The organism is Granulicella rosea (assembly GCF_900188085.1).
In the GTDB taxonomy this organism is placed as follows: domain Bacteria; phylum Acidobacteriota; class Terriglobia; order Terriglobales; family Acidobacteriaceae; genus Edaphobacter; species Edaphobacter rosea.
In genome coordinates this window covers 1,255,433-1,463,594 of sequence record NZ_FZOU01000001.1, presented here as the reverse complement: position 1 = coordinate 1,463,594, position 208,162 = coordinate 1,255,433, and the positions used below count along the sequence as shown (strand labels likewise).

150 protein-coding genes and 3 tRNA genes (1 of these 153 only partly in view) are annotated in these 208,162 nt (G+C 62.9%); 70 read left to right on the top strand and 83 right to left on the bottom strand.

Annotated features, from left to right (window positions below; genetic code table 11):
- Positions 1-806: 806 nt before the first annotated feature.
- The 3 genes from CHB87_RS06055 to CHB87_RS06045 all read left to right on the top strand — a co-directional run bounded on the left by CHB87_RS06055 (position 807) and on the right by CHB87_RS06045 (position 4,145).
- The gene (locus tag CHB87_RS06055; protein ID WP_089407435.1) at positions 807-1,181 is read left to right on the top strand and encodes a single stranded DNA-binding domain-containing protein; all 375 of its coding nucleotides are present in this window, start codon (positions 807-809) and stop codon (positions 1,179-1,181) included.
- A gap of 42 nt (positions 1,182-1,223) precedes the next feature.
- The gene (locus tag CHB87_RS06050; protein WP_089407434.1) at positions 1,224-2,333 is read left to right on the top strand and encodes a Fic family protein; all 1,110 of its coding nucleotides are present in this window, start codon (positions 1,224-1,226) and stop codon (positions 2,331-2,333) included.
- An 858-nt stretch (positions 2,334-3,191) separates the two neighbouring features.
- Entirely contained in the window at positions 3,192-4,145 is a 954-nt protein-coding gene (locus CHB87_RS06045) for a hypothetical protein (RefSeq protein ID WP_089407433.1), read from the top strand.
- Positions 4,146-4,204: 59 nt separating this feature from the next.
- Here the strand turns inward: CHB87_RS06045 and CHB87_RS06040 are convergent, their stop codons facing one another.
- The 5 genes from CHB87_RS06040 to CHB87_RS06020 form a co-directional block, all read right to left on the bottom strand.
- Entirely contained in the window at positions 4,205-5,122 is a 918-nt protein-coding gene (locus CHB87_RS06040) for a YaaW family protein (RefSeq protein WP_142988235.1), read from the bottom strand.
- Positions 5,123-5,247: 125 nt separating this feature from the next.
- Positions 5,248-6,429: a tyrosine-type recombinase/integrase gene (locus tag CHB87_RS06035; RefSeq protein ID WP_089407431.1), complete on the bottom strand. Its 1,182-nt coding sequence runs from the start codon at positions 6,427-6,429 to the stop codon at positions 5,248-5,250.
- A gap of 327 nt (positions 6,430-6,756) precedes the next feature.
- A complete protein-coding gene (locus tag CHB87_RS06030) occupies positions 6,757-8,781 on the bottom strand; it encodes a hypothetical protein (protein ID WP_142988234.1) in 2,025 nt (674 codons plus the stop codon).
- A 71-nt stretch (positions 8,782-8,852) separates the two neighbouring features.
- Entirely contained in the window at positions 8,853-10,472 is a 1,620-nt protein-coding gene (locus tag CHB87_RS06025; RefSeq protein WP_089407429.1) for a hydantoinase B/oxoprolinase family protein, read from the bottom strand.
- A complete protein-coding gene (locus tag CHB87_RS06020; RefSeq protein ID WP_089407428.1) occupies positions 10,469-12,475 on the bottom strand; it encodes a hydantoinase/oxoprolinase family protein in 2,007 nt (668 codons plus the stop codon). Before CHB87_RS06020 ends, CHB87_RS06025 begins: the two co-directional genes overlap by 4 nt.
- Before the next feature lie 66 nt (positions 12,476-12,541).
- On the opposite strand from CHB87_RS06020, the gene CHB87_RS06015 reads away from it, so the two are divergent.
- The gene (locus CHB87_RS06015) at positions 12,542-13,783 is read left to right on the top strand and encodes an MFS transporter (RefSeq protein WP_217897013.1); all 1,242 of its coding nucleotides are present in this window, start codon (positions 12,542-12,544) and stop codon (positions 13,781-13,783) included.
- 92 nt (positions 13,784-13,875) lie between these two features.
- Here the strand turns inward: CHB87_RS06015 and CHB87_RS06010 are convergent, their stop codons facing one another.
- From CHB87_RS06010 to CHB87_RS05995, 4 genes are all read right to left on the bottom strand, one after another.
- The gene (locus CHB87_RS06010; protein ID WP_089407427.1) at positions 13,876-15,087 is read right to left on the bottom strand and encodes a M48 family metallopeptidase; all 1,212 of its coding nucleotides are present in this window, start codon (positions 15,085-15,087) and stop codon (positions 13,876-13,878) included.
- Between the two features lie 137 nt (positions 15,088-15,224).
- A complete protein-coding gene (locus CHB87_RS06005) occupies positions 15,225-15,641 on the bottom strand; it encodes a type II secretion system protein (RefSeq protein WP_089407426.1) in 417 nt (138 codons plus the stop codon).
- A complete protein-coding gene (locus tag CHB87_RS06000) occupies positions 15,635-16,117 on the bottom strand; it encodes a type II secretion system protein (protein WP_089407425.1) in 483 nt (160 codons plus the stop codon). Before CHB87_RS06000 ends, CHB87_RS06005 begins: the two co-directional genes overlap by 7 nt.
- 2 nt (positions 16,118-16,119) lie before the next feature.
- Complete coding sequence (locus CHB87_RS05995) at positions 16,120-18,528, bottom strand: cohesin domain-containing protein (RefSeq protein WP_089407542.1); 2,409 nt, start codon at positions 18,526-18,528, stop codon at positions 16,120-16,122.
- 302 nt (positions 18,529-18,830) lie between these two features.
- Between CHB87_RS05995 and smpB the strand changes: the two genes are divergently transcribed.
- From smpB to CHB87_RS05975, 4 genes are all read left to right on the top strand, one after another.
- Entirely contained in the window at positions 18,831-19,370 is a 540-nt protein-coding gene (smpB, locus tag CHB87_RS05990; protein ID WP_089407424.1) for an SsrA-binding protein SmpB, read from the top strand.
- A 192-nt stretch (positions 19,371-19,562) separates the two neighbouring features.
- Entirely contained in the window at positions 19,563-21,104 is a 1,542-nt protein-coding gene (locus CHB87_RS05985) for a leucyl aminopeptidase (RefSeq protein ID WP_089407423.1), read from the top strand.
- A gap of 39 nt (positions 21,105-21,143) precedes the next feature.
- Positions 21,144-22,586, top strand: a complete 1,443-nt coding sequence (locus tag CHB87_RS05980; RefSeq protein ID WP_089407422.1) for an ATP-binding protein — start codon at positions 21,144-21,146, stop codon at positions 22,584-22,586.
- Positions 22,583-23,296 carry a response regulator gene (locus CHB87_RS05975; RefSeq protein WP_089407421.1) on the top strand — a complete coding sequence of 238 codons (714 nt, stop codon included), beginning with the start codon at positions 22,583-22,585 and terminating at the stop codon, positions 23,294-23,296. Before CHB87_RS05980 ends, CHB87_RS05975 begins: the two co-directional genes overlap by 4 nt.
- Before the next feature lie 114 nt (positions 23,297-23,410).
- On the opposite strand, the gene CHB87_RS05970 is transcribed toward CHB87_RS05975, so the two are convergent.
- Positions 23,411-25,432 (bottom strand): arginine--tRNA ligase, encoded by a 2,022-nt coding sequence (locus CHB87_RS05970; RefSeq protein ID WP_089407420.1) that lies wholly within the window; start codon positions 25,430-25,432, stop codon positions 23,411-23,413.
- A 144-nt stretch (positions 25,433-25,576) separates the two neighbouring features.
- Here CHB87_RS05970 and CHB87_RS05965 point away from each other — a divergent pair, with 144 nt between their 5' ends.
- Positions 25,577-27,124: a hypothetical protein gene (locus CHB87_RS05965; protein WP_089407419.1), complete on the top strand. Its 1,548-nt coding sequence runs from the start codon at positions 25,577-25,579 to the stop codon at positions 27,122-27,124.
- A gap of 1 nt (position 27,125) precedes the next feature.
- On the opposite strand, the gene CHB87_RS05960 is transcribed toward CHB87_RS05965, so the two are convergent.
- From CHB87_RS05960 to CHB87_RS05930, 7 genes are all read right to left on the bottom strand, one after another.
- Positions 27,126-28,994, bottom strand: a complete 1,869-nt coding sequence (locus tag CHB87_RS05960; RefSeq protein WP_245817838.1) for a DUF3857 domain-containing protein — start codon at positions 28,992-28,994, stop codon at positions 27,126-27,128.
- Between the two features lie 171 nt (positions 28,995-29,165).
- On the bottom strand, positions 29,166-31,187 hold the full coding sequence (locus CHB87_RS05955; RefSeq protein ID WP_245817837.1) for a DUF3857 domain-containing protein: 2,022 nt from the start codon (positions 31,185-31,187) through the stop codon (positions 29,166-29,168).
- Positions 31,188-31,224: 37 nt separating this feature from the next.
- Complete coding sequence (locus CHB87_RS05950; RefSeq protein ID WP_245817836.1) at positions 31,225-33,084, bottom strand: DUF3857 domain-containing transglutaminase family protein; 1,860 nt, start codon at positions 33,082-33,084, stop codon at positions 31,225-31,227.
- 283 nt (positions 33,085-33,367) lie between these two features.
- Positions 33,368-38,584 carry a cellulose biosynthesis protein BcsC gene (locus CHB87_RS05945; protein ID WP_176441617.1) on the bottom strand — a complete coding sequence of 1,739 codons (5,217 nt, stop codon included), beginning with the start codon at positions 38,582-38,584 and terminating at the stop codon, positions 33,368-33,370.
- A 316-nt stretch (positions 38,585-38,900) separates the two neighbouring features.
- Entirely contained in the window at positions 38,901-40,070 is a 1,170-nt protein-coding gene (gene bcsZ, locus CHB87_RS05940) for a cellulose synthase complex periplasmic endoglucanase BcsZ (protein ID WP_281252311.1), read from the bottom strand.
- 1 nt (position 40,071) lies between these two features.
- Positions 40,072-44,619, bottom strand: coding sequence for a UDP-forming cellulose synthase catalytic subunit (gene bcsA / locus CHB87_RS05935; RefSeq protein WP_089407415.1), 4,548 nt, complete (start codon positions 44,617-44,619; stop codon positions 40,072-40,074).
- Positions 44,616-46,550: a cellulose synthase operon protein YhjQ/BcsQ gene (locus CHB87_RS05930; RefSeq protein ID WP_089407414.1), complete on the bottom strand. Its 1,935-nt coding sequence runs from the start codon at positions 46,548-46,550 to the stop codon at positions 44,616-44,618. Before CHB87_RS05930 ends, bcsA begins: the two co-directional genes overlap by 4 nt.
- 486 nt (positions 46,551-47,036) lie before the next feature.
- Here CHB87_RS05930 and CHB87_RS05925 point away from each other — a divergent pair.
- Positions 47,037-47,112, top strand: a tRNA-Lys gene (locus CHB87_RS05925).
- Positions 47,113-47,219: 107 nt separating this feature from the next.
- On the opposite strand, the gene CHB87_RS05920 is transcribed toward CHB87_RS05925, so the two are convergent.
- Positions 47,220-48,431, bottom strand: a complete 1,212-nt coding sequence (locus CHB87_RS05920) for an ATP-grasp domain-containing protein (RefSeq protein WP_089407413.1) — start codon at positions 48,429-48,431, stop codon at positions 47,220-47,222.
- 96 nt (positions 48,432-48,527) lie between these two features.
- On the opposite strand from CHB87_RS05920, the gene CHB87_RS05915 reads away from it, so the two are divergent.
- Positions 48,528-49,112 carry a DUF4254 domain-containing protein gene (locus CHB87_RS05915; protein ID WP_089407412.1) on the top strand — a complete coding sequence of 195 codons (585 nt, stop codon included), beginning with the start codon at positions 48,528-48,530 and terminating at the stop codon, positions 49,110-49,112.
- Positions 49,113-49,203: 91 nt separating this feature from the next.
- On the opposite strand, the gene CHB87_RS05910 is transcribed toward CHB87_RS05915, so the two are convergent.
- Positions 49,204-50,346 carry a glycosyltransferase family 9 protein gene (locus CHB87_RS05910; protein ID WP_089407411.1) on the bottom strand — a complete coding sequence of 381 codons (1,143 nt, stop codon included), beginning with the start codon at positions 50,344-50,346 and terminating at the stop codon, positions 49,204-49,206.
- A gap of 271 nt (positions 50,347-50,617) precedes the next feature.
- Between CHB87_RS05910 and CHB87_RS05905 the strand changes: the two genes are divergently transcribed.
- Positions 50,618-51,181, top strand: a complete 564-nt coding sequence (locus CHB87_RS05905) for a tetratricopeptide repeat protein (protein ID WP_089407410.1) — start codon at positions 50,618-50,620, stop codon at positions 51,179-51,181.
- Between the two features lie 127 nt (positions 51,182-51,308).
- A complete protein-coding gene (locus CHB87_RS05900; RefSeq protein WP_089407409.1) occupies positions 51,309-52,382 on the top strand; it encodes a gluconeogenesis factor YvcK family protein in 1,074 nt (357 codons plus the stop codon).
- A gap of 229 nt (positions 52,383-52,611) precedes the next feature.
- Here the strand turns inward: CHB87_RS05900 and rlmN are convergent, their stop codons facing one another.
- Positions 52,612-53,811 carry a dual-specificity RNA methyltransferase RlmN gene (gene rlmN, locus CHB87_RS05895; RefSeq protein ID WP_281252310.1) on the bottom strand — a complete coding sequence of 400 codons (1,200 nt, stop codon included), beginning with the start codon at positions 53,809-53,811 and terminating at the stop codon, positions 52,612-52,614.
- Between the two features lie 71 nt (positions 53,812-53,882).
- On the opposite strand from rlmN, the gene CHB87_RS05890 reads away from it, so the two are divergent.
- From CHB87_RS05890 to CHB87_RS05865, 6 genes are all read left to right on the top strand, one after another.
- Complete coding sequence (locus CHB87_RS05890) at positions 53,883-55,184, top strand: M16 family metallopeptidase (RefSeq protein WP_089407407.1); 1,302 nt, start codon at positions 53,883-53,885, stop codon at positions 55,182-55,184.
- A gap of 88 nt (positions 55,185-55,272) precedes the next feature.
- Positions 55,273-55,809, top strand: a complete 537-nt coding sequence (locus tag CHB87_RS05885) for a type IV pilin protein (RefSeq protein ID WP_342743543.1) — start codon at positions 55,273-55,275, stop codon at positions 55,807-55,809.
- Positions 55,809-56,462 (top strand): LolA family protein, encoded by a 654-nt coding sequence (locus CHB87_RS05880; protein WP_089407406.1) that lies wholly within the window; start codon positions 55,809-55,811, stop codon positions 56,460-56,462. The genes CHB87_RS05885 and CHB87_RS05880 overlap by 1 nt, the downstream gene beginning before the upstream one ends.
- Positions 56,463-56,542: 80 nt before the next feature.
- Positions 56,543-57,265 carry an HAD family hydrolase gene (locus CHB87_RS05875; RefSeq protein ID WP_245817835.1) on the top strand — a complete coding sequence of 241 codons (723 nt, stop codon included), beginning with the start codon at positions 56,543-56,545 and terminating at the stop codon, positions 57,263-57,265.
- A 37-nt stretch (positions 57,266-57,302) separates the two neighbouring features.
- Positions 57,303-57,764, top strand: a complete 462-nt coding sequence (locus CHB87_RS05870; RefSeq protein WP_089407405.1) for a (deoxy)nucleoside triphosphate pyrophosphohydrolase — start codon at positions 57,303-57,305, stop codon at positions 57,762-57,764.
- On the top strand, positions 57,764-58,195 hold the full coding sequence (locus CHB87_RS05865) for a hypothetical protein (protein WP_089407404.1): 432 nt from the start codon (positions 57,764-57,766) through the stop codon (positions 58,193-58,195). The genes CHB87_RS05870 and CHB87_RS05865 overlap by 1 nt, the downstream gene beginning before the upstream one ends.
- Before the next feature lie 134 nt (positions 58,196-58,329).
- On the opposite strand, the gene CHB87_RS05860 is transcribed toward CHB87_RS05865, so the two are convergent.
- The 3 genes from CHB87_RS05860 to CHB87_RS05850 are packed head-to-tail and all read right to left on the bottom strand — an operon-like array spanning position 58,330 to position 61,970.
- The gene (locus CHB87_RS05860) at positions 58,330-59,592 is read right to left on the bottom strand and encodes an Nramp family divalent metal transporter (RefSeq protein WP_089407403.1); all 1,263 of its coding nucleotides are present in this window, start codon (positions 59,590-59,592) and stop codon (positions 58,330-58,332) included.
- Positions 59,589-60,671, bottom strand: a complete 1,083-nt coding sequence (locus CHB87_RS05855) for a CgeB family protein (RefSeq protein ID WP_089407402.1) — start codon at positions 60,669-60,671, stop codon at positions 59,589-59,591. The genes CHB87_RS05860 and CHB87_RS05855 overlap by 4 nt, the downstream gene beginning before the upstream one ends.
- Positions 60,672-60,689: 18 nt before the next feature.
- Entirely contained in the window at positions 60,690-61,970 is a 1,281-nt protein-coding gene (locus CHB87_RS05850; RefSeq protein ID WP_089407401.1) for a magnesium transporter MgtE N-terminal domain-containing protein, read from the bottom strand.
- A 261-nt stretch (positions 61,971-62,231) separates the two neighbouring features.
- Between CHB87_RS05850 and CHB87_RS05845 the strand changes: the two genes are divergently transcribed.
- Positions 62,232-62,660: an ATP-binding protein gene (locus CHB87_RS05845; protein WP_089407400.1), complete on the top strand. Its 429-nt coding sequence runs from the start codon at positions 62,232-62,234 to the stop codon at positions 62,658-62,660.
- A gap of 60 nt (positions 62,661-62,720) precedes the next feature.
- Positions 62,721-63,062, top strand: a complete 342-nt coding sequence (locus tag CHB87_RS05840; protein WP_089407399.1) for an STAS domain-containing protein — start codon at positions 62,721-62,723, stop codon at positions 63,060-63,062.
- Positions 63,063-63,339: 277 nt separating this feature from the next.
- Here the strand turns inward: CHB87_RS05840 and CHB87_RS05835 are convergent, their stop codons facing one another.
- A complete protein-coding gene (locus tag CHB87_RS05835; RefSeq protein ID WP_089407537.1) occupies positions 63,340-63,924 on the bottom strand; it encodes a LemA family protein in 585 nt (194 codons plus the stop codon).
- A gap of 77 nt (positions 63,925-64,001) precedes the next feature.
- Positions 64,002-64,772: a TPM domain-containing protein gene (locus CHB87_RS05830; protein WP_089407398.1), complete on the bottom strand. Its 771-nt coding sequence runs from the start codon at positions 64,770-64,772 to the stop codon at positions 64,002-64,004.
- Between the two features lie 86 nt (positions 64,773-64,858).
- Here CHB87_RS05830 and CHB87_RS05825 point away from each other — a divergent pair, with 86 nt between their 5' ends.
- A complete protein-coding gene (locus CHB87_RS05825; RefSeq protein WP_089407397.1) occupies positions 64,859-66,919 on the top strand; it encodes a S9 family peptidase in 2,061 nt (686 codons plus the stop codon).
- Positions 66,920-66,925: 6 nt separating this feature from the next.
- Here the strand turns inward: CHB87_RS05825 and CHB87_RS05820 are convergent, their stop codons facing one another.
- The 7 genes from CHB87_RS05820 to CHB87_RS05790 all read right to left on the bottom strand — a co-directional run bounded on the left by CHB87_RS05820 (position 66,926) and on the right by CHB87_RS05790 (position 72,791).
- Positions 66,926-67,210 (bottom strand): virulence factor, encoded by a 285-nt coding sequence (locus CHB87_RS05820; RefSeq protein WP_089407396.1) that lies wholly within the window; start codon positions 67,208-67,210, stop codon positions 66,926-66,928.
- Positions 67,210-67,410: a DUF5397 family protein gene (locus CHB87_RS05815; RefSeq protein ID WP_089407395.1), complete on the bottom strand. Its 201-nt coding sequence runs from the start codon at positions 67,408-67,410 to the stop codon at positions 67,210-67,212. The genes CHB87_RS05820 and CHB87_RS05815 overlap by 1 nt, the downstream gene beginning before the upstream one ends.
- 56 nt (positions 67,411-67,466) lie before the next feature.
- A complete protein-coding gene (locus tag CHB87_RS05810) occupies positions 67,467-69,368 on the bottom strand; it encodes an ABC transporter ATP-binding protein (protein ID WP_089407394.1) in 1,902 nt (633 codons plus the stop codon).
- Positions 69,369-69,449: 81 nt separating this feature from the next.
- Positions 69,450-69,830 carry a hypothetical protein gene (locus tag CHB87_RS05805; protein WP_089407393.1) on the bottom strand — a complete coding sequence of 127 codons (381 nt, stop codon included), beginning with the start codon at positions 69,828-69,830 and terminating at the stop codon, positions 69,450-69,452.
- A gap of 23 nt (positions 69,831-69,853) precedes the next feature.
- Positions 69,854-70,393, bottom strand: a complete 540-nt coding sequence (locus CHB87_RS05800) for a GNAT family N-acetyltransferase (protein WP_089407392.1) — start codon at positions 70,391-70,393, stop codon at positions 69,854-69,856.
- A gap of 82 nt (positions 70,394-70,475) precedes the next feature.
- Positions 70,476-71,729, bottom strand: coding sequence for a DUF2252 domain-containing protein (locus CHB87_RS05795; RefSeq protein ID WP_245817834.1), 1,254 nt, complete (start codon positions 71,727-71,729; stop codon positions 70,476-70,478).
- Between the two features lie 165 nt (positions 71,730-71,894).
- A complete protein-coding gene (locus CHB87_RS05790; RefSeq protein WP_089407390.1) occupies positions 71,895-72,791 on the bottom strand; it encodes an SCO family protein in 897 nt (298 codons plus the stop codon).
- Positions 72,792-72,821: 30 nt separating this feature from the next.
- Between CHB87_RS05790 and CHB87_RS05785 the strand changes: the two genes are divergently transcribed.
- From CHB87_RS05785 to CHB87_RS05775, 3 genes are read left to right on the top strand one after another with little or no spacing between them, the layout of a single operon-like run.
- Positions 72,822-74,027 carry an MFS transporter gene (locus tag CHB87_RS05785; RefSeq protein WP_245817833.1) on the top strand — a complete coding sequence of 402 codons (1,206 nt, stop codon included), beginning with the start codon at positions 72,822-72,824 and terminating at the stop codon, positions 74,025-74,027.
- 7 nt (positions 74,028-74,034) lie between these two features.
- Complete coding sequence (locus CHB87_RS05780; RefSeq protein WP_089407388.1) at positions 74,035-76,713, top strand: PD-(D/E)XK nuclease family protein; 2,679 nt, start codon at positions 74,035-74,037, stop codon at positions 76,711-76,713.
- Positions 76,706-80,221 (top strand): UvrD-helicase domain-containing protein, encoded by a 3,516-nt coding sequence (locus CHB87_RS05775; RefSeq protein ID WP_089407387.1) that lies wholly within the window; start codon positions 76,706-76,708, stop codon positions 80,219-80,221. Before CHB87_RS05780 ends, CHB87_RS05775 begins: the two co-directional genes overlap by 8 nt.
- Positions 80,222-80,301: 80 nt before the next feature.
- On the opposite strand, the gene CHB87_RS05770 is transcribed toward CHB87_RS05775, so the two are convergent.
- On the bottom strand, positions 80,302-82,986 hold the full coding sequence (locus CHB87_RS05770) for a TonB-dependent receptor (protein ID WP_089407386.1): 2,685 nt from the start codon (positions 82,984-82,986) through the stop codon (positions 80,302-80,304).
- 602 nt (positions 82,987-83,588) lie between these two features.
- Between CHB87_RS05770 and CHB87_RS05765 the strand changes: the two genes are divergently transcribed.
- The 11 genes from CHB87_RS05765 to CHB87_RS05715 all read left to right on the top strand — a co-directional run bounded on the left by CHB87_RS05765 (position 83,589) and on the right by CHB87_RS05715 (position 105,807).
- The gene (locus tag CHB87_RS05765) at positions 83,589-84,422 is read left to right on the top strand and encodes a ZIP family metal transporter (protein WP_089407385.1); all 834 of its coding nucleotides are present in this window, start codon (positions 83,589-83,591) and stop codon (positions 84,420-84,422) included.
- A 50-nt stretch (positions 84,423-84,472) separates the two neighbouring features.
- Positions 84,473-84,850 carry a Fur family transcriptional regulator gene (locus tag CHB87_RS05760; RefSeq protein ID WP_089407384.1) on the top strand — a complete coding sequence of 126 codons (378 nt, stop codon included), beginning with the start codon at positions 84,473-84,475 and terminating at the stop codon, positions 84,848-84,850.
- A 199-nt stretch (positions 84,851-85,049) separates the two neighbouring features.
- A complete protein-coding gene (locus tag CHB87_RS05755; protein ID WP_176441615.1) occupies positions 85,050-86,438 on the top strand; it encodes an oligosaccharide flippase family protein in 1,389 nt (462 codons plus the stop codon).
- A 15-nt stretch (positions 86,439-86,453) separates the two neighbouring features.
- Entirely contained in the window at positions 86,454-88,391 is a 1,938-nt protein-coding gene (locus CHB87_RS05750) for an amino acid adenylation domain-containing protein (protein WP_089407382.1), read from the top strand.
- Positions 88,388-96,328: a hybrid non-ribosomal peptide synthetase/type I polyketide synthase gene (locus CHB87_RS05745; protein WP_089407381.1), complete on the top strand. Its 7,941-nt coding sequence runs from the start codon at positions 88,388-88,390 to the stop codon at positions 96,326-96,328. The genes CHB87_RS05750 and CHB87_RS05745 overlap by 4 nt, the downstream gene beginning before the upstream one ends.
- A complete protein-coding gene (locus CHB87_RS05740; RefSeq protein WP_089407380.1) occupies positions 96,325-100,482 on the top strand; it encodes a non-ribosomal peptide synthetase in 4,158 nt (1,385 codons plus the stop codon). Before CHB87_RS05745 ends, CHB87_RS05740 begins: the two co-directional genes overlap by 4 nt.
- Positions 100,479-101,462: a hypothetical protein gene (locus tag CHB87_RS05735; RefSeq protein ID WP_089407379.1), complete on the top strand. Its 984-nt coding sequence runs from the start codon at positions 100,479-100,481 to the stop codon at positions 101,460-101,462. The genes CHB87_RS05740 and CHB87_RS05735 overlap by 4 nt, the downstream gene beginning before the upstream one ends.
- A gap of 2 nt (positions 101,463-101,464) precedes the next feature.
- On the top strand, positions 101,465-102,724 hold the full coding sequence (locus tag CHB87_RS05730; RefSeq protein ID WP_089407378.1) for a glycosyltransferase family 4 protein: 1,260 nt from the start codon (positions 101,465-101,467) through the stop codon (positions 102,722-102,724).
- 132 nt (positions 102,725-102,856) lie between these two features.
- Positions 102,857-104,161 (top strand): glycosyltransferase family 4 protein, encoded by a 1,305-nt coding sequence (locus CHB87_RS05725; RefSeq protein ID WP_089407377.1) that lies wholly within the window; start codon positions 102,857-102,859, stop codon positions 104,159-104,161.
- A complete protein-coding gene (locus CHB87_RS05720) occupies positions 104,158-105,222 on the top strand; it encodes a glycosyltransferase family 2 protein (RefSeq protein ID WP_089407376.1) in 1,065 nt (354 codons plus the stop codon). The genes CHB87_RS05725 and CHB87_RS05720 overlap by 4 nt, the downstream gene beginning before the upstream one ends.
- A gap of 6 nt (positions 105,223-105,228) precedes the next feature.
- Complete coding sequence (locus CHB87_RS05715) at positions 105,229-105,807, top strand: acyltransferase (RefSeq protein WP_089407375.1); 579 nt, start codon at positions 105,229-105,231, stop codon at positions 105,805-105,807.
- Between the two features lie 102 nt (positions 105,808-105,909).
- Here the strand turns inward: CHB87_RS05715 and CHB87_RS05710 are convergent, their stop codons facing one another.
- From CHB87_RS05710 to CHB87_RS05685, 6 genes are all read right to left on the bottom strand, one after another.
- On the bottom strand, positions 105,910-106,926 hold the full coding sequence (locus CHB87_RS05710; protein WP_089407374.1) for a glycosyltransferase family 2 protein: 1,017 nt from the start codon (positions 106,924-106,926) through the stop codon (positions 105,910-105,912).
- The gene (locus CHB87_RS05705; protein WP_089407373.1) at positions 106,923-107,450 is read right to left on the bottom strand and encodes a serine O-acetyltransferase; all 528 of its coding nucleotides are present in this window, start codon (positions 107,448-107,450) and stop codon (positions 106,923-106,925) included. The genes CHB87_RS05710 and CHB87_RS05705 overlap by 4 nt, the downstream gene beginning before the upstream one ends.
- Positions 107,451-107,456: 6 nt before the next feature.
- Positions 107,457-111,431, bottom strand: coding sequence for a GumC family protein (locus CHB87_RS05700; protein ID WP_089407372.1), 3,975 nt, complete (start codon positions 111,429-111,431; stop codon positions 107,457-107,459).
- Between the two features lie 18 nt (positions 111,432-111,449).
- Entirely contained in the window at positions 111,450-112,529 is a 1,080-nt protein-coding gene (locus CHB87_RS05695; RefSeq protein ID WP_176441614.1) for a polysaccharide biosynthesis/export family protein, read from the bottom strand.
- A 76-nt stretch (positions 112,530-112,605) separates the two neighbouring features.
- Positions 112,606-113,868 carry a WecB/TagA/CpsF family glycosyltransferase gene (locus CHB87_RS05690; RefSeq protein WP_142988233.1) on the bottom strand — a complete coding sequence of 421 codons (1,263 nt, stop codon included), beginning with the start codon at positions 113,866-113,868 and terminating at the stop codon, positions 112,606-112,608.
- A 297-nt stretch (positions 113,869-114,165) separates the two neighbouring features.
- Positions 114,166-114,951, bottom strand: a complete 786-nt coding sequence (locus CHB87_RS05685; protein WP_089407369.1) for a 4'-phosphopantetheinyl transferase family protein — start codon at positions 114,949-114,951, stop codon at positions 114,166-114,168.
- A gap of 125 nt (positions 114,952-115,076) precedes the next feature.
- On the opposite strand from CHB87_RS05685, the gene CHB87_RS05680 reads away from it, so the two are divergent.
- From CHB87_RS05680 to CHB87_RS05670, 3 genes are all read left to right on the top strand, one after another.
- The gene (locus CHB87_RS05680; RefSeq protein ID WP_089407368.1) at positions 115,077-116,405 is read left to right on the top strand and encodes an O-antigen ligase family protein; all 1,329 of its coding nucleotides are present in this window, start codon (positions 115,077-115,079) and stop codon (positions 116,403-116,405) included.
- A 114-nt stretch (positions 116,406-116,519) separates the two neighbouring features.
- Positions 116,520-118,877, top strand: a complete 2,358-nt coding sequence (locus tag CHB87_RS05675; protein ID WP_089407367.1) for a hypothetical protein — start codon at positions 116,520-116,522, stop codon at positions 118,875-118,877.
- Between the two features lie 260 nt (positions 118,878-119,137).
- Positions 119,138-120,682: an EAL domain-containing protein gene (locus CHB87_RS05670; protein ID WP_176441613.1), complete on the top strand. Its 1,545-nt coding sequence runs from the start codon at positions 119,138-119,140 to the stop codon at positions 120,680-120,682.
- Here the strand turns inward: CHB87_RS05670 and CHB87_RS05665 are convergent.
- Entirely contained in the window at positions 120,677-121,414 is a 738-nt protein-coding gene (locus CHB87_RS05665; RefSeq protein WP_089407365.1) for a thioesterase II family protein, read from the bottom strand. The two genes, CHB87_RS05670 and CHB87_RS05665, sit on opposite strands and share 6 nt — an antisense overlap.
- 131 nt (positions 121,415-121,545) lie before the next feature.
- On the opposite strand from CHB87_RS05665, the gene CHB87_RS05660 reads away from it, so the two are divergent.
- Positions 121,546-122,685, top strand: a complete 1,140-nt coding sequence (locus tag CHB87_RS05660; protein ID WP_089407364.1) for a glycosyltransferase family 2 protein — start codon at positions 121,546-121,548, stop codon at positions 122,683-122,685.
- A 41-nt stretch (positions 122,686-122,726) separates the two neighbouring features.
- On the opposite strand, the gene CHB87_RS05655 is transcribed toward CHB87_RS05660, so the two are convergent.
- The 4 genes from CHB87_RS05655 to CHB87_RS05640 all read right to left on the bottom strand — a co-directional run bounded on the left by CHB87_RS05655 (position 122,727) and on the right by CHB87_RS05640 (position 124,727).
- On the bottom strand, positions 122,727-123,146 hold the full coding sequence (locus CHB87_RS05655; RefSeq protein ID WP_176441612.1) for a hypothetical protein: 420 nt from the start codon (positions 123,144-123,146) through the stop codon (positions 122,727-122,729).
- A gap of 170 nt (positions 123,147-123,316) precedes the next feature.
- Entirely contained in the window at positions 123,317-123,886 is a 570-nt protein-coding gene (locus tag CHB87_RS05650) for a hypothetical protein (protein WP_142988231.1), read from the bottom strand.
- Positions 123,883-124,440 carry an RNA polymerase sigma factor gene (locus CHB87_RS05645; protein WP_245817832.1) on the bottom strand — a complete coding sequence of 186 codons (558 nt, stop codon included), beginning with the start codon at positions 124,438-124,440 and terminating at the stop codon, positions 123,883-123,885. The genes CHB87_RS05650 and CHB87_RS05645 overlap by 4 nt, the downstream gene beginning before the upstream one ends.
- A 200-nt stretch (positions 124,441-124,640) precedes the next feature.
- Positions 124,641-124,727, bottom strand: a tRNA-Leu gene (locus CHB87_RS05640).
- 146 nt (positions 124,728-124,873) lie between these two features.
- Between CHB87_RS05640 and CHB87_RS05635 the strand changes: the two genes are divergently transcribed.
- From CHB87_RS05635 to CHB87_RS22175, 3 genes are read left to right on the top strand one after another with little or no spacing between them, the layout of a single operon-like run.
- On the top strand, positions 124,874-125,455 hold the full coding sequence (locus CHB87_RS05635; protein ID WP_089407360.1) for an RNA polymerase sigma factor: 582 nt from the start codon (positions 124,874-124,876) through the stop codon (positions 125,453-125,455).
- Entirely contained in the window at positions 125,452-125,808 is a 357-nt protein-coding gene (locus CHB87_RS05630) for a hypothetical protein (protein WP_217897012.1), read from the top strand. Before CHB87_RS05635 ends, CHB87_RS05630 begins: the two co-directional genes overlap by 4 nt.
- A gap of 41 nt (positions 125,809-125,849) precedes the next feature.
- Positions 125,850-126,017 (top strand): hypothetical protein, encoded by a 168-nt coding sequence (locus tag CHB87_RS22175; protein WP_176441611.1) that lies wholly within the window; start codon positions 125,850-125,852, stop codon positions 126,015-126,017.
- A gap of 94 nt (positions 126,018-126,111) precedes the next feature.
- Here the strand turns inward: CHB87_RS22175 and CHB87_RS05620 are convergent, their stop codons facing one another.
- Complete coding sequence (locus CHB87_RS05620) at positions 126,112-128,406, bottom strand: lytic transglycosylase domain-containing protein (protein ID WP_245817831.1); 2,295 nt, start codon at positions 128,404-128,406, stop codon at positions 126,112-126,114.
- Positions 128,407-128,659: 253 nt separating this feature from the next.
- On the opposite strand from CHB87_RS05620, the gene CHB87_RS05615 reads away from it, so the two are divergent.
- From CHB87_RS05615 to CHB87_RS05600, 4 genes are all read left to right on the top strand, one after another.
- Complete coding sequence (locus CHB87_RS05615) at positions 128,660-129,298, top strand: sigma-70 family RNA polymerase sigma factor (protein WP_425432466.1); 639 nt, start codon at positions 128,660-128,662, stop codon at positions 129,296-129,298.
- Positions 129,295-129,531, top strand: a complete 237-nt coding sequence (locus tag CHB87_RS05610; protein WP_089407357.1) for an anti-sigma factor family protein — start codon at positions 129,295-129,297, stop codon at positions 129,529-129,531. Before CHB87_RS05615 ends, CHB87_RS05610 begins: the two co-directional genes overlap by 4 nt.
- A gap of 130 nt (positions 129,532-129,661) precedes the next feature.
- Positions 129,662-130,939, top strand: a complete 1,278-nt coding sequence (locus CHB87_RS05605; protein WP_089407356.1) for an ArnT family glycosyltransferase — start codon at positions 129,662-129,664, stop codon at positions 130,937-130,939.
- Complete coding sequence (locus CHB87_RS05600) at positions 130,932-132,203, top strand: glycosyltransferase family 39 protein (protein ID WP_217897011.1); 1,272 nt, start codon at positions 130,932-130,934, stop codon at positions 132,201-132,203. The genes CHB87_RS05605 and CHB87_RS05600 overlap by 8 nt, the downstream gene beginning before the upstream one ends.
- Here the strand turns inward: CHB87_RS05600 and CHB87_RS05595 are convergent.
- The 10 genes from CHB87_RS05595 to CHB87_RS05550 form a co-directional block, all read right to left on the bottom strand.
- Complete coding sequence (locus tag CHB87_RS05595; RefSeq protein ID WP_142988230.1) at positions 132,184-133,659, bottom strand: hypothetical protein; 1,476 nt, start codon at positions 133,657-133,659, stop codon at positions 132,184-132,186. The two genes, CHB87_RS05600 and CHB87_RS05595, sit on opposite strands and share 20 nt — an antisense overlap.
- A 14-nt stretch (positions 133,660-133,673) precedes the next feature.
- Positions 133,674-134,024: a DUF192 domain-containing protein gene (locus CHB87_RS05590; protein ID WP_089407353.1), complete on the bottom strand. Its 351-nt coding sequence runs from the start codon at positions 134,022-134,024 to the stop codon at positions 133,674-133,676.
- A 301-nt stretch (positions 134,025-134,325) separates the two neighbouring features.
- A complete protein-coding gene (locus tag CHB87_RS05585) occupies positions 134,326-135,222 on the bottom strand; it encodes a type II secretion system F family protein (protein WP_089407352.1) in 897 nt (298 codons plus the stop codon).
- 4 nt (positions 135,223-135,226) lie between these two features.
- A complete protein-coding gene (locus CHB87_RS05580) occupies positions 135,227-136,201 on the bottom strand; it encodes a type II secretion system F family protein (protein WP_089407351.1) in 975 nt (324 codons plus the stop codon).
- A gap of 12 nt (positions 136,202-136,213) precedes the next feature.
- Positions 136,214-137,560, bottom strand: coding sequence for a TadA family conjugal transfer-associated ATPase (locus tag CHB87_RS05575; RefSeq protein ID WP_089407350.1), 1,347 nt, complete (start codon positions 137,558-137,560; stop codon positions 136,214-136,216).
- Between the two features lie 44 nt (positions 137,561-137,604).
- Positions 137,605-138,801, bottom strand: a complete 1,197-nt coding sequence (locus CHB87_RS05570) for a CpaE/TadZ family protein (protein WP_176441609.1) — start codon at positions 138,799-138,801, stop codon at positions 137,605-137,607.
- A 75-nt stretch (positions 138,802-138,876) separates the two neighbouring features.
- Positions 138,877-140,295: a type II and III secretion system protein family protein gene (locus tag CHB87_RS05565; RefSeq protein WP_142988229.1), complete on the bottom strand. Its 1,419-nt coding sequence runs from the start codon at positions 140,293-140,295 to the stop codon at positions 138,877-138,879.
- A complete protein-coding gene (gene cpaB, locus CHB87_RS05560; protein WP_176441608.1) occupies positions 140,292-141,152 on the bottom strand; it encodes a Flp pilus assembly protein CpaB in 861 nt (286 codons plus the stop codon). The genes CHB87_RS05565 and cpaB overlap by 4 nt, the downstream gene beginning before the upstream one ends.
- Before the next feature lie 4 nt (positions 141,153-141,156).
- Positions 141,157-141,696: an A24 family peptidase gene (locus tag CHB87_RS05555; RefSeq protein WP_089407346.1), complete on the bottom strand. Its 540-nt coding sequence runs from the start codon at positions 141,694-141,696 to the stop codon at positions 141,157-141,159.
- 248 nt (positions 141,697-141,944) lie between these two features.
- Positions 141,945-142,127 carry a Flp family type IVb pilin gene (locus CHB87_RS05550; protein WP_089407345.1) on the bottom strand — a complete coding sequence of 61 codons (183 nt, stop codon included), beginning with the start codon at positions 142,125-142,127 and terminating at the stop codon, positions 141,945-141,947.
- A 622-nt stretch (positions 142,128-142,749) separates the two neighbouring features.
- Here CHB87_RS05550 and CHB87_RS05545 point away from each other — a divergent pair.
- Entirely contained in the window at positions 142,750-144,684 is a 1,935-nt protein-coding gene (locus CHB87_RS05545) for a beta-L-arabinofuranosidase domain-containing protein (RefSeq protein WP_089407344.1), read from the top strand.
- On the opposite strand, the gene CHB87_RS05540 is transcribed toward CHB87_RS05545, so the two are convergent.
- From CHB87_RS05540 to CHB87_RS05525, 4 genes are all read right to left on the bottom strand, one after another.
- Complete coding sequence (locus CHB87_RS05540; protein ID WP_089407343.1) at positions 144,662-145,075, bottom strand: DUF302 domain-containing protein; 414 nt, start codon at positions 145,073-145,075, stop codon at positions 144,662-144,664. The genes CHB87_RS05545 and CHB87_RS05540 overlap by 23 nt on opposite strands.
- A gap of 36 nt (positions 145,076-145,111) precedes the next feature.
- Positions 145,112-145,993, bottom strand: coding sequence for an alpha/beta fold hydrolase (locus CHB87_RS05535; protein WP_089407342.1), 882 nt, complete (start codon positions 145,991-145,993; stop codon positions 145,112-145,114).
- 29 nt (positions 145,994-146,022) lie between these two features.
- Positions 146,023-146,997: a zinc-dependent alcohol dehydrogenase family protein gene (locus tag CHB87_RS05530; RefSeq protein WP_089407341.1), complete on the bottom strand. Its 975-nt coding sequence runs from the start codon at positions 146,995-146,997 to the stop codon at positions 146,023-146,025.
- A 167-nt stretch (positions 146,998-147,164) separates the two neighbouring features.
- Positions 147,165-148,055 (bottom strand): SDR family oxidoreductase, encoded by an 891-nt coding sequence (locus tag CHB87_RS05525; RefSeq protein WP_089407340.1) that lies wholly within the window; start codon positions 148,053-148,055, stop codon positions 147,165-147,167.
- A gap of 97 nt (positions 148,056-148,152) precedes the next feature.
- Between CHB87_RS05525 and CHB87_RS05520 the strand changes: the two genes are divergently transcribed.
- Complete coding sequence (locus tag CHB87_RS05520; protein ID WP_245817830.1) at positions 148,153-149,166, top strand: AraC family transcriptional regulator; 1,014 nt, start codon at positions 148,153-148,155, stop codon at positions 149,164-149,166.
- A 162-nt stretch (positions 149,167-149,328) separates the two neighbouring features.
- The gene (locus tag CHB87_RS05515) at positions 149,329-150,138 is read left to right on the top strand and encodes an IclR family transcriptional regulator (RefSeq protein WP_089407339.1); all 810 of its coding nucleotides are present in this window, start codon (positions 149,329-149,331) and stop codon (positions 150,136-150,138) included.
- Positions 150,139-150,141: 3 nt separating this feature from the next.
- On the opposite strand, the gene fucP is transcribed toward CHB87_RS05515, so the two are convergent.
- From fucP to CHB87_RS05495, 4 genes are read right to left on the bottom strand one after another with little or no spacing between them, the layout of a single operon-like run.
- Positions 150,142-151,488, bottom strand: a complete 1,347-nt coding sequence (gene fucP / locus CHB87_RS05510) for an L-fucose:H+ symporter permease (protein WP_089407338.1) — start codon at positions 151,486-151,488, stop codon at positions 150,142-150,144.
- Complete coding sequence (locus CHB87_RS05505; RefSeq protein ID WP_089407337.1) at positions 151,485-152,327, bottom strand: amidohydrolase family protein; 843 nt, start codon at positions 152,325-152,327, stop codon at positions 151,485-151,487. The genes fucP and CHB87_RS05505 overlap by 4 nt, the downstream gene beginning before the upstream one ends.
- Before the next feature lie 15 nt (positions 152,328-152,342).
- Positions 152,343-153,170 carry a fumarylacetoacetate hydrolase family protein gene (locus CHB87_RS05500; RefSeq protein ID WP_089407336.1) on the bottom strand — a complete coding sequence of 276 codons (828 nt, stop codon included), beginning with the start codon at positions 153,168-153,170 and terminating at the stop codon, positions 152,343-152,345.
- Positions 153,167-154,501, bottom strand: a complete 1,335-nt coding sequence (locus tag CHB87_RS05495; RefSeq protein WP_089407335.1) for an enolase C-terminal domain-like protein — start codon at positions 154,499-154,501, stop codon at positions 153,167-153,169. The genes CHB87_RS05500 and CHB87_RS05495 overlap by 4 nt, the downstream gene beginning before the upstream one ends.
- Before the next feature lie 176 nt (positions 154,502-154,677).
- On the opposite strand from CHB87_RS05495, the gene CHB87_RS05490 reads away from it, so the two are divergent.
- The 4 genes from CHB87_RS05490 to CHB87_RS05475 all read left to right on the top strand — a co-directional run bounded on the left by CHB87_RS05490 (position 154,678) and on the right by CHB87_RS05475 (position 158,031).
- Entirely contained in the window at positions 154,678-155,499 is an 822-nt protein-coding gene (locus CHB87_RS05490) for an SDR family NAD(P)-dependent oxidoreductase (RefSeq protein ID WP_342743542.1), read from the top strand.
- Between the two features lie 16 nt (positions 155,500-155,515).
- A complete protein-coding gene (locus CHB87_RS05485; protein WP_089407334.1) occupies positions 155,516-156,301 on the top strand; it encodes an L-fucose dehydrogenase in 786 nt (261 codons plus the stop codon).
- Positions 156,302-156,409: 108 nt separating this feature from the next.
- Positions 156,410-157,546 carry a DNA polymerase IV gene (gene dinB, locus CHB87_RS05480; protein WP_089407333.1) on the top strand — a complete coding sequence of 379 codons (1,137 nt, stop codon included), beginning with the start codon at positions 156,410-156,412 and terminating at the stop codon, positions 157,544-157,546.
- Between the two features lie 89 nt (positions 157,547-157,635).
- Entirely contained in the window at positions 157,636-158,031 is a 396-nt protein-coding gene (locus CHB87_RS05475) for a nuclear transport factor 2 family protein (RefSeq protein WP_089407332.1), read from the top strand.
- A gap of 43 nt (positions 158,032-158,074) precedes the next feature.
- Here CHB87_RS05475 and CHB87_RS05470 read toward each other — a convergent pair whose 3' ends face one another.
- A complete protein-coding gene (locus CHB87_RS05470) occupies positions 158,075-160,324 on the bottom strand; it encodes a polysaccharide lyase family protein (RefSeq protein WP_089407331.1) in 2,250 nt (749 codons plus the stop codon).
- Between the two features lie 194 nt (positions 160,325-160,518).
- On the opposite strand from CHB87_RS05470, the gene CHB87_RS05465 reads away from it, so the two are divergent.
- The 6 genes from CHB87_RS05465 (at position 160,519) to CHB87_RS05440 (ending at position 169,920) form a co-directional block, all read left to right on the top strand.
- Positions 160,519-163,494: a sugar-binding domain-containing protein gene (locus CHB87_RS05465; protein ID WP_176441607.1), complete on the top strand. Its 2,976-nt coding sequence runs from the start codon at positions 160,519-160,521 to the stop codon at positions 163,492-163,494.
- Between the two features lie 246 nt (positions 163,495-163,740).
- Positions 163,741-166,461 (top strand): PKD domain-containing protein, encoded by a 2,721-nt coding sequence (locus tag CHB87_RS22725; protein ID WP_089407329.1) that lies wholly within the window; start codon positions 163,741-163,743, stop codon positions 166,459-166,461.
- A 202-nt stretch (positions 166,462-166,663) separates the two neighbouring features.
- Positions 166,664-167,104, top strand: coding sequence for a GntR family transcriptional regulator (locus tag CHB87_RS05455; protein ID WP_089407328.1), 441 nt, complete (start codon positions 166,664-166,666; stop codon positions 167,102-167,104).
- Positions 167,104-168,027 carry an ABC transporter ATP-binding protein gene (locus tag CHB87_RS05450; protein ID WP_089407327.1) on the top strand — a complete coding sequence of 308 codons (924 nt, stop codon included), beginning with the start codon at positions 167,104-167,106 and terminating at the stop codon, positions 168,025-168,027. The genes CHB87_RS05455 and CHB87_RS05450 overlap by 1 nt, the downstream gene beginning before the upstream one ends.
- Complete coding sequence (locus CHB87_RS05445) at positions 168,024-169,007, top strand: hypothetical protein (RefSeq protein ID WP_089407326.1); 984 nt, start codon at positions 168,024-168,026, stop codon at positions 169,005-169,007. The genes CHB87_RS05450 and CHB87_RS05445 overlap by 4 nt, the downstream gene beginning before the upstream one ends.
- Before the next feature lie 43 nt (positions 169,008-169,050).
- Complete coding sequence (locus CHB87_RS05440; RefSeq protein ID WP_089407325.1) at positions 169,051-169,920, top strand: hypothetical protein; 870 nt, start codon at positions 169,051-169,053, stop codon at positions 169,918-169,920.
- 128 nt (positions 169,921-170,048) lie between these two features.
- Here CHB87_RS05440 and CHB87_RS05435 read toward each other — a convergent pair whose 3' ends face one another.
- Positions 170,049-170,918, bottom strand: coding sequence for an NmrA family NAD(P)-binding protein (locus CHB87_RS05435; RefSeq protein WP_089407324.1), 870 nt, complete (start codon positions 170,916-170,918; stop codon positions 170,049-170,051).
- 90 nt (positions 170,919-171,008) lie between these two features.
- On the opposite strand from CHB87_RS05435, the gene CHB87_RS05430 reads away from it, so the two are divergent.
- A complete protein-coding gene (locus CHB87_RS05430; RefSeq protein WP_217897010.1) occupies positions 171,009-171,632 on the top strand; it encodes a TetR/AcrR family transcriptional regulator in 624 nt (207 codons plus the stop codon).
- Between the two features lie 25 nt (positions 171,633-171,657).
- Here CHB87_RS05430 and CHB87_RS05425 read toward each other — a convergent pair whose 3' ends face one another.
- The 4 genes from CHB87_RS05425 to CHB87_RS05410 form a co-directional block, all read right to left on the bottom strand.
- Positions 171,658-172,572 (bottom strand): polysaccharide deacetylase family protein, encoded by a 915-nt coding sequence (locus CHB87_RS05425; RefSeq protein ID WP_089407322.1) that lies wholly within the window; start codon positions 172,570-172,572, stop codon positions 171,658-171,660.
- A 13-nt stretch (positions 172,573-172,585) separates the two neighbouring features.
- Complete coding sequence (locus tag CHB87_RS05420) at positions 172,586-173,857, bottom strand: MFS transporter (protein ID WP_176441606.1); 1,272 nt, start codon at positions 173,855-173,857, stop codon at positions 172,586-172,588.
- 44 nt (positions 173,858-173,901) lie between these two features.
- Positions 173,902-174,675, bottom strand: a complete 774-nt coding sequence (locus CHB87_RS05415) for an SDR family NAD(P)-dependent oxidoreductase (RefSeq protein WP_089407320.1) — start codon at positions 174,673-174,675, stop codon at positions 173,902-173,904.
- A gap of 127 nt (positions 174,676-174,802) precedes the next feature.
- The gene (locus CHB87_RS05410; protein ID WP_089407319.1) at positions 174,803-175,555 is read right to left on the bottom strand and encodes an SDR family NAD(P)-dependent oxidoreductase; all 753 of its coding nucleotides are present in this window, start codon (positions 175,553-175,555) and stop codon (positions 174,803-174,805) included.
- A gap of 128 nt (positions 175,556-175,683) precedes the next feature.
- On the opposite strand from CHB87_RS05410, the gene CHB87_RS05405 reads away from it, so the two are divergent.
- Positions 175,684-176,640 carry an RluA family pseudouridine synthase gene (locus tag CHB87_RS05405; RefSeq protein WP_245817829.1) on the top strand — a complete coding sequence of 319 codons (957 nt, stop codon included), beginning with the start codon at positions 175,684-175,686 and terminating at the stop codon, positions 176,638-176,640.
- 247 nt (positions 176,641-176,887) lie between these two features.
- Here CHB87_RS05405 and greB read toward each other — a convergent pair whose 3' ends face one another.
- Complete coding sequence (gene greB / locus CHB87_RS05400) at positions 176,888-177,583, bottom strand: transcription elongation factor GreB (RefSeq protein WP_245817828.1); 696 nt, start codon at positions 177,581-177,583, stop codon at positions 176,888-176,890.
- Positions 177,584-177,648: 65 nt separating this feature from the next.
- Between greB and CHB87_RS05395 the strand changes: the two genes are divergently transcribed.
- Together CHB87_RS05395 and arsB are read left to right on the top strand one after the other, a co-directional pair.
- On the top strand, positions 177,649-178,266 hold the full coding sequence (locus CHB87_RS05395) for an ArsR/SmtB family transcription factor (protein ID WP_245817827.1): 618 nt from the start codon (positions 177,649-177,651) through the stop codon (positions 178,264-178,266).
- The gene (gene arsB, locus CHB87_RS05390; protein WP_089407317.1) at positions 178,266-179,381 is read left to right on the top strand and encodes an ACR3 family arsenite efflux transporter; all 1,116 of its coding nucleotides are present in this window, start codon (positions 178,266-178,268) and stop codon (positions 179,379-179,381) included. Before CHB87_RS05395 ends, arsB begins: the two co-directional genes overlap by 1 nt.
- Positions 179,382-179,622: 241 nt before the next feature.
- Here the strand turns inward: arsB and CHB87_RS05385 are convergent, their stop codons facing one another.
- The 5 genes from CHB87_RS05385 to CHB87_RS05365 all read right to left on the bottom strand — a co-directional run bounded on the left by CHB87_RS05385 (position 179,623) and on the right by CHB87_RS05365 (position 193,624).
- Positions 179,623-183,018: a hypothetical protein gene (locus CHB87_RS05385; RefSeq protein ID WP_089407316.1), complete on the bottom strand. Its 3,396-nt coding sequence runs from the start codon at positions 183,016-183,018 to the stop codon at positions 179,623-179,625.
- Between the two features lie 150 nt (positions 183,019-183,168).
- Positions 183,169-185,193 (bottom strand): NHL repeat-containing protein, encoded by a 2,025-nt coding sequence (locus CHB87_RS05380; RefSeq protein ID WP_142988228.1) that lies wholly within the window; start codon positions 185,191-185,193, stop codon positions 183,169-183,171.
- Between the two features lie 104 nt (positions 185,194-185,297).
- On the bottom strand, positions 185,298-187,451 hold the full coding sequence (locus tag CHB87_RS05375) for a glycoside hydrolase family 55 protein (protein WP_176441605.1): 2,154 nt from the start codon (positions 187,449-187,451) through the stop codon (positions 185,298-185,300).
- A gap of 234 nt (positions 187,452-187,685) precedes the next feature.
- The gene (locus tag CHB87_RS05370) at positions 187,686-190,043 is read right to left on the bottom strand and encodes a beta-glucosidase (protein ID WP_089407313.1); all 2,358 of its coding nucleotides are present in this window, start codon (positions 190,041-190,043) and stop codon (positions 187,686-187,688) included.
- 158 nt (positions 190,044-190,201) lie between these two features.
- Complete coding sequence (locus CHB87_RS05365; RefSeq protein ID WP_176441604.1) at positions 190,202-193,624, bottom strand: TonB-dependent receptor; 3,423 nt, start codon at positions 193,622-193,624, stop codon at positions 190,202-190,204.
- Positions 193,625-193,945: 321 nt separating this feature from the next.
- Between CHB87_RS05365 and CHB87_RS05360 the strand changes: the two genes are divergently transcribed.
- From CHB87_RS05360 to CHB87_RS05350, 3 genes are all read left to right on the top strand, one after another.
- Positions 193,946-195,205 (top strand): SGNH/GDSL hydrolase family protein, encoded by a 1,260-nt coding sequence (locus tag CHB87_RS05360; RefSeq protein WP_176441603.1) that lies wholly within the window; start codon positions 193,946-193,948, stop codon positions 195,203-195,205.
- Positions 195,202-196,002, top strand: coding sequence for a GDSL-type esterase/lipase family protein (locus CHB87_RS05355; RefSeq protein WP_089407310.1), 801 nt, complete (start codon positions 195,202-195,204; stop codon positions 196,000-196,002). The genes CHB87_RS05360 and CHB87_RS05355 overlap by 4 nt, the downstream gene beginning before the upstream one ends.
- A 121-nt stretch (positions 196,003-196,123) precedes the next feature.
- Entirely contained in the window at positions 196,124-197,143 is a 1,020-nt protein-coding gene (locus CHB87_RS05350) for a LacI family DNA-binding transcriptional regulator (RefSeq protein WP_089407309.1), read from the top strand.
- Here CHB87_RS05350 and CHB87_RS05345 read toward each other — a convergent pair.
- Both CHB87_RS05345 and CHB87_RS05340 read right to left on the bottom strand, forming a co-directional pair.
- Positions 197,140-198,396 carry an MFS transporter gene (locus CHB87_RS05345; RefSeq protein WP_089407308.1) on the bottom strand — a complete coding sequence of 419 codons (1,257 nt, stop codon included), beginning with the start codon at positions 198,394-198,396 and terminating at the stop codon, positions 197,140-197,142. The genes CHB87_RS05350 and CHB87_RS05345 overlap by 4 nt on opposite strands.
- Positions 198,397-198,407: 11 nt before the next feature.
- Positions 198,408-200,678, bottom strand: coding sequence for an FAD-dependent oxidoreductase (locus tag CHB87_RS05340; RefSeq protein WP_089407530.1), 2,271 nt, complete (start codon positions 200,676-200,678; stop codon positions 198,408-198,410).
- 165 nt (positions 200,679-200,843) lie between these two features.
- Between CHB87_RS05340 and CHB87_RS05335 the strand changes: the two genes are divergently transcribed.
- Entirely contained in the window at positions 200,844-203,072 is a 2,229-nt protein-coding gene (locus tag CHB87_RS05335; protein WP_089407307.1) for a TIM-barrel domain-containing protein, read from the top strand.
- Between the two features lie 266 nt (positions 203,073-203,338).
- On the opposite strand, the gene CHB87_RS05330 is transcribed toward CHB87_RS05335, so the two are convergent.
- The 6 genes from CHB87_RS05330 to tsaB all read right to left on the bottom strand — a co-directional run bounded on the left by CHB87_RS05330 (position 203,339) and on the right by tsaB (position 207,273).
- Positions 203,339-203,425: transfer RNA gene (locus tag CHB87_RS05330), tRNA-Leu, on the bottom strand.
- An 87-nt stretch (positions 203,426-203,512) separates the two neighbouring features.
- Positions 203,513-204,556, bottom strand: coding sequence for an Asd/ArgC dimerization domain-containing protein (locus CHB87_RS05325; RefSeq protein ID WP_089407306.1), 1,044 nt, complete (start codon positions 204,554-204,556; stop codon positions 203,513-203,515).
- 18 nt (positions 204,557-204,574) lie between these two features.
- The gene (gene pssA, locus CHB87_RS05320) at positions 204,575-205,402 is read right to left on the bottom strand and encodes a CDP-diacylglycerol--serine O-phosphatidyltransferase (RefSeq protein ID WP_089407305.1); all 828 of its coding nucleotides are present in this window, start codon (positions 205,400-205,402) and stop codon (positions 204,575-204,577) included.
- On the bottom strand, positions 205,403-206,080 hold the full coding sequence (locus CHB87_RS05315; RefSeq protein ID WP_245817826.1) for a phosphatidylserine decarboxylase family protein: 678 nt from the start codon (positions 206,078-206,080) through the stop codon (positions 205,403-205,405).
- Between the two features lie 30 nt (positions 206,081-206,110).
- Positions 206,111-206,593, bottom strand: coding sequence for a GNAT family N-acetyltransferase (locus CHB87_RS05310; protein WP_176441602.1), 483 nt, complete (start codon positions 206,591-206,593; stop codon positions 206,111-206,113).
- Complete coding sequence (gene tsaB / locus CHB87_RS05305; RefSeq protein ID WP_176441601.1) at positions 206,590-207,273, bottom strand: tRNA (adenosine(37)-N6)-threonylcarbamoyltransferase complex dimerization subunit type 1 TsaB; 684 nt, start codon at positions 207,271-207,273, stop codon at positions 206,590-206,592. Before tsaB ends, CHB87_RS05310 begins: the two co-directional genes overlap by 4 nt.
- A 35-nt stretch (positions 207,274-207,308) precedes the next feature.
- Between tsaB and CHB87_RS05300 the strand changes: the two genes are divergently transcribed.
- On the top strand, positions 207,309-207,956 hold the full coding sequence (locus CHB87_RS05300; protein ID WP_089407302.1) for an alpha/beta hydrolase family protein: 648 nt from the start codon (positions 207,309-207,311) through the stop codon (positions 207,954-207,956).
- A 78-nt stretch (positions 207,957-208,034) separates the two neighbouring features.
- Positions 208,035-208,162 carry the 5' end (the start) of a BlaI/MecI/CopY family transcriptional regulator gene (locus tag CHB87_RS05295; RefSeq protein WP_089407301.1) on the top strand. The gene runs 274 nt beyond the window's last position, so the window shows 128 of its 402 coding nt (coding positions 1-128); its start codon is at positions 208,035-208,037; the stop codon falls past the right edge of the window.

The window sequence follows — 208,162 nt, the reverse complement described above, 5'->3', positions numbered from 1 at the left end:
CCTGCACCGGGCGCCCGGTCGTCAGTTTCTCCGCAAAGTCCTCTTGAACATTGAGCGTGACAATCCGTTCGTCATTCGTTGCCATGCCTGTCTCCTGTAGCGACAATTATTGCCTAAACCAGCCTCGCAAAGGCGGAGCGACTGGATAGCCTCCGTTCGGCTCCCAAGTGCGGCGGGTATAGTTCGCCGCCAAGCCCCCGATTCGTTTTCGCCTTTTATTCCCCATGATACATCGTTGGACGCCGACGGCTCGAACGTGCTCTGGATCGTTGAGGTTTGGGCAGCGACGCGCCAGCCGAACGTCGTCCTTTCGTCCTCGGGAAGTGGCGTATCAGATTATCCCCAGCAACGATCAGAAACGAGACATGATGTGCAATGGCCTGGTCAACAAGCGCCGTGAAGGCTTCGCGGCTTGCAGTCGCCAACCGAGCGGCCAGTTCTGGATCTCGTGCAGCGATTCCGACCAAGGGGCTGCCTAGATGGAGATCGGCGGCGTGAATGAAGCTGAATGTCATTGCTCCATGATACGAGCGCACCCGCGAGAGGAAGACCTGTTCTGAGGTCATAGTTCTTCTTTTTCCGTTCACTCGGCCACCGCTCCGGTGTAAAAGCTGCGCCCTTCGGCTCTGCGTTCAGAACTCGCGTACCGCGCCCTTTGGGTATTGGACTCCTCCCCCCTCGCAGGCTCCGGGTCCCTTTCCAAAAACTTCTTCTCTTGGCAACGCGGCCATGCCACGACTTGGGAGCAGCCACCTTCGCGCCCTTTGGGATGTGTCCCGATTGACCGGGCAAAAAGGAGAAACACCATGCAGACCCAACAGACCATCACCCTCTTCGGCACCGTCAGCAACTCAGCCACCAGCCGCATCTCTAAGAACGGCCGCAAGTACACCGCCTTCGGAGTTGCCATCCTCTCAGACCGCAACCACCAAGCCTTTCACTACAACGTCGTTGCCTTCGGCAAGCAGGGCTACTTCGCCAAGCCTCTCCAGACCGGCACCCGCATCAAGCTAGTCGTCCAGGCACAGTCCCAGCCAGACAACATCGCCACTCTCCCACTCCTCACCGCAACCTTCGTGCGACCGGTTCGTCCGGTTGCGCGGGGATGGTGCTTTTCAAATTGTCTCGGCACTGGCGAGACAATTACCTTCGGCGTTATCGGCAGGTTATCGGTAGAATAAAGACGGGATAAAGACGCTTTATTCGCATCTTGAGGCTTTGACATGGCAGCGAAAGACCCCGGATTTCAGCCCGTCTTCAGCATCACACCGGCCATCGCTCGCGGGTTGATGCGAATCGAGGCGGTGAAACACGCTATCGAGGCGTTGCCCATCACGCCGCGTGTACTGGCGAATCTGCGGGAGACGGCTCGGCTGTATTCGACGCACTACTCCACGATGATCGAGGGCAATCTCCTCACTCAAGAGCAAGTCGCACAGATCATCGCCGAAGATCAGCACTTCCCGGGCCCGGAGCGCGACCAGCAAGAGGTACGCGGATACTATGCCGCGCTTGACGAGGTGGAACGTCTTGCCGGGAGCAAAGCTGGCCTTACGGAGAAGAACGTCCAGAGTCTGCACGCCCTCGTCATGGGTAATGGCAAGTCCCGCGCCAAGCCGACGCCCTACCGTGACGAACAGAACGTCATCCGAGACAGCCGGACAAGCCGAATCGTCTATATGCCGCCGGAGGCAAAGGCAGTCCCGGAGTTGATGGCGCAGATGGTCGAATGGATCAACGCGAAGGACGAGCTGCCTGTGCCGTTGAAAGCCGCCATAGCCCATTATCAATACGCCACCATTCACCCGTACTACGACGGCAACGGGCGGACAGCACGACTGCTCACCACACTCATACTCCATCTCGGCGGCTACGGTCTCAAGGGGCTGTACGCCCTGGAGGAGCATTACGCGCGAGACCTCAAAGCCTATTACGAAGCCCTGACTGTCGGGCCGTCCCACAACTACCACCTGGGCCGCGCCGAGGCCGATCTCACCGGCTGGATTGCCTACTTCATCGAGGGCATGGCGACCTCGTTTGAGAAAGTTCACGCACAAGCGAAGAAAGAATCTCAGACTGGAGCAGCAGACCGCTCTCAACTTCTCAGGACTTTGGACGCCAAGCAGCGGAAGGCGCTCACGCTCTTCGGGCAGTCGCGCGAAGTCACAGCAAAGGAGATCGCCGAACTGTTCGGCTTCCAGCAGCGACCGGCAGCAGCCCTATGCCAGCGCTGGGTCACCGAAGGATTTCTGATTATCGCCGACCCGTCGAAGAAGGCTCGCCGCTATCGCTTGAATGATGAACTTGAGGAGCGCGTCGCCGGCAGGCGCTAATTGGCTAATGGCCTATTTAGCACAGCCGGTGCAGACCGGCAGCTCGTCTGATCCGAGAAGCCGACTCATCAGGAAAACCCACTTGTTGGCAGAGATTACTTTCCCCGCTAGGATGGCCTTATGCGAGTAGATGCACTGTCCTCTTCGTTGGCTCTTTGCCCGTATCCGCACGGAATGGTTAACATCGACCGCGGCATCGAGGGAAATGGCTACTATCCCGGGGCGCGTGGCTTCGCTGCCGGCACCGATCCTACCAATGGGATCATGCTGCTGGGCAGAGATTTTGGCTTGTATTCTTACTACGTCAAACGATCTCGAATCTCGAATGCAGACGAGACTATGTATACGTGGCAGCGTACCGTTGACTGCATTCTTGAACCGCTATCAGGGGTCGGCGTCTGGGCCGTGAATTACTTATTGGGCGCGCGTAGAGAGCCGCCAGCAACGGGTAACCTCCGGGATCTAATACCGGACGAGCAGTGGCAACCATATGAGCAATTCTGTTGGGAATTTCTCGGAAGAGCTGCAATTCTGCAAAAGCCGAGGCACATCGTTGTTCTGGGCGGTAGCAACCATGAGGATCTGACTGCTGCAAATCGGTTGCAGACTCCGAGCCATACGTTTCGGGATGGTTCACAGGAACATTCTGCTCGGATACATCTGGCACCACATCCTTCGTCGTTACGACCACATATAGCAAGGGAGAAGGCCAGGGCGTGGTACAAAAGCTTGGCCCAAAGTTGACCTATCGTTATCACTACGTTGATTGGTATTGACGAACGCGCTCTTCGTCAGGAACCCCGTTCCTGCTAGCCGACTTCCCAGTACTTCTCTAGAGGGAGTCTGAAAGAATGCGTGATGATGAAACCGATTAAGCGATTACCAAGTGCCGATTGGCAGACGGACGACCTTCACGAACTCTGGGCCGAAGCATCGGCGGAATCGTTGGGCACTGAGTTTGTTGCGATCCATGCGTTCCTCGACTACTGTCGGCTGCTACAGGATGTGCGGGATAGCTTTCTCGTGCAGGATCGCCAGTCGCCGTTCGACCGCGTGTTCTTTTTCCTTCGCGGTGGATACTTCGCTTTCGCCTACCTTAACATGACTTTCGAACTTCTCGACCGCGCAGTCATTTTTGGGGGGCTCAATCATGGTGGTCAACCCGTGGATCGTCTTAAAGACTACCTTCGAAAGCTTGCTTCCGCAGCGCGTGACCAGGGCAAACGACGCTTGCGCCTACTGCTAATTGACGAGGTCAAATCCGGTACCGGTATGGGGCGGGCCTTGAACATTATTGAAGGTGTTTTGCGCGAGGATGAGTGGAGAGATGCCATTGATTGCGATTTGACGTTCTACGCGATCCGCCCGGGCCAGAAGATGACCTCAGAACTCGAAGGAGCCGCGAAACGATGGAGCGGAGCGCGGCGGAACAGGGCTCCCGGGCTATCAATAGCGATCGCGCATTTCGCAGGGCATCTACCCGGCTACGACGACGACCGGAGGTGTGGGATAAAGCGAACGTCGGATAATCGCGATCCCCAAAAAAATTATGATCTGGTCAAGCACGCGACAGGTAAAGTGCGATTTGTCTGTAACCGAGCCAAACCACGAATAGCTTTCGCGCAGCTTGAACGCCAATGTCTCGTCGAGTTTCTCTCTAATCTTGCGGTTTGGCTAACAAACAAGCCTACAGGATCAATCATTTCGTCGATTCAATTCGGAGTCGAGTCGCGCGGTTGCGAGCACTGTAGACAGTGCTTTACTGAGGTCCGGAAGCGTTCAAGCGCAACTAGTGGCTTCCAATTTGGCTAGGACGTATCGATTTTGAAGGAGCAGACTTCGTGATCCTGGCGAAGGCATTTGCTTGAACTTCAACGAGCGAAGGTCAGGATCGCCCCGATGATCAGTGCAACGATACTACCTGCGACGATCCACCACCTCAGAGGCATCTGGAAACGTTTTGCGCCGTGCTTGGACTCTCGCTCGTGCCTCGCTTCGATAGCGCTTCGGATCATCGCTACTTGAACGACAGCAGGGATCGTGACCCGGTAAGCTTCACTAGCGATAGATTGCGCGGTCAGGAAGCCAACCAAACACCATCCCGGAGGGCCGGCAAAAACCGACACACCTTTGGTCAGGCCAGCATTAACAACTAAGGAAAGCCCGTGTCCTAACAGAACGTGTGCTACCGCATTCGCGATGATGACGGTTAGTTGGTAGGCCGCAAAGCCCGAAAGGTGAATGGCGGTGATGACGGCTGCTGGTAACGCGGGCCGGGCGACGAGCGTCAAGTCGCGAACTCCCACCTGTCTCAAAAGTGCAGTTCGTTGCTCTGGTGTTGCCCCTTCCCAATACTTCTCGGCAAGCTTCTGAAGGATCCGCTTCTCCACCTCTGCCGTATCACCTTCCCGCAGAACACCAAGACGTTTGGCCACATCTCGGACTATCTCCTCGTAGAGAACACCTCTACCAGAGCGGAACCTAGACGCTAGAGTGTTGGCACCGAATTTCTGCAATTCAGCAGCGATGTCATCAACGTACAGTCGATGATGGGGATGATTGGACTTGTAAGCCGGAAGGCGCTTTAACTGACAGGTGATACCCCCGCGCTCAACGAGGCATGCGACCAAACCGTCGAGTTCTGACTCGGCTGCTTGTCGCAGGAGGGAGACCAACTCGTCTTCCGCTATAAGGGGAAGTTCCACTGCGTGGCCGACCGCAGGGATAAATTGTTCCGGCGCTAAGGCGAGAGGAAAAGACATCGAATCACCAAACAATTGAATTCCCAAAATGCTAACCCATCAGGATCGGAGCGTCTGATGCAGTAGGTGGTGAGAAGCGCGCTTCTCACCAGTTTGCACCGATCTGTCTCAAGTCGTTAGCATCCGATTTGAAACGTTTGATTAAGTGATCCCTACCTCACCGGACGATTCAGCACTGACAGCGCAGATCGCAAGCTCGTCTGGTCCATGTGAGCGTACCGCGCCGACATCGAGATCGTCTTGTGACCGGCAGCTTCTTGGATGACCTTCAAGCCCACACCCTTTTGCGCCAGCCGAGAGCAAAACGTATGCCGAAGGTCATGCCATCTGAAGTTCTCAATCTTGGCGTCCTTCAACGCCTGCGCCCACCACTTCTTGTTGTCGCCGATGGCGAACACAGCACCAACCGGAGCAGGATCATTCCGCCCCGCCCGCCGACCAAGATTCAACTCCCGCAAAAGTTCAAAGGCTGCGACTACATCATCAATCATGTAGACCAGACGGTTCTCGCCATTCTTGGTGTCCCGCAGGGTGATGACGCGCTGCTCGAAGTCCACATCGGTCCACTTGAGGCCGTACTGCTCACCCTTCCGCATACCTGTTCCCAGAGCTACATCGAGTTCGCAGAGACGATGCCGCACAAGCGGCTCCTGATACTGGGCAAGGTGAGCCTTCGTCTCAATGTGACTGAGCAGCGCAGCGCGGAGCCGCTCCTCCTCCTCCGGCTTCAGCCAGCGAATCACTCCGTTGTTCATTCGCCGCTGCTTCACATCCCGCGCCGGATTGACCTGAACTTTGTCCCGGAGCTTGCCGTGTTGGTAGATCGCGGAGAGATGTGCCTTGAGCCGGTTCAGTGTGCCAGGCTTCAACGGTGCCTTCTTCGTGAGTCGCCCGTCACCCCGCGTACTCCGCCGTTGGACGCCGGTCAGCCAGTCCTCAATCTCCCAGGGCCGAACACTCGCAGCCGGTCTGTGACCGAAGGCCGCACGGATTAGGTCGAGACGTTGAGGAGGGTTGCGCTGATCCTTGAACAGATCGGGCCGACCCTGAACGTGCTTGAGATAGTCATCGCACAGGTCGTTGATAGTGACGCTTCCGCCAAGCACTTCGAGTTCAGGAATTGTCAGCACAGGTCGCTTGGCGGTCTCGGGAACGATGCCCTCGCCAGAGCGCCGCAGCGTCCGAGCCTTCTCAACATAATTGACTGCCGCAGCACGATTTCTCCCGAAGGACTTTCGTACCAACTTGCCATTGATTTTGAATCTTGCGTACCAAAGACCGGAACCCTCTTCGCGCTCGTAAATCCCCTCAACGGGGATAACTTTTCTTGGCATCGAATACTCCTGTTCTTGACCTGCGACCCTCGAACAAATAGTGCGAACTTTGTGCGGTAATAGAACGTGGGATACCGATTGGGATACCTGGCGTCTTTTATGCTTGCGAGCGTGTGCGTCGCTCTGCTGATATAAGTGTACTCCAAACCCCTATGGATATTGGCGATTGATCAACGTATGCGATTTTGTGCTACGCTGTGCAAACACCCGGAGTAACAACTCCTAACGCGAAGGTCGCAGGTTGGACTCCTGCCCGGGTCACCACTTCAAAGTCTTCGGACCACGCTCTGCATCGGGACTCCTGCCCGGGTCGCCATGTTACTCCCCTCAAAAATTCTTCATATATTCGATCAGCGCACGCTTGTCGGCGTCGCTTAGAGCCGTTCCAAAGGGATGCCCGCGGTCCTCGACGAAGTCCGGCACGTTGTCCTTGAACAGAATAAGCGTATTCAAGGCGCCGGAGCCCATGATCCCGCACAGCAGCCTGTCCATCGGACCCGATCGTCCAGAGTGTTGCCCCGGCTTCACGTGGACGTTCGCGATCAGGTCGATCGGGGTGTTCCGCGCGACGCACAGGCTACCGCCCTCTTCAAAGATCAGCCGGCTCCGCTCCGTGGTGCGCGGAATCGACCTGCGTCCGGGCCTCCGCTTCGGCCATAGCAACTGCTCCATCCCGCTCTCATACGCCGCCAGTCTTCCGGCCACGGACGGATCGCCGTTAAAGAGACCCACCGCGTTGTTGTGAAGAAATGGCGCCGTGGCCCAGATATTCACGAGCGACGGCGTACGGTAGTAACCGCATCCGCCGGTCGCCCGCACCGGCGGCAGATGCAGCAACGGATGCAGAGGATCCGCGAGTCCCGCAATGCGTAGGGGCGGCGAGTTTTTGTAGCTCTCCGACGAGAACTCCTCCCAGATCTGTCCGCGCTCCGCATTCGTCGCCAGGGCGCGCTGCGCGTTTGTGCCGATCTCCGTCGCCGGATACCGCTCATCGTCCGAGAGGTAGTTGCCGTCGAGAAAATCATCCCGCAGCACCGCCTCTCTGAACCACTGAGTCTCGTCGCCTGCCGCGCCTGTGGGAGGCCGCTTGCTGGAGTGGCAACGCGCGCAGCTCTCCGCGTACACCGTCTTCCCTCGCTTCAGCAGCGCCTCGTCCTTCGACAGATACTGCTCTCCGCCATCGGCATCCTTCAATCGCAGCGGCGCCAGTGTCCGGAGAAACGCCTCCAGCCCTTCCAGCCGGGCCACGGTCTCGGTCCAACTCTCGTCGCATGGCTTGCTCTGCCGCCGCGCGTTTTGGATGTGGAACGGCGTCTGCCCACGCGACATTCCGTAGACGGGGTCCAGCAGCGTCGTCCAGACGCCCGCGCAGACGCCGATGTTCAAATATCCCCGCATCGCGGCGCACGCCGTATCGTTTACGCCGCGCCTCTCCGCCGGATCGTCGAGACACGCCGAACCCACCGAGTCCGCGCCATCTTTCAACACGTGGAAGACCTGCCGCGAGACGCCATCGGCGGTGACGACCGTGTGCATCGGCCGATGATTCAGGTCCGCGATGGAGTTGATCGTGCTGGCGTTATCGATGTGATCCGTGGCGACCTGCGACGTATCCGATGTTCCCGGCGGCTCCGCGTTCGCCACCTGCCAGCGGAAGTCGCCAGGCTTCAGCTCCCGCGTCTCCGGATACTTCGCCGTGTTGAACCTCTGCTCGCGGAAGTACTGGTTTCCGATCCCCGGATGGAGATTTCGCCACTCCGGGCGCTCCGGGTCCGCGGGCGGATGCAGCGGGTTGAAGCCCACATGGCAGAAGCCGCAGGCCACGCCGATGAGATACGGCGGCTCGACCTTCGCCGGATCGGCCTGATAACGGGCCAGATCCCATGAATTCGCATCGAACTTCGGATTCCTGAACCTTCGCAGACCGACGATGCCGGCCGGTTCGCCCGTCTGTCCCACGCCCTCGTCTCTTGCACAGACATCGAGCCACAGTCCGTATGCGTCCGGCGTATCCGCCCGGGTGCAGTCGGGATCGTCGATCACGCCGAAGCGCCGAAAACGTTCGCCCCGGTAACGCGAGTCGATCGCCTGCAGCAGGTCGACCGTTCCATGCGTCCGCACCGCGAGAGACCGCCACAAAATCTGATCCCCCACGACATTGCCCTGCTCATCCGTATCCCCGCCGGTCCAGACGTACCACGTGTCGCGCCCCTGCCGCTGCAGCGGGGTCAACCCGGCATATCCATCGGCGTAGGCGCTTCGAGCATCCCCGCGAGCGCTGACGCGGCGCGCGGGCAGACACACCGCGAGAATCGGAAGACTCAGCAACAACCAGCAGAGACGACGAGCCATAGATAGGTCACTCCCATGCACTCAGCCTCTCGCATCGCGGCCGTCTTCCGTGCGCCGCGTGTGACACTTTCTCAACTGTCCTGCCTCTCAACTCCCTCGCCCCATCCTCCACCACCCGGCGTTTCGAGACGCAGGCGGCTTCCTCGCGGAACGCGCAGGCTGCATTTTCCGGGAAGCTCCTCTGCCTGCGGCTCCCCGGCTCGGGCAAGCCACGCGTGCCCGGCTGCGCCTTCGGTCCCGCCCTCGAGTCCGTAGGGACGGAAGACCCGGCGATCGGCCAGCAGCGTCACCTCGGCGTCGGCCAGCAGCTCCAGCTCTCTCACCAGCCCGTCGCCTCCCCGGAACTGCCCCGCGCCGCCCGAGCCTGTGCGGTAGGCGTACCGCCGCACGTGGAACGGATAGGCATACTCCAGCGCCTCGACCGGCGTGTTCAGCGAGTTGGTCATGTGGGTCTGGACGCCGGAGATGCCGTCCAGACCCGGACGCGCGCCCATGCCTCCTGCGGCCGTCTCGTAGTAGGTGAACGGTTCGCCCGTGCGTGGGTCGACACCGCCGATCGTGAGGTTGCTCATCGTGCCCGCGCTCGCCGCCGGAACACGCTGCGGAATCGCCTGCGCCAGCGCTCGCAGCAGCACATCGACCATCCGCTGCGACGTCTCGACGTTGGCCCCGGCCACCGCCGCCGGCGGCTGCGCGTCGACGATGCTTCCCGGCTCCGTCACCAGCGTCAACGGACGCAGGATGCTAGCCGTCGCCGGCGCGTCGTCGCCCATCAGGCAGCGCAGCACGTAGAAACAGGCCGAAAGCGTGATCGCGCGCACCGCATTCACCGCTCCCGCCACCTGCCGGGACGAACCCTTGAAGTCGATCGTCACCGCGGCATCCGCCGGATCGAAGCGCAGTTCGACGCAGATCCGGATCGGCTCGCCGGTCACGCCGTCGCTGTCGAGCCAGTCCTCCGCCCGGAAGGCTCCTGCCGGGATCGTCCGTAACTCCGCGCGCACACGTTCTTCGGAGTAATCCAGCAACTGCTCGACCAGCGCGCTCAGCCTCGGGGCATCGTAGCGCTCGATCAGCTCCAGCACACGCTGCTCGCCCACGCGGCAGGCGCCGATCTGCGCATCCAGATCGCCTCTTCGCTCCTTCGGCGTGCGCACATTCAGCAGGATCAGGTCGAGCAGCTCCCGGTTCAGCTCGCCGCCGCGCACGATCCGCACCGGCGGAATCCGTACGCCCTCCTGGAAGATCTCCCGCGCAGGGCCCATCGAACCGGCGTACATGCCGCCGACATCCGCATGATGCGCGCGGGCGGCGATGTAAAACTCCGGCTTGTCGCTAACTGGCCGCTCACTGCCAGGCCGAAAGACCGGCAGCACCATCGTGATGTCCGGCAGGTGCGTGCCGCCCGCGTATGGGTCGTTCAGGATGGCGATGTCGCCGGGTTCAAAGGCGATTGCCGCAACCGCTGCCTCGACCGACATGGGCATCGAGCCCAGGTGGACGGGCATGTGGTCGCCCATCGCAATCACGCGCGCCCGGCCGTCGAACACCGCGCAGGAGTAATCGCGCCGCTCCTTGATATTCGGCGAAAGCGCCGTCCTCCGCAGCGCCGCGCCCATCTCCTCCGCGATGGAGTGGACCATGCTCTGAAAGATCGCCAGCTCAACCGGATCATTTTTTGTGAGCTTCATACCGCCTCCTCTGCGATGTGGAGGATGAGGTTCCCGTAGCCGTCGACCTCCGCCGCGCAGCCCGGCGGAAGCAGCGTCGCGGAGGTGTACTCCGTAATCATCGCCGGACCTTCGAGCCGGTCGCCCGCGACGAGGTGGTCGCGGCGGTAGAGTCTCGCCGGCACGAATCGGTCGTGGAAGAAGATCTCGCGCGTCGCGAAACAGGCGGCTGCGCCGTCGCCAGGACGAGGCGCGGTCCAGACCGGCTCGTAGGGCTCCGCCGCGGCGACCATGCGCAGGCGCAGGTTCACAATCTCGAGCGGTCGCTGGGGATCGGCGAAGCCGTAGCGTTGCCGGTGCAGGTCGTGGAAGGCGGCAGCCGCATTCTCCGGCTGCGCGACGTCGTACGGCACGTTCAGCTCATACCCCTGTCCGCGATAGCGCAGGTCGATGCTGCACTCCGCGACGCCCTGGAGCCGCTCGCTGGCAAACTCCTCCACGCCGCGCCGTTCAAGATCGGCAAAATACCCGTCCAGATGCGGCAGCCGGTCGCCGGCCAGCATCACCGTCTGCGAATAGTCCCGCACCGAGTCCGCCAGCAGAATGCCGACCGCCGAGAGCGCGCCCGGCATCTTCGGCACCAGCACCTTCGGGATGCGCAACGCGCGAGCCAGAGCGCACGCATGCAGAGGTCCGCCTCCGCCGAAGGGCACGAGCGCGAACTCGCGCGGATCGTAGCCGCGCTCGATCGAAATCAGCCGGATCGCCTTCTCCATCTGCGCTTCGACCACGCGCACGATACCCGCCGCAAAATCCTCCACGGTCGCGAGCGCGCCTTTGTGCCCGGCCATGACGCGCTCCGTGCGCGGCCGGTCGAGCGCCACGCCGCCGCCCAGAAAGCTCGACACATCCAGTCGTCCGAGGACCAGGTTGGCGTCGGTCACGGTCGGCCGCTCGCCACGCCCAAAGCAGATAGGTCCGGGGTCCGCGCCGGCCGACACCGGTCCCACGCGCAGCATGCCGCCGGTGTCGAAGCGCGCGATCGACCCGCCGCCCGCGCCCACGGTATGGATGTCGAGCATCGGCACGCCGACCGGAACGCCGGCAATGTTCGACTCTCGCGTGCGCGCGACGCCGCCAGCAGCCGCGTCCGCCAGAAAGACGTCGGTCGAAGTCCCGCCCATGTCGCACCCGATGATGCGCGGAAAGCCTGCTTGGCTCGCCATCCGGCATGCGCCGATCACACCGCCGGCGGGTCCGGAGAGCACCGTCCGCACCGGTTCCTGCGCGGCCAGCCGCACCGGAATGATGCCGCCCGAAGACTGCATCACATCGACTCTTGCGCCCGGATGTTCGTCGTGAACGCGTTGCTGCAGGTTCAGCAGATAGCGCTCGATGCGCGGCGCGAGGTAGGCGTTGACCACCGTGGTCGCGCCGCGCTCGTACTCGCGGAACTCCGGCAGAATACGATGCGAAACCGAGACGGGCAGCCCAAGACCGCTCAGCGCAGCCTCCAGCCGGCGCTCCGTCTCCGGGTTGGCGAAGCCGAAGATCAGCGAGATCGCGACCGCCTCCGCACCGCTCTGCCCGATGCGCTCCGCCAGCGCCGCAAGTTCCTCCTCGCTTGGCCGCCGCAGGATCTCGCCCTCGGCGCTCACCCGCTCGGGCACGCCGAAGCGCAGCTCCGGCGGCGCCAGGCAGACCGGCACAGGCGCGAACCAGTCGTAGAGCTTCGCGCGCGTCTGCCGGCCGATGGCGATGATGTCCTCAAACCCTTCGGTCGTCACGAACGCCACGCGCGCGCCCTTGCGTTCGAGCATGGTGTTGGTTCCGACCGTCGTTCCGTGGCGCAGGTCTAAATGCTGCCCAACCCCGATGCGCGCAACAGCTTCGAGCACCGCCACGGACGCGTCCTTCGGGGTCGACGCGATCTTCAGCACCTCGATCGCGCCATCGCGCAGATACACGCAATCGGTAAACGTCCCCCCGGTATCGATCGCCACCCGCAAATCGGACTCCCTCATGTCGTAGTATCGAGTCAACCAACGTACTCTTTGCACTCTAAAACAAATGCGCGCACAGGAGCGGCCTTGACTCAGTCAGCCGGCAACGGCATCTTCAGTTGGTTGACCCAGGCGTCGAGCCTTGAGCGACGCACCCTGCTCGCCGCCGCGCTGGGATGGATGCTCGACAGCATGGACGTCATGCTCTACACGCTCGTGCTCGGCCAGGTGCAGCGCGAGCTGCATCTCTCGTCCGCACTGGCCGGCGCGATGATGTCCGCCACGCTGCTCTCGGCGGCCTTCGGCGGCATCGCCTTCGGCTGGTTCGCCGACCGCTTCGGACGAACGCGCGCCCTGACGCTGAGCGTGCTGATCTACTCCGTCTTCACCGCTGCCTGCGGCTTCACCCACACGGCGGCGACCCTCATGATCTGCCGCATCCTGCTCGGCCTGGGCATGGGCGGCGAATGGGCCTCGGGAGCCGCGCTGGTCGCCGAAACCTGGCCCGCCGAGCATCGCGGCAAGGCGCTCGCGCTGGTGCAGAGCTCCTGGGCCATCGGCTACATGCTGGGTGCGGCCATCGTCGCGCTGATCCTGCCGCGCTACGGCTGGCGGCCCGTCTTCTTCGTCGGCATTCTGCCTGCCCTGCTCACGCTCTGGTTCCGGCGCGGGCTCCATGAGTCCGCCGCCTGGACCGCCGAACGCGCCAACGCCACGCAACCCGCCGCCAGCCGCTACGGCGAGCTCTTTCGCGGCAGCCTGGGCCGCAACATGCTCATCTGCACCAGCATGAACGCCGCGACGCTCTTCGCCTACTGGGGACTCTTCACCTGGGTGCCGCGCTTCCTGTCCATGTCCGCGGCCGAGGGTGGACGCGGCATGAGCATCGTCAAAACCTCCGGTTGGACGATCGCCATGCAGGCCGGAACCTTCCTCGGCTATGTCACCTTCGGCTATCTGGCCGACCGTTTCAGCCGCAAGTACACCTACATCGGCTACCTTGCGATGGCCGCCGTGATGGTGCCGCTCTTCGTCTTCGTGCCGAACCCAAGCGTGCTGCTGCTCCTCGGCCCGCTGGTCGGATTCTTCGGGACGGGCTACTTCAGCGGCTTCGCCATCATCACGAGCGAACTCTTTCCGACCGCGCTGCGCGGCTCCGCCATGGGCTTTGCGTACAACACAGGACGCATCCTGAGCGCGGCGGCGCCGTACATCATCGGCCGCATCTCGCAGTCCCAGGGGCTCAGCTCCGCCCTGACCATCACCTCGGGCGCGTTCCTGCTCGCCGCACTGATCGCCAGCACCCTGCGGCTATCCGCAAAAAGCTAAACGCCCGCCACTCCAGATTTCGGAGGACGGGCGCTTTCGCTGTTGTCTTCTTGTTTGTCATTCCCGCAGGGAATCTGCTTTTTGCTTCTGCTCTAGTTCCGCTTCCCCAGCGTAGGCCGGTCGTCCGTCGTATTGGCCGGGTTGTTCGGATCGTTGTTCGACGTACCCGCGCGGCGCAGCGTGGGCTTGTTACCGCCGTTCTTGTCGTTGATCTTGCGCTTGTTTTCGAGACGCGCCAGCCGCGCCTTGATGTCGTCGAACTCGCTCGTCGTGACGACATAGTCGGGCTTCGCGGGCAGGATCGTAGCAATCTCGTCTTCCGAATGAGCGATCCGGTCCGGCGTCTGCGGGTGGTCGGAGAAGGCCTTCGACAGCGTGCCGGGCTTGTGCTTCTCGAGCGCGTCAATCTTTTCAAACAGCGTGATGAACGCCTGCGGATCGTACCCGGCGCGGTACATGTACTGGACGCCCAGATAGTCGGCCTCGGTCTCGGCCATGCGGTCGAACTTCAGGAAGGTCATCGGAATCGCGAGCTGCGCGGCCTCGTAGATGCCGTACCCGGTCCAGCTTCCGGCGGTGTAGATATAGAGTGGAATCTCCGCGATCTGCGCGTACATCATCTTCGTCTGCTGGCGCGCGGCGTGGTGCGCGATGACGTGCGAGATCTCATGCGCCATCACGCCGGCAAGCTCCGCCTCCTCGTCGCAGGCCAGGATCAGGCCGGAGTTGACGTAGAAGTAGCCACCCGGCAGCGCCATGGCGTTGATCTCGTCCGAGTCGATCACCTTGATCGTGAACGGCACTTTGGCGTCCGAGTTCCGCACCAGATTCTGCCCCACCCGGTTCACGTACTCGACGATCACCGGATCGGTCACCAGGTGCGCCGACCGCTCGATCTCCATCGAATACTGCTTGCCGACGCGAATCTCCCAGTTGGTGGAGAACCAGTTGCCCAGCCCGCGACCGCTGATATTCCGCGTGCCGATGGCGTTCACATCGTCCTCGCTCCCCTTCTTGATGTTCGGGTCAAGCGCCTCGCCAGGCGACGGCAGCGAGTCGGTCTGCTTCTTTGCCTTGTCCGCCGCAGCCTTGTCCTGAGCCTTGGTTGGCTCGGGCGTGCCGGGCTTATCGGTCGGGACGGGCGCGGGCGTACCCGCGGGATTCGGCGTCTGAGCCGGAACCGTGGGAGTCTGAGCCGGGGCTTGCGTGTCCGGTGCGGGAGTTCCGGCGGGCGTCGTCTGGCAGAGGGCTGCCGCTGGAAGCGAAAGGAGTGCCGCGAGGCCGAGGTGAGGAAGATGACGCATGGGTGGCTCCTGTCTGAATCCGGAAAGCCGCACCTCCACTTTCGGACGCAGCTCTACACCTAGCTTAGACGCGGATTCGCCAGGAAGGTAGTACACAGACAAGAATCTTCACCGAAGGTCACGTCTGGCTGAATTTTCTACCACGTATTGTAGGTCGTTCCCTCGGTCGAGACCTCCTGCGATCCCGAATGCACGTCGTCGATTCCCGGCTCCGTCTGGTCGACCGTCGTCAACGACCCGCTCTCCACCGCCTGCCAGGTGTCCGCGCGCTGGGTGAACGGATCCTTGGGCATCGCCTTCAGGTACCCGCCCTGCACCAGGTCGTCGAGCGACTGCGGCGCCTTCTGCTTGTCGTAGGTGTAGGAGTCGATGCCGTTGCGCATGACGTGCAGGTCCTCGCGCAGCACCGCCTCCTTCGCCCGCTTCACGTTGGCGACGTACGACGGGATGGCGATCGAGGCCAGCACGCCGATGATGACCATCACGATCATCAACTCGATCAGGGTGAAGCCCTGTTCGCCGTCACGCTTCCGGGTTGGGTTGGTCGCTACCATGTGGAGTATTTGGTCCCATCCATTGCCGTACCCTGGCTTTTGCTGTGAACGTCGAAGACGTTCTGCCCGCCCCAGGAATCGGAGTCGGCGTCGTCCTGCATCGCGCGCAATCCCCACTCATTGTTGCCCGTCATGGGATCGATCGGGATGCTGCGAAGAAACTTTACCTTCTTGGTCTGAACGTCCACGCCGTCGACCAGCGTCTGCAGATCCGGCGGATAGTTGAAGGAGTCGGCCTTGGTCATGAAGCCTCCCTTGTCGGCCGCATCCTTGTAGTGGTCGATCGCGTCGCGCATCTCCCACAGCTCGCGGCGCAGCGTCTTCTCTTTCTCGCGTTTGACCTGGAACTTCGCCATCGGGATGGCCGCCGTCGCCAGGATCGCGACGATCGCCACCGTGATGATCAGCTCCACGAGCGTGAGTCCGGACTCGGAGTCCGGCTCCCGCTCACGCCCGCGTTGGATGGAAACCGCCATGTTCATTTGACGTGAACGGAGGCCTGAGAGCCTACCGTCGGCATGCTCTCCTGCGCACTATTCTTTGCCGCTACCTTGACCAGCGCGATGTTCGAGTCGCCCGGCGCGATCGCCTTGAAGGTGACCGTGCACAGATTGCCCTGGCCGCTGACGCCCTTGGTATTCGGCGGACGCGCGGTATTGATGCTGACCAGACCGTTGCCCTCCTCGGTCTTGTCCATCCGCGCGGCCTGGCCGTCCCGGCCCATGAACTCGCCGGCGTCGACCGAGACCAGTTGCAGCACCCTGGCGTCGTACTGAATCTGCATCGGCACGGAGGATACATCCTGCCCGTTGTTCAACAGCACCGCCACCTGGAAGGTGCTGCCGACGGACTGGTTCGACGTCGCGGGCAGAACGTTCAGGCTGATGGGCGCGGTCGCGGTGGGCTGCGCAGCCTGCACCCTGGCGGCGGGCGCCGTGGGGTTGGTCAGTTGCCGCTGGGCCTGCTGGCTCATCTGCTGAATCATCGCCGAGGCGGCGTTGGCGGCGGTCGTCTCCGGACCCGATGCGCGCATCGGCGTCGTGTCGGGCTGGCTGACAGCCATCGCACGCGGCGTGAGATCGCGTCGCAGTTCGATAGACTGACCCGTGCCGGTATCGATCGGCGAAGAGTTCAGACGCGTCACGACATGCTCGCGGACGATGTGCGGGACGAGCAGGAAGACGATCTCGTCCTTCTGCACCTCCTTGCTCTGCGTGCTGAAGAAGTACTTGAAGAACGGAATCTCGCCGAGGCCGGGGGTTCCGCTCACGCCTTTCGAATCGGAGGTCTGGATGAGGCCGGCGAGGATGCTCGGCTCGTCCTCCTTCAACTGGATCACCTGCTCGACGACGCGCTGCGAGATGATCGGCTCCGTCACGCCCGAGATGGTCACCGATCCATTCTGCGCCGAGACCTCGATCTTCATCTTCAGCGTGACCTCGCGGTCCTGGTGGACGGTCGGGGTCATATCGATATTCACACCGACGTCGAGGTAGGTGAACTGCGTCTGCACGCCGACCGTGGTGGTGGTCGAGACGCCGGCCGAGTACGAACCGGTGGCGACCGGAATCTTCGAACCAATCTTCAGCGTCGCGCGCTGGCCGTCGGTCGCGCGGATGCGGGGATTCTGCAGGATGCGCGTGTCGGTGTCGGTCAACAGCGCGTTCAGCGTACCGCCGGAGAGGGTCACGGCGAAGTTCGTCGCGTTCAGGTGCGCCAGCGTGTTCAGCGTAAAGGCCGAGGTCGTTGAGGTCGACGTCGTGGTGGTGGTCGTCGTCGAGGTCGAACTGGTGGTCGCAACCTGCGGGGTCAGACCGATGGAGGTGGGCAGCGTGATGCCGAGGTTACGCACCTTGTCGCGATTCACTTCCATCACCGCCACGTCGACGACGACCTCCGGGCGAGCCTGGTCGAGGTCGTTCAGCAGCTTCTGCGCCAGCAGCAACTGGTCCGAGGTGGCGCGCATCACGATGGCGTTCTGGCTGGGCACCAGGTAGAGCTTCACGCTCGGGTCGAGCAGGTTGCGCATGGCGGTCAGGATCTCGTTGCCGTCCTGCGCCTGCGCGGCGTTCGAAAGATAAAAGGTCTGGACCGCGAGTTCGTCCAGGTCGGTGCGCTTGGTGCGCGTATTCTGCGCGACGAAGATGGTGTTCGGCGTCAGCGGCTTGTAAAACGTTCCAGCGATAGCGCCCACGATGCGCAGAGCGTCCGGCAGGCTCACGGCGGTCAGGTCGACGGGGATGCGCTTCGAGGTGTAGTCGGGGTCGAAGATGACGTTCAGGCCGGCCGTCTTACAGATGGCTTGGTAGATTACCTTGACGTCCTCGACCATGTGCAGCGTCTGCACGTCGTTTGAGACAGGCTGCAGCTCGATCGGCCCGGCGATGGAGCCGATGCTCTTCAGGATCGCGTCCTGCTGCGACATCTGCTCCATGCTGGCGGTCGCCGCTGCGCCGGCGAGCTGCGCCGGCGGCTGCGCTGCCTGCGTGATCTGAATCTCCTGCGTCGCGGTCTGGTTCGAAGGATCGATCTCCGCCGCGCGCATGAACTCGCTGATCGCGCCGGACCAGTCGCTCTGCTGGCGCAGCGTGCGGCCGCGGTCGATGTGCTGCGAGGCGGCGGGGATCTTCACCCGTTCGAAGCCCGTGCGGTAACGCAGGTCCTTCGGCTTCTTGTCGTGGGCATGCTTGTAGGCGACCCATGCGGCGTCGTAGTCCTCGCGCGCCTCCGCCGCCTGTCCCCGCTTGTTCCACGACGCGGCGGACTGCGCCTCGGCGGGCGTAGCGGCCAGCGTCAGGAGCATCAGCAGGGCGGGCAGGAAAAAGAGGCTGGCTGAGAGTTTGTTTCGGGTTCCGAGGCCGATTCCGGTGTTGTTTCCGCGACTCATGCTGAGGTTGTTCGCTTTCTGTGCTCTGGTCGGTGACGTGCGGAGGCCAGCGACGGCGGCCGAAGTCGTACGATCGGCAGCAGACGTTGCGGCTGGGATGGCGTGGTTGGCCAAGCCGTCTGGCTCGGGCAAGTATAGCATTCGTGTCACGTAAGGCCTCTCAAATGGACGTACTTGGGACGGGCGTTTCCAGTTCAGTCCGCGGGTGTTGCGAAACCGCCTCGCGGCTTGCTGCGTGTGGAGTTTGGACGCGCCGCCCAACACAAGGTGAGTGACGAACCATGTTAAGATGAAAGATCGTCATGGCGCGCAATCTTTCCAATCCGACCGTAGCCCACGCGCCCAAGCCCGTCGTCAAAGAAAAGGACCGCGACCCGGTCGCGGCCGGCAAACGCGACGCGGCCTACAATCGCTCGGCCAGCTTCAATTACTTCCTCACCGACAAGTACGAGGCCGGAGTCGCCCTGCGCGGCACCGAGGTCAAGTCCATCCGCGAGGGCAAGGCCAACCTCAAGGATGCCTACGGCCTGTTAAAGGACGGTGAGTGCTTTCTGCTGAACGCGCACATCGGCCCGTTCTCGCACGGCAACTCCATGAATCATGAGGCTTTGCGCACGCGCAAGCTGCTCCTGCATAAGCTCGAGGTTCGCAAGCTCGAGGCCGCCACGCGCCAGAAGGGCTTCACCCTCATCCCTGTCCGGCTCTACTTCAAGAACGGCCGCGTGAAGTGCGAGATCGCGCTCGCCAAGGGCAAGATGGAGTACGACAAGCGCGCCACCGAGCGCAAACGCGAGGGCGACGCCGAGGCGAAGGCGGCCATGGCACGGGCACAGCGGCGATAGTTGCCCGCCACTTTCCAGAGGCCTGGCATCGTGAGCGAAGCCAAGGATCTGCTTCTGCCTTTCTTCGTTCTCCTCGCAGCGGGTCTGCTTCTCATTCCATCGGCTACCCTCTCCCGTTCCCAATTTGGTGCTGTACAAAAGTAGCCGTTTCCGGCGCGACTAAGCCAGATAATCCCGGTACCATAGGACTCTATGGATACACGCGTTTTGTTTGAGGATGCAGCCGGATTCGCGACGCCGATGCTGGCGGTCTTTGCAGTGGACGTGGCGACCGGCAAGGGAGCCGATCCCCTGCCCGCCCTGCTCACCACGTCGGACGCCGTGACCGGCGCCGCGCAGCGCGCGCTCTCCTCGGGCGAGTTCAAGGCCGGGCTGGGCGAGACGCTGCTGCTGCACGCGCCAGCCGGGGTGAAGGCCGACCGCCTGCTCGTCGTCGGACTGGGCAAGGTCAAGAACCTTTCGGTCAACGATATCCGCAAGGCCGCCGGCGCAGCCGTACGCGCCGCCAAGCCGCGTGGCATCCGCGAGGTCGCCATCGCCTTTCCCGAGGACCGCGCTCTTTCGGACGAGCACCTCGACGCCCTGCCCTGCCACCTGACCGCGCGCGCCCTGACCGAAGGCGCAGAGATCGCCGAGCCGGACTGGGACACCTACCGCAGCGAACGCAAGGATCTATCCGTCCACACGCTCACCATCCTCGCCCCGAACGGCGAGAAGGCGACCGACGCCGAGATCGAGGCCGGGGTCGCCGAGGGCCTGATCGTCGCCCACGCGCAGAACTTCGCGCGCCAGTTGGTGAACGAGCCCGGCAACGTCCTGACGCCAACCGTCCTCGGCCAACGGGCAAAGGCCATGTGCGACGAGGTGGGCCTGAAGTGCGAGGTCTTCTCGACCGATAAGCTGCATGAGCTGAAGATGGGCGCCTTCTGGGCCGTCTCGCAGGGCTCGGCCGAGCCGCCGGCGCTGATCGTCATGACCTACGAGCCGGAGGGCGGAGTCGCGGAGGATGCGCCGGTGATGGGGCTCGTCGGCAAGGGCATCACCTTCGATACGGGAGGCATCTCCATCAAGCCGGCGGAGAACATGGAGAAGATGAAGTACGACATGGCCGGCTCGGCCGCGATGATCGGCGCCATGCGCGCCATCGCCGAACTGAAGCCGAGGGTGAAGGTGATCGGCGTCGTCTGTTCGGCCGAGAACATGCCCGACGGCAAGGCCTTCAAACCGGGCGATGTGGTCACGGCGATGTCCGGCAAGACGATCGAGATCATCAACACCGACGCGGAGGGCCGGCTGGTCCTGGCCGACGGCCTGCACTATGCGAAGACGCTCGGCTGCACCCACCTGATCGACGCCGCGACGCTTACCGGCGCATGCGTCGTCGCGCTGGGCTACCTGAACGTCGGCCTGTTCTCGAATGACGAGGAGACCTGGGGCAAGTTCCAGGCATCCGTACCGGTCAGCGGCGAGCAGTTCTGGCGACTGCCCTGCACCGACGACTATCGCAAACAGATCGAAAGCCAGATCGGCGATATCATGAACACGGGCGGACGCGCCGGCGGAGCCATCACCGCGGCCATGTTCCTCAAGGAGTTCGCGGGCGAGACGCCGTGGATTCACCTCGACATCGCGGGTTGCGCATGGAACGAGGAGGCGAAGCCCTGGTTACCGAAAGGGCCGACCGGAATCGCCGTGCGAACTATCGTAGAGTGGGTGCGGAGCTACAGCGTCTAAAAAATACTGCAGCTCTTTCTGTCCAGGGGTACGACAAGGATGTTCACTTCGATCGGCATACCGCACGGCTTCTGCTATCTGTGGAACCCAGCGCTGCTTTGGCTGCACGTAAGCTCCGATGCGCTGATCGCGCTCGCCTATTTTCTGATCCCGTTCGCGCTGCTGCGCATCGTCGCCAGGCGCCGGGATATCCCGTATAACGGCATCCTGCTCTGCTTCGGGCTCTTTATCGTCGCCTGCGGACTGACGCATGTGATGGAGATCGTCACCCTGTGGCATCCGCTCTACTGGATCAGCGGCGGTTTGAAAGCCTTCACCGCGCTCATCTCGCTGGCGACGTTCATCGTACTGCTGCGACTGACGCCGGCGATCCTTGCCATCCCCAACGCCGACAGCCTGCAGGAGGCCAACCGCAAGCTCAACTCGGTCATGGAGAGCACGACGGTCGGCATGTACGCGGTCGATCAGAACTGGAAGTTTTCCTTCATGAACGGCACCGCGCGCGCGCTCCTTTCGCCCGACGCGGCCATCATCGGACAAGGGTTGTGGGAGTGCTTTCCCAACCAGGCGAAGGAGACGCAGGAGAAGCTGCTGCAGGTGATGGAGACCCGCAAGCCGCTCAGCTTCGAGTCTTACTATGAGCCGCTCGATCTCTGGAGCCAGGTGAACGTGAATCCCTGGAGCGACGGCGGCGTGACGGTCTTCTTCAACGACGTCAGCGCCGAAAAGCGGCTACAGCGCGAACTCGAACGCGAAAAGCTCATCCGCGAGCAGCGCATCGCCTCCCTCGCCCAGATGGCGGCTGGTTTGGCGCACGAGATCAGCAATCCTCTGGGCATCATCCACGCCCGCGCCAGCGACCTGCTGGAGCAGGTGGAAGACGGCCTCGACCCTACACCTGCCGAAGTCGCGGCCGCCTGCAACAGCATCGTCAAGACCTCGAATCGCGCCATTCAGATCCTGCGTGGACTGCGGATGTTCGCGCGCGAAGGCGGCAAGGACCCCATGGCGCTGACATCCGTCGCGCCGCTGGTCGAACAGGCCGTGGCCCTGGTGCACGAGCGCTTCCACACCCACGGTATCGCGCTGACCTGCGAGATGGAGCCGGAGCTCGCGCCGATCGTCTGCCGCGAGGTGCAGGTCGGCCAGATCATCTTCAATCTGCTGAACAACGCCTTCGATGCGATCGATGGCTCGCCGGACAGCGAACGCTGGGTCCGGCTGGACGTGCGGCAGCGGCTGGGCGAGATTCTCATCGAGGTCGTCGACGGCGGCCCCGGCGTGCCCGAGCAGCATAAGCCCTACCTGATGCAACCGTTCTTCACCACCAAGGCGGTGGGCGCGGGCATGGGCGTGGGGCTCAGCCTTTCGCGCGCCATCGCACGCGACCACAAGGGCGACCTGGTGCTCGCGTCGGTCGAAGGACACACCTGTTTCCGGCTGATGATTCCAGCGGCGACCAAGGAAGAGGCACACGCATGAAGCTGGCAGACGCAACGATTCTGGTGGTCGACGATGAACCCGAGTTGCTTGAAATCTTCTCCGTATGGCTGGGCCGCAGCGGCTGCAAGGTGCTGAAGGCGGAGAACGGCGCGGTCGCGATGAAGGTGCTGAACGAACAGCGCATCGACGCCCTCATCTCGGATATTCGCATGCCGGTGATGGACGGCATCACGCTGGTTCGCACGATCGCCGAAAAAGGAATGCTGGTGCCCAGCATCATCTTCGTTTCGGGCTTCGGCGACGTCGATACGCGCGAGGCGCATGCGCTGGGCGTGGAGGCGATGCTGCCCAAGCCGCTGAGCCGCAAGACCCTGCTGCAGGCGCTCGAAGACAGCCTGAAGGCCCGCGAAGAGCTTTGGCACACACCGCTCGAAACGCCGCCCGCCAAGTCGCTGCACCTGACCCTGCCGGCATTCGAAACCTGCAACGGAAACTGCAGCTTCCAGATTGGGCGCGGCGGATGCTGCTTCGCCACGGACGAGAGCTTCGACGAAGACACGCTGCTACAGCTCACGGTCGAGTTCACCGGCGAGCCCAACATACTCGATGCGCAAGCCCGCGTCCGCTGGTGCGATACGAAGGACTCGCGCATGGGCGTCGAATTCCTCTACCTCGCGCCAGAGTGCCGCGACTGGGTGATCTCCCACATGACCGGCAGGGCGATGCACACCTTCATTCCCCGCTGCTAGGAAACGCCACGAACGTTCGTCATCCTGAACGGAGTGAAGGTCCACCGTATTTGCTTTTGTCCTTGCTTTTCTAGCGGTTGCCTGTCCTGCCTCAGGAAGAACAGGCAACACCGCTTACATCACCGCCGGCGCCTCGATCCCCAGATACCCCAGCGCCCGCACCATCTCCCGCCGAGCCACCGCGGCCGTCGCCAGCAAGAGCGCCTTGCGCGCCGGGTCCGCCTCGTTCAGCACATGGTACCGGTGGTAGAAGTTGTTGAACTGCTGCGCGAGCTGGAAGGCATACTTCGCCAGATGCGCAGGCTCGGCGGTCGCAATCGCCGTCTCAAGCACCGCCGTCAGCCGCGAGCACGCGATCCACGTCTCCCAAAGCCCGGCGCCCTCATCTCCCGAGAGCATCTCCGCCAGCGCATCGCCTGAAGGCAGTGCGGCAAGCGCCGCCTCCTGCGTCGTGCCGGCCTTGCGGAAGATGTTCCCCGCGCGTACGGTCGAGTACTGGACGTACGGCCCGGTCTCGCCCTCGAAGCTCAGCGCGTCCTTGAAGTCGAAGGCGATGATCGTATTCCGGTTGAAACGCAGCATGAAGTAGCGCAGCGCGCCGACCGCGATCTGCGTCGCGATCTGCTCCCGCTCGGCCTCGGGAACCTCCGGGTTGCGCGCGTCCACCTGCACCTGCGCCGCGGCGATCAGCTTGTCCAGCAGGTCGTCCGCCTTCACGCCCAGCCCCTTGCGACCCGAGACCTCGATGAACGGCTTTGCCTTGTCCTCGTCCGAGATCGTATAGCCCAACTCGATCGCGCAACGCGGCGTCAGCGCCACCTTCTCGTACGAGAAGTGGGTATACCGGTCCGCGGCATCGGTGTAGCCCATCCCGCGCAAAGCCGCGATGACGTTATTCTGCGGGTCGGACTGGCTCGAATCGATCACGTTGTAGATCGCGTCCGCCTTGGCGAAGACGGGGTGCGTAGGGTCGTTCAACGCCGCGTCGCCGGTCGAGATCCAGCACGTGTGGCTCGGATACTCGTGGAACTTCATGTAGCCGAAGTCCTTCTGCAACAGTCCGAACTTCCACAGGTGGTATGCGATGTCCTTGCCCACGTAGGTCACCGTGCCGTTCGAGCGCACGATCACCTTGGCCTCCTCGTCCGGCCCGTCGCCCGTCACACCCTCGGTGTTGGCGCGGCGCATCACGAGGCAGCCCTTGTTCTTGCCCTCGGTCTCCTCGTACAGGACGCCCTTCTCGATCATCAGCGCCTTCGCCGCATCCCAGAAGTGCAGCGTCAGAATCTCGCTCTCGCGGGGCAGAAAGTCGTACTCGATGCCAAGCCGCTCCATCGTCTGCAGATGACGGCGCAGAACGGCGGTCGCGATGAGGTCGGCGATGGTCGCAATATCGTTGCCGCCATGCTCGAGCGAGTGTAGCGTGTCCAGCCGAAGCTGCTTGCGCCGCTGCAGCTCCTCGGCCGACGCACCCGCCTCCGTGTACCACTGGCTGACGCGCGCATACAGATCCCAGCAGTAGAAGTCGATGCGCTGATTGGTCTCCAGCAGCTCCGTCAGCAGCTCGCGCACGCCGTCGAGCGAGAGGCCCAGCAGCGTCGTGAATCCGACCACCACGTCCGCCACCTGCACGCCCGTGTTGTCGATGTAGTTCTGCACGCCGACCTCGTAGCCGGGCTTGTAGCTGTCCGGCCGGATGAGCCGGTAGAAGGTATCGCCCAGAATGGCGTTGCGCAGGTGCCCGATGTGCGCGGCCTTGTTCGGGTTGATGCTGGTGTGCTCGATCAGCCGAAAGCCCGGCCCGCCGACCGACGCGTGATCGTCCGCGGCGATGCGCGCGACCGTCGCCGCGCGGTCCAGCCGGATGTTCAGATAGCCGGCGCCAGCGACCTCGATCGAGGCCACACCGGGCAGGTTGGGCAGGTCGTCGGTCAGGGCCGCGGCCAGCTCCTGCGCGATCGCGCGCGGCGCCTTGCGCAGCCGCTTCGCCAGCTCGAACGCCACCGGCAGCGCCAGCTCGCCGAGGGCGATCGAAGGCGGCTGCTCGACCGCAAGCTGGCCGAGCGTGATCTCGTAACGCGAAAGAAGAATGGCCTGGATGCGGCCGAGGAGGGTCTGCTGAATTGTGCGATACATGCTTCGGATTCACCGCTGACTGCTGAAATTGATACCGCTTTCAGTGTACTTGAGCGGCGATTGCCCATCGTCCTCCTCGAAGACGATCTGCCGTTGCTCCCAGACAGCCAAACATCCGCTCCCCGTTTACACTAAAGTGACCGCATGGCTGGCTCAAACAACCCACGAAAGATCCCTCCGGCAGCCATCGTCACCGCGCTTACCGCCTACGTCCTGCTGGTCGTCGGATACCACCCCGACGTCGAGGACGGCGGCCTCTACATCGCAGGCATCAAGCGCCTGCTGCACCCCGCGCTCTACCCGCACGGTACGGAGTTCGTCACCGAGCACCTGCGCTTCTCGCTCTTCGCGCCTCTGGTCGCCGGGCTGATCCACGCCACGCGTCTCAGCCTGGACTGGGTGCTTCTGCTCCTCTACCTCGCCAGCATCTGGGCGACGCTCTACGCTGGCTGGATGATCGCCGTCCGCACTGTCGACACCCTCGAAGGCCGCTGGGGCGCGGTCACACTGCTGGCCTGCTGGCTTTCTCTGCCCATCGCCGGCACCTCGCTCATGCTGATGGACCCATACGTCACGGCGCGCAGCATCACGCTGCCCTGCAGCCTCATCGCACTCGCCGGCATCCTCGATCTGCTTCGCGCGCCCCATGCGGGGCCGGTCGCCGCCCGGCGCACCAAGGCCTGGGCCCTCACCACCATACCCCTGATTCTCGCAGCCGTCCTGCACCCCCTGATGGCCGGCTACGCGCTCGCCGGAGTGCTCCTGCTAGCCTGCTTTCGCGCAAACTCGCCAGACCTGCGCCGCCAGGGTCCGATCGTACTCTTCGCCGCCGCCCTGCTCGCCGCGACTGTCCTCCAGTCAGCCGCTCCGCCTGAGAGCGCGGACTACCTCCGCGTCGCCCTCACACGCTACTACTGGTTCCCCGGCCAGTGGGAGTTGTACGAGCGCATCGGACTCGCCGCGCCACTCGCGCTCATTGGCTGGCTGTCGACCCGCCGGGAGGACTCAGCCTGGAAAGCCCTCGGCCGCATGGCGCTGGCCCTCGCTGGCATCGCCCTGCTCATCGCGAGCATCTTTGCCCGGCCCAGCCTCGCCACCCACCTTGCCGCGCGGATGCAGCCGTTGCGCAGCTACCAGACCATCTACCTCGTCATGATCCTGATGCTCGGCGCCTGGGCGGGCGAGACCTTGCTGAAGCGCAGCGCATGGCGCTGGCTCGCGCTGCTCGCCGGCTTCGGCGGCCTGCTCTTCTTCGTCCAGCGCAATGTCTTTCCCGCCTCCGCGCATCTTGAGTTGCCGTGGAGGCAGCCGCGCAACCCCTGGGTCCGGGCCTTCGTCTGGACGCGCGAGAACACCCCGCAGGACGCGCTCTTCGCCATGGACGCGCACTACATCACGCGCGACGGCGAAGACGCCCAGAGCTTCCGCGCCATCGCCGAACGCAGCGCGCTGCCGGACTACTCGAAGGATGGCGGCGAGGCATCCATCACGCCCGGTCTGACGCCGCAATGGGTCGTCGGACAAGCCGCCCAGACCGACCTCGACCGGCTGAGCGACGAAGCCCGTATCGCCAGGCTGCGCCCTCTGCACGTCGACTGGCTGATCCTGCGCGCCGGCTCGCAGACGGCCTTCCCCTGTCCGTACACCAACGACACGGTCAAGGTCTGCCGCCTGCCAACCTCGAACCCGTAGGCTACCGCCCCGGCTTCGCGCCGGCGCCGGCATCCGCGTGCACCAGCACAACCGGCTCCTGATCCTTCGTCTCCAGCTTGTTGTAGAAGCTCAGCAGTTCGGGATAATCCGCCGGTTGAAAGAGTATGTCGCCGAGCGCCATATTGCGACGAACCGTGTAAGTCGTCGGCGTCTGATCCGCGGACACGTTATAGGTGGCGATTTTCTTGTAAAGAATATCCTCCTTCGCCGGCAACGACTCAATCTTCATCGTCGACGGAAAGGTGATCCGGATCGCATCCTGCGTAATGGACGTGTAGTGGAAGTATACGGGCAGCGTGCGCTGCTTCGCGCTGAAGGTCGGCCTGGCCTGCGCGCGGAAAAGGTCCGCTGGCATCAACAGACGCCTGCCGGTGGAGCTGCCCGCCATACCGCTCACCTCGTAATGCACCGCCAGCGGATTATCATACTCGGCGATCCCATCCACGCCGGTGACCCGAACCTCAAGTCCCTGCGGAATCATGGCTTCTAGCGACTCTCGCAGGGCCTTGTTCAGGCTGGTGTCGTCGCCACGCAGAGCCACCTGCCGCCAGTGGAGTGCAGGGTCGCCGGTGAAGCTCAGGTCGAGCTTGCCAGTGACCTCACCATGCTCATCCATCTGCAAATCCCCGATCCGCTTTACGTTCGAGGACTTATAGGACTCGCCCGGCGTCTGGGCCAACTGCGTATCCTTTTCGGTCTGGCGAATGCCTCCGGCACGTGTGTGTTTCCAGGCGAGATGACCGAAGTCGCAGAGTCGTTGTCCCGGATCGAAGTAGCGCTCTTTGCCGTCGATGTCCACGATGGCGATATCGTCGTCGAGCTGGCGAAAGTCGACATAACTGGCGGAAAAAAGATTGTGATCCCGGTTGACCACCCGCATGACGTACGCCTTTAGACCCGCCGCGCGAGCCATCGCAACGAAGAGCCTGGCCAACTCATTTCTATCGCCGCTCTTGCGAGCCAATACGTCATCCGTCGTTTTTATCTTCTTCAATCCGGCGGCGCGATCCTCGGCCGTGGTGTGCTCGCGGGTAAAGTCTGTGTTCTCCATTCCCATCACCGAGGCGTAAATCTTACGCAGCTTCGCTTCCTCGGTGTCGGATGGCGAGACCAGTTGCCTGGTCGCTGCTTTCACGCCGTCATGAGGTCCGATATATTGATCGAGATCTTTCGACCAGACCCTACCTTGCGTCCTCCAGAACTCCTCCTTCGAGGTGGCGGAATGGTAGTAAAAGAGAACCCTGTAAGTAAAACTATCCAACGGCGGCATATACTCCTCATTCGGAGCCGGCGGGATGTCCGCCACCGTGAGATCGAAAAATTTCCGCGACGCGGTAAGACCCGCACCAGGGACCTCGCCGTGATTCAACTCCGCGCCGTTCGGCAATCTCGATACCCACTCGATCGCGTTGGTACTGCCGGAGTGCGGCCTCCAGTTATAGTGCGCTTTCAAGATGTAGAGCTGCGACTGGATTCTCCATGCGGGAGTGTATCCAAAATGTACCTTGAAACGATATTCGAGAATGCTGCCAACCTCGACGGAAGGCATGCTGAAGATCTTCTCCATGACCTTGCCGTCGACGTTCTTCTCCACCATCTTCGCGTACGCCTTCTCTTTCAGCGGAACGATGGTTCCGTCGGCGTGAATCGTACGGCCGGAGATACTATCGACGGACATGTAGCTGTCCGCCCAGTAGTAAGGAAGCTCGACGTTGCCGTAATCCTTTCCCTTTTCCGTCAGGACCTTCAATCGCACATAGACACTCGTCATGAAGTTGTCGCCATCGCTCATCTGCTCATAGAACAGATACACCGCCGGCGCGCCCGGCGCCTGCGGGAGGGATGTCATACTCAACTCAGCCGGAGTGGGGTCGGTGAACTGGGCCCGCGCACAAAGTGGCGCGAGCAGAAGAAACAAAGCCAATCGATAAAGCTGGCGGTAAGAGATCTGGAGCATTGAAACCTTTCCTCGGGAAGCGCCGCCATGCGGCAGGTGAAGGATGGAGATGCTTGCGAGTATCTACCGCCCCGGCTTCGCGCCGGCGCCCGCATCCGCATGCACTAGCACGACCGGCTCCTGATCCTTCGTCTCCAGCTTGTTGTAGAAGCTCAGCAGCTCCGGGAAGTCCGCCGCGTCGAAGAGAATCTCTCCGATCGTAAGATTGCGGCGCACCGTAATATTCGTCGCCGTCTGCTCCGTCGAAACGTCGTAGGCCGCGAGCTTCTTGTACATGAACGTATCTTTTGCCGGCGCCGACTCGACCCTGATCGCCGGCGGGAAGCTGATCCGAACCGCGTCCCTCGTCACCGACGCATAGTGAAAATAGACCGGGGTGGTGCGCTGCTTCACGCTGAAGGTTGGCTTCGCGGAGGCGACAAAGATATCGGACGGAGCAAGCAGCCGTTTGCCGGTCGCATTGCCCGCCACGCCACTGACCGTGTAGTGAACCACCAGCGGCTTGTCGTAGTCCGCGATGGCCTCCACGCCGGTCACCCGAATCTCGAGCCCGCTCGGCATCATCGCTTCCAGCGACTCGCGCAGATCCTTGTTCAGGCTGGTGTCGTCGCCGCGCAACGCCTCCTGCCGCCATGACAGCGCGGGGTCGCCGGTGTAGCTCAGGTCGACCTTGCCCGTGACCTCGCCGTGCTCGTCCATCTTCAGATCGGCAATCCGCTTCACCGAAGCAGCTTTGTACGACTCGCCCGGAGTCTGGAACATCTGCGCCTCTTTGTCCGTCTGCCGGAGGCCGCCCGCCATGGTATGTTTCCATGCCAGGTGGCCGAAGTCGCAAAAGCGCTGACCGGGGTCGAAGTACCGTTCCTTGCCATCGACATTCACGATGGCGATATCGTCGTCGAGCTGGCTGGCGTCCATCAGAGCCGGCGCAAAGAGACTGCGGCTTCGATTGACCACGCTCATCGCGTACGCCTTCATACCCGCCGCGCGCGCCATGGCGATGAAGAGGTTCGCAAGCTGGTCGCTGCTGCCGCGCTTGCGCGCCAGAATGTCGTCGGTCGTCTTGACCTGCTTCAGCCCCGCCGCACGCTCCTCCGCCGTCGTGTGCTCGCGGGTAAAGTCCGTGTTCTCGAGCGCCATCACCGCGGCATAGATCTTCTGGAGCTTCTGCTCCTGCGTGTCCGCCGGCAGCACCAACTGCTGCACTGCCTCCTTCACACCCTTGTTCGGCCCGATGAACTGGTCGTGGACCTTCGACCAGTACTTCCCCTCGTCCTTCCAGAACTCCTGCGTCGACGTAGCGCCGGCGTAGTAGAAGATCACCCGGTAGGTAAAGCTCTCCATCGGAGGCATGAACTCCTCCTTCGGCGCAGGCGGAATGTCCGCCAGGCTCAGATCGAAGATCCGCTGAGGCGCGTTGCCTCCAATCCCAGGCGACTCCGTCGGCTTCAACACCGCGCCTTTCGGCAGGATAGGCATCCACGCGATCGCGCTGCCAACCCGCTCGTGGCCTCCCTGCCGCGATACGATCTCCTCCGAGGTCGGCCTCCAGTTGTAGTGCGCCTTCAGCGTGTAGAGGTCCGACTGGATATACCACTTGGGCGACGTCACGTAGCCATCGTCCGAGTGCAGCTTATAGCGATACTCGATGATGCTGCCCACCTCGACCGATGGCAGGCTGAACACCTTCTCCACCAGCTTCGCCCCGCCGATCTTGTCGACCAGCTTCTCGTAGGCCTTATCCTTCATCGGAATGACTGTTCCGTCGGCGTGAATCGTGCGGCCGGAGATGCTGTCCACGGTCATCGACCCCTCCGACCGCTCGAACGGGATCGAGACGTTGCCGAACTCCTTGCCCTTCTCCGTCAACACCTTCAGCCGCACGTAGACGGTGAAGACGTGGTGCGCATCGTCGGTCGTCTCTTCACGGAAGAGGTAGACAGCGGCGGCGCCCGGCTCCTGCGGGATCGAGGTCATGCTCAACTCCGCGGGGGTTGGTTCGATGAACTGCGCATGCGCGAACATCGGCGCAAAGAGCGGAAACAAGGCAAAGAGACAAAGCCGATTGCGGGAGATCTGGATCACTGAATTCTTCCTCGGAAAGGGTTGCAATGCTGGTTGTCTACTGCTTCTTGAAGACCGCGCTGTTCTTTTCATCCGCGTCGATCGTGGCGGCCAGCTTCTGCACATCGGCATAACGATCCGCCGGCAGCGTGACCTCGCGTACGGTGTAGGTGCGGGTGTAGTGCAGCTTGTTGCCGCTGAGCGTGGTCGAGCTCTCATACGCGGCGAAGCCCAAGTCGAGCTTGACCGGATCGGGCAGTTCATCGACTGCATAGCCCGGCGGCAGCTCGATCGAAAACTCGTCCTTCTCGAGCTTTGCCTCCTTCAGGTCGATCGGCATGCTGCGCGGCTTGCGATCCACATAGATCCCATCCGTACCCAGCACGCGCGGCCGCACCATCAACAGCGCACCCATCGAGCGAGCGAAGTGCTCCGCGTCGAGCGTGTAGCTCGTGGTCAGCTCCTTGTTCAGCGCCTCCACGTTCTCGACCTTCACATCCGACACCGTGAAGGTGCTCAAGTCGTGGCCCAATGTGCGGTTGCGGTTATCCGTTTGCTCCTTCAGCGTCTGCCTGCTGTACATATCGCGCGAGGACTCCGACAGGTCGCCGAAGCTCTTCACCACAACGCTGCCCTTCAATTCGCCATCGGGCTGCAACTGAAAGCTCGCCGTGCGGTAGAGCGTGTTACTCTCCGGCTTCAGCACGGGCAGCGCGATCACCTCGCTGGCGCCCGCCTCGACCAGGATTCCGTAGCCGCCCTGCAGGTTCCATTCCAACTGGCCGAAGGCGGTCTTCTCCCACGTAGGATCGAAGATCAGATACCGCTTGCCGCTCTTGGCCGTCACCACGCTGCGCAGCTTTGGCGAGTTGTAACCCGCTGGGATCTCGATCGCCGCAATCGCATGATTGCCATACGTGGACGGCGCCGACGGGTCGACAGCCCCCCGTCGCGTATCGACCAGAACCCACGTCGCGTGAATGCCGACCGTCGAAAGCATGCTCGCCAGCAGGGTCGCCTTGTCCTTGCAGTCGCCGTAACGATTGCGGAAGATGTCGGCCGCCGGGTGCGGCTGGTCGCCGCCGATGCCGCGCTCGATCACAAAGTAGCGGATGCCCTTCTGGGCGAACTCGCCGATCGCCTCCGCCTTGTCGAAGAAGTCGGTCTTGCCCTGGGTCAACTCAGCCGCCTTGGCGGCGATCTCCGGCGATGCCGCGAGCCGCGCGCGCGACAGATCGTTGTACCACTGGCCGACGCCCTGCCACGTGCCAAGCTGATCGGTCCCCGAAGGCCCGTAGTGCACCGTCATGCGCCCGGCGATGGCAACGGTCGAAGGATGAAGAGGCACATCCTCCAGATCGATCGCGGGCATGTCGTTCATCTCCCACCGCCAGCGCTGACGCTCCAGGTCGACCGCCTCGGTCTTGTCGTGGTGCGCCCAGACGGCGCGATAGGTGTAGCCGGCAGGCAGTTGCAGCGTGAAGCTCTGCTTCACCCCCGGCAGTTCGCTCTGGAAGAACCATGTCTCTTCGTTGACATACGGCCGCGAGCGCACCTCATACTCATATGCCACGATACCGCCGGGATCGCGCCCAGGCGGATTCGCCACCTTGTAACGCTCGTCCACGTACAACTGACCGCCCTCGCCGGGAAGGCCGAATTCGGCGATCTCGCTGTCCTTCATCGCATACTCGTGCCCGTCCGGCCCCACACTCCAGATATGAAGCGACAGCAGCTTGCGATCGTTGTCGAAAGGGACCGCCACGACGCCCTCGTCCCTTCCCGCTGGACGAAGAATCTTCACCACGTGGCGATGATGCTCGGTCGCACGTCCGTCGCTGCCGACGGTGAGGACCGTCTCGTCCAGCAGCACCGCCGCCGGATCTTCGGCGCGAAACTTCGGTTGTGGCTGGGTCATCGCCGCGCGAACCCAGTCCGGAACGGAATCCTTGGCAAAAGCGGGAACAGCAGACAAGCAGGCCGTGGAAGCAATAAGGCAGAAGGTGCGCAGGGACGGAAACATGATCGCCTTTCAGCAAACTCCGGATAGAAAGACCGTGATGTACAACCGGTCGAAAATGATAGCGATACCGTCTTATATGTCGTGCCGTAACGAAAAGCAAATAAAAAGTGAATGGCAAAAACAAAGCCCTCCCGGAGTGGGAGGGCTTTGTTTTGCGTGATTCATCCAGGCTTCGTGGCTACGGAACACGCAGCGGACGGAAGCCTTCGACCGGGAACAGACCCGTCGGATACGCCTCGGTCGGATACTGCGGACGGAAGGTGTACCGCACGAAGAACCCACCCGAAACCGTATTGTTGCCCGAGAGGAAGCCGCCGACGAACCAGTGGTTCGTCACCGCATACGCCGCCTCGGCGTTGATGTTGTAATTGAAGCCCGTATTGCTGTTCACCGGCGACTCGCCACAGACATGCGTCGCAATCTGCGCGATCGTGCAGGCGCTTGAGTTGTCGATCGGGTTCGCCGCGTTGGCCGAGGTCCGGTACGACGTCTCGATCGCCGGATCCAGCGGGAAGAAGATCTGGCTGTCTTCCTGGAAGGTCTGCACGCCCACTGCGCCGGCAATCGAGTAATGGAAGTTCGTCTTGTAGTAGCCCGTGTACGTGATCGGAATCGATGCGAGGAAGTACGCATCCGGGCTGAAGTAGCCGCCCAGGCCATAGCTCTCGCCACGCTCGTTATGCGCGTAGTGCATGCCGAAGAGCGATGCGCCGATGTTCAACTTGCCGTATCCGGGAAAGGTGTGCGCCAGGAAGTACGCGCCCATCGAACCTTCGAACTTGTAGTTGCCCAGCACGTGATAGCCGCTCAGGTCCGCACCGTCGGCCGTGATGTAGAAGCCGGCCTTCTCGTCGCCGTTGTCGAAGCGCAGACCGCCGCCGGTCGCCACCACGCCGCCCCAGATCGGGCCGCCGTTGACCGCGCTCGCCTGCCCCGGATCGCGGAGACCTGCGTATGAAAGCTGCGAGTCCTTCACCATGTCGCGGTCGAAGGAGAAGGTGAAGTGATCGCTCGGCTTCCACAAACCATGACCGGTCACAGTCTGGATCAGGAAGTTGTACGGCGTGTAGCCGACCGACGCCGCGAAGTTGCGGGTCGTCATCTGCAACTCGCCGCCTACGCCGCTCGCAAATTGCTCCGCGGGAGCGTTCGCGGCGTTGGCCGAAAGCGTACCGATGATCGGGACGCTGATCGAACTCAGACCGGAGTAGTTCGCGACGTTCAGCACACCCGAGTTCAGGAAGACCGCACGTGGCACAACAGTCAGGCGAACGCTGTTATTCACCATCGCCGAGGCTTCGATCGTCGCCTCGGTGTCGCTCAGCCGGTCGATGCCGGGCGTGCCGCTGCGATAGCGTCCGCTCGCCGTGCCGCCGAACCAGCCGCTGTACGAGGCCTCAAGCGTTGCGAGGTCGCGCTCCGTCTGCTGCCGCGGCGTCAGCGCAAGCTGCGGCGTCAGAAGCTCGTCCTGGCTATATCCGCGCAGCGCGGGAATATGCTTTGCGACGAGGTCAGAGTCCGTTGGCGCGGCGCCCAGCGGGTAGGTCGAACCCAGAATCGGATAGGGCTGATAGCCAAGCGGAGTGCCCACGCCGGGATAGCTCAACACCGGTCCCGACGGCTGTTGCGGCTGATTATCGGGCTGTCCCGTGGCGGCCTGCGCGGCACGGCGAGTCCGTACGCGGCTACGCGTTCCAGTCGTTGTCGTGCCCGTCGCCGGAGCGCGGTAGCTCGTGTTCGGCTGCGGATACTGCTGGCCGTTGCTGTCGCCGGTCTGGCTCGGGGGCGCCTGGTTGGTCTGCGACGAGCTTGACTGGCCGGAGTAAGTCTGGGTCGTATTCTGACCGCCCGTGGCGGGCTGCCCGGTCTGACCGGCCGGAGCGTACTGCGTATTCTCCGTCGGGGTGGTGCTGTAGTCGTCCGGCGGAGGCGCGCTCCGTCCGGTCAGCGCATCCGGATTCGACTGGCGACGGCGGATCGCCGCCGCGTTCGCCGCGTTGATATCGGGGTGCGACGAGCCGAGGTTCTTCGCCTTGGCGTTCGGAACGTACTTCGCCTTCGGCAGAACGTCGGTCACCTCAGGCTGCGCGACCGTCTTCTGCGTGGGAGTCGAACCAAGCTGAAGCGGCACTGCCGTCTGCATGGCGGACGGATCGGTCGGCGCCTTGTACGGAACATACGGACCATAGCCATCCTGCGTGGCCGGTGCTGCGGTCGCGGCGCCCTGCGGCGTCGCCGTCAATGGTACGCTCGCGCGATACGGCTTATAGGCCTCGCCCTGCTTCTGCTGCGGCAGAGGCTCGGGCTGCTGCGCCATCGCCATCTGCATGGGGGCCTGCGCGATTGGTGCCTGCGCGACCTGATCCGTCAGGCGATTGATCTGCTGCTGGTGATAGACGGCGGGTGTGAGAATCAAAGTATCGGCCCCACCTTCATAAGCAACCGTCTGGACGACCGGAATCTCGGTCCCATCCATCGGCACCGGGATCTCGGCGGAGGCCTGCGGCACATAGTCCTTCAGGCGCGTCCGGGGGGTGGCGTTGTTCGTCGGCGTGCGCGGGGTCGGGCTCGCCATGTACGAAGGCACGGTCGGGCTGGGCGTGACCATCACCGGCGGCTGACCGAAGGAGTTGGTGTAGCTCGGCAGATAAGGCTGTGTCTCAACCGGCGGCGGAGGAGGCGTCGGCTGCTCGTCGGCCTTGCTCGGCTGCAGCAGCGTCGAAAGATCCTGCGCCGAGGCGCCGTTGGGCAGACGCATGCCCGCGTTCGGCACCGGGCGGCTAAGCTCCGTCGCCAGCTCTGCGCCGGGATCGGCCGGAGGCATCGCATCGAGCGACGCACGGTAGTAGATGGCCGCGCGATTCGTATCGCCGCGGGCCTGTTCGAACTTCGCGCCGAGGTTCAGCATCTCGGCATCCTTCGGATACTGATCGAGACCGAAGCGCAGCCAGGTCTCGGCATCCTTCAGATCGTTTGCAGCCAGCGCAGCGCCGACGGCCGCCTTATAGTCCGAAGCTGTCGCGGTCTGCATGTTCTGCGACTTCCAGATCATGACCGACTGCTTATACTGTCCATCGCGCGAATACCCACCGGCCAGCGCCTTGATGACGCCCGGATTGTCCGGAAAGGCGCGTGCCGTCGCGTTAAGGATCGCCAGCGAGCGGCGCGTGTTGCCTGCCGCCGCCGCCTGGTTGGCGCGGCGCACCGCCCAGTTCGTCCAGATCGTCTGCACCGTGCGGCGCTGCTCGTCCGAAAGATCCGGGCGGCTGCCGATCGTCATCAACTGCTTGTACAGTCCAGCGTCGTTGCCGCCGTTGTAGAGCAGCCACGCGTTCTGGATGTCGATGTCCGCCGGCGGCAGCGCATTCTGCACGATGTAGTGCTGCTTCACGCGGTTCAGGAACAGAGCGGCCTGCTGCGGCTGGCCGAGCGAGTTGTAGACCGAACCCACCACCTGCAGGAAATCGACGTCGTTTTCAAGCTGCGCACGCACAGGAACCGGAATCTGCTGAATCTGCGCCAGCGCCTCCTGGTCCTTGCCGGTGCTGTGCAGGGACGAGAGCAGCCCCTTCCAAGCATCGACGCGGTCCGGGTTCTCGGACAGAATCTGCTGGTAGATCGGGTAAGCCTGAGCCGCGTTGTCGCGCTGCATGTAGATGCCGGCGAGCTGAATCTGAATCGGCACCGAGGGCTTCTGACCGGCGGTCGTCTGCTGCGCGATCGCCTTCTCCAGCAGATCCTGCGCGACATCGAACTTGCCCTGCACCTGATAGATCGAGGCGACCGTCGTTTCGAAGCCCGGATCGCGCATTGCCTGCTCGTAGGTCGCGGGCGGCATGCTCTCCAGCGTCTGCAGCGCCTGCTGATCCTGGTTCATCGCGTGTTCGACGCGGACCAGACCCTGCCATGCGCCGGTGTTCTTCTGATCCTTGGCGAGCACCTGGCGGTAGAGACCAGCCGCCTGATCAAGATGGTTCGCGGCCTGCAGCAGGCTCGCATACTGCATCTGCGTCTCGGCTTCGACGCCGCGCGCATCGGCTGGGAACGGCAGCTCCAGAGCCGTACGCAGCACGCGCTGCGCATCGCCGTCGCGACCGGCGGAGGCGTAAGCCGAGGCCAGCGTCCGCAGGTAAAGCGGATCCTTCATCAACTGCGCACGGACCGGCGCCGGGATGTGGCGTTCGGTCTCAAGCGCGCGCCCCGTATCGCCCGCGTTGTACTGCGCACTGAAGAGTCCACGCCATGCATTCGGCGCAGCGGGCTTTACCTTGACGAACTGCACGAAGACCGGAGCCGCGGCTTCGGGTTGCTGCGCCTTCAACAACGTTCCGCCCAGACCTTCAAGCGCCTCGGGGCTGTTCGGACGCATCGCCAGCGCGGCGCGATACTCCTTCTCCGCCGTCGGCAGATCGTTCTCGTTCAGCGCCGACGCGCCGTCCGCCATGGTCGACCAGAACCGCGAGGTTGCGATCGCCGGATCGAGTCCGGGGTCCTTCGAGCCATCCTGCTTCGCCTGCACCAGGAAGCTCATCGCGCCGCCGAAGTTGGCCTGCTGCATGCGGATGTAGCCCATACCCGCGAGGGCGGAGGCGTTCTCCGGATTCTTCGCAAGGATCGCCTTGAAGCGAGCCTCGGCGTCTTCCATGTGCTTCGCGTTCAGAGCCGCATAAGCTGCGCGCTCTTCCGCCGTGCGCGAACGGGCCTCGTTCTCCGCCGCAAGCTGTTCGGGCGTCAGCTTCACCGGTGGGCCGCCGCGTCCGCCGCCGCCCTTCGGCTGATTTCTCAGCACGGTCGCAAGCTGCTCGTCGGGGTGCTTCTGCAGATAGGCGCGAATCTCACCGCTGGAGGCCGGGTTCTGCGCATCCCACAACAGCGACTGTCGCAGCGCCTCGGTGGCCTGGGGATCGTCCGGGTGACGCTCCAGGTACTTGCGGCCCTCGGAGCGGGTCTTCGGGTTATAGGTCAGAATGCGACCGAGTGCGATCTGGTAGCGCGGGTCCGACGGGAACTGCTGATCCAGCTTGCGCAGACCGGCGATGGCATGAGGTCGTCCATCCTCGGTTGCGGCTTCGGTCTCGTAGTAAGCCAGCGCGCCCTCGCCCGGAGGCGGAATCTCGCCATAGACCTGCCGGTAGACCTGCATGGCCTGCGCGTACTGCCCTGCCTGGGCGAGCTTGCCTGCCTGTTGCAACTGGGTATTGTGATCCTGCTGCACCTGGGCCGACTCCGCGCGGGCGATGCCGGGGTCGTTGGGGTTGATCGCACGCAGACGCGCCAGATACATCGCCGACAGTTCGGACTTGCCTTCGAGCTTGGCCGCGCGGGCGAGACCACCCAGGGCCTCGGTGTTGTTCGGATCGGCGAGCAGCACCTGCTGCCAGGTCTGCGAGGCCATGTCCATACGTCCACGCTGTTCAAGGGCGTGTGCCTTGTCGAGAAGCGACTGTACGGGAGGCTGCCCCACCTGGGCATGCACGTGAGGAGAAAGTGGAGCAATCGAGACCGCACCGAGCAGTACGGCTGGCGCCCAGAACCGGATTGACGGATAAGTCTTCATAGAATTATTCAATGCGCTGCCCGACCCCTGACGTACCAAGTTGGATAATGCAGCTCTTGTCATGAGACTAACGTCTTTCGAGCAGCTTGTAATCACTTTTGTCGGGGGGCTTTCAGAGCACTGAAAACGATGCAAAACACCAATAAATACGCGGCTATTTCCACTTCAGCTTAAGTCTTCCATCGCGTTCGAACCGGTACCGTTGCTCAAGGAAACCGGTGGAAAACAGGGCCAAATTTTGATCGTAGTAAGCCGCCGCACGCCCGTAGAGCCCCGATGAGGCATCCTTCGTCGCGCTCAGCCGCTGCCACTGCTCCGTAGCCTGTGTCTTCATCCCCGCCGCCGCCAGAAACGGAGCCACCGCTGCGGAGAATCCCGGCGGCGAATCTACGCCCGTGGTCTTGCCCGAACCGTCCACTTCAACCGGTGGAACCGCCGCCGTCTTCATGTAATCGGACATGCCCGAAAGCTGTCCCATCAGCCCATGCACGCCGGGTGTCGCGGGGTCCGCGATGCCGGCCCACAGGTACACCCGGATGGCGTCGTAGCTGCCCACCGCACGCGGATCCTTCGTGCCGGCCGTCGGCTGTGCGGGCGCGATGGCGGGCTTCACGCCATCGGACGATACCGAGACCCAGTCCATCGCAAATCCATCGCCCCTGCCCGGCCCAAAGAGCCCAGGCAGCGATTGGATAACGCCCGTCCACGGTCCCGGCTGTTGATACCGCGCCATATAGGCCAGCAGCGGCGGCGGCAGATAACTCGGGTTCAGCAGCCAGGTGTTCTCATCGGGATGAAAGCCCACCGGGCCGGGGATCAGCGTAGGCCCTACGCCGTTCGCCAGGCCTACCTCCTGCCGCCCGATCCGCTTCGCCATGGTAAGGCCCAGGTTGGCATAGCGGTCGTCCCGCCACAGACGCCCCGCCTCCATCAGCGTGTAAGCCATCCACAGGTCCGCGTCCGAAGCCGGATTCTCATCGAGCGTCTTCCACTCGCCCTGCGCGTTCTTGCCCCACTCCCAGGCCGGAAGACGCAGGCTCAGGTCGCCGCCCGCGAGGTTCGACTCCGTCCAGGTCAGCAGCTTTTCGAATCGCACGCGGTCGTTGGCCACCAGCGCGAAGAACATCGCATAGGCCTGCCCTTCGCTCGTGGTGCGGTCGCCTGCGCTGCGGTCGATCACGCGTCCCTGCGGATCGATGAAGCGCTGGCTGTATGCCTCCCACAACGGCCACGGCTGTTCTGCCCGACAACCCGCTTGAAAGGAAAAAGCCAGCGCGATGAGAAGACTCATCGCGCTGGCCGTGTATGTCCTGCGGTTGATCAAGCTAGTCGTTACCCTGCAGACGAGCGCGAGCCCGGCGGCGAAGCATGGCGCGAATCAAGGCCGCCATCAGGATCGCGATGACGATGGTCGAGATGACCACAATCCACGGGAACTCCGAGAACAGCAGGTTGATGCGCACCCACCACGAGAGCGAACCCACCTTGTAGACGTCGTTGCCGATGCGGTACGAGCTGAACTTCTTATCGTGCAGCACCGCGACCGACTGCGAGATCTCCGACGACTGCGAGGTCTTCAGGAAGGCGTTGATGAAGGTCGGGATGACCGTGTGATCGCGCAGCGCGATCAACACCACGGAACGGTTCGAACCGCTCGGCCACTCGATACCCTCGATCAGCGCATCGGGCAGACCGCCCGCCGTCTCCAACTGACCGGACTGGATATGATCGGAGCTGCGGACCTTCCACCATGCGTGCTGCAGCGAGTTGAAGAAGCCCTGCGTATCCTGCACATGCAGACCGCCGCCATCGATGCGAACCGGCAGTGAAGGATCGATCCTGGCGAGCGCCGGCTGGTCGACCGTACCCATCACGATGTAGTCCTTCTGGCTGTCCGTCTTCATGTCCTCGTTCTTGCCGACCGTCACGTTCAGTACCGGGTAGCCGGTCTGCGCGCCGAAGTGGCCCATGAAGGTCAGGAAGAGTTCGATCTCGTCCGGCTGCGGGGTATCCGGCAGAACAACCGTCGTCTCCGCCAGGTCGGCCTTGCGGGTGAAGGGATAACCTGCGTTGGCAAAGAGTTCAAGGTCCGGCAGGATCGCCCAGTGCGGGATGTCGCGAATATCGAGATACGAATCCTTCAGAATCGTGCCCTGCAGATTCAGCGGCGCCGTGTCCTGGCACTTGCCCTTCTTCGCGATCTGGAAGATGAACTTCATCATCAGCGAGTTCGAGAAAGGACGCATATCGACGACCGGCACGGGAATGACCGTGTCCAGCTTGGCCGAAGCCTTCTCGGTGTGCGGCATCGGCGTCGAGCTGACATAACCGCCGTTCATGTACACCTGCAGCGAGCTCTCGTTCGCCAGCGGGATCCCGTTATAGCGGTAACCCATATGGAAGCCGAGATTCTGAATCGCGGGATTGTGAGCCAGATAAAGATCCGGCGGAATACGCATGTACACCGGGATCGGCACCGAGCCGTCACCCTGCAGATCGCCCGTCTGAGCGATATCGCCGAGCGGCGTATCGTGCTCCGTGCTCAACCAGCGGGGAGCATCGTCGGGCTGACGCGCGCCCGGAGCTTTGAAGCCCGAAACGGGAATGTGAGTCAGGTCGCTCTGCAGAAGATCGCGCTGCAGCGTGAGCGCCATCGCCGACGTCACCAGATCGTTGGCATTGTCGCCCGTGAGGATCAACAGCTTGGAGTAGGGATCGACCGGGTTCGTCCGCATCGCAATCGTCGGACCGCCGCTGCCCGCGACATTCAAGGCTGCAGGAAGATCCGCCGCGCTCTCGCCGATCACGATGGCGTTCCCGCTCGGAAGCGCCGCGCCGACCGAGACCTGGAAATGTACAGGCCGGTAGTCCGTGAGGATGCCGAACCATGAAGCCACGATACCGGCTGCACGCAGCGCCTGCGGAGAGGGCTGGCTGAGGAAGACGATCGGAACCACGGGATGCAGGTTCACGGCCGAGTCATAGAACGGCAGCGGAAGCAACTTCAGGTCGTTCTGCAAAGGAAGCAGCGAGCCGGCGAGTTCGATGGTCGAGCTTGCATCGACGTGGCTCCACAGCGTCGAGTGCGAGGGGTCTTCGCACTGCAGCGTGTAGTGGCCGATAAACTCGAAGGTCAGCTCGTTGGTGTGAACCAGCATCTCGGCCGGCATGGTCAGCGTCGCTTCGAGCAAAGCACTGTTCTCGTCGCGGGTCACATTCAGCACCTGCGTCGCAGCGGTCTTCTGGTCGGGCGTAAGGTCGTTCTCCATCGTGCCGTGAAAGGTCGGCTGATTGTGAACCGCCAGCGTGGCGAAGAGCGTTCCGTTCAGGCTCACCTTCAGGTGGCTGAGGTCGGGAATCAGGCCCGGCGAGAAGTGATATTTCAGGTGCATCGTCGCGGTCTTGACGACCTGCGTCTGCGGCACCGAAAAATAGACCGAATGATACGCATCGACGCCACGCAGCACGATGGTGTCGGCCGGCCCTACATCCGACAGAGCGAAGATATTGTCGAAGTTGCCCGGAGCGACCGGGCGAGCCGCGACGCCGCCATCCGGCGTCGCATCCGAAACTGCTCCCGGAGCGCCGGAGACAGCCGTCGGAACCTGAACCTGGGCGGAGGCGAACCGCGACGTGAAGCCGGCAAGGAGTGCAAAGAGAAGCAGGGGTGCGATGGTCGTGGCCAAACGTCCCTTGGGTGGTGTTTTTTTCGTGTTCATCAAACCTCGGAACGTTCTGGCGAAGCCGTGGATGGACAGTTGCAGGATGCGGCCGAGACTCTTCAGCGGACGGTCGATCTCGCGCGCCTCGCCCCAGCCCAGCCAGGTGTCGGCGCGCGAATACAGCACCATCGTCAAAGATTCTTCTTCCTGAAGCGTCAGCGGATCGAACTGCGCACGCAGATCGCCGCTGCCCGCATGGATGATCGTGGCAGGCAGCATTGCGTCGCCATCGAGCACCGGGAAGACCAGCTTGATCGACTCACCCGCCGCAGCCGTGTAGGGGCGATCCATCGTCATCGAAACACCGCCGCTCGAAAGGTCGATCGTCGTTCCTTGTACGACCGTGCCATCGGCAAGGATGACGTCGGCCGGAACGCTCATATTCACGCGCACCGTCTGGCGGCGCTGCTGGCTCTCCCACGCAACCGCCGTGGCGACGCCGAGGATGATCATGTTGAAGATCGTCCAGACAACGTTCATCACGATCGTTCCAGGATGGGTCCCGTCGTAGAAATAGTAGCCAAGGAACGGCACATAAATATGGAAGAAGCGTGGAATCGCGATGATGAGGCCGATGATGTTGAAGATCATCATCACCAGGAACGGCTGCGCAATGCGCGCGTCGAAGAAGCTGCGATTGACCACGCCGCCCTTCGCCGTCACGTTGAAGCTGCCCAGCTTCGGATTGATGAGCGCGAGCATCGTCGGCAGGAAGATGTACGGGGCGAGAACCGTCTCGTAGATCTCGTTCCAGAACGAGTGCCGGTGCTGACCCTGGATGCGCGAGTTGGTCATCGACGACAAAACGAGGTGCGGGAAGGCGTACGCCAGAATCGCAGCCCAGTAGCCGGGTACGTTGGTGTGCCCGAGAACCAGGTAGATCAGCGGCGCGGTCAGGAAGATCAGACGCGGCAGCGCATACAGGAAGTGCGACATTGCGTTGAAATAGCAAAGTCGCTGCCAGCCTGAGAGACCCGGTGCGAAGAGCGGGTTGTCCGTACGCAGGATCTGAATCATGCCGCGCGCCCAGCGAATACGCTGCTTCACGTGACCGCTCAGACGCTCGGTCGCGAGACCCGCTGCCTGCGGAATATTGATGTAGGCCGTGTTCCAGCCATTCTTCTGCATGCGCAGCGAGGTGTGCGCATCTTCCGTCACCGTCTCGACCGCGATGCCGCCGATCTCATCGAGTGCGGTGCGGCGCAGCACGGCGCAGGATCCGCAGAAGAAGGTCGCGTTCCAGAAGTCGTTGCCGTCCTGCACGATGCCGTAGAACAGCTCGCCTTCGTTCGGAATGACGCGGAACTGGCCGAGATTGCGCTCGAACGGATCCGGCGAATAAAAGTGGTGCGGCGTCTGCAGCATCGCCAGCTTGCGATCGCGCAGGAACCAGCCCATCGTCACCTGCAGGAAGCTGCGCGTGGGCACGTGGTCGCAGTCGAAGATGGCGACGAACGGCGCGTCCAGGCGCTCGATGGCGCGGTTGATGTTGCCGGCCTTCGCGTGCTTGTTGTCGTCGCGCGTCATGTAGCCGATGCCTGCGTCTTCCGCAAACTTGCGGAACTCCTCGCGCTTGCCGTCGTCCAGAATGTAGACGTTCAGCTTGTCGGCCGGCCAGTCGATGTTCATCGATGCGAGCGCGGTGAAGCGCACGACCGAGAGCGGCTCGTTGTAGGTCGGAATCAGCAGGTCGACCGAAGGCCAGTCTTCCGGATCGTCCGGCAGCGGCACCGGCGTACGGCGCAGCGGCCACAGCGTCTGCATATAACCGAGGAACAGGATGGCGAAGGCGTACGCCTCGGCGCCGACCAGCAGCCAGATGAAGAAGCCATCGAGCGGCGTCCAGTTCGTACCCGGATCGAGGAAGAATTTGATCGTGGTCGAAATACGCCAGAAGCCGTACCGGAAGGTCGAGAACATCGACACCATCATCAGCGTCAACGTGACCAGGTACGAGCTCGAACTCTTGTCCATCCAGATGGCCAGCAGGACAGTCAGCAGCCCCAGCACAGCCTGCTGGGGCCAAGTGAGCTCAAGGATGCCCGTGAAGCAGAGAAAGAAGACTCCGCCAACAAGGATGAAAAGCCGAAGCGCTTTGAGCAGGAAACTGTCTCCCGACTCAAACTCTCTCCATAAAGGCGACCGGGTCATCGTTCACTCCATCGGACGTTGCGAAAGCCGGCCGTGGCGGGCGCGGATACGGTCCGCAGCCAGGCAGCAATGTTGAGATAATCCTCGGCAACAGGCGCCTCGGGGGCATAGTCGACTACCGTCATTCCTTCAGCCAGCGCCTCGCTGACCGCGGGTGAACGGCGGATTACAAAAGGCAAAAGACGATCGCCCAACTGACGGCGAAGCACCTCGCGAACATCGAGGTGCAGAGGCAGCGAAGCGTCGAACTGATTCAGCACATAGAAGGGTTGCAAAGGTCGGCCTTCATGGTCGCTGGTCCCATTGAAAAATCGTTCAACCGCCTGAAGGCTGATCACCGAATTCATATCCGGCGCCACCGGCACCAGCACGATCGGATTCATCCGCGCAATGCGTCGCGCCACCCAGCCGGTGCTCGGATTCAGATCGAGCAGCAGCCGATGATTGCCGCGGCTGTTGCGGGAGAGCTCTTCGGCGAGAACATCCTCAACCTCTTCGCTTCTTCCCTTCTGGTCCACGTCGTAGCTCACCAGAGAGATCGGCGCATCGGCGCTTCCGCTCGGCGGCGAAAACGTCCGCACGACGCCGGGACGAAGCTCGCTCGCGCCAAAGTAAAACGGCAGCAGACCGTGCGAGGTCGTATCGGCCAGCAACACCTTTTCGCCCATCGACGAGAGCGAGCGGCCCAGCGTCGCGACCAGACTGGTCTTGCCCACGCCGCCAGCCAGCGAGAATACCGCGAGAACCGGCGTGCGGGTCTCTTTCTGGCGCACCGGCTGAGGCTCCACCGGCGGCTCCTGGCCCGGCTCGAAGACGCCCTTCAGCGCAAACCAACGCGCCGCCACCCGCTCGCGCGAGTACTGCAGCGTATCGGCAACGGAAGACGCCGGGGCTGGCTGAACCGGCTTCGGCGCGGCAGGCTGCGTCGCATACAGCCACGCCGGACCGTCGGGATCCTGCTCGACGCGTGGGGCCGGCTGCGTGGCGCGCGCCACGCGATCCTGCTCCTGACGGCGAAGCTCGGCGACCCGCTGCTCCACGGCGCGAAGCTCGGCCATCCGATACTCGGAGGACATGTCGCGGCTGTACGGAACCGACGCCGCGCGCTGCGGCTCCTGCCGATAGGCCGGGCGGCTGCCCGAAGAGCCGGAACGGTAAGCGGGACGTATGCCCGACGCCTCATCCGGGCGGAAGCCCTGAGGACGGCGGCGGTCGCGGATCGCCGGATCGTCGCCCGGCATCCGGAACGCGGGACGCTCCCCCGAGCGAGCCAGTGCCTCGCGTATGCCGGAGTCGCCGAACAGCGACGAACGCCGGCTCGCCTGCGTATAGTCCAGCGCATTGTTCGGGCTATAAAGATGGTCCACCGTCGAGCCCTGCTGAACGACGTAGGGGTCGCTGATCTGTCCTGGAACGATCGAGTACGGCTGCGGCCCCGCAAGTTCGCGGCGGCGGGACTCCGATTCCTCATAGCGCGTCGCCTGACGCTGAGCAGAGGCATGCGCCTCGGCGATCTCCCGCTCTTCGCGACGCGCGATCGCCTCGGCCATGGCGGCGGCCTCGGCCCGGCGCGCAGCCTCCACGCGCTCGGCGGCGGCGATGCGCGCGGCATCCTCGGCCAGCTTCAGCGACTGCTCCCGCGACTCGTGAATGCCGGAGGCATCCGCAACCTGGGCAGCCTGCTCTGCCTCGCGCGCGGCCTTTTCGGCGGCGGCGGCGGCTTCTTCCGCCTCGGCCTGCGCCTTCAACTCGGCCTGGCGAAGCTCTTCCGCGGCGCGATGTCTTACCTGCGCGCGATATTCGCGCCGCGAGGCAGAGAAATCGCGATATTTCGCGCCGTGAAGATTGGCCCAGGAGTAGAGAATCGCCACATCTTCCGGCGTCTCCGAAACTGGCTGCTCTTCAAGTTCGTCCGACATCTGCGTATCCATAGGTGGCTTTCCAGTAAGTTCCACGGTTGTCGTCCCGAATGCGTTCGACTTACGGTTTCGCTGCAACGCGAAAGGCGATTGCAGCGCGAGAAGCGAGAGTTGCACCCATTTTCATGCAATGTCTCTTGAGGCTAACCGGCTCCGAACCGCAAGTCAATCGATCGGTAATTACACTTTGGTGTGACCGAACCTGTTTCCGGCGGCAACTGATCCGTTTGATTTTGCCGATATCTCTGTATAGGTCATTTCGTGTCAAAATGCTCCACAAACTGTGCAAGGGAGCATCTGTAAAGCCACTTGGGTATCTCTTGTGGTTCCCTTTCGGGATGCGATCGCGCCGCATTTGCCTCATAACGGGTTGGTTACCCCCGGTACCGTGCAGGTCACCCATCCCAACATCCACTCTACTTTGTGGCCGCGGCCCGCGCCATCCCGCTTTGGTCACCTCTCGGTAACGCCCCAGGTATGCTATTTTCATAGAGGTGGGAGCGTGTAGCTCAGTTGGTAGAGCATCGCCCTTTTAAGGCGTTGGTCCTGGGTTCGAGCCCCAGCGCGCTCACCAAAATCTTTCCCGCTCAGCAGACGCCCTCCCGGGCGTCTTTGCTTTTTTCTCTTGGTTGTCATTCCCGCAGGGAATCTGCTTCTGTATTTGTCTTCCTACAGCCAGAATTACGCCGTAGGCCTGTCCGGCACCGCCATCACCGCGCAGAAATCCTCCAGAAAACGCACCGCATAACCATCCACCAGCTCCTGCACCCGCTCCGCCGACGGCGACTGCAGCAGGATGCCCGCGTGGTGATGTTTATGCAGGCGCAGCGCGATCTCCGGGTCCGCATAGGCGCTCAGGTCCGGCTCAGACTGCTTCGCCAGGCAGATGACACTGCCGGCGTAATCCCGCCGCAGAGGCGGCAGCGCATACTCCCGCCCCTGCGCCAGCGCCGCTTCGATCCGCGCCCACTCCACCCAAGGATTCAGCCCCGTGGCGAACTCAACCACCTCCGCGATGAACGCGCCGCCCACCCGCGCCGCTGTTTCGAGGAAATAAAACTGACCGTCGACGGCCGATCGAATGAACTCCGTATGCGTGACTCCGTTGCGTAAACCCAGCGCCTGCAACACGCGGCGATGAATCTCGCACAGCGCCTGCTCTTCGGCGGAGTCCTTCGAGAGCGTCCGCGTGGTGAAGACGCCCCCCTGATGCATCGTCTGCATGGGCGGCTTGCCGTACTTGCAGGGCTGGCTGAAGAGCAGCTTGCCGCCCCAGGTCACGCCCTCGACGTGGTAGACCTCGCCCGTGACGAAGCGTTCAAGCACGTAGTGGCTCTGCTCGTCGCCAAGTTGGTCGAGAATCGGAAACAGCTCCTCCGGCTCCTGGATCGTCTTGATTCCAATGGCCGAGGCGTTCGAGCGCGGCTTCAGCAGCCAGGGTCCGGGGACATGCGCCATGAACGCCCGCAGATCGTCGTAGTTGAAGACCCGGATGAAGTCCGGCACGGCGACGCCGCCCGCCCGCGCCCCGGTGCGCATGGCCAGCTTGTCGCGGAAGAAGCGCGTCTCGCTCTGGCCCATGCCGGGCAGACGCATGTGCTCGCGCAACAGGGCCGCGGCTTCAAGGTCGAACTCGTCCAGCGCGACGATGCGGTCGATCGGGTGCGTTCGCGCGAAGTAGCTGACGGTATTGAGGATCTGCTCCGGCGTCAAGCCCTCGGGCATGGTGAAGAGATGGGTGATCGCCTCGCGCGGCCAGTTCGCGTCGCGCAGTTTGTCGACCGTAAGCAGGTTTACCTCGCAGCCCTGCTGGGCCGCCTCGCGCAGGAACGCCTGTCCTTTTTCGTAGGTGCTGATGCAGAAGATCGCAGGCTTGCGGACCGCTTCGCTCATTCTCTTCCCTCGAAGTTGCGTATGCTGCGGATTCTACCCTGCCGCCGCCAATGCCGCGTAAACCCACCCGCCGCTTTGGTAAGGTAAAAGACGTCCATGCCGAATCTCGCCGTATACCTTCCGCTGCACGACGAAGCCAACGCGTACTGGCACGCAGACCGCGTGTACCAGCCCTCCTACGGTCCGCTCACCCATCTCGCGCTCGACCATCACCGCGCCAACTACGACCTCTGGCACCAGGAGGACGAGGCCCGCAACCCCGCCGCCTCCGACTCCGTCATCGCCCAGGTCAAGCACCGCATCGACGCCCTGAACCAGCGGCGCAACGACCTCGTGGAGCAGATCGACTCCTGGCTGCTCGCAAACGTCGGCGACCAGAACGCACAGGCGCCGCTGCACTCCGAGACGCCCGGCATGATCCTCGACCGGCTCTCCATCCTGTCGCTGAAGATCTACCACACGGCCGAAGAGACCGTCCGCGAGTCCGCCACCGACCAGCACCGCGCGTGGAACCGCGACCGCTTCACCCTGCTGCTCACCCAGCGAGCCGATCTCGGCGCCTGCCTCGAAGATCTGATGGGACAGATCGAATCCGGCACGCGCCGGTTCAAACTCTATCGCCAGATGAAGATGTACAACGACCCCGGTCTGAACCCGGTCCTCTACCGCCAGCAATCCTAAGCCCCGCGAAGATGCCGTCATCCGGACCGAAGCGGAGCGCACTGGAGAGTTCCCCCGCACTCCGCCTTCGCTCTCCTGCCCTTCTTTTTTGTCATCCTCGAAGAGGATCCGCTTCTGTCGCTGCTGTTGCTCCCGTAGCCCCCATCCCATCCACCGCAACCAGCCCACCCATCCCAAGCGCCCCCAGCACGGCCCCAACGACCTCGTCCACCGCGATCGAGTAAATACAGCGCTTCCCCTCCGCCACGCACACCGTCAGGCCGCAGTTCCAGCAATCCGTCTGGTGATAGATCACCCGGTGCTGCGCGCCATGCGGAAACCACACACCCGGCTTCTGGCGAGCCGAAAAGATCGCCACGCACGGCGTCTGCACCGCCGCCGCCAGGTGCATCGGGCCGGAGTCGTGGCCGACGAAGACCCTCGCCTGCGCGAATGCCGCCGCGCTCTCCCTTGGCGTCAACTGGCCGCAGAGGTTCAGCACCGGGCCGGAGTTCGCCCCGCGCCAGCCCTCCGCGATCGCATCGCTCGCCTCGCGCTCGTCCGCGGCGCCGTTCAGCACGAGCGCATACCCCGGTAGCAGCGCGCCCAGACGGCCCAGCAGAGCCCGCCAACGCTCCGCGCCCCAGTCGTTGGTCTGCTGCTTGGTCCCGATGCTCACCGCGATCACCGGACGCCCGCCAGCCGGCTCCAAAGCCTGCCCGGCCCGCTCCCGCTCGCCATCCCCAAGCCACAGATCCCAGCTCCTGGGCGATTCCAGCCTCGCGTCGCCCAGCGATTCCAGCGTCCGCGCCAACCGGGCCGCCTCGGACTCGTACCGCCCGCCGCCGTCCAGCAGCCGGTTCTGCTGCAGATCTTCGGTGTCGGGAACGCCGATCAACCGCCGCACGCCGCACAGCCGGAAGAACCACGCATCGCGCTTTGCGACCTTCACCCCGCGAGCGCCGGCCAGATACACCACCACATCCGGCCGCAGACGCCGGATCGCCGCCCACAGACGCACCAGCTCCAGCGGATTCCGCAGCCCGACCACGTACCGGACATACCCCTGGATCAGCTCCGGATCGAGGATCGCCGCCGCCGCCGGCGCCTTGCCGCTCACCGGAAAGTTGGTCAGCATGCACAGCCCGGCCTGCGGAAAGCTGCGCCTCACCAGGTGCAGCGAAGGCAGCGCCACCACCTGGTCTCCCAGACTGCCCAGCCGATAGATCAGCACACGCCGCACCGTTTTGCTCACGGCCCCAGTGTCGACGAGCGCGGCGCTTCTTCGCAAGTCGAGACCGAATCGAGTCAACAGCTTGGCCGTCCGGGCAGCGTGTACGGAGGAGCGCAGTCCATGTGAAAACATCCTTCGCCGAAACGCGCTAAACTGCACGCATGCAGAGACTTAGGCCGGGGGGAGTTGACCTGTCGACGGCTTCTGCGTATAAAACCGAGACAGACTCACTCTGAGGTCGACAGGCTCGCCGGAATCCATCCACGGCGGCTGGCACGCGACGAGGGCAGCAATGGCACACGTAAAGACAGCATCCTCCACTCCGGCGAAGCGCACCCCCCGCACCCTTGCGGGCGTAGCCGCCACGCCTCAAGACGAGGCGCGCGTGCAGGCGATCGCGCTGTACGAGGCCGCCATCCGGCTGATGCAGGAAGGCAAGTACGAGAAGGCGCACGCCGCCTTCGACAAGATGCTTGCCGGCGCGCCGGGCGACCTGGCCGACCGCGTTCGCATGTATATCAACGCCTGCCTGCTGCAGGTCGCGAAGGGCAAGACCACCTTCACCAGCCACGAGGAGCAGTACGACTACGCCATCTCGCTGCTGAACAACGGTCACTACGACGACGCGCGCGAGCAGTTCCGCACCATCCTGAGCCAGAAGCCCAGCGCCGACTACGCCTTCTACGGCCTGGCCGTGCTCTCCAGCATGACCGGCGACTCGCACACCTGCCTCGAACACCTGACCGAGGCCATCCGGCAGAACCCGCGCAACCGCATCCAGGCCCGCTCCGACTCCGACTTTCAGGATATGGCCGACGACCCCCGCTTCACCGAGCTGCTCTATCCCGAGGCCTAGCTCATCCGGCGTCGCCGCACCCACTCCGTCATCCTGAGCGAAGCCACTCGCGGCCTCATCGCGAGTGGCGCAGTCGAAGGACCTGCGTCTCGCCCGAGCCGCCACAAAGTCAAAAGGATCATCAGGGATGCCCGAAGCAGCCCCATCGCAGCCAAAGCCCGACCCTAAATCCATCCGCGTCGTAGCCATCGGCGGCGGCACGGGCTTGTCGACGCTGCTGCGCGGCCTCAAGCGCTTCACCTCCACCCCACTCGGTTCGCTGCCCCTCACCAACTCCCGCTGCGCCGACGCGCCCTGCCTCATCCGCGACCTCGCCGCCGTCGTCACCGTCACCGACGACGGCGGCAGCTCCGGCCGCCTGCGCGAGGACTTCAAGATGCTCCCGCCAGGCGACGTCCGCAACTGCATGGTCGCGCTCTCGGAAGACGAGCACCTGCTCTCCCGCCTCTTCCAGTACCGCTTCGACCACGGCGAGCTCGACGGACACAGCTTCGGCAACCTCTTCGTCGCCGCGCTCACCGAGATTACCGGCGACTTCGCCCAGGCAGTGCAGATGTCCTCGCAGATTCTCGCGACCCGAGGCCGCATCTATCCCGCGACGAACGTCAACGTCACCCTCGCCTCGCGCATGGACGACGGCTCCTTGGTTCGAGGAGAGACAAACATTACCGCAAGTAAACAGCGCATCGTCGAACTCATGCTCGAACCCGCCAGTGCCCATCCCCTGCCCGAGACCATCGAGGCCATCGCCAACGCCGACCTCGTCACGCTCGGCCCCGGCTCGCTCTATACCTCGCTCATCACCAACCTGCTCGTGCAGGGCATCCCGGAGGCGCTGGCCGGCTCCCAGGCCACCCGCGTCTACGTCTGCAACCTCATGACGCAGGCCAACGAGTCCCTCGACCTGACCGCCGCTCAGCACATCGAAAAGATCCTCCAGCACTCCGGCGCGACCAAAGTCCCGATCTTCGACTACGCGCTCATCAATACCGCGCCCATCTCGCCCACGCTGCTCGAAAAGTACGCCCGCGAAGGCCAGCAGCCGATCGAGCCCGACCTCGCCCGCATCCGGTCACTGGGCGTCGAACCCATCATCGGCAACTTCGTCCACGAGGGCGACCTGCTGCGCCACGACTACGACCGCGTCGCCGAGATCCTGCTCGAACTGGGCCTCGCGGGCATGCGCGTCCGCAACTCATAAAGCCAATCACGTCTCGATTGGCGAGCACCCACCCAAGCTGCTCGTCATCTCGACCGAAGCGCAGCGCAGCGGAGAGACCCCCGCATTGGCTTTTGCTTGTTCTTGCCGGGCGCACCATCCATCGCGCCTGTGCGATGGATGGAACGTAAACCGCCCGCGCCACGAGCCGTTGCCTGTTTTTTTGTTTGTCATTCCCGAAGGGAATCTGCTGTGGCCTGTGCGATGCTGGTCAGGCCATGCTCGCAATCGTCACCAACTGTGGAGCCGGCTCCGCTTCGACAGTCCGCTTCAACTGCCCGCAAGCCGCATAGATATCCCGGCCTCTGGGACGCCGCGTAAACGCCGGCACGCCACCCGCGATCAGCAGCTTGTGAAACCTGTCCGCCGACTCCGGCGTAGGCTGCTCGTACGGCACGCCCGGCCCTGGATTCCACACGATCAGGTTCACCTTCGCCTGCATGCCTTTGAGCAGCGCAAGCACCTCGGCCGCATGCTGCGGCTGGTCGTTCACCCCGCCCAGCAGGACATATTCGAACGTCACATACTCGCGCTTGCTGAGCGGGATCGCCTTCACCGCGTCCAGCAGCGCGCCGATGTTCCACTTCCGCGTAATCGGCATGATCTCGCCGCGAACCGTGTCGTTCGAGGCGTTCAGGCTCAGCGCCAGCTTCGGCCGGATGGGTTCCGTAGCGTAGCGTTCGATCCCCGGCAGAATCCCCGAGGTCGAAACCGTCATCCGCGACGACGGGATCCCCATCTCGTTTACCAGAATCTTCACCGCCGCCATGAAGGAGTCGTAGTTCAGGAACGGCTCGCCCATCCCCATGAAAACAAGGTTGATACGGTCGGGATTGCCCTGCCCCTTGCCCGTGCCGATGTTCACCCTGTGCCGGTTCAGCACCGCCGCCACCTGCCCCGCGATCTCCCCCGGCGTCAGGTTGCGACGAATTCCCAGCTTCGCCGTCAGGCAGAACTGGCAGTTCACCGCGCATCCCACCTGGCTCGAAACGCAGATCGTAGCCCGCTTATAGAGCGTCGCGGGATCTTCCGTCTCTTCCTCGTGCGCAGCCTCGGTGCCGTCGCCGCGTTCGCCGCCGTCGCCGCCCGGCATCCACACCGTCTCGACCGTCTCGCCATCGGCCAGCCGGACGAGGTAGCGCTCCGTCCCGTCGACCGACTTCGCCGTCTGCGCCAGCTCCGGCAAACCGACGACATAGCCAGCCTCCGCCATCTGCCCCCGCAGCTCCGCCGAAAGCGTCGTGATCTCATCGAGAGAGTTGGCGCGCTGGCGATAGAGCGCGTCCGCCAGTTGACGCGCACGAAACTTCGGCTGGCCAAACGTAGCCATGACCTGGCGCAGATCGTCGAGCGTCGCGCCAAACAGAGCGAGAGATGTTACCGGAACGGAGTTGGTATTCGAGTCAGCCACACTCTTCAGTTTACTCGCACCTGACCGGCTTCACCCGCCCATGTGAAACAATAGAGAGTCCAAGGAGCCGCATGTCCGAAACGTCGCATAAGTCTCACCCCACGCGCAACATCCGCAAGACCTTTCTGCCCAACGGCCTGATGGTGCTCACTGAAAGCATCCCGCACGTGCGCAGCGTCAGCATGGGCGCGTGGATCAACTCCGGCTCGCGCGACGAGACCCCGGTCGAGAACGGCATCGCGCACTTCGTCGAGCACATGGTCTTCAAGGGAACCACCACGCGTTCGGCCAAGGACATCGCCCGCGAGGTCGACACCATCGGCGGCAATCTCGACGCCTTCACCGGCAAGGAGACCGTCTGCTTCAACATCAAGGTGCTGGACGAGAATCTGCCGCCCGCGCTCGATGTCCTCTCCGACCTCGTCCTGCATCCGCGCTTCACCGCCGAAGACCTCGAAAAGGAGCAGGGCGTCATCCTCGAAGAGATCAAGATGGACGAAGACAACCCCGACTATCTCGTCCACGAGACCTTTACCCAGAACTTCTGGAAGAACCATGCGCTCGGCCGCCCGATCCTCGGCACGGCGGAGACCGTCTCCAGCTTCACCCAGCAGACCGTCTTCGACCACCATAACCGCCGCTTCACCCCGCGCCACATGGTCTTTTCGGCCGCCGGAAATCTCGACCACGACGCGTTTCTCGCGCGGGTGGAGACGAAGTTCGGCTCCTTGTCCGCAACGACAGCCCCGCTGGAAGCCGTTGAAACGGCGCCACTTGCCACGCCGCACATCACGCTCAAGCGCAAGAAATCGCTCGAGCAGGTGCAGATGTGCCTTGGAGTCGTCGCGCCTCCGGTCAACCACGCCGACCGTTACGGACTCTACCTCCTCAACTCGATGCTCGGCGGCGGCATGAGTTCGCGGCTCTTCCAGTCCGTCCGCGAGGACTCGGGTCTCGCCTACTCGATCTACTCCGAGATGAACCCCTTCCGCGACACGGGTTCGCTCTCGGTCTACGCGGGCATGTCGCTCGAAAATACGGAGCGAGTTCTTCAGCTTACGCTTGCCGAGCTGCGGCGTCTGAAAGAAGAGCCGGTGCACGACGGCGAGCTGGACCGAGCCAAGAATCAGTTGAAGAGCAACATCGTGCTGGGGCTGGAGAGTTCGTCCAGCCGCATGTCGAACCTGGCGCGGCAGCAGATGTACTTCGGCCGGTTCTTCACGGTCGACGACATCACCGCCGCGATCGACGCAGTCCGGATCGAAGACGTGCAGCGGCTGGCGAACGAGCTGCTCCGGCCCGAGTGCCTCGCGCTGACGCTGCTGGGCAATCTGGGCGCGATGAAGATCGGACGCGCTGACCTGGCTTGCTGAGGTTTCGCGGCTTGTCGATCTGGTCGGCAGGCGAATCTGCTGATAGAGTTTGGATGTTTGAGAAATTTGGCGCCATGGTGACCGAGAGATGATGACCCCGAAGAATAAAACCGCAGCCCACGAACTGGCCGGCAACGCCCAGGAAGCTGGCTTTACCCTCATCGAGCTTCTGATCGTCATGTCGATCATGCTCATCCTCATGTCGCTCGCCGTACCGCAGATTCTGAAGCTGACCAAGACGGCGAACGAGACCTCCGCGCTGCAATCGGTCCGCACGATTGGCCAGGCCGAGCTGCAGTATCACTCCGCCTATCCGCAGAATGGCTTCGCCTGCTCGATATCTCAACTCGGCGGCGCGCCCGGTTCCGGCGCACCCACCGCGCAGGCGTCGCAGCTTCTCGACCCGGGTCTGGCCAGCGGGAACAAGTCCGGTTACACCTTCGCCATCACTAACTGCAGCAAGGTGACGATCAACAACCAGGACATGATCACCTCCTACCAGATCACCGCCGTTCCCCAGTCCGTCGGCAAAACCGGCGACGCGGGTTACTGCTCGGATGAGAACAACATCATCAAGAAGGATCCCGCCGGCGGCACGAACTGCACGGTGAGCCTGGGCCAGTAATGCGGGCTCTGCTTCTTGTGACACTGGCGGCTGCGGTGAGTCTTCCCGCAGCCGCCCAATCGTCCCCGTCCGCAAACCAGAACGACGCCCTGCTGCACAAGGTGGACGACCACTACAACCACCTCGCCTCCCTGCGCACACGCTACGTGGAGCGCTACACCGGCATGGGATTGAACAAATCCGAATCCGGCACTCTGCTGCTGAAAAAGCCCGGCCGCATGCGCTGGTCGTACGACACGCCCACCGGAAAGGTCTTCGTGCTCGACGGCAAGTTTGCCTGGTTCTACACGCCGGGCGATCCTCAGGCGCAGAAGATTCCAGCCAAGCAGCTCGACGACCTGCGCTCTCCCCTGCGCTTCCTGCTGGGACACACGGAGCTGAAGAAAGAACTTGAAAACATTACGGTTACGCCCGATGGCGAAGGCTTCCGCATCGCCGGCGTTCCGAAAGGGATGCAGCAGCGGCTGAAGGTGCTAAGCCTCAGGGTGACGGCGTCGGGCGAGATCTCGGCCATGCGGCTCGAAGAGGTGGATGGCGCGGTGACCGAGTTCAGCTTCACCGGCATGGTGGAGAATGTGCCGGCGAAGGATGCCGACTTCGTCTTCACGCCGCCGGCTGGCGTCGAGATCGTCACCGGCCTGCCGCCGATTTAGCCAGAGCGCGCAGTTGGGCGGAGACCCGTCAGGTAGAATCGGTTCATCGAATTTAGCCGCCCGAAGTGAGAAGACGTAACGTGAGCCATACCATCAGCGCAGCAGCCTTAAGCACCCTTGAATTTCATGAAGCCGTCCACGCACTGAACCCGCGCATCGCGGTCTTCGATTGTGACGGAACGCTCTGGTCCGGCGATGCCGGCTCGTCGTTCATGCACTGGACGACCAAGACCGGCCTGCTGGGACGCGAGGCCACCGACTGGCTCGACGGACGCTACCGCGGCTACAAGCGCGGCGAGGTCTCCGAACTCGCCATCTGCGGAGAGATGGTGCAGGTCTACGCCGGACTCCGTGAGGACGAGCTGCGCGCCGCCGCGCGGGAGTTCTTCGCAACCCACATCGAACGCAACATCTTCCCCGAGATGTTGAAGCTGCTCAACGATTTGCAGGCCAAGGGCTGCGACATCTGGGCGGTCAGCTCAACCAACGACTGGGTCATCGAAGAGGGCGTGACGCGATTCGGCATTCCGGCGAACCGGGTGCTTTCGGCGCGCGTGGCGGTTGAGGCGGGCGTGGTGACCAACCGGCTGCTCGACGTCCCGACCGACGAAGGCAAGGTCGCCTCGCTCAAGAACGCGGGCATCACGGCGCCGGACGCGGTCTTCGGCAACTCGGTCCACGACGCGGCGATGCTGGCGATTGCGCGCCGCGCCTTCCCGGTCAACCCGACTCTTGCGCTGATCGAACGCAGCGCCCGCGAGGACTGGGCCGTGTACTATCCTGCGTCCGTCCGGCCGACCTAATCCAAACCGGGCTTGCAAGCGTCTAAACTGGCAGACAGTGAAAGACTCGATCCGCAAGCTCGACGAACGGAGTGACGCACCGCCTCTCAAGCCGCTTCGGCTGGTGGTGGCGGCGCTGATCCTGCGCCCTGCGGAGCCGGTGGCCGAGGTGCTGATCTGCCAGCGCAAGCCCGACCAGCCGATGAGCCTGAAGTGGGAGTTTCCCGGCGGCAAGATCGAGGCCGGCGAGACCAGCGAAGAGGCTCTGGCGCGCGAGTTGCAGGAAGAACTCGGCATCACAGCCACCATCGGCCGCAAGGTCGCGCGCGTGCGCCACAAGTACCGCAACGGCGGCGCGATCGACCTGCAGTTCTTCGTGGTGGACGAGTTCAGCGGCCAGCTCGAGAACCGCATCTTCAACGACATGCGCTGGTCTCCCCTGACCGCGCTGATGGAGTACGACTTCCTGGCTGCGGACCTGGGACTGATCAAGGATTTGAGCGAAGGCAAGCTGCTGTGATGGAACTGGAATTCGAACCGGAGAACGAGCGGCTCTTCGGACCTTGTGCGTGTTGCGGCAAGATGACACGGCGTGTCTGGGGTTACATGAAGCAGGATGATGGAACATCGCCATCCGCTGCTTATTTCGTTGAGTGGACTCCAGGGCATCCGAATCATGAGGCCAACTTCGACTTTATTTACGGCTTATGGGGCGATGCAACCGCAGCGACTGATCGCATGGCCTTGTCTGCGGCCTTTCGTCATCACGAATCAAAACCATCATTTATGGCGATTGACTCAGCGCTACGTCCTATCGCCAGCAACTCCCTTGTCGGCTCAACCGTAACGCGCGAGCAAGCGCTTGGCACGGATTTGCGCGGCGTCCTCTTCGAGCTGTGCGACGCGGTCTATCTTGGCGACCCTCGCATAGCCGAGCTTCGGACGGTGTAGTTGGTCCGGCAAGATTGAAGCAGATCCTCTTTGAGGAGGACAAACAAGAACAGCAAAGACAAGAGCGAAATGCGGTGGTCTCTCCACTACGCTTCGCTCCGGTCGAGATGACGGGTATCGGAGCGAACTCCGATTCACCCGTGCAGGGCATTGAACACCAGCACCGAGCTCAACCCGATCACAATGACCGCCGTAGCCCATGCCACGATATTGAACCAGAGCGAGTTCACGTACTTCCCCATCAGCTCGTGCTTGTTGATCAGCCGCAACATGAAGATCAGGATGACAGGCAGCAGCACGCCATTCAACACCTGCGACAGAATCGCCACCTTCACCATCGGGAAGTTCGGGATCAGCACCACGCCTGCTCCCAGCGCGATCAGCAGCGTATAGAACCAGTAGAAGAACGGCGCCTCGCCCCACTGCTTGTCGAGCCCGCTCTCGAAGCCCAGGCCTTCGCAAACGGTGTAGGCGGTGGTCAGCGGCAGAATCGACGCGGCGAATAAGGACGCGTTGAACAACCCCGCCGCGAAGAGGATGAAGGCGTACTGGCCGGCGAGCGGCTTCATCGCCTCGGCCGCGGTGCTGGCGTCGGCGATGTCGCGCATGCCGTGGGTGTAGAGCGTCGCCGCGCACGCCACCACGATGAACCACGCGACGATGTCGGTGAAGATCGAACCGACGATCACGTCCAGCCGCGAGGCCTTATACTGCCGGACCGTCACGCCCTTCTCGACGATCGACGACTGCAGGTAGAACTGCATCCACGGCGTGATGGTCGTGCCGATGACGCCGACGGTCATGTAGACGTAGGTCTTGTCGCTCCACACGCTGCGCTTGGGCAGCTTGATCGTCTCGACCAGCGCCAGATGCCAGTCCGGCCCGCTGATGACGCCGGTGACGATATAGGCGATGTAAAAGACGCTCGCGATCAGGAAGACCTTCTCGACCTTCTTGTAGTCGCCCTTGACCACCAGCGCCCACACCAGCAGCGCCGATAGCGGCACGCAGATGAACTTCGAGATGTGGAAGAGTCCCATCGAGCTCGCGATGCCCGAGAACTCCGTGATGACGTTCGTGAAGTTCACGATCACCAGCAGGATGAGGATGATGAAGGTCATCCTGAGGCCGAACTCCTCGCGGATGAGGTCGCTCAGCCCCTTGCCCGTCACCGCGCCCATGCGCGCGCACATCTCCTGCACCACGATCAGCGCGAGCGTGATGGGGATCATCGTCCAGAGCAGCGTGTAGCCGTAGGCCGCGCCGGCCTGCGAATAGGTGAAGATGCCGCCCGAGTCGTTGTCGACGTTGGCGGTGATAAAGCCCGGGCCCAGGACGGCGAGGAAGAGGATGATGCGGGTCTTCCAAGACCGCAAATTGATGGAACGGCTGCTCATGAGGGTTGGCCCTTCCCTTTACTGTATCCGGCGGCGGCCTGCACCGGCGGCAGAATCGTCGACAGACGCTCGACGACGAGCGCCATCTGCCGGTCGTTGTGGTAACCGTCGCGCTCGGCGCGTGCATGGCCCGCGGCGGCGATGCGCGCGCGCGCGGCCTCGTCCGGCAGGTAACGGCGAATGTGTACGACGCACTCTTCAAGGTCCGAGAAGAAGACGGCCTCTTCGCCCTCGCGGAAGCGATCAATATGTCCCTGTGTGCGTTCGGCCAGCAGGAAGCCGCCCGCGCCGGCGATCTCGAAGCTCTTATGCGTGAACTCGTCACGGTTGGAGTGCGTCAGGAAGCTCAGGTTGATCTTCGACCGCCAGATGGCTTCGCGGTACTTCGCATCGTAGAGAGGCTCGCCCGCGTACAGCCGCGTGTACGCCTTTGGCGAAAGGGCGCGCCGCCACGCGCGGGATTCGCCCGAGATCGTCACCGGCAGCCCGGCTTCGCCCAGCCGCGTCAGAAAGGCGGCGCGCTCATCGTAAGGCGTGCCGACGAAGCTGACCTCGCGCGTGCGGTCCGCGTCCGACCAGCCGGGCGGCGGCGGAAAGTGGAGCGTCGGCTCGTACGCGGTCTGAATCTTGATGACGTCGCGCGCGCCGGCGGCGAGATACTCGGGTATGTTCACATCACGCTGCGTCACGTGCAGGTCGAAGTGGGGTATGTCCTGCGCGTACAGCCGCCAGCCCGGATCGCGCCGGGGGCCGAAGAAGTTATCGATCATGTAGCTGAGCGACGCGATGCCGAGCGCGCGCATCCGGTCCAGCGTGCCGGGCTTCAGTTCGAGCACCTTGTCGGCCCAGAAGACATCCGGCCGGTGCTCCGCGGCCAACGCCAGCAGATCGCGGTTCAGCCGTTCGACGTGCGGCCCGGCCATCAACCGGAAGGCAATCTTCCGCAGCAGCGCAGGCCCGGTCAGCAGGTAGTCGTCGGTGTTGACGCGGATCAGCTCATGGCCCAGACGCTCCAGCGCCAACGCCCGCAACACGGCGGAGCTTCCGGCTTCAAGAGGGGCTGCATAAAGAATCTTCATCGCCGCGATTCGCCTTCCCTACCGGGTCCGCAGCCAGGCGATTACCTGGTCCGCATGCACCACGCCGGCCAGTCGACCGTCGTCGGCCAGCACCGGCAGGCAGCGCAGGTTGTACTTGTCGAAGAGCTCGGCGACCTTGCGGCCGTTCGCGTCCAGTCCGATGCTATGCATGTGTTCGTCGGCGATCTCGCCCAGCCCCTTCTCCGGCGCGGCGAGCACCAGTTTGACCAGCGGAACCTGTCCGCGGAGATGGCGCGCCTCGTCAACCAGAAAAAGATCGGTCAGGCTGTCCAGATCGCCTTCGAACGCCTGCAGCACCGTGTGCGCGTCGGCAACCGTGGCCTCGGGCGGCAGCGAGACGTACTCGTTCGTCATCAGGCCGGCGGCGGAGTCGGGCGAGTAGTCCAGCAGATCCTCGACCTCCTGCCGCTCCTTCGGGTCCATCTCTTCAAGAATGGCGTCGGAGCGCTCGTCCGAGAGCTCGGACAGCAGGTCGGCGGCGGCGCCCGGGTCCATCTCCTCGAGAATGCCTGCGATACGCTCCGAGTCCAGCCCCTCGATGAGCGTCTTCTGCATCTTCGGCTGCACCTCTTCGAGCGCCTCGGCAGCCACTTCTTCGTCGAGACTCGAAAAAAGCGCCTCGCGCTCGGCCGGTGCCAGCTCTTCGAGAATGTCGGCCAGGTCGGACGGGTGCATCTTCGAAAGTTTGTCCTGCTCGATCTTCAACCGCACGCGGCGCGCCGGGTCGCGGTCGATCAGGTCGACGAAGTCCCACGGAATAACGCTTGGCCGGATACGACAGGCCAGCCTGTCGACGGCGCTCACGGGCAGCCCCTTCAGCAGACGCCGCGCTGCGCCGCGCAGGCCGACCTCCACCTCCGCGATGCGCAGTTGCAGGCTCTCGTCCGGCTGGCGCTCCCAGACCAGGTCCACGTCGTTTACCCGGACGACCTTGTGCCCATGTACGTCGATGATCTGCTGGTCGAGCAGATCGCGTTCGAGCATCAGGTAGTTCTCGTCCGCGGGCAGCGGAATCGGCGCCTGATCCGCCTGCGTCTGCAGTCCGCCGGCGTCGTTCCAGCGCAGCGCGCAGACGCGGATGATCGTCCGCTTGACCTTCTCCCCACCCGCGACGACCGCGGTTGCGGGCTTTAGAACGAGCGCCTCCACCTGCGATCCTGCGGCCTCGGGCAACACGGCAAACTCGCAGACGTGTCCCGCCAGCCTGCCCGCCGAGTCGGCGACGGCAACGCCCATCAGGGCGGAGACGCTCGTTCTTTGATTGCCCAGCTTGCTCATAGGACGGCTGCTTTCAGGAAAGATGGGGGCTGAACGGCAAAATACGGAGATTCTTCACTGCGTTCAGGATGACGACGCTTTTTTGGCAATGCGGGCGGAAGAAATCCGCCGCTAACCGCATCCTATCGCACAAGTTAGGATGCAGGTTTCGAACCCGTTCGGGGCTATCCGATTTGACAATCCCGCGAGGTGCAAGCAAACTGCCTTCAACCCCCTCAGTTTCTGTCTGAGAGCCGGTTTGTCCTTACGAGGAGGAAATGCTTGGCCGATTCGACGACAAGCCGCGTCAGCTTCACGCTGAGTTCCAGCCTCGACACCGTGCGTACGCTTGAGCAGACCGCCGAATCCTGGGCTCGTCAGGCGGGTTTCGACGACGACACGGTCGGTAACATCGCCATGTCGGTACGCGAGGCGACCGTCAACGCCGTAATGCATGGCAACCGGTACGAGGCGGGCCTGTCCGTGACGGCATCGTTCGAACTCACGCCGCAGGCGCTGATCGTCAAACTCGCCGACCAGGGTCCGGGCCTCGATGTCGACTCCGTTCCCGACCCGCTTGCGCCGGAGAATATCCTGCGCGGCTCCGGTCGCGGCATCTTTCTGATCCGCGCGTTTATGGATGAGGTAAACTTTCGGCAGTTGCACCCCGGAACAGAAGTAACCCTGGTGAAGCATCGCAACCCTGCATAGCCGAGACAACGCAAGTCAGAAACTTCCTTCGCATTCACAATTTCCAAGGAGACTCACTTCATGAGCATGAAATTTCAGACGCGCCAGGTGGATGGCGTCACGATTCTCGACCTCAGCGGCCGCATCACCCTCGGTGAAGGCAGCGTGACGCTGCGCGATGCCGTCCGCGACGTGCTGACCAAGGGATCGAACAAGATTCTGCTGAACCTGGGCGACGTGAACTACATCGACAGCTCCGGCATCGGCGAACTGGTAAGCGCATACACCAGTGTGAAGGGCGCGGGCGGCGAGATGAAGCTGCTGAACCTGACCAAAAAAGTCCACGACCTGCTGCAGATCACCAAGCTCTATACCGTCTTCGACGTGAAGGACGATGAGGCCGCGGCCATCGCCGCGTTCTAAGTCCGGCAAGGCTTAACACCGATCTGCACCGATGACACCGATGAAATATGGGCTTCACCTTTGCCCTTATCTCGCCGGTGTCATTCGTTTTGTTAGGGGCACGGCTTCAGTAAGACCACATCATCCGTATTTGCACTTCGACCTCAGCCGCTGAGGTACGCTTTCAGATCGGGCCAGTATCTCCTAAACCGATTCTCAAACCCAAAAAGCACCGATCGAAATACGTCTTTGATCGGTGCTCTCGGTGAAGATCGGTGTTATGCCTTCTTATCCCGGCCTATTTGCCGAAGTCGACCTTGGGTGCGGTTGCATTCGAGGGATCGCCCTTGAAGTACTCGTCGCGGTAGTGGAAGCCGGCGATGTTTGCCCAGAAGCTGTTCGGGAACTGGCGCACGAAGACGTTGTAGTCCTCGAGCGTCTTGTTGTACCGGCCGCGCTCGACAGCGATGCGATTTTCGGTTCCGGCCAGCTCGTCCGTCAGTCGGATGAACTGCGCGTCCGACTTCAGGTTGGGGTAGTTCTCCTGCAGCCGGAGCAGCGGGCTGATCGCCACGTCCAGGTTGCTGTTCGCCTTGATGCTCGCCGAGCGATCCGAACCGGCCGCCACGACGCCCGCGCGGGCGTTCGCAATGTTCGTCAGCACGGTCGTCTCTTCGTTCACATAACCCTTCACCGAAGCCACCAGGTTCGGGATCAGGTCCAGGCGCCGCTGCTGCTGAATGTTGACCTGCGAGTACGCGCGGTCCACATCTTCATTCTTCTGGACCATCGCGTTCTTCGCGCTGATGTAGCTGCCGCCGGTGAACAGCAGCACCAGCACAATGACTCCGACGACTCCCAGACCTACCCACAGACCCTTCATGCCCATCCTCCGTACCGCGTATCCAACGTTTTGAATCTACAGGCTATCCGGGTTGAATGTATCACCCGGCGTGAAATTTAGTAGTCGCCCGAGGCTCCGCCGCCGCCCGAGCTGCCTCCGCCAAAGCCGCCGAAGCCTCCCCCGCCGCCGTCCCGGTCGTTTCGACCGCCGCCTCCTCCGCCGCCACCCATGAACATGTTGAGGATGACGAAGAGCCAGCCGATGTTGCCCGTGCTCGCAAGGATGACGACGATCAGGATGAAGACGATCACGACGACGATCTGACCGGCGCCCGAACGCTGCGGCGCCGCGTCCACCCGGCGATAGTGGTGCTGGATCGGGCTGAGCGTGACGCCAGCGTCCGCCGCAATGATGGTCGCAAGCTGCTGCGCTCCCACCGTGATGCCCCGGTCGTAGTCGTTCTGGCCGAGCGCGGGCTTCATCGCATCGCGGATGCCGCCAACCTTGGCGTCGTTCAGGATTCCCTCAAGCCCGTATCCAACCTCGATGCGATCCTTGCGCGGGTTCAGCACGACGACCAGCAGGACGCCCTGGTCCGACTTGTTGCCCACCTTCCACTTGTCTTCCAGCTCCGTGCTGAACTCCTCGATCGTCTGATCGTCGTCCAACGTCTTGATCGTGACGACCGCGATCTGCGCATGCGCCTGTTGGTCGACGGCGGTGCAGAGGTCTTCGAGCTGCTGCTTCGTGGACGGACTCAGCACCCCGGCGAAATCGCTAACGTAGCTGGTCGGTTTGGGAAGGTCGGCTACCTTCTCCGCGGACAGAACGCCCGCGGGCAACAACACAAGCAGCAGTACGAGCAGCGGTCGAAGAAGCCGGTTCATTGCTAACAGTCTACGCTTGCGCGCGTCGCTTTGTTCCCGTCCTTACCGCGAGCGGAGTTCGGGGCAACTCACGTATTCTGTCCAAGATGATTACGCCGAACCAGCAGCCGCCCGTCGCCCGCCGTCAGCCCAACCCCACCCGCATCCACGGCACGACGCTTGAGGACGACTACGGCTGGCTGCGCGAGAAGGAGTCGCCCGAGACGCTCGCCTACCTCGCCGCCGAGAACGCGTACACCGAGGCCGCCATGGCGCCGACGACCGAGCTGCAGGCCACGCTCTACCGCGAGATGCTCTCGCATATCAAGGAGACAGACGAGTCCGTTCCCTACCCGGACTCGGGCTACCTTTACTGGAGCCGCACCGTCGAGGGTAGCCAGTACCCGATCCACTGCCGCCGCCGGGCCGAAGCCGGCGCGCCGGATGAGATTCTGCTCGACGTGAACGCGCTCGCCGTCGGACAGGCCTTCATGTCCGTCGGGAGCATGAGCGTCAGCCCCGACAACCGGCTGCTCGCCTACACGACCGACAACACCGGCTTCCGCCAGTACACGCTGCACATCCGCGACCTCGCGACCGGCGCCGACCTGTCCGACACCGCCTTCCGCGTCGGCTCGCTCGCCTGGGCAGCCGACTCCGCCACGCTCTTTTACACAACCGAAGACGAGCAGACCAAGCGCCAGAACCAGCTCCACCGGCATGCGCTCGGCAGCTCCGAACCGGATGTTCTGGTGTTTGAGGAGGCCGACGAGCGGTTCAACCTTGGCGTAGGCCGCACCCGCGACCGCCAGTACATCTTCGTCGAATCCGGCAGTCACACGACGAACGAGTACCGTTTCATGCCCTCGAATACGCCGCTGGCTCAACTCACCCTCATCGCGCCACGCGTGGACGATCAGGAGTACCACCCCGAGCACCGCGACGGCGTCTTCTATATCCGCACCAACGACACCACCGACAACTTCCGTCTCGTCGCCGCGCCCGTGGCCACACCTGGTCGCGAACACTGGACCGAGATCTATAAGGGCGATGTGCCGCTTGAGGACTTCGACCTCTTCGCCAGCTTCTGCGTCCTGTCCGAGCGCCGGCTTGGCCTGCCGACCCTCAGCGTCTTCGATCTGAACGAAAAAGGCGAACTGGCAAACCGTCGCGAGATCGCCTTCCCCGAACCTACCTACAGCGCCGGCGCGCACGCTAACCGCGAGTTCGACACCCGGGTCTTCCGCTACAGCTATACCTCGCTGGTCGCGCCCGCTTCGGTCTACGAGTACGACGTCGCCACCGGCGTCTCGAAGCTGCTGAAGCAGCAGGAGGTTCCGGGCGGCTTCGACCGGTCGCAATACGCCTCCGAACGCCTGTGGATCGCGGCGGCGGACGGCGTGCAGGTGCCGGTCTCGCTCGTCTACCGCACTGACCGCTTCAGCAAGGACGCCACGAATGCGCTCTACGTCTACGGCTACGGATCGTACGGCTACGCGCTGCCGGTCGGCTTCAGTCCCACGCGGCTCAGCCTGCTCGACCGCGGCGTGGTGCTGGCCTACGCGCACATCCGCGGCGGCGGCGAGTTGGGCGACGCGTGGCACGACGCGGGTAAGATGCAGGTGAAGATGAACACCTTCACCGACTTCGTCGCGGTCACCGAGGCGCTCGTCGCACAGGGATACGGCTCGCCGGACCGCGTCGCCATCGAGGGCGGCAGCGCCGGCGGTCTGCTGATGGGCGCGGTCGTCAACCTGCGGCCGGAGCTCTTCCAGGTCGTGCTGTCGCATGTGCCGTTCGTCGACGTGATGAACACAATGCTCGACGCGACCCTGCCCCTCACCGTCGCCGAGTACGAGGAGTGGGGCAATCCGAACGAACCCGAGGCCTTCGCGACCATGCGCGCCTACTCGCCCTACGACAACCTGAAGGCAGCGGACTACCCGGCCATGCTGGTCAAGACCAGCCTGAACGACTCGCAGGTGATGTATTGGGAGCCCGCCAAGTACGTCGCCAAACTGCGCACGCTGAAGCAGAACGACACACCGCTGCTCCTTCACATCAACATGGAGGCAGGCCACGGCGGCGCCAGCGGGCGCTACGACTACCTGAAGGAGATTGCCTTCGACTACGCATTCCTGCTGACGGAGCTTGGGGCGGCGAGCTGAGCGGTACTACCGGCCGGACTTTACCACCGGAGTAAAGTCCGACCACTGCTCAATCCGGAAGGCGCGAATATCACGGACCGACTTCGGGAACCAGGCTCTCGAACGAAGCTCCTGAATTGCAATGAAGAGATTCGCCATATTCTCGTCGTCGGTCACATAGAGGCTACCCTGCACTCGGCGAAAGCCATACTCTCCGAGGATTGCTCCGATATCGGTATATGCCTGCGAGACACCTTTGGGATGGTGCACTTCGGTATCGGCTACAACCAGGTCGAAGGCGACTGCATACATTAGCGAGCCTCCGGGTCATCGGTCAAGCGCGATAGCCGATACTCCGCCAACTCCCCGGTCTCAACTATCTTGACCTCGACAAGCCAGTCTCCATCCTCGAGCCGCCGAACCGCCGAACCAACCTCATATTTCGGACCGAACGCGCCAAAGCTCTTGATCGTCCCAACGGGAACCTGCGGCGTCGACTCAAGTGTCTGCATAACCTCACCCCCAACCGCTGGCCCCTATATTAGCTCATGAGAGCAACTTCGCAGGATTACTTCGCAATAGCCTCGACCTTGTCCCCCTCACCCGGCGCCAGAAACAGGTTCGTCTCCAGCCCATGCTGTCGAGTGTAGAGGTCGTAGTACCGGCCGTGCAGCGCGTATAGGCTCTCGTGCGTGCCGCGTTCGACTATCCTTCCCTGCTCGATCACCAGGATCTGGTCGGCCTTGCGGATGGTCGACAGCCGGTGAGCGATAACGAAGGTCGTACGGCCCTGCATCAGGAAGTTGAGGCCGCTCTGGATCAACGCCTCGGACTCGGAGTCGAGCGAGCTGGTCGCCTCGTCGAGGATCAGGATGCGCGGGTCGGCCAGGATAGCCCGCGCGATCGAGATGCGCTGCCGCTGGCCGCCCGAGAGCTTCACGCCGCGCTCGCCCACGATGGTCTCGTACTTCTCCGGGAAGCGCTCGGCGAACTCGTCGACGCGCGCGATCCGGCAGGCTTCGAACAACTGTGCCTCGGTCGCGTTCGGCCGGGAGAACAGGATGTTTTCGCGGATGTTGCCGTCGAAGAGGAAGGTCTCCTGCAGGACGACGCCGAGCTGCTCGCGGTAGCTCGAAAGCCGGATCGTGGCGAGATCCTCGCCGTCGATCAGAATCCGGCCGTCGGTCGCCGTGTGGAAGCCGCAGATGAGCGAGATGATCGTCGACTTGCCAGAGCCGGACGAGCCGACCAGCGCCGTCACCGTACCGGGTTTCGACTCGAACGAGATGCCGTGCAGGACGGGCTTGCCCTTCTCATACTCGAAGGTCACCTCATCGAAGATCACATCGCCCTCGATGCTTGGGAGCGCGCGGACGCGGGTCGGCTCGGAGTCCTCCTCGCGCTCGTTTAGAATCTCGGTCGTGCGGTCGAGCCCGGCAACGGCCTCGGTCAGTTGCGTGCCGATCGAGACGAGCTGCACGATCGGCGCGATCATGAACGCAAGAAACATCACATACGTGACGTATCCGCCGGGGGTGAGCTTGTTGGCGATCACCTGATGCGCGCCGAGATACATCACCAGCGCGCCGACGATGCCCAGCACCGCAGTGGACGCGAGGCTCATCAGCGATTGCGCCGTCAGCGACGAGATGACGTTCTGCAGCAGGCGGTTGGCGCCGGCGGCGAAGACGTTCGCCTCGCTCTGCTCCGCGTGGTAGCCCTTCACGACGCGAACGCCGCCGAGCGACTCCGTCAGACGGCCAGTGACCTCGGCGTTAATCTTCGAGCGCTCACGAAAGATCGGTCGAATGGTCTTGAACGCACGCTGCAGGATGAGCGCGAAGACAACCAGAATTGCAAAGGTCACAAGCGTCATCTGGTAACTGAGCTTGATCAGGTAAATAAAAGCAAATATGGCAGTTAGAATGCCGCCGAAGAAATCGAGCAAGCCTGTGCCGATCAGGTTGCGCACGCCTTCGACGTCGGTCATGATGCGAGCGACGAGCGTCCCGGTGCGGTTTTCGTCATAGAAGGCGACCGGCAGACGACCGATATGCGCCTGCACCTTCATGCGCAGCTCGGCGATCAGGCGCTGGCCCTCCTTCGAGAGCAGTTGCGTCAAGGTGAACGACGTAGCGCCCTGGATGAGGGTCGCGAGCACGACCACACCCACGACGACGGGCAACAGCTTGAGGTCGTGCGCGTACATGACCTTATCGATGAGCGTCTTGGTCGAGGCCGGCAGCACCAGCCCGCTGGCCCGGTTGACGACCATCAGCACGAAGCTGCCCGCCAGCAGCGCACGGCGTGGCTTCATCAGCTTCCAGATCTCGGGCATTACATCTTTGAACTTTGCCTTGGGGCGTTTGGCGGTCAGGTCGGCGGCGATCGCCTTGCCCGTCCCGCGGACAGGCTTGTCTCCGGCGGGCATTCCGCCTCCGAAGCTCGATGGTTTATAGGAAGAGGACATGGGCTCCAGTGTACGACGGCCCCCATTGGATGCTACGCGGCGCGGCGAGGGTGCGGATTCCGTGCACCCTCGCCGCCGGGATCAGGCCAGACGCGCCTTGCGGGCGGCGATGAACGAGCGCACGCACAGCACGACGTAGACGAAGCAGATCACGCCCATCGCGGTCTGGACCAGCGCCGCGCCAGGGACAGGGCTGGCGACGATCTGGCCGAGCGCACGGCGGATGGTCGCGACAATGCCGGGAATCGTCCCGAGGAAGCCCAGCAGGCCCACCGTGACCGCAATGTGCATGAAAAGCATGCGCTTCTTCGCATCGGGCGTGTCGGCCAGAAAGCCGAAGATCGCGAGCAGCAAACCGAATCCGGCGGGAATGAGCGTGTGCGGGTGGTGGTTCTCCATCACGAAGGCAGCGGCGCCAACGCCGATCAGCAGAACTCCAAAGACGATAGTGAGCTTGGACATGAGCCTATTCTAGAGGCTTTTCGTCACCCCGCCGGAAGCGCTTTCGTCATACGCAAAATCGGCAGATGTTCGCCATTCGGCAATGGCACCTGCACAAGCTCGCCGTCGGCATAGCCCTTCAGCCGGTAGAGCGCGATGCCGGTCATGGTCGAGCCCATCTCGAAGCGGCGAAAGCCCGCCGCGACCGCCGCCGCCTCGCAGTGCGCCAGCATGCGCGAACCGAGCCCTTGCCGGGCGAACTCCGGGTGCACGAAGATGGCGCGAATCTTCGCCGCGTCGACCGCTGGGTCAAGGAAGTCGTCCTCGCGGCATGGGCCGTGGTCGCTGCCGAAGAGCGTGCGCCGGTTGCTCCAGCCGCCGCAGGCCGCCAGGCGTCCGTCCTCGCTCTCGGCGACGAAGTAGTGCCGGTCGGCGATGAGCTGCGTATCGAGTCCGAGCGCGTGGCCCAGCGCGCCCTCGATCTGCGCGGGAGTGTAGTCGTTCGTCTGCAGCCCACGGATCGACTGCTCGATCAATGCGTTGAGCGCGGAGATGTCGGCGGGTTCAGCGAGGCGAATATGCATGGGCGTTTTCAAGACGAGAGTGTAGCGAGTTCATACGAAAAGCAGATTCCCCTTGGGAACGACATAATGTAGACGCGAGACTTCACGCCTTCGCCTTTTTCAACAACTTCCAATCCGCCTCGGTCTGATCCGCATAAGCCTCGGCGTACTTCAGCACGGCCTGGTCGAAGCGGTCGGACTGGCCCAGATAGCCGGCCAGCACGGTTGCGTCGCCCGAGCGAGCGTGGCCGCGCGCCAGCAGTTCGCCGCAGACCTCGGCGTACGCCAGCAGGCTTGCGGACTTCAACGTCGCGAGATTGATCGACGCCTTGTGGTCGTTCAACTGGCGGACCATGTAGTCGCGGCCGTCGATCTGGGTCCAGCCGAGGAAGGGGTCGGACTGAAACTGCATCGCGCGCTCCCCTTCGACCGTCCGGCGCCCCTGGTGGACGGGGTGCGGAGCCGCGTCGCCGAGGTACGGCGTATAAGCCGATGCGGCCTCCTCCTTGATCTGCAGGAAGAGCGGGTCGCGCTCGCCGTTGCCCTGGAGGTAGAGGCAGTAGTCGCGCAGGCCGACCGAGCCCGTGCCCACAACCTTGAAGCAGACGTCGAGGAAGGTGTACCGCTCGAAGAGGTGGCGGCGCTCCGGCTGCAGGCTTTCGAGGTAGGCCGGCAGGGCGGCGAGGACGGCGTTGCGGTCGGCGTCCGAGACGGGCGTGAGCACTGGCGGCTCGGCCTTGAAGACGCGCGCCGGGGCGGGCGGCTTCGCGCCTGCGTTCGGCACGGTGAGCGCAGTGAGGTTGTGCATCGGCGTGGCGCGCTCGGCGGCGCGGAGAATCTCGGCGATGGGCGTGACGTCGCCGAGCCGATGCACCTGGAAGCGCGCCGCCTCGAGCAACGGCATGTGCGCGAAGAGGTGGATGCTCTCGCGATAGCGTTCGAGCATGGCGGCGGCAGCGGCGAACGACTGCCCGTCGCGGATGCCGGCGTCGCGCCCGGCCAGGATCAGGCTGGTCGCCATGCGCTTGACGTCCCATTCAAACGGAGCTCGAACTGTTTCGTCGAAGTCGTTGATATCGAAGTTGATACGGCCATCCAGCGCGGCGAAGGCTCCGAGGTTTCGAACGTGCGCGTCGCCGCAGATCTGATTCAGGATCTCGGTGTTGGCGCCGAGCGATAGGTCGTACGCCATGACCGGCACGGCGCCGCGAAAGAAGGCGAAGGGCGAGACGGCCATGCGCTCATGCTTGAGTTGGATGAGCTTCGGCACCCGGCCTTTTTCGGCACGATGAAGCAGGTCGAGCGGCTTTTCTTGACGCAGCTTCGGGTCCCAGCCGGCATGTTCGGCACGACGCATGTGCTTGCGCTGATGTTGGCCGAGAAGGAGACGGGAGTGGACGGATTTGGGCTGGGTCATGGGGTTTTGCGGCCTCGGGCTTACAGACAAAGACAAAAGCAGATCCTTCGCTTCGCTCAGGATGACAACAAGAAAGCTCAGGATGACAACAAAAAGAAAATTGGACTACTTTGCGGCTTGCTTCACCTCGGCCAGCACATCCTCCGGCTTCCAGTCGTTGCTCGGATGCCAGGCGACAATCTTACCGTCTTTCCCGATCAGCACGGTGGAGAGCGAATGGCTCAACTTTGCCGGATCGCCACCCGGCGTGACGCCGACGTTGAAAAACTGCTCCACCTTCAGCAGGTCGGCTGCGGCAGGTGCGGCGAACTCCCAGTGCTGGAAGGTCTCCTTCGTGAACTTGCCGGTGTGCGCGCCGCCATAGCTCTTCAACACAGCCGGCGTGTCGTACGCGGGATCGAAGCTGATACTGAGCAGGTGCGTGTTCTTATAAAGCTCCGGATCGGACGCGAGCGACTGATCGATCTGGGCGAAGTTGTTGCTCATGCGCGGACAGAAATCGGCCAGCGGGCAGCGCGTGTAGACGAAGGTGAGGAGCAGCGCCTTGCCCTTGTACTGTGCGAGGTCGATCGTCTTGCCGCTCTGGTTGAGCAGGTGGAAGTCCGGCACGTCCTGCCCTGCCTGTGGAACGTTGTACTGAACGGCAGGCAGCGTGTCCGGCCGCGCCTGCCCGACGACGACGATGTGGGCCAGGGTCGGCGCGCGGAAGCCGGCGGCGTCCTTGCGGACGAGCAGGTCGGCGGTGATCATGTCGCCCTTGTGCATCTCGGAGATGGTCTCGGGTTGGGCGAGCTTGTAGGGCATGGTCATGGCGTCCATGAAGCCCGGAATGGCCTGGTGGTCGACCGTGATCTCGCCGCGCGAGGGGTCGGTGTCGACGATCTTGCCGCGCATGTGGAAGGTCTGCTGGGGCATGGCGGCGACCTTGTCGGCGGGCGTCTGCTGGTGGCAGCCGGCCAGCGCGAGGGTAGAACCAAGGAACAGGACGTACTTGAGGCGCATGAAAACTCCTTTGCCGATGATAATGGTTTCATGGCCGAAGATTCTGGTATGGCCGCCGGTACCGCGTTGGACCGGACGGCTCCTTCGTTGAGTTTGATGTACTCCGGGTCCGTTTTGACCGGGTTGGGGACGATGCTGCTGGGGCCGATTCTGCCCCTGCTGGCGCATCGCTGGGGTCTCACCGATGCGCAGGGCGGCACGCTGCTGCTGGCGCAGTTCTGCGGCGCGTTCGTCGGCGGGGTGACGGTGACGCCGAAGTTGCGTCGGGATCTGCTGCTGGGATTCGCGGCGGCGGGCTTCGGCCTGCTGGGATTTGCGCTTGCGCCAGGGCTGTGGCCGGCGTGCGCGGCGATCGCGATCGGCGGCGCGGGCATCGGGCGGACGATCACCGTCACCAATGTAATCGCCGGACGCCGGTTCGCGGCCAGCCGGGGTAACGCGCTGATGCGGCTCAATTTCGTCTGGAGCTTCGGCGCAATGCTGTCGCCGATCCTCGCGGCGCTGCTGACGCCACGGTTTGCGCTGGAGTTTCTGCTTGAGGTCTTCGCCTTCCTGTTTCTGTTCTGCGCGCTGGCGCAGGCGTTGCAGACGCGTGGGCTGGCCTCCGAGAGTGTTGTCTCTTCCACGTCTGAACGGGTAAAAACCGAAGGCATGGCGACGTCGGCGTTTCTCTTTTTCTGCGGCGTGATGGTGCTGTATGGAGGACTCGAAACCTGCCTGAGCGGCTGGCTGACAACCTTTGCGTTGCGCTATGGCCAGACCGGCGGCGGCAACTCGCTGGCGTTGAGTCAGTACACCTTCGTCCTGCTGCTGATGGGGCTGACAGGCGGGCGCGCCGTCGCGTCGTTCATCCTGACGAAGATGCATGACGCGACGCTGCAGCGGGTCGGCCTGGGGCTGGCTGCCGTCTTCACGGCCGCGCTGGCGACGGCGCACAGCGCGGGCGCGATTGCGGTCTTCGCGGTGCTGCTGGGGTTGAGCCTCTCGCCGGTCTTCCCGGCGACGTTTTCCATCTTCATCGGACGCGGCCCTTCGGAGCGGCAGGCCGGGCTGATGATCGCGGCTTCGGCGATCGGGGCGGCGGCCCTGCCGTGGCTGATGGGTGTGGTCTCGACGCGCGCGAATTCGCTGCAGGTGGCGCTGGCTCTACCGTTCGCAGCGGCGATCGGCATCCTGGTCATGAGCCTGTCGGAGCGGCGCCCGGCCTCGATTTCCAGCGAGGCGAGTGGCGTATAACCGGATCATGGATGTGAGGAATCTGCTGCCGCCGGAGGTGCTGGAGGCGCTCGAACGCGGCCAGACCGTTTTGACAGCGAACCAGCGCGCGGCGCGCATGCTGCAGCGCGGATACGCCCGGCACATGGAGGCGGAGGGCCATGCGAACTGGCAGCCGGCGGCGATCCTGGCGGTCGACGCCTGGGCCACCGATCTGTGGCAGCGCATGCTGATGGCGGGCGCGGTCGACCGTGTGGTGCTGAATCGCAGCCAGGAGCACGCGCTATGGCGGGCGGTCGTCGCGGGCGACCGCGAGAGCTCGGTCGGGCTGCGCTCGGTCGACGCGCTGGCCGAGATGGCGGCGCGCGCGTGGTCGCTGCTGGCGAACTACCGCGGTCTGGGCCGGCTGCGCGAGATCGGCGTCAGCACGGATACGAGGGCGTTCCAGCGGTGGGCTCTGGCGTTCGAGCGTCGCTGCCGCCGGGACGGGCTCTTCTCGCCGACCCAGCTCTGGGTCGAACTGGAGGCTGCCGCCGCGTCGCTGCCGGTCGCCGACGCCGGTCTGCTGCTGGTGGGCTTCGACAAGTTCGTCCCCGCGCTCGATGCGCTGTTCGAGACGCTGCGCCGCGCGGGGTACGCCGTCGAGATCGCCCCGGTCCCGACGCCGGAACAGCCTCCCCGTCTGATCGCCGCAAAGACCGAATCGCAGGAGGCCGAGGCTGCCGCGCTGTGGGCGCGCGCGATCCTCGAAGCGAGTCCCGAGGCGCAGCTTGCCGTGATCGTGCCGGACCTCGAGCCGCGGCGGCCGGAGATCGACCGTGTCTTTCGCGAGATTCTGGCGCCGGAGCTGCAGGACATCGCGCTCGAACGCGAGGCTGGGCCGTACGAGTTTTCCCTGGGACGGCCACTGTCCGAGATGGCGATGGGTGCGGTCGGGCTGGACCTGCTGCGCTGGCCCCTGGTGGATGCACTGCCGGTCGAGCGCGTGACCGAGCTTCTGCTCTCGCCCTTCTTCGGCGGCGGCACGCGGCTGGCGGAGTTCGATGTCTTCGAGCTGCGGCGCGCGCGCAGGATGCGGCCGGAGCTCTCGCTCGACCAGATGATCGAGGCGGCGCAACGGTCGATTGGGCTGGGCGATCTGCCGGGGCGGCTCGCACGGCTACGCCAGATCGCCGCCGAGGAGCAGGTGACGGCCGACTCCACCGCCCTGCGGCCGCACGCCGAGTGGGGCGAGGCCTTCGCGCGGATGATCGCCGCGACCGGCTGGCCGGGGCGCGAGTACGACTCGATCACCTTCCAGACACATCGCCGGTGGCAGGCGGCGTTGGATGAGCTGGCCACGCTCGACTTCGACGGCGCGCGCGCAACCGCGTCCGACGCCTTCGCGGCCTTCGAGCGCATCGCGCGGCAGACGATCTTTGCGGCGGAGTCGCGCGAAGCGCCGGTGCAACTGATGGGTCCGCTCGAGGCCGGCGGACAGCACTTCGACGGCGTATGGTTTCTGGGCGCGAGCGACCTGGCGTGGCCGCAGGCGGCGACCACCTCGCCGCTGCTGCCCTGGCATCTGCAGCGGGAGCTGGGGATGCCGGGCGCGGACCGCGCCGTCGATGTCTCCTCCGCGAAGGCAATCACGGCAAGGTTGCAGGCATCGGCGACGCAGTTCGTCTTCAGCTATGCGAGCGAGGTGACGGAAGGGCAACAGAAGCCGTCGCCTATCCTGCCTGAAATGAACGAGGAGCTGGCAGAATCTCGTGCTTCACGCGAGGTTTTTCCGCTCCTGACCGTGGCCGACGATCTTTCGCTTCCAGAGCTGCCGGATCGTCCGCATCCCGGCGGCGCCGGAGTGCTGGCGGCGCAGGCGGCGTGTGGATTCAGGGCGTTCGCGGAGCATCGGCTGTGGTCGACGGAGCCCGAAGACACGCAGCCCGGAATGGATGCGCGGGAGCGAGGCAGCGTCGTCCATCACGTGATGGAGGCTTTCTGGCTGCATGTCGAGGATCAACCGGCGCTGCGCAGGATGACGACCGAGGCCCAGCACGCGTTGCTGGACGAGTGCATCGAGTCGGCGCTGGGCCGTGCGACGGCGCGGATGGGCGTTGCGTCGGCATGGGAGGTGGCGTACGTCGAGACCCAGCGGCAACGGCTGCGCGCGCTGCTGCGGCCCTGGCTCGAGCTGGAGGCGAACCGGCCGGAGTTTGCCGTCCGTGCGCAGGAGCTCGAGCTGCCCGATGTGCGGGTGGGTCCGCTGCGGCTTTCGGTGCGGGTGGACCGGGTAGACGATACGGCGGCGGGCGCGCTGATCGTCGACTACAAGACGGGCGCGGCGGCGGTGGGTGACTGGGCTTCGGAGCGACCGGATGCGCCGCAGCTTCCGCTCTACGCCGTGGTTGCGGGTCTGGAACCGCTCGGCGGAGTAGCCTTTGCGCTGCTGCGCGCGGGCGACGATCTCGACCTGCGGGGATTGGCCGAGGATCCGGCCGTGCTGGCGAAGTCGTCGAAGCTGTCGTTCGCCACCATGGACGAACAGGTGGAGGACTGGCGGCGCGTGCTGACGAATCTCGCCGGACAGTTCGCGGCGGGCGAGGCGCGGGTGGACCCAAAGCGCTACCCCACGACCTGCCAGTACTGTGCGCAGCGTATGCTCTGCCGGTTGAACGTGGCCGCGCTCAACGACTCATTGGAAGACGAGGGGGTGGAGCTTGGCTGAACTGCTACGCTTCCCCGCCGCGACCCGTCCGCCAACCCGGCCGCCGGACTGGCAGGAGCGCGAGCGCGCGCTCGACATCCGCGCATCGTGGATCGTCGAGGCGCCGGCCGGCTCGGGTAAGACGGGCCTGCTGATCCAGCGCTTTCTGAAGCTGCTTGCGGACGAGACGGTCACCGATCCGGCGCAGGTGCTCGCGATCACCTTCACCAAAAAGGCCACGAGCGAGATGCGGGAGCGTGTGCTGGCGCAGCTCGCGGCGGCTGCTGCGGGGCGCGAGCCGGGCAATGCCTTCGACCGCGAGACACGAGCGATGGCCGTGGCGGTGCTGGCGCGCGACCGGGCGTTGGGCTGGAACCTGCTTGCCGATCCCAGGCGGATGGCGATCCGGACGATCGATTCGGTCTGCTCGCAGATCGCGCGGGCGCTGCCGGTGCTCTCGGGCTCGGGCGGAGGACAGACGCCGGTCGAAGATTCCGCCGAGCTATATAAGGATGCGGCTCGGCGAACGCTCGGCCTGCTGGGCGGACGCGACGTCGATCTGACGGCGGCGCTCTCACACCTGATGCTTCACCGCGACGGCAACCTGGCCGACTGCGAGGCGCTGATCGCCGACATGCTCGGCTGGCGCGATCAGTGGGGGGAGCTGGTTCCACTGGCGAAGAGCGACCTGGACGATGCGTACCTGGAAGGCGTGGTGCTGCCGAAGATCGAGCGGGCGCTGGAGCAGGCGATCTGCCGGGCGCTGACGCGGATCCGGCACACCGCGCCACCGGATATTTTGGACGAACTGACAACGCTCGCCGCGCAGATGGCGCACTCCGACGGATACAAAGGTGCGCCTTCGCCGATCGCAATCTGCCGCGAGCTGCGCACCGCGCCGGGCGCCGCCGCCGAGGATCTTGCGCACTGGAAGGCGCTTGGGCATCTCCTGCTCACCGCGTCGACGAAGAACTGGCGAGGCGGCTTCAACAAGAACCACGTCATGTTCGAGATCGAGGCAAAGCACAAGGAGGCGCTGAAAGAGATCATCGCCCGGCTGCAGGACGAGACGCCCTTTCGCGATGCTCTCTGCGGACTGCTGAAGCTGCCGCCGCTGCGCTATCCACACGATCAGTGGAAGGTGACCAAGTCGCTCTTCCGCGTGCTGAGCCGCGCGCTGGTCGAACTGCAGATCGTCTTTGCCGAGCGCGGCGAGTGCGACTTTGCCGAGGTTGGGCTGCTGGCCAAGGGCGCGCTGCGACGCGATGCCGCGCTCGACGATCTGGCGATTGCGAACGGCGTCGAGCTGCGCCACCTCCTGGTGGACGAGATGCAGGACACCTCGACCAGCCAGTACGAGCTGATCCAGCTATTGACACAGAGCTGGGACGGCCGGTCGCAGACGGTGTTTCTGGTCGGCGACCCGAAGCAGTCCATCTACCTCTTCCGGCAGGCGCGGGTGGAGCGATTCGTCCGCACGATGCTCGACGGGCGGTTGGGCGAGATCGCCGTGGGCACACTGCGGCTGACGGCAAACTTCCGCTCGCAGAGCGCGCTGGTGGCCGCCTTCAACGACGATTTCTCCCTTCTCTTTCCACGCGAGGCCGATCCGGAACGGCCTGAAGAGGTTCCGTATGTCGAGGCAGACGCAGTGCGCGAGGCGACCTCCGCGCTGGGCGAGGTGTGGCACGCGGAGGTCATTCCCTACTCCGAGGACAGCGCCGAGCGCACGCTGGCCCGGCGCCGGCGAGTGCGCGACGACGCGCAGCAGATTCGCCGGATCGCCGGGGAGTGGCTCGTGCGTCCTTTGCCCGAGGGCCGCACCGCCGCTTGGAAGATCGCGGTTCTGGTCCGCTCGCGCGCGCATCTGACGGAGATCGTCGCGGCGTTCAAGGCGGCGGAGATTCCATTTCGCGCGGTCGAGATCGAGGCGCTTGGCGAGCGGCCGGAGATCCTCGACCTGCTGGCGCTGACGCGGGCTCTGCTGCATCCGGCCGACCGCGTGGCGTGGTTTGCGCTCCTGCGCGCGCCGTGGTGCGGGCTGACACTGGCCGATCTGCACCTGCTGGCCGGGGCGGACGACCATGCGTGGGCCCGGATGAGCGTCTCGGAGTTGATTCTGCAGCGCGGCGATCTGCTCTCGCTCGACGGCATCGCGCGGCTGGAACGGCTCTGGCCGGTGATGGAGGCGGCGGTCGGGCAGCGGGGCCGGTTGCCGGTCGCGGCCTGGGTCGAGAGGACCTGGCGGTCGCTCGGCGCGGACGCTTTCGCGACGGATGAGGAGCTGGGCAATGTGCGGCGGTACCTGCGGTTGCTGGACGAACTGGAACAGCCGGGTGGCGGTCTGCGGCTGCCGGAGCTGACGCGGCGGCTGGGGCGGCTGTATGCGGAGCCTTCGGCGCATCCCGGGGCGGTCGACCTGATGACGATCCACGGAGCGAAGGGGCTGGAGTGGGACGCCGTCATCGTCCCCGCGCTTGAGCGCACGGGGCAAAGCTCGCGCGGGCGGCTGCTGACGTGGATGGAGATCGAAGGCGGCGGCGAGGATACAGCGCACGGGATTCTGGCGCCGATCGGCGGCAAGGGCAGGGGCAGCCACGAGCTGAACGAGTGGATGAAGAGCATCGAGGCGGCGCGCGAGGCAGCCGAACGAAAGCGGCTGTTTTACGTCGCCTGCACGCGCGCCAGGGAGGAGCTGCACCTCTTCGCGGCGCCGTCGATGAAGAAGGACGGCGAGCCTTCACGGGTCGCGAACACGCTGCTTCACTCGGCGTGGGCGGCTGCGGAGCGGCATCTCCGGCCGGCCGTGGCAGCAATCACGGAAGAAGAGCCGTTCGTGCTGGCGCTGGCCGCCTCGGCCGCAGCGCCGGTCGTTCCCCAGTTGCAGCGGATTCCAACCGGTTGGGCAGCCGCTTCGGATGCAACGATTCTTCCCTACGGCAAGCCGCTGCGGCCTGGCGGCGATCGCTTCGAGCGACCGGATGGTTCGTTTGCGGCGCGCGCATTCGGCACGGCGACGCATGGATTTCTCGATCTGCTGGCAGCGCGGGTCACCTCGGGTCAGACGGTCGCCGGGCTGCTGGCGGAGCTGCCGGACTGGCGGGCACGGATCGCCGTAGTGCTGCGCAGCGCGGGTCTACCGGCATCGAGCATCGAGCGAGCGGCGGCGCGTGTGCTGCTCGCGCTGACGAACACACTCGAAGACCCACACGGGCGATGGTTGCTGACGACGCATGCCGGAGCGGCCAGCGAGCAGGCGCTGGCCTCCTCCAGCGAGCGAGGTCTGCGGATGGACCGTACGTTTGTCGCGGGGCCGGAGCCCCTCGTGGACGGCGTCTCCACGCGTTGGATCGTCGATTTCAAGACGGCTACGCCTGGGAGCGAAGGCATGGAAGAGTTTCTTCTGCGCGAACAAGCGAAGTATGCCGGTCAGATGGCCGCCTATGCGAAGGAGTTCGACGGAGTGGTGCGGGTAGGACTCTATTATCCGCTGCTGGCGCGGTTTGTCTGGTGGGTCGCCGTGGAGTAGCACCAGCCTTCAGCTAGAGACTGTCTTCGAGAGCCTTAAGCTGAATAGCTATCAGCCTAAAGCTCACGAAGACCGGCGGTTTAGAAGTGGTAGCCGATCTCCCCCGTCAGGGCGCGCGGTGTGACGTAGTGCGTGCCGCTGAAGGTGGAGAGGAAGTTGTAGAGGGCGTACTTGTTGGTCAGGTTGATGACCGTGAGCTGCGCGCTGAACTTCTGCTTCGTGCCGTGAAAGAGGTTGTCCTGGCCGAGCGAGAGGTCGAAGAGGCTGCGCGGCTTGATGCGCGGCGGGTTGTGGTCGTCGTTCTCGGTTCCGGCGGCGGGGATCGACACCAGATTCGAGGTGAGCTGCGTGGACAGGCAGGTGGCGGGCAGCCCCTTCGTCGGCGTCGCCTTGACGCCGTTGCAGACGAGGCCGGCCTGGAACTGCTCGTCCGGACTCAGGCCGGTGAGGTCGACGATGCCGTTGTCGTTCGGCCCGGCAAATGGAACGCCGTCCGCGACCAGGCCGCTATCGTAGCGCCAGTTGAAGCTGAAGAACGGGCTGTTTGGCGTGCGCTGGTACTGCAGGTGCGTGGTCTGGTTGAACTTCTCGTCGTGGTCGATGCGGAAGGGCGAGCCGCCCGCCTCGGTCGTGCCGAGACCGCCGATCTGCGGCGGGAAGAAGCGCGCGGCGACGCTCGACATGTTCACAAAGCCGCTGAAGCCGTGGGTCTGCGGCACGGTGGCGCGCAGGACGAAGCCGGTGATCTTCGAGTTGTGCCACTCGATCGGGAAGGTGATGGGCGTCGCGCCGAGGATCGAGAAGTCGTAGCCGTTGTGCGTGTACTTCCAGATGTAATCGGCGGTGACGACGAGGTGCTTGCCCGCGGTCTGCTCGAAGCCGGCGTGGAACTCATTGCGGAAGCCGGGGTTGAAGCTCGCTGGAACGCACGGCACGATAGCCGCGATGACCGCCGAGTTGCAGCCCTGGCTCGACAGGATGAGGTTCTCGTTGAACGGAGTTTCGAGCGACCGCGCGTAGGAGAGACGAAGGACGGTCGACGTCGGCTTGATGTTGTAGGAGAGGCCGGCGCGTGGCTCGGCCTGCCGCGATACGCTGAGGCCGTTGTAAAAATCTCCGCGCAGACCGAGGTTGACGCTGAAATTACCCTTGGTGATCGAGTCCTGACCGTAGAACGAGAGCAGCTTCACGTCCGTATGGCCAGTGAAGATGTAGTTCGTCGCCACGCTGGCCGGGTTGCAGAGATCGGCCAGCGACGGGCTGCGGGTGAGGTCGTAGCAGCCGAGGAAGGCCTGAAAATCAGGGTTGGGCGTGGAGCCGGCCGCGACGCACTGCGCCGGATTGTTGACGCTTGGGCTGACCGCCGTCGTGCAGGGATTGTTCAGGCCCGGGTCGACGATGCCGAGACCGAACTTTTCGTTCAGCAGCGTCTGCTGATAGGTGCCGCCAATCTTGACGTTATTGACGCCATGCACCCAGTTGAAGTCCGACCGGACGCCGGTGTTCAGCAGGCTGCGCGTCTGGCTGACGGTCTCCTGCTGGAGCGGTGTAAAGTCCGAGAGCGGGTTGGGGCTGGGGTAGTAGTTGAAGCCGTCGCGCCGCATCCAGAGTCCGACCGAGATATCGGAGTGGTCGTTGACTACGTGCGTGATCGAGGGTGCGATATCGACGGTCTGGATCTTCGAGCGCTGGTCGGTGTTGGGGATGGCCGCGCCGGTCTGATCGGTCAGGTTTTCGTTTTCGTACGCGTTGGGATTTTGGAACCACGAGCGCGTGTAGCTGCCGTTCACGTGGAGGGAGTCGTTCTGCGTGGGCTGGAAGTCGACGCGGTCGAAGAGGTTCGCGACGTTGCCCTTGTCGTGCATGACGGCGAACTCGGCCGGGTCGAGGAAGCGGCCGGTCTGCAGGCCGTCGGCGGCGAGGAAGTTGCCGAACTTCTTCGGCCCGTAGGCCAGATCGCCCGAGATGGTCGACGAGCCGAAGCTGCCGTAGGATGCGACGATCTCGCCGCGCGGTGTGAGCGCGCCCTGTCCGGAGCGGGTGGTGATGTTGGCGACGAGCGAGGTCTTCTCGCCGTACTCGGCCGAGGGCGCGCCGGAGATGACCTCAAGCGACTGAATGGCGGAGAGCGGAATCTGATTTGAGAAGACCTTGCTCTGCTGGTCGGTCACCGGCTGACCGTCGACGTAGAAGGCGTTCTCGGCGTGGTCGCCCAGGCCGTGAAAGAGGCCGTTCGAGTCCGCCGCGACGCCGGGCGAAGCAAGCGTCAGCAACGAGCTGACGGACGAGGACTGGCTCTCGAGCGGCAGCTTGGTGAAGAGCTCGCGGTCGATATCGGTGTGGAGCGTGGGGCTGTTCTCGATCAGGTCGCCGCTGGGCGCCTCCACCGTGACGCTCTCCCCTGCCGCTGCGATAGTCAGGGTCGTCGCGACGATGCTGGGCACGGAGGAGCGGATGTCGACGTGGATGTCGCGCGTGCTGAAGCCGGGCGCTGAGATGGTGACGTGGTAGGGGTTGAAGGGGATGTTCGGGAACTGATAGGCGCCGTCCGGGCCGGTGGTTACGGTGCGGTTGAGGCCGGAGATGGTGTTGCGCAGAACGACCTTGGCGCCGGTGATGGCGCCGCCGGACGGGTCGGCGACCGTACCTTGAATGGAGCCGTTGCTGCCTCCGGACTGGGCGAACAGGGGTAATTGTAGACCTGCAGACGCGAGCAAAATCATCGCGACAATAAATACAGAGAGACGAAGCGCTAGGGTGCGCATGAGTGGCTCCTTCTATGTTGATCCGAACCGATAGAGATCGGGGGGCCGTGGTTGAAACTTCCCTACGAGCGAGAAGGATCGAGCGGCGGCGGCCGGACATAGAGGGAAAAGGCAAAGAAGCGGGATGGGGCCACGGTCTTCGTGGGCGGCGGCGCGAAGACGACCGCCTCCACCAGAACCGGAACAAGCGCGACCGCGCCAGGCATGGCGGCGACGTGGCTGAGGGTGCAGAGCGTGCAGCCGGGATCGGTCGCAAGATCCGCGCCGCTGGCCGTATGGCTGTGCAGGAGGTTGATGCCGCCTGCGAACAGAACGAGCGCAATGCACAGCAGACCGATCAGGCTCCGAAGAGTCCGGGTGCGGTGAGCGCGCGTTTGTGCTGCGTTGTTCAGAGTGTGCCTCGGGAAAAGAGGTTGGGCGTTACTGACATCGACGTCTGTAGGATGCGAAAAGACTCCGGCCGGGTGTGGAATTCACCTGGCCGCGGTGCCGCAGGGGCGATGCTAACGCAAGCGGGTTCTCAATAGCAAGCCTTTTCGCGAATCTGTTCTCAATATGGCACAATAGTGCAGCAAGAGTTCGGCAGTGATTCTGGGTGCGCAATGATTCTGGGTGCGATGAGCGGTGTGGTGCTGGTGCAGGGTTCGGCCGTCTTTGCCGCGTGGCTGCTGCGCGCGCGAGAGGTCTTTCTGCGGCGGTATCTGCCGTTGTTCGTCAGCCTGGCGGTGGGTGTGCTGCTGGCGACGGCGCTGCTGCACCTGATGCCGGAGGCGATCGGCACGCTGGGGAATGCGCAGCCGGTGTGGATGCTGATGGGCGCCACGTTGATGGTGCTGTTCTGCGGCGAGCGCATCTCGTATGTGTTGACCGGCGCGGCAGCCGAACCGGAGGTTGCGGCGCTCGACGACTGCCCAGGATGCCCGCCCGAGCAGCATGGTCACGACCATCACCACGACCACAGCCATCATCACGCGCACGAGGGGCATACGACGCATCCGTCGAATATCGTCGCGGCGAGCATGCTGCACAGCTTCATCGACGGCGCGGCCGTGGCGACAGCCTTCGCGGCGAATCCACGCATCGGCTGGCTGACGGCATTCGCTATCGCGCTGCATGAGATTCCGCATCGCATGGGCGACTTTGCGCTCTTCGTTCATCTGCAGGTGCCGCCGGCCCGCGCGCTGCGACTTGCGCTGCTGGCCGGGGCGCCGTCGCTCCTGGGCGTGGGCGCGGTGGCGCTGGTGGGGTTGGAGCATGCGGACCGGATTCGGTGGCTGCTGCCGATCAGCGCGGGCAGCTTTCTCTATATCGCGATGGTGAACCTGTTGCCGGAGATCCGGCAGGAGAAGACCGCCAAAGGGCTGGCGGCGCAGATTGCGTGCCTTTGCGCGGGCATTGCGTTGGTCATCGGGGCGGGCGGAATCTTTCCATCCTGATCCTGTGAACTGCGCGCCGTTGATAGATACTTGAAGGAGGAGCGTGGGCGATGCCAGTCCAGGCAAGGAATACGAGGCAGAAAGACGCGATCCGGTCCGCGTTCATGAAGGCCGACCGGCCGCTGTCGCACGACGAGGCGCTGACGCTCGCGCAGGCGGAGGTCGACGGACTGAGCCTGGCGACCGTCTACCGGAACGTCACGACGCTGCTCGAAGAGAAGTGGTTGACGGCGGTCGAGGTGCCGGGCGACACGACGCGTTACGAGCTGGCGGGCAAAGCCCACCATCACCACTTCCAGTGCAATGAGTGTGGAAAGCTCTTCGAACTCGAAGGTTGCGGCATGCAGGCGGGGCCGAAGCTGCCACAGGGATTTCGCTCGACCGGTCACGAGTTTTTCGTCTACGGATTCTGCGATGCATGCACCTGATCGAAGGCGTGCGCGGGGGTCCCACAAACGGGTGAGCGAAGTACGCTAACGTGTTGCAGATGCGGAGTTTGAGTCCTACAACGAAGTTGGGATGGAGGAAGCCGGCCGATTGAAAGACGATAGGTCGAAGCAAAGATCCAACAAACGCACGTTGCGGACGAAGCATGCGCCAACATTTCAGCACCGGGAAGCAGACCCATTGAGCACTGAGACCGTCGTCCAATCGCCGCCTGTCGAGATCGCAGCGCTGGAGTCGGGCGCGAAACGCGCCTCGCTGTGGACCGTGATGGACTACGGCGCGGGACAGGCGCTGCGCGTGGTCAACAGCCTGCTGCTGACCCATCTGCTGGTGCCTGCCGCGTTCGGCCAGATGACGCTCGTCATCACATTGATCGTCGGCATCACGATGCTCTCGGACGTAGGCCTGGGTCCGAGCGTGATCCAGAGCGCGCGTGGCGACGATGCGGACTTCCTGAACACGGCATGGACGATCCAGGTGCTGCGCAGCGCGGTGTTGTGGCTCATCGCGGTGCTGCTGTCGTGGCCCGCGTCGCGTTACTACCACGATCACACCCTGATGTACGTGCTGCCGGTGCTTGCTCTCAGCACCCTCATCAGCGGCTTCAACAGCACGAACCTGATGACGCTCTCCCGCCACATGGGCATGAAGCGGCTCTTCGCAATCGACTTCAGCACGCAGATCTTTCAGCTTGTGGTCACGGTTGCGTGGGCGTTCTGGCGGCCGGATGTGTGGGCGCTCGTAGTCGGCAACATCGCCGCGAACGTCTTCAAGCTTGTGCTGAGCCACAATCCGAAGCTCGCGCCCGGCATCCGCAACAGCTTTCGCTGGGAGAAGCAGTCGGTCACGCAGATCGTCCACTTCGGCCGCTGGATCATGCTGGGCACGGCGTTCTTCTTCTTCGCCTCGCAGGGCGACCGGCTGATCCTCGGCAGCCGCGTCAGCCTGACGATGCTGGGCATCTACGGCATCGCGTTCTCGCTCTCGGACATCCCGCGCGCCATCATCCTGGCGCTGTCGTCGAAGGTCGGCTATCCGTTCATCGCGAAGATCATTCATCTGCCGACCGCGGAGTTTCGCCAGCGCTACCTGCGCTATCGCATGCTTGGACTGGCCGCCGGCGCGCTGCTGCTAAGCACGATGGTCAACTGGGGCGACCTGCTGATGAAGCTCTACGATCATCGCTATGCCGAGGCCGCATGGATGATCCCGATTCTCGCGCTCGGCCTGTGGCATACGCTGCTCTACACCACCACCAGCCCAGTGCTCTTCTCGCTCGGCAAGTCGAAGTACAGTGCAGTGGGCAATGTGGCGTACTGCGTGACGATCCTCGTCGGCATCCCGTTGGCCTTTCATTACTGGGGCATGCTGGGCGCGGTGATCGCGGTCGCGGCGGGCGACTTCCCTTTCTATGTCGTCACGCAGTTCGGCGCGGTGCGCGAAGGCATCAAGCCACTGTGGCAGGATCTGCAGATGACCTGCCTCTTTCTCGCTCTGCTCGCTACGGGCTTCTTCCTGCGCAACCCTTCTCACGCGTTGCACGTCGCGCATCATCTCTTCAACCGATAGCTACTGGCGGATTTCATGACGAGCTCGACCTACAACGCGACCCAGCCCGTAACCTCGACCAACACGCACGACGGCGCGACGCTGCTCAGCCTCTTCGCTGGCTCCGTGCAGCGTCATGGCGACAGAACTGCCGTGACCTGCGGCCAGGCGCGGCTGACGTACATCGAACTTGATCGCGCGGCCGCACGCATGGCGTCAAGGCTTGCTCAATGCAACCTTGTCCACGGCGACATCGCCGCAATCTATCTGGATCGCTCCGCCGACATGATCACCGCGCTGCTGGGCGTGCTGCGCCGCGGCGCGGCATACCTGCCGATCGACCCTGCATACCCCGCAGCGCGCGTACTCGATACGCTTGAAGACGCACGACCGCGTGTGCTCATCACGACGAAAGAGCTTGCGGCCAGGCTGCCTCGCGAACTCTCGAACACGGTTGCATTTGTGCTGCTTGACGCAACGGACGACGATGTCCTTGAAGACGTCATTGCTCCGTTCGAGGCGGCTCCAGAAGATGTCGCGTACGTCATCTACACCTCGGGCTCAACCGGCAAACCCAAGGGCGTGCAGGTCAGCCAGCATAACGTCGTTCGGCTGATCGAACAGACCGAGCACTGGTTTCACTTCAACGAGAGCGACGTGTGGACGATGTTCCACTCGCTTGCCTTCGACTTCTCGGTGTGGGAGATCTGGGCCTGTCTCGCGACTGGTGGCCGACTCGTCATTGTGCCGTTCGCGGTCAGCCGATCGCCGGAAGACTTCTACATGCTGCTCTCCGATGAGCGCGTGACTGTGCTGAACCAGACGCCTTCGGCCTTTGCGCTGCTGATGCAGGTGGAAGAGACGAGGCCCATGCTGCCGCTCTCGCTGCGTTACGTTATCTTCGGCGGCGAGGCGCTCTATCCCAAGCGGCTGCGCGCATGGTTCGAACGGCACGGCGACCGCGCGCCGCAACTCGTCAACATGTACGGCATCACCGAGACGACGGTGCATGTCAGCTATCGCCCGTTGACCTTGCGCGACAGCGAAGTGGAGAACGACAGCCTGATCGGCGTGCCGATTCCCGACCTGCAGATTCATGTCTTCGATGCCGAGGGCGCGCCCGTCGCCGTTGGCGCCGATGGCGAGATGTATATCGGCGGCGCAGGCGTCGCGCTTGGCTATCTCAACCGGCCACAGTTGAACGCAGAGCGCTTCATCGCCGATCCCTATGGATTGCCTGGCGCACGGCTCTATCGCACCGGCGACCTCGCTCGCAGGCGCGCCGATGGCGAGCTTGTGTATCTCGGACGCGGCGATGGGCAGGTCAAGATCAACGGCTTCCGCATCGAACTCGGCGAGATCGAATCCGCTCTTACCGAACATCCCGACGTGCAGCACGGCTGCGTGCTGGCGAGGCCCGATGCCAACGGCGCACAGCGGCTGGTCGCATACTACGTCACGCGCAATGGATCCGCGATGGAGAGTAGCGCGTTGAGCGGGTACCTCGCAACGAAGCTGCCCCCGCAGATGATGCCTTCGTTTTACATGCAGATTGCAACGCTTCCGCTGACCGCCAACGGCAAGGTGGACCGCGCCGCGTTGCCTGAGCCGGCGACCGGATCGCGCGTGGAATCGAACAGCGCTCTCTCGGCGACGGAACAGGTTGTCGCAGAGGCATGGCGCGCCGCGCTGGGCGCCGCGCATATTGGACTCGACGACAACTTCTTTGACATCGGCGGCACCTCACTGCTGCTTGTCGCCGTGCGCGCGAGACTGCAGGAGGCGCTGAAGCGCACAGTCGCCATTACGTGGATGTTCGAGTGTACGACGGTCCGTTCGCTCGCGAAGCGGCTCGATGCGGTGGAAGCGCCAGCCGTCTCCACCACACCCGCGATGACCGCGGCGCAGTTGCAGGCAAAGAAGCAGAAGGATGCATTCGCAAGGATACGCAACACCATGGGGGCCACACGTTGAGCGACGATCTGTATACAGAGCAGGATGAGCAGACGCTGGACGGTATCGCAATCATCGGCATGTCCGGGCAGTTCCCGGGCGCGCGCGACATCGAAGCATTCTGGGCCAATATCCTCGCGGGTAAAGATACGGTCACGCAGTTTGCGAACCACAATCCGAACGATCCCGACTACGTGGCGGCGCGCGGTGTGCTGGAAGACGCAGCCATGTTCGATGCGGAGTTTTTCGGCATCTCGCCCCGCGAAGCCGAGCGCATGGACCCGCAGCACCGTCTCTTCCTTGAAGCCTGCGCGAACGCACTCGAGGATGCGGGCTATGTCTCGAACGACTATCCCGGCGCCATCGGCCTCTTTGGAGGCTGCAGCCTGAACACCTATCTGCTCGCGAATCTCTGCAAGGATCGCGAGACCATCGACGCGCTGACGAGCAGCTATCAGGTCGGCGAGTTTCAGCACCTGCTGGGCAACGATAAAGACTTCCTCACCACGCGCGCCGCCTATAAGCTGAACCTGCGCGGCCCGGTCATGAGCGTTCAGTCCGCATGTGCAACCTCTTTGGTTGCAATTTGTCAGGCCAGCCAAAGCCTGATGACCTATCAGTGCGACATGGCGCTTGCGGGCGGCGTGTCGGTGACCTTTCCGCAGGAACGCGGCCATCAGTATTCCGAGGGCAGCATCGGATCGCGCGATGGTCACTGCCGCCCCTTCGACAAGGACGCGACCGGCACCGTCTTCGGCCATGGCGTGGGCGTCGTATTGCTGAAGCGGCTTGAAGATGCAGTGCGTGACGGCGACCATATCGAGGCTGTCATTCGTGGCTTCGCGGTAAACAACGATGGCGCGATGAAGGCCGGTTACATGGCGCCGGGCGTCGACGGCCAGGCCGGCGTCATTGCAACGGCGCAGGCGATGGCAGGCGTGCCGGTCGATACGATCACCTGCATCGAAGCGCATGGCACCGCGACTCCGCTTGGCGATCCGATCGAGGTTGCGGCGCTGACGAAGGCCTTCCGCACAGGCACGGATCGGACAGGCTTCTGCGCGATCGGCACCGCCAAGGCCAATGTCGGCCACCTCGACAGCGCAGCCGGGGTAACGGGCGTGATCAAAACCGCTCTCTCGCTCTCGCACAAATTGTTACCTCCACTGGCGCATTTTGAAGAAGCCAACCCGGAGATCGACTTCGCAAAGACGCCATTCTATATAAACCGCGCCGTGAAGCCCTGGCTCGCGGACGGGCCTCTGCGCGCCGGGGTCAGCGCGTTTGGAGTGGGCGGCGTCAATGCTCACGTCGTCATGGAAGAGGCGCCGCGCCTTACCTCTAGGGCATCGTCTCGCAAACAACATCTGCTTTGCCTTTCGGCACGAACCGAGAATGCGCTCGAAGACATGAAGGCAAACCTCGCAGCATACTTCTTCGCGCATCCTGAGGCGAAGCTCGACGATGTCGCGTACACCCTTGCCACCGGACGCAGGGCGCACGACTGGAAGAGCTTCGTTGTCGCAGGCGAAGCGAAGGATGCGGCCGCGCAGTTGCAGTCCAACGTCAAAAAGCAAAGGTCAGAGGCGACGCCGAAGGTCGCATTCCTCTTCACCGGTCAGGGATCGCAGTCCCCCGGCATGGGGCAGGAGCTGTACACAACGGAGCCCGTCTATCGCGAGGCGGTGGATGCATGCTGCGACGAGTTGCTCTCGTTCCTTGCATACGATCTGCGCACGCTGCTCTACCCCACTGCGGATCAGATAACTGCTGCCGCGGAGACCTTGCAGGAGACGCGCTTCGCGCAGCCTGCGCTCTTTGTAACTGAACTTGCGCTTGCCACGCTGTGGCAGAGCTGGGGCATCCAGCCGCAGGCCATGGCCGGGCACAGCCTGGGTGAATATGTCGCGGCGGTGCTGGCCGGCGTGATGAGCCGTGAAGACGCGGTTCGACTGGTGAGCCTGCGAGGACGTTCGATGCAGGCCATGCAACGCGGCGCCATGACATCTGTCGCGCTTTCGGAGGCGGCCTTGGCGGAGTACGTTGGCGACGACGTCTGCATTGCCGCGCTGAACGCGCCCAACGCCAGCGTGCTGGCAGGGACCTTCGCTGCGATCGAGCTTGTAGAGCAGGCTCTTAACGAGAAGCAGATCGCATTCCGCAGGCTGCGGACCTCGCATGCGTTTCACTCCGCGATGCTCGACCCGATGCTCGCGGACTTTGAAGCCGCGGTTCGCGCGGTGACGCTGCACGAGCCGCGCATCCCATATGTTTCGGGCGTCACGGGCACATGGATCACAGGCACGCAGGCGACCGATCCGCAGTACTGGGCTCGGCAGTGCCGGCAGCCCGTGCGTTTCGCCGACGCATTGGAGACCCTCATGAACGATGGGTCTACGCTGCTGATCGAGGTTGGCCCCGGGGAGACGTTGACCACGCTCGGCAAACAGCAGCGGGGCGGACACGATGCCACTTTCGTTGCATCCCTTCCACGCGGCGCCAATGCCGCAAGCATCCAACATGCCCTGGGGCAGATATGGAATGCAGGCATAATGCCCGATTGGACAGCCTACTATGCGCACGAGCAGAGGAATAAGGTGTCACTGCCGACGTATCCCTATGAACGGAAGTTGCATTGGGTTGCGCCGCCGGAACGTCTTAATGTAGACCTCACAAAGCATGTACAGGCCGAACGCAGCGCCTTGGACACACAGACTGAAACAGTTCCGACGGGGGTAGAGATGCAGGTTCCAGAGCGTAAGGTGCGGCTTCAGACGATCGTCGCAGGCGTGTTCGAGGAGTTGAGCGGAATCCACACGACGGCTGCCGAAGCCGATCATATGTTCCTGGAACTTGGCTTCGACTCACTCTTTCTGACGCAGGCCACGCAGTCTTTGCAGAAGAAGTTCAACGTGAAGCTGACCTTCCGCCAGATCATGGAGCAGTACCCCACGATCGCTAGCCTCTCCGCTTACCTCGATACCGTATTGCCCGCCGATGCCTTCCCCGCCGACGTGGCGCCGAAGCCTGCGGCTACCGCTGTCGCCACAAGCACGCCCGCCGCACAGCCTCTCATGCCGGCGCCCACATTGCATATGCCCGCTGGCGAAGCGGCCTCCGCGATGGAGCGTCTGATGGCCCAGCAGCTTGCCATGATGTCGCAGGTCTTCGCGTCTCAGGTTGCCATGCTTCAGGGCGCGGCTCCGATTGCAAGCGCATCGTCTGTCGTTACAGCGACGCCCACTGCATCGGTCCCGGCGCCCGCGAGCTCTGCCCCATTCGTATCTTCTGCCGCTGAGGTCAAGCATGGCTCCTATCGTCCACTGCAGCCGAAGGCCACCGCGGAGATGGATGCGCGCCAGGAGAAGTATGTCGCGGAGTTGATCGCGAAGTACGAACGCAAGACGCCGACCTCCAAGAAGCTGACGCAGGCCGCGCGTCCGCATCTGGCCGATCCACGCGCCGTTGCGGGCTTCCGTCCGCAGTGGAAGGAGATGGTCTACCCGCTGCTGACCGATCGTGCGAAGGGCTCGAAGATCTGGGACGTCGATGGCAACGAGTACATCGATATCGTCAACGGATACGGATGCATCATGTTCGGCCACTCGCCCGACTTCGTTGTCGAAGCGATCACGAAGCAGTTGGAGTATGGCGTCGCCATTGGGCCGCAGACGCCGCTTGCCGGCGAGGTCGCGAAGATGATCTGCGAGCTGACCGGCAACGAGCGCGTGACCTTCTGCAACACTGGCTCCGAGGCCGTGATGGCCGCGATCCGCGTGGCGCGCACCGTCACCGGTCGCGATAAGCTCGTCTACTTTGCGGGCGACTATCATGGCACCTTCGACGAGGTGTTGATCCGCAACACGCCGCGTGGCAGCTCGCCCATTGCGCCCGGCATTCCGCTTGCGAACACGGGCAACGTCATCGTGCTCGACTACGGCTCCGACGCCTCGCTTGCTTATCTGCGTGAGCACTGCGCGGAGATCGCGGCCGTCATGATCGAGCCCGTACAGACCCGCAACCCTGGGCTGCAGCCGGTTGCCTTCATCAAAGAAGTGCGCAAGATCACCGAGGATGCGGGCACGGTCTTCATCATCGACGAGGTCGTCACCGGCTTCCGTCTCGCGCCAGGTGGAGCGCAGGAGTTTTTCGGCGTGCGCGCCGACATGGCGACCTACGGCAAGGTCATCGGCGGCGGACATCCCATCGGCGTGCTCTCGGGCAAACGCGAGTACCTCGATGCGCTCGACGGCGGCGCGTGGCAGTATGGCGACGACTCCGGCCCGGAGGTTGGCGTCACCTTCTTCGCCGGCACCTTTGTGCGGCATCCGCTTGCGATGGCCGCGGCGAAGTCCGTGCTGACCTTCCTGAAGGCGCAGGGTCCGCAACTGCAGAGCGAGTTGAACCGCAAGACAAGGGAGACCGCCGAGGAGCTTGACCGCTTCTTTGCCGATCGTGGCGTGCCCTGCCGCGTCCATCACTTCGCATCGTGGTTCTACTTCACCTTCCCGCACGATGTGCGTCTTGGCAGTCTGCTCTACTACGCGATGCGCACGAAGGGCATCCACATCCAGGAAGGCTATCCCTGCTTCCTCACGACCGCGCATAGCGATGGCGACATCGAGGCCATCAAGAAGGCGTTCCGCGAAACCATTGTGGAGATGCAGGCCGCAGGCGCACTGCCCGGGCTTGCCGCGAACTCGGAGTTCCATCCCGACGCGCTCGCCGAGACGCCCGCCTCCGTTCCGCTCACCGAGCCGCAGCGCGAGATCTTCCTCGCCGCCGCGCTCAGCGACGAGGCCAACTGCGCGTTCAACGAGTCGCTGACGCTGCACCTGCGCGGACCGGTAGACATAGCTAAGCTGGAGCGTTCGCTTGCAGCCGCTGTATCTCGCCACGATGCACTGCGCACGACCGTAAGCCTCGATGGCGACTCCATGCTGATCGCCTCGGAATTCAACCTGCCCATCGAGGTAGTAGACCTTACGTTATTGAACGAGGCGCAGCAGACGGATCAGCTCGTACAGGCCGGCGCCGAAGAAGGTCATCGGCCCTTCGACCTGCATCATGGACCGCTGGTGCGCGCCACCATCTTCAAGCTCTCGACCGATCATGTTGCGCTGGTGATGACCGCGCATCACATCGTGCTCGATGGCTGGTCGGCGAATCAGTTGCTCGAAGACGCAGGCAAGTTTTATGCCAATGGCGGCGAGAAGCCGGCAAGCATCGAGCCGTTGCTTCCCTTCAGCAGCTATGCAATGCACGAACGCAAACGCGCGCAGAGCGGCGAGTTCGACACGAACGAAGCATACTGGGTCAAGCGCTTCGAAGGACGCGCGCCCGTATTGGCGCTGCCGACGGATCGTCCACGCCCCGCGAACAAGACCTACAACGGCGCAACCATCGAGGGATCGCTTGGCCCACAACTCTACACCGCGCTGAAGGCCGCGAGCGCGAAGAACGGCTGCACACTCTATGTCACGATGCTCTCCGGCTTTCAGTTGCTGATGCATCGTCTGACGGGGCAGGATGAAGTGGTCGTCGGCATCTCCACCGCCGGCCAGGCGTTGATCGAAGACGCAAGCCTCGTCGGCCATGCCGTACACTTCCTCCCCATGCTCAGCGATCTCACCGCGGGCGAGACGGTGAAGGAACATCTGCGTTCGACGCGCGGGCTACTGCTCGATGCGTACGACCATCAGGAGTTCACGTACGGCAGCCTGCTGCGCAAGCTGCGCATCCCACGCGACCCCAGCCGCCTGCCCTTGATCGAAGTGCAGTTCAATCTTGAGCGCGTCGGCGTGAACGTCAAGTTCGACGGGTTGAAGACGCACATGCGCGCCAATCCCAAGCAGTACGTCAACACCGATCTGTTCCTCAACGTCGTCGAGACGGAGAACGATCTCGAGTTTGCCTGCGACTTCAACACCGACCTCTTCGACGAGTGCACGCTGCGTTGCTGGATGAAGCACTACGCGGAGTTGCTGACGAACATCGGCGAGAGCAGCGATGTAGCGGTCAGCGAGCTGCGTCTGCTCGACGCCGCGACGCGCACCCAGATCCTCTCCGGCTGGAATAACACGGCCATCGACTTCGGCGCATTCGAAAGCATCCATGCCGCCTTCGCGCAACGCGCACACACCCATCCTCAGGAGACCGCGGTGCAGTGCGGCGGCGCCGCCTGGACGTATGGGCAACTGAACAATTACGCCTCCGGTCTGGCGCGTAAGCTGGTTCGCGATGGCCTTGCGCCTGGCGGACTGGTCGGCGTCTGCGTCGATCGTTCCTGCCAGATGCTGGGCGCGGTGCTGGCCGTGCTGATGGCCGGTGGCGCGTATGTGCCGCTCGATCCGCGTCACCCCACGGAGCGGTTGGAGATGGTGCTTGAAGATGCGGGCATGTCGTTCCTCATCACCGGCACGGCGACTCGCCTGATGCTGAAGACGCCGGTCAAGACCATCGACCTGAACACCCTGATCGTCGACGATGCCGGCCCGCTGGCGCCCGCGAAGGTTGCGCCTGAGACAGTGGCCTATGTCATCTACACCTCCGGCTCAACAGGGCGTCCGAAGGGCGTCGCGGTAGGCCACGGCGCGCTCATCAACCTGCTGCGTTCGATGGAGCGCGAGCCTGGTCTCGCGGCCAACGACACGCTCGTCGCCATCACGACATTGGCCTTCGACATCGCAGGACTCGAACTGCTGCTTCCCTTGTTGACGGGCGCCAAACTGGTCATCGCAACCGATGCGCAGGTACACGACGGTTTCGAACTGGCGGCGCTGTTGACGCGCAGCAAGGCCACCGTGCTGCAGGCGACGCCGGGCGCATGGCGCATGCTGATCGAGGCAGGCTGGAACGGCGACATGCCGTTGAAGGTTCTCTGCGGCGGCGAAGCGCTGCCCCGCGAGCTTGCGGATAAGCTGCTCGAGCGCAGCAACGAGGTGTGGAACGTTTACGGTCCCACCGAGACGACCATCTGGTCTTCGGCCACGCGGGTACAGGTCGGCACGGGTCCTTTGCTTCTCGGCCCACCGATTGCGAACACGCAGTTTTACATCCTCGACAAGCACATGCAGCCTGCGCCGGTGGGCGTCACGGGCGAGCTTTACATCGGCGGTGCGGGTCTTGCTCAAGGCTACTGGAAGCGGCCTGAGCTTACTGCGGAGAAGTTCGTGCCGAGCCCCTTTGGCGCGGGCCGCATCTACAACACCGGCGATGTCGCTCGCTGGAGCGCGAACGGTCTGCTCGAGCTGCTGGGGCGCAGCGACTTCCAGGTGAAGGTTCGCGGCTATCGCATCGAACTGGGCGAGATCGAGGCCGCGCTTGCGAAGCACGCGCAGGTGAAGGAGGCCGTGGTCGTTCAATACATCACGCCAGGACGAAACGGCGGCGCAGGCATCACGCGGCTTATCGCTTACGTCGCAGCGGGCGATGCGGCCAACAACCCGGCGCCGCTCATCGCGGAGCTGACCGCCATGCTGGCCGACAAGCTGCCGGAGTACATGGCGCCGAACGCTATCGTCGCGCTGACGTCCATGCCCCGCACCCCGAACGGCAAGGTGGATCGCAAGGGTCTACCCGACCCCGCCATGGCGCTGGCCAGCGCACTGCAGAACTCGCAGGGAGCCTTCACCGAACCCACCAATGACGAGCAGAAGAAGCTCGTGACCATCTGGTCCGAGATCCTGCAACTTGACCGGGTAAGCACCACAGACAGTATCTTTGAACTGGGAGCGGATTCCCTGCTGATCTTCCGCATCGCCGCACGGGCGCAGCGCGAGGGTCTGCCGGTTACGGCTACCATGCTCTTTCAGCACCGTACGATCGTTGCCCTCTCGCAGGCGTTGGAACAGAACGCCATCGGGTCGGTCAATGTGGGCCCCTCCGTGCGCGCCACGACACGGATCACACCAGCCTCACGCGAGAGCTATCGCTACGCGAAAGGTAAGAATTCATGAGTGCTCCACTTCAAAATCGTGCGGACGCCGTGCTTGATCGAACGATCGATCAGGTCCTCGGCGGCGGGCCGCCACCAGGCGATTCCGAGGTGTACGCCATGCCCGCGACGCAGGGGCAGATTCGCTTCTGGTCGCTCGATCAACTGAACCCCGGCAACCCCGCGCTGAACATGCCGTTGATGTGGCAGTGCATGGGGCCGCTCGATCTCGCGCGCCTCGAACAGGCCTTCACGCTCTGCATCGAACGCCACGAGATGCTGCGTACGACCTTCGAGCTGGTCGACGGCCAGTTGACCCAGATCATCGGCACGGCCTACCGCATCGAGATACCGGTCGAGAACCTGGAGCACATCCCCGACGCCGCGCACTCCCCGGAGGCGCGCCGCGCCATCCGCGCGCATGCCGCCTTTCGCATGGACCTGCGCAAAGGACCGCTGCTCGAGCTGAAGCTGTTGAAGTTCGCCGACGAGCATCACCTGCTGCTCGTCACCATGCACCACATCATCTGCGACGGCATCTCGCTCGGCATCCTGCTGCGCGACGCTGCAGCCTTCTACGAAGCGCTGATGGTTGAAAAGGTAGCCGACCTGCCGGAGCTCCCGATTCAGTTCGGCGACTATGCCGTGTGGGCCGAGGAGTGGCGCGCCAGCGAAGAGGCCGGGCGCTCCATCGAGTTCTGGCGCAAGACCCTCGGCAAGGACTTTCACCGGTTGGAGCTGCATCGCGACTCCGGCCCTTCGGGCATGCTGAAGGTAGAGCCCGAAGAAGATCGTCCCGGCCTGAGCGCCGAGACCGGCGACATCGAGACGCTGCTCATCCCAGCCGACCTTACCGCGGCGGCGCATCGCTTCTGCGTGAAGGAAAACGTCACCTTCAACATCCTGCTCACCAGCGTCTTCACCGCGCTCATGAGCCGTCTGAGCGGGCAACTTGACCTTGTCATCGGTTCGCCCTGCGGCAACCGCAATGAAGACACCGCCGAACTCATCGGCCTCTTCATGAACATCCAGGTCATGCGCATCCAGATGGAGAAGGAGTCCAGCTTTCGCGCGCTGCTGAAGCAGGTGCAAACCTGGAGCCTCGGCGCGTACGAGAACCAGACCCTGCCCTTCGAAGACCTGGTTCACGACACTTACTTTGGCGACCGTCATAACTCATTCGAGATGCCGGTCTTCTTCCTCTATCAGAAGTCGTTCATGGTGACGCAGCGCGTCGCTGGCCTTGAGATCACGCCGCTGCGCTCCGAGAGTCCGGGCGCAGTCTTCGAGCTGATGTTCGCCATCGTGGACCGGGCTGAAGAAGGACCGCGGCTGCAGCTCGAGTACAACCCACAGCACTTTCGGCAGTCGACGATTCAGCAATATCTGCGTCTGTATGTCGCGCTGCTGGAGTCCGCTCTGACCGTCCCCGACGCGCGCGTCGATCAGCTCTGGATGCTCTCGCCCACCGACCGCGAAGAGATCGTGCATGGTTGGAATCGGACCGAGGTCGACTTCGGCGAGTTCGAATCGATCCAGTCGATCTTCATGCGTCGCGCGGAGTCGAACCCGGTCGATGTCGCGGTCGTCTGCGGCCGCCAGAGCTGGACCTACGCCAAGCTGAACACCTATGCCACATGGCTTGCCGGCAGGCTCGTGCGCCTTGGGCTGAAACCCGGATCACTCGTCGGCATCTGCGTCGATCGCTCGCCCGAGATGCTGGGCGCGGTGCTGGCTGTGCTGATCGCCGGGGGCGCCTATGTTCCGCTCGATCCGCGGCATCCCGTCGACCGCCTACAGATGGTGGTCGAAGACGCGAAGATGGCGTTCCTGCTCACGCGGACTTCGAAGAATCTGGACCTCAAGACCACTGCGACCGTGCTCGATCTGAACTCGCTGCCCCCCGAGAGCGGTCCCATCGGCGCCATCACGCTGCCTGTACCGACCGGTCCGGACGCACTGGCTTACGTCATCTACACCTCCGGCTCGACCGGTCGCCCCAAGGGCGTCGCCATCGAACATCGCGCGCTCATGAATCTGTTGCATTCGATGGAGCGCAAGCCCGGACTGACCGCAAAGGACACGCTGGTCGCCATTACGACGCTGGCCTTCGACATTGCGGGCCTGGAGTTGATGCTGCCTTTGCTGACGGGCGCACGCCTCATCATCGCAACCGACGTACAGGTAAACGACGGCAACCAGCTTGCAGGGTTGCTCGAACAAAGCAAGGCGACTGTTCTACAGGCAACGCCCGGCGCATGGCGCATGCTGATGGACGCCGGCTGGAAGGGCGAGCGTCCGCTGAAAGTCCTGTGCGGCGGCGAGGCCATGCCGCGTGAGCTGGCGAACAAACTGCTTGAACGCAGCAACGATGTGTGGAACGTCTATGGCCCGACCGAGACGACCATCTGGTCTTCGGCAACCCGCGTCACGCATGGCACAGGGCCAATGCTGCTCGGTCCACCGATCGCGAACACGCAGTTCTACATCCTCGACACGCAGTTGCGGCCGGTGCCGGTGGGCGTTGCGGGCGATCTGTATATCGGCGGCGCGGGACTGGCGCGCGGCTACTGGAACCGGCCCGAGCTGACGGCCGAGAAGTTCATCAAGAACCCCTTTGCGCCAGGCCGCATCTACAACACCGGCGACCTTGCCATGTGGAACGCCAGCGGCCTGATGCAGCTTCTGGGCCGCAGCGACTTCCAGGTAAAGATTCGCGGCTATCGCGTGGAGCTGGGGGAGATCGAAGCCGTGCTGAGCCTGCATGCGAAGGTGCATGAGGCCGTGGTCGTCCACCAGCAGGTCGAGGCGACCGACAACGCCGGCCCCATCACGCGGCTGGTCGCCTATGTGGTCTCGCCCGAGGCGACCGAACACGAGACCGAGCCGGAGCTGGTCAACGAACTGAACAAGCTGTTGCGCACGAAGTTGCCGGACTACCTCTGCCCCAACGCCGTAGTCGTGCTCGAAGCCTTCCCGCGTACGCCGAACGGCAAGATCGATCGCAAGCATCTGCCCGAGGTCTTTTCGAAGGCCGGCGACAGCGGCCTCGCCCTGAAGGCGCTGCCCCCGCATGAGTTCACCGCGCCGCGCGATATGGTGGAGCGCCAACTGGTCGAGATCTGGCAGTCGACGCTGGGCATCCCGAAGATCAGCACGCGCGCCAGCTTCTTCTCTCTCGGCGTGGGTTCGCTGGCTGCGCTGCGGCTGATCAATCACATGAACCGCGTCTACGCTCTCGACCTCGGACTGGCCAGCCTCATCTCGGCTTCGACCATCGAGTCGGTCGCGGACCTGGTGCGTACGCGCTTCTCGCCGAACACGTCGTCTTCACTGGTTGCGATTCAGCCGCACGGCACGCGGCCTCCGCTGTTCATCGTGCATGGCATCGGCGGCAACATCGTGAACTTCTACACGCTCTCCATGCGCATGGGTCGCGAGCAGCCGGTCTTCGGCATCCAGGCGCAGGCGCTCGAAAGCAGGAAGCCCGCACTGCTCCACATGAAGGATCTGGCGGCGCATTATCTCGAAGAGATCCGTCAGGTGCAGCCGCAGGGCCCTTACTATCTGCTGGGCTACTCCTTCGGCGGCACCATGGCGCTTGAGATGGCGCATCAACTGCGCGCCGCGGGCCAGCAGGTTGCGATGCTCGGCATGCTCGATTCGAAGTCGCAGGACTATCTTGCGGAGCTTTCGAAGACCATCACCATGCAGTCGAAGATCAACCGCCGCATGGGCCAGTACAAGGGCAACACCTCGCGACTCAGCATGCGCGACCGCATCGCCTACACGAAGGAGAAGATCGTCACGCGAGCCATTCGCTACTCCGTCTTCGTCGCCGCGGCACTAAAGTTCAAGTCGGTTCCTTCTTTCATGAAGAGCGCGACCGACATCAACTACGTAGCCGCGAAGAACTACAAGCTCACACCATACGACGGCGCGTTGACCCTCTTCCGCGCGACCGAGCAGGACGACCCGAACGCGCCGCGCGAGCTGGGTTGGAACACCATCTTCAAACGCGGCGTCGAGGTGCGCAACCTGCCCGGCGACCATGAACGCATCTTCCTCGAACCCGGCATCGACGTGCTGGCCGAAGGCTTGCGCGACGCGCTGAAGCTGGCCCACACGGCACAGGTTGCACGCGCCGGACGCGAACAATATGGGAGCAAGGTATGATGCTGACTCCCGCACCTCTGCGCCAGGTCTACATGGTGCTGTCGCCGCGCTCGCTCGGCTATGCACACTATGCGCTGGAAAGCCTGCTGCGCAACAGCTTCGAAGACCTCGACCTTCATCTCGTCACGGACAGCGAGGCCGACAAGCAGGCGCTGACCGAGGCGCTGCTCTCCCTTTCGCCGCAGCCGCGCCATCGCTGGAGCGTCACTGCGGAGGCCGAGTTGAACGACCGCGAAGCGGAGCTCTTCGGCGGCTATCCGAACCTGCGCGCCTTTCGCCACGGGCATCCCTGCTGGCGTAAAGTCACCGATCCTCTGCTGCTATCGAAGCCGGGCGAAGAGCTTGTGCTGCTCGACCCCGACCTCTACTTCCCGAACGTCTTCCGCTTCGAGAAGACGCCCGAGACGGGCCTGCTGCTGATGTGGCAGAAGCCCAACTGCCTGCTGCCGCCCGAGATCGTGCGCAACGCCATGGACGCGAAGATTCCGCTCGCGCACCACGTCGACATCGGCGTTTCGCACTGGCGCGCGGCCGAGCAGGGCACGGACCTCGACTGGATCGAGTGGCTGCTGGGCACGCTCGCCGGCGGCGCCACGTTGCCGCGCATGATGCACGTCGAAGCCATCGTGTGGGCGGCGATCGCCATGCGCGAGGGCGGCGGCTATCTCGATCCGAAGCTGTGGTCCTGCTGGCATCGTACGCAGCCCAAGCGCGTCATGCGCAAGATCGGCTTCAAAGGCCTGCGCATCCTCAAGTCCGAGCCGTGGTCGCAGATGAAGTGCTTCCACGCCGGCGGCGAAGCCAAATGGTGGCTGCCCGAAGCCGAGAAGGCGGGCATGCTCTCGCCTGGCCCCGAACGTCTCGAAGCGGGCGTCGTTCAGCCCTTCACCGAACTCACCCCCGCACACTATGGCCGCGAACAGCGCGCCAAGCAGATGCTGCGCAGCCTGGGCTACTACCAGCTCTTTGGAGCGGGCTAGCCATGCGCGTCGCGATCGTTGCGGAGCACGCCTCGAAGCGCTTCGGCGGCGAGGCCATCCTGCCTTACCACTACTTCCGCGTACTGCGCGAGCGAGGCGTCGAGGCGTGGCTGGTCGTACACAGCCGCACGCGGCCGGAGATGATCGAGCTCTTCCCCGAAGAACTCGAACGCCTCATCTTCGTCGAGGACCTCACCCTCCACAAGGTCATCTATCAGGTCAGCCGCATCTTTCCGCGCCGCATCTCGGAGGCGACCTTCGGCCTCGCAAACCAGTTGCTGACGCAGCTCTGCCAGCGCCGCATCGTCAAGCGTCTTGTGCGCGACCACGATGTCGATGTCGTGCATCAGCCCATCCCCGTCTCGCCGCGCTTCCCTTCGCTGATGTCAGGGCTGGGCGCGCCGGTGGTCATCGGCCCGCTGAACGGCGGCATGGATTATCCGCCCGCCTTCAAACATGCGGAGTCGGCCTTCAGCCGTGCAGCCATCGCACTCGGCCGTTCGTTCTCGAATATCGTAAACGCAGTACTCCCCGGCAAGCGTAACGCCGCGGTCGTGTTGGTTGCGAATGAGCGTACGCGGCAGGCATTGCCCAGCGGTCTGCGCGGTCAGGTCATCGAGCTTCCGGAGAACGGGGTCGATCTTGCGCAGTGGAGCACGAAGCCGGCGACACGCGACGCGAACGAGCCGCAGCGCTTCCTCTTCATCGGGCGGCTGGTAGATTGGAAGGCGTTGCACATCGCCATCCGCGCGCTTGCAATCACGCCCGGCGCACAGCTCGATGTGATCGGCGGCGGCCCGATGGAAGCTGCGTGGAAGGCGCTGACGGTGCAGTTGGGCGTTCAGGATCGTGTCCGCTTTCTCGGCTTTCAACCGCAGGATGTGTGCGCGAAACGACTGGGCGCGGCCCGTGCGCTGCTGCTGCCCAGCATCTATGAGTGCGGCGGCGCAGTCGTGCTCGAAGCCATGGCCATGAGCAAACCGGTCATCGCAACGGCCTGGGGCGGACCCGCCGATTATGTAACCCCCGACTGCGGGATTCTCGTCGAACCCGGCAGCGAGGACTCTCTCGTCGCTGGCTTCGCACAGGCAATGGGCCTCCTGATGGACAATACAGATCTTTGCAACCGACTCGGCGCCGAGGGCAGACGGCGCCTGGTGCAGGTCTTCGACTGGGAGAAGAAGATCGACCGCATGCTGGACATCTATGCCTCCACGCAGTCGCGCGTGATGGAAAAGAAGACACAGAATTTGTCGGCATGAAAAAGTAATCCGCTACTTCCATCACCCGATAGATGCAGGCAAACGAACCAACGGGCCCGCTGCAATTTTAGTTACTCTTCGTATACTGGAGCCATTGTGGAGACCCTAGATCGAGCGAGCAAGGAAGCTGCCATGACGTCGCGCGCGGTACCTCACCGCGACGACCGCGCCACCGTGCGCATGGCCTATCTGCTCAGCCGCTACCCTGCCATCTCCCATACTTTCTTCCTGCACGAGGTGCTAGGCCTGCGCGCGCGCGGCCTGCACATTGAGACCGCGTCCATCAATCAGCCGGATCGCAGCCGCGATCAGCTTCCAGCCATCGAAGCCGCGGAGGCCGATACCACCTTCTACATCAAGGGAGGCAGCAAGAGCACGGCGCTGATCGATATCGTGAAGACAGCCATCGCGCAGCCCTCCGTTGTGTGGCGCGGACTGCGGGCGGTCTTCGGCATCGCGGACCTCACGCTCAGGCAGCGCGGCTTCTGGCTCTTCTATCTTGCGGAGGCCATCCTCGCGGGTCGCTGGATGAAGCAGCGCGGCTTGAATCATCTGCATGTTCACTTCGGCGGACCCGTCGCATCGGTTGCGCTGCTGACCTCCGCTGCGTGGCGCATTCCCTACTCCATCACAATCCACGGTCCCGAAGAGCTGCTGAACATGGACGCCTATCAGTTGCGCGAGAAGACGCGGCGCGCCAGCTTCGTCGTCTGCATCAGCGACTTCTGCCGCAGCCAGCTCTTCCAGATCACGCCCATGGAAGAGTGGCACAAGTTCCACGTCGTCCGCCTGGGCGTCGACCCGATGCTGCTCACTCCACCGGATAACGCAACCTCCTCGCGCACGCTCGAGCTTGTGTGTACGGGCCGCCTGGTCGCCGCCAAAGGCCATCAGATATTGCTCGAAGCTCTGCTGATGCTGCAAGGACAGGGCGCGAAGATTCACGCGACGCTGATCGGCGCGGGGCCGGAGCGCGAGAGCCTCGAACGTTTCGCGCTGGACCACGGCCTGGGCAAGTCCGTCACGTTTACCTCTTCGCTCTCGCATCAGGCCACGCTCGACCATGTACGCCGCGCGGACATCTTCACGCTGGCCAGCTTCGCCGAGGGCATCCCTGTCGCGATCATGGAGGCAATGTCGCTCGGCGTGCCATGCGTCAGCACCACCATCGCCGGCATTCCGGAGCTTATCCGCAGCGGCATCGACGGCCTGCTTGTACCGCCCGCCAACGCCAGCGCACTGGCCGACGCGCTGCGTGCGCTGGTCGACGATCCAGGCTTGCGCCGCAAACTTGGCGTTGCCGCGCGCGAGCGCATCATCTCGCACTACAACCTTCCGCTGAACCAGGAGCTGTTGGCGCGCGTCTTCGAACGTCAGGCAGCCGGGCGTTCACTGACCGAGACCCACTCCACCAACTCCGCGAGGACGGCCCAATGACAGAGCTGACGCAACAGCCCCCGACCGAACTCATCCCCCCGACGCCCCATGTCGAGCCGCAACTCACCGCGCCCGTAGATGCCGTCATCGACGCGTCCATCATCATCGTCTCCTTCAACACTCGCGAGATTCTGCGCGAGTGCCTGGAGTCCGTGGTGAAGGAGTCGGCCGGGCTCAACATCGAGATCCTCGTCGTCGACAACGCATCGAAGGACGGCTCGCCCGAGATGGTCGAGCGCGACTTCCCGCAGGCGCGCGTGATGCGCAGCGACGTCAACCTCGGCTTCGGCGCGGCCAACAACGTCGCATTGCGCGAGGCGCGCGGACGCTACCATGTGCTGCTCAACTCCGATGCCTTCTTTCAACCGCGCGCGCTCGAACTCGCGATCCGGCACATGGACGCAACGCCGGACTGCGGCCTCGGCGGCGGCCGCCTCATCGGACGTGATGGCGAAGGCCAGCCCTCGTCGCGCTGCTTCCACTCCGTCACAGGCGACTTCATCGTCCTCACCGGCCTTGCGGCCATGTTTCCGAAGTCGAAGTTCTTCGGCGCCTTCGATCGCACCTGGGCAGACGTCAACGCGGCAGCCGCGGTCGACTGGGTGCCCGGCGCCTTCTCCATCATCCGGCCCTCCGTGCTCCAGCAGATCGGCCTCTTCGATCCGGAGTTCTTTCTCTACTACGAAGAGGTGGATCTTTGTAAACGCGTGAAGCAGGCCGGCATGAGGGTCTGGTACTGGCCCGACGTCGTGGTTGTCCACATCGGCGGCGAAAGCTCGCGGCAGCTCAAATCGCTGGCCTTCTCCGCGCGCGCGGCGCAGGTGGTGCTGTGGCGCATGCGCAGCACGCTGCTCTACTTTCGCAAGCACCACGGCGCAAAGGTCCACCTCGCACGCTGGATGGAGACGCTGCTCTTTCAATGCGTCGTTCTGCGCAACCGCTTCAGCTCGAACCCCGAACGCAAGGAGCGCGAGATGCATCATCGCACGCTCGTCGGATTGATGAACCAGGCGTGGCAGGACACCAAGGGCGGCCGCATCTCACCGCCTCGGCCCTGGTAGGCGCCGATGTCGCTTAAGTCACTGATGGTTGCCCCGCTCCGCGCGCTGCTGCGCTCTACCGCTTCGCTGCGCGAGTCCACGCGCCGCCTCTACGCGCATGCCGCGCTCGCCGCGCAGATACATCCTCCGCTGCCTTCGTCTGTTGTTGTGCTGGGGCGCACGCAGGTGCATGGAACCGGCGCGTTGCGCTTCGGCAAGGACATCCTCCTCTACCCCGATCTGCACCTCGAAACGCAACATGAGGCGAGCATCGAACTGGGCGATGGCGTGGTCATCTCGCGCGGCGTTCACCTCGTCGCGATGGCCGGCATCCGCATAGGCAAGGGCACGATGATCGGCGAGTACACCAGCATCCGCGATGCGAATCACCAGCGCGCCGAAGGTATCGCCATCCGCGATGCAGGACACAGCGCGAGAGCGATCACGATCGGCGATGAGGTGTGGATCGGACGAGGCGTCACCGTGCTGGCAGGCGTCACGATCGGCGATGGCGCAACGGTCGGGGCAAACGCCGTCGTCACACGTGACGTGGCCGCGGGCGAGATCGTGGGCGGCGTTCCCGCGGTTCCCCTACGCAAGCGCTAGCGCGAATTGCATTTAGGTACGCAGCGCCCTTACTCAGCGTATGTCATCCTGAGCGCAGCGAAGGATCTGCCGCAGAACCAGCAACCGCTTTATTTGTAACCGCTACTGTTTCTTATACTCCAGCAGCATCGCCTGCTTGCCCTGCCTGCGATTGCTCCGGTACTTGCGCTGACCCCAAAAGATTGGGATCTGTTGCAGGTGCGAGTGGAAGCCATAGACCAGCAGCGTGTACCAGTCCTTCGACTTCCAGCGAGCCTTCCATGCGCTGCGCACTGCAAGCAGCACGAACATCGCGATGACGAAGAGCAGCGGCTCCGGCACCCACCATATGACCGAGCCGAAGAAGCCAATGGCGGCCAGCGCCTGCAGCGCGATGGCGCGGTTGCGCGTGTGCCGCACCTCGGAGGTCCAGAAGGGATCGACGCTTGTGCTGAAGCGCTCGGAGACCTCGGCGTACGCATGGCCGGCGCGACGCGCGCGACGCCAGTACTGCGACCACTCCGTCATCGCGAGGTCGTGGCCGGTCATGGCGCGGTCGACGTGCAACACATGGAAGCCAAGCGCGGTGATGCGACGGCAGAGTTCCGGCTCCTCGCCCGCGATCAACGTCTCATCGAAGCCGCCCGTAATGCGTAGAACGTCCGTACGGAAGAGCGCGTCGCCACCGCAGAACGGCGTGCGTCCGGGGGCATAGACCCAGTCCAGATCGAGCGCGCGGTTGTAGATCGAACGCGTCGGATGCATCTCCCGGCGATGGCCCCAGACGACCGCCGTCTCCGCCGTCTCGAAGTCCGCGAGCGACTCCTCGACGAAGCGCCGGTCGAGCACCGTGTCGCCATCGAGAAACAGCACTAGCGAGCCCTTCGCAATATGCCAGCCCGCGTTGCGGCCCAGCGCGGCGCATGGACGCGTCGGCTGCAGCGCCACCGTGCGTGCGCCCAGCCGCGAGGCCAGCGCAAGGCTATCGTCGGTCGAACCCGAGTCGACATAGATGAGTTCCATGTCGAAGTTCTCGCGGTCCATCCGCGTCACGGACTCCAGGCATCGCCTCAGGCGATCGCCTTCGTTGCGTCCAATGACGACCACCGAGACCAGCCGTCTTCCCCCTGAAAGAATCACTGCACGACCTCCGCAACCGCGACCGGCTTACGCGGCAACACACGCGCGGGTACGCCCACCGCAATGGAGTTCGAAGGCACATCGCAAAGCACCACGGCGTTGGCCCCGATGGCTACGTCGTCGCCGATCACGATCGGCCCCAGCAGCTTCGCGCCCGTGCCGATATCGACGCGGGCGCCGATACGCGGCGACCCGCGGAAGCTGCGATTGCGCAGACCCACCGTGACTCCATTGCGGAGCACGCAGTCGTCGCCGAAGATCGCATCTCCACTGATCACGATGCCGCCGGTATGTTCAATCACAAGTCGTCTCCCGATGACCGTCTCACAAGGCATCTCCATGCCGAGCACGGAGTCCGCAAAAAATTTCAGCAGCTTATAGAGGAAAGAAAGCGGCATCCTCAAGAGCCGTGATTTGATACCGTACCGCCAGCGTCCAAAGCGATAGACGGTCAGCACCCAGAAGCCGTGCCGGGTCCAGGTGCTGTCGTTTGCCCGCCAGTCCTCGCGGATGTTCTCGAACATCTTCGCCTACCGCGATCCGCCGTTGGACTCGCGCACGTCGTTGCGAGGCGAGAGTGGACGGTCGAACTGAGAGAGAAGATGGAAGCGCCGCGGCACATGCGCGGGACGCTCGACCTCGCGATGGGCACGCAGAGGCGCTACCGGCTCCGCCGCGGCATAGACAGGCTCCGGCTCGGACGCGTAGGTGGGCTCCGGCGTGAACACCGGCGCGTCGACCTGGGCCGGCTCGACATACACGGACTCGGCATGAGCCGGCTCAAAGTGCTCCACTGCGGCGGCAACCGGCTCCGGCTGCACATCGACCGCGGCCGGGCGATAGGACTCGTAGACGTTCGACCGAGAGACCTCCTGCGCCGCCTCGACGGGCTGCGCCTCAGGCTCCGGCTGCGCCCAGGTGTGGACATCGGGCAGCGGCTCGAACGACGGCTCCTTGAAGTCCGTGCTCATCGGCACAAGCGGCATGGAGACCTCGAACTCAGGTTCCGTCCGGGCCGCTGGCTGCTCTGGCGCTGCAAGATGCGGGACCGATGCGGAGTCCTGCACCAGCGGCTCGACGACGGAGTTCACCGATTCGACCGTAGGCTCTTCGAATTCGACCGCCGCATGCGCAACGACCGCTTCGGCGTGCGTCTCGACGACCGGTTGCGCAGCTTCGGATGCAGGCTCCGCGAAGGCCGCCCAGCGCTGTTCGACAGCCTCGTGAGTCTCTGGCTCGACATGGATAGCGTGCTCGACGATCGGCTCGGCCAGAACTTCGGCAACTGGCTCGACGGCATGCGCCGCAGCGTCTTCGACGACTGGCGCAATCGGCTCCGGCAAAGCCTCGTGAACGAACGCGGCCTCTTCGGCCTGCGTCTGCGATCCGGCGAGCGGCGTCCAGTGAACCTCGGGCGCAGGCTCCATCCCAACCGCCACCGGCGAGACCGGCTCCTGCACCGGCTCCAGCTCAGCCGGCACACTGACTGCAACCGGCTCGGGCGCGTGAGCGACAGGCTCATGAAGCACGACGGGTTCATGCACAGAGGCAGGTTCGGCTGCCTGCTCGCTCGTCGCAGCGGACGGCTCGGCCACAGGCTCGGTCATGTAGCTGCCCGAGCGATCCGAGCGCGTGTAGACCAGTTCAGGAGCAACCTCCTCGATCTCGTCATCCTCATCGTCCGTGGGGATGATGCTATACGAGACCTGTGGCGTATCGCGACGGAACAGGCGGTGCACCCAGCTACGCTTGGGCTGCTCTTCCTCCTCTGCCTGCACCCGGCCCGTCGTGCCCCGAAAGGCCATGCGCTGACGGCTGATGTTGGGGTTGAAGTGCAGGTCGGCAGCTTCGAACTCCGGCTGCGCGGCGCGCGGCGCAATGGGCTCGGTGGCTACGGTCTCGTGCGGCGCGGCAGGCTCTGCCAGCGGCTCGGTCGGAGCTTCCACAATCCTGTGAATCTGCATGGCGGGAACCTCTGCATGAATCGGATCGAAGTGTGCGGCAGATGCGGCGTACTGGGCGAAGACGGTGGGTTCGTGATGGACGGGCAGCTCCGGCTCGACCGCAGCCTCGGCGACCGGCTCTGCGACAGATTCTACCGCAGGCTGTGAAAACCCGGTCGCGAGCGGCTCGCTATGGCTCAGGACTGGCTCTTCCACGATCTCGGCGAATGCAGGCTCCGAGACAACCGACTCGACCGCCGCAGGCTCGGGCTTCGTCTCAAAGGCACTATACGCAGCCTCGGCTGCATGCGCCGGTTCGTGCCACGAGCTGTGCTCGACCACCGGCTCTGCGACCGCGACGGGTTCGGACAGATGCTCTGCAGCGGCGGCATGCACAGACTGTTCGGCCGGCGCGGGTTCGTAGTACTCATGCGCGGCGACAAACTCTTCCGGCGCCACGACGACCGGTGTGGCCTGCTCCGGCTCGGTCTCTTCCAGCGCCTGCCGCACGGGGCGCTCCTGCACGGGGCGCACGCCGGTGTACTGCCGGCCTTCAAGCGACTTGATCGACGAACGGAATGCCTGATCGGCTGCATTTACATGAAGCTCGGTCAGCACCGCGCCAACGCCGCTCGCACTCAGACGCTTCAGCAGCGCGGCTGCGCGCAGCAGGTCCTCGCGCAGCGTCACGCCGGACTCCGCGATCACGATCGTGACATCGGCCAGACGCGCGACATACTCCGTCTCGGCCGAGACCAGCAGCGGGTCCGACTCGATCAGCAGCAGGTCGTTGCCCCGCTTCAGACGCTCCAGGTTCGCCACCAGCAGACTCTGATGCACGCCCGAAAGCGCGTTCGGCATGCCCTTTGAGATGGAGACCGAATCCGCCTTGGCCGCGCCCTCGGGTAACGGCTGCAGCACGGCCGCCGCGCTGACCAGGACGGTGCGGAAGCCAAGCTGCTCCATCTTGTCCGCAAGTTCGCGTACCAGTTCGGAGGCGTCGATCGAAGGCGACGCGCCGGTCAGCAGATAGGAGCGCGCGCGTCCACGGCGCAGCGCCTGATCGATGCCGCCCGCAAGCCGCAGCACATACTCGTCCATCACATTCTGCGAGACATCCGCGCGCGCTGGAAGCACCGCGATGGGCTGGAAGCCGAGCAGTTTGTCGAGATCCTTGCCGATGTACACATGACGATCGCGCTTGGTCGCGATGACCGCCGCGGCGGCGCCAAGAAACAGCGCCAGCGGAATCGATGCGAGCAACAGCAGCATGCGGCGGCTGGGATCGGGTCCATCGGGAGGCGTGGCAGCGGCGACCAGATGCGCGAGGCCGGGCGAGCTGCTCTCGAGCGCCAGGCTGCGCATCGTGTCGTCGATCGTCGCATAACGCTGCTGCATGCGGGTAATGTCCGCCGCAAGATCGTTGGCGCGCTGCAACCGTGGCGCGGCGCCGGTGGCGATGCCGGTCTGCTTCGCCAACTGCGCGTTCAGCCGCGACTCCACGTCAGCCGTGCGCGCAAGGTCCAGCCGCAGCTTGTCCTGCAGACGCCGCGCGGCCTTCTCGCGCATCTGCGTCGTCATCGTATCGAGCGACTTGTCGAGCTGCTGCATCTCCAGTTGATCCTGGCGATAGAGCGGATTGTTCGCGGTCAGCCCCGCCATCTGACTGGTCAACTGCCCTTTGCGCTCGCTGATGGTGGTCTTCATCGCGGCCAGCGTGCTGTCGGCCTGAATCAACTCCTCGGCCGCCGTATCAAGCGCCGCCGGGCTTGGCCCGCTCACAGTCTCAAGCTGCGAGGCCGCGACGTCGCGGTCCTTGCGCGCGGACGAAAGCTGCGAGCGCAGCTCCGCAAGCTGCATGTCGTACGGATTCCCCGCCTCGCCGGCCGGATTGGCGACGCCGATGCTCGCGCTCAACTGCCGCTGCTCTTCGCGCTCGCCCTCAAGCTCCTTGGTGATGCGGTCGCGCTCCTCGGCCAGCAACTGCATGCGGTCGTCGGTCTGCGAGAGTTCGTCCTTGCGCCCCAGCTTCAGGAAGGCGTCGGTGACGGCATTAGCCGCCGGCGCGACCGCAGCCTGATTCGGCGAGGTGACGCCGAAGGTCAACTGGTAGGTCGTCTGCACGCGCTGCACACGCAAGGCGGACTGCAGCCGGTCGATGGCGTGCTCTTCGCTCTCGCCCGGCATCTGCCAGGTTCCGGCGGGCATCTTCTCCAGCGCGCTCTTCAAAATGTCGGCGCGGGTGGCGGTCAGAATCTGCTGCTGAATATAGGAGTCGTACTTGTTCGAATCGTAGTAACCCGGCGTGCCGTCGCTCAGCAGTTTGGTCGCCACCGGCTGAATGTAGACCGAGGTCTGCGCCGTGTACATCGGCTGCTGACGCAGCGCGTAGCCGACGACGCCGACAAACGCGGCGATCGCCACCGCCGCAGCCAGCTTCGGGTACAGACGCACACTGCGTTCGACATCCAGATCGAGCGCCGCGGGCATAATGGGGCCGTTCTGGCCCTGCCCGTGTCCGTTCTGCGCGTCGATGATCTGATTCTTAATCTCGTAGCTCATGAATATCCTTCTCGCCGCCTAGTGGGTAAAGATTGCCGCCGCCGTAAACATGGTCACGAGGGGCGAGAGTCTTTCGAGCACATATGTCGCTTTATTGAAGCCGCTCTCGGGAATGAAGACGATGTCCCCGGAGTGAAGCGTAAGGTCGAGCTTCGAAGGCTCGAGCACCGCGCGCAGCGGGATGATGCGGGTCTTGCCGGTCGTCTGCGAGATGATCTGAATCTGCGGATTGTTGCCCGCCTGGAGTGTCGGACCACCCGCCTCCGCCAGCAGCTTCGGCAGCGTCGTGGAGTTGTCCATCTGGATCGCGCCAGGATGCGCCACCTGCCCAAGCACGGAGATGTAGCGGTCGCCCTGCGACGGCACGTAGATCACGTCATCGCGCTTCAACCGCAGGTTCGCCAGCGTGCTGCTGCTGTCGAGCAGGCCCTTCAAATCCACCCACATCACCTGGTCGGAGCCGCGATAGATCGCGCAGCGCTCCGGCACGACCGGCGGTCGCACCGAGCCGATGTAAGTCCCTGCGCCCGAATCGCTTTTGACGCTGGCAAAGTTGTTCTGGCCGTTCGCGCCCAGCACGCCGCCTCGCGTAATGACCTCGAGCAACGTCGGAGGCGTATCGAAGCTCATCAGGCCGGGATGCTCCACCGCGCCCAGCAAGAGCACATGGTTCGAGGTGTAGCGGTCAACGCTGATCGTCACCGACACCTGCTGGTAGTACGCGCCCAGCGCCGTCTCGACCGCCTGGGCCGCCTGATCGCGCGTCTTATCCACCAGCGAGACCGGCCCGGCCAGCGGCAGCGTGATGCGCCCATCCGGCCCGACGACGTACTTGCGATTCATCTCCGGACGGCCGGCGACATCGATGGAGATCTCATCGCCGCGTCCAAGCTGGTACTCCTGGTTCGCGTCGGGTTCGAAGGCCTGCAGCGCGGCCAGCGGGTTCATGCGCAGCGCGGGAGTTGCGGGAGCCGTCTCCTGCGCGAGCGCGCAACCGGCGGAGAGCGCCAGCGCCAGCCCGCAGGCGATCGCCGTCTTCCCCAGTCCCGCTACGCGCGGCAGATACTTCGTCTCGATGCGCAATCCCGTCAGCTTCATTGTCCCTTTCAAATCCACTACTTGTGTTCTACCCGTTCGTCCCATGCGGCGTGAAGCAAATACGGGGCGGACGAACCTACAAGATATATCGACCGCTCACCTTGGCGGCGCCGATGGGCGAGGTGCCGGTGTGCTGGTTGATCGGCGCGGGCGTGTAGGCGGCCATCATGCGGCTGCTCTGGCTCGGCTTGTCGACGGTGTTGTTGGAAGCGAAGCGCACTGCGTCGGCCACGGTCGCGGCCATGCGGAAGAGATCGGCCACGGCGGAGAACTGTAGCACGCGGCGTACCGGGTTCGACATCGACGCCAGCCAGATCTTCTGGCCAACCGCCTGCACTTGCCGGCGCGCCTCCAGCAGACAGCCAATACCGTCGGCCTCCACCCGCGTCGTCAGGGTCATATCGATAATCAGAGACTGCTCGGCCTTCGCAGCCAGCTCGGCCTGCCGCTTCATCGAAGCGCAGACGTCGCCGCTCAGCGTCTGCGGCGTCTCGACGATGCGCAGCCCGCCGTCGACGGTGACCGAGAGGCGGCCTTCGTTCGCCGTACCCGGCTGCAGACGCAGCGCCGCGAATCCCAGCGGCAGATAACGAAAGAGCGCAATCGCGTCATGCACATAGCGCGGCAGCAGACGAGTCGGTTCCTGCGCCATGCGGTAGAACCACTCCAACTGCAGCTTCTGCACCCACTTCGGCGCGCGCTTCAGGCTGCCGCCGATCATGTCCAGCGCGCCGCCGATACCGATCGTCACGGGCGCCTTGATGCGGGAGCGATTGCGGTGCGCCCAGATCTCCTGCTTCGGATTGCCGAAGGCGACCAGCAGAATATCCGGCGCAGCCTCGTCGATCCGCCGGATCAGATCGTCGTGATCCATCTTGTCGATCGGCTGAATCGGCGGCGAATAGCGGCCGACGAAGCGAACGCCAGGGTAGCGCTCCTTCAGAACCTCCATCGCGCGCAGCGCGCTGGCCTCGCTCGAACCCAAAAGATAGATGCCGTAACCATGCTCGGCCGAGAGCTTGCATAGCTCCGGGATCAGGTCCACGCCGGTGACGCGTTCACGCAGCGGCATGCCGAACAGCTTCGAAGCCCAGATCATCGGCGCGCCGTCCGGCACAACCATGGTGCACTCGCAGATGACGCGCTGCAGGAATGGGTCTTTCAGCGCGTTGCGCGCAAAGTCCAGATTCGCCGTGGCGATCTGATGAGCCCTGCCCGAGTGGACAAGCGTGTCGATCCGCTCCACAGCCTCGGACATCGTCACATTCGTGATCGGCATGCCGAAGAGGGCGACCGTGTCCAGCTTCGAGTTCGTCATGTTAGCAACGGTCCATTTCACCGAGTTACTCCTGTCGTTCCATGCGCCCGATGAATGCGGCGCCAACCCTCTGGCTGGCGGAGACTGCTCATCTACACTGAAGCCTATTGCGTATACGCATTTAGCTCCATCCCACTTTGTGCGCAGAATCTCATACAGATAGGTAACAAAAGATGGTTACCATCCCTGTCGCGAGAAGGGGCGAAAAGAAAGACCTTGGCATGGCGATTTCTATCTGCTTCGACGCCGGCGATCGCCGGTCTGGGTGGCCGTCCAACAAGAGTCCACTTTGACCCCGCAACGCGGGCAAACGCAGACCTACCGGTGGATGCTCGGGCCGGGGAGGGGAAATCGACAACTCAAAACGTCGCCGCACGGAGTCTGCGTGGCGAGTGTGCCAATGTAATCCTCTCCTATCCCAAGCGCAAAGACATCAAAAATCTGCTCCGGCCTGCCTTCGAAGGCAGAAACCCGCACCTTCGATTGCAGCGCTCTCTCGGCGTCATCGAGAATCGGAACTTCGAATAAAGTCAGCGGCAGCATCAGCCCGCGGCCGTCGGCCTTCACAATCGCCTCCTTCTGGGTCCAGCAACGGTAGAAGGCCAGCAGCCGTTCGCGTCCCGGAGCCGCCTGCGCCACCAGCCCGGCCTCGCGCGGCGTAAACGTCGTCTGCGCCAGCTCCAGCGTCTCCATGCCGGGGTCGAGCCACTCCACGTCTATCCCCACCGGCACGCGCCGCCGCAGCGCGATCAGAATCACATCCTTCGCATGGGCGACATTGAACTCGATGCCGGAACTCCCAGCCAGCGCAGGCTTGCCATGCTCGCCGATAGTCAGCAAGACCGCCTGCGGCGCCACGCCAAGCACATGCCCCAGCAGAGTCCGCAGAACCCCCCGCGCCACGATGAACTGATCCCGGGGATGTTCGACGATATACCGCCCGGCCCGCCGCCGCTCCTCGTCATTTAAAAGAGACGCAAAGTAAGGCAGCGCGGCGAGAGCCTCGGACAGCCTGACCTGCCAGACCTGCACCTCGTCATCGCCCAGCGGCGGCAGCCCACCCGGCGCGCGCCAACCCTCGGACTCCAGACCCGCTCCAGCCATCGCCCAGCATCTCCCCGTTACCTTCGACGGCGCCCCGTGCTGCACAGAAGTGGCATCGACAAAGTTTCGCCCCCGGTGTCACCTATACTACGAGACGCAGGCACAAAGCCCGAGTCCATACCTTTATGCCGTTCATCGTCCTCATCCCGGGCATCCTCTGCGCCATCGCGCTGGCGAGAACCTCGCCCCAACGAGCGTTCATGAACGTGTATCTGCCGGTCTTCCTGCTGCTGCCGACCTACTATGTATGGAAGGTGGCCGCCTTGCCGCCGATCGGCTTCGCCGAGGCCACCGCACTGCCGCTCGGCATCGGCATAATCCTCAAGGACGTCGCCCACTGGCGTTTCGGCCGCAGCGATCTCTGGATGGCGCTCTTCATCCTCAGCTCCTGCTACGCCGACCGCGCCGCGGGCAACACCTCCGTCTCCACCTTCGAACTCTTCGCCTGCATCTGCATGGCGGGCGTGCCCTACATGGCCGGCAAGCTCCTCATCGAGCAGTACGACCTGCGCACCGAGACCCTGAAGCGCATCGTCTTCCTGTTCTTCATCGTCGGTATCATCTCCGCCTACGAGTACAAGATGGGCCGCAACCCCTTTGGTCTCATCTTCGATCGCTTCTTCCCCGGCCAGGTCTTCGGCTGGAAGACCCAGATCCGCTGGGGCTTCGGACGCGTCTCCGGCCCCTTTGCCCAGTCCGAACTCGCCGGCATGATGTTCAGCTTCGCCCTGCTCCTCGCCCTCTACCTCAGCTATATGAAGTTGTGGGAGCCGAAGTTCTCCCGCGCCCCCTGGCTTCCCTTCAGCAAGACGAAGATCATCACAGGCGTCATTCTGTTCACGCTGCTCATGACCCAGGCTCGCGGTCCCTGGCTGGGCTGCCTGTTCGCCGTGCCGATCGCCTTCATCGGACGCTCGAAGCACATCCTCCGCACCTCGATCCTGGTCTTCTGCGTCTGCGCGCCGCTGGCCATCGGCAGCTACGTCGCCGTCAAGCACTACACCTCCGGCCCCGTGACCAGCGACGAGCAGCAGACGGCGCGCTACCGCGAAGACCTCGTCAGCAACTACATGCCGGTGGTCGAACGCGGCGGAGCCTTCGGCTGGGGCAAGGACTTTCCCCGCGTCGCCGGACAGGGTTCGATCGACAACGAATACCTCTACCTCGCGCTGACCCAGGGCTACGTCGGCGTCTTCGCGCTCTGCCTGCTCGCGCTCGAGGCGTTCATTCAGCTCACCAAGCCGGCGGTCTTCGGCGGCATCGTCAGCTACCGCTACTTCGCCTTCACGCTCGGCGGCATCCTCGCCGGGCTCCTGCTGACCCTCGCCACGGTCTTCCTCGGCAATCAGCCGTACGAACTCTTCTTCCTGCTCATCGGCTGGTCGCAGTCGCTCGAACCGCGCATCGGCGAGGTGAAAGCGCCGCTCCGCCACTTCCAGACCATCTATACCTGATGCGTCCACAACCCCTCGGCGGAAACATAGGGCTTCAGCCCTATGAGTAAATCCGCCCGAAGGAAAGGGGCTTCAGCCCTGGACGCCAGCCGCCAAGGCAGTCAAAAGGAAGCCATGCTCCGCGCCGCACTCATCACCGCGACCAGCCTCCTCACCGCCACCGGCTGCCAGACCGCATCCCCCCAGACTCAGACCAGAACAACCGACATCGCCATCGGCGCCCCCTTGCGCACCCACGTTAAACGGCTCGGCATCAACCTCAGCGGCCAGAGCTACTACGACTCCGGCCAGATGCTGCGCAACCTCGTCTTCCGCAACCCAGGCTTCGAGGGCCAGAGCTGGCAGAGCATCCTCCACTGCAAAACCGTCACCCCCACCACCTGCACCGACGCGAACCCCTGGACCGTCTGGCCGGCGAACTTCGTCAGGGGCGCGACCTTCCAGGTGCTGCCGAACGGCGCCACCGCGACCATCACCGGCAGCACGGCGGTCACTCCCGGCGCCGGGGTCACCCTCAGCTTTGCGCCCATGACGAAGCCGCCGGCCGCGGGAGACTTCATCGTCCTGCACATTGACCAGCCCGGCACGGCCGAGGCCGGCTGGTGGCACGGCGTCACCGGCGGAGCTGCCCTTTCGACCGAGTTTCGCGACCTTGCTCCGCATACCCTCGGCCGCCAGGCGCTGCGCATGGAGGCCTCCGCGCCCGGCCAGACCGCCTCCGTCCAGTCCTACTTCGACAGCCGCGCCGGACTCTCCTTCGTCCACCTCCACGGCAGCTACCGCATCCGCTTCCGCGCCAAAGGCCTCGGCGGCAGCCGCCAGTTGGAGGTCAGCCTGCAGCGGCTCGATACCGTGAACGGCCTCGCAAACTTCTTCTCCCGGACGATCCCGCTCGGCGCCGCCTGGCAGGACTACAGCTTCGACTTCCCCACCGCCGAAAAGCCCGGCGCGGTCGGCCCCGTTGTGCTCACCTTCAAGGTCGCGGGCGCATCCGCTCTGCTCGACGACGTCAGCCTGACGCCCGCGACGCAGTCCAGCGGCAACCCCACCGCCTTCCGCGACGAGGTCGTGCAGACCCTGCGGGATCTGCACCCCGGCGTCCTCCGCTATATGGACAACGGCACAAACTTCGGCAGCACGCTCGACAACATGCTGGCGCCGCCCTTCGCCCGTCTGCGTGCAGGCTCGAGCACGCAGACGTCGCTGCAGGAAGATATCCCCATCGGCCTGCATGAGTTCCTCGCGCTCGCCCGGGCCGTCGGGGCGGAGCCGTGGTACTCCATGCCCGCCGGAACCTCGCCCGCCGAGGCGCGCAACCTCATCGAGTACCTCGCCGGCGATGCGCACACACCCTACGGCACCCGGCGCGCGGCGCTGGGACAGGTCGCGCCCTGGACATCCGTCTTCGGCGCCATCCACCTGGAGCTTGGCAACGAGCTCTGGAACGACCGCTCCTTCGCCGGCGCAGCCATCCAGGACCCAGCCGTCCACGGCCAGCGTGCCGCCGCGCTCTTCGCCGCCGCGCGCTCGCATCCCGCCTTCCAGCCCGCGAAGTTCGACCTGATCCTCGGCGCGTGGGCCGCCAACAGTTGGTGGACCGGCCAACAGCTCGAACACAGCTCCGGCTACGACTCCACCGCCGTCGCGCCCTATCTTTTCAGCAACTTCAACGACACGCGCAACCCCGAGGCCATCTTCGGCCCTATGTTCGCCCAGCCGGAGATGCTCGATTCGCGCCCCGGCGGCGGGATGGCGCAGCAAGCTGAAGCGGCCCGCAAGGCAAAACGTCCCGCCAATCTCGCCGTCTACGAGGTCAACCTCGGCACGTCCGCTGGCAGCGCAAGCCAGCCCGCGATCGACGCCACCGTGCCATCGCTGGGCGCGGGCCTCGCCGTCGTCGACCACATGCTCCTGATGCTGCGCGACCTGGGCGTCACCACCCAGGCGCTCTTCGCCCTGCCCGAGTACGACAACGGCTTTACCGGGTCGGCCGGCGCGAAAGAGACGACCCCGCTCTGGGGCGCGGTCGTGGACATGGGCGGCGCGACCAACCGGCGCCGGCCCAGCTTCCTCGCCGAGCAGCTCGCCAACAGCGCCATCCTGCCCACCATGCTCGCCACCTCGGCCACCGGCGCCAACCCCACATGGGACCAGCCGAAGAGCGCTAACGACGACATCGAACTGCGGGGCGCACACCTGATCCAGAGCTTCGCCTTTGCGGACGGCCCCCGCCGCAGCCTGATTCTGCTGAACCTGAGCCGCACCGAGAGCCTTTCTGTAACCCTTTCCGGGCAAAACGCTCCGGTGGGGCCGGTCGAGCAGAGGCGTCTCACCTCCAGACACATCACGGATAACAACGAGCGTGGCGCCGACGTCGCGATCGATCCGCATATCTCGTTGAAAATAAATGGTTCGACCACGTACGTCCTGCCGCCCTACTCCATGACGACGCTCTCCTGGAGGACACAGTAGCCGCTCGGATCCTCCGAGGACCATTCCGGCGGCGACTCTTCTCAAAGAAGAAAATGTTCATCAGAAAAAATTATTTTTAATGATTTTCCTATCCAATCACCACAGGGGCACACTTACTGCGGTAACGTAAGAGTAGGTTACTCGGGCTCCAGCCGCACTTTCGCGTTTGCGTATCTACTCCCCGATGAGGTGACATGGCTCTGCCCGAGTTTTTTACGGCCATGCGGTCTAACTTTTTAAAGATGACAAACCGCAGGTTGATGACCCGCTTCCTGCTGCTGCTGGTGATGACCATTCTGGGTGCTCAGGCGGCATACACGATCAAGTGTGTCCTGCAGTATCGCGCCGAGCGCAAAGATCTGCTCGATGCGGCGGACCGGCAGATCACCCGCGGCTTTCACCTCGGGACCGAGGCGCTTCAGGCGGTCGACGCGCTCAAAGCCAGCCATCTCCCACCCTGCTCAGTCCGCGACCTGGCGCTGATGCGCAATCTGGTCTTCAACTCCGCGCATATCCGCGATGCGGGCCGTGTGGAGGACGGCATGATCCTCTGCTCGGTCGGCGCCGGCAAGCTCGATCCTCCGGTCGCCGTTGCGCCGGTCGACGCCGTCGTCAACAATTTTCAGCTCTGGGTCTCGACCTGGCCCTTCACCTCGACCAATCACAAGGGCTTTGTGCTGCAGTCGCAGGATGTGTGGGTGGCCCTGAACCAGGAGCTGCTGGAGGATGTCAGCGACTCCGCAGACCGCTACACGGCCTCCTACCTGCACGACCGGCGCCGCATGCTTCCCTCGTCCGGTCCCCTGCCGCCGCTCTCGATCGACGAGATCGTCGCCAGCCAGTTCCTGATCCGCAACGGGTTCATGTACCAGCCGCTCTGCGTGACGCGTTCGGCGATCTGCGCCACGGCCGCCGAGCGGATCGCCACCTTTTCGGCTCGCAGTCAGCCTGAGCTTCGGCTCTGGACGGTGATCGGAGGTCTCATCGGCGTCTCCGCAACCTGCGGCCTCTACCTGCTCGATTCCCGCCGGCGCACGCTCGAGGCGCAGCTTCGCCGGGCCATCCAGCGAGACAGCTTCACGCTGGTCTATCAGCCGATTGTCGACCTCGAGACCGAGGCCGTCACCGGCGCCGAGACGCTCGTCCGCTGGGTGAACGAGGCCGGCGACGCCGTCCCGCCCGATACCTTCATCGCACTCGCAGAAAACAAGGGCATCGTCGGCCAGATTACCCGGCTCGTCATCCGCGGAGTGATCCGCGAGATGGGCGCCCAGTTGGCGACCGGCGCGCTTCACATCACGATCAACATCACCTCGCAGGACCTGCTCGACCCCACGTTTCTGCCCGAGTTGAATCGCCTCATCGACAATGCACAGATTCCGCGCTTCACCATCGGTCTGGAGCTGACGGAGCGCTCGACCGCCGACCACGCACTCGTGGCCGAGGCCATCGCGCGGCTCAAAGAAGCGGGCTACGATCTCTACATCGACGACTTCGGCACCGGCTACTCCAGCCTTGCCTACCTGCATACGCTCTCGGTCGACGTCATCAAGATCGACCGGTCGTTCACCCAGACCGTTGGGACCGAGGCGGTCACGGCGTCCGTCGTACCGCAGATTCTGAGTATGGCGCGACAGCTCGGGCTGCTGGTGGTGGTCGAAGGCATCGAGACCCGCGAGCAGGCGATCTACTTCCGCGATTCGACGGCCGGCATCTGGGGTCAGGGTTGGCTCTACAGCAAGCCGCTCATCGCCGCTGACTTCCACAAACTGCTTCAGACGGCCAAGTCCCTGGCAAAGCTATAGGCCGGACGCCTCAAGACTCTTCGTCATATCGCCGACCATCGCCTCCCCACCCGGCCCCAGATGGTAGAAGTGATCCCCGGCAAACCGCTGCGACCGAAAGGCGCCGTTGGTTCTCTGTCTCCACGCCGACAGGCCCGTCTCGGAGACGCTCAGATCCGCCTCCCCGGTATATGCCGTCACGGGACATACCAGCGTCCGATCGTGGCGAAAGCGGTAGCTCTCGACCACCGCCAGGTCCGCGCGCAGGATCGGCAGGAAGATCTCCCCCAGAGCCGGGTCGTCCAGCAGCGCCTGCGGGTTGCCGCCGTAGCGGCGTCCCAGCTCCGACACGAGTTCCTCGTCAGGCAGCGCGTGGATATGCCGGTGCGGCCACGGAAGATGCGTAGCAATGCGGCCCGAGACGAACAGGTGCTCCGGCCGGAACGCCTGCGCCAGCTCGAACGCCAGCAGCGCGCCCATGCTGTGCCCGAAGAACGCATACGGCCTGTCGAGATAAGGCTGGAGCGCAAACTCCAGATCGGCAATCAGCGCCGATGCGTCTTCATAAGGCTGTTCGGACAGCCGCATCTCTCGTCCCGGAAGAAAAACCGGGCAGAGATCGATGCCTGCGGGCATCAGCCTCTTCCAGCGGTAAAACGCCGCCGCGCCCGAGCCTGCGTGCGGCAGGCAGAAGAGACGCATCCGCGCCGTCGGCGTCATATCCCTCGAAGAGACCCAGTGTCCTGCAACCATCGAAGTATTCCCCCCGCAAACAACTTCTGAAAACCTTAGCAGAGACGCTAGAATCGGCTAAACCGCCGAGAGAAAGAGCCACCGCCATTCTTTACGCCATTCTGACCTTCGCCGGCATCCTCCTCGTCTTCATGACCGCTCCGCTGGCCGTGGAGCTGCTGGTGCTGAGCTTCGCGGCTGCCCTGCCCGTACCGGCGCGCCGCACCGGCGACGGCTCCGGCCTGCGTCTCTTCGCCGTCGTGCCGGCACACAATGAAGAGCGCCTGATCGCGCAGTGCGTTCGCAGCATTCTCGACAACAGTCCCGCCGGCGTCGAGGTCGTGGTCGTCGCGCACAACTGCATCGATGCAACCGCGGCCAACGCACAAGCGGCAGGCGCAACGGTGCTGACGCTGAACGGCGAAGGCGGCAAGGGCGTCGCGCTGAACCACGCCTTCGGTTATGCGCGCAACGCGGGCGCGGATGCGGTGCTCGTCATCGACGCGGACTCCGCCGTCTCGCCCAACCTTACCTCGGCGGTGCTGGCGCGTCTCGGCGCGGGCGCCCGCGCGCTGCAGTGTCGCTACCAGGTGGCGAATGTCCATGCCACGACCCGCACCCGGCTGATGGCGCTCGCTTTCCTCGGCATGAACATCCTCCGGCCTCGCGGACGCGACCGGCTGGGACTCTCCTGCGGCATCTTCGGCAATGGCTTCGCCCTCACCCTGGAGACGCTGGCCCGCGTACCCTACGCGGCCAACTCCGTCGTCGAGGATCTGGAGTACCACCTGCACCTCATCCGCGCCGGCATCCGCGTCGAGTTCGTCGACCAAGCCACCGTCTTCGGCGAGATGCCCGAGACCAAACAGGGCGCGACCACGCAGCGCGCTCGCTGGGAGGGTGGACGCATCCTCATGCGCCGGCAGTGGCGTGGACCGTTGACCGTGCAGGTGCTGCAGGGGCGCTGGCGTATGCTCGAACCGCTGCTCGACCTGCTGGCGCTGCCGCTCGCAACCCAGGTCATGCTGCTGATTGCCGCCGTCATCCTGCCCGTGGGCTGGGCGCGGACCTATGGCCTGATCGGCCTGGCCGCGACCGTTGCGTACATGCTGGTCGCCGCCTTCCTGGGTCCGGAACCGGGCCAGACGCTGCGCGCGCTCGCCTCCGCCCCCGGATATATGGTCTGGAAGCTGATGATGATTCCGAAGACGCGCGCGGCCTCTCGCCAGAACGCAGCCTGGGTTCGCACCAAACGCAACATAGAGGTAGAGAGCAAAAAGTCCGGCGCATAAGCCGGACCACTTCTCTTCCGAAGCCGCTCAGATATCCAGCTTTACCTCTGCTCTTCGAGCTTCGCAATCTGAGCCGGATCCATCTCCTGCCGCAGCAGCAGCGAGAGATGCGCCATCGACTTTTCCAGCCCCGACCGGGCCTGTGCAACGCGGTCGACCTGGGCGAAGATCTCGGCTTCCTTCAGATGCGAGTCCTTCGTCAGCGCCTCCATCCGCGCCTGTTCCTGCTGCAGCGTCTCGTACCGTTGCAGAATCATGCCCTTGTTCGCATTGAAGACAGCATCCATCTTTTTCTGCTGATCGGTGCGCAGACCCAGCGTCTGCGCAAACTTCTTATCGTCCCACCAGCGTCCCGGAGGGCCGAGCTGCAGCGCCCCATGACCAATCTTTGCCGAGCTGGCTGACGCGGTCGAACCGAAGACCGTATTGCCACGAAGACCTGCACCGGAACCGGCAGACATGCCACCGAAACCTCCAGCGCCGCCCCCGGGACCACCCGGACCGCCGCCCATGCCACCGGGCGCACCACCTCCGCCTGGCCCACCGTGCTGGGCCAGTGCAGCGGATGCGGCGAGCGACAACACGCACGCAACCCCCAGCATTTTGACTCCGAACCTGACGCCTCGACCGATCATGGGTTCCCCGGCTCCGTCAGGCGCTTATGCTCCTTCGACGCCGTTATCTCGCCAAATCCCACCGGCTGCGGATCGGCGCGGTCGAGCTCGAACGCCACAGCCATCATCAGCTTGTTGTCGCGATCGATCGCCGCCGCGGAGTTCTCATCGGCGAGACTCGCCACCTGCGTATCCGGCTGCACATTCGCGGGACGATCCTCGACCGAAGCGTTGCGATGCTGCAAGGCCATCGGCAGTCCAACCGAAAAGACCACAGCCGCAGCCACCGCCCATGCGGCCGACGGCAGCCAGCCGCCAAAGCTCGGCTTCGTTTCCGGAACCAGCGCCCGCGCATACGGACGATTCTCGCTCCACTCCAGCGTTACGTCATTGAAGCTCTCGATCGAAAGCTGGAAGTTCCGCGCCTCCGCGCTGCACGCCGCGCAGATATCCAGATGCCGCATGACAGCCGGCGCGACCTCGAGGCCGATCATGTAATTCGAGAAATCGTCTTCCGTCCAGTGAGTACCTGGCCGTTGAGCATGGTCGGCTCCGAGCGGCGGGTTTGAATGCGGAAACTCTGTCATCTGGAACCTCCAAGCTGGGCTCGAACGGCGACGACCGCGCGGTGGAGATGCGTCTTCACCGTATTGATCGGCATTCCAATCGTATCCGATATCTCCTGTAACGTAAGCTCTTCGGTGAATCGCATGAGGAACACCCGGCGCTGATTTTCGCTCAGCAGCTCAATCGCTTGACGAACCTGCCCGGCGCGCTCATGCGCAAGCATCCGCGTCTCGGGCGAACTCATGCCGTCGGGCACGGAGCTGGCAATGTCGGTAATGTCGAGCGCCGTCGCCCGCGCCTTGCGCCAGAACTGGAACTTCTTCGTCCGCAGATGGTCGCGGATGAGGTTGTTCGCGATGCTGAACAGCCATGTGCTGACGGAGCAGTCGCCCCGAAAGCTCGCCCGGCCGTTGTACGCGCGGAGGAAACAGTCCTGGGTGATGGACTCCGCGATGTCCTGATCGCCGATCGAGAACGCTACAAACCGCAGCAGTCTGGGCTTATAAGTCCGCACCAGCACGTCGATATCGTCCAGTTCCGAGATGAATTCCACCTGCTCGCTCAGGCGAATCATAGATGCATCAAGCGCAATTTGCATATCCCTTGGACTCCCGGACTTTCAAATCTGACGTTTCGTCCCTTTCCGAACTCAAGCCACCCCACGTCCGCATGCCGCGCGTTGCGGTAAACCGTTGAAGTGGTAGGCCCGTTACAGGAAAAGACGATGCACGACGTATGAAAGGTTACGAGGATAGCGAATATATGTGGAAATCTTGGTGCCCGGAGGGGGACTTGAACCCCCACTCCCTAAAGGGCTACGGATTTTAAGTCCGCTGTGTCTGCCGATTTCACCACCCGGGCGGACGGCTCATACGCCATGCTAACCCACCGCGCCATGCCGCTCCTACAGGCCGCCGCGCAAAATCTTTTCCCATCCTTACAATATTTTCTTCGCTTCCCCGTTAACACCGGTAGATCCTCAAAGAAGGGTCGGCACGGGAGCGGCAATGGCAACACGGGAGTGGACGATCGACGAGCAGGACCGCATCATCGCAGAGGCGCTTAGCCGCGATGAACCGCGCCTGCGAAGTTTCATCCGCAATCGCGTGCTCGATACCGCCGACGCCGAGGATGTCCTGCAGGACGTCTTCTACGAGTTCATCCAGACCTACCGGCTGTTGAAGCCGGTCGAGCAGGCCACCGCGTGGCTCTTTCGCGTGGCGCGCAACCGCATCACCGACCTCTTTCGCCGGCAGAAGGTCGTCTCGCTCGCCAGCCCCGCAGGCTCCGAGGACGACGTCCAGACCCTCGCCGACCTGCTTCCCTCGGACGACGCCGGACCCGACGCCATCTACGCCCGCAACCTGCTCTTCGACGCGCTTGACGAGGCCCTCGACGAGCTACCCGACGCTCAACGCGAGGTCTTCATCGCGCACGAGCTTCTCGGTCGCAGCTTTCAGGAGCTGTCGGACGAGACCGGAACATCCGTCAACACCCTGCTCTCGCGCAAGCGATACGCCGTGCTGCATCTGCGCAAGCGTCTGCAGGAGATGAAAGAAACGTTTGGAATCAACGAGGTAGAACCATGAAACGCTACGGCTTCTTCAAGGCAGTCAAGTTTCTCGTCTTTATCGCCATCGTGGCCTTTGCGCTCGGCTACGTCACCATGCACCTCTGGAACTGGCTGATGCCGGCGATCTTCGGCCTGACGCGCATCACGTGGTTTCAAGCCGTCGGCCTGCTCCTGCTGAGCAAGCTGTTCTTCAGTGGCATTCACCACCACGGCGGCGGACGCCGCCACTGGAAGAATCACATGAAGGAACGGTGGGTGGGTATGAGCGAGGAGGAACGGGAGCGCTTCCGCGCCGGCATGCGCGGTCGCGGCTGCGGCCCCTTCGGCAGACGCCGTGAAGCTCCGGCCGAGACCCCCGTCGCCCGGTAATCCTGCAAGAGCCGGCAATGCCGCAAACGAAGGAGAGTTCCATGACGCAGACCATGCCCCACTCCGCCCAGCTTGAAGCCGCACCTCTCTCGCTCAACCGATTGCGGGAGCTCGAGAGCGAAAATATTCGTCTCCATCTGCTGGTTTCGGAGTTGCTGATCAAGAATCAGCAACTCCGGGAGGCGCAACGAACTCACGATCCCGCCTGAACATTCACAACTAAAATCGCGCGTCGATCCTTTGCGCGGCGGAGGGTCTGCTTTCACCCCGGTCATCCGCTTTCTTTCACCCCGGTCATCCGCTTTAATGTGTCGGATACAGCGCCCGGTACATCTCCCGGTTCCGCAGAATCGCCTGCACATACTCGCGGGTCTCTGTGTAAGGGATCGACTCGACGTACTCGGCTACATCTTTATAGTTGCCGAGCGCCATCCACTGACGCACCGGCACATCGCCCGCGTTATAGGCAGCCAGCGCATACTCCGGCTGACCGCCGAAACGGTCGAGCACGCTCTTCAGGTTACGGGTTCCCAGGTCGATATTTGTCGCCGGGTTCAGCAGCATGTTCGTCTGAAAGCCCTTCATGCCTTCGCGCCTGGCGTTCTCCTTGCCGACCGACGGCAGCAACTGCATCAGCCCGTAAGCGTGCGCCGGGCTGACCGCGCCGGGGTTGAACTCCGACTCCTGCCGGATCAGCGACGCCACGAGATACGGGTCGAGCCCGTTCTTCTGCGCGTCGGCGACGATCTCCTGCCAGTACGGCTGCGGGAACATCAGCCGCCAGTATTCGACCGGCACCTGCCCGAAGGGCAACGTAAAGAAGGAGATGCCCGAATGCTTCATCGACTGCAGCGCGCGCGTGTACTCGCCGTAGGACGCATAGATCTGCGCCTGGGCAAGCGCGCCCCACTGATTGGCGGTCGGGCTGGCCTGAATTTCGGGGCCGATGTACTCGTTCAGCGCGGCATTCGCCAGCAGCTTGGCCTTGATGTAGTGCGGATCGTTCTCCGGCACCGCGCCAGTGAGCGGCGGAACCTGCAGCTTGCGCACGTAGCTCAACACATTCGACGGCGGCGTCGCAGCCTGCTTGCCCAGCACGGCGATGCGCTGACGCGCCAACTCTCCATAGTAGTAGTTGGAGTAAGCGTCCGAGAGCGCGCGGTAGTAGTTCACCGCCTGGCCGAAGTTGCGCTCCTCGTCCTCGTAGATGCGGCCACGCCAGTAGAGCGCCGTTGGCGCCTCGATACCGGCCGAGTAGCGCAGAATCTGTTCGTCCATCAGCCGCGCGGCCTCGCTGTAGTTGCGCAGCCGGTAGTTCAACCACGCCGCGCGCCAGTGAGCCGAAGGCGCATAGACGCTGTTCGGAAAGCGCTCCACCAGCAGCTTGTAGTGGAAGATCGCCTGCGGCGCGTCGTGCGTCAGCAGGTACATATTGCCGCCGGAGTAGAGCGCCTCCTCGAGCCAGCGGCTCTGCGGATGCTCCTTCACCATGCGGTTGATGATGTCGTCGTGCTCGGTACGATTCTTCTCCGTACGCGAGATCTCGGCGAAGAGATACAGCTTCAAGGCGGCGCTGTCGTCGTTGGTCACGGGCAGCTTTTCGACGTCGCGGCGGCCGAGGTGCTTCAGCTTCAACTGGCAGACGGCGGTATAGATCTCAAGCGCATCCTTATCCGCGACCGAGAGCGACGAGTCGTTGCGCACGGCGTTGTACTCGGCCATGGCCTCGCTGTAGTGCTTGGCGTTGAAGAGCTGGTCGGCGTGAATCTTGCGCTCGGCGGCGCTTGGAGGCGCGCCCATCGCGAGCAACTGCGTCCGGGCCTGCGCAGCCTCGGGCGTCAGCGGCTGGCCGACGAAGATGGCGCGGAAGAGAGGGATCGCATGCGAGCGGTCGCCCGAGAGCTGGTACGCGCGGCCCAGCGTGTACTCGAAGTCCGGATGATCCGCCTGAGCGGATCCAATCAGCGGCGTCAAAACCTTCACCGCGCCCGCAGGATTCTGCTGCTGCAGGTAGGCGTTCGCCAGCAGCACCGGCGCGTTATTGACGAAGATACTGTCCGGATGGCGGTCGGCGAAGTGATCGAGCAGACCGTAGGCATCCGAGCCGCGACCTGCCTGCACAGCCGACTGCGCACCGAGGTAGTCGGCGTAGTCGTCCAGCACATCGCCGCGAACGCCGGCGAGTTTATACGCTTCTACCGCGTCGCCGTACCGGTGATCGAGCGTGTAGCTGTGTCCCAGCGCGAGATAGGCGGTCGCCGAAGCCTCCCCGGTATGCGCCTGCGCGTATCCCAGCACGCCGCTGTACGCTGCCGAGGAACGCGTCGAGGAGAGCTGCTGCGCCATGGGCCGAAGCTGCGCCGAGGCCACAAACGCGCTGGTCAGCCGGGCCGACTGCGCCGAGGCCTTCGCACTCGCCGCCTCCGCCGCTGCGTTCCCTGCCGGCTTGTGCCCAGCCTTCACGCCACCCTTGCGCGTGGGCGCCTTCTTTGCCGAGGCTTTACCCGACCTCGCAACCGGCTTCTTCTTCGGCCGGGTCTGCGCGTCCAACCCGCACGGCAGCCCGATCGCCAGCGCCAGACCGGCGACGCCAACCAACCGAACCCATCGAAGACCGCGGATTGAAAACGAAACCCCGAAGAAACCCATACTCTTATGACTCTAGCCGCACCCGGCCCGTAAAACATCCGTAACCCGCATTCGAGCCGGCGGACGAACCAAGCCGGGTACGACGCTCGCTTCTAACCAGACGTATTGGCAACCTATTTGGACGTGCCAGCGGTTGAGATTGCCCGCTGCGACCCCTCCATTTACTATGTACCTTGGCTGCGCAGACCGCAGCCCGGAGCTGATGCCAGACCCGATGCCCGCCCTTGAACCCACCATCACCGAAGAGATTCACCCCGACGTCGCGCTGGTTGAGCGCGCACGCGCGGGCGACGGCTCTGCGTTCGAGCAGCTCGTCCGCCAGTACGACCGCCAGATCTTCCGCGTCGCGCAGCACATCACGCAGAATCGCGAAGACGCCGAGGACATTACGCAGGACGCCTTCTTCAAGGCCTATCAGAAGCTCGACCAGTTTCAGGGAAACTCCAAGTTTTCCACATGGCTGGTGCGCATCGCGGTGAATGAAAGCCTGATGCGTCTGCGCAAGCGCAAGACCAGCAAGACCGTGTCGATGGATGAGGACGTCCAGACCGACGAGGGTTCGATTCCCCGCGATTTCGCCGAATGGCGGCCGAATCCGGAGCAGCAATACAACCAGGCCGAACTTGGGGATATACTGCGCAAGACAATTCAGGGCCTTCCGCCAGGTTTTAGAACCGTTTTCACCTTACGGGACATCGAAAACCTGTCGACGGAAGAGACCGCCGAGGCATTGGGCCTCAGTGTTCCGGCGGTAAAGTCCCGGCTCCTGCGTGCGCGGCTGCAACTTCGCGAGCGACTGAGCCGTTATTTCAAGCAGAAGAAGGAGGGCCAATCCGGATGACCTGCACAGACTTCCTCTCGAAGCTCACGGATTATTTCGATGGCCGCGTACCCGCAGACCTTCTCGTCGAGGTAGAGGCCCACATCTGCCAGTGCAAACACTGCGAGGTGGTGCTGGATTCGACGACCAAGACGATCAACATCTACCGGGACCACGAACTCTACGACTTCCCGCCCGACCTGCGCACGCGTCTGCACTCTTCCATCATGGAACGATGCGTGCCGCACAAGTAGACATCTGCGGGATGGAGGGGTGACTGCTTCCCTTTCCATCCCGCTTTTATAACAACTTCGATCACCTTTCTGCCCCGGAAGTGACATGGCCGCCGATAAGGTCTACGCATAGACTTTTATCTGGAAGGCGATGAAAACACGGCCGCAGCGCTCCAGCCACGCGAAGCAAACCGTTGCAATCCTTGCACTCTCGGCTCTCCTGCGCCTGCTTGTGCTCTGGACCGTCGTCGCTCACTATCCGGCAAAATGGCTATTTTCTCGCGGTATCGAGATGGGCCTGCTGGCCAACTCCCTGATTACAGGGCATGGACTCAGCTCTCCTTTCGTCGGTGAAACCGGCCCGACAGCTTTTTTCGGCCCTGGCTATCCCCTGCTGATCGCTGCCGTCTTTCGCGTCTTCGGCAGCTTCAGCGCAGCGTCGGCCGTCGCCATTATCAGCCTGCAGATACTGTTGAACCTCATCACGGTCTGGCTCGTCATGCACCTGGCGCGCAAGCTCTTCGACCAGCGCGTCGCGATGATTGCCGGCCTCTTCTGGGCGTGCTCGCCCCCTCTGCTGTGGCTGCCGACGATCTTCTGGGAGAGCTCGGTTTCGATCTGCATGGTCACCGGTCTGCTGGCGCTCGCCCTGCGCTGTCGTGAGAAGCCGGCGCGCGCGCTATGGATCGGGATCGGCATGTACTGCGCGGTCGCCGTGCTCTTCAACCCGGCGTTGATTGTTACGCTGACCGCAATCGTCTGCTGGCTGGCGTGGCAGACGCGCCGCACCCAGACGACGAACCTCCTCCTCGCGGTCGTGTGCTTCGCCGTGGTCGTCGCGCCGTGGCCCATTCGCAATGCGCGTGTCTTCCATGCGTTTATCCCGCTTCGGTCGAACTTCGGCTATGAGTTGTGGATGGGCAACCATCCCGGCGCGAGCGGATACCTTGAGGAGTTCAACTTCCCCACCTTCAACCAGACAGAGCTTGACGACTACAAGCGCAAGGGCGAGATCGCCTATACCGCCGACAAAGGCGCGCTCGTGAAGCAGTCGATCCGGCAGAACCCCGGCGTCTTCGTGCGGCTGAGCCTGCGCCGCGTCTACCGCTTCTGGACCGGTACCGGCTCGCAGGGCGGCTCCAGCATCTTCACGCTGCACGCCTGCATGACGTCGGCGCTGGGTCTTGTGGGGATGTGCCTGCTGTGGCGCAGGCGGCGCGATCTCTTCACGCTCCTCGCCCTGCCGATGCTGCTCTTCCCGCTTCCGTACTACATCACGCATGCGGAGTTCCGTTACCGGCTGGTGCTCGACCCCGTGCTGACGGTGCTCTCGGCCTATGCGCTGGTCAGCTTCAGCCGCTCGATCGTGCAGGAGTCCGAAGACAGGACCCCGCAGCCGATCGAAGCGGCACAGGCCATCCATGGTTGAGACCATGCCCGCGCGCCACTCGGAGATGCCGAACGAAACGGCGCACGAAGGCGCGAAGTTTCGCTTGGCCGCCATCCTGTCGCTTGCGCTCGTGCTGCGCCTGACGCTCGTTGGCATGCAGCTTCGCAACACCAGTGCAGCCGCGTTCTTCGGCATGGCGACGGATCTCGGCAGCTTGTCGCGCTCGGTCGCCCTGGGGCATGGGCTTAGCTCGCCCTTCGGCGGCTCGACCGGAGCTTCGGCTTTTCTGGCGCCGGGCTATCCGGTTCTGATCGGGACGATCTTTCGCATCTTCGGCATCGACAGCCGCAATGCAGAGATCTTCGTGATGCTGATGCAGGCTGCGTTCTGCGTGGCCGCGATTGCGCTGCTGATGCTGACCGCGCGCCGGCTCTTCGACGCCGCCACGGCGAATCTCGCGGGGATCGTATGCGCGGTCAGCCCGCCAATCCTGTGGCTTCCCGTGCTCTTCTGGGAGACGAGCCTGTCGACTCTGCTGCTCTGCGCGATGCTCTACCTGACGCTGCTGGCCGCGGCGCCACGCAGAAACATCGCAGCATGGCTGGGGATGGGCGCATGCGCGGGCATCGCGCTCCTGGTCAACCCATCCCTGCTCACCCTCATCGCGTGCTGCTTTGCGTGGGCTACATACCGCACCGCGAGGATCTCCTTCGCCGGGCCTGTCGCGGGCGCTTTGCTCTGCCTGCTGCTCTTCACGCCGTGGCCCGTGCGCAACCTGCGCACGATGCATGCCTTCATTCCGCTGCGCACGAACCTGGGCTATGAGCTTTGGCAGGGCAACCGGCCCGGCGCGGACGGATTCTTCGAGCCCAATCTCCACCCCAGCGTCGACGCCGTGCAGTTTCAGGAGTACAGCATGCTCGGCGAGATTGGCTACATGCGCCGCAAGTCGGAGTTGAGTAAAGCAGCGATCCGGGCCGAGCCCGCTCGCTTTCTGAGGCTGACGCTCAAGCGATTCGCCAGCTTCTGGACCGGCATCGACAAGAAGACCTCTTACCTGCTCATCGTGTACATCTGCCTGACCTCGCTGCTGGGCTTCAGCGGACTCTACCTGTCGCGGCGACGCAGTGGCTTCACGCTGCTGCTGGCGATCCTCGCGCTCTTCCCATTGCCGTACTATGTGACGCATCCAGACGGTCGCTTCCGGCTCGTGCTCGATCCCATCCTGACGATGCTAACGGCCTATGCGGTGACTTGCTGGCGCAGGCGGACAGCGAAGCTCGCTAGCGTGACTTGCGAATAAGGACGGCTGCCGTCCGATCTTCGTAAACGACCGTCCAGTCCGTTGAACGTCGCAGCACTCTGACCAGCGGCTCGCCGACCGGCATGAGCACATAGCCGACTCCTCCCCTGCCGATGCCATCGATGGGCGTACGCAGAGCGATCGTGTCGACATACTGCAGCAGTATGCCGGAGTCCTCGAAGACGTCCGCGCGCGTATCGATGTATACCGGCACGGAAGGTTGGTTCCAGATGAGATAGCCGCCCCAGTCGAAGGCGTTGAGCATCTCGCCGGACTGCGGATGCTGGCGCAGCCATGCGACGGCATCCACAGGATAGCCAGCATCGGACTGGGACTTCAACTCTCTTTGCGAGGGCAGATGCGTGGCGACGAAGAGACCCGCCAGCGCGACGATTGCCGCGTTGAGCAAAGGTTGCTCCTTCTTTGCTACGCTTCTCATGTCGAAGACAAACTCCCTCGCAAGCAACGGGCAGATGACGGCTCCGCCGAGCAGCAGGAAACGCGAGTAACTGAAGGCGGCGAGCGACGCGACGATCAGGGTGACGACATCGTACAGCTCCCATACCCTGCGGCGCAGCGCGCCCGCGAAGAGGAGCCCTGCGAGCATGGCGAAGACGGCTCTGCCACGGAAGCTGTGGAAGTCGAGCGACTGCCACTCCTGTACCGCGCCCAGCGTAAGCGCATGTTGCGTCGTGATGGTCAGGGGATAGACGACGAGCCGCCAGCCGTACGGGTTGACGAAGAGCGCGAAGAGGCAAAGCAAGCCGATGATGGCCATGTGCCGCAACTGTTGCGGCGTCCAGGCCCGAGCCACGATGGCGCCTCGTTCGAAGCCGCGCATACCGCATAACGCGAAGACGGCAAAGAAGACGATTCCGATGGGCCACGATCCGTGGAGGTTGATCCAGAGAAGGAAGAGCGGAGGAAGAAACCACAAGCGGTCGCGGCCCTGGCGGAAGGCATGCAGCACCGCCAACTCCGTAAGAAAGCAGAGCCAGCCGAACATCTGCGTTCGTGGCCCGATCGAGACAGTGGCGAAGAGCATGAAGCAGCAGCCGGCGAGGAGCGCCGCCCTCACGTTGCGGGTTCTCTGCCAGGCCAGCAGACAGACGCCGCCGGCCAATGCCTCGATCATGAGGATGGCTGTCGTCTCCAGGCCGCGATAGCCGGCGAGCCGCCACGCAAGATAGTAAACAGCCTCCGAGAGCCACTCCGGATTCATCCACTTACTGCCTTCTACGGAGTAAGTAAATAATTCACGATGAATGAAAGAACGATGCTGAAAGAGATACTCCGCATCCTTCAGATGCCACCAGATATCGGGGTCCGCGAGTAACTGACGATGGATGCAGAAGATATAGATGGCGGACGCAAAGAGCGCTGCGAGCACATGCTCGAAACGCAAACCGAGAGGATGCGTCGCGGTGGATGTCCTGGGCTTGACTTGGGTCGGCACGGAGATATGCGCGCCTAGACGATGCGTAACTGGTCCCCGACCTCGATGCCGCATGCGCGGATCTGGCCGGCTGGAAGCTCGATGGCGCTGCGCATCTTGAAGCTGACCTTGGTCACGCGCAGAGGCACGAGATCCGGCCAGAGCGAGACGACCTTCAGGTTCTTATCGACGCCGATCACGTCAATCGTGAAGCGCATGCCGATGGTGTGAACACCGGAGCTGGGCTTGATCCAAAGCCCGGCTCCGGCGTCCAGATGACGCTTGGGAAGGAGTCCCACCATTCTGGTAAGAGACGTAGTGGCAACCTCGACACGATCCCCCACTACCGTATCCCGTGTTTCATTGCGGACTGTCACGATACGCATAGCGGTTGAGACTCCTTCGGGTAATTAGGCATTGTTCTGCTTCCTGCGGTAAACGATCACCGCAAGGACGATCACTGCGAGAGCACCGGCTGCAATGCGAACGAGAGCTGCTGAATCCATGATTTAGGCCTCCTTTCCGGAAATGTTCCAAATTCGATTCAGAAATTCGTGGACGTGTGCGCTCAACGTCGTCGCGTCAACTACCGCGGAAACTTTGGATGTACGGGGGGCCTGAATAACTAAGGGCCATGCTACTCCCGCCATCGCGTTCATCTCATGATTTTTCATCCGGGTATCCATGCTAGTTACTCAACCCCTTGACGCCCGCCGCGATGCTGAGGATAGCCGGCGCCAGCAGCACGATGAAGATGCAGGGAAAGATGCATATGACCAGGGGGAAGATGATCTTGATCTTTGTCTTGGCGGCTGCCTCTTCTGCGTGTTGACGACGCTTGGTGCGCAGCTCGTCGGCGAACCGCGTCAGCGCCTTGATGATCGGCGTACCGAAGCGTTCGGACTGGATGAGCATGCTGACGAAAGAGGTAAACTCTTCAATCTTCGTACGCTCTGCAAGACTCTGCCAGGCCTCCATGCGAGGCTTGCCGGCGCGCTGCTCCAGATGAACCTGGGTAAACTCTTCGTTGATGTCGGGATGGCTGATCGCTAGCTCTTCCCCAACGCGCAACAGCGCCTGATCGAGACCGAGGCCCGCGTCCACACAGATGACGAGCAGGTCGATGGCGTCGGGCATGCTGCGGCGTATGCGGTTGTTGCGCTTCTTCGTCTTGGACGTCAGCCAGAAGTCCGGCGCGATGTAGCCCACGGCCGCGGCGGCGAAGACGAAGAACATGGTGTTATCCGGCGCGAAGCTGGCGGCAAAGGCGAGCACCAGCGGCGTGAGGAACTGTGCGGCGAAGAAGACGTCGGCGGCCTTGGCCTCACGCATGCCGGCGGCATAAAGACGCGCCTTCAGCTTTGGATTCTCCGCCAGCCCGAGCCGGCTGCGGAAGTCGCGCGCCATCGATAGCACACGCTCCTGCACCTGCTCCTTCTCGGTTACCGTTCTACGGTCGGGACGGCTGCTGCTGACTACGTCCAGGATGCGCTGAGCCTCCGGCGAAGGACGAAGCAGCATGGGCGCCATCAGCAGAGCGATCGCGGAGAAGGTCGTTACGGCAATAGCCAGATAGAAGATCATGCCGTTATATCTCGATTCCGTTGATGATACTGCGAATGATAAGTACGCCGACGCACAGCAGGAAGACGCCGCCGCCAAGGAACTTCTGACCGGTGGGGTCGACGAACAGAACCCGCGAGTAGCCAGGGTTGATGAAGTTGATGAGACCCAGCATGACCACCGGCAGCATGCAGAGAATCCATCCTGTGAGACGGCCCTGCGCAGTGTGTGTCTGGATGTCGCCCTTGATGCGCTGCCGCTCGCGAATGACGTGGACGATACGATCGAGAATATCGACGAGGTTGCCGCCCGTATCCTTCTGCACCAGGATGCCCGTGAAAAGCACACGCAGATCCTGCGATGGAATGCGGTCGAGCATCTGCATAAGCGCATCACGCATGGGCAGGCCGAAGTTCTGCTTCTTGAAGACCTCCGCGAACTCGGTCTTCACCGGCTCGGCGGCCTGGTCTGCGATGATGCCAATGGCCGAGGACATGGAGTGGCCCGCGCGGAGACAACGCGACATCATCTCGATCGCGTCCGGCAGAGCATTATTGAAGGCCTTGAGCCGCATGCTACCGCGAATCTTGAAGACCAGAATCGGAATGTATGCTCCAACAAGCGCGACCGGCGCCGCAACCAGAGGCATGCCCGTCGCAAGGAATGCTATTGCCGCAGCCGCTGCGCCTGTGCCGACGATCGTCACGATCACCATGCCGACCGCAGTGGTGCTGTCGGCCCGCAGAAGCATGAGCTTGAGCGACTCCGAGATACGCGAGTCCGCAAGCTGTGCTTCGATCCAGCCGAAGGCGCCCGTCTCGGGCGCGCTGAGATACTGGGCGATCTCATCCTTGTCCCCGCCGAGCTCACCATGCGTACGCTTGATGACCGTGATGCGGCGTTGAATGGCCTTCTGTTCACGAGTCGGCCGCAGGGCCAGGAGCAGCCCCGCGAACATCATCGACATCGTGACTAAGAAGGTGAGAACGAGAATCGCCATGCTGTTCCTCGGCTATACGTCTACGGAGTGATTGGTCAGGTTGACAGGCAGTGGAATGCCAAGTCCCGCCAGCTTATCTGCGAACTTCGGCATGATGCCGGTCGCATAGAATCGACCCTTGAGTTTGCCCTGAGCATTCATGCCCTTCTTCTCGAAGAGGAAGATATCCGACATGCTGATCACTTCGCTGTAGGCTCCGGTCAGTTCAGTGATATGCGTGATGCGTCTCGATCCATCCGCCATACGCGAGACCTGAATAATGAGGTGAACCGCCGATGCGATCTGCGCGCGAATGGCCTTTTCAGCGAGGCGAACCTCGCCCATCATGGCCATCGTTTCGAGGCGAGCGAGCGCGTCGCGTGGCGTGTTCGAGTGGATGGTCGTAATCGAACCATCGTGGCCGGTGTTCATGGCCTGCAACATGTCGAGCGTCTCTTCGCCACGAACCTCGCCGAGGACGATGCGGTCGGGACGCATACGCAGGGCATTGATAACAAGCTCGCGCTGCTTGACGGCGCCAGTGCCTTCGACGTTAGGCGGACGCGTCTCAAGCCGTACGACGTGCTCCTGCTTCATCTGCAGTTCGGCCGAGTCTTCGATGGTGACGATACGCTCGAAGGGCGAGATAAAACCTGAGAGCATGTTGAGCAGCGTCGTCTTACCAGAGCCTGTGCCGCCCGAGACGACGATGTTCAAACGGGCGCGAACCGCACCCTTCAGCACTTCGAGCATCTCGCGGGTCATCATCAGATTGCGTACGAGGTCTTCGGCGGAGAGGGAGTTCTTGCCGAACTTACGAATGGAAAGAATGGCGCCATCGACAGCGAGCGGCGGGATCACCACGTTCACACGCGAACCGTCGGCGAGACGGGCATCGACCATTGGGGAAGATTCGTCGACGCGACGTCCTACCGCGGAGACGATCTTCTCGATCGTGTGCATGAGATGACGCTCGTCGTTGAAGGTGACGTTGGTCTTTTCGAGTACTCCGCGACGCTCCACATATACCGACGAATGCGTATTGACCAGGATATCGCTGACGGTCGGGTCCTTAAGCAGAGGCTCCAGCGGCCCGAGGCCGAAGACCTCGTCGACAACCTCCTGCGCCAGCTTGTCGCGCTCCGCGCTGCTGAGCGGAATGCCCTGCTCGCCGAGCAGTTGCTGAATCAGCAAGAGAAGCTGCTGCTGGCCGTTGCGCGTCTGGCTGAACTCGCCCAGGCGATCCAGATCCAGGCGCTTGATCAGTTCTTTGTGAACGGCGGACTTGATTTGCTGCTGTACGACCTCTGCCACGCCGCGCGATGTGCGAAGTGGCGAGTCTTGCGTCCTGCTCGGATTGGGTTCGACGATGACGGACATAAATACTCTCGAATCCCTACTCTGTTCTTACCGCAAGAGACAACTTAGAAGAACATCGCTAACATCGATTTCTTCTCTTTCTTACTTATAGGCGCGGCGACCGTATTGGTCGATCCCACCAGCGTGTTAGCCCATTTCACTAATTGGACAGCGAACTCGGACTTTTGTTTGGGCGAGATCGGCTCGCCCAGATTGACCGAACGCACGAGCTCGGTGTAGCAGTTCGGCAGGCGGATCGCAATCGGCAGGCGAATCGCCTTCTCGATCTGTTCGACGCTGACGGCATAGCGGGACGAGAAACGATTGACGACGATGTGCATCTTCTCCGTCGTATATTCGATCTGCATCAGGCTGTCGACGTAACGTGAAAGATCGCGAATCGCCCCGATTTCAGGGGTTGCGATGAGGTAGACGCGGGTGGACGCATCGATGACCGCAAGGTTCGTCTCGTCGAGCATGGTGGCGCAGTCGACGATGACGTAGTCGTACTCGCTACGCAGGAACTCCAGCGTCTTCGCAACCGCGTCCGGGTTGAGGTTCTTGGTGCCGCCGCAGATATCGGGCGAAGATAGAACCTCGAGTCCGCTGGGGTGCTTGGCGATAAATCCATGAAGTAACTCGCTGTCGAGACGACTTACATTTTTGACGACTTCATGAAAAGGATGCCTTGCCCCATCGAGACCGAGATAGACCGAAACATGGCCCAGCTCGGGATTGTTATCGATCAGCAGCGTGCGCTTCTTATGGCACTGGACCAGGTACATGGCCAGGTGGACGGCGAGGGTCGTCGTGCCGACGCCGCCCTTGGCGCCGAAGAAGGACAAGATCGAGCCTACCGGAGCGATGCGCCCGGCGGGATTCGACCAAGTGTGCTGCAGGCGAAGCAAAGCATCTTCGAGCGCGCCGAGGTCCAGTGGCTTGTGCAGGAACTCGCTGCAGCCGGCGCGCATGGCAAGCAGCAACAGTTCGGGATCGTGGCTTGCGGCAAGCGCGATGATCGTGATTTTATTGGCGAAGATCTGCTGCAGGTACTTGGTGCTCTCGACCGCCTGCTCGGGGTTCTGGTCGAAGTCGACGACGGCGATGCAGCCATGGGCGGACTTCAGTTGCAGGCCGATGTAAGGCCGGCGCGCGGCCGAGACATAGGCCTCGAAGCTCGAGGAAGAGACAAGCCATGGCATTCGCTCCACGGTCTCGACCACGAGATTGGCGATCTCCGGCTCGAGGCAGACGGTAATCACTGCAGCATTGAAAATCCCAGATGTGTTGTTCATAGATTGCAAACGCTCTCTTCTGGTTATGTTGCGAGGGACGACTTAGTTCTTTTTCTTCTGCTCCCCAAAGTCCTTATCGAACTTAGTAACATCCAGCATCGGGCCGCCGCGCTTCGGGTCCTCGGGGATCAGGTTGTCGGTCAGCGGATCGACGACCGTGGGGGTCACGATGACATAGAGCTCGCTCTGCGAGTGATTCAGCGACTTGGACTTGAAGAGCGCGCCGATGATGGGAATGCTCGATACACCGGGGGTGTGCGCCATGCTGTCGGTGGTCTGCTTGTCGAGCAGGCCGGAGATGCAGAAGCTCTGGCCGCTGCGCAGCACCACCTGCGTCTCCGCGTGCCGCGTGGAGAGCGCGGGGATGGTATAGCCGTTGATCGATACGGCGTTCGTATAGTCCAGCGAGCTGACCTCGGGCGCGACCTTCAGGTCAACAGTCCCATCGATATTAACGACCGGGGTGAAGTCGAGCTTTACACCGTACGGCCGAAATTGAATGCTGATCGATGTGGCGCCGGCCGAGCTGCCCTGCACGACGGGAAAAGGAAACTCTCCGCCGGCGAGGAAGCTGCCCTTCTGGCCGCTCATGGTGACGATCTCCGGCTCGGCTAGAATCTGCAGGAGATTCATGGTCTGCAGATCCTGCAGCGTCGCGCCGACGTTCAGCTTCGAGCTGTAGAAGAGGAAGTTCAGAGGATTGGTGATCTGCACGTTTTTGCCGCCCGTGCTGCCGCCCTGCGTGACACTCACCGTGGAGGGGTTCGTGCCGGTCGTGGTCTGCGCGAGGTTGTTGCCGCCGGCGCTGAAGAAGTTGAACGCGAACTGATTCAGCTTCGAGCGATCGACTTCGACGATGCGCACCTTCAACTTCACCTGTTTGACGGTGGAGGAGTTGATCACCATCGCGTTCGAGACATCCTTCGAGTAGCTGGCCGCGAGCTTCATGGCGGCGTCGGAGATGTTGCCCGTGCCCGTGGTGCCGGTCAATACGATGTGGCCTTCGCTGCTGTTTACCTGGACGTTCTCGTTCGGCAGAGCGCTCTTCATCGACTCGCGCAGGGTGGCGACGTCGATGTCCGATGTGATGAGGAAGGCCTGCACCTCGCCGGCCTCGTCCCACACGATGACGGAGCTCGTGCCGGTGGCCTTGGCGGTAACGACGACCTGGTTCGGCGTGGCGGTGTAGGAGTCCAGAATCAACGGGTTCGTAATGTAGACCCGGACGAGCCGATGCTTGGTGTTGACGAAGATCGACCGGCCGACGACCAGGTGAACGTCCTGCTGCGCCGGCAGCGAGCTGGTGAAGTCGCCCGAGGCGTTGCCGCCCGAGTAAGCCGGGGCGGACTTGCTGACGATGGTGGCATGGTTGGTTGCCTGCGCGAAGCCGTTCGCCGCGGACAACAGGCCGACGCTGATCAGCGCCATGTACGAGGTTGAGAGTATCCGTTGGGCGTTCACTGTGGAATGGTCTCCGTAACTTGCTTGTTGCCGTACATGGTGACGACGGTATAGGGCTTGGGCGCGGCCTGGGGCGCGGGTCCTTTGCGCAGCAGCAGCGGAGCAGGCGCGCCACCGGCGCCAGCGGTCTTCAGATTGGGAGCCTGAGTCGGCGTGTAACCGCCGAAGGACGAGACCTGCGCCGGAGCGCCGTTGGTCTTCTCATGATCCGAGCCGTTACGCAGTACGAAATGCACGGTGCCCTGCTGGCTTGCGAGTACGACCCGCTCCGCATCTTCGGGGTTCACCAGTAGCGTCACCACGTCGGTGGTGGCTGCCTTGGCGTCCGCGTCGGGCGTCATTTTTTGTCCCGCGGCGAGAACCTGCGCGTCCTGCAGGACCGTCGTCGTAATTGCATCCGGCGAGTTCTGCGGATGGAAGGTGACCAGCACATCCACATGCGTGCCCGGAAGCAGGAAGCCCGCGACTCCGACGATCTGGTCGCTGCGCAGCGAGATGGCGCGCATGCCCTCGGGAATCTTGGCCGTGAGACCGATGCCCGATCCGGCGGCGGATAACTGGGTGTTGAGAATCGGCTGACCGGCGGCGAGAGGATAAAGAACGGTGCGTCCGGCGACCTGCTCGGGCTTGGCAAAGGCGCCTTCAAGCGGAGAGGTGATCGGCCATTGCACAATTTTGACGTTGGCCGGGTTCAGCACCTCTCCAGCCTGGATCGGCACGGAGCTGGTGACATAGCCCAGGGTCTTCGGCGGTTCGACGACGTGCGCCTTGTTGAATTTCTGGCTGAGCCAGAAGGTGAAGAGCGCGGAGCCGACGAGCGAAAGGAAGAGCGAGAGAATGAGGCGGCGTGCAATCATGAGGTCACCGGGCCAGGCCTTGCGTATACAGCGTTGCGCAGCAGCCTGCGGCGATCGCCAGACCATACGGCAGGCGCAGCGTGCTGGCGTTCAAAACATTTAGCTCAGGATGCGGCGTCAGTCCCTGCTCTTTGTGATGCGTGGCAAGCGCGGCCACGTTGAACAGGGTCGACTTCAGCCGGCCGCGCATCAGAGCCATTCCAACGGCCATGACGCCTCCGGTGATCGCGGTCAGCACCAGCAGATAAGCGGAGTTCGGCAGGCCCGCCAGGCATCCGGCCGCGGCGATCAGCTTGACGTCGCCCGCGCCCATGCCGCCGGCGAGATGAAAGATCAGGAAGACCGCGCCACAGAAGAGTGCGGCGCCAAAAGAAGACAGAAGACCATGCCAGCCGTCGAGCGAGAGATGCAGCAGCAATCCAGCCAGAAGAGACGGGCCGGTCAGGATGTTCGGAATCCTGCGGCTCTTGATATCGGTAGCCGCGCCAATGAGCGCGCATGCAGTCGCGGCGGCCGGATAAACGAACTCTCTGTCGATGTGCATGGGATGGATCCTTGCCGAAGATTGGGAAGAAAAATAGAGGGCTCGCACGGTGTGCTTACCCCCTCTGATCGGTGGAAATCAAGGGCGATTTCTGGCCCGTCGCCCAAAACAGGTTTTGAGGTAAGTAACTGAGCACCAGGTTCGAAGCGATTCAAACAAGATGCTCAGTCGCCTGGTTGAAGAACGACCAGTTCCCTCAACGGAAGAACCGATCCCCACCAGCGCCCGACCGGACGCCCAGAGGGGAACTAGATGCCCGAGGTGAGGTTGTTGCCGACGGTGTTGAAGGCGTTCGAGATGGTGTTGGCGAGCGAGCGCATGGAGACGAGGGCGCCGAGACCGACGAGGGCGGCAACGAGAGCGTACTCGATCAGGTCCTGGCCGGACTCGTCGACGATGAGATTGTTCACGATCTGCTTGAGGTTCTTCATGGTGGTTCTCCTTGTATGGTTCTATGTTCTGGAATGCCTGGTCGCTCTTGGAACTCAGCGGCTAAACAGAGATTAGGTTCCGTGTTGCCTTCTAACAACGGTCGGAAGGTGGTACCGCTTCAATCTTTCGAGGTATAGGGGGTGCTTCCAACGTAACCCCCGGAAAGTTACCTTGCTACCGGACGAGATTACTGCCGTGTCGCTTTCCAGCGTTGGAGATGGCTTGAATCACATCCTTCAAGGTCTTTAGTTTCATCATGTTGAACATATCGTCTCCAATGCGCGCCGAGTTGCGGTCTGATTCATTTCCGGACATTTTGTACGAGGTTTTCCACGGCCGGCACCCATCCCCCAAAGGTGGGTTGCCCGTCCTTCCCAATTTTGTGTTTGGGGACTCAGGACATTCGCGTTGCTCCATTTCGGACGACACCTCTGCTCGTCTTATCGGCTGGAATTCGTTTTTCTACTGCCTTTGGGGGAGTGAACCAGCCCTCGCGCCGGAACGCTCGAACGTATGCGACACTGTCTCAGCAGCGAAATGCGATGGCGGATCGCGTCCGCGGAAGAGCATGAGCCGCAAACCGGATGTCGCTGGGAAAACGATTACCGACAGGTGCAAAGCATGGGTAGGAACGAGGAGCTTTCACGCCGCGATCTGCTGAAGGGGCTGGGTGGAGCGGCCGGCGCAACGCTGCTGGCCCCTTCGGCTATGGCGTTCCATCAAAAGGGGCTTACGACGAAGCCGGACGTACCGCTGGCAGTGGAGCCGTTCAAACTGGGCGATGTGACACTCCTCGATGGCCCCTTTCTCGAAGCTCGCAAGCGCGGAGAACGATATCTTCTAAGCCTCGACTCGGACCGCATGCTGCATACCTTTCGGGTCAACGCGGGCCTTCAGCCGAAGGCTGCGGTCTACGGAGGCTGGGAGTCGGTGGCGACTTGGGCCGACATACACTGCCAGGGACACACGCTCGGCCACTACCTCTCGGGCTGTGCGCTGATGTACGGCGCGACGGGCGACTCGCAATTCAAACAGCGTTGCGACTATATCGTCGCCGAGCTGCGCGCATGCCAGATCGCCGGCAAGACAGGGCTCCTGACCGCGTTTCCCGAGGGGAACTCGCTGATGGATGCGGTGTTAACGGGCAAAAAGTATTCTGGTGTTCCCTGGTACACGCTGCATAAGGTCTATGCAGGTCTACGCGATGCGAGCGTTTACACCGGCAATCCCATGGCGTTGACGGTGCTGGTGAGCTACGCGGACTGGGCCGTCACGGCCACGGAGCCGCTCTCGGACGTGGAGTTTCAGAAGATGCTCCGAGAGGAGCACGGCGGCATGAACGAGGTGATGGCCGACCTCTACCAGATGACCGGCGACGTGCGCTATCTCGATCTGGCGAAGCGCTTCTGCCACCAGGCCATCCTCGAGCCGCTGGCCCGGCAGGTCGACCGGCTGGATGGGCTGCATGCCAACACACAGATTCCAAAGGTGATCGGCTTCAACCGCATCTACTCGCAGACGGGCCAGAAGGAACTCTACGTTGCCTCCGCGTATTTCTGGCAGACGGTGGTGACTACGCGCTCGTTCGTCAACGGGAACCATGGCGACGTGGAACACTTCTTCCCTGTTACCGACTTCGCGCGGCATGTCTTCTCGGCCAAGGCGTCCGAGACCTGCTGCGACTACAACATGCTCAAGCTCACGCGCATGCTGTTTCAGCTTGCGCCGACGGCCGCTTATGCCGACTTCTACGAACGCGCGCTGTACAACGACATTCTCGCCTCGCAAGACCCCGACACCGGCATGGTGACTTACTATCAGGGCAATCGGCCGGGATATATGAAGCTCTACTGCACGCCGGTCGACTCGTTCTGGTGCTGCACCGGAACGGGCATGGAGAACCATGCCAAGTACAACGACTCGATCTACTTCAAGGGCCCGGGCGCGCTGTATGTGAACCTCTTTATCCCTTCCGTTGTAACCTGGGCGAGGGGCGTCACGCTGACGCAGACGACGCAGTTCCCCGAGCAGGCCGGGACGAAGCTGCAATGGAAGACCGCGAAGCCCATCGAACTGACGGTGAAGTTGCGGCATCCGTATTGGTGCCGGACCGCGACGGTGCGGATCAACGGCAAGGTCGCGGTCGAATCGAAGCTGCCCAGCTCCTACATGGAGCTGAAGAGGGTTTGGCGAGATGGCGACGTCCTCGAGGTCGACCTGCCGATGGAGTTGAAGGCCGTGCCGCTGCCGGGCAGCCCGCAGATCGTCGCGTTCGTCTACGGGCCGATCGTGCTGGCGGGCGATCTGGGTAGCGAAGGCATCGCGCCCGGAGCGGACCTGAACGTCAACGAACGGCTTTACGGTGAGGTCCTGAAGGAACCATATGCGGCGCCAGTCTTGAAAGGCGATCCTGCCGCTCTGCTCCGGCAGGCGACGCCGGCGGACGAACCGCTGAGCTTCCACCTTCCGGCGACGGGTTCAGCCAGCTCGGTCAGGCTCTCGCCTTATTACAAGATCGCCCATCGGCGCTACGTCACCTACTGGAAGCTGGCGTAGCCGCAATCGTCGCGGCGATTTGCTCGATCGCGGCGATGTTCCCTACGAGTTCCGGCGTCAGGTCGTAGCGCGTTTGGAGATAGGCGGGATCGTTATAGCTGACCTTCGTGGCGCCGTTCGCGTCTTCCGCGATCAGGATCTTGAGGGGCAGGTCGAGCGCGCTGTCCGGCGCGGCCAGCATGAGGGGCGTGCCAGCCTTTGGGTTGCCGAAGATGACGAGTTTCGTATCGTGCATCTCCATGCCGACTCTGGCTGCTTCACCGCTATGGTCGATCACGGCGAATACCGTGATCGCCTTCGCCTGAAGGATCGCCAGTAGATGCTGCAGCACCTCCTGGGCGGGCCGCGCGCTGTCCAGATGTACGATTCCCTTCTTCCCCGTCGTCTTCATTTCGCCTCCCGTTTCTTGCGCCGTGCGCTCGGTCTCTTAGCTCTCGTGCGTCTGCAGAAACTCCCGCATGATCTTAACGACCTCTTCAAGATGCGTCTCCAACGCGAAGTGACCGGTGGGCAGCAGATGCACCACTGCGCTGGGAAGATCGCGCTGGAAGGCCTTCGCTCCGGCGGGGATGAAGTAGGGATCAAACTCTCCCCAGACGGCGAGCAGAGGCGGATTGCTCTCGCGGAAGTAGCGGTGGAACTCCGGATAGAGGCGGACGTTGCTCGCGTAGTCCAGAAATAGATCGAGCTGGGTCTCGACGTTGCCGGGCCGCTGCATGAGCGCGGCATCGAGCGTGTAGCCTTCGGGCTTGATAAGGCTCGAATCGGGGATGCCGACGCCGTATTCATGGCGGATGCCTTCGGAGGTCAGGGCGGGGCGAAGCACGTCGCGGTTCTCCGGCGTTGGATCGCGCCAGTAACGCTGGATCGGCTGCCATGCGTCGCCCAGGCCTTCTTCGTACGCGTTGCCGTTCTGCGAGACGATGGCCCACACGCGCTCGGGCGCCGTCATCGCCAGGCGGAAGCCCGTCGGAGCGCCATAGTCGAAGACGTAGAGCGCGTACGTTGCAAGGTTCAACGCCTCGGTAAAGGCGAGGATCGTCTTCGCCAGCGAATCGAAGGTATAGGTGTAGCCACGGCCTTGGGGTATCTCCGTGAAGCCGAAGCCCGGCAGGTCGGGCGCAATGACGCGGTAACGGTCGGCGAGCCTCGGGATCAGCTCCCGGTACTGAAACGATGAGGAGGGAAACCCGTGCAGGAGAAGCACGACCGGCGCATCGACCGGCCCGGCCTCGCGGTAGAAGACGCGAACGCCATCGGCCTGGACGAAGTGATGAGAGGTATACGGAATGGACAAAAATTCACTCATGGCGTCAGACTCTTCCTTCGTAACGGTGTTCAGAACTGAACGACTACCTTGCCCTTGCTTCCTCTTGCGACGAGATCGTGCGCCTCTGCTATGGTGTCACGTCCGAAGGACTGCGCAGCCAGCAGCGGGCGAAGTTCGTTCTTGTCCGCCAGCTTCGAGATCGCCAGAAGAATCTCGCCGTGATGAGCGCGTCCGATGCCGGAGATGAGAGGAAAGAGCGTGAATACGCCGGAGTAGGTGGCTCCGCGAAAAGACAGCGGTGCGAGTGAGTGCGATCCCCAGCCGAGACAACTGACGACATGCCCGGTGTAACGCTTCGTCGCGACGAACGATGCATCCAGCACCGGGCCGCCCAGCGTGTCGTAAACGATGTCGAAGCCCTCTCCGGCGGTATGCGCCCGCATATACTCTTCGACCGGCGTGTTGCGGTCGATGGCGATCGCGCCAAGCTCTTCGACAAGCGAGCGCTTGTCCTCGGAGATCGTGGCGTAGACCTTTGCACCCGCAGCCAGGGCGAGCTGCACCGCCGCGTAACCAACGCCCCCGGCGCCCGCATGGATCAGCACCTTCTGGCCCTCGTGAACCTTCGCCCGGTCGACGAGTCCTTCCCACGCGGTGATGGCAACCAGCGGCAATGCGGCCGCCTGCAGCATGCTCAGCGTCTTCGGCTTCGGCGCCAGCAGGTCTGCGTCCACGGCGATGTACTCTGCCAGCGTACCCTGCAGACCGCCGACGCCGCCCACCATGCCGAAGACCTCATCGCCGGGATGAAAGGCGGTGACGCCTACGCCGACAGCCTCGACCGTCCCTGCCATATCGAGCCCCAGCACGGCGGGCAACGGCTGCTTCGCGTGTCCGGCCTGCCCGGCCCGAATCTTGGTGTCGAGCGGATTCACGCCACTGGCAGCGATCCGTACCAGAACCTGTCCGGGCTGCGGCTCGGGCGTGGCGACCGCTCTCTCTTGAAACGGTCCGTTTACGGCCTCTACGACGTAAGCCTTCATCGCTTCTCCTTTGCCGCGCCGTCATCATGAGCGCAATGCGCGCAATGAAGATTGAAGCCAGCGCGGCCAGAATATCACTGGAGATGATCAACGCCCTGGCGATCACGGCCCGTAACCGCGGCGGATGGGGGCCGGCGAGACGAAGCATCGACGCCCCCATCTATCGATCAGGCCTGGGTATAGTCCATGCCATCGAGATCCGCGATCAGACTCGGTCCGGATGGCTTCCAGTTCAGCTTCTGCTGCGTCAGCGCGCTCGAAGCCGGCATATCGTTTGCGGCGAAGCGGCCAAGCCAGCCGAAGTGTGCGTCCACCTCCTCGGGCTTGATGCTAACCACCGGCACGTTCAGCCCACGGGCCAGCGCCTCGGCGATCGCCTTCATCGATACGCCCTCCTCGTCGACCGCGTGATAGATCGCGCCCGGCTCGGCCTTCTCAAAGGCCAACCGATAGAGCAGCGCCGTGTCCGAGACATGCGCCGCGGGCCAGCGGTTGCCGCCTTCGCCGATGTAAGCCGACACGCCCTTCTCCCGCGCGACCGCTGTGACGTACGGCACCAAACCCTGCTTACGCGTGTCGTGGATCTGCGCCAGCCGCACGACCGAGGTGTTCACTCCGCGCTTCGTCAACTCCAGCACCGCGGCCTCCGACGCCACGCGCGGATTCCACGATGCGACCGGTCCGTCCTCCGTAGCGGGCTTGCCGTCGACACCGCTCACGATCGCCGTGCCGGAGGTGACGACGAACGGCCGGTTCGAACCCAGCAGCACCTCGCCCATCGCCAGAATCGCCGCGTGGTCGTTGTCGCAGTTCTGCTGGAAGTTCGCGAAGTTATGGTTGAACGCCAGGTGGACGACGCCGTCGGTCTCAGCCGCTCCCTTACGCAGACTGTCGAGGTCTTCGATATTGCCGTGCAGCACATCGGCGCCGGCCGCCCGCAGCGCCTCTGCGCCCGCCTCCGAACGCGTCAGGCCCAGCACCCGATGTCCTGCCTGAATCAGCTTCGGCACAAGCGCCGAACCGATGAATCCCGTTGCCCCAGTCACAAAGATACGCATGGTGTCTCTCCTTTAGCCTCGACGAATACGCAGCTTATCTGCGCCGTCCATCAGTAGATGGCGCATGATTCACGGACGATCTATACTGAAAGTCCGCATGATCGGCTCAATCGTCCTGCATCCACAACCCGAGACTCCACTCTCTGAAGCAAAAGAGAGCGGTGCGCCGCTGCCGCTTACCGCGGAGACGATGGACCCGCTCTCCGAGGTGCTCGCCCTGTTGAAGCCGCGCAGCTATTCGGCGGGCGGCTTCGCGGTGCATGGCGACCTGGCGATCCACTTCCCAAAACACCAGGGCATCAAATGTTACGCGGTGCTCGCCGGGCGGTGCTGGCTCGTGGTCGAAACGGAGCCCGAGCCGGTGCTGCTTCAGGCCGGCGATTGCTTCCTCCTGCCGCGCGGATTGCCGTTCCGCCTCGCGACCGACCTCGCGCTCGAACCGGTCCACTACACCGTCGCCATCGCCCGGCTGGGCATGACGCGTGAGTGTCCCGGCCTGACCGAGGGCGTTCCGTATATCGCCGGCGGCCACTTCGCCCTGTCGGGCGCGCATGCGGAGATGCTGCTGCAATCCCTGCCGCCCATCGTCCACATCCGCAGCGAGCAGGACAAGGAGGCGATGCGGTGGTCGCTCGAACGCATGCGCGAGGAACTCCGCACGCCCAGGCCCGGCGGATCGCTGATTGCGCAGCAACTGGCGTACATGATGCTCGTGCAGGCGCTCCGCCTGCACCTGAGCGACGCATCCAGCGTCGTGCCCGGCTGGCTTTCCGCGCTGACGGACAAGCATATGAGCCTCGCCATCGCCAGCATGCATCAGGACCCGGGCCATCCCTGGACGCTGCCGTCGCTGGCCGAACGCGTCGGCATGTCGCGCTCGGTCTTTGCCCTGCGCTTCCGCGAGACGGTCGGCGCAACCCCCATGGAATACCTCACACGCTGGCGCATGCTGCTGGCGGCCGACCGGCTGAAGAGCTCTTCAGATGGCCTCTGCGTCATTGCGCAGTCGCTGGGCTATGAGTCGGAGAGCGCCTTCGGCAAGGCCTTCCGCCGTGTCATGGGCTGCTCGCCCAGGCAGTACGCCCGAGTGACGCCGCGTACGGCGGAATGATGCGCGCGACCCGCTCGTGCCGGAAGTGAGACGCACCTGCCGGTCAGGTCTTCGGCCTCCCCGCATTACCGCCAGAGCCCGGTTCCCTGATACGTCCGTGTCGCAGCCACTTCTTTTCGCCTATGAAAAGTGGCATACTCTCGGGGAGGGCAAAGCAACGTCATGGCCACAGCAACCAAGGCATCGAAGCCGTCCGCGGGCAAGTCGAAGAAGGTCGTCAACTACGCCACGCCCGCGTTGGAAAAGGGTCTCGATGTCATCGAACTGCTGGCCCGCCAGCCGCGCGGTCTCACCAAGAGCCAGTTGGCGCGCGAGCTGAATCGCACCGTCTCCGAGATCTTCCGCATGCTTCTCTGCCTCGAACGCCGCGGCTACATCGCGCAGGTTGAGGAAGAGCAATACTCCCTTACGCTGAAGCTCTTCAAGCTGGTGCAGGAGCATCCGCCGACCGAGCGCCTCATCGTCGACGCGCTGCCGGTGATGAATCGTCTCGCGCACGAGACGCTGCAGAGCTGCCACATGGGCGTGCTCGAAGGCAGCCAGGTCGTTATCGTCGCGCAGACCAACGCGCCCACCGACATCGGCTTCTACGTCAAACTCGGCTCGCAGGTGGACATCATGGAGGCCGCGAGCGGCTACGTCATACTTGCCCATCTGGACCCCGCGCAACGCGCCCGCACCATCGGCGAATGGACCCGCAAGACCGGCAACACGCCGCCGCGCGACCTCGAAACGCATCTTGAACGCATCCGCAAGGCCGGCTTCGAAAAGCGCGCGAGCTACCTCGTCAAGGGCATTGTGAACATCAGCTTCCCCATCTTCGCCGACCGGGGCTCAGCCGTCGGCGCGCTTACCGTGCCTTACATTCAGCATAGCGAGGCCAACACCCATGCAACGGACGTCACCGACGCCCTTCGCCGAGCGGCGCTCGAGATCAGCACCGCGATCGGCGGCAAGCAGTACAAGGCCTGACAGCTAGAGCACAGCCTGGACCGCGACCTTAGCCAGCTTCGCGCGACGACGCACGCGAAGCGCATACGCAGCAACCACAACATAGCAGGACGCAACGACGATGTAGCCCATCGCGTAACTGCCTTCCAGACGCGCCACCAGACCCAGCAGCGGCGGCACAATCGCCCCACCCACCACGGACATCACGATCAACGACCCGCCGATCTTCGTCCTCTTGCCCAGTCCCTTCAGCCCCAACGCAAAGATGGTTGGGAACATGATCGACATGAAGAAGCTTGTCGCCACCAGCGCCGCGACGCCTGATGTTCCGGGCCTCCATACAGCTATGAGGATCAGTCCAAGATTCACCACTGCGTAGACGGCCATCATGGCGGTCGGAGCGATCCAGCGCATCAACGCGGTCGAAAGAAAGCGTCCGCAGGTCAGCGCGATCAGGTTGCCGGTCAACAATAATCCGGCGCCGCGCTCGGTCACATGGGTGTACTGCTTCATGTACGGGATGAACGCCGACCACGTGCCTACCTGCGCGCCGCAGTAGCAGAACTGCGCCAGCACCGCCGCTCTCACGCTGCCCATCTTCAGCAGCGCGGCAAGCTGCGACAGGACCGTCTCGTCATCGATCTCGACGTTCGCGACGGTGATCGTTCCACCCGAGGGCAACCGCTTCGTGGCTAGGACCGCGCCCAGCAGCAACACCACAATCCCCAGCGCGACATAAGGCGGCACGACGCGCATCAACTCGCCATGAAGGTAAGCCGCATAGGTTCCCTGCGCCTTCATCTCGGTCACTCGGTCCGGGGCAAGCTCCACGCCCGAGAAGATAAACCATGTGCCCACCAGGATCCCCGCGATCGCCCCGGCGGGGTTGAAGGCCTGCGCGAAGTTCAATCGCCGCTCCGAAGTCTCGGCCGGACCAGCCTCCGCGATGAACGGATTCGCCGCCGTCTCGAGCATCGCCGAGCCGCAGCCGATCAGGAAGAGAGCCGTCAGCATCAAGCCGTAGGTATCGAGCACAGCCGCGGGCCAGAACATCAGCGTCCCCACGCCGAACACCGCCAGCCCGCACAACATGCCGACTTTATAACCCCAACGACGCATCGCGATCGCCATCGGCAGAGACATGGTGAAGTAACCCAGGAACACCGCCGTCTGCACCAGTTGCGCCTGAAACGGCGAGAGCTCGAACGACTTCTTGAACTGCTGCACCAGGATGTCGGTCAGGTTGTTCGACATGCCCCAGAGGAAGAACAGCGCGATCACCAGCACGAAGACAACGGCGAATCCTTCGCGAAAGAGCGGCGCCTCGCTGCTGAATTCCCGGTTACTCGTCCCTCGTGTGGTCAGGTTCACGCCTGCGCTCCTTCGATCCCGTAGAACGCCATCGCGCTCTTCGCAAACACATCCTGCCGCTCGTCGGTCGAGAATCCGGCGAAGAAGCTGTCCAGCAGAGCCCACCACGGTGCGTAGCCGGTCGCCACGAGGCACACCGGCCAGTCCGACCCAGCCATCAGGCGTTGCGTACCAAAGGCCTCGACACAGACATCCAGATAGGGCTGCAGATCCTCGGCGCGCCATGCGGACCGATCCGCCTCCGTCGCCAACCCCGACAGCTTGCACCGGACATTCTCCGCACGCGCCAGCTCCTTCAGCCGCGTGCGCCATGGCTCCAGCTCGCCCTTCGCAATCCTCGGCTTTGCAGCATGGTCCAGCACGAAACGCTGGTTCGGATGCCGCCGCACAAACCGTGTCGCCTCGTCCAACTGGTTGTCGTAGATCAACAGATCGTAGGTCAGACCTCGCGCCGTCAGTTCACGCACACCACGGTTGAAAGCCTCGTCCTCCAGAAACCCCCTGAGTTGATCTTGCACGATCTCCCGCAGACCCACGAGCTTTGTCTCATCGGCAAACTCCTCCAGCATGGCGCCAAGGTTCGCCGACCGCAGCGGCGCCCAACCCACGACGGCGCATATCGCCGCACTCTCCCGTGCGCACTGCAGCAGGAACTTCGTCTCCAGGACGGATTGCCTCGCCTGCACCGCGACAGCCGCCTGCACCCCCGCAGTCGCGAGAACATCCTCCAGCTCAGCGGTGAGGAAGTCCCTTCGCAAGGCGGCCATATCCTCGTTCAACCACGCGAACTCCCGCGCGTCGTACCGCCAGAGATGATGGTGCGCGTCGATGCGGAGCATGCTCACGCCAGTCCGCTATTCCACCGCTCGTGTGCGGTTCCGCAGCTCGCCGATGCTCTCGATCGCGATGACCATCTCTTCGCCATCCTGCAACCAACGCCTAGGCGTCCGTCCCAGTCCGACGCCTGGAGGCGTACCCGTGCTGATGACGTCGCCCGCCTCAAGCGGCAGGATGCTGGAGATGTACTCGATCAACTGCGGTATGCGGAAGATCAGGTCACGCGTGTTTGCCGACTGCATCGTCTCGCCCGACAGCGTCAGGCTGATGCCCAGCGCATGGGCGTCCTTCACTTCATCGCTCGACACAATCCACGGTCCCATCGGCGTGAACGTCGGAAAGCTCTTGCCCAGGTTCCACTGCGACGTCGCGAGCTGCACGCCGCGTGCGCTCACATCGTTCACGATCGTGTAGCCGAAGACATACTGCTCCCAATCCCCGGCGGCGATCTTGTGTCCCGGCTTGCCGATCACAACCGCAAGCTCCGCCTCGTAGTCCGGCTCGGTCGCATTCGGCGGCAGCAGCACATCGCTGTCCGGCCCGGTGATCGAAGACGACAGCTTAAGGAAGACGGTCGGCACCTTCTGCACGGTCATCTTCGACTCCGCCGCGTGCTCCCGGTAGTTCAAACCAATGCCAAAGATGCGCGGCGGATTCATCAGCGGCGCGGTCAGCGACACGTCCTTCAGCTCGACCGTCTCCCCTGTGAAGGGCGGCGCCTTCGCTCCGCTGCGCAGGTACGCCAGCAGCGCATCGACTCCCTTCTGCTCGATCACTCGAATTACATCGCCTTCGAGCACGCCCGAGCCCGCCGCGCCATTCCTTACATACGAAACAAACTTCATTGCGACACCCCTGCCAACCGTTTCTCTTCCGACATCTTTCGCCAGACGCTTCCCCCCGGATACGCGAACTCCGCGAGCGACTCCGGCAGAATCTCGCAACTATAACCCGCCATGCGCGGGACAAGATAGTGCCCGCGCCGAATCTTGACGGGATCGCGAAAGTGCTCGTGCAGATGGTCTACGTACTCGATCACGCGGTCTTCCAAGGTGCACGAGACGCCGAGGAAGTCGAAGATCGAAAGATGCTGCACATACTCGCACAGCCCGACGCCGCCCGCATGCGGACATACCGGGACGCCGAACTTCGCCGCCATCAGCAGGATCGCCAGATTCTCGTTCACGCCGGCCACGCGGCAACTGTCGATCTGGCAGACGTCGATCGCCTCGGCCTGCAGCAACTGCTTGAACATGACCGCGTTCTGGCAGTGCTCGCCCGTCGCGATCCTCACCGGTCTTACCTCGCGCCGGATGCGGGCGTGGCCGAGAATGTCGTCCGGACTGGTCGGCTCCTCCATCCACCAGGGCTGCAACTCGGCGAGCTGCCGGGTTCGTGCAATCGCCTCTTCCACGCCCCAACGCTGGTTGGCGTCGACCATCATGCGATTCTTCCAGCCGATCTCCTCGCGCACGATGCGTCCGCGCCGCAGATCGTCGGCCGCGTCTCCGCCCACCTTCAGCTTGAACTTCGTCCAACCGTCCGCCAGCCCCTCATGGCAGAGCCTTCGAATCTTCTCGTCGCTGAACCCGAACCAACCGGCCGAGGTCGTATAGGCCGGGTATCCTTCGCTCTCGAGCCGCGCCAGCCGCTCCGCCTGTCCTGCCTTTCCGCGGCGCAGAAGCTCCAGCGCCTCCGCCGGCGAGAGTGCGTCGGCGATGTAGCGGAAGTCCACCGCGGCGACGATCTGCTCCGGCGTCATGTCGGCCAGCAGCTTCCACACGGGCTTGTCTTCCGCCTTCGCATACAGATCCCAGACCGCGTTGATGAGCGCTCCGCAGGCGAGATGAATCACGCCCTTCTCCGGCCCAAGCCAGCGAAACTGCGTGTCGCCCGTCACCTCCAGGTAGAAGGCATTCAGGTCTTTGGCGATCGAATCGAGCGTGCGGCCCACCACAAACTTCGTCAGGTATTCGAGCGCCGCGACGCAGAGCTCCGTCCCGCGTCCAAGCGTAAAGGTAAGTCCATGCCCCTCCAGTTCGCCATCGGTCTCGAGGATGCAATACGCGGCCGAGTAATCGGGATCCTTGTTCACCGCATCGGACCCGATATGGTGCAGCGAGGTCGGAAAGCGCAGATCGATCACGCGTGCGCCGGTAATAGTCGTAGCTTTCAATCGTTCCTCGCAAAGAGATCAACTGGTGGACAAACCGTGGAAACGCCGCTCCGTTGCCGCAACCGGAATTGTAGAGAGCCTCTACATTTTTCGTCAATGAAAAACAAATTGCACCGGAAAATTCAGGACCCCAACCCGGACAAGGCCATTTTACACATGCAATTATATTTTCAAATTTGACATCGCTTGCCGCGCGCAAGTACAACCATCTCGGCCCATCCTCGGCGCCGTGGGAGGTTCCCTTGTTTTCCCTCGATAAGAAGCGCGCCGTCGTCACCGGCGCCGCCAGCGGCATCGGCCTGGCCATCGCACAAACATTTGCCGCACAGGGCGCTGAAGTCGTCCTTCTGGATCTCGACGAGGCCAAAGCGATCGAAGCCGCCGCTTCTATTGGCCGAAACGCCACGGGCATCGGATGCAACGTGGCCGACGAGGCTTCGGTCGCCGATGCCTTCGCCCGCATTGCGCCGGCTGCCTCGCTGCTCATCAACTGCGCCGGCATCGCGCATGTCGGCAACCTCGCCTCGACGACCGCCGCAGACTTCGACCGGCTCTACCACGTCAATGTCCGTGGGACGTTCCTGTGCATGCAAGCCGCGCTTCCCGGCATGCTTGCACAGGGCGGCGGCGTCATCCTCAACATGGCGTCCATCGCCGCGACCCGCGGCCTCGCGGACCGCTTCGCTTATTCGATGACCAAGGGCGCCGTCCTCTCCATGACGCTCTCGGTCGCGAAGGACTACATCGAGCAGGGTATCCGCTGCAACTGTATCTCTCCGGCGCGCGTTCATACGCCGTTCGTCGATGGCTTTCTCAAGAAGAACTATCCCGGCCAGGAGGCGGAGAAGATGAAGACTCTTGCCGCCTCGCAACCCATCGGCCGCATGGGTCAACCCGCCGAGATCGCGCAGCTCGCGCTCTATCTCTGCTCCGATGAAGCGTCGTTCCTTACCGGGTGCGACTACCCTATCGATGGCGGCTACTTCAACCTTCGCTAAGCCGCGGGAGTTTGTCTTGGACCTTGGACTCAGAGATCGCGTCATCCTCGTCACGGGCGGCGGCGCCGGCATCGGCGAAGCCGTCACACGCGCCTGCCTCGCTGAGGGAGCGACCGTGGTCGTCATCAGCCGCCGGTCGCAGAACGTGCAAAACTTCCTCGCCGAGATGGCGGCCACGAACGCCGCGTGCGACTTCTTCGAAGCCGACCTCGAAGATCCCGAAGCGTGCCGCGCCGCCGTCGAGTCTGTCGCCGCGCGCCATCGACGGATCGACGGGCTGGTGAACAATGCCGGCGCCAACGACGGCATCGGCCTCGAAGGCGGCGACCCAGGCCGTTTCCTGACGAGCCTGAAGAGGAACCTCGTCCACTACTATGCGATGGCCCACTATGCCCTGCCGCTGCTCAAGGAGTCGCGCGGCTCCATCGTAAACATCAGCTCCAAGGTCGCGCTGACCGGCCAGGGCGGAACCTCCGCCTACGCCGCGGCCAAGGGCGCACAGCTCGCGCTCACCCGCGAGTGGGCCGCCGAGCTGCTTCCCTTTGGCATCCGCGTCAACAGCGTTCTGCCCGCGGAGGTGATGACCCCTCTTTACCGCCGGTGGCTCGACTCGACGGATGATCCCGAGACAACGCTCCGCCATATCACCGACCGGATTCCGCTCGGCCGCCGCATGACCGAAGGCGCGGAGATCGCCGCGATGACGGTCTTCCTGCTCTCCTCTGCCAAATCCGGCCACACGACCGCGCAACATATGGTGGTCGACGGCGGCTACACCCATCTCGACCGGTCACTCACATAGCCGCCCGCCGAAGAAATCCACATAAAATCTTTATTTCGATTTTCGCCATTCATTCGCTTAGAATCGGATGCAGAGATGTCCATTCCAAAAGCAGGAACGAAAGTTTCTATGACGGAGATCGAAGAGGCCGGGCAGAGATTCGGAGCGCTCGCCCGCAAGATCGTGCATGTGGATATGGACGCCTTCTATGCCTCGGTGGAGCAACGCGACGATCCAGGGCTACGCGGAAGGCCGGTGGTCGTTGCGTGGAAGGGAAAGCGGTCCGTCGTCTGCGCGGCTTCTTACGAGGCGAGGCGCTTCGGCGTTCGCTCGGCCATGCCGGCGGTGACGGCCGAGCGTCTGTGCCCGGAGGCGATCTTCGTGCCTCCCGACTTCACCCGCTACAAGGCCGCTTCGCAGGGGGTTCGCGAGATATTCCAGAGGCATACGGATCTGATCGAACCGCTGTCGCTCGACGAGGCATATCTCGATGTCACCGAGAACAAGCTGGGGCTGCCGACCGCAACGCGCGTCGCGAAGAGAATCCGAGAACAGATATGGGAAGAGTTGCATCTCACCGCCTCTGCCGGCGTGGCGCCGAACAAATTTCTGGCAAAGATCGCGTCCGACTGGCGAAAGCCGAACGGGCAGTTCGTGGTTCAGCCGCATGAGGTGCAGGCGTTTCTCATGCCGCTCCCCGTCGGCCGCATTCCCGGCGTGGGCAAGGTCACCGAAAGCCGCATGGCCCAAGTCGGCATCAAGACGGTCGGAGACATTCACGCCATGGAGATGCCGGCGCTCGAAGGGCATTTTGGCCGGTATGGCCGCCGTCTTTACGAACTCGCGCGCGGCATCGACCACAGCCCTGTCGTGTCGAATCGGTCGAGCAAATCGATCTCCGCCGAGGACACGTTCGAGGCCGATCTTCCGCTGGCGGAGACCGAGCCGCTGCTGCGAAAGCTGGCCGAAAAAGTCTGGACCGCCTCGCGCCAGAATGCCAGGATGGCCCGCACCGTCGTGCTGAAGCTCAAGACAAAGGAGTTCTATACGCTCACCCGAAGTCTGACCCCACCGCTGATGCCTACTTCGGTCGAGGAGTTTACGGCCGTCGCGCTCGCTCTGCGCGAGCGTGTGGAACTGAAGCCTGAACAGCTCTTCCGCCTGGTCGGCGTGGGCCTCAGCAACTTCCAGGCTGAGGCGGAACCGAAGTCGCCGCTCTTCCTTGAGGACACTGCGCAATGCGTGGACAGCGGCGCCGCAGGATGAGAGCCGATTTTTTGCTAAGCTCATGAGCAACGATGCAGACTGGCCGGCTCATGAGATCGAGTAACCGGCAGTCGCATCCAGGGGGATGCATGGCAGAGACCAAGACCGTGATCGAGCAGGCGTATTCCGCATTCAACAGGCGAGACATCGGCGACGCGCTTGCGCTGATGGCGGAAGACGTCAGTTGGCCCAGGGCGTCCGAAGGCGGCAAGGTGATCGGGAAAGAGGAGATTCGCGCCTATTGGACTCGGCAGTGGAGCGAGTTCGATCCTCATGTCGAACCGCTTGCCATCACCGAGGCGGACGGAGGCAGGTTCCACGTGAGGGTGCATCAAGTCGTCAAGAGTCTTGCAGGAGAGCTTCTCGCGGACGGCGAGGTTCTCCACATATTCACCTTGCACGGCGGTCTGATCGCTGCGATGGATCTTGGCGAAGAGGCCGATGCATCCGCCGGCCCGTCTGCTGCATTCGCACATCGATCCTGATTGCAGAGGATGCTTCGCCGTAATCGGCCATGCCGCATCCCGATCACGGCTGTGGCATGGCCGCGTCGTCGATCTCCAGGCGAAGATAGTCCCAGACGACGCCCGTGCTTACCTCTCCGGCGGGCACGGTGAAGGTGAGGGTATTTTCGCCGGGCTTCAGAAGATCGGCGTCGAACTTCAGAGTACGTTGCTGCCATAGCCCCTTGTCGGTGTTGTAGCGGATCGCGTCCGTGTTGATAAGGCGCAGGTTCGCCGGCTGGCCTCCGTCGCCGATCGCGCCGATTGGCTGACCGTTGAGCGAAACAGGCAGGCCGCTTCGCATGCCGTTCACGCCCGCCAGCGCGACACGCAGCGCGGCGGTTCCGTGCAGCTTCCCTGCGACGTTGAACTTGATGGTCCAGTTCGTCTCGCGTCCCTTGCCGTATACGGCCCACGGTCCACGCTGATCGGTCTGCGGATACTGCGCGAGCGACTCCGCTTTGACCCAGCCGAAGCGCTGATTCGCCGGATCTTTCGCACTCGGGTTCACGAACGAAAGATCGGTCGCATGGGGAACCTCCTCGAAGAACCAGTCCTTGTGCGGATCGCTCTTGCCGACGGTGTAGGTCACGTCATGTGGGAAGAGTAGCGCGTAGCGCAGGTTCCAGCCCCAGAGCCAGTAGTTGTCGCCGTCACCCTTGAAGAACTCGTCGGCGGCGCGGTCGGGATAGCCGATCTCCCAGAGCTGCCTGCCGTAGCGAACCGGCTTCCAGACGAGCTTGCCGAGGTCGACGGTCTTCCCTGCCTCGACGGTGATGTCCGCCTGGACGAAGTCGCCGAGCACTCCGTCAGCCGTGGCGCGCAGCGTGTACGTGCCGGGGCGAACCTTGGCGATCACGAACCGACCGTCATCCGTGCCATCGCTGAAGAACTGGTAGAAGCGTGCGTCGTGGATCCAACTGCCTGCATCCGGCGGCAGCTCGAACGGTCCGCCCTGACGTCTCTGCTGGCCTGGTCCTGCGTTCGATGGGCCGGTGTTCGATGGGCCGTCGAACGGCCGGCGCGTGGGTCGCGGAATCGTGGCCGGATCGATATCGGCATGGGTCAGCCCGACGGTGAGATGCGGCAGCCTCAGCGACGCGCCCCTGGGCGCCAGCGGATCGTCGAGCACGATCTGCCCCGTGACGGCGCCGCGCTGCGCCAGCGGGGTGTAGTCCACGCCGTGGACCCAGTCGAACGGCCACTTCGCATACTCTCTCTTCGCCTGTGCAAGCGCGTCCTGCCACAGCGCGTTGGCATTGGCCGACCAACTGGCGGGCACGGTGGGATTGCCGGCGGTCGCCGCCAGCGTATCCAGCTCCTGCCGACTCGTCGGCTTCGGCGCATCGAGCGAGTTCACGTAGACGAAGATGGGGCCGATGACCTTGGTCCATGCCTCGCCAGCGGCCAGATTCGCACGCGTGCCGTTGTAGTGGCCGCTGTGCCAATAGTCGAGGATGATCGGCTCTGGGTTGCCGTTGTCGCCGAAGTGCGCGTCGAGGTCGATGCGCGTCGGGCCACCCGAGAGATACTCGGTCGTCGGGTTGATGAACCACGCGCCGATGTGATTCTTCGTGCTCGACCAACCGTAGGCGGGCGTGCGGTACTGCATGCCGGAGTAGCTGTACTTGTGCTCAACCGAGTTCTTGTAGACGCCCTTGGACATGATGCGCTGCTCTTTGGCGTGGACGACGACGCCGGTTCCCCAATCGGTCGGCGCGGCCTCCAGCATGTTGCGGTCCTTGTCGACCGTGATCCAGTCGAACTGCTGGTTGAGCCGCGTGATGTAACGGTCCTCCGCGCCCACGCCCGCGGCAGGATAGCTGGCCGGGTGGCTCAGGATCGAGTAGACATAGATGCCGCTGTCGCCACGGCCCAGCGAGTAGCGCAGCTCGATATCGCACAGCGTGCCGCCGCCGGGCGCGCCCTTCGTCATCATGAACGTGCCGTTGCTGATGCCCTTGATCGACACCTCGGCGCGCGCGCCGCCGTTGCCGGCCGGGTCGATGGTAACGGTGTTCGTCAGCACCGGCGCGCCCTGCGGGTTGTGCTCCCACGTTCCTCCACTGGCGGCCATGATCTCGACGCCGCGATAGACCAGCGACGGCATGGAGCCGTTGTCCTTGGCGATCGTCGCCTTGACGATGCCGTTATCCAGCGTCCACGTGCGGCCATGATCGACGACCGTCACCGGCGCCTGCGCGCGGGCCGACAGGATCGAAGAGACGAGGAAGAGCAAAAGGAGCGAGGGGCGAAGAAGCCGGACCAACTTCATACAAACTCCAGATGGCGCATGCGCCAGAGCTTTCGTGGAGAAGACGCATGCCAGCGAGTAAAAGATTCGTGACGCCGGACCGTCTCGCTGGCCACCGCTTGACAGAGATATCACAGCGAACCTATCTTTCGCTTGAAATCATTTCCACCGTGGAACGAACGGCGTTCGCCACAAAGCTATCTCCGGAGCGCTCCATGACTCGCACGTCCAGCACGAATCGCCTCACGCGGCGGGGATTTCTCGCACTTACCGGCGCCGCGGCAGCGCACGCCACGACACGCACCCTGCTCTATGGCGCTCCCGCACCCGTCATCCCGGCAGGCCCCGGAGCGGTCTCGCTCGCCGGACAGTGGAGGTTTGCGCTGGATCGCGACGACGCCGGCACATCGGCGTCATGGTTCGCGAAAGACCTTGCCGCCGATACGCACATCGCCCTGCCGGGAATCCTGCAGACGCAGGGATACGGCGATGAGATCGCGGCGGAGACGAAGTTCATCGCTGCGCTGCCACGCGACATGGCCTGGTACAAGCTGCCGCAGTACGCACGCTACACCCAGCCCGGCCATGTGGAGGTTCCCTATCTCTCGCAGCCTGTCCGGCACTATCTCGGCGTCGCCTGGTATCAGCGCGATGTGGAGATTCCCGCGGCCTGGAAGGGCAAACGCGTGGCGCTGCATCTGGAGCGCACACGCTGGCAGACGACCGCGTTCGTGGATGACCGGCAGGTCGGCTCGTGCCGCTCGCTGGTCGCGCCTCACGACTACGACCTCGGCATCCTGACGCCGGGCAAGCATCGCCTGACGATCAAGATCGACAATTCCATGCTGAACCCGCCGTATCGGTTCGACGGACACAGCGTCTCGGACGGCGAGGGCAGCACATGGAACGGAATCGTGGGCCGCATCGAGCTGAGCGTAACCTCGCCTGTGTGGATCGACGATGCGCAGGCGTATCCGAACCTTGCCGGTAAGTCGGTGCAGGTCAGGGTGAAGATTGGAAATCTGACGGGAGAGGCCGGCTCAGGAACAGTCTCCGCTGGTGGCGTGTCCACGCCCGTGAGCTGGAGCCGGGATGGCGGCGACGCGACGCTCGACGTGCCCATGCCGAGTGCCGAGCCGTGGTCGGAGTTCACCCCTATCCTGCAACGCCTTACGGTGGAACTCACAGGCCAGTCCGCCGGCGACCGCCGCGAGATCACCTTCGGCATGCGCGAGATCAAAGCGGACGGAAAGAACATCCTGCTGAACGGAGATCTATTCTTCTTCCGTTCGACGCACGACGGCGGAGGCTTTCCGCTGACCGGCTATCCCTCGACCGAGGTGGCGACATGGAAGCGCATCCTCGGCACGTGCAAAGAATGGGGATTGAACGGGATGCGCTTTCACTCCTGGTGTCCGCCGGAGGCCGCGTTCACCGCAGCCGACGAGCTGGGCTTCTACCTGCAGCCGGAGTGCGGCATGTGGAACTCCTTCGATCCGGAGAGGAAGATGCTGGACGTGTTGCGCGATGAGTCCGCGCGACTGCTGAAGGCGTATGGCAATCATCCATCGCTGGTGATGCTTGCCGCGACGAACGAACCGGCGGGGCACTATCCTGAGCAACTGCCGGTATGGGACGAGGAGATGCGCAAAGCCGATCCGCGGAGGCTTTACGCAGACGGCGTCGGGCGGCCAGCGCCGCCGCCGGGAGGAGCGGGACATCCGTACGCCTCGGACTTTCTGGTGACGCCTCTGGGCCGCGGGCCGAAGGGTTGGTTCGGCTCCGATGCCGAGGCCGCGCTGAAGAGCATTCCCATCCCGACCATCGGCCACGAGATCGGCCAGTGGTGTGCGTATCCCGACTTCGCCGTCATCGACAAGTTCAACGGCAAGGGGCCATACACGGTCTTTCTGGAGGGCAAAGGCACGGGGCGCGAGCCGTATATGCACCCCGGCAACTACATCATCATGCGTGACTCCGCCGAGGCGAGCGGGCTGCTGAAAAAGAACAAGCAGCTGGCGCACGCCTCCGGGCGCTTTCAGGTGGCCTGCTACAAGGAGGAGATCGAAGCGGCCCTGAGAACTCCGAGTTCCTCCGGCTACGAGCTGCTGGACCTGCACGACTACCTCGGCCAGGGCGGCGCCCTGATCGGGCTGCTCGACGCCTTCTGGGAGTCGAAGGGATATGTTCTGCCGGCGGAGTTTCGCCGGTACAACAACACGACCGTTCCGCTGGCGCGCTTTCGGGACCGCACGTTTACGTCCGGTCAGACCCTGGCCGCAGACATCGAGCTATCCCACTACGGTCCGAAGCCGCTGCCTTCGGCAACGCTCGCCTGGGCGCTCGTGAACGAGCAGGGCAAGCCCGTCGTCTCCGGCACGCTTCCGCCACGCGAGATACCGCGCGGGAAGGGCATCGTCATGGGCAGGATCACCGTGGACCTTTCCAGCCTGCCTGCCCCGGCGCACTACCGTCTGGTCCTGGAGCTGCGGGGCACGTCCTTTCACAACGATTGGCCCATCTGGGTCTATCCGGCGAAGGTGGAGACGGCGGCGCCCGATGGAGTCACGGTCACCGCGTCATGGGTCGAGGCCAAGGCGAAGCTCGCCACCGGCGGCAAGGTGCTGTTCCTCTCCGGAGCTCCGGAGAAGCCAGTTCCCGACCTCGGTCTCTCCACCGTACCGATCTTCTGGAATCGCCTGATGAATCCGGGACGGACTTGGATGCTGGGTCTGCTGAACGACGCCAAGCACCCTGCGCTCGCGTCCTTCCCGACCGAAGAACATTGCGATTGGCAGTGGGTCGACCTTTTACCCGGGACTACCGCGATGAATATCACGCATCTGCCGCATGCCCTGCAGCCGGTCGTACAGCCGATCGACGACTGGAACCGCAACCTCCGGCTTGCGATGCTGTTCGAGTGCACTGTCGGCCCCGGCAAGCTGATGGCGACCAGCTTCGACCTGGCCGGCGAGGGCGTGGACAAGCGGCCCGGCGGCCCAACGCTCCTCCACTCGATTCTCAGCTACATGGCCTCTCCTGCCTTCGCGCCCGCGGAACAGGTCGGCGCGGTGGACTTCGACAAGTGGATACCGGAGCGCTACAACCCCGGCGCCTATGTGAAGCCGGACTCCCGGCCCAGCACGGATCTGATCGATCCGGGACAGATCCAGCAGAAGCCGCATGAATAAGCCGGACCTTCGGCGCAAGCAGGTGACATGCTTCGCGCCCTGAACTGCGCATACACAGCCTTTGAAATCCTGTGCCGCCCTCATGGGGCGCTCGCTCGCCGAGATTTAGTCGTGGAGGAGCGCATCACTTCGAATCTGTTCGTGTTAGTACCGTGAGACTTTGCCGGTCGTTACACGTATCTGATATTCAGAGTGGTTGCCTGGAGCTTCAGGAAGACGCGGCTGTATCGCGAAAAGGTTTCCGACATGTACGCCCGTTATCGCACCGCCGCATCCTTCCTCTTTGCGACTCTCCTCATCCTTCTTGCCGGCTGCTCTACCTCTACTCCATCCAACGGCGCGGGCGCTCCCAAAGCGGCCATCATCGCCGACAACTACCTCACCTATCCCGGCTATCCGATCCTCTTCTCCGGCCTTGGCTCCTCGGACCCGCAGAACGAGACTCTCTCCTACGCGTGGAACTTCGGCGACGGCAGCACCGGCACAGGCGCACAGGTGCTCAAGGGCTACGCCCAGGCCGGCAGCTACACCGTGAGCCTCAAGGTGACCAACACCTCCGGCCAATCGAACTCCACTTCGATCACCATCAAGATCGTGCTCCCCGGCACGGTTCCCACCGCGAACGCCGGCGGCCCCTACAGCGGAGCCATCGGCGCGCCCATCACCTTCAACGGCTCGGGATCATCCGACCCCCAGGGCCAGGCCCTCACCTATGCCTGGACCTTCGGCGATGGCGGCTCCGCGACCGGCGTATCCCCCACCCACACCTACACCCAGCCGGGCGGCTACAGCGTGACCCTTGTCGTCACCAACGCCTCCGGCATTCCGGCCTCCGCGACCTCGACCGCCAGCATCGCATACCCCAGCCCCACGGTCACCATCAACGGCCCGTACAGCGGCAAGCCCACACTCGCGATCGCCTTCACCAGCACGGTGTCGGAACCGTACGACGCGTCCTTCACCTACCAGTGGAACTTTGGCGACGGTTCCTACGCGAGCGTCGCCAACCCAACCCACACCTACGCCGCAGCCGGCACGTACGTCGTCACCCTCACGGTCACCGGGCAGTATCGGGAGACGGCCACCGTCACCTCCTCCGCAACCATCACCGCGCAGGCCTCCACCGGGAGCTTCAGCGGTACGGTTCAAAGCGGGGCCACGCCCATCTCCGGCGCGCACGTGCATCTCTTCGCCGCCAACACCACGGGCTACGGCCAGGCCTCGGTATCGCTGCTCTCCAACACCGGCCTTACCGACTCCGCGGGCTCCTACGTCCTGAGCTCCGCCACCGGCGCCTTCACGATCCCCTCGGGCCTCACCTGCGGCACGCACCAGCAGCTTTATTTGTACGCCACCGGAGGCACGGCGGGCGCCTATACGAACATCACCACCGGCCTGCTCGCGGCGCTCGGCGCATGCGGCGGTATCACGAACACCACGCTCGTCACGATCGACGAGGCAACGACCATCGCCGCTGCGTACGCCCTCTCCGGTTACGCGACGGCTCCCGCGTCCGTCTCCTCGCCCAGCACCACGGCAGCGCAGACCGGCATTGCCAACGCCTTTCTCAACGCTGCGAACCTGGCCTCGCTGGCCTCGGGCCAAGCCGTCGCCAACACCACCAACGGAGTCGCGCCGCAGACGACCGTCAATACGCTTGCCAATATCCTGAACGCCTGCGTCAGCTCCGCCACCGGCTCGTCTGCCTGCACCGGCCTCTTCGCCGCCACGCAAGCCACCGACACCGCTTCGGCCGCGCTCGCCATCGCGCACGCCCAGGGCGCGAACGTCGCGGCGCTTTACGCGCTCCAGTCCGCCGCCAGCGCTCCCTTCACCCCGCATCTCACGGCAGCGCCAAACGACCTCACCCTCGGCGTGAACTTCAACGGACTGCTGGGCTACGGAACCTCCGGTCTCGCCATCGACGGCAACGGCAACGTATGGGTTCTCCAGTACCCGCAGAACTACAAGTCCGTTCCCTATCTCACCCAGTTCTCCTCGAACGGCGTGCTCCAGCAAGGGTTCGACACCACCTGTAACGCTCTCAACGTCGCTACCCCCAACGCCATCGCCATCGACCCGTCCAATAACGTCTTCCTGCTGACCACCAGCGGCGGCACGTACTACGACGTGAACGACAACGAGCAGAGCTACTCCACGGCGCAGTACTGCACGCTGAACCCCTCCGGCGTCATGATCTCTCCGCCGGGAGGCTACAATCTCGGCGGCAGCGAGTCCCAGAGCCTCTCGCTGTACAACCTAGCCATCGGCGGCGACGGCACGGCCTACATCCCGTCCACCACCCTGCTCGGCCGCACGCTCAATGGCGGCGCCACGAACGGCCAGGGCTACATCGCCGGCAATGCACCTTACATTTTTTCCGACGCCATCGACGGCTCCGGAGACCACTGGGTGACCTCGCCCGCGACCAACGGCATCGTCAAGCTCTCGTCCACCGGCACGCTGCTCTCGCCGCCTAACGGTTTTATCGGCGGCGGCCTCTCGGTCCCGGCCTCGCTCGCCATCGATCACACGGGCAATGTATGGGCCATCAACTCGGAGGCCAACTACCCGAACGCGGGGACGTCGCTCTCGAAGCTCTCCCCCACCGGCGCGCCGTTCTCCGGCAGCGGCATCACCAGCGGGCCGCCGGTCCCTTACTCCATCGCCATCGACGGCGCCAGCAACGTATGGGCCGCCACCGGCTACAACATCTCCGGCGCGCCGCTCTCGGTCTACGAGCTGTCGCCCGCCGGCGCCACCATGCTCGCCATCTCCCACGCGAACCAGTCGCGCGAGTACCTCAACGATCCGCAGTCGATCGCGGTCGACTCCACGGGTTCGGTCTGGGTTTCGAATGGGCTTCAGTACACGGTCACGCAGTTCATCGGCGCCGCCACGCCCGTCGTCACTCCGCTTGCCGCCAACCTGCAAGCCCCCTACAACAACCCCGCCAGCAAACCCTAGCCTCCGCCAAGGCTCGCTCCATTGAACGCCGATCCACGAAGAGACTTTCGCAATGCGAAAGGGACTTCCCGCGCATCGCCAGGTCCAAGGGCGCGCACGGCAGTATCCACGGCCTCGAGATTGCCCAAAGGCGCTTCGCATCGACCCAAGAGGTCCAAGCAAGAGTTGCCATCCATGACCGTACTATTGTATTAGTACAGTCATGGTTGCACTGCGCGTCTCCGCGAGTTCGGGTGTTCCTGTCTATCTGCAGATCGAACAGCAGATCAAGCAGAGCATCGCCTCGGGCCTGCTTCGCGCCGGCGATCCACTCCCTTCGACGCGGCGGGCCGCCGCCGAGCTTCGCATCAATCCCAATACCGTGGCGCGCGCGTTTCAGAACCTCGAACGCGAGGGCGTCATTCGGACGGTGCCTGGCGGCGGAACCTATGTCGCCACACTGGCGTCGACCGGCGCGGTTCTGCTGAAGACGGAGAAGATCCGTCGCCTGCGCCCGCTGGCCACGCAGTTTGCCGTGGAAGGATCGCAGCTTCGTCTCTCCGCCGAAGACCTTCACAAGCTGCTCGATGCCGCGCTGCAGGAGCTTGAAAAATCACGCCGCAAGGCCGCCGCAGATTTAGACCATCCGCAAGGAGAACAGTGATGTCCTACGCGCTCCAGACAGACTCTCTCGTCAAAACCTACGGCCTTGGCAGTAAGCGGATCCGCGCCGTGGATGGCCTTTCGCTGAACGTGCCGGAGGGCTCCATCTATGGTCTGCTGGGTCGCAACAGCTCCGGCAAGACGACCACGATCCGCATGGCGATGGGGCTGGCCCAGCCGACCTCGGGGTCGATCCGCGTCTTTGGGCTGAACCCATCGCGCGATCCAGAGCGTGTGCGCGTGCTTGAACAAGTGGGCTACGTGCCCGAGGACAAGATGCTTGCCGGGCTTACGCCGCGCAAGCTGTTGGAGCTGAATCGAAGCTTCTATCCCGGCACGTGGTCGGACGATCTGGCGCGCAAGGTTGTGCGGCGCCTGGAGCTTCCGCTCGACACCAGCTTCATGAAGCTGTCGCTGGGCAACAAGACAAAGTCCGCGCTGGCCGCGGCCATTGCGCAACGCTCCCGCCTGTTGATCCTCGATGAACCCACCACCGGCCTCGACCCCATCGCGCTCGACGAACTGCTGCGCCTGCTGGTCGAGGACTGCACCGCCGAGGGACGCACCATCTTTCTTTCGACCCATCAGCTCGCGGAGATCGAACAGATCGCCGACCATATCGGCATCATGGATCGTGGCCGCATCCTGCTCGAAGGCCCGCTTGACGACATCCGCGCATCCTTTCGCAGAATCATCGTCACGGGTGCGGCGCTGCCCGCGACGCACCCTGGCATCCTCTCCACAAAGCGGCTCGCGCACGCCACGCAATACGTTCTGCAGCAAGAGCCGGAGCGCTTTACGCAGGAGCTTACAAGCAACGGCGCAACGGTGCTCGAGTCCTGCCCTCTGTCGCTGAACGAGATCTTTATCGAGCTCTGCCGCACGGCTGAAGAAGAGGATGAAGACGAGGGGGCAGCCGCATGACCTTCCTTCAGGCTGCCTTCTCTTTCCTTGTCTTTATCGCGCCGATGGCGGGTACTGGAGTGTGGCTCCTCCTCCGTGCTCGAAGAGCGGCAGCCAACTCCGAGACCGGGTCGCTTCCCTTTCAACCTGCCGCGGAGGCCGAGCCATTGCGCTTCCTGCATCGTCTGAACCTGTCGCAACGGAAGGTTCTCAAGCAGCAGTTGCAACTGGGTGCAGCGCTTGGCACCATGCTGAGTTGGGCCTTCGCTTATATCTTCTGCATGCCGCTGCTCGGCGCCGGTGCGGGCGGGCCGAAGTGGTTCAACCCTTCGGCGTGGATCTGGTATACGTTCCTGAGCAACGGCATACACACGGTGCAATTTCTAAGCACCATGGTGATGCTCTGCGCCATCACAACCGCCGCGCCACTCCGGCTGGGCTATGAGGCTCTCTTCTACCGGACGCGCCCTATCCGCATCGGCTTTCTCTTCTGGTCGAAGCTGCTGCCGACGCTCGTCGGACTGCTGGCGGGCGCGGCGTTGGGTATGGCCTTAGCCTTCGCTATCTTAGTGGCATGGAAGGGACAGGTATGGCGCAACCTGCCCACGACGATCCCCCGCGCGCTGGGCCCCGAGGACGCCGATATCGCGCAATGGTATGCCGACCTATTGGTCACCTCGGTTCCCGCAGCCTGCCTGTCGGTGCTCACCAGCATCGGCCTGCTCTTCACCGGCACGCTTGCACTCGCGACCAGCCCATTGATTCGGTCGAAGTCCACACGCACACTGCCGTTCCTCATCCTGCCATTCTTTGCAGTCGGTTTTGGCCTCATCCAAATCTCCGCCTTCGCTGGCGAACGCACCGCTCACCTCTTCCGATACCTCTTTATCTATATGCGCCTCGGACCGCCGCCACCGTACGTCTTCGCCCTTGTGCCGGTCGCTCTATCGCTCGCTTTCATCGCACTCGCACGCGCCTTTTCCGATCGCATGGAAGTCTGACTCGCGCCGTCCCTTCGATTCGTCAGCACCAGAGGAACACCACATGCTTCTACGTCCCTCTCTTCTGCTTCTTCGCCGCCGCCTCATCTTCGTCTCGGTCTGCTCGATGCTGGGCACGCTTGCGGCCTTCTCCGCGACCAGCGCCGAGAGCTTCACCGACCTCGGCGTCTTCTGGCATCACTTCTGCGGCTGCCCGCCCGACCCCGCCGACGTTCACATTGTCCTCTACAGCTTCACCGTCATCTGCCTCTACATGGGCGGGGCTCTGGGAGTGGTGACGGGACTCACCATGAACATCGGCGGCAACGGTCTGACCGGCAGCGCATCGGGACCTGTAACGATAGGCGATACACGCTTCCTGCTGACGCGTCCCACGCTGCGACAGTCTGTCCTCTTCCCTCCCCTTCTCATCGCCACGCTTGCGCTCGCGGTCATTCCCGCGCTCTGCTACCTTATCCTGCTGGGCTGGCTATGGCTGGTGCATGCGCCTGCGCTCGCGCATCTTGCGGCCTCATTTTCTCTGGCTCCGCATGTGCGGAAACTCGGCACACATCTGTCGTTCTGGCAGATGTTGTCGGCGGTACACTTCGCACGCTACTACGCGGCCGCCATCTCGACCGGCCTCTGCGCCTACGCCTTCATGGCTGCGCAACGCTGGCTCATCCTCAGCCCCAACAAGACTTTGCGCACCATTTGTTTCGCGCCCTGGATCGCGTTCGTCTTCAGCCCCATGGCCTTCATGTTCGTCGGCCTCGGCACCCGCTCGCGCCTGCTCCTGTGGACGACGCTGTGGGCGCCGAAGGGACAGGGCCTGGAGTATCAGCCCACATGGGCCGGCATAGGACTTCACCTCGCCATCGCCGCCGCCGTTCTATACGGATGTCGTCGTCTCATCGCAACCGTTGAGCTTTGATTGCGGAGTACGCCGTCTTGGCGGCGTTGACCCTTCTACCACCGAAGCCCATCTCAAACGCGCACTCTGGAATCTGAGGTCGATTCCAAAGTGCGCGTATCGCGGCCCACAATCGCTACTTGCCTACCTTACTTCACCGACTCCCGCGCGAAGACCTCGATCGTCGTCGGTCCATGAAACCGTTCCACTCCCGCGTTGCCGAAGTGGATCCAGCCCGAGTTGAAGCTCTTTACCATCTCGATATAGAGCGCGGTCCGGTCTGCCGGCATCCCGATCGAGACCAGTACGTCTTGCCAGGCCGGCTCGGGCAGCTGCACGGCCTTCAGCTCGCGGCCCAGCGCCTTGCCAAACGCGGTCGCCGTCTCGTACAGATCGGTTCCACCCTCGGGTCCGTCTACCTCGAGTACACGCTGACCTGTCCAGCTCTCCTGCAATACCGTGGCGGCCGCCAGGCCGATGTCTCGCGTAGCCACCAGCGGAAACCTGCGTTCGAGCGGCGCGTAGAAGAACGGCATCTCACCGCTTGTACGCAGATGGTCGAGCCCTCCCAGCCAGTTCTCCATGAAGCTGCCGGCGCGCAGGAATGCGACCGGAATCGGCAGCGTGCGCATTGCCTCTTCCATCAGGTGCGTCGACGCGATCAACCCCAATCCACTCGGCTGCTCCGAACCGATGGACGAGAGAAATACCGCCTTGCCGGGCCTGGCCTGCACGAGCGCTTCGCGGATCGCTGCGATGGTGCGCTTCTGATCCGGGAAGCCGGGAGCCGGCGCAAAGTCCGGTGGAATCATCGCGAATACGCCCTCCGATCCGAGGAATGCCTTCGCCAGTCCCTCTGCGTCGCCATACGCCGACTGCACCAGCTCCACGCCGCGTTCGGCCCAGGCCTTCGCCTTCTCCGGATTGCGCACCACGCCACGCACCTTCTTGCCGGCTGCGAGCAGATTCTCCGCCAGCGCGCCGCCCACGTTGCCTGTAATTCCCATCACTGTGAACATGTCCGTTCACCTCCTATCCAAGTAGATACTTGCATTCTAAAAACGATGCAAGTTTTTACTTATGTATCCATCTTCTGCGAGAATCTTCCTGTGACCGTCTTCGATCCAAACCGCAAGCGCAACGCCCGAGGCGAGCAACGCCAGCAGGCTCTTCTCCGAGCCGCCGCCGTGGTCTTTGGGCGATCGGGCTATCACCAGACCACCACGAATGCGATTGCCGCGGAGGCGGGCGTCTCCCCGGCTACGCTGTACCAGTTTTTCCCCAATAAAGAGGCCATCGCGAGCGCTCTGGCCTCGATGTACGCGCGAGAGATGGCCGAGGCGGAAGGAGCCATCGACCCCGAAGGCGCGCTGAGCTTCACGGAAGCCGTTGGTGAATTGATCGATGTGTGTATGAGTTTCAACCGGCGGCATCCCGAGTTTCACACCCTCGTGGTCGACGCTCCGCTCTCGCCTTCGGCCCGCGAAGATAAGCGCTTGCTTGGGCAGGCCTTCGTCGACTTCATTGCGGCTCGGCTCCGTCGCGAGCGACCGAAGCTGTCGCGCTCCGAGGCGTCCCATCATGGCCAGGTGGCTCTGATGATCTTCCGCGGAATACTCGACGAGTTCACAGTCGCGTCGCCGCAGAGCCGTACGCGCCTGCATCGGGCGATGCGCGATGCCATCTTGCGCTACCTGATCCCGGTCACAAGATCGACGATCGACGGCGTGTAATCGGTCTTCATTCGGAAGATCCTGCTCAATCCGCTGGCTGGGCGGCATTCGCTTTGACGTACTCGACGATCTGGGCGTGCGTGCCGAACCATGCGCCGAGTTCCTTCGCGCGGTCGATGACTTCCTTCAAGATCCAGATGCGCGATCGTACGCCGATGATGTGCGGGTGCATCGTCAACTGGAAGACGCCACGCTCCTCGCAGGCCAGCTTGAGTTCCTCGAGGAAGATCTCGACGACGCCACGCGGCGGCGTGTAGGGCCGCAGGCCTGCAAATCGATCCATTCCGAAGTAGACCGCATCATCGCGCACCCATTGGACCGGCATTTCGACGACCCCCGTGGGTCTGCCGTCGAGCAACAACTCGTAGCAATCGTCGTCGGCCATCAGGGAGCTATCGTAAAGAAGCCCCATCTCCTCGGCGATGCGCAGGGTATCCTCGGAAAAATCCCACGAGGCCGTGCGGACGCCGCGAGGCCGCGATCCAGTGATTTTTTCGAGCACGTCCGCGGATCGCATCATCAAATCGCGTTCCACATCGGGCGGCAGTTTTGTATTCAATTCATGAATCCAGCCGTGGATCCCAACCTCATGTCCGTTGAGGACGGCGAGCGCCTGCTGCTCCGGGTGAAGCAGCGCGGAGACGGCCGGAACAAAGAAGGTAGCCGGCACATTGGCCTTCTCCAGGATCTCTACGATCCGGCCAATTCCCCGACGAGCGCCATACTCACCGATGCTGAGCTTGTTGATCGACTTGCCGCCGTTTCTAAGTTCATTGGTCTCATGGTCGCTGTCGAACGAGAGAGCAACGGCAAACGGCGCGCCGCCAGGCCACACCGCGGGGACGAGCGCAGGGCCCGCGCTCACGCGCCTCGCAAGCTGACGCCACACAGTTTCGTTCCACTCCCAGGGGTTCTGGGAGGCGATATCGGTTACGGCCATGTCAGCAGATTCCTCATTTTGGCTGGGGTACGGGGCGTTTGAACAAGGTCTTCCGCCCGGCTAAAAGCGCGGAGAGACTGATCGCGGCGCACAGGGTTGGATAAAAGCCCGGTCCTGCCGGAGAACCTGTGGTCTTTACGAGCCATGTCGAGATGAAGGGCGCGAACCCGCCGAAGATCATGACGCCACTGTTATAGCCGACCGACAGAGCGGTATAGCGCACGTTCGTTGGGAAGAGCGCGGAGAGCATGGACGGCGCCGCGCCATTCATCAGGCCGTAAAGCGCGCCGGCTACCAGGCTGACCAGAGCCACCGATGCGAATGTTCTGACGGACGCGATATACAGGAAAAACGGTACGCTCAAAATCAAGTATCCAACGCACGCAGCCAGAAAGATCGGCGCTGGCCCGATCTTGTCGGACAAGGTTCCGCTGACGGGGATGAGGCATAAATTAGCCAACACAGCCACGGTCACGGCCTTCAACGCTACGCTCGCGGATAAGTGAAGGGTCTGCGCCGCATAGGCCGCCATGAAGGTGATGAAGACATAACTGCCCACGGTCCACATGGTCGTTATTCCGAAGCAGGTTACGAGCTCGCGGCGATACTCCGTAAGAACCACCTTCAACGGAGAGGCTACTAAGTTGCTTGCGGCTTCATTACGGGTGAATGCAGGCGTCTCCGCGACCCTTGACCTGAGATAGTAGCCTAGAGGCGCCATCACAAAACCCAGCAGAAAGGGCAAACGCCAACCCCAGCTATCCAGCGCGGCCTTTGGCATCCAGGTATTCAAAGCGAGCGCGCTGCCGATCGCCAGTAACTGCGCGGCTGCGGTGCTAGTCTGCTGCAAACTTCCGAAGAAACCGCGCCGTCCGGCAGGCGCGTACTCCACCATGAACGTTGTCGCGCCGCCCCACTCGCCGCCCGTGGAGAAGCCCTGTAGCAGTCGGAATAGAACAAGCAGAATCGGCGACCAGATGCCGGCGCGAGCATACGTTGGAACGAAGCCGGTCAGTCCAGTGGCGATCGCCATGAGGGTGATGGTCAGGGAAAGGGCGGTCTTGCGTCCTCGCCGATCGCCGTAGCTTCCCAGGACGATCGCGCCGATTGGCCGCGTTAGAAAGCCGGTGCCATAGGTCGCAAAGCTGGCCAGGAGCGAAGTGATTGGATCGTGCGATGGAAAGACGGCCTTGCCGATCTGAATGGCGAAGAAACCGAAGACGACAAAGTCGTACAACTCAAACAGATTGCCGGCGAAACATGCGACGATGGCCCGTCGCCGCAATATCTTCGATTGCTCCTTCTCTCGCGCTTCGCTGTCCATAACCCTCACATCTGGAACTGAAAACCATCCACAACAAACGCCTGGCCGGTGATGAAGCAAGGATCCGACGTAGCGAGGAACGTGACCAGTTGCGCCACGTCGTCTGTCGATCCGATTCGTTTGAGAGCGATGCCATTCTCCGCAATCTCGGCTCCGCGAGCCACGATCACATCGTTTTTGGGAACCTCGGTGGCGATCAAACCCGGACAGATGGCGTTGATGTGAATCTGAGGTCCAAGTTCCTTTGCGAGCGCCCGCACCATCCCCAGTATGCCCGCTTTGGCCGCGGCGTATGCGAAGCGGCTGACTGCGGCGGTCACGCCACCGGAATAGGCGTTGAGCGACGACATGCAGACGATGCGCCCTTCGCCTGCAGCGAGCATAAGCTTAGCCGTCGGCTGAATGTAATTGAAGCAACTCTTGAGATTGATCGCGATGGTGCGATCGAACTCGTCTTCCGTGATCTCCAATATGCCTTTGGGCATCGGCCTGCCTGCATCGTTGAGCAGGAAATCGACTCTTCCCAGTCTCGCCTGGACCTCGCCGACAACCTCCTTCGCCCGGGCATGGTCCGCAACATCAGCCTTCAGACAGATCGCCCGTCCGCCGAGACGCTCGATCTCCTGTCTGACCTGCTCCATCTCCGGAACCAGAAGATCGACCAGGGCGATGGAAAAATCTTTCTCGGCCAGACGAAGAGCGCACATTCGCCCAATGCCGCGAGCGCCTCCAGTCACCAGGGCAACCCTGGGAGACGCCCATCTTTCCGTCGGCCTCATCAATGTCCACCACTGGGGATTTTCACGCTTATTCTGTGTTTATACACTCGATTCGGGGCGTCGGCAAACGTCGCGGACGCGACAGGCCGGCCCCGGCTTCCACCTCGCTTGTATGCGCCTTCCACCGTCAACGACCGCCGTTCACGCCGATGATTTCTCCGGAGATGAAGGACGCATAATCGGAGGCGACCAGCAGCACGGCATTCGCAATATCAACGGGCTGGCCCAGCCGGCGCAACGCGATCGACCGGATGAGAGCCTGTTGGCCCGCATCGCCAAGCTCAGCCCACTGCTGGCGTGTCGCCGCATTGGTGGGGATGAAGCCGGGCGCAATGCAATTCACCCGTATGCCGAACGGTCCCAGTTCGTGCGCCAACTGCCGCGTCAGACCCAAAACCGCATGCTTCGCCGCGCAATAGGCCTGCACGCCGGTGAGCGAGGCGCGCTCCGAAGCGCCCGAACCAATATGGACGATTACGCCGCGACCGGCCTTTTTCATCCCCGGTACTGCCGCCCGGCTTAGATGAAAGCACGTGGTCAAGTTGGCGTGGATGATGCTGTGCCAATCCTCATCGCTCACCGATTCGATCGAGGTGGAGGTCCGGCCGGCGACGCCGCCAGCATTGTTGACGAGGATATGGACCGGACCGCCGGTGGCTGCCTCGGTGTCCCCGATCCAGGCGTCAACCGCGCCCGCCTCTCCCAGATCGACGGACGCTTTCTCAATGCCATCAGGCAAGGACGGCCAGGTGGGAAGAGCGCCACGATCGGCGCAGAAGACACGAGCGCCAGCTTCGGCAAAGGCGCTCGCAATCGCGGATCCAATGGCGGATGCGGCGCCACCGATGGCAACCGTCTGGCCCGTAAAATCGAGCTTCATGCATGTTCTCCTATCGCATCCCGCGGATGAGTTTGTCCGGACCGTGACGCCCAAAACGTGATGGCGTCTGGCGCGGCTTGCCTATCCCTACTGTAGCCGGTCAGTCCACAAAAGGCTTGTGTCCGGTCTTGCTCGTCCCCGGCAAGTTCCGCCGCGGGCGCCATCGCTTACACTCAAACGACATGCTCAACCGGGGCTACGCCTACACGACGATTATCCGTGACAAAGATCATGGACGAACCCTGCTCACCCATCTGGCAACCCTTTACCCACACTCCACCCCAGCCGCCTGGAAGCAAAACCTGAACAACGGCGAAGTCACCGTCGACGGCGTCACCGCCACCGGCGACGAGTCGCTCATTTCAGGCCAGATCCTTGTCTGGAACCGTCCACCCTGGATCGAACCGGACACTCCACAGCAGTTCGAAGTCCTCTTCGATGATCCCTACCTGCTGGCCGTCAACAAACCCAGCGGACTACCCACGCTCCCTGGCGGCGGCTTCATGGAAAATACGCTGCTGAGCCTGGTGCAGAAGCAAAGCCCCGATGCAAACCCTGTGCATCGGTTAGGCCGAGCCACTACCGGTATCGTCCTCTTCGCCAAGACGCCGCAGGCAGCCGCTCAACTCTCCGCGGACTGGAATACACCCCGCATTCAAAAGATCTACCGGGCGCTGGCTCAAGGCGCCGCCAAGCACGACGTCTATGAGATTCTTACCCCGATCGGCCTCGTACCGCACCCACTCATCGGCTCCGTGTGGGCGGCAAGCCCAGGCGGCAAACCGTCGAAGTCGGTGGCGAAGGCGATCTCGCGCACGACAGGCGCCACGACGTTCGAGGTTAGCCTGTATTCGGGCCGCCCGCATCAGATCAGAATCCATCTTGCCTCGATCGGTCATCCGCTGGCGGGCGATCCTCTGTACGGACCAACCGGCCAGCCACTGGAAGATCTCCCCGGCCTCCCAGGAGATGGAGGATATCTCCTGCACGCTCAATTTCTAAGATTCCACCATCCCATGACGGACCAACGAATCGAACTCGAGGCAGCTCTGCCGTCTGGATTCTTATCGCATTGCGATTCCTGATCCGGTGTTGTTGAAGAGCACGCCCGCGCTCTCGATCTCCGGCACGCTGCCTTTGCTGGCTAACCCCAGCTACGTCAATGGGGCGGAGCTATTTGTCGATGGCGGCGCCTCGGCCATCTGACTCGGCGGTCTCGGTGAGTGCATGATCGCCCATGCATTCACTGAGACGCGATCAGTTCCCTCTTGCCACTCCAGGCTGTCGCTCATGCGCCATCAACCCATCCACGGCGTCGCCGTCCACTACGTGTCAACGATCGAGTCCCTTTGCGGCAGCCTCGGATCCATCCGGTTCGCGGAACGGTTCTACGACAATACGCTCGTACCACACGTCGAGCACGGTCAGGTATTCCGTGCCGCGCGGCGCATGGAGCACGATCTCGTCACCTGCTGCCGCCTTCATGAGCGCGCGGCCCAGTGGCGAGACCCAACTGATGTGGTTGCGGTCGAGATCGACTTCGTCGACGCCGACAATGCTGGCTACTCGCTCCACGCCCGCGGCATTGGCATAGCGTACGGTTGCGCCAAAGAATGCCCTCGTCGCCCGCTGCCCCGTTCTCGGGGCCTCCGGATCCACCACCTCCGCCGCTTCGATTCGCTTCGTAAGGAAGCGAATTCGCCCATCGATCTGCCGCAGCCGGCGCTTGCCGTACTGATAGTCGGCGTTTTCACTGCGATCGCCATTACCGGCAGCCCATGCCACCACCGCCACCACGGCCGGGCGATCCTTGGTGATCAAAAACCGGCGCTCTTCCTGAAGGCGTTCAAGCCCGCTTGGAGTGATGTAGTTCTTACCCTGCGGCGCGGACTCCTCCACCTTCGGTCTTCTCGTAAACCCTTTTTGCATCTCGCGGTTCTCCCACCACACCGAATGATACTTGGCGAGAGCCTCAAACTTCACCTCCTGTTCTTCATTTTGCCGGGGCAGCTTCACATCCGCACGCATCGAGGTAATACCGAATTCCACCGGATGGTAGACCGGATGGCTCCTCGAAACAGGATTTGGATCTCATGGGGCTCCGCCCGATCGCGTATCCGAAGGCCTCAGCGACCGTCTGCGCACCTGCACAGTCATTCGAGAGATTACTGTCCGCGACGGCGCCATATTTTCAACCTGACCGATTTCTGGATTTGCTCCGACCCTTCCGCCTCCTCATATTTGCTTCGGTGAATATAAAAATTGATTTCGCATTCGTCAAGGCGTATATATTTATTTACATGGCGAAGCAATCCTTCAATGTCGAACGATTCTTTCAGGCACTCGGCGACAACACGCGGTTGCGCCTCCTTAACCTCATGGGAGATCAAGAGGTCTGCGTCTGTTATTTCGTCGAGATCATAGGTAGTCCGCAGCCGAAGGTTTCGCGGCATCTTGCCTATCTTCGTAGCGCCGGGATCGTTTCAGCGCGACGCGAGGGAAAGTGGATGCACTATCGGATCGTGATGCCCCCGCACAGTGGAGCCGTTCTGATTCTCAAGCAGACCCTGGGCTGGTTGAAAGAAGACAAAGCGATGCAGAAGGACCGGGCACAGCTCACAAGGGCGTGCTGTTCCCCCTCCAAGTATGCCCTGCTCGATGGAGCTCCCCTGCCGAGAACCGTTACGGAAACAAGCTGTGAGGCTTGCTAGTGGCGATCCCTACACAAGGCCAAGTGTGCGCTCCTGCTGCCCGAAAGCAATTGTCGTTCCTCGATCGTTTCCTGACGCTCTGGATATTGCTTGCGATGGGCGTCGGCGTGAGCCTTGGACACTTCGTCCCCGGTTCGGCCGCATTCGTCAATCGTTTTCAATCGGGCACGACGAACATTCCTATCGCCATCGGCCTGATCGTTATGATGTTTCCGCCGTTGGCGAAGGTCCGCTACGAGAAGCTAGGCGAGGTCTTCCGCAAGAAGCGTGTGCTCGGGCTCTCGTTGGCGCAAAACTGGATCATCGGTCCGGTGCTGATGTTTCTTCTGGCCATCGTCTTTCTTCGCGGCGAACCTGCATACATGCGCGGTCTCATTTTGATTGGCATCGCTCGCTGCATCGCGATGGTGCTGGTCTGGAACGAACTTGCCGAGGGCGATACCGACTACGTCGCGGGTCTCGTCGCCATCAACAGTGTGTTTCAAGTGCTCTTCTACAGCGTCTACGCCTGGGCTTTCCTTACCGTGCTTCCGAAGTGGTTTGGGTTGGAAGGAAGCGTTGTCCAAATCGGTATTGCCCAGATTGCGAAAAGCGTTGGCCTCTACCTTGGAGTTCCATTCGCGGCCGGGTTCGTAACCCGATGGGTTCTTTTACGACTCAAGGGCGAGGAGTGGTATCGGACGAGATTTGTTCCGCGAGTCAGCCCGCTCACTCTCATTGCCCTCCTCTTCACCATTCTGGTGATGTTCTCCCTCAAGGGTGATCTCATCGTGCGGCTCCCCTTCGACGTTGTGAGGATAGCCGTTCCATTGGTCATCTACTTCCTCATCATGTTCCTGGCGAGCTTTTGGATGGGAAAGAAGCTAGGCGCGAATTATGCTCAATCCGCAACTCTTTCGTTCACCGCTGCTGGCAATAACTTCGAGTTGGCGATCGCCGTTGCCGTCGCAGTTTTTGGTTTGAATTCCGGCGAGGCATTCGTTGGCGTCGTGGGCCCACTCATCGAAGTGCCGGCTCTGATCGGACTGGTCAACGTCGCCTTCTGGATACGGAAGCGATACTTCGGACTCCCGGACGCCGAATTTACGGTGCATCCTATCGAAGATGCGCCCTGACGAAGTGTTGCAGCCCAGGACGAAGCAACGCCCGCCGGGAGCCACGCCCGAGATCGCTACTCAAGAAAAGTCGCGCCTCGATTCCTACGCGGGCCAGCCGGCCTGTGTCCGTGCGACTCATTCGACAGCTCAACTACCAGTCGCCAAGACCGGCCAACAACGCCCCCAACTCATTCGCTGCCGACATACTGAAATAGGCCGGTTGAAGAGGAACCTAGTTGCTTTGCCGAGTGTGCGAAAGCTACCTGCCGGGAGTGACATGCGACACCTTCCACTGCACGTTAGCCAGCATGTCGTGAACGGGCACAGAAAACTCGCAGGGAAACTCCTTCAACACGGCTGTCTGTTCCGGCTCGTCGCCAATCTTGTAGGTCAGCGTCGCTCCACTGCATTGCTTTGCGGTCGATTGCACATACACATACAGTTCCCGTGAGGTAAAGGGCGGCGCGGCGATAAAGGTTCCTATCGCCTTGAGATCTGTGCCGCTAACATTCTGCACTTCGTTTGCCTCAACGGTCGGAAGCGCTAACGGGCCGGCGTTCTTCGTCATATGCGTAGGGACATGAATCGCCGCTCCATCGAGCGCCAGGACCACGAGACCCTGCGCCGGCGCCTCGACCGAAGCACCATCCTTGCCTATTGCGATCGGCTTCCCCGGCTGATTGTTCACCCATGTGCGCAGCGTGCGCCCTGTAGGATCGCCGCCGAGCACGCTGCCGTCAAAGGTAACCTTTGTCGTCTGGGCACGGTTCACCTGGTTGGAGAGCACGATGAACAGCGTATGGTCGTTGTGCGCGAGCAGCTTATCGATATTCTTATTGTCGATAGCAGCCGCCGTACGGTGCAGCCAGGCCCAGGCGGTTTCGCCATAGACCTTACCCGGCGCAAAGCCGCGCTCGTTGCTGTCGAACCACACATAGCCATCCTGTCGCATCGATGGGAAGAGAATCGCCTGCCCGGAGCGGGCTTCTACATCGCTGAACAGGTAGTCCAGCACATACGCCGAAAAGGGTGGGATGTGGTGATAATAGATCGTCGTCGCATCGGGGCCCTTGTAGGGGAAATCCGCACGTTGATAGACATCGGTCATCGTGTAGGCATAGTAGCCAGGATAATTCGCGAAGCGACCGATCGTCGCGTTGCGTGCGGCGGTCTTCAATAAGTCGTCATGGGTGTAAGCGGCCAACCGCAACAGGCTTGGCGCCCATACGCTCATCAGAATGTTCCAGTCGGTTGGCGTCTGCGTATAGGTCACGGGCTGCTCCAGGCCGAGACCCACGTTGCTCACCTTCCATGCGGGCGCGGTCACCTCTGGATAATGCTGTGGCGGAATCGCAGGACGTTTGCCGCCGACTGGCGCAAACTCGTCCATCATGCCCAGGCGATAGAATCGGTCGCCGCGCCACCACAGCAGCGGCTTCGGATCGACGGGATGGAGATCCACATTCTTCCTTGGAATGAGCGGCTGCGTCCACAGTGTGCTTACCAGCCAGTACGCTCCTTCGTGCGCCGCTTCGAGATAACGTCGCTCGCCGGTGGCCTCGTACAACCGCAGCAAGCCATCCCAGTCGGGCACAAAGGAGACGTTGACGAAAGGATGATCGCCGGGGTTTTTCTCGTTGCGATGCGTGATGCGCTCATCGACATAGCGATCTCCCAACCGCATGGCAAGGTCCTTCCATTTCCTGTCGCCGGTCACCACGTAAAGCTGGAGCGCGTCGCCGAAGGCCGCGGGATGTCCCTCGCTATTCGAGTCCAGCCGAACGGTCGGCGAGCCGCCCGCTGTTGTCGCCGGCTTACCATCTTTGGTTGCGAGTTCGCCAAAGATCGGCGCTCCGCCCTGCGTCATTGCATACGCACTGGCATAGACGGTCGCGCCGTAGGAATGAAGCGGCCCCAACTGCAGCTTCGGATTCCAGAGGTCTTCGCCAAAACCGGGAGTCGCGCCGAAGTGAACGTTGGGATGCGAGAGTAGAAACTCCAGCGATGGCAGTGCATATTTGCGATAGAAATCTTCATCGCCGGTAAGCAGGTAGTAGCTCAGATACGTGAGCGGGCTGGACTGCGTGGTGATGTTGCGGCCTTCGATATTCCAGGGCCCTTTGCCATGCGCGCTCCAACCGTTGGCGGAGTCGGTCTTGAGGAGGTCGAAGAGGTTCATTGCGGTATCGGAGAGCGACGCGTCTCCGGGTTCGCGATAGTCCGTGAGTTCGAAGATACCGGTCGCGATGTCGCGATAGGCGGCCTTCCAGTCAGCCTCTTCCGCGAGCACGCGAAAGTGCATGGTCGCCACTTCGGCCTTTTTGTGCAGGCTTTCGGGACTACCCATCACAGGCGAGTAGAGGAACGGCTGCGCCTCTCCATCTTCATTCCGCATACCGAAGCCGAAGGGCGCGCTCAACGGGCCGGGCCACGCGAAGGGAATGTCCTTGGGATCGGCCGTCAGAGCATAAGAAATACCCTGTCGCGCGATGAGCGCCATGGGGGTGGGCGTCATCGCGTTGATGGTGAGCACGGGCTTCTCCGGAAAACGGTGTCCATGCCACAGGAATGGCAGCAGCATGAAGTCTGTCTGCTCGACGGTGTCGACCACCGCGCCGTGGTATCCCATGGAGATATAACCCGGCTTCAAGAGATCGAAGCTGATGCCGACATGCGCTGCGGCGTCGCCTTCTTCGAGATGCCAAGTCGCAGTCATGACGCCTATCGGCAGCGAAGCGAAATCCAGCTTGACTGTGTGTGCATCGATCTTGTGCGCGGCGATCGGTCGCAGAGGAAAGAGTTGGCCCGAAAGCCACGGCGTCGTGCTTGGACCGAGGTGCGATCGAATCTTTCCTTCCCCGGCAGACAGCGTGACCGCAGGCGCAAGATCGAGCTTCCAGGTCGGATGCTGTAGACCGCGATTCTGCATCATTGGATCGCTATCGACCGGTCGGTAGAGCACGCGATAGCTTTCGGCGGAGTCGGAGCCCGGTAGATCCTTCCATGCCTTGCCCACGCGGACCGCGACACGCTGCACCAGGGCGCGTCCGTCCAACGAGCTGTAGAACGCAAGCTTCACCCTGTCGTTCGAGATCTCCACCTCCGGCGCACTCTTGAGCGTAACTGCCGCGGGCTTCAGTGAAGGTTTTTCATCGAAGGTCACCGTGAGAGGAGTTATCTGCGCGGGCGCCGCATGCAGCAGCAGATCCGGGTTTGCCGTGGCGTCCGCCTTGATGTCATCGGTTAGTACAATCTGGCCAATGTTCGCGTTTCGAGTATTCTTCTCACCCACAACAATCAGAAGAGGTCCGGCGGGCAGATCGTAGACGCCGCCGTCCTCGAAGCAGAACTCGTGATTGACCGTACGATGATGACCTCCAAAGATCGTCGACGATCTTCGAACTCCGAGACGGACGCTGAACTGGCGCATATCTTTCCCGTCGTCCGCGAAGCTGAGCGAGCTGACGAAGAGCCGCCATTTGCCTGCATGCGGCAACAGCACCGCACCGGAGGCCGGCATGAGATTTCCCGTTCCCGCAATGTCGGAAAGATAGCTAAGCTGCTCCGCGCTGCGCACCGCGAACGCTCCAGGGTCCTGGAGCTTGCCCGCGTCCAGGCCAATCGTATCGGCGTGAGCGACGGCAGCAATCCACATCGCACCAAAGATTGGCAGAAGACGTATCAACTTCGGAGCAAACGACAACATATCTCTCATCCTCAAATGCATTACGGCTCAACCCCATTTTCCAGCGGCGCAAGATTGCAATTCTGGCGCCGCCGGATACGGAAGGAATGCTGAGTCCATCTACGGCCGCACGCCGAACGCATGATTCTTTACCGCAAGTGCGAGTGGCGTCACGGCTGGAGCCGCCGCCCCAATCACCTCTGTCACCACGACCGACGATCCAGTCGAATTTTGCCCGCCTGCGAGATCGCTCACCCAGACGTTTCCCGATGCATCGATGGCAATCCCCCGTGGCCCTGAAAAGTTATGCACATAACCGTTGCTCGAGATAGCCGCTCCTGTGTCATCGAACTCACTCACCGAAGACCCCGTGTTCGCTGTCACACCGTTGTTGGGCGCCCAAATATGATTGGCGCCATCGACTGCGAGGTACTGAGGGTTGTTCAAGCCTCCCGCACCTACAGCCGTTGCCATACCTGCTGAAGTCACTCCCGGTGTGAGTTGTGTCAGATAGTTTCCGCTGGTCCCAACCACTGAATTCGCAATCCAGGGTATACCTGCGGAGTCGAAGCCGATACCGAAGGGCCTGAACATACCGCTGGGGCCTCCTGTATAGGTCAACGCTGTCGAGGGATAGCTGCACGAGCTTACGGGCGTTCCGGTGCAGGTAGCCAGGGCCTCCGTTGCATCCACGGCCGTCGTGCTGGTGACCCAGACGTTGTAAGCTGGATCGACAGCCAGCGTATATGCCGCCGCGCCCACGGGCTGAACGACACTCAGGATTGCGCCCGATGAGGAGTTGGCCGGCAGCTCCAGCAACGCCGAGATTCCCGTCCCGCTCACACTGAAGACGTTGTCCAAACCGTCGGCGGCAATCCCATACAAGCCCGTGTATCCGGAAGGCGCCGTGTAGCTTGTGATTGCGCCGCCGGCATACTTCATAATCGCCCCGGCGCCGGCAGAGCCGCTGTTCGTCACATAGAGATTGCCACTGGTATCGAACGCGATGCCACGCGCAGCACTGAGGCTTCCATTGAAAATCTGGGCCAATGGCACACCCCCCGGCCCCAATTCGCTGACACTGGCGGCATTCAAGACCCACACATTGCCATTCGCATCGACGGTAAGGCCGTAGCCATTCAGCAGAAATCCGGAGGACGTTCCCGTGCCTGAGGGATACTTGGTCGCTGTCGGACTGTAGTAGGACACGCCAAGCGTCCAATCGTTCGGCAATGAAGAGCCCAGGTTCGGCAGGAATGGTAGATCCGCCGATAGATATTGCGCCGGCCCGCTGCTGCTCGTCCCAACATTCCCAGGATTGAGCGCAAGATCGAGCGTCGCCTGAATGGTATCCGCCGGCGCGTTGGCCTGCCCGGCCGGTTGGACTGCCGCAAAGAGATTGACGCATGCAGACGATATCGAGCTTGTGTCGTTGCTGTTCACGCAATACGCCAGGATGTCCGCCAACGTATTCAACTTCGCATTTTCATTGATGACATTCACAGTCACCGCCGTCGTGTTGACCGTGCCCTTCACCGCGCTCGATGCAGGCGCCTGTCCGGTCGAGGTGTTCACCAGCAACGGAATGCTGGCAAACGCATTCTGTAGCCCCGTCAGATTCGTGGACGACGTTCCAATGCTCTCCGCGCCCGCGGTCCCGTAAGTCGCGACCATAAATTGCTGGAGCGCAAAGACCGTCGCCACGGTCGTCACCTCGTTGATCGAAATAAATGTCGAGGAGGTCAGAGAGCTGCATGCACCCAGGCCCGTCATGAGAGCCAGCGCGGAGTTGACGTTCGACCCACCCGGCACACCGCCCTTGGCCACGATGTAGACGTACGCTCCGGGTGGGCAGGTATAGTCTCCAGTGATCGTGAAGCTCCCGGCGGCATCCGTCGACACGCCCGCGCACGGAGCGGTGTGAACTCTATTGCTATCCGGCGCGCCGGCGCAATTCACGAGGGGTCTCGCAGCAGAACCGTAACCCGACGTGCCCGCGGCATAAAGCTGAACGTTCGCGCCACTGACCGGCTGCTGTCCGCCATGAACATTGCCCATGAGTGGACCGATTGCAGTCGGCTCCATAGCCGCCGGCGTGGCGCCTATCCCACACCCCGTCAGCAGCAGCGCGCAACAGGAAAACATCAGGAGGATCGCAACGCTGCAGCTTTGCTTCCAACTGGCCCGAACAGTCATATATAACTCACCCATTTGCCGATCTCCACATCACAAATTTCTTCTTTAGTCTTCTACTGCTTCAGGTGCGGAACGATATGTCCAGCCTCGCCCGTTGCGGCTCCCGGCCCGCGCTGAATCGAACCTGGAAAAGAGCCTCCGCCCGCCTGACAGGTGTTCGCCGTTGGCACAGCCGCGTAGAACGGGAAGCTCCTGTCCGCCGCAAGTTGGGTTACGCCGTTCTCCGTCAGCAACGAAACTTCTTCTACAAAGCTGGCCTCGATCTGCGAACCGGTCGTGTCGATGAAGAGAGAGGGAGTGGATGTCGTCGATGGTACGGGCGAGGTTGCATTCGCACACGTCGTCGATGGAACGGTATCTCCGTCCGCGCCCGAGCTGTAACTCGGCGCCGTGTAAAAAAATCCACCCAGAACCTCGGTCACCGAGCCTGCCGTATTGTCGACGATGTTGACCGGACCTTCCGTTTTGAAGCCCAGCAACCATAACGGAGCGCCATTGTTATTGATCCGTGTCGTGCCAATCACGCCCGCCGCCGGCTTGCTGTGCGTCTCGCTGTTGAAGTGCCGGCCCGCAACCAGATTGCTCCCCGCAAGCAGCATGGAGCCGCCTGCAAAGTTCTCCAAGAACACGCGTCCCCCATAGGTCTGGCGATTGATCGATAGATTGTACGTAGCATGAATATCGCGCAACACGACGTCGCGCTGCGTAGCCGTCGTCGACGTCGACGGGTTCACCACATCGAATGCATACCCTGGCGAATGATTGAACGAGTAACTGCTATCCGTCGCATCGAAGGTGATCTTTTCGATCACCAGCGGCGCGCAGGTGCCTCCACCCGGACACCCTCCACCCATCGCCGTCGCAATATGGAAGACCCCCTGCCCCGCCGGCCATGACGTCGCCGTCGACATCACTCGCAGCGAAGAGCTGAATCCAATGATCCGATTCACCGTCGTGGGCACGTTCAACGGTGCGCTGACGTAGTACACGCCATGCGGCAGATAGATTGTCGAAGCCCCTGAGTTTAGCGCCGACTGAATCGCAGATGTCGCATCCACGGCCGATGTTCCTGACGGAAGGCAGCCATATGCGTGAGCACATCCGGAGTAGTTCACGGTGAAGTCGGCGCTGGCCGAACCTGCGGCTGGCGCGACCCAGCCGCTTGCATCGTAAGCCGGCACTGGCGTATCGACGACCGGCGTTGCGCTGCTGTAACTGAGCAGCGGCGCCGTACCGGACGACCAGGTCAAAGCTCCTGTGGTCGATCCGGTCAACACACCTTCCGCCGCCGTGCCACCGCTCAAGAACGTCTGCCCGTTGCTGAATGTCGTGTTGTGAAATACGATCGCTCCGTAATCGCTTACCAGCACGGACGACCCGGTTGTCGAATTCAGGCTGCTATTACTCACCACAACCAGTCCGTTCACCTGGTTCGTGCCGGACGAAAGATTGGCGATCGCCTTACCTGACCCATCCGTGTACAACTCATTGATCGCCAGCACATTGTCCGTGTTCACCAAGGCGTCGCCGGTCTGATTGATCAGCGAGATGTGCTCCAACGTGATCGAAGCCAGCGCCGAGGCCGTCTGGATACCATGCGCGAAGCCGTTCACCGTCACGTTCTCGATCAATGCCGGCCCCGTGCTGAGCCGCGTCATATCGATCCCTACGCCAATACTTCCCGACGAGCTCGTATTCTGAATCACGACATTGCGAATGACCGCCATATTGCTTGCCAGATAACTGATCGCCGTGGCCCCGGGATTGCCGCTGCCTGCATCGATCGTCATGTTCTCGATCGAATTGTGAAAGGCCGAGACCCCATGCGTATAGCCCAGCGATTCCGTCTCGATCATCGGCGTCGCCGTCGTCGTCGATGTGAACGTGTTGTCTTTCAACTTCAGAATCGTGTTGCTCTTATCCTGTCCGAGAAATTGAAAGCCATAATCGGGAACCTGGACTCCGCTACCATTGATCGCATAGCGCGTCAGTTTGGCGGAGATCAGATACGTGCCTGACGGGAAATACACGTACTTGTACTCACCGGTATATGGAGCAGGCAAGCCGGCCGCAGGCGCAGCCGCCTCCAGCGCGCTTTGGATCGCCGCCGTATCGTCGGTTACGCCATCGCCCACCGCGCCGTAAGTCTGGACATTGACGACATTGGCGTCGGACGGAATGTTGATTGTCTGACTGACGGACAACATTCCAGCAGTCTGCGCCTTCGCGCACCCGCAGCACAGGATTGCCACCACTGCACTCCACGCCACGACCATCGTGCAGGAACACATATTTCTCATGGAAAGCATGCTCGTTTCCTCAGGGTTAAGTTAAGCGGTTAACTTCAACGACGGAATTCTCCCGCTTCCATCCGTTCACTGTCAAGTCTTTTCTTTCGTGGCCCGCTGGGACTCATCCCCGTTGCGCGATCTGCACCGGGTCTACTTTTCGTGATGAATTGCGAAGCTCGCGTCGAGCGGAGTGTTCGTCGAAGAGTTGCCGACCATCACGCGACAGAGCCCATCTTCCGTAACCCAGCGATGCTGCGACACGCCATAATAGGCAAAGTCGCGTTCCGTCAACGCAAGATGCACCGTCGAGCTCTCACCCGCCCCGAGGTCCACCTTCTGAAAGGCACGCAACTCCTTCAAAGGCCGCTCCACCTGCGTCGAAGGACAACCGACATAGACCTGCAACACCTCGGCTCCACGCCTCTTACCTTCATTCTTAACCGTCACGCTTACACCGATCGTCTGCGTTCCATCTGTCGTCGTACGGTCCAGCTTCAGATCGCTCAATCCGAATTGTGTGTACGACAGGCCAAATCCAAATGGAAACCTCGGCTCCACGCGCCGGCTCGTGTAGTAGCGATACCCCATGAAGACGCTCTCGGCGTATCTCACATCCGGACTACCCGGCTTCGGGTAGTAGTTCGCAGCCGCTGGATTGTCGGTCAGCTCTTTCTCAAAACTCACGGGCAGCTTGCCCGACGGATTGACTTTACCCAGCAGCACCTCCGATAGGGCGAACCCACCCTGCTCGCCTGGGTACCACACCTGTAGAAGCCCGGGCGTCCGGTCGATCCAACCGGACATCGCAACATTGCCACCACCTGTAAGCGCCACTACCGTCCTCTTATTGACCGCCGCCACGGCATGAATCAACTCGTCCTGCCCCACGGGTAAGGCGAAGGTGCGGTCCATCCCCTCGAACTCGGTCGCGTTGTCGAAGCCCACCGCCAGCACCACGGCATCGGCCTTCGCCGCCAACGCAAGCCCCTCCGGATGCACCGCCTCATCCACGGCGATAAGTCCAAGGCCAGCCTCCGGCGCCAGGAGCTTGGTGGCGCACTCGAGCTTCACGCTCGACGCTCCTTGCGGAAGGTATACCCGCCCCCATGTTGGTGGCGAAACAATCTCATGCGCCAAAGCCTCCAGCACCCGCTGACCGTTCACGAAGAGTTCGCAGCGGTCATGCGCATCGGTTCCCAACACCGCAAGATACTCACTCGCATGGCTTGCCACGTAGTCCCCGCTCCATCGCACGCTTCTCTGCGCTCCAGTCTCGGACGAAGCGCGCTGCCCGGTCGCATACTCCAACCGGTTTACCCGGCTGACCTGCGCTACTCCCGTGAACGAGCCATTCGCGAATACCTCTCGCTTCAATCCACCGCGAAACTCCGTCTTCGCAAAGATCTCCTCCGGCGCAGAGATCCCACGGTCATAGAACACCTTCACATGCCCACCCAGCGCCTCCACCACACTCACATCGCTCCATCCGCCGACATGCGAACTGCCTCCACCACTCGCCACGAGCGGAAACGCGTTCGGCCCCAGCACCGCCACACTCTTTACATCGTCGCCGAATGGCAGCACGGAACGGTCGTTCTTCAATAGAACGATTCCTTCTTCAGCAATCCTTCGAGCCACGTCCAACGCTTCCGGACGAAACCTCGGAATGTCCAATCGCAGTGCGGGCCTGTCCGCCAACCCAAATCGGATCGCCATTCGAAGTATGCGGCGCACCTTGTCGTCGATCTCCGTCTCGCTCAGGCGCCCATCGTGCAGAGCGGGCTCCAGCGTGGCGGCATTCATATGCTTTCCCCATGGCATCTCGATTCCTAGCCCGGCCCTGGCCGCCGCGACGCCATCGTAGGTCGAGCCCCAGTCCGACATCACCACACCGTCGAACTTCCACTCGGACTCCAGCACATCATGCACAAGCGTACGATTCTGCGAAGCATGTTCTCCACCGATGAGGTTGTACGACGTCATCACCGCGCCCACGTGGCCTTGCCTTACCGCCGCTTCAAACGCCGGCAGATACAACTCCCGCAGTGCGCGCTCATCCACAAGCGCGTTCGTTCCATGACGGTCGAACTCCGAGTTGTTCGCCGCAAAGTGCTTCACTGTCGCCACGACTCCCTGCTCCTGTACACCCTGGATATAGGGCACAGCCATCGCAGCGGTCAGCTTCGGGTCCTCGCTGAAATACTCGAAGTTTCTTCCACCCACCGGGAAGCGCAACAGGTTCACACCCGGCCCCAGCAGAATATCGACGCCTCGCGCACGCGCATCCTCGCCGAGCACCGTGCCCATTGCATGAGCCAGCCCTGGGTTCCACGTAGAAGCAAGGCATACTCCCCCGGGCATCGCATTGGCCGGTTCTTTGCCCTTGATGCCCATCGGGCCATCCGACATGCGAAGGGCACGCAGTCCCACCGATGGCGCCGCACTCGTCTCCATATCGTGGCCGCCCAGCAGAGAGAGCTTTTCCGCAAGCGACATTTTGCCGAGCATGCGCTCCACACGCTCGTCTAAGACCTTCTCCGGCTGCGTGGCTTGCCCTTGACAGGGGCAAGCCAGCAGAGTGAATAGAAAGACTACCGGGACCAGAATGCATGCAGTATGTTTCAAGATGGCTTCTCTTTCTTTATGAGTTCACCGCGAGGTCATGCTCAGCGATAGATCTTCAACTGCAGCTGCATCGTTCTCGGGCTTGCCGCGCTGCTGATCACTCCAAACGCCCCGTTGATGTTTGTACTGAACCCGTCTGAACCCACCGGGCCAGCGGTGAAGGTCGTATTCGGCAGCCCCAGATTCACATGGTTCAGCGCGTTGAACGCCGAGGCTCGGAACTGCATCGCGAAGGACTTCGGAAGGCTGAACGTCTTGAACACAGAGAGGTTCAGGCTCCATGCACCAGGCCCTCGTGTCCGCGAATCTACGCGAGGAATCGTGCCATAAGTCCAGTTAGGAGGGTTGACGTAAGCCGCCGTATTGAACCACTCCGACTTCGAGCGGTGCGCCAGCCGGGTGCTGTAGCCCGGCCGAAAGTTCGGCCGCGTCGCGATATTTTGGTTGTTGGCGCCTGAGATGCTAAGGGGACGTCCCGTCTGCGCAATCACGATCGAGCTGAACTGCCAACCGCCGATCAAGCTGGCGCCTCGTCCATGGCTATACCAACGCCTGCCCTGGCCGAATGGCAGCTCATAGATGAGAGAGAGAGTTCCATTATGCGTCACATCCGTGGGGTCGACCCCATAGTCGGCATGTAGATCGTAAGAGTTCTGATACGCCCCGGTAAGCGTCGAGGTGCCCGTGGCCGCCTGATTGATCGGCACATAGATCGGCGGAGCCAGCAGCTTCCCATACGTGTAGGAACCCAACACCTGCAGCCCATGCTGAGCGCGCCGTTGAACGCTCAGGTAGCCATAGTTGCCAAAGTAGGAGGCATAATGCGGCTGATAGTTGGTCACCGTGGTGTAGTAGGGATAAGGCTTCAATGAGTTCGCCAACGTGATCGTGGCCGCGCCGAGTGTTCCTGGAACTTTGCCCGCGTAAGGGTTTTTGACACTCGTCAACAGCGCGTCTCCCATCGCCAGATATTGAGACGGTAGTTGGTTGATGTTGATCGAAGGAATCACAAAGTGCGTTCCGTGGTTCGCGAGATAGGCCACATCCACCACTACATGCGAAGGCAGTTCCCGCTCAAACGAAAGCGTATATTGCTGCGACATGGACGAAGGCGCATGGGGATCCTGATAGAACGCCGCCTGTCCCAGAAATGCCGACGGCCCTGCAGCCGCGCCTTGCGGCTGTGGCGGTGGCGCCGGAAAACCGTTCTTCAGCAGCAGGGCGGCACTGTTGCTATTGAGCGCCGTATACGAGGTCGTGACGGAACCGAACCCGTTGTTCGACCCAAAATAACTTTGGTTGACGTTCGAGCTATAGTAGATCGCATAGCCGCCCCGTATAACGGTTCGCCCATCCGAGGCCAAAGTGTAGGCAAATCCAATGCGCGGCCCAAAGTCCTTGTAATTTTCCTGGAAGAAATTGCGCCCATAGCCACCCGTGTTCGCATAGATCGTCTTTCCGAGAAAGCCGGAGACCGGGTCGGTTCCATTCAGGTCGAACGAACTCACTCCATTGTTCTGTTCAAACGGCTGCTCCTGATAGTCATAGCGCAACCCCACATTCACGGTCAGACGCGACATCGCGCGCCAATCGTCCTGGATGTACCCCGAGGCGCTGGCCGTGCGAAACGCTGTACCGCGCACGGCGACGTCGCTCGCGCTGTTTGTATAACCTGTCAGAAAGCTCGCGTAAGCACTCCCGGTGCCGGCCTGCGACTTAGGATTTCCCGTCAGATTGCTGGTGAAGGAGAACGTGCCTGAAGGCGCATTGTTCTGGTTGTTATCGGCCTGGTTCAGACGCAGGTCCACTCCGAGGTGGAGGGTATGGCTACCTGGAATCCAGGTGAAGTCGTCCATCAACTGCGTCTGCGTCGACGCGCGGTAACCATACGTTACATTGAATGCGGGCAGGCCATTGCTGATCTGCGGCATGGTGTCGGCCGGCACATTCGCCAACCCCAGTTGCCCCGGCCAATTCTGACCGTAGCTCGCGGCTTCGAACGGAAAGTCCGTGCGCTCCACTGCCACCCGGGTCTCATTGATTTTGTTCGCCGACAAGATCTGCGTCACGCCGATCGCCAGGTCCATATTCCGCAGATCGTCGTTGCGATCGCTCACAATCGGACTCGGCAAGATCCCCGCGTTGTTCGTCTTGTTCTCGTAATATCCAAACCGCAGGAATCCGTTCAACGCCTCCGATAGCTTGCCATCGAAACGCGCGACGCCGCGGCGCTGCGAGCTCAGCGTTCGGCTCGTGCTCGCGTAGTTGTTCGTGTGGGTGTATGCATTGGTCGGCGTATTGTTCGGCAGCGGGTAAAACAGGTTCTGAATCTTCAGCGCCACTGGATCGATCTTGCTCGCCGGAATCACATTCGGCGTCGGCTCGTTGTACTCCGCTGTGTATGTCTGACGAGTGGTCACCGTTCCTACCGTGGTCGTCGTAGTCGGATCGTAGAGCGGAATCAGATTTCCATTCGTATCCAGCAGGTCGCTGAAATCCCCTGTGCGCTCCTGCGGCGTCGGCACACTGGTGAACGCCGGCGTCGTGCCCACATAGCGATATTCTTCATAGTTCGCGAAAAAGAAGATCCGATCCTTGAACAGCGGACCGCCCAGCGAAGCTCCATATTGGTTGTAGCGCAACTCCGGCTTGCCCGTCACCTGATTGGCGAACGCATTCTGTGCATCCATTGCATCGTTGCGAAAATACTCATAGATGCTGCCGTGAAAGCTCTGCGATCCAGTCTTGGTAATCAGATTGATGATGCCGCCCGACGTAAATCCATACTGAGCCGAAACGACGCCCGACTGAATGCGGAATTCACGAATCGAATCCACTCCCGGATTGATCGCCACTTCCCCAATCTGCGTCTGCAGATTGTTCACACCATCCAGAATATTGCCGTTGGCTCCTGTAGCCCCGCCGCCTACCTTGATCGCCGTCAAGTCCGTGCCGCGGTTGTTGAATCCTTCGCTATCGGCTCCCACCGCCGAAACCACACCCGGCAGCAACGCCGCCAGAGCCAGCACATTGCCACCGTTCAGAGGAAGATTCTCGACAGCCCGGCTGTCGATCACCGCGCCCAGCGTGGCATTGGTCGTATCCATCGGCGGAATCGTAGAGTCGATGGTCACCACCATCTCCTGATTGCCCACCTTCAACGCCACATCCACTTCCACACGGCTCGCCACATTCACGATCACGTGCCGTTCCAATATGGCCGCAAAGCCGGCCGCCTTTACCTCCACGGAATACGGCCCCACCGGCAAGTCGGTCGAGATGTAGAAACCCTTCTCATCGCTATGGAACGTCGAACCGAGATTGGTTTCCTCGTTGGTGATCTTCACCTCGGCATTCGGCAGCAGAGCGCCGGAGCTGTCGCGCACGTTCCCTACGATGCTCCCCGTATCCTGTTGCGCCCACATGTCGGGAGTCAGGAATATCGTGGTGCAAATCAACGCCATTCCACATACGAGAGGAGACAAACGAAAGCGAGACCGCGTGAAGCAAACCATGCAAAACACCTCTTGTTAAGAGCTTAACTTATGATGGGCGCAAGTCTACGCAGACAGAACTGCCGCTGTCAATCGTCCATGATTTTTTTTTGCCGTCTCGCACCGCGAGACTTCGCGCGTCATGGCGACCCAGATCATGGAACGCTTGTCTTGACATTCATTCGTTTCGCGTGATTTGCTAAAAGATAAGCGCTTAACCATTTACGCCTCCACGACATCCTCCTCAGTGAGAACCTCATGCTCCCTCGAACTCGCTCTCTCGCTCATCTCATGTTGCTTTGCTTCGCTACCTTCCTTTCCTGCGACGCGCAGGCCATCGACGGCGTGCAGGCGCGCGCTGGCCTCCCGCATGTCTTCGCCAAGATCCAGCATGGAGAGCACCTTCGCATCGCCTATCTCGGCGGAAGCATCACGGCCGCGGATGGCTGGCGGCCACAGTCGCTCGCATGGCTTCGCGCCCAGTACCCGCACAGCAGTTTTGAAGAAATCGACGCCGCGGTCTCCGGCACCGGCTCTGAATTGGGCGTCTTCCGGCTTCAGAGCGACGTGCTTCGTTTCAAGCCCGACCTGATCTTCGTGGAGTTCGCCGTGAACGACGAAGATGAGTCTCCAGCCCGCATCGTCCGAGCCATGGAAGGCATTGTCCGGCAAACATGGTCGTCCCTTCCCTCCGCCGACATCTGCTTTCTGTACACCATCAACCAACGCAGTCTACCCACAATCGAAGCCGGCCACAACCCGAAGTCCGTGGAAGCCATGGAGCGTGTCGCGACCTGGTATGGCATCCCCTCCGTCAACTTAGGCCGTTCCGTTGCACAGTCCATTCTGGCCGGCAAACTTGTGCTCACAGGCCCTGCCCCCACATCGTCCGAGGCGCCCATGGTCTTCAGTGGAGACGGCACGCACCCGTACGCCGAGACCGGACATCGCATGTATCTGCATACGCTCCAGCAAGCGCTTGAGCTCATGCAGACACAGCCCGGCGACTTAGCTTCTCATTCGCTCCGCGCCCCTCTCGACTCGCGGAATCTATCGCGCGCACAGGAGACTCCGTTCGTCGAAGCACTCCACAGCAGCGCCTGGCAGCCTGTAGCTCTCGACGACCCCACCGGCCAGATGTCTCGCTCGTTGCCCCATGTCTGGGCAGGCCGTCACGCAGGAGATACCGTCGCATTCGATTTCACCGGCTCCGTATTCGGAATCTACGGTGTCAAAGGTCCGGACGCTGCCGAATTCACAGTGCAACTCGACAACGAACCCCCTCTGCATCAGACCCTCTTCGACCCCTACTCCACCGCCGGTCGTTATCGTTGCCGCGCCTGGATCTCGTCCGATCTTTCCCCTGGACATCACCATGTCCGCATCACCGTCCTCGGCCCCGTGCTAAACAAGGAAAAGATTCTGCGCCCGGGAGTCGCCGCCGCCAATCCGGAGGCTTACCGCAACGACACCTTCGCACTGTATCTCGGAGCCATTCTGACCGACGGCCCTCCTTCATCGCCAACCTCTGAACCGGGATCCAAACAATGAACGATCGCCAGCCCCCACAACGCACGCTACTCCGGGCCATCGCCGCCGGCCTCTTCTGCGCCATCCTCGTGGCGCCGCCAGTCCGCGGCCAGACAACCTCCGACCCCGACGGCACACCCCACACCGCGCCGCTCGAATCATACTCCTGGAGAAATCCGGCATCCGAAAAGATCGTCCTTGTTGGCGATTCCACGGTGCAATCCACCTCCGGCTGGGGCGACGGCTTTGCCGCGTCATTGAAGGCCAACGCCGAATGCATCAATCTCGCGAAGGGCGGCCGCAGCACCCGCACGTTTCGTGAAGAAGGCCGATGGGCGCAGGCGTTGGCGCTCCATCCCGACGTCATTCTGCTGGGCTTCGGTCATAACGATCTGCAGCTCAAGCCCGATCGCCATGTCGATCTCGCCGACTTCCGCATCAATCTTCTTCGGTTCGTGAAGGAGGCCCGTGCAGCCGGCATTCGCATCGTGCTGACGACGCCCATCGCTTATCGTCGATGGAACAAAGACGGCTCGCTCCGGCCCGTCGCGCCCCTCGTCGACGATTACGATCGAGCGACCCGCGACATCGCGAAGCAGGAGAACATCCCCTTTCTCGACATCGCCACACTCAGCGCAGCGTTCTACCAGCGCATCGGCAAGCAGGCGATGGACAGTTACTCTCTGCATAGCCACGACGCCGTCGACCCCGCGCATCTCAACCGGGAAGGCGGACAGGCCCTCGGCGCCCTGATCGCACAGCAGGCGCGAGCGGAGCTGCGCTGGCTTGCTCCCTACATCCTCCCGGCGCCTCTCTGAAGCCGCAGCCAACATCCCCAACGGAGCCACGCCACCGGGAGAGTGCGCGGCTCGTCAGCGTATACTAGGGCGTGTTGAAGCGATCGTTCGCACAAGCGCAATCTTGTATTTTCCCTAGCTCATGGCCACTATCTACGACATAGCTCGCGAAGCAAACGTCTCCATCGCCTCCGTCTCGCTGGTCTTCAATGACCCCGAAACCAAGCGGGTCGGCAAGGAGACCCGCACTCGCATCCAGCGTGTCGCCAAGGCGATGGGGTATCACCCCAACGCCGCGGCCAAAGCCCTTACCGAAGGCAAGACGCGCATCATCGGCCTCGTGATTCCCATGCGCGAGCCCATTTTCATCAACCCCTTCATCGCCGAGGTGCTTGCCGGCGTGCAGAGCTCGCTGATGGAGCATGGTTATCACCTGATGATCTACTCGCATCAGGCCGCAACCGGCCGCCTCACCTCGATGGAGCTCAATCAGAGCCGCCAGGTGGATGGCGTCATCATCGTGAACACCCGGATGTGCACCCAGGCCGACATGGAAGACACGATCCGCGATCTCAAACGGTCGAAGATCCCCTTCGTCATGGTCAACGGCTATCGGGGCAGACAAAAGCTCAACTATGTGGGCGTCGACGACGAAGAGGCGGGCTTCACCGCCGCGGACTACCTCCTTCGCAAAGGCCACAGACGCATCGCCATCATCTGCGGACAGACCGGCAGCCCGATCAGCGACAGCCTTACGACCGGCTTCGCTCGCGCTCACGCCAAGAATGGCGTGCCGTTGCAACCGGCTCTTCAGTACGACTCCAATTACGACTTTTCGCTCACACGTCAAAGACTGGAGGAATGGTTCAGCTCACGCCAGCGCCCGACAGCGATCTTTGCCGCCGACGATCATCTCCTGAACACGGTCTTCGCCTCCATCCGCAGCTTCGGACTCAACATCCCCACCGATGTCGCCGTGCTTTCACGCGGCAGCGCCGCCGTCGCCGTCTCACTTACTCCTACCGTTACGATGATCGCCATCCCCGCCATGGAGATTGGCAAACGCGCCGGCAAGCTTCTGATCGACACTCTGCAAGACTCCAGTCGCCCCGTGGAGAAGATCATCCTTCCCGGCATGATCGAGCCGGGCGAATCCGCCTAAGGGGACATCGGTTCCGGCACGCCGCGCGCTATCTCCGCCATACTGGGCCGCTCGCGAAACACGGGCCACAGCAGGGCGATTCCGAGTGGATGCAACACAGCCATCAGGCAAAACACCGGCGTGTACCCGCCATGTGTCACCAGATAACCCACCACCTCGCTGGAGAGCATTCCGCCCAGCCCACTCCCCATCGCCACCAGACCCGCAGCCTTGCCCACCTGCTCTGCCGGATACAGCTCCACCAGCGTCGCCGTCAACGCCACCAGCCACGCCATGTGAGCCAGCGCCACCACGGCCGCGATCAGCGCCGCTCCCATCGAACTTCCACACAGTGCAGCCAGCGGACTCAACGGCGCCAGAAGCGCTGCGCACAACATGGTGGAACGATATGCACGCCGAGCCGTCATGCCTCGGCGTATCCAGCGGCCCGAGATCGCACCGCCTGCCAGCGTACCCAGCCCCGCGCCGAAATACACCACCCACCCAATGCGTGACGCCGATTCGAGGGAGAGGCCCCGATCGCCGATCAGATACTTGGGAAACCAGAACAGAAAGAAGTACCATACCGGATCGGTAAGGCTCCTCGCCACGAGCAGACGCAGCGTAGACGGGTTCCGCAGCAGCGCACCTACACCATTCGCGCGCCTCTCTCCATCGCCGGCACCCGCGGTCCCGCGCGGCCATCCACGGGAGATCCAGAACCACAACGGCAGCCACAACAGGCCCACCACGCCATCCAGCAGAAAGATCGAACGCCACGGCAGATGCCGCGTTATCACCGCGATCAATGGCAAAGCCACCACGGCGCCCACCGTCGCCCCCAGGGTATACAAGCCGATCGACAAGCTCTGCCGCTCCTTGGGCGCCGCCTCGCTCACTGCCTTTGGCGCTGCCACCCAGAGTCCGGGCTCACCGAGCCCCAGGCAAAAACGCGCCACACTCAGCGCCCAGATCGACGTTGCAAACGCTGTCGCAGCCTCTGCCAGCGACCACCAGCCTACGAACAGCATCATCGCCCGCCGGGTTCCCAGCCTGTCGGAGATAAACCCCGCCAGCCCATACGCAATGGCCGAGGCCAGCAGAAACACGCTCACGATATGCGCATACCCTGCATCGCTCAGGTGCAGTTGCGCCTGCATGCGCGGCGCAACCACCGAAAGGCTCTGCCGGTCGACATAGTTGATCAACGCCACGCCAAACAGTAGCGCCACCATCTGTCGCCAACGCCGAAATCGAGTCTTGTCCTGGTCCATAGCTCTCTCGCCTAAAAGCAACGCACCGCAAAGATCGCTGGCAATGCCGGTCCGCGACCCAGTATCTGTAGCGTAAGACTCGTGGTCTCCACCGGTTCTTTCAGCTTGAGCGTCCAACGCGTCTGGTGGTTCTCCTGTACGTGCGCTACACAAACGTCGTCCGCCATCAGCGCAAAGCTCGTCACGCATCCCGGCATGATTCGTTCCGGATGCGTCATCAACACCGACTCCATCGGATGATCGAAGTCCGTATCGAAGACCAAATCAATCTGCTTCAGACGATGGGCCTTCGGCCAGCGCAACGTCAAGGTCGGCGCTTCATCCTCCCACGAAGGCATCCAGGCGTTCACCGCCTCCCATGGCCGCGTGTAGCCATTCACCACATTCTCCGCTGCAAACGCCTCAAGCGGGGGCGATATCCTTACCGCCAGATTGCGCGCCGCAGGCCGGCGCTCAGGCAGCCAGAACTCAAAGCTGTCGATACCGGAGTTCTCCGGCGGACTCTGCTTCGTGCTCTTCGCCACAGCCTTGTTCATCTTCTGCGCCAGCGTCAAGAGGCCGCTCACCTGATCGTCGCTCAGCGCGACGGCTGCTCCCAGCACCGGCCGCAGCACCACAAACGTATACGCAGGCTTCTCCAACGCAACGCCAAAGTCCAACTGCACCGTCGACTCCCCGGCACTCAGCTCCGTCGAGACGCTCGCCAGCAGACGGTCCGGTGTCGTATTGCCCTCCCTGCTCGCGCCCCACAATTCCGCCTGTAGCAAGCCGCCCAGCTCCGCCGTCACGCTCAGGTCGAAGCACGGAACCCGCCCAACAGGCAGAGGTACGAGCAATGCCAGCGGAGTCGTCATCCGCATCCACTCCCCCGATCGCCGCAGCTCCGACAACCTCAGCACACTGCTCGCCGCAATCGTCGCCTCACGCGCCAGATCGTTCCTTCCATGCTCCACCATGCCTGGAATATGCTGACCGCTGCGCAACAATCTCTGTTGCATCTCTTCCATCAGGAAAGGCTCCAACAACTCGCGCGGCATCGCTTTCTTCTCCACACACAGTGCGGCGGCCATTCCCACCGCCTGCCCATTATGCGCGCACGTCGCCATCACTCGCGTAGAACCAAAGGCAATATGCGAAGCCGACAAGAGCCGCCCGCTCAGAAACAGGTTTGGCACATTGCGGCTATACATGGTCCGGTAGGGAATCTGGTATACCCCCTTACTGTGCCACTGCGTGCAACCCGGCTCGGCGCTATACAAACCCTCGGATGGATGCAGGTCGATCGCCCACCCGCCGAAGCCCACCGCGTCCACATGCCTGCGCTGCTCGACGACATCCTGTTGCGTCAGCAACGCATCCCCAAGAAACCGCCGGCTCTCGCGCTTGCCGGGGATCATGCCCGCCCACTCCAGCGTAAGCGTCTCTGCCTCCGGAAACGTGCCGGAGTTTTTGATGTAGTTCCACACGCCGTAGACGACGCTCCACAGCTCCCACTTGATCTCTTCGGTCTCGTAGACCGTGTCTCGCGTGCCGCCATACTCCAGCCACCACAGTCTGCATCCGGAGTCACTTACGCGGAGCTCGCGATACCGGGGGATCGTCGAAATATCCGTCAGCGCGAACGATGGCGCCACATATTTCACCGGCTTCCCCGTATCGCGCGAGTAGAAATAGAGCGAATGTCCCAACAGATCGCGCGTTGCCTTATACGGAGCCAATAACTCGCCGTACTCCGAGCGAGCCTCTGCCCCCATATGAAAATCCGCCCCCGCCAGATACCCCACGACTCCATCGCCCGAGGCATCGCAGAACAGCGGCGCTCGCAACGTGTAGCGAATCTGATTCTGACTGCAGAAACCGCTCGCGCTGCGAATCGTCCCATCCGCCGACTGTTCGATCGAATCCACGGCCGTGTTCAGCAGGAGTGCAACGTTCGGCTCGCGCGCCACATACTCCAGCATCAACGTATCGAAGATCACCGCGTTCCCTTCCGGGTTCCGCCACATATTCTCTACCAGCAACTCGTCGATCACTCCACCTTCGCGCGCCCACCGGTTGTTATTTCCCATGTGCGAGGTCGCGCCCAGCACCCACAGCCGCACCTCGCTCGACGCATTGCCTCCCAACACCGGTCTGTCCTGCACCAGCACCACTCGGACGCCCTCGCGGGCAGCCGTAATGGCACAGCAGACACCGGCAAGTCCACCGCCCACCACGACGAGTTCAGCCTCCATACTCCGCCGACGAAGTTCCCTGCCCCTTGCGCTCACACTCAGCTCCATTCCCCGCGAAGTCAGCCGCTTCTTCGCGGATATGTCCAACTCGCCGCTCGGACAAGGCTTTTCAATTCCCCGCCAACGAGTATACGTTAAGCGCTATACTAAACACGAATCGATGTGACCGCCATCGCTATTTCCAGAGACCGACACAAGGAAACATCTCTTCCCATGACCTCTACGCCGAATGCCCGATCCTTCACTCTTGCCGCCGTCCTGGCCAGCACCTCGTGCGCAGCCATGGCCCAGATCGCACCCTCCATCGACCTGCAAAAAGGCGATGTTTCCTTCCTCTCCACCCTTGTCGGCACACGCTACGAGATCCGCGTGAACAAACGGCCGCTCGTCGACGCAGCCACTACCGCAGGCATCCTGCTCGGCGGCTCTCCGGTCTCTCTCCAGGCCGGTTCTTCATGCAAACAATCTCCCTGTACCTTGAGCGCCCGCACCTCGGATGGCCAATCCGCGAAACTGACGATCGCTTTCGGGCCACATACCGCGACCCTCACACTCACACCGGAACACCCCGGACTCGAAGTCCGCTTTGTCACCGCCGGCGCCACCCCCGCCTACGGCCTCGCCGACCACGCAGTCGAGCAGACGCTCTCCACTCTGCCTGACAAATCGTTCAACACCGACGTTACCGGCTTTGCCGACGACGCCTTCCAGGCAGGCCAGGGCAACTCCCGGCTTATCGGCAACTTCATCCTCTATCCCACCCGCCACTTCGCGGTTCTGCTCATCGATCCGAATCGCAAGATCGTGCATACCAGCGCAGACGAGATCGTGCAGGGCGTGGCGTCCGCCCGCTCAGCCGTCACCATGCAATACTTCTTCGGCGACATGCACCAGATCTACAAGGCCTATCTCGACGCTCGCAACGCGGCCGGCTACCGCGTCTTCATGCCCAAGTACCAGGCCTTCGGCGTCGGCTGGGAGGCGTTCGGCGCGCTTGGTTGGAACACCAACCAGAGCACCGATCTCGAGAGCATCGACCGCTATCTGCATGACGGGTATCCCCTGCGGTGGGCAGCCGTCGGCTCGGGCTTCTGGCCTGCCGAGCCTGCATCCATGCATGAAACCACCAGCTTCGGCCTATGGGACCACCATCGCTACCCCGATCCCAAAGCCTTGGTCCAGCATCTCACCCAGGAACATCTCGCGCTGCTCTTCGGTCTCCGCATCACCTTCATCACTACCGGCCCCTATTCCGCCGAAGGCGCGGCAAAGGGTTACTTCCTCAAAGATAAAAAAGGCGAGCCTGCCAGTTATGTAGGCATGTGGCCGCGTATGCCGTACTACCTGCTCGATGCTCACAATCCGGCAGCGCTCGACTGGTACATGAACCTCGTCGGCAAATGGCAGCAATACGGTGTCACCGGCTGGAAGGAAGACTTCTACGGCTACAACGGTTACGACCTCCGCGACGACAAGGTCGACCCCATCAACGATCGTCTGATGCAGCAGGGACAGATGGTGATCGAGCGCAACGGCTACCTTTCCTCCAACGGCGACCTGCATCGCATCAACGACTTCAACTACAACCAGGATCAGGATCGAGGCCCCGTCAACGCACTCGCTCTCGCCTACTCAGGCTTCCCGCTTGTCTATCCGGATATCGTTGGTGGAACCTTTACAGAGAACCGGTTCGACATCAAACGCACGCCGCAGATGGAGATCTACATGCAACGCAACGCCATGTGGGCCTCGCTCCACGCCAGCATGGGAATGGGCGAACCGCCCTGGACCTTCTCACCCGCCACCGCCGCCATTATGCTACAGGCCGCCAGGCTGCACGCCCGTATCGCGCCCTATATCTACAGCAACGCCCGCCGCTTCGCATCCGACGGCTACCCATGGCCGCTCGCGCCCCTCCCTGTCGCCTTCACCGACGACCCACAGGTGTATGCCCGCGACAACGCCGCCACGCGCGGATACGAGTGGATGATCGGCGACGCCTTGCTCGCCACGCCGCTTTACGGCAACGACTACAACACCGCGACGACGCGCGACATCTACCTGCCCGAAGGCCAATGGATGGACTTCGACACCGGCCAGCTCTACTCCGGTCACCAACTCCTCAGACACTTCGCACTCCCGCCCAATAAAACACCACTCTTTGTAGGCGGCTCAGGCGTCACGCTCGAAGACCGCGACGGAGCACTCAAGGTCTGCGTCTACCCAGTCGCTCAAAACGCAACCGCCACTTTCACCCTGCCGGACGATCCACGTCCCATTACCGTGAAGGTTCAAGGGCTTCCGGTCGGCCAGCGATGGACCTCTGCCATTGTCGCCGATAGCCGCGGCACTCAAATCAAATGGAACGTCGACGCACATTCAATCTCGTTTCCAGCTACCCCCGGAGAGACATACCAGGTCCATGCCGTCGCCAAGCCATAGAGCGCCTCGGTAAAAGGATGATTTCGCATTGCGTATTTCCGCCCCTCCCTGGTGGATAGGTGATTTTCCTGGGAGGAGTTCGAGGATCGGAGCGAAGGAGTCGGACCGCGCCTATCCGGAAAGACCAATGCAATCGCCGTTGGGTTCTGCCGTGGCATGCTACTCAGCCGGCGTGCGGGAGCGGCCGGGGATTTCGAGTTTGGGCAAAGTTTGGACAAAGTCGGCTCCGGGCTCGGAACCGACTAAGGGATAAGTTATCGATTTTATGGTGCCGGGAGGGGGGGTCGAACCCCCACGACCTTGCGGTCGGCGGATTTTGAGTCCGCTGCGTCTGCCTGTTCCGCCATCCCGGCTTTGCTAAAGGTCGATGCGATGCGTGATACCCTTTTCGCGGCCCAGTCCGAAGTATCGCATGTCCCTTCGACCGATTCAACCGGGCGCTACTGCACCTTACCCTGCGGGCGCAGTCTTCGCAGTTCGTTTGCGCAGGCGATGCCGTTCAGCGCGCGCAGCTTCAGGTTGTCGGCTGCGAGCCACAGCCAGAACCGCGTCCCCGCAGCGGTCTTTCCGGCGGCGCGCACCAGCACCATCACGTCTTCCTGCCCGGCGGCGCTCAGGTTGCTGGGCGGATCGAACTCCGACGACACCACATCCATATGATCGCCGGTCAGGGCGGCTTCGAGTTGCGCGACAGTCAAAGGCGCCGATATCTCGAGAAACACCGAAGCGACATACCCGTGGAAGACCGGCGCCTGCACAACCTGCAGTTCCAGCTCCGGTAAGAGACCGGCGGAAACCGTGTCGTAGTGCGCGCGCACGCGCTGTTCCACCTCCGCCAGCTTTACCTTTGCGTCCTCGCCCAGCGTCGGCAGAAGGTTGAACGACACCTGCGCATCGTACTGATCCTTCGGCAGATTCTGGAACGACAGCAGGTTCACCGTCTGCTGATGCAGCTCGTCCATGGCTTCGCGACCATGTTCGGATGCAGGCTCCAGCAGCGTCGCGGCCAGCGTGCGAATGCCGACTGAAGCACTCACCCGCGCCGCAGCCAGGCCAAGCATGACCGCAGCCGGATGCGCCGCCACAACCGCCTTCGTCTTCAGGTCTGGTCCGGCAGCGCCCTTATTCTTCAGCACCTCCGCCACCCACGGGGCGCGGACGAGCACATCCGTCTCCCGCTCCAGCGCATAGCTCAGATCGACCACGCTTGCGCCGGTTCGCCTTGCATTCTGCCAGTGTTTCTCTGTGTCGTCCTCTTCGCCTGCGAAGAAGACGAAGTCCATCCGGTCGAAGGAGGCCGGCTCGATCTTCTGCACAAACGCCGCCTCGTCCCCCACCGACGCGACCTGTCCGGTCACCTCTTCGTCGTCCAGCAGGATGAAGTCCGACGCCGCCAGCAGCGACTCCTGCAGCTCATCGGCCAGCTCTTTGCCCACCATCGAGGTCGCCCCGACGATTCCGATCCGGTACATTCCATTTGCCATGCCATCAACCTTTCGGATCTACCGGGCGCCCAGCCGATGATCCCGCTCCCACCGATACGCGAGCCGCGCCAGCACACCCGAAACCAGGTAGGCCAGCGCAATCGAGATCAGCATATACTCCGAAAACTTCCAAACCAGGCCGCCGACCAGCGCGAGCAGCACAAAAAGCTGGAACGGATGCTTACCGCTGAAGTCGATCTCCTTGCCGCTCCAGAAACGCCAACTGCTGACCATCAGGAAGCCTACTCCGGCGATCAAGCCAAGCCAGATCAGCGAGATACGCGGATCGTGGATCGGGCTGCCGCTATAGCAGTGAATGACGGAGGCAAGGACACCGGCGCCGGCCGGAATCGGCATGCCGACGAAGTACTTCCGCCCCGGACGACCTGGGTTGCGCGGCTGCGGATTGTGGCTGATATTGAACCGCGCCAGACGGCACGCACCACAGACCAGAAACAGGAAGCAGACGACCACGGCCAGCGCGCTTACCCGTTCCCGCAACATCGGATAGACATTCGCCGGAAGCATCCGCACGCCCCAGACATACGCCAGCACCGCCGGCGCGACGCCGAAGGTCACCACGTCGGCCAGCGAGTCCAGCTCCTTGCCGAAGTCGCTCGTCGTATTGGTCATGCGCGCGATCCGGCCGTCCAGACTGTCGAAGAGAATCGCAATCCCGATCGCCAGCGCTGCCCGGTCGAAGCACTCGTTATTGTTGTACAGCGCGCCCTGCAGGCTCTGGGTCATCGCATAGAAACCGAAGGCCATATTGCCTGCCGTGAAGGTCGACGGCAGCACGTACATGCCTCGACGTGGCCTGCGCTTCGCCGGTAGAGTCTCCGCCATCTAGGCCACCACGTCCGAACCGCCCATCAGGCCGAGCGGCAGCACCGCCAGGACGGTCGATCCACCCGACACCTTGACGCCCTTCGAGACCAGCAGCTTCGCCTCGACCGGCATCACTACGTCCACGCGCGAGCCGAACTTGATCAGTCCCATCCGCTGTCCGCGTACCACTTTTTCGCCCGCAACGAGATTGCAGACGATGCGCCTCGCCAGAAGGCCGGCGATCTGCTTGAACGCAATCTCATATCCGCCCGCGTCGATCACGATCAGGCTCTGCTCGTTCTCCGTGCCGGATTTGGGATTCATCGCGTTCAAAAACGCGCCCTTGATATATTCCACGCGCGTCACCGTGCCCGAGACCGGAACCCGGTTTACATGCACGTTGAAGACGTTCAGGAAGATGCTCATCCGCATCCGGGGTCCATCGACTGTCTCGATCAGCTCGGTGTCGGTCACGACGCCGTCGCCGGGAGAGACGATCTCACCCGCGCCGGTGGGAATCACCCGTTCCGGATCGCGAAAGAACCAGAGAAAAAACGCCGCCAGCAGCACCGGAATCAGCACCAGCAACAGGCTGTGGGTCAGCACGAACACGACCGCCGCGACCACTCCAAAACCTAAACCGTAGAAATACCCGTCTTTGACCATGTCCCGACGATTATACGTGGTGCCGGTCAACGAACCTCCAGCTTTCGAATCGGCTCGAACTCACCACAGCCAGTGGCTCTCCAGCAGCTCACGCCGCATCAGCACCGCGTCTTCCACCGGATCGCGATAGTACGCTGTCCGGCGCCCGACCTCCTCAAATCCCAGACCATGATAGAGCCGCATCGCGCCCGCGCTTCCGGCGCGCACCTCCAGATCGATCGCATCGGCTTCCTGCCTGCGGCACCAGTCCATCACGGCCCGGCAGAGCGCGGCCCCCAGCCCCATCCGACGCAGGCCGGCGTCCACCGCGACCGACTCCAGCTCCGCCTCGTCGCCGAGCGTCTTGCCGACGGCAAACCCCGCCAGATCGCCATCGAGCCACGCGACGAAGAGACAGCGCCGCAGCGGGCCAGGCTCCGCGGCGACGATCCGCAGATACTCCGCCTCCGGCCAGTGGGGCGCCTCCGGCGTCGCGCGCTCCAGCCGCAAGAGCTCCGGCAGATCCGCCTCCTCCGCAGGCCGCACCACGAATGCGGGCTTCAAGGAGCCACCGCGCTCAACTTCCGCTCCATCACCAGCTCCGCGTCGGTCCGGCGCAGGTAGTTCGCGTCGACCGACGCCACATTGGCCCACTCCCCCGTCGCGATGCGAACCTCGGCCAGCGCGAGCATACGCTCGACGCCGGGCTCATCGACCAGCATGACATCGTATTCCGCCAGCGAGTCCCGAACCCTCGACTCGCAGGTTACAAGCACCGCTCCGGCGACGAGCTTTGCGATCTCGTCGCGCCGCATCAGGCCCTCGCCCTCGCACTGCCCTGCGCGATACACGCCGAAGTAAAACTCTCCCCGCCCGGCATCGAGCAGTGCGACCGCGATACCCGCCGGCACGGCAGCAGCCACTGCCGCGAGCCGCGAGATCGCCACCAGGCCTACGCCGCCCGCCTCGCAGAGACCCTTCGCCGCGCTCAGCCCCACGCGCACGCCGGTGAACGAACCCGGCCCGGTCAGGATCGCCAGCGCGCCCAGGTCAGCGACCCGCCAACCCACCGCGCCGAAGAGCCGCGCGATCGCAGGCATCAGGGTCTCCGACGTGCCGCGCCCCGGCAGCGTCTGGGACGCGAGCGTGGAGCCATCCTCTGCCAGCGCCACAAGCCCCTCCGCACCGCACGTATTGATCACCAGCAGCCGCATCGAATCCGCCTTCCCCACGAGAGACATCATATCCGTCGCGGCCCCTCGCGCATCACACATTGAGTATGCAGACCTTCACCTCCGGTAACACCGCCATCCGTCTCCGGCAGTCCGAGCCCGCGAGCGCGACGCCGCGCCCAGCCATTCTCCTGCTCCATGGCGCGGGCGGCAACGTCGATCAATGGTTCGACCGGCTGGCGCCCCCGCTCGCGGCGGCAGGCATCGCGCTCTACGCGCCGCACTACTTCGACCGCACCGCGACCGCCTTTGCAGACACCGCCACCATCCTCGATGGCGAACACGTCCCGCTGTGGCTCGAGACCGTACGCGACACCCTCACCTATATATCCGAGCGCCCGGCCGCCGACCCCAGCCGGATCGCGCTGCTCGGCATCTCGCTTGGCGCATTCATCTCGCTCGCCCTCGGAACCGAAGCCGCGCAGCCGATCAAAGCCATCGTGGAGCTGTCCGGCGGGCTGGTCAGCCCGTGGGACGCGCGCGTTACACCGAACTTTCCGCCGACTCTCATACTGCACGGCGAGGCGGACAAGGTCGTCCCCGTCGCCGAGGCCCACAAGGTCGACCGCATTCTGACCGAACACCAAGTTCCGCACCAGACTCAGCTATTCGCCGCCGAAGACCACTGGTTCTCCACAGCCGCCCAGATACGCATCGTCACCCTGGTCTCCGACTTCCTCGCCGCATATCTTTAACCGGCGTTCGCACTTTTCCACAGCCGCGTCCTCGCTAACTAATCCATTAGTACCAACGTCCAAACCGCCAGAGGGACGATGCCGCCACGGAAATCCATCACGCTGACCGAAGCCGAGCTGAGGCTGATGAACATCCTCTGGCAACGCGGCGAATCCGCCGTTCAGGAGCTGGTGGACGCGCTGCCCGCCGGTCAGGGACTCGCCTA

What these genes read in the sequence shown, in the direction of transcription:
- CHB87_RS05785 (WP_245817833.1), top strand. Translation starts at nt 72,822, where the DNA reads ATGGCCGAAGATTCTGGTATGGCCGCCGGTACCGCGTTGGACCGGACG.
- CHB87_RS05700 (WP_089407372.1), bottom strand. Translation starts at nt 111,431, where the DNA reads ATGAGCTACGAGATTAAGAATCAGATCATCGACGCGCAGAACGGACAC.
- CHB87_RS05705 (WP_089407373.1), bottom strand. Translation starts at nt 107,450, where the DNA reads ATGTTCGAGAACATCCGCGAGGACTGGCGGGCAAACGACAGCACCTGG.
- CHB87_RS05355 (WP_089407310.1), top strand. Translation starts at nt 195,202, where the DNA reads ATGAACGATCGCCAGCCCCCACAACGCACGCTACTCCGGGCCATCGCC.
- CHB87_RS05300 (WP_089407302.1), top strand. Translation starts at nt 207,309, where the DNA reads ATGCAGACCTTCACCTCCGGTAACACCGCCATCCGTCTCCGGCAGTCC.
- CHB87_RS05475 (WP_089407332.1), top strand. Translation starts at nt 157,636, where the DNA reads ATGGCAGAGACCAAGACCGTGATCGAGCAGGCGTATTCCGCATTCAAC.
- CHB87_RS05970 (WP_089407420.1), bottom strand. Translation starts at nt 25,432, where the DNA reads ATGTATCGCACAATTCAGCAGACCCTCCTCGGCCGCATCCAGGCCATT.
- CHB87_RS05580 (WP_089407351.1), bottom strand. Translation starts at nt 136,201, where the DNA reads ATGGCGATTCTCGTTCTCACCTTCTTAGTCACGATGTCGATGATGTTC.
- CHB87_RS05975 (WP_089407421.1), top strand. Translation starts at nt 22,583, where the DNA reads ATGAAGCTGGCAGACGCAACGATTCTGGTGGTCGACGATGAACCCGAG.
- CHB87_RS05930 (WP_089407414.1), bottom strand. Translation starts at nt 46,550, where the DNA reads ATGGATACGCAGATGTCGGACGAACTTGAAGAGCAGCCAGTTTCGGAG.
- CHB87_RS05645 (WP_245817832.1), bottom strand. Translation starts at nt 124,440, where the DNA reads ATGATTCGCCTGAGCGAGCAGGTGGAATTCATCTCGGAACTGGACGAT.
- CHB87_RS05945 (WP_176441617.1), bottom strand. Translation starts at nt 38,584, where the DNA reads ATGGCCTCGCAGACCTGGCAGCAGGTGCTGCTCGCCGATCCGAACAAC.
- CHB87_RS05920 (WP_089407413.1), bottom strand. Translation starts at nt 48,431, where the DNA reads ATGAGCGAAGCGGTCCGCAAGCCTGCGATCTTCTGCATCAGCACCTAC.
- CHB87_RS05600 (WP_217897011.1), top strand. Translation starts at nt 130,932, where the DNA reads ATGGTTGAGACCATGCCCGCGCGCCACTCGGAGATGCCGAACGAAACG.
- CHB87_RS05540 (WP_089407343.1), bottom strand. Translation starts at nt 145,075, where the DNA reads ATGAAGACGACGGGGAAGAAGGGAATCGTACATCTGGACAGCGCGCGG.
- CHB87_RS05335 (WP_089407307.1), top strand. Translation starts at nt 200,844, where the DNA reads ATGACCTCTACGCCGAATGCCCGATCCTTCACTCTTGCCGCCGTCCTG.
- CHB87_RS05950 (WP_245817836.1), bottom strand. Translation starts at nt 33,084, where the DNA reads ATGACCCAGCCACAACCGAAGTTTCGCGCCGAAGATCCGGCGGCGGTG.
- dinB (WP_089407333.1), top strand. Translation starts at nt 156,410, where the DNA reads ATGACGGAGATCGAAGAGGCCGGGCAGAGATTCGGAGCGCTCGCCCGC.
- CHB87_RS05425 (WP_089407322.1), bottom strand. Translation starts at nt 172,572, where the DNA reads ATGGCCGTAACCGATATCGCCTCCCAGAACCCCTGGGAGTGGAACGAA.
- CHB87_RS05850 (WP_089407401.1), bottom strand. Translation starts at nt 61,970, where the DNA reads ATGAGCAAGCTGGGCAATCAAAGAACGAGCGTCTCCGCCCTGATGGGC.
- CHB87_RS05605 (WP_089407356.1), top strand. Translation starts at nt 129,662, where the DNA reads ATGAAAACACGGCCGCAGCGCTCCAGCCACGCGAAGCAAACCGTTGCA.
- CHB87_RS06035 (WP_089407431.1), bottom strand. Translation starts at nt 6,429, where the DNA reads ATGCCAAGAAAAGTTATCCCCGTTGAGGGGATTTACGAGCGCGAAGAG.
- CHB87_RS05465 (WP_176441607.1), top strand. Translation starts at nt 160,519, where the DNA reads ATGACTCGCACGTCCAGCACGAATCGCCTCACGCGGCGGGGATTTCTC.
- CHB87_RS05415 (WP_089407320.1), bottom strand. Translation starts at nt 174,675, where the DNA reads ATGAGGCCGACGGAAAGATGGGCGTCTCCCAGGGTTGCCCTGGTGACT.
- CHB87_RS05735 (WP_089407379.1), top strand. Translation starts at nt 100,479, where the DNA reads ATGATGCTGACTCCCGCACCTCTGCGCCAGGTCTACATGGTGCTGTCG.
- CHB87_RS05525 (WP_089407340.1), bottom strand. Translation starts at nt 148,055, where the DNA reads ATGCGTATCTTTGTGACTGGGGCAACGGGATTCATCGGTTCGGCGCTT.
- CHB87_RS06045 (WP_089407433.1), top strand. Translation starts at nt 3,192, where the DNA reads ATGATGAAACCGATTAAGCGATTACCAAGTGCCGATTGGCAGACGGAC.
- CHB87_RS05610 (WP_089407357.1), top strand. Translation starts at nt 129,295, where the DNA reads ATGACCTGCACAGACTTCCTCTCGAAGCTCACGGATTATTTCGATGGC.
- CHB87_RS05440 (WP_089407325.1), top strand. Translation starts at nt 169,051, where the DNA reads ATGCTTCTACGTCCCTCTCTTCTGCTTCTTCGCCGCCGCCTCATCTTC.
- CHB87_RS05885 (WP_342743543.1), top strand. Translation starts at nt 55,273, where the DNA reads ATGATGACCCCGAAGAATAAAACCGCAGCCCACGAACTGGCCGGCAAC.
- cpaB (WP_176441608.1), bottom strand. Translation starts at nt 141,152, where the DNA reads ATGATTGCACGCCGCCTCATTCTCTCGCTCTTCCTTTCGCTCGTCGGC.
- CHB87_RS05340 (WP_089407530.1), bottom strand. Translation starts at nt 200,678, where the DNA reads ATGGAGCTGAGTGTGAGCGCAAGGGGCAGGGAACTTCGTCGGCGGAGT.
- CHB87_RS06050 (WP_089407434.1), top strand. Translation starts at nt 1,224, where the DNA reads ATGGCAGCGAAAGACCCCGGATTTCAGCCCGTCTTCAGCATCACACCG.
- CHB87_RS05365 (WP_176441604.1), bottom strand. Translation starts at nt 193,624, where the DNA reads ATGGCGTTGATTTGCACCACGATATTCCTGACTCCCGACATGTGGGCG.
- CHB87_RS05880 (WP_089407406.1), top strand. Translation starts at nt 55,809, where the DNA reads ATGCGGGCTCTGCTTCTTGTGACACTGGCGGCTGCGGTGAGTCTTCCC.
- CHB87_RS05470 (WP_089407331.1), bottom strand. Translation starts at nt 160,324, where the DNA reads ATGAAGTTGGTCCGGCTTCTTCGCCCCTCGCTCCTTTTGCTCTTCCTC.
- CHB87_RS05960 (WP_245817838.1), bottom strand. Translation starts at nt 28,994, where the DNA reads ATGACATCCCTCCCGCAGGCGCCGGGCGCGCCGGCGGTGTATCTGTTC.
- CHB87_RS06025 (WP_089407429.1), bottom strand. Translation starts at nt 10,472, where the DNA reads ATGAAGCTCACAAAAAATGATCCGGTTGAGCTGGCGATCTTTCAGAGC.
- CHB87_RS05515 (WP_089407339.1), top strand. Translation starts at nt 149,329, where the DNA reads ATGGCCACAGCAACCAAGGCATCGAAGCCGTCCGCGGGCAAGTCGAAG.
- CHB87_RS05680 (WP_089407368.1), top strand. Translation starts at nt 115,077, where the DNA reads ATGCCGTTCATCGTCCTCATCCCGGGCATCCTCTGCGCCATCGCGCTG.
- CHB87_RS05655 (WP_176441612.1), bottom strand. Translation starts at nt 123,146, where the DNA reads ATGTCTGCCGGTTCCGGTGCAGGTCTTCGTGGCAATACGGTCTTCGGT.
- CHB87_RS05985 (WP_089407423.1), top strand. Translation starts at nt 19,563, where the DNA reads ATGGATACACGCGTTTTGTTTGAGGATGCAGCCGGATTCGCGACGCCG.
- CHB87_RS05325 (WP_089407306.1), bottom strand. Translation starts at nt 204,556, where the DNA reads ATGGCAAATGGAATGTACCGGATCGGAATCGTCGGGGCGACCTCGATG.
- CHB87_RS05715 (WP_089407375.1), top strand. Translation starts at nt 105,229, where the DNA reads ATGTCGCTTAAGTCACTGATGGTTGCCCCGCTCCGCGCGCTGCTGCGC.
- CHB87_RS05455 (WP_089407328.1), top strand. Translation starts at nt 166,664, where the DNA reads ATGGTTGCACTGCGCGTCTCCGCGAGTTCGGGTGTTCCTGTCTATCTG.
- CHB87_RS05575 (WP_089407350.1), bottom strand. Translation starts at nt 137,560, where the DNA reads ATGTCCGTCATCGTCGAACCCAATCCGAGCAGGACGCAAGACTCGCCA.
- CHB87_RS05635 (WP_089407360.1), top strand. Translation starts at nt 124,874, where the DNA reads ATGGCAACACGGGAGTGGACGATCGACGAGCAGGACCGCATCATCGCA.
- CHB87_RS05520 (WP_245817830.1), top strand. Translation starts at nt 148,153, where the DNA reads ATGATCGGCTCAATCGTCCTGCATCCACAACCCGAGACTCCACTCTCT.
- CHB87_RS05890 (WP_089407407.1), top strand. Translation starts at nt 53,883, where the DNA reads ATGTCCGAAACGTCGCATAAGTCTCACCCCACGCGCAACATCCGCAAG.
- CHB87_RS05545 (WP_089407344.1), top strand. Translation starts at nt 142,750, where the DNA reads ATGGGTAGGAACGAGGAGCTTTCACGCCGCGATCTGCTGAAGGGGCTG.
- CHB87_RS06000 (WP_089407425.1), bottom strand. Translation starts at nt 16,117, where the DNA reads ATGGCGGTTTCCATCCAACGCGGGCGTGAGCGGGAGCCGGACTCCGAG.
- CHB87_RS05770 (WP_089407386.1), bottom strand. Translation starts at nt 82,986, where the DNA reads ATGCGCACCCTAGCGCTTCGTCTCTCTGTATTTATTGTCGCGATGATT.
- tsaB (WP_176441601.1), bottom strand. Translation starts at nt 207,273, where the DNA reads ATGATGTCTCTCGTGGGGAAGGCGGATTCGATGCGGCTGCTGGTGATC.
- CHB87_RS05585 (WP_089407352.1), bottom strand. Translation starts at nt 135,222, where the DNA reads ATGATCTTCTATCTGGCTATTGCCGTAACGACCTTCTCCGCGATCGCT.
- CHB87_RS05350 (WP_089407309.1), top strand. Translation starts at nt 196,124, where the DNA reads ATGGCCACTATCTACGACATAGCTCGCGAAGCAAACGTCTCCATCGCC.
- CHB87_RS05660 (WP_089407364.1), top strand. Translation starts at nt 121,546, where the DNA reads ATGACCGCTCCGCTGGCCGTGGAGCTGCTGGTGCTGAGCTTCGCGGCT.
- CHB87_RS05725 (WP_089407377.1), top strand. Translation starts at nt 102,857, where the DNA reads ATGACGTCGCGCGCGGTACCTCACCGCGACGACCGCGCCACCGTGCGC.
- CHB87_RS05375 (WP_176441605.1), bottom strand. Translation starts at nt 187,451, where the DNA reads ATGTTGTCCGTCAGTCAGACAATCAACATTCCGTCCGACGCCAATGTC.
- CHB87_RS05760 (WP_089407384.1), top strand. Translation starts at nt 84,473, where the DNA reads ATGCCAGTCCAGGCAAGGAATACGAGGCAGAAAGACGCGATCCGGTCC.
- CHB87_RS05730 (WP_089407378.1), top strand. Translation starts at nt 101,465, where the DNA reads ATGCGCGTCGCGATCGTTGCGGAGCACGCCTCGAAGCGCTTCGGCGGC.
- CHB87_RS05410 (WP_089407319.1), bottom strand. Translation starts at nt 175,555, where the DNA reads ATGAAGCTCGATTTTACGGGCCAGACGGTTGCCATCGGTGGCGCCGCA.
- CHB87_RS05900 (WP_089407409.1), top strand. Translation starts at nt 51,309, where the DNA reads ATGCCCGAAGCAGCCCCATCGCAGCCAAAGCCCGACCCTAAATCCATC.
- CHB87_RS05855 (WP_089407402.1), bottom strand. Translation starts at nt 60,671, where the DNA reads ATGAAGATTCTTTATGCAGCCCCTCTTGAAGCCGGAAGCTCCGCCGTG.
- CHB87_RS05555 (WP_089407346.1), bottom strand. Translation starts at nt 141,696, where the DNA reads ATGCACATCGACAGAGAGTTCGTTTATCCGGCCGCCGCGACTGCATGC.
- CHB87_RS05720 (WP_089407376.1), top strand. Translation starts at nt 104,158, where the DNA reads ATGACAGAGCTGACGCAACAGCCCCCGACCGAACTCATCCCCCCGACG.
- CHB87_RS05500 (WP_089407336.1), bottom strand. Translation starts at nt 153,170, where the DNA reads ATGAAGTTTGTTTCGTATGTAAGGAATGGCGCGGCGGGCTCGGGCGTG.
- CHB87_RS05915 (WP_089407412.1), top strand. Translation starts at nt 48,528, where the DNA reads ATGCCGAATCTCGCCGTATACCTTCCGCTGCACGACGAAGCCAACGCG.
- bcsA (WP_089407415.1), bottom strand. Translation starts at nt 44,619, where the DNA reads ATGACCCGGTCGCCTTTATGGAGAGAGTTTGAGTCGGGAGACAGTTTC.
- CHB87_RS05630 (WP_217897012.1), top strand. Translation starts at nt 125,452, where the DNA reads ATGAAACGCTACGGCTTCTTCAAGGCAGTCAAGTTTCTCGTCTTTATC.
- CHB87_RS05980 (WP_089407422.1), top strand. Translation starts at nt 21,144, where the DNA reads ATGTTCACTTCGATCGGCATACCGCACGGCTTCTGCTATCTGTGGAAC.
- CHB87_RS05385 (WP_089407316.1), bottom strand. Translation starts at nt 183,018, where the DNA reads ATGTGGATTGCTGCCGTCGCTCACGCCGATACGATTGGCCTGGACGCG.
- CHB87_RS06005 (WP_089407426.1), bottom strand. Translation starts at nt 15,641, where the DNA reads ATGGTAGCGACCAACCCAACCCGGAAGCGTGACGGCGAACAGGGCTTC.
- CHB87_RS05815 (WP_089407395.1), bottom strand. Translation starts at nt 67,410, where the DNA reads ATGCAGACACTTGAGTCGACGCCGCAGGTTCCCGTTGGGACGATCAAG.
- CHB87_RS05840 (WP_089407399.1), top strand. Translation starts at nt 62,721, where the DNA reads ATGAGCATGAAATTTCAGACGCGCCAGGTGGATGGCGTCACGATTCTC.
- CHB87_RS05615 (WP_425432466.1), top strand. Translation starts at nt 128,660, where the DNA reads ATGCCAGACCCGATGCCCGCCCTTGAACCCACCATCACCGAAGAGATT.
- CHB87_RS05435 (WP_089407324.1), bottom strand. Translation starts at nt 170,918, where the DNA reads ATGTTCACAGTGATGGGAATTACAGGCAACGTGGGCGGCGCGCTGGCG.
- CHB87_RS05685 (WP_089407369.1), bottom strand. Translation starts at nt 114,951, where the DNA reads ATGGCTGGAGCGGGTCTGGAGTCCGAGGGTTGGCGCGCGCCGGGTGGG.
- CHB87_RS05995 (WP_089407542.1), bottom strand. Translation starts at nt 18,528, where the DNA reads ATGAGTCGCGGAAACAACACCGGAATCGGCCTCGGAACCCGAAACAAA.
- CHB87_RS05695 (WP_176441614.1), bottom strand. Translation starts at nt 112,529, where the DNA reads ATGAAGCTGACGGGATTGCGCATCGAGACGAAGTATCTGCCGCGCGTA.
- CHB87_RS05675 (WP_089407367.1), top strand. Translation starts at nt 116,520, where the DNA reads ATGCTCCGCGCCGCACTCATCACCGCGACCAGCCTCCTCACCGCCACC.
- CHB87_RS05780 (WP_089407388.1), top strand. Translation starts at nt 74,035, where the DNA reads ATGGATGTGAGGAATCTGCTGCCGCCGGAGGTGCTGGAGGCGCTCGAA.
- CHB87_RS05835 (WP_089407537.1), bottom strand. Translation starts at nt 63,924, where the DNA reads ATGAAGGGTCTGTGGGTAGGTCTGGGAGTCGTCGGAGTCATTGTGCTG.
- smpB (WP_089407424.1), top strand. Translation starts at nt 18,831, where the DNA reads ATGGCGCGCAATCTTTCCAATCCGACCGTAGCCCACGCGCCCAAGCCC.
- CHB87_RS05860 (WP_089407403.1), bottom strand. Translation starts at nt 59,592, where the DNA reads ATGAGCAGCCGTTCCATCAATTTGCGGTCTTGGAAGACCCGCATCATC.
- CHB87_RS06030 (WP_142988234.1), bottom strand. Translation starts at nt 8,781, where the DNA reads ATGGCTCGTCGTCTCTGCTGGTTGTTGCTGAGTCTTCCGATTCTCGCG.
- CHB87_RS05505 (WP_089407337.1), bottom strand. Translation starts at nt 152,327, where the DNA reads ATGCTCCGCATCGACGCGCACCATCATCTCTGGCGGTACGACGCGCGG.
- CHB87_RS22175 (WP_176441611.1), top strand. Translation starts at nt 125,850, where the DNA reads ATGACGCAGACCATGCCCCACTCCGCCCAGCTTGAAGCCGCACCTCTC.
- CHB87_RS22725 (WP_089407329.1), top strand. Translation starts at nt 163,741, where the DNA reads ATGTACGCCCGTTATCGCACCGCCGCATCCTTCCTCTTTGCGACTCTC.
- CHB87_RS05965 (WP_089407419.1), top strand. Translation starts at nt 25,577, where the DNA reads ATGGCTGGCTCAAACAACCCACGAAAGATCCCTCCGGCAGCCATCGTC.
- CHB87_RS05370 (WP_089407313.1), bottom strand. Translation starts at nt 190,043, where the DNA reads ATGCTCGGCAAAATGTCGCTTGCGGAAAAGCTCTCTCTGCTGGGCGGC.
- CHB87_RS05380 (WP_142988228.1), bottom strand. Translation starts at nt 185,193, where the DNA reads ATGTTTTCCTGTTGCGCGCTGCTGCTGACGGGGTGTGGGATAGGCGCC.
- CHB87_RS05795 (WP_245817834.1), bottom strand. Translation starts at nt 71,729, where the DNA reads ATGCGTCGTGCCGAACATGCCGGCTGGGACCCGAAGCTGCGTCAAGAA.
- CHB87_RS05450 (WP_089407327.1), top strand. Translation starts at nt 167,104, where the DNA reads ATGTCCTACGCGCTCCAGACAGACTCTCTCGTCAAAACCTACGGCCTT.
- CHB87_RS05550 (WP_089407345.1), bottom strand. Translation starts at nt 142,127, where the DNA reads ATGAAGAACCTCAAGCAGATCGTGAACAATCTCATCGTCGACGAGTCC.
- CHB87_RS05530 (WP_089407341.1), bottom strand. Translation starts at nt 146,997, where the DNA reads ATGAAGGCTTACGTCGTAGAGGCCGTAAACGGACCGTTTCAAGAGAGA.
- CHB87_RS05445 (WP_089407326.1), top strand. Translation starts at nt 168,024, where the DNA reads ATGACCTTCCTTCAGGCTGCCTTCTCTTTCCTTGTCTTTATCGCGCCG.
- CHB87_RS05670 (WP_176441613.1), top strand. Translation starts at nt 119,138, where the DNA reads ATGACCCGCTTCCTGCTGCTGCTGGTGATGACCATTCTGGGTGCTCAG.
- CHB87_RS05865 (WP_089407404.1), top strand. Translation starts at nt 57,764, where the DNA reads ATGGAACTGGAATTCGAACCGGAGAACGAGCGGCTCTTCGGACCTTGT.
- CHB87_RS06020 (WP_089407428.1), bottom strand. Translation starts at nt 12,475, where the DNA reads ATGAGGGAGTCCGATTTGCGGGTGGCGATCGATACCGGGGGGACGTTT.
- CHB87_RS05905 (WP_089407410.1), top strand. Translation starts at nt 50,618, where the DNA reads ATGGCACACGTAAAGACAGCATCCTCCACTCCGGCGAAGCGCACCCCC.
- CHB87_RS05810 (WP_089407394.1), bottom strand. Translation starts at nt 69,368, where the DNA reads ATGTCCTCTTCCTATAAACCATCGAGCTTCGGAGGCGGAATGCCCGCC.
- CHB87_RS05830 (WP_089407398.1), bottom strand. Translation starts at nt 64,772, where the DNA reads ATGAACCGGCTTCTTCGACCGCTGCTCGTACTGCTGCTTGTGTTGTTG.
- CHB87_RS05800 (WP_089407392.1), bottom strand. Translation starts at nt 70,393, where the DNA reads ATGCATATTCGCCTCGCTGAACCCGCCGACATCTCCGCGCTCAACGCA.
- CHB87_RS05805 (WP_089407393.1), bottom strand. Translation starts at nt 69,830, where the DNA reads ATGTCCAAGCTCACTATCGTCTTTGGAGTTCTGCTGATCGGCGTTGGC.
- CHB87_RS05790 (WP_089407390.1), bottom strand. Translation starts at nt 72,791, where the DNA reads ATGCGCCTCAAGTACGTCCTGTTCCTTGGTTCTACCCTCGCGCTGGCC.
- pssA (WP_089407305.1), bottom strand. Translation starts at nt 205,402, where the DNA reads ATGGCGGAGACTCTACCGGCGAAGCGCAGGCCACGTCGAGGCATGTAC.
- CHB87_RS05360 (WP_176441603.1), top strand. Translation starts at nt 193,946, where the DNA reads ATGTTGCTTTGCTTCGCTACCTTCCTTTCCTGCGACGCGCAGGCCATC.
- CHB87_RS06010 (WP_089407427.1), bottom strand. Translation starts at nt 15,087, where the DNA reads ATGCGTCATCTTCCTCACCTCGGCCTCGCGGCACTCCTTTCGCTTCCA.
- CHB87_RS05345 (WP_089407308.1), bottom strand. Translation starts at nt 198,396, where the DNA reads ATGGACCAGGACAAGACTCGATTTCGGCGTTGGCGACAGATGGTGGCG.
- CHB87_RS06055 (WP_089407435.1), top strand. Translation starts at nt 807, where the DNA reads ATGCAGACCCAACAGACCATCACCCTCTTCGGCACCGTCAGCAACTCA.
- CHB87_RS05650 (WP_142988231.1), bottom strand. Translation starts at nt 123,886, where the DNA reads ATGACAGAGTTTCCGCATTCAAACCCGCCGCTCGGAGCCGACCATGCT.
- CHB87_RS05395 (WP_245817827.1), top strand. Translation starts at nt 177,649, where the DNA reads ATGGGGCTCCGCCCGATCGCGTATCCGAAGGCCTCAGCGACCGTCTGC.
- CHB87_RS05590 (WP_089407353.1), bottom strand. Translation starts at nt 134,024, where the DNA reads ATGCGTATCGTGACAGTCCGCAATGAAACACGGGATACGGTAGTGGGG.
- CHB87_RS05535 (WP_089407342.1), bottom strand. Translation starts at nt 145,993, where the DNA reads ATGAGTGAATTTTTGTCCATTCCGTATACCTCTCATCACTTCGTCCAG.
- CHB87_RS05825 (WP_089407397.1), top strand. Translation starts at nt 64,859, where the DNA reads ATGATTACGCCGAACCAGCAGCCGCCCGTCGCCCGCCGTCAGCCCAAC.
- CHB87_RS05665 (WP_089407365.1), bottom strand. Translation starts at nt 121,414, where the DNA reads ATGGTTGCAGGACACTGGGTCTCTTCGAGGGATATGACGCCGACGGCG.
- CHB87_RS05750 (WP_089407382.1), top strand. Translation starts at nt 86,454, where the DNA reads ATGACGAGCTCGACCTACAACGCGACCCAGCCCGTAACCTCGACCAAC.
- CHB87_RS05820 (WP_089407396.1), bottom strand. Translation starts at nt 67,210, where the DNA reads ATGTATGCAGTCGCCTTCGACCTGGTTGTAGCCGATACCGAAGTGCAC.
- CHB87_RS05740 (WP_089407380.1), top strand. Translation starts at nt 96,325, where the DNA reads ATGAGTGCTCCACTTCAAAATCGTGCGGACGCCGTGCTTGATCGAACG.
- CHB87_RS05765 (WP_089407385.1), top strand. Translation starts at nt 83,589, where the DNA reads ATGATTCTGGGTGCGATGAGCGGTGTGGTGCTGGTGCAGGGTTCGGCC.
- greB (WP_245817828.1), bottom strand. Translation starts at nt 177,583, where the DNA reads ATGCGTGCGGATGTGAAGCTGCCCCGGCAAAATGAAGAACAGGAGGTG.